149 protein-coding genes, 3 pseudogenes and 1 riboswitch (1 of these 153 cut by a window edge) are annotated in these 175,109 nt (G+C 73.7%); of the genes and pseudogenes, 83 read left to right on the forward strand and 69 right to left on the reverse strand.

Annotated elements, in window-relative coordinates:
• From ACIQFX_RS08185 to ACIQFX_RS08235, 11 genes are all read left to right on the forward strand, one after another.
• A protein-coding gene (locus ACIQFX_RS08185) for a nitrate- and nitrite sensing domain-containing protein (protein ID WP_402459995.1) crosses the window boundary here: on the forward strand, nucleotides 1-361 show its final stretch. Its footprint begins 2,990 nt before the window's first position; only the last 361 of its 3,351 coding nucleotides appear in the window; its start codon lies beyond the left edge, outside the window; its stop codon occupies nucleotides 359-361.
• On the forward strand, nucleotides 358-792 hold the full coding sequence (locus ACIQFX_RS08190; RefSeq protein WP_402459998.1) for a roadblock/LC7 domain-containing protein: 435 nt from the start codon (nucleotides 358-360) through the stop codon (nucleotides 790-792). The genes ACIQFX_RS08185 and ACIQFX_RS08190 overlap by 4 nt, the downstream gene beginning before the upstream one ends.
• A gap of 13 nt (nucleotides 793-805) precedes the next feature.
• On the forward strand, nucleotides 806-1,219 hold the full coding sequence (locus ACIQFX_RS08195; RefSeq protein WP_402460000.1) for a DUF742 domain-containing protein: 414 nt from the start codon (nucleotides 806-808) through the stop codon (nucleotides 1,217-1,219).
• Nucleotides 1,200-1,817 carry a GTP-binding protein gene (locus ACIQFX_RS08200; RefSeq protein WP_402460002.1) on the forward strand — a complete coding sequence of 206 codons (618 nt, stop codon included), beginning with the start codon at nucleotides 1,200-1,202 and terminating at the stop codon, nucleotides 1,815-1,817. Before ACIQFX_RS08195 ends, ACIQFX_RS08200 begins: the two co-directional genes overlap by 20 nt.
• Before the next feature lie 159 nt (nucleotides 1,818-1,976).
• A complete protein-coding gene (locus tag ACIQFX_RS08205; protein ID WP_402460005.1) occupies nucleotides 1,977-2,387 on the forward strand; it encodes a roadblock/LC7 domain-containing protein in 411 nt (136 codons plus the stop codon).
• 239 nt (nucleotides 2,388-2,626) lie between these two features.
• Nucleotides 2,627-4,036 (forward strand): DUF6397 family protein, encoded by a 1,410-nt coding sequence (locus ACIQFX_RS08210; RefSeq protein ID WP_402460009.1) that lies wholly within the window; start codon nucleotides 2,627-2,629, stop codon nucleotides 4,034-4,036.
• Between the two features lie 49 nt (nucleotides 4,037-4,085).
• Nucleotides 4,086-5,633, forward strand: coding sequence for an ATP-dependent DNA ligase (locus ACIQFX_RS08215; protein WP_402460011.1), 1,548 nt, complete (start codon nucleotides 4,086-4,088; stop codon nucleotides 5,631-5,633).
• Nucleotides 5,634-5,674: 41 nt separating this feature from the next.
• Nucleotides 5,675-6,130: a hypothetical protein gene (locus ACIQFX_RS08220; protein WP_402460014.1), complete on the forward strand. Its 456-nt coding sequence runs from the start codon at nucleotides 5,675-5,677 to the stop codon at nucleotides 6,128-6,130.
• 388 nt (nucleotides 6,131-6,518) lie between these two features.
• A complete protein-coding gene (locus tag ACIQFX_RS08225; RefSeq protein ID WP_402460016.1) occupies nucleotides 6,519-7,304 on the forward strand; it encodes a polysaccharide deacetylase family protein in 786 nt (261 codons plus the stop codon).
• A 375-nt stretch (nucleotides 7,305-7,679) separates the two neighbouring features.
• Nucleotides 7,680-8,399 (forward strand): hypothetical protein, encoded by a 720-nt coding sequence (locus ACIQFX_RS08230; RefSeq protein WP_402460019.1) that lies wholly within the window; start codon nucleotides 7,680-7,682, stop codon nucleotides 8,397-8,399.
• Nucleotides 8,396-8,767, forward strand: coding sequence for a peptidase inhibitor family I36 protein (locus ACIQFX_RS08235; RefSeq protein WP_402460022.1), 372 nt, complete (start codon nucleotides 8,396-8,398; stop codon nucleotides 8,765-8,767). Before ACIQFX_RS08230 ends, ACIQFX_RS08235 begins: the two co-directional genes overlap by 4 nt.
• An 88-nt stretch (nucleotides 8,768-8,855) precedes the next feature.
• Here ACIQFX_RS08235 and ACIQFX_RS08240 read toward each other — a convergent pair whose 3' ends face one another.
• From ACIQFX_RS08240 to ACIQFX_RS08270, 7 genes are all read right to left on the reverse strand, one after another.
• Nucleotides 8,856-9,617, reverse strand: coding sequence for a rod shape-determining protein (locus ACIQFX_RS08240; RefSeq protein WP_402460024.1), 762 nt, complete (start codon nucleotides 9,615-9,617; stop codon nucleotides 8,856-8,858).
• A gap of 120 nt (nucleotides 9,618-9,737) precedes the next feature.
• A complete protein-coding gene (locus ACIQFX_RS08245; protein WP_402460025.1) occupies nucleotides 9,738-10,925 on the reverse strand; it encodes a globin domain-containing protein in 1,188 nt (395 codons plus the stop codon).
• Between the two features lie 75 nt (nucleotides 10,926-11,000).
• Nucleotides 11,001-11,444 carry an RrF2 family transcriptional regulator gene (locus tag ACIQFX_RS08250; RefSeq protein ID WP_402460027.1) on the reverse strand — a complete coding sequence of 148 codons (444 nt, stop codon included), beginning with the start codon at nucleotides 11,442-11,444 and terminating at the stop codon, nucleotides 11,001-11,003.
• 36 nt (nucleotides 11,445-11,480) lie between these two features.
• A complete protein-coding gene (locus tag ACIQFX_RS08255) occupies nucleotides 11,481-12,434 on the reverse strand; it encodes a hypothetical protein (protein ID WP_402460029.1) in 954 nt (317 codons plus the stop codon).
• A 26-nt stretch (nucleotides 12,435-12,460) separates the two neighbouring features.
• On the reverse strand, nucleotides 12,461-12,856 hold the full coding sequence (locus ACIQFX_RS08260) for an SHOCT domain-containing protein (protein WP_402460032.1): 396 nt from the start codon (nucleotides 12,854-12,856) through the stop codon (nucleotides 12,461-12,463).
• 215 nt (nucleotides 12,857-13,071) lie between these two features.
• On the reverse strand, nucleotides 13,072-13,521 hold the full coding sequence (locus ACIQFX_RS08265) for a peroxiredoxin (protein ID WP_402460034.1): 450 nt from the start codon (nucleotides 13,519-13,521) through the stop codon (nucleotides 13,072-13,074).
• Between the two features lie 128 nt (nucleotides 13,522-13,649).
• A complete protein-coding gene (locus ACIQFX_RS08270; RefSeq protein ID WP_402460036.1) occupies nucleotides 13,650-14,258 on the reverse strand; it encodes a PadR family transcriptional regulator in 609 nt (202 codons plus the stop codon).
• A 161-nt stretch (nucleotides 14,259-14,419) separates the two neighbouring features.
• Between ACIQFX_RS08270 and ACIQFX_RS08275 the strand changes: the two genes are divergently transcribed.
• The 3 genes from ACIQFX_RS08275 (at nucleotide 14,420) to ACIQFX_RS08285 (ending at nucleotide 16,850) form a co-directional block, all read left to right on the forward strand.
• Nucleotides 14,420-14,905, forward strand: a complete 486-nt coding sequence (locus tag ACIQFX_RS08275) for an SRPBCC family protein (protein WP_402460038.1) — start codon at nucleotides 14,420-14,422, stop codon at nucleotides 14,903-14,905.
• Between the two features lie 136 nt (nucleotides 14,906-15,041).
• Nucleotides 15,042-16,391 (forward strand): Ig-like domain-containing protein, encoded by a 1,350-nt coding sequence (locus tag ACIQFX_RS08280; protein ID WP_402460040.1) that lies wholly within the window; start codon nucleotides 15,042-15,044, stop codon nucleotides 16,389-16,391.
• A 150-nt stretch (nucleotides 16,392-16,541) separates the two neighbouring features.
• The gene (locus ACIQFX_RS08285; RefSeq protein WP_402460042.1) at nucleotides 16,542-16,850 is read left to right on the forward strand and encodes a CU044_2847 family protein; all 309 of its coding nucleotides are present in this window, start codon (nucleotides 16,542-16,544) and stop codon (nucleotides 16,848-16,850) included.
• 24 nt (nucleotides 16,851-16,874) lie between these two features.
• On the opposite strand, the gene ACIQFX_RS08290 is transcribed toward ACIQFX_RS08285, so the two are convergent.
• The 5 genes from ACIQFX_RS08290 to ACIQFX_RS08310 all read right to left on the reverse strand — a co-directional run bounded on the left by ACIQFX_RS08290 (nucleotide 16,875) and on the right by ACIQFX_RS08310 (nucleotide 22,638).
• On the reverse strand, nucleotides 16,875-18,308 hold the full coding sequence (locus ACIQFX_RS08290) for a threonine/serine exporter ThrE family protein (RefSeq protein ID WP_402460044.1): 1,434 nt from the start codon (nucleotides 18,306-18,308) through the stop codon (nucleotides 16,875-16,877).
• Nucleotides 18,309-18,518: 210 nt separating this feature from the next.
• Entirely contained in the window at nucleotides 18,519-19,334 is an 816-nt protein-coding gene (locus ACIQFX_RS08295) for an ABC transporter permease (protein WP_402460045.1), read from the reverse strand.
• Between the two features lie 22 nt (nucleotides 19,335-19,356).
• A complete protein-coding gene (locus ACIQFX_RS08300) occupies nucleotides 19,357-20,292 on the reverse strand; it encodes an ABC transporter permease (RefSeq protein ID WP_402460047.1) in 936 nt (311 codons plus the stop codon).
• Nucleotides 20,293-20,302: 10 nt separating this feature from the next.
• Nucleotides 20,303-21,502 carry an ABC transporter substrate-binding protein gene (locus tag ACIQFX_RS08305; RefSeq protein ID WP_402460048.1) on the reverse strand — a complete coding sequence of 400 codons (1,200 nt, stop codon included), beginning with the start codon at nucleotides 21,500-21,502 and terminating at the stop codon, nucleotides 20,303-20,305.
• A gap of 98 nt (nucleotides 21,503-21,600) precedes the next feature.
• Complete coding sequence (locus ACIQFX_RS08310; RefSeq protein WP_402460050.1) at nucleotides 21,601-22,638, reverse strand: ABC transporter ATP-binding protein; 1,038 nt, start codon at nucleotides 22,636-22,638, stop codon at nucleotides 21,601-21,603.
• 137 nt (nucleotides 22,639-22,775) lie between these two features.
• On the opposite strand from ACIQFX_RS08310, the gene ACIQFX_RS08315 reads away from it, so the two are divergent.
• Nucleotides 22,776-23,627, forward strand: coding sequence for a FadR/GntR family transcriptional regulator (locus tag ACIQFX_RS08315; protein ID WP_402460052.1), 852 nt, complete (start codon nucleotides 22,776-22,778; stop codon nucleotides 23,625-23,627).
• A complete protein-coding gene (locus tag ACIQFX_RS08320) occupies nucleotides 23,581-24,396 on the forward strand; it encodes a cache domain-containing protein (protein WP_402460054.1) in 816 nt (271 codons plus the stop codon). The genes ACIQFX_RS08315 and ACIQFX_RS08320 overlap by 47 nt, the downstream gene beginning before the upstream one ends.
• A gap of 168 nt (nucleotides 24,397-24,564) precedes the next feature.
• On the opposite strand, the gene ACIQFX_RS08325 is transcribed toward ACIQFX_RS08320, so the two are convergent.
• Together ACIQFX_RS08325 and ACIQFX_RS08330 are read right to left on the reverse strand one after the other, a co-directional pair.
• Nucleotides 24,565-24,882, reverse strand: coding sequence for a cupin (locus ACIQFX_RS08325; protein WP_402460689.1), 318 nt, complete (start codon nucleotides 24,880-24,882; stop codon nucleotides 24,565-24,567).
• Complete coding sequence (locus tag ACIQFX_RS08330; RefSeq protein ID WP_402460056.1) at nucleotides 24,882-26,159, reverse strand: MFS transporter; 1,278 nt, start codon at nucleotides 26,157-26,159, stop codon at nucleotides 24,882-24,884. Before ACIQFX_RS08330 ends, ACIQFX_RS08325 begins: the two co-directional genes overlap by 1 nt.
• A 118-nt stretch (nucleotides 26,160-26,277) precedes the next feature.
• Between ACIQFX_RS08330 and ACIQFX_RS08335 the strand changes: the two genes are divergently transcribed.
• Nucleotides 26,278-27,171 carry a LysR family transcriptional regulator gene (locus ACIQFX_RS08335; protein ID WP_402460058.1) on the forward strand — a complete coding sequence of 298 codons (894 nt, stop codon included), beginning with the start codon at nucleotides 26,278-26,280 and terminating at the stop codon, nucleotides 27,169-27,171.
• A 111-nt stretch (nucleotides 27,172-27,282) separates the two neighbouring features.
• Nucleotides 27,283-27,672 (forward strand): VOC family protein, encoded by a 390-nt coding sequence (locus ACIQFX_RS08340; RefSeq protein WP_402460060.1) that lies wholly within the window; start codon nucleotides 27,283-27,285, stop codon nucleotides 27,670-27,672.
• Nucleotides 27,673-27,729: 57 nt separating this feature from the next.
• On the opposite strand, the gene ACIQFX_RS08345 is transcribed toward ACIQFX_RS08340, so the two are convergent.
• Complete coding sequence (locus ACIQFX_RS08345) at nucleotides 27,730-29,025, reverse strand: M20 family metallopeptidase (protein WP_402460063.1); 1,296 nt, start codon at nucleotides 29,023-29,025, stop codon at nucleotides 27,730-27,732.
• Between the two features lie 283 nt (nucleotides 29,026-29,308).
• Between ACIQFX_RS08345 and helR the strand changes: the two genes are divergently transcribed.
• The gene (gene helR, locus ACIQFX_RS08350) at nucleotides 29,309-31,456 is read left to right on the forward strand and encodes an RNA polymerase recycling motor ATPase HelR (protein WP_402460065.1); all 2,148 of its coding nucleotides are present in this window, start codon (nucleotides 29,309-29,311) and stop codon (nucleotides 31,454-31,456) included.
• Nucleotides 31,457-31,626: 170 nt separating this feature from the next.
• Here helR and ACIQFX_RS08355 read toward each other — a convergent pair whose 3' ends face one another.
• From ACIQFX_RS08355 to ACIQFX_RS08365, 3 genes are all read right to left on the reverse strand, one after another.
• The gene (locus tag ACIQFX_RS08355) at nucleotides 31,627-33,282 is read right to left on the reverse strand and encodes an acyl-CoA dehydrogenase family protein (RefSeq protein WP_402460068.1); all 1,656 of its coding nucleotides are present in this window, start codon (nucleotides 33,280-33,282) and stop codon (nucleotides 31,627-31,629) included.
• A complete protein-coding gene (locus ACIQFX_RS08360) occupies nucleotides 33,266-33,883 on the reverse strand; it encodes a TetR family transcriptional regulator (protein ID WP_402460070.1) in 618 nt (205 codons plus the stop codon). Before ACIQFX_RS08360 ends, ACIQFX_RS08355 begins: the two co-directional genes overlap by 17 nt.
• Before the next feature lie 183 nt (nucleotides 33,884-34,066).
• Entirely contained in the window at nucleotides 34,067-34,648 is a 582-nt protein-coding gene (locus tag ACIQFX_RS08365; protein ID WP_402460072.1) for a TMEM165/GDT1 family protein, read from the reverse strand.
• A gap of 297 nt (nucleotides 34,649-34,945) precedes the next feature.
• On the opposite strand from ACIQFX_RS08365, the gene ACIQFX_RS08370 reads away from it, so the two are divergent.
• The 4 genes from ACIQFX_RS08370 (at nucleotide 34,946) to ACIQFX_RS08385 (ending at nucleotide 40,217) form a co-directional block, all read left to right on the forward strand.
• Nucleotides 34,946-35,563, forward strand: coding sequence for a TetR/AcrR family transcriptional regulator (locus ACIQFX_RS08370; protein ID WP_402460074.1), 618 nt, complete (start codon nucleotides 34,946-34,948; stop codon nucleotides 35,561-35,563).
• Nucleotides 35,560-37,044, forward strand: coding sequence for an MFS transporter (locus tag ACIQFX_RS08375; RefSeq protein ID WP_402460075.1), 1,485 nt, complete (start codon nucleotides 35,560-35,562; stop codon nucleotides 37,042-37,044). Before ACIQFX_RS08370 ends, ACIQFX_RS08375 begins: the two co-directional genes overlap by 4 nt.
• Before the next feature lies 1 nt (nucleotide 37,045).
• Entirely contained in the window at nucleotides 37,046-38,152 is a 1,107-nt protein-coding gene (locus ACIQFX_RS08380; protein ID WP_402460077.1) for a PP2C family protein-serine/threonine phosphatase, read from the forward strand.
• A gap of 178 nt (nucleotides 38,153-38,330) precedes the next feature.
• Nucleotides 38,331-40,217 (forward strand): alpha/beta fold hydrolase, encoded by a 1,887-nt coding sequence (locus ACIQFX_RS08385; RefSeq protein ID WP_402460080.1) that lies wholly within the window; start codon nucleotides 38,331-38,333, stop codon nucleotides 40,215-40,217.
• A gap of 62 nt (nucleotides 40,218-40,279) precedes the next feature.
• On the opposite strand, the gene ACIQFX_RS08390 is transcribed toward ACIQFX_RS08385, so the two are convergent.
• Complete coding sequence (locus ACIQFX_RS08390) at nucleotides 40,280-41,644, reverse strand: NtaA/DmoA family FMN-dependent monooxygenase (RefSeq protein WP_402460082.1); 1,365 nt, start codon at nucleotides 41,642-41,644, stop codon at nucleotides 40,280-40,282.
• The gene (locus ACIQFX_RS08395) at nucleotides 41,641-42,240 is read right to left on the reverse strand and encodes a hypothetical protein (RefSeq protein WP_402460085.1); all 600 of its coding nucleotides are present in this window, start codon (nucleotides 42,238-42,240) and stop codon (nucleotides 41,641-41,643) included. The genes ACIQFX_RS08390 and ACIQFX_RS08395 overlap by 4 nt, the downstream gene beginning before the upstream one ends.
• A gap of 535 nt (nucleotides 42,241-42,775) precedes the next feature.
• Between ACIQFX_RS08395 and ACIQFX_RS08400 the strand changes: the two genes are divergently transcribed.
• Entirely contained in the window at nucleotides 42,776-43,969 is a 1,194-nt protein-coding gene (locus ACIQFX_RS08400) for an alpha/beta hydrolase family protein (RefSeq protein ID WP_402460087.1), read from the forward strand.
• A 120-nt stretch (nucleotides 43,970-44,089) separates the two neighbouring features.
• Here the strand turns inward: ACIQFX_RS08400 and ACIQFX_RS08405 are convergent, their stop codons facing one another.
• The 3 genes from ACIQFX_RS08405 to ACIQFX_RS08415 all read right to left on the reverse strand — a co-directional run bounded on the left by ACIQFX_RS08405 (nucleotide 44,090) and on the right by ACIQFX_RS08415 (nucleotide 47,038).
• Nucleotides 44,090-44,674, reverse strand: a complete 585-nt coding sequence (locus ACIQFX_RS08405) for a nucleosidase (RefSeq protein ID WP_402460089.1) — start codon at nucleotides 44,672-44,674, stop codon at nucleotides 44,090-44,092.
• A 94-nt stretch (nucleotides 44,675-44,768) separates the two neighbouring features.
• Nucleotides 44,769-46,160 carry a VWA domain-containing protein gene (locus tag ACIQFX_RS08410; RefSeq protein WP_402460091.1) on the reverse strand — a complete coding sequence of 464 codons (1,392 nt, stop codon included), beginning with the start codon at nucleotides 46,158-46,160 and terminating at the stop codon, nucleotides 44,769-44,771.
• Nucleotides 46,157-47,038, reverse strand: coding sequence for an AAA family ATPase (locus ACIQFX_RS08415; RefSeq protein WP_402460093.1), 882 nt, complete (start codon nucleotides 47,036-47,038; stop codon nucleotides 46,157-46,159). The genes ACIQFX_RS08410 and ACIQFX_RS08415 overlap by 4 nt, the downstream gene beginning before the upstream one ends.
• 182 nt (nucleotides 47,039-47,220) lie before the next feature.
• On the opposite strand from ACIQFX_RS08415, the gene ACIQFX_RS08420 reads away from it, so the two are divergent.
• Together ACIQFX_RS08420 and ACIQFX_RS08425 are read left to right on the forward strand one after the other, a co-directional pair.
• The gene (locus ACIQFX_RS08420; protein WP_402460096.1) at nucleotides 47,221-48,477 is read left to right on the forward strand and encodes a PP2C family protein-serine/threonine phosphatase; all 1,257 of its coding nucleotides are present in this window, start codon (nucleotides 47,221-47,223) and stop codon (nucleotides 48,475-48,477) included.
• 136 nt (nucleotides 48,478-48,613) lie between these two features.
• Nucleotides 48,614-48,979 carry a luciferase family protein gene (locus ACIQFX_RS08425; RefSeq protein ID WP_402460099.1) on the forward strand — a complete coding sequence of 122 codons (366 nt, stop codon included), beginning with the start codon at nucleotides 48,614-48,616 and terminating at the stop codon, nucleotides 48,977-48,979.
• A 40-nt stretch (nucleotides 48,980-49,019) separates the two neighbouring features.
• On the opposite strand, the gene ACIQFX_RS08430 is transcribed toward ACIQFX_RS08425, so the two are convergent.
• On the reverse strand, nucleotides 49,020-49,511 hold the full coding sequence (locus ACIQFX_RS08430; protein WP_402460101.1) for a PaaI family thioesterase: 492 nt from the start codon (nucleotides 49,509-49,511) through the stop codon (nucleotides 49,020-49,022).
• 108 nt (nucleotides 49,512-49,619) lie between these two features.
• Here ACIQFX_RS08430 and ACIQFX_RS08435 point away from each other — a divergent pair, with 108 nt between their 5' ends.
• Together ACIQFX_RS08435 and ACIQFX_RS08440 are read left to right on the forward strand one after the other, a co-directional pair.
• On the forward strand, nucleotides 49,620-50,096 hold the full coding sequence (locus ACIQFX_RS08435) for a winged helix-turn-helix transcriptional regulator (protein ID WP_402460103.1): 477 nt from the start codon (nucleotides 49,620-49,622) through the stop codon (nucleotides 50,094-50,096).
• 280 nt (nucleotides 50,097-50,376) lie between these two features.
• Nucleotides 50,377-51,234: a YhjD/YihY/BrkB family envelope integrity protein gene (locus ACIQFX_RS08440; protein ID WP_402460105.1), complete on the forward strand. Its 858-nt coding sequence runs from the start codon at nucleotides 50,377-50,379 to the stop codon at nucleotides 51,232-51,234.
• Nucleotides 51,235-51,238: 4 nt separating this feature from the next.
• Here ACIQFX_RS08440 and ACIQFX_RS08445 read toward each other — a convergent pair whose 3' ends face one another.
• Both ACIQFX_RS08445 and ACIQFX_RS08450 read right to left on the reverse strand, forming a co-directional pair.
• Nucleotides 51,239-52,081 (reverse strand): ABC transporter permease, encoded by an 843-nt coding sequence (locus ACIQFX_RS08445; protein ID WP_402460106.1) that lies wholly within the window; start codon nucleotides 52,079-52,081, stop codon nucleotides 51,239-51,241.
• A complete protein-coding gene (locus ACIQFX_RS08450; RefSeq protein WP_402460109.1) occupies nucleotides 52,078-52,986 on the reverse strand; it encodes an ABC transporter ATP-binding protein in 909 nt (302 codons plus the stop codon). Before ACIQFX_RS08450 ends, ACIQFX_RS08445 begins: the two co-directional genes overlap by 4 nt.
• A gap of 134 nt (nucleotides 52,987-53,120) precedes the next feature.
• Here ACIQFX_RS08450 and ACIQFX_RS08455 point away from each other — a divergent pair, with 134 nt between their 5' ends.
• From ACIQFX_RS08455 to ACIQFX_RS08465, 3 genes are all read left to right on the forward strand, one after another.
• Entirely contained in the window at nucleotides 53,121-54,416 is a 1,296-nt protein-coding gene (locus ACIQFX_RS08455; protein WP_402460112.1) for a sensor histidine kinase, read from the forward strand.
• Entirely contained in the window at nucleotides 54,413-55,090 is a 678-nt protein-coding gene (locus tag ACIQFX_RS08460) for a response regulator (RefSeq protein WP_402460114.1), read from the forward strand. Before ACIQFX_RS08455 ends, ACIQFX_RS08460 begins: the two co-directional genes overlap by 4 nt.
• Nucleotides 55,091-55,220: 130 nt before the next feature.
• On the forward strand, nucleotides 55,221-55,724 hold the full coding sequence (locus ACIQFX_RS08465; protein WP_402460117.1) for an NUDIX domain-containing protein: 504 nt from the start codon (nucleotides 55,221-55,223) through the stop codon (nucleotides 55,722-55,724).
• A gap of 63 nt (nucleotides 55,725-55,787) precedes the next feature.
• Here ACIQFX_RS08465 and ACIQFX_RS08470 read toward each other — a convergent pair whose 3' ends face one another.
• Entirely contained in the window at nucleotides 55,788-56,369 is a 582-nt protein-coding gene (locus tag ACIQFX_RS08470) for a hypothetical protein (protein ID WP_402460118.1), read from the reverse strand.
• Between the two features lie 39 nt (nucleotides 56,370-56,408).
• Between ACIQFX_RS08470 and ACIQFX_RS08475 the strand changes: the two genes are divergently transcribed.
• The 3 genes from ACIQFX_RS08475 (at nucleotide 56,409) to ACIQFX_RS08485 (ending at nucleotide 57,893) form a co-directional block, all read left to right on the forward strand.
• The gene (locus tag ACIQFX_RS08475) at nucleotides 56,409-57,044 is read left to right on the forward strand and encodes a DUF6629 family protein (RefSeq protein WP_402460121.1); all 636 of its coding nucleotides are present in this window, start codon (nucleotides 56,409-56,411) and stop codon (nucleotides 57,042-57,044) included.
• A 7-nt stretch (nucleotides 57,045-57,051) separates the two neighbouring features.
• On the forward strand, nucleotides 57,052-57,267 hold the full coding sequence (locus ACIQFX_RS08480; RefSeq protein ID WP_402460123.1) for a hypothetical protein: 216 nt from the start codon (nucleotides 57,052-57,054) through the stop codon (nucleotides 57,265-57,267).
• A gap of 125 nt (nucleotides 57,268-57,392) precedes the next feature.
• On the forward strand, nucleotides 57,393-57,893 hold the full coding sequence (locus tag ACIQFX_RS08485; protein ID WP_402460124.1) for a peptidylprolyl isomerase: 501 nt from the start codon (nucleotides 57,393-57,395) through the stop codon (nucleotides 57,891-57,893).
• Between the two features lie 161 nt (nucleotides 57,894-58,054).
• Here ACIQFX_RS08485 and ACIQFX_RS08490 read toward each other — a convergent pair whose 3' ends face one another.
• The 3 genes from ACIQFX_RS08490 to ACIQFX_RS08500 all read right to left on the reverse strand — a co-directional run bounded on the left by ACIQFX_RS08490 (nucleotide 58,055) and on the right by ACIQFX_RS08500 (nucleotide 62,075).
• Nucleotides 58,055-58,891, reverse strand: coding sequence for an NAD(P)H-binding protein (locus ACIQFX_RS08490; RefSeq protein WP_402460126.1), 837 nt, complete (start codon nucleotides 58,889-58,891; stop codon nucleotides 58,055-58,057).
• Nucleotides 58,892-59,009: 118 nt separating this feature from the next.
• A complete protein-coding gene (locus tag ACIQFX_RS08495) occupies nucleotides 59,010-59,258 on the reverse strand; it encodes a type B 50S ribosomal protein L31 (RefSeq protein ID WP_402460127.1) in 249 nt (82 codons plus the stop codon).
• 282 nt (nucleotides 59,259-59,540) lie between these two features.
• Nucleotides 59,541-62,075 (reverse strand): SpoIIE family protein phosphatase, encoded by a 2,535-nt coding sequence (locus tag ACIQFX_RS08500; protein WP_402460130.1) that lies wholly within the window; start codon nucleotides 62,073-62,075, stop codon nucleotides 59,541-59,543.
• Nucleotides 62,076-62,233: 158 nt separating this feature from the next.
• On the opposite strand from ACIQFX_RS08500, the gene ACIQFX_RS08505 reads away from it, so the two are divergent.
• From ACIQFX_RS08505 to ACIQFX_RS08515, 3 genes are all read left to right on the forward strand, one after another.
• Nucleotides 62,234-62,998, forward strand: a complete 765-nt coding sequence (locus tag ACIQFX_RS08505) for an alpha/beta fold hydrolase (protein WP_402460132.1) — start codon at nucleotides 62,234-62,236, stop codon at nucleotides 62,996-62,998.
• Between the two features lie 140 nt (nucleotides 62,999-63,138).
• A complete protein-coding gene (locus ACIQFX_RS08510; RefSeq protein WP_402460134.1) occupies nucleotides 63,139-63,735 on the forward strand; it encodes a hypothetical protein in 597 nt (198 codons plus the stop codon).
• Between the two features lie 227 nt (nucleotides 63,736-63,962).
• Nucleotides 63,963-65,249, forward strand: a complete 1,287-nt coding sequence (locus tag ACIQFX_RS08515) for a phosphoribosyltransferase family protein (protein ID WP_402460136.1) — start codon at nucleotides 63,963-63,965, stop codon at nucleotides 65,247-65,249.
• On the opposite strand, the gene ACIQFX_RS08520 is transcribed toward ACIQFX_RS08515, so the two are convergent.
• On the reverse strand, nucleotides 65,243-66,121 hold the full coding sequence (locus ACIQFX_RS08520; protein ID WP_402460139.1) for a transglycosylase SLT domain-containing protein: 879 nt from the start codon (nucleotides 66,119-66,121) through the stop codon (nucleotides 65,243-65,245). The two genes, ACIQFX_RS08515 and ACIQFX_RS08520, sit on opposite strands and share 7 nt — an antisense overlap.
• 4 nt (nucleotides 66,122-66,125) lie before the next feature.
• Nucleotides 66,126-66,311, reverse strand: a riboswitch (cyclic di-AMP (ydaO/yuaA leader).
• 340 nt (nucleotides 66,312-66,651) lie between these two features.
• Between ACIQFX_RS08520 and ACIQFX_RS08525 the strand changes: the two genes are divergently transcribed.
• The gene (locus ACIQFX_RS08525) at nucleotides 66,652-67,317 is read left to right on the forward strand and encodes a hypothetical protein (protein ID WP_402460141.1); all 666 of its coding nucleotides are present in this window, start codon (nucleotides 66,652-66,654) and stop codon (nucleotides 67,315-67,317) included.
• A gap of 109 nt (nucleotides 67,318-67,426) precedes the next feature.
• On the opposite strand, the gene ACIQFX_RS08530 is transcribed toward ACIQFX_RS08525, so the two are convergent.
• Nucleotides 67,427-69,451: a phosphocholine-specific phospholipase C gene (locus tag ACIQFX_RS08530; RefSeq protein ID WP_402460143.1), complete on the reverse strand. Its 2,025-nt coding sequence runs from the start codon at nucleotides 69,449-69,451 to the stop codon at nucleotides 67,427-67,429.
• A 368-nt stretch (nucleotides 69,452-69,819) separates the two neighbouring features.
• Here ACIQFX_RS08530 and ACIQFX_RS08535 point away from each other — a divergent pair, with 368 nt between their 5' ends.
• Both ACIQFX_RS08535 and ACIQFX_RS08540 read left to right on the forward strand, forming a co-directional pair.
• Nucleotides 69,820-70,743 carry an SIS domain-containing protein gene (locus tag ACIQFX_RS08535; RefSeq protein WP_402460145.1) on the forward strand — a complete coding sequence of 308 codons (924 nt, stop codon included), beginning with the start codon at nucleotides 69,820-69,822 and terminating at the stop codon, nucleotides 70,741-70,743.
• A 39-nt stretch (nucleotides 70,744-70,782) separates the two neighbouring features.
• Entirely contained in the window at nucleotides 70,783-71,619 is an 837-nt protein-coding gene (locus ACIQFX_RS08540; protein WP_402460147.1) for a ketose-bisphosphate aldolase, read from the forward strand.
• Here ACIQFX_RS08540 and ACIQFX_RS08545 read toward each other — a convergent pair.
• Nucleotides 71,597-72,517 carry a LysR family transcriptional regulator gene (locus ACIQFX_RS08545; protein ID WP_402460149.1) on the reverse strand — a complete coding sequence of 307 codons (921 nt, stop codon included), beginning with the start codon at nucleotides 72,515-72,517 and terminating at the stop codon, nucleotides 71,597-71,599. The two genes, ACIQFX_RS08540 and ACIQFX_RS08545, sit on opposite strands and share 23 nt — an antisense overlap.
• Nucleotides 72,518-72,588: 71 nt before the next feature.
• Here ACIQFX_RS08545 and ACIQFX_RS08550 point away from each other — a divergent pair, with 71 nt between their 5' ends.
• Nucleotides 72,589-73,521 (forward strand): DMT family transporter, encoded by a 933-nt coding sequence (locus ACIQFX_RS08550; RefSeq protein WP_402460151.1) that lies wholly within the window; start codon nucleotides 72,589-72,591, stop codon nucleotides 73,519-73,521.
• On the opposite strand, the gene ACIQFX_RS08555 is transcribed toward ACIQFX_RS08550, so the two are convergent.
• On the reverse strand, nucleotides 73,458-73,901 hold the full coding sequence (locus ACIQFX_RS08555) for a nitroreductase family deazaflavin-dependent oxidoreductase (RefSeq protein WP_402460152.1): 444 nt from the start codon (nucleotides 73,899-73,901) through the stop codon (nucleotides 73,458-73,460). The genes ACIQFX_RS08550 and ACIQFX_RS08555 overlap by 64 nt on opposite strands.
• Before the next feature lie 182 nt (nucleotides 73,902-74,083).
• Between ACIQFX_RS08555 and ACIQFX_RS08560 the strand changes: the two genes are divergently transcribed.
• The 3 genes from ACIQFX_RS08560 (at nucleotide 74,084) to ACIQFX_RS08570 (ending at nucleotide 76,510) form a co-directional block, all read left to right on the forward strand.
• Nucleotides 74,084-74,836 (forward strand): alpha/beta fold hydrolase, encoded by a 753-nt coding sequence (locus ACIQFX_RS08560; protein WP_402460154.1) that lies wholly within the window; start codon nucleotides 74,084-74,086, stop codon nucleotides 74,834-74,836.
• 68 nt (nucleotides 74,837-74,904) lie between these two features.
• Nucleotides 74,905-75,888, forward strand: a complete 984-nt coding sequence (locus ACIQFX_RS08565; RefSeq protein WP_402460156.1) for a serine/threonine dehydratase — start codon at nucleotides 74,905-74,907, stop codon at nucleotides 75,886-75,888.
• A gap of 88 nt (nucleotides 75,889-75,976) precedes the next feature.
• Complete coding sequence (locus tag ACIQFX_RS08570; protein WP_402460157.1) at nucleotides 75,977-76,510, forward strand: GNAT family N-acetyltransferase; 534 nt, start codon at nucleotides 75,977-75,979, stop codon at nucleotides 76,508-76,510.
• 190 nt (nucleotides 76,511-76,700) lie between these two features.
• Here ACIQFX_RS08570 and ACIQFX_RS08575 read toward each other — a convergent pair whose 3' ends face one another.
• Nucleotides 76,701-77,975 (reverse strand): serine hydrolase domain-containing protein, encoded by a 1,275-nt coding sequence (locus ACIQFX_RS08575; RefSeq protein ID WP_402460159.1) that lies wholly within the window; start codon nucleotides 77,973-77,975, stop codon nucleotides 76,701-76,703.
• Between the two features lie 267 nt (nucleotides 77,976-78,242).
• On the opposite strand from ACIQFX_RS08575, the gene ACIQFX_RS08580 reads away from it, so the two are divergent.
• The 7 genes from ACIQFX_RS08580 (at nucleotide 78,243) to gap (ending at nucleotide 88,104) form a co-directional block, all read left to right on the forward strand.
• Complete coding sequence (locus tag ACIQFX_RS08580) at nucleotides 78,243-79,112, forward strand: acetylxylan esterase (protein WP_402460161.1); 870 nt, start codon at nucleotides 78,243-78,245, stop codon at nucleotides 79,110-79,112.
• A 118-nt stretch (nucleotides 79,113-79,230) separates the two neighbouring features.
• Entirely contained in the window at nucleotides 79,231-80,295 is a 1,065-nt protein-coding gene (locus tag ACIQFX_RS08585) for an AI-2E family transporter (RefSeq protein ID WP_402460163.1), read from the forward strand.
• A gap of 129 nt (nucleotides 80,296-80,424) precedes the next feature.
• Entirely contained in the window at nucleotides 80,425-82,290 is a 1,866-nt protein-coding gene (locus ACIQFX_RS08590; RefSeq protein ID WP_402460165.1) for an HSP90 family protein, read from the forward strand.
• Nucleotides 82,287-85,298 carry a tetratricopeptide repeat protein gene (locus ACIQFX_RS08595; protein ID WP_402460166.1) on the forward strand — a complete coding sequence of 1,004 codons (3,012 nt, stop codon included), beginning with the start codon at nucleotides 82,287-82,289 and terminating at the stop codon, nucleotides 85,296-85,298. Before ACIQFX_RS08590 ends, ACIQFX_RS08595 begins: the two co-directional genes overlap by 4 nt.
• A gap of 245 nt (nucleotides 85,299-85,543) precedes the next feature.
• On the forward strand, nucleotides 85,544-85,918 hold the full coding sequence (locus ACIQFX_RS08600; RefSeq protein ID WP_402460690.1) for a VOC family protein: 375 nt from the start codon (nucleotides 85,544-85,546) through the stop codon (nucleotides 85,916-85,918).
• Nucleotides 85,919-86,017: 99 nt separating this feature from the next.
• A complete protein-coding gene (locus ACIQFX_RS08605) occupies nucleotides 86,018-86,974 on the forward strand; it encodes a GlxA family transcriptional regulator (RefSeq protein WP_402460169.1) in 957 nt (318 codons plus the stop codon).
• 131 nt (nucleotides 86,975-87,105) lie between these two features.
• The gene (gap, locus tag ACIQFX_RS08610; protein WP_402460171.1) at nucleotides 87,106-88,104 is read left to right on the forward strand and encodes a type I glyceraldehyde-3-phosphate dehydrogenase; all 999 of its coding nucleotides are present in this window, start codon (nucleotides 87,106-87,108) and stop codon (nucleotides 88,102-88,104) included.
• A gap of 90 nt (nucleotides 88,105-88,194) precedes the next feature.
• On the opposite strand, the gene ACIQFX_RS08615 is transcribed toward gap, so the two are convergent.
• On the reverse strand, nucleotides 88,195-88,416 hold the full coding sequence (locus tag ACIQFX_RS08615) for a hypothetical protein (protein ID WP_402460727.1): 222 nt from the start codon (nucleotides 88,414-88,416) through the stop codon (nucleotides 88,195-88,197).
• A 160-nt stretch (nucleotides 88,417-88,576) separates the two neighbouring features.
• Nucleotides 88,577-89,062: pseudogene (locus ACIQFX_RS08620) on the reverse strand (alpha/beta hydrolase family protein); the annotation flags it as partial.
• Nucleotides 89,063-89,470: 408 nt separating this feature from the next.
• Between ACIQFX_RS08620 and ACIQFX_RS08625 the strand changes: the two are divergent.
• The 11 genes from ACIQFX_RS08625 (at nucleotide 89,471) to ACIQFX_RS08675 (ending at nucleotide 104,809) form a co-directional block, all read left to right on the forward strand.
• On the forward strand, nucleotides 89,471-90,886 hold the full coding sequence (locus ACIQFX_RS08625) for an extracellular solute-binding protein (protein ID WP_402460173.1): 1,416 nt from the start codon (nucleotides 89,471-89,473) through the stop codon (nucleotides 90,884-90,886).
• Between the two features lie 164 nt (nucleotides 90,887-91,050).
• Nucleotides 91,051-92,010, forward strand: coding sequence for a carbohydrate ABC transporter permease (locus ACIQFX_RS08630; protein ID WP_402460175.1), 960 nt, complete (start codon nucleotides 91,051-91,053; stop codon nucleotides 92,008-92,010).
• An 18-nt stretch (nucleotides 92,011-92,028) separates the two neighbouring features.
• Nucleotides 92,029-92,904 carry a carbohydrate ABC transporter permease gene (locus ACIQFX_RS08635; RefSeq protein ID WP_402460176.1) on the forward strand — a complete coding sequence of 292 codons (876 nt, stop codon included), beginning with the start codon at nucleotides 92,029-92,031 and terminating at the stop codon, nucleotides 92,902-92,904.
• A 216-nt stretch (nucleotides 92,905-93,120) separates the two neighbouring features.
• Complete coding sequence (locus ACIQFX_RS08640) at nucleotides 93,121-94,731, forward strand: glycoside hydrolase family 13 protein (protein WP_402460178.1); 1,611 nt, start codon at nucleotides 93,121-93,123, stop codon at nucleotides 94,729-94,731.
• 203 nt (nucleotides 94,732-94,934) lie between these two features.
• A complete protein-coding gene (locus ACIQFX_RS08645; RefSeq protein ID WP_402460181.1) occupies nucleotides 94,935-97,067 on the forward strand; it encodes a discoidin domain-containing protein in 2,133 nt (710 codons plus the stop codon).
• Nucleotides 97,068-97,263: 196 nt separating this feature from the next.
• A complete protein-coding gene (locus ACIQFX_RS08650) occupies nucleotides 97,264-98,349 on the forward strand; it encodes a DUF1996 domain-containing protein (RefSeq protein ID WP_402460183.1) in 1,086 nt (361 codons plus the stop codon).
• A gap of 160 nt (nucleotides 98,350-98,509) precedes the next feature.
• Complete coding sequence (locus ACIQFX_RS08655; RefSeq protein ID WP_402460693.1) at nucleotides 98,510-100,957, forward strand: beta-glucosidase; 2,448 nt, start codon at nucleotides 98,510-98,512, stop codon at nucleotides 100,955-100,957.
• A 221-nt stretch (nucleotides 100,958-101,178) separates the two neighbouring features.
• Nucleotides 101,179-102,219 carry a LacI family DNA-binding transcriptional regulator gene (locus ACIQFX_RS08660; protein WP_402460185.1) on the forward strand — a complete coding sequence of 347 codons (1,041 nt, stop codon included), beginning with the start codon at nucleotides 101,179-101,181 and terminating at the stop codon, nucleotides 102,217-102,219.
• A 160-nt stretch (nucleotides 102,220-102,379) separates the two neighbouring features.
• Nucleotides 102,380-103,744, forward strand: a complete 1,365-nt coding sequence (locus ACIQFX_RS08665; RefSeq protein ID WP_402460187.1) for an ABC transporter ATP-binding protein — start codon at nucleotides 102,380-102,382, stop codon at nucleotides 103,742-103,744.
• 295 nt (nucleotides 103,745-104,039) lie between these two features.
• Nucleotides 104,040-104,234 (forward strand): hypothetical protein, encoded by a 195-nt coding sequence (locus ACIQFX_RS08670; RefSeq protein WP_402460188.1) that lies wholly within the window; start codon nucleotides 104,040-104,042, stop codon nucleotides 104,232-104,234.
• The gene (locus ACIQFX_RS08675; RefSeq protein ID WP_402460190.1) at nucleotides 104,231-104,809 is read left to right on the forward strand and encodes a potassium channel family protein; all 579 of its coding nucleotides are present in this window, start codon (nucleotides 104,231-104,233) and stop codon (nucleotides 104,807-104,809) included. Before ACIQFX_RS08670 ends, ACIQFX_RS08675 begins: the two co-directional genes overlap by 4 nt.
• 248 nt (nucleotides 104,810-105,057) lie before the next feature.
• On the opposite strand, the gene ACIQFX_RS08680 is transcribed toward ACIQFX_RS08675, so the two are convergent.
• Nucleotides 105,058-106,368 (reverse strand): ROK family protein, encoded by a 1,311-nt coding sequence (locus ACIQFX_RS08680; protein WP_402460192.1) that lies wholly within the window; start codon nucleotides 106,366-106,368, stop codon nucleotides 105,058-105,060.
• A 184-nt stretch (nucleotides 106,369-106,552) separates the two neighbouring features.
• On the opposite strand from ACIQFX_RS08680, the gene ACIQFX_RS08685 reads away from it, so the two are divergent.
• The 8 genes and pseudogenes from ACIQFX_RS08685 to ACIQFX_RS08720 all read left to right on the forward strand — a co-directional run.
• Nucleotides 106,553-107,869 (forward strand): ABC transporter substrate-binding protein, encoded by a 1,317-nt coding sequence (locus ACIQFX_RS08685; protein ID WP_402460194.1) that lies wholly within the window; start codon nucleotides 106,553-106,555, stop codon nucleotides 107,867-107,869.
• 14 nt (nucleotides 107,870-107,883) lie between these two features.
• Complete coding sequence (locus ACIQFX_RS08690) at nucleotides 107,884-108,879, forward strand: carbohydrate ABC transporter permease (RefSeq protein ID WP_402460196.1); 996 nt, start codon at nucleotides 107,884-107,886, stop codon at nucleotides 108,877-108,879.
• A gap of 28 nt (nucleotides 108,880-108,907) precedes the next feature.
• On the forward strand, nucleotides 108,908-109,747 hold the full coding sequence (locus ACIQFX_RS08695) for a carbohydrate ABC transporter permease (protein WP_402460696.1): 840 nt from the start codon (nucleotides 108,908-108,910) through the stop codon (nucleotides 109,745-109,747).
• 38 nt (nucleotides 109,748-109,785) lie between these two features.
• Complete coding sequence (locus tag ACIQFX_RS08700; RefSeq protein WP_402460198.1) at nucleotides 109,786-111,144, forward strand: GH1 family beta-glucosidase; 1,359 nt, start codon at nucleotides 109,786-109,788, stop codon at nucleotides 111,142-111,144.
• Nucleotides 111,145-111,324: 180 nt separating this feature from the next.
• On the forward strand, nucleotides 111,325-112,335 hold the full coding sequence (locus tag ACIQFX_RS08705) for a LacI family DNA-binding transcriptional regulator (protein WP_402460200.1): 1,011 nt from the start codon (nucleotides 111,325-111,327) through the stop codon (nucleotides 112,333-112,335).
• A gap of 297 nt (nucleotides 112,336-112,632) precedes the next feature.
• The gene (locus ACIQFX_RS08710) at nucleotides 112,633-116,016 is read left to right on the forward strand and encodes a CARDB domain-containing protein (protein WP_402460201.1); all 3,384 of its coding nucleotides are present in this window, start codon (nucleotides 112,633-112,635) and stop codon (nucleotides 116,014-116,016) included.
• Nucleotides 116,017-116,081: 65 nt separating this feature from the next.
• Complete coding sequence (locus tag ACIQFX_RS08715) at nucleotides 116,082-120,368, forward strand: discoidin domain-containing protein (RefSeq protein ID WP_402460203.1); 4,287 nt, start codon at nucleotides 116,082-116,084, stop codon at nucleotides 120,366-120,368.
• Nucleotides 120,369-120,678: 310 nt separating this feature from the next.
• Nucleotides 120,679-121,233, forward strand: a pseudogene (locus ACIQFX_RS08720) (IclR family transcriptional regulator); the annotation flags it as partial.
• Nucleotides 121,234-121,461: 228 nt separating this feature from the next.
• Here ACIQFX_RS08720 and ACIQFX_RS08725 read toward each other — a convergent pair.
• Nucleotides 121,462-122,040: a GNAT family N-acetyltransferase gene (locus tag ACIQFX_RS08725; protein ID WP_402460205.1), complete on the reverse strand. Its 579-nt coding sequence runs from the start codon at nucleotides 122,038-122,040 to the stop codon at nucleotides 121,462-121,464.
• A 253-nt stretch (nucleotides 122,041-122,293) separates the two neighbouring features.
• Between ACIQFX_RS08725 and ACIQFX_RS08730 the strand changes: the two genes are divergently transcribed.
• Nucleotides 122,294-123,835 carry a calcium-binding protein gene (locus ACIQFX_RS08730; protein ID WP_402460207.1) on the forward strand — a complete coding sequence of 514 codons (1,542 nt, stop codon included), beginning with the start codon at nucleotides 122,294-122,296 and terminating at the stop codon, nucleotides 123,833-123,835.
• A gap of 119 nt (nucleotides 123,836-123,954) precedes the next feature.
• On the opposite strand, the gene sigJ is transcribed toward ACIQFX_RS08730, so the two are convergent.
• Nucleotides 123,955-124,914 carry an RNA polymerase sigma factor SigJ gene (gene sigJ / locus ACIQFX_RS08735; protein ID WP_402460209.1) on the reverse strand — a complete coding sequence of 320 codons (960 nt, stop codon included), beginning with the start codon at nucleotides 124,912-124,914 and terminating at the stop codon, nucleotides 123,955-123,957.
• A gap of 170 nt (nucleotides 124,915-125,084) precedes the next feature.
• Between sigJ and ACIQFX_RS08740 the strand changes: the two genes are divergently transcribed.
• A complete protein-coding gene (locus tag ACIQFX_RS08740; protein WP_402460211.1) occupies nucleotides 125,085-125,489 on the forward strand; it encodes a hypothetical protein in 405 nt (134 codons plus the stop codon).
• 409 nt (nucleotides 125,490-125,898) lie between these two features.
• Nucleotides 125,899-126,114: a hypothetical protein gene (locus tag ACIQFX_RS08745; RefSeq protein WP_402460213.1), complete on the forward strand. Its 216-nt coding sequence runs from the start codon at nucleotides 125,899-125,901 to the stop codon at nucleotides 126,112-126,114.
• Between the two features lie 117 nt (nucleotides 126,115-126,231).
• Here the strand turns inward: ACIQFX_RS08745 and ACIQFX_RS08750 are convergent, their stop codons facing one another.
• The 7 genes from ACIQFX_RS08750 to ACIQFX_RS08780 form a co-directional block, all read right to left on the reverse strand.
• Entirely contained in the window at nucleotides 126,232-128,301 is a 2,070-nt protein-coding gene (locus ACIQFX_RS08750) for a HelD family protein (RefSeq protein WP_402460216.1), read from the reverse strand.
• A 61-nt stretch (nucleotides 128,302-128,362) separates the two neighbouring features.
• Nucleotides 128,363-128,980 carry a TetR/AcrR family transcriptional regulator gene (locus ACIQFX_RS08755; protein ID WP_402460217.1) on the reverse strand — a complete coding sequence of 206 codons (618 nt, stop codon included), beginning with the start codon at nucleotides 128,978-128,980 and terminating at the stop codon, nucleotides 128,363-128,365.
• Nucleotides 128,981-129,116: 136 nt separating this feature from the next.
• On the reverse strand, nucleotides 129,117-130,547 hold the full coding sequence (locus tag ACIQFX_RS08760; RefSeq protein ID WP_402460219.1) for a cellulose binding domain-containing protein: 1,431 nt from the start codon (nucleotides 130,545-130,547) through the stop codon (nucleotides 129,117-129,119).
• A complete protein-coding gene (locus ACIQFX_RS08765; protein ID WP_402460221.1) occupies nucleotides 130,544-132,064 on the reverse strand; it encodes a beta-N-acetylhexosaminidase in 1,521 nt (506 codons plus the stop codon). Before ACIQFX_RS08765 ends, ACIQFX_RS08760 begins: the two co-directional genes overlap by 4 nt.
• 9 nt (nucleotides 132,065-132,073) lie before the next feature.
• Complete coding sequence (locus tag ACIQFX_RS08770) at nucleotides 132,074-132,907, reverse strand: carbohydrate ABC transporter permease (protein WP_402460223.1); 834 nt, start codon at nucleotides 132,905-132,907, stop codon at nucleotides 132,074-132,076.
• Entirely contained in the window at nucleotides 132,904-133,803 is a 900-nt protein-coding gene (locus ACIQFX_RS08775) for a carbohydrate ABC transporter permease (RefSeq protein ID WP_402460225.1), read from the reverse strand. Before ACIQFX_RS08775 ends, ACIQFX_RS08770 begins: the two co-directional genes overlap by 4 nt.
• Nucleotides 133,800-135,083 (reverse strand): extracellular solute-binding protein, encoded by a 1,284-nt coding sequence (locus ACIQFX_RS08780; RefSeq protein ID WP_402460227.1) that lies wholly within the window; start codon nucleotides 135,081-135,083, stop codon nucleotides 133,800-133,802. The genes ACIQFX_RS08775 and ACIQFX_RS08780 overlap by 4 nt, the downstream gene beginning before the upstream one ends.
• Before the next feature lie 174 nt (nucleotides 135,084-135,257).
• On the opposite strand from ACIQFX_RS08780, the gene ACIQFX_RS08785 reads away from it, so the two are divergent.
• Nucleotides 135,258-136,025 carry a GntR family transcriptional regulator gene (locus ACIQFX_RS08785; RefSeq protein WP_402460229.1) on the forward strand — a complete coding sequence of 256 codons (768 nt, stop codon included), beginning with the start codon at nucleotides 135,258-135,260 and terminating at the stop codon, nucleotides 136,023-136,025.
• A gap of 35 nt (nucleotides 136,026-136,060) precedes the next feature.
• Nucleotides 136,061-136,825 carry a GntR family transcriptional regulator gene (locus tag ACIQFX_RS08790; protein ID WP_402460231.1) on the forward strand — a complete coding sequence of 255 codons (765 nt, stop codon included), beginning with the start codon at nucleotides 136,061-136,063 and terminating at the stop codon, nucleotides 136,823-136,825.
• 96 nt (nucleotides 136,826-136,921) lie between these two features.
• Here ACIQFX_RS08790 and ACIQFX_RS08795 read toward each other — a convergent pair whose 3' ends face one another.
• The 12 genes from ACIQFX_RS08795 to ACIQFX_RS08850 all read right to left on the reverse strand — a co-directional run bounded on the left by ACIQFX_RS08795 (nucleotide 136,922) and on the right by ACIQFX_RS08850 (nucleotide 150,211).
• Nucleotides 136,922-138,400, reverse strand: a complete 1,479-nt coding sequence (locus tag ACIQFX_RS08795; RefSeq protein WP_402460233.1) for an NADase-type glycan-binding domain-containing protein — start codon at nucleotides 138,398-138,400, stop codon at nucleotides 136,922-136,924.
• A 5-nt stretch (nucleotides 138,401-138,405) separates the two neighbouring features.
• Nucleotides 138,406-138,975: a phage tail protein gene (locus tag ACIQFX_RS08800; protein ID WP_402460235.1), complete on the reverse strand. Its 570-nt coding sequence runs from the start codon at nucleotides 138,973-138,975 to the stop codon at nucleotides 138,406-138,408.
• Nucleotides 138,972-140,957, reverse strand: a complete 1,986-nt coding sequence (locus tag ACIQFX_RS08805; RefSeq protein ID WP_402460237.1) for a putative baseplate assembly protein — start codon at nucleotides 140,955-140,957, stop codon at nucleotides 138,972-138,974. Before ACIQFX_RS08805 ends, ACIQFX_RS08800 begins: the two co-directional genes overlap by 4 nt.
• Before the next feature lie 6 nt (nucleotides 140,958-140,963).
• Entirely contained in the window at nucleotides 140,964-141,362 is a 399-nt protein-coding gene (locus ACIQFX_RS08810) for a GPW/gp25 family protein (RefSeq protein WP_402460240.1), read from the reverse strand.
• Between the two features lie 13 nt (nucleotides 141,363-141,375).
• A complete protein-coding gene (locus tag ACIQFX_RS08815; RefSeq protein ID WP_402460242.1) occupies nucleotides 141,376-143,190 on the reverse strand; it encodes a VgrG-related protein in 1,815 nt (604 codons plus the stop codon).
• A complete protein-coding gene (locus ACIQFX_RS08820) occupies nucleotides 143,187-143,927 on the reverse strand; it encodes a LysM peptidoglycan-binding domain-containing protein (protein ID WP_376482209.1) in 741 nt (246 codons plus the stop codon). The genes ACIQFX_RS08815 and ACIQFX_RS08820 overlap by 4 nt, the downstream gene beginning before the upstream one ends.
• A gap of 1 nt (nucleotide 143,928) precedes the next feature.
• Entirely contained in the window at nucleotides 143,929-144,366 is a 438-nt protein-coding gene (locus tag ACIQFX_RS08825) for a phage tail protein (RefSeq protein WP_367826902.1), read from the reverse strand.
• 68 nt (nucleotides 144,367-144,434) lie between these two features.
• Nucleotides 144,435-147,416 (reverse strand): hypothetical protein, encoded by a 2,982-nt coding sequence (locus tag ACIQFX_RS08830; RefSeq protein WP_402460244.1) that lies wholly within the window; start codon nucleotides 147,414-147,416, stop codon nucleotides 144,435-144,437.
• A 140-nt stretch (nucleotides 147,417-147,556) separates the two neighbouring features.
• Nucleotides 147,557-147,709: a DUF6760 family protein gene (locus ACIQFX_RS08835; RefSeq protein ID WP_402460245.1), complete on the reverse strand. Its 153-nt coding sequence runs from the start codon at nucleotides 147,707-147,709 to the stop codon at nucleotides 147,557-147,559.
• Nucleotides 147,706-148,125, reverse strand: coding sequence for a hypothetical protein (locus ACIQFX_RS08840; protein WP_402460247.1), 420 nt, complete (start codon nucleotides 148,123-148,125; stop codon nucleotides 147,706-147,708). Before ACIQFX_RS08840 ends, ACIQFX_RS08835 begins: the two co-directional genes overlap by 4 nt.
• Nucleotides 148,125-148,568: a phage tail protein gene (locus ACIQFX_RS08845; protein ID WP_017242133.1), complete on the reverse strand. Its 444-nt coding sequence runs from the start codon at nucleotides 148,566-148,568 to the stop codon at nucleotides 148,125-148,127. Before ACIQFX_RS08845 ends, ACIQFX_RS08840 begins: the two co-directional genes overlap by 1 nt.
• A gap of 62 nt (nucleotides 148,569-148,630) precedes the next feature.
• A complete protein-coding gene (locus ACIQFX_RS08850) occupies nucleotides 148,631-150,211 on the reverse strand; it encodes a phage tail sheath subtilisin-like domain-containing protein (protein WP_402460251.1) in 1,581 nt (526 codons plus the stop codon).
• 850 nt (nucleotides 150,212-151,061) lie between these two features.
• On the opposite strand from ACIQFX_RS08850, the gene ACIQFX_RS08855 reads away from it, so the two are divergent.
• On the forward strand, nucleotides 151,062-152,672 hold the full coding sequence (locus ACIQFX_RS08855) for a peptidoglycan-binding protein (protein ID WP_402460253.1): 1,611 nt from the start codon (nucleotides 151,062-151,064) through the stop codon (nucleotides 152,670-152,672).
• Between the two features lie 112 nt (nucleotides 152,673-152,784).
• On the opposite strand, the gene ACIQFX_RS08860 is transcribed toward ACIQFX_RS08855, so the two are convergent.
• The 6 genes from ACIQFX_RS08860 to ACIQFX_RS08885 all read right to left on the reverse strand — a co-directional run bounded on the left by ACIQFX_RS08860 (nucleotide 152,785) and on the right by ACIQFX_RS08885 (nucleotide 161,509).
• A complete protein-coding gene (locus tag ACIQFX_RS08860) occupies nucleotides 152,785-154,806 on the reverse strand; it encodes an AAA family ATPase (RefSeq protein WP_402460255.1) in 2,022 nt (673 codons plus the stop codon).
• Entirely contained in the window at nucleotides 154,803-155,447 is a 645-nt protein-coding gene (locus ACIQFX_RS08865; RefSeq protein WP_402460256.1) for a DUF4255 domain-containing protein, read from the reverse strand. Before ACIQFX_RS08865 ends, ACIQFX_RS08860 begins: the two co-directional genes overlap by 4 nt.
• Nucleotides 155,447-156,097: a LuxR C-terminal-related transcriptional regulator gene (locus ACIQFX_RS08870; protein ID WP_402460259.1), complete on the reverse strand. Its 651-nt coding sequence runs from the start codon at nucleotides 156,095-156,097 to the stop codon at nucleotides 155,447-155,449. The genes ACIQFX_RS08865 and ACIQFX_RS08870 overlap by 1 nt, the downstream gene beginning before the upstream one ends.
• A gap of 573 nt (nucleotides 156,098-156,670) precedes the next feature.
• On the reverse strand, nucleotides 156,671-159,022 hold the full coding sequence (locus ACIQFX_RS08875) for an alpha-N-acetylglucosaminidase (RefSeq protein WP_402460261.1): 2,352 nt from the start codon (nucleotides 159,020-159,022) through the stop codon (nucleotides 156,671-156,673).
• Between the two features lie 143 nt (nucleotides 159,023-159,165).
• Entirely contained in the window at nucleotides 159,166-160,389 is a 1,224-nt protein-coding gene (locus ACIQFX_RS08880) for a GNAT family N-acetyltransferase (protein WP_402460263.1), read from the reverse strand.
• Nucleotides 160,390-160,477: 88 nt separating this feature from the next.
• Complete coding sequence (locus ACIQFX_RS08885) at nucleotides 160,478-161,509, reverse strand: winged helix-turn-helix domain-containing protein (RefSeq protein WP_402460264.1); 1,032 nt, start codon at nucleotides 161,507-161,509, stop codon at nucleotides 160,478-160,480.
• 120 nt (nucleotides 161,510-161,629) lie between these two features.
• Here ACIQFX_RS08885 and ACIQFX_RS08890 point away from each other — a divergent pair, with 120 nt between their 5' ends.
• Nucleotides 161,630-162,592 carry a hypothetical protein gene (locus ACIQFX_RS08890; protein WP_402460266.1) on the forward strand — a complete coding sequence of 321 codons (963 nt, stop codon included), beginning with the start codon at nucleotides 161,630-161,632 and terminating at the stop codon, nucleotides 162,590-162,592.
• A gap of 55 nt (nucleotides 162,593-162,647) precedes the next feature.
• Here the strand turns inward: ACIQFX_RS08890 and ACIQFX_RS08895 are convergent, their stop codons facing one another.
• Nucleotides 162,648-164,498 (reverse strand): ABC transporter ATP-binding protein, encoded by a 1,851-nt coding sequence (locus ACIQFX_RS08895; protein ID WP_402460268.1) that lies wholly within the window; start codon nucleotides 164,496-164,498, stop codon nucleotides 162,648-162,650.
• A gap of 191 nt (nucleotides 164,499-164,689) precedes the next feature.
• On the opposite strand from ACIQFX_RS08895, the gene ACIQFX_RS08900 reads away from it, so the two are divergent.
• Nucleotides 164,690-165,901: a glycosyltransferase gene (locus ACIQFX_RS08900; RefSeq protein ID WP_402460271.1), complete on the forward strand. Its 1,212-nt coding sequence runs from the start codon at nucleotides 164,690-164,692 to the stop codon at nucleotides 165,899-165,901.
• 30 nt (nucleotides 165,902-165,931) lie between these two features.
• On the opposite strand, the gene ACIQFX_RS08905 is transcribed toward ACIQFX_RS08900, so the two are convergent.
• Entirely contained in the window at nucleotides 165,932-166,771 is an 840-nt protein-coding gene (locus tag ACIQFX_RS08905; RefSeq protein ID WP_402460272.1) for an alpha/beta fold hydrolase, read from the reverse strand.
• Here ACIQFX_RS08905 and ACIQFX_RS08910 point away from each other — a divergent pair.
• The gene (locus ACIQFX_RS08910) at nucleotides 166,758-166,949 is read left to right on the forward strand and encodes a hypothetical protein (RefSeq protein WP_402460275.1); all 192 of its coding nucleotides are present in this window, start codon (nucleotides 166,758-166,760) and stop codon (nucleotides 166,947-166,949) included. The two genes, ACIQFX_RS08905 and ACIQFX_RS08910, sit on opposite strands and share 14 nt — an antisense overlap.
• Nucleotides 166,950-167,070: 121 nt before the next feature.
• Nucleotides 167,071-167,274: a cold-shock protein gene (locus ACIQFX_RS08915; RefSeq protein ID WP_376482176.1), complete on the forward strand. Its 204-nt coding sequence runs from the start codon at nucleotides 167,071-167,073 to the stop codon at nucleotides 167,272-167,274.
• 98 nt (nucleotides 167,275-167,372) lie between these two features.
• Here the strand turns inward: ACIQFX_RS08915 and ACIQFX_RS08920 are convergent, their stop codons facing one another.
• Entirely contained in the window at nucleotides 167,373-168,575 is a 1,203-nt protein-coding gene (locus ACIQFX_RS08920) for a PP2C family protein-serine/threonine phosphatase (RefSeq protein ID WP_402460699.1), read from the reverse strand.
• 358 nt (nucleotides 168,576-168,933) lie between these two features.
• On the opposite strand from ACIQFX_RS08920, the gene ACIQFX_RS08925 reads away from it, so the two are divergent.
• Nucleotides 168,934-171,309: an AAA family ATPase gene (locus ACIQFX_RS08925; RefSeq protein ID WP_402460277.1), complete on the forward strand. Its 2,376-nt coding sequence runs from the start codon at nucleotides 168,934-168,936 to the stop codon at nucleotides 171,307-171,309.
• Nucleotides 171,310-171,358: 49 nt separating this feature from the next.
• Here ACIQFX_RS08925 and ACIQFX_RS08930 read toward each other — a convergent pair.
• A pseudogene (locus tag ACIQFX_RS08930) lies at nucleotides 171,359-172,328 on the reverse strand (oxidoreductase).
• A 55-nt stretch (nucleotides 172,329-172,383) separates the two neighbouring features.
• On the opposite strand from ACIQFX_RS08930, the gene ACIQFX_RS08935 reads away from it, so the two are divergent.
• Together ACIQFX_RS08935 and ACIQFX_RS08940 are read left to right on the forward strand one after the other, a co-directional pair.
• Nucleotides 172,384-172,806, forward strand: a complete 423-nt coding sequence (locus tag ACIQFX_RS08935) for a MerR family transcriptional regulator (RefSeq protein ID WP_402460279.1) — start codon at nucleotides 172,384-172,386, stop codon at nucleotides 172,804-172,806.
• Between the two features lie 260 nt (nucleotides 172,807-173,066).
• The gene (locus tag ACIQFX_RS08940; RefSeq protein WP_402460282.1) at nucleotides 173,067-174,953 is read left to right on the forward strand and encodes an AMP-dependent synthetase/ligase; all 1,887 of its coding nucleotides are present in this window, start codon (nucleotides 173,067-173,069) and stop codon (nucleotides 174,951-174,953) included.
• Nucleotides 174,954-175,109: the final 156 nt, after the last annotated feature.

Genomic DNA, 175,109 nt, shown 5'->3' on the forward strand with positions numbered 1-175,109 from the left:
GATGGCGGCCTACCAGGACGGATGGCAGCGGGGCGGCGGCGCCGCGCCCGGCAGCCGCCGCCCCCTCGGAACCGGCATCGGCGGAGATCCCGGCACCGGATCCGCCACCGGCCCCGGCACGGATCCCCGGACGACGCCGGGGCAGCAAGCCGGCCCGCACACGAGCCCGTCCCCGCGCGCGTACCCGGGCCAAACCGCGGGCCCCCACCCGGACCCGTCCCGGAATCCTTCTCGGACTCGGGCTCAGGATCCGCCCCAGGGACCGTCCCTGAGCACCGACTTCGGCACCGTTCACCACCTCGGCCACGGCCACGGCACGGCACCCCTCGACGATCCCCGCACCGAAGGAGACGACGCATGATCGACCACGAGAGGATCTCCCACCACCGCTCCGGCGAGCTCGACTGGTTGCTCGACGACCTCGGCATGCGGGTCCGCGAGGTCCGCCACACCGTGGTGCTCTCCAACGACGGCCTCGCCGTCGGCGCGTCCAGCGGGCTCAGCCGCGAGGACGCCGAGCACCTGGCCGCCATCGCCTCCGGCTTCCACAGCCTCGCGAAGGGCGCGGGCCGCCAGTTCCACACCGGCGGGGTCCGCCAGACGATGGTCGAGATGGACGACGGCTTCCTCTTCGTCGCCGCCGCGGGGGACGGCTCCTGCCTCGCCGTCCTGAGCTCCGCGAACGCCGACATCGGCCTCATCGCGTACGAGATGGCCCGCCTGGTCAAACGCGTCGGCGAGCACCTGCACACCCCGCCGCGGCTCACGATGACACCGCCGGCCGCCGGCTGACCCGGAGAAACCCATGAACGAGGACAGCACCGGCGGCCCCTCGGTGCCGGGCAGTCAGTGGTACGACGCCGACGCCGGACCACTCGTCCGCCCGTACGCGATGACCGGCGGCCGCACCAAGCCGGGGCCCAGCAACGTACGGTTCGACCTCATCGCCCTCGTCGTCGTGGACGACGACCCGCCGGGACCGGCGGACGAGACCCTCCTCGGGCCCGAGCACCGGTCCCTGCTCGCCCTCTGCCGGGCCGAGACCCAGTCGGTGGCCGAACTCGCCGCCGACGCCGACCTCCCCGTCGGCGTCGTCCGGGTCCTCCTCGGCGACCTCCTCGAATCGGGCTTCGTACGCGTCAGCAGGCCCGTACCGCCCGCACAGCTCCCTGACGAAAGAATCCTGAGGGAAGTAATCGATGGCCTACGAGCGCTCTGAAAGAACCGGCGCGGGCGACGAGGCGGACACCTCCGCCCTCGCCCTGAAGATCCTCGTCGCCGGCGGATTCGGCGTGGGCAAGACGACACTCGTCGGCGCGGTCAGCGAGATACGGCCCCTGCGCACCGAGGAACAGCTCAGCCGCGCCGGCCAGACGGTCGACGACACCGGGGGCGTCGACCAGAAGACCACCACGACCGTCGCCATGGACTTCGGCCGCATCACGATCCGCTCCGGACTCTCCCTCTACCTCTTCGGGACGCCGGGACAGGACCGGTTCTGGTTCCTCTGGGACGAACTCTCCCAGGGCGCCCTGGGAGCCGTCGTCCTCGCCGACACCCGCCGCCTGGAGGACTGCTTCCCGGCGGTCGACTACTTCGAGCACCGGAAAATCCCCTTCGTCGTCGCCGTCAACTGCTTCACGGGCGCGCGTACGTACGGCGCGGCCGACGTCTCCCACGCCCTCGACCTCGACCGCGGCACCCCCGTCGTCCTGTGCGACGCCCGCGACCGCGACTCCGGCAAGGAAGTGCTCATCCGGCTCGTCGAGTACGCGGGCCGGATGCACACCGCGCGACTCCTGGACACCGTCGGCTGACCCCGGCCGCACGCCCCTCCGGTACGCGCGGGGGCGGTGGGTGCTTGCCCTGTTCACGACAGTGCGTAAGGCTTGCGGCGATACGGCGGACCACGGCGGCGCGGGGACCACGGGAATCCGGGTCGACGGGGGACGCACCACCCAGGGGGAGGAACACCGATGGCATTGGACAAGGGCCTGGACTGGCTCCTCGACGACCTGACCCAGCGGGTCGGGTACATACGGCACGCGCTGGTGCTGTCCAACGACGGTCTGGTGACCGGTGCGAGCAGTGGGCTCGTGCGAGAGGACGCCGAGCACCTGGCGGCCGTCTCCTCCGGCCTGCACAGCCTCGCCCGGGGCTCGGGCCGGCACTTCAGGGCGGGCCGGGCCCGGCAGACGATGGTCGAGTTCGACGAAGCGCTGCTCTTCGTGACGGCGGCGGGCGAGGGCAGCTGCCTGTGCGTCCTGAGCGCGGCGGAGGCGGACGTCGGTCAGGTGGCCTACGAGATGACCCTGCTGGTCAACCGCGTCGGCGAGCACCTCGGCGTGGCCGCCCGACAGCCCGGCCTGCCGGGCGACGCGCTCTGACACCGGGGCTGCGAAGACCGGTACTCGGTACTCCACCCGGTCCGGCACCGTCCGAGGGCGGTCGACCGTAGGACGCTCTCCGTGGGGTGGTGGTCCACCGGGTGGTGCCCGCAGAGGGTCGTCCACAGGAGTTGTCCACAGGTCGTGCGAGTGTCGTCACTCTGCGTTACTTTCTCGTTGTGGGTCCGAGGGATCCGCGACACGCGAGAGAACAGCGACGCACGGGGGAGGGCCACACGATGACGGTGGACGAAGGAACGCGCACGGTCGCACCGGCGCGGGCCGCACAGGAACTGGAACTGAGGCGCGACGAGTTCCGGCTCGCGGTCCAGCTCGGGCTGGTGAGGACGGTGCCGACGGGCGAGGGCGGACGGAGGCGTGTCGAGCGGTGCGAGCTCGACCGCCTCAGGGCAGCGCCCGACTTCCCCGCCGGCCTGCGCGACCGCGTGCGCACGGTCGGCACCGGGGAGGCGGCCGACCTCCTGTCGATCACCCCGGAGCGCTTCACCAGGCTGGCTCGCACGGGGTACCTCAGCCCCGTGCGGTTCACCCTGAACCGCTACCGCGCGGTGGTCTGGACGTACCTCGCCGAGGAGGTCACCGACTTCGGCCGCCGATGTCCGGCCCTGCTCGCCGGACGACTTCCGCTCGACCTCCGCGAACGCCTCGCCGCGCACGAGGACCGGCGGCCCAGGAACTGGCGTTCCCGCCGGATCGGCCTCCTGCTCCGCGCCACGGACGACCCGTGGGCCCGCGCCGCCGCCATCGCGTCCCTCCTCGACCCCGTCCAGCTGGCCGAAGTCGTCGACGACCCCTACGAGCGCGCCCACCTGGACCGGCTGCGACCGCCACCGCCGTCCGGGATGCCCGTGGCCGCCGCCGCGCACGACATCGCCGAGCGGCTCACGCGCGCGGACGAGCCCGACGAGATCCTCTGGCACCGGATGAGCCTGGCCCTGGCCCTGGACGAAGCACGCGCCCGCCGGTCGGCCCCGTATCCCGGCGATTCCCCCGAGACCTCCGGCGCTGTTACTGGTGTCACCGGCGTCAGTGGCGTCATCGGCGGCATCGCGATGACCACAGTGACCGCCGCCACCGTGGCTCCGAGTCCCGTGGCGACGTCGGGTTCGGTCGCTGCTTCGGAACCTGCTTGGGCTCCGGTCAAGGCTCTGGATCAGGTCACAGCCCTGACCCCGGTCGCCGTCTCGGACCCTGCTTCGATCCCGGCATCGGCATCGGCATCAGCCCCGGCTCCGGCCCCGGACTCAGCCTCAGCCTCGGGCTCGGCTCCGGCACCGGCCCGGAGTTCGGCCCTGAGTTCGGCCGAGACCGAGTTCGGGGAGCCGACGACAGCTCCGGCCGACGAGTGGACCCGTGCCCTCACGCCCGGCCTCGTGGTCCGGCGGGCGCGGAGGGCGGATCCCGGGGACGCCACGAGGATGCCGGCGGTGCCGCCCCTTCCTCCGGCACCGCCCACCGTCGCGCCGCCGGTACCTCAGCACGGCTCGCCGCCGGAGCCGTTTGCGCCGTCGCCCGACCGGCCGCCGGGTCGTCCGGCGCGGACGCGGCTTCTCGATCGGCTGCGCCGGAGGAGGGGAGTCGACGGCGGGCGGAACCGCCGGGGGAAGCGGGCGGTGGACTGGCCCTGAGTCGGCCGGCCGGGGTGCGGCCGGGGCGGGGCGTGGGGAGGATGAGCCCATGCTGCTGGCCCAAGTCGCGGAGGTGTCCCGGGAGGTCGCCGCGGCCTCGGCGCGGTCCCGCAAGATCGGGCTGCTCGCCGAACTGTTCGCGGAGGCCGGGCCGGACGAGAGCCCGCTCGTCATCGCGTACCTGTCGGGCCGGCTCCCGCAGGGGCGCATCGGCGTCGGCTGGAGCGTGCTCAAGGACGTCGTCCCGCCGGCGGTTCCGCCCGCCGAGCGGGCCGGACTCACCCTCGACCGGGTGGACGCCGCGATGACGGAACTGGCCGCCGTCTCCGGTGCCGGGTCCAGGGCCGAGCGGGCCCGGCTCGTCCACGCGCTGTTCGCCGCCGCCACCCGCGGCGAACAGGAGCTCCTGGTGCGGCTGCTCATCGGGGAGGTGCGGCAGGGGGCCCTGGACGCCATCGCGCTGGAAGGCGTCGCCAGGGCGGCCACCGTGCCCGCCGCCGAGCTGCGGCGCGCGGTGATGCTCGAAGGGTCGCTGCCGCCGGTCGCCCAGGCGGTGCTCGCCGAGGGGGCTGCCGCCCTCGACCGGTTCACGCTGCGGGTCGGAGGGCCCGTGCAGCCCATGCTCGCCCACGCGGCGGGCTCGGTGAGCGAGGCGGTCGCGGCCCTGGGGCCGTCCGCCGTGGAGGAGAAACTCGACGGCTTCCGCATCCAGGTCCACCGACTCGGCGACGACGTCCGCGTCCACACCCGCTCGCTCGACGACATCACCGACCGCCTCCCCGAGGTCGTCGCGACCGCCAGGGCCGTGCCGGCGGACGGCTTCATCCTGGACGGCGAGGTCATCGCGCTCGACCCGGACACCGGGCGCCCCGTCCCCTTCCAGATCACCGCCTCCCGAGTCGGCTCCCGGACGGACGTGGCCGGCGCGCACGCCGCGGTCCCGCTGACACCCGTCTTCTTCGACGTCCTCGCGGTGGACGGCGAAGGCCTGATCGACCGCCCCGGTCGGGAACGGCACGAGGTCCTCGCCCGGCTGCTCCCCGAGTCCCACCGGGTCCGCCGCACCGTCGTCACCGACCCGGCCGACCCGGGGCAGATCGAGGCGGTTGAGAGGTTCTTCGCCGACACACTGGCACGCGGACACGAAGGCGTCCTCGTGAAGGCGCTGGAGGCGCCCTATGCGGCGGGCCGCCGGGGACGTACGTGGCTGAAGGTGAAGCCCGTCCACACGGTCGACCTCGTCGTCCTGGCCGTCGAGCGCGGCCACGGGCGCAGGACCGGGCTGCTGTCGAACCTCCACCTCGGCGCGCGCACCGCCGGAGGCGGGTTCGTCATGCTCGGCAAGACGTTCAAGGGACTCACCGACGAGATGCTGCGCTGGCAGACCGAGCACCTCGGCGGACTCGCCGAGTCGGACGACGGGTTCACGGTGCGGGTGCGGCCCGAACTCGTCGTGGAGATCGCCTACGACGGCCTCCAGCGATCGCCCCGCTACCCGGCCGGCGTCACCCTCCGCTTCGCCCGCGTCGTACGCCACCGGCCCGACAAGCCGGCCGCCGAGGCCGACACCGTCGACACGATCACCGGCCGGGGCTGAGGGGAGCGGGGCGTCCCTCGCGGGACGGCGTCCCGCGAGGGATGCTGGAGACGTGGCACGACGAGCGCCCGCGTACGACGACCACGTGGCACCACGAGCGACCGGCGGGCCGCGAGGAGATGAGCGACGTGTACGACTTGCACATCGACACCGACGTCACCGTGCAGCTGTGCGACTGCAGCCGGGAGGACGCCCAGACCGTCTTCGACGTCCTCGACAGCGTCTATGAGCTGGAGGACACGGCCACCCCGAATCCGCAGACGGCCACGGGACCCGCGCCCACCGTCTGGACGGCCACCTTCGACACGGCCGGCGGGCGGCACCAGGAGGTGGCTCCCACCCATCTGACCGCCCTGGTCGGCGCCACCCTCACCGGTGGGTACCGCGCCGTCGACGAGGTCCAGAAGGTCCTCGCCACGGGCTTCGACATCCAGTCCTCGCAGGCCGTCTCCGGCGACCAGGAGACCGAGGCCCGCCTGCTGCTCGCCTCCCGCTGAGCCGGCGGCACTGACACCCCGGACGGAGCGGACGGGCCCCGCCCGGGGTTCACGTGTGCCCGTGTGCCCGTGTGCCCGTGTGCCCGTGTGCCCGCGTGTCGGTGTGCCCGTGTGCCGGTGTGCCCGTGTGCCGGTGTGCCCGTGTGCCGGTTCGCCCGGTCGTCCGTTCTCCCGCCGTTCCCTTGCCCCTTGCTGCCTTGCCCCGTTCTCCCGCTTTCCCGTTCCTTCGTTCGCCCATGGGCCTTCGTGCCCATGGGCTCACTCGGCTGACCCCGCCGATGGCCTCGGTATACACCGTGTGTAGAGTTCGCGGCGGTCATGATCACCGTTTTGACCAGGCGGTTGTCGCGGCTGTACCGAAGCCACTACGGGGAAAGCGGGATCCACCATGTTCCGATCCAGGACGGGCCGACGCGGGGGAACGGCCACCGCCCTGCTCGCCGCCGCGGCGCTGATGCTGACGCTCGGTGCCTGCGGAGTCGACACGGTCACGCCGCAGGACGCCCGGGGCGAGGCGGGAACGGACGACAAGGCGGGTTCGACACCCCGTCGCGTCGACTGCGCCAAGGTGAAGTGCATCGCGCTCACCTTCGATGCGGGGCCGGGCGAGGACACCCCCAGGCTCCTCGACGTCCTCAAGCAGAAGCAGGTCCCGGCCACCTTCTTCCTTCTCGGCAGCAAGCACGTCAACCGCTACCCCGAGGTGGTCAAGCGGATCGCGGACGAGGGCCACGAGGTCGCCAACCACACCTGGAGCCACCGGATCCTGACCGACCTCGACGCCGCCGAGGTGCGCGACGAGCTGTCGCGCACCCAGGACGCCGTCGAGAAGCTCACCGGCCGCAAGCCCACCCTCATGCGCCCGCCGCAGGGCAGGACCGACGACACGGTGTCCGAGGTCAGCCGGGAGCTCGGGCTCGCGCAGGTCCTCTGGAGCATCACGGCCAAGGACTACTCCACCACCGACTCGGCCCTCATACGGAAGCGTGTCCTCGAGCAGGCGCACGGAGACGGGATCATCCTCCTCCACGACATATACGACGGGACGGTCCCGGCCGTCCCCTCGATCATCGACGAGCTCAAGCTGCGCGGCTTCACCTTCGTGACGGTGCCGGAGCTCCTCGCCCCCGGGAAGGCCGAGCCGGGCGCCGTCTACCGCCCCGAGCGGGACTGAGAGCACCTGCCGAAACGGGGTGAGGTGACTCACATCGCCCACCGGGGACCTCTCGGAACATTCGGGAGAGGTCTACCGTTCATACATATGTGACTGCGAAGGGGCCCGGTCCCCAAGGTCCCCCCCGGAGGTGACCGCTCTTCGTCGTCACGGCGATCGGCCCCGGTTGGAATCCCCCGTCCAACCGGGGCTTTGTCGTTCCCGGACACCGTGTGCACGGCACTTTGACGGCGCCCTGAGGGCGCGCACCCCGGCGCGTTCGACTCGTTCGAGTGACCCTCGGCATGGTGGCCGATCCGCCGGGCAGTGATCCCCCGAGCCGCCTGACGATCACCCTCAGGCCGCTCCGACCAGGGACGATCGAAGGGGGACACCATGCTTCGCACCGTCGGCCGCGCCCGCCGCGCCGTGGTCACCGCCGCAGCCTCACTGATGCTCTCGGGGGCGGGGTGCACCGTCGTCGGGCCGGGAGGGGCGGGGCCCCCGGGGGTGCCGGTCACCCGGGCCGCGCAGGACGAGCTGCTCAGGTCCGCGGAGCACCGCCTCGCCGTCGACTGCCTGCGCGGCCAGGGGATCAGCCTGTCGGCCAGGCCCCGCGCGCCGGACGAGGACCGAGTGCTGCGAGCGGCGCTCTTCGGCGCCGGCCCGCGCGAACTCTCCGTCACCCTCGCCACGGGCGCCACCGTCACCGCCCACGAGGACGGCTGCCTCGCCGCTGCGAAGGAGCGGCTCTACGGCGACCAGCGGCGCTGGTTCCGGGCCCAGGTCACCGTCGACAACCTCCGCGCCGAGGCCCAGGCCCGTATGCGCACCGACCCCGACCACCGCGCGGCGCTCGCCCGCTGGACCCGGTGCGCGACTCCGACCGACCGTCCCCGGCCCGACCGTCCCGACCCGGCCGTCGCCGCCCGCTGCGGCCGCGAGAGCGGACTCGACGAGGTGCGGAAGCGGCTGGAGGCCGCCGAGCTGGTCGAGCTGCGCACCTTGCACCGGGACGAACTCACCGCATACCGGCAGTTGCGCGACCGCGCACTGCATCGGGCAGCCGAACTGCCCACGTCCGGATCACCCGTAGGAAGGCCCCACCTCTCGTGAAGCGACTTCTCGCCCTCGGCGCCGCCGCGCTCCTGGCCACCACCGCCGGCCTCGCCCTCGCCGGCTCCGCCGGGGCGGCCGAATGCCCCAGCGGAGAGTTCTGCGTCTGGCAGGAGGCGAACTTCGGCGGCCAGCGCGCCAACTGGAGCGGAGACGACGGCTGGTGGGAGGGCTGGATCTCCGACACCGACTCCTCGTGGGCCAACCACGGCATCTCGGGCCCCGGAATCAAGGACCACGTCAAGGTCTACGACAGCGCGTGGCAGGGCGGCAGCATGACCGTCTGTCTCGCCCCCGGGCAGGAGGTCGGGTACAACGGCGCGGCCAACGACCGCGGAGACTCCCACATCTGGTCGGCCGGCTGCTGACCGGCTGCTGACCCCACCGAACGGGCCCGGACGGGGGCGGAGCCCCGTGCCTGTCCGGGCCCGTGCCGCGAAGGGCTTGCCGGAGGGGTCAGCTCCTGGCGAGGAGGCCCGTCGGATGGCGGAGGACGGAGGTGAGCATCAGGCCGGCGCCGCGCACGGCACTGGTCGCCGGGTCGTTCGCCAGCCGGAGGCGGGCCCGGAGGAGGTGGGCCAGGTGCGCGGTCACGTCCAGGCGGAGGGCGCCGCCTCCGGTCACCAGGACGCCGCGACGCAGCGCCCCGCGGACCGCGCCGGTGCCGTCGTGCCGCCACAGATCGCTCACCATGTCGGCGGCCGTGCCGGCGATCTCGTCCGGTACGCGGCCGGACTCCGGCACGTCGTCGACCCCCACTTCGGCGAGCCGTGCGTCCTGGACCAGGCCGTCCACCACGAGGGTGACCTCGGTCAGCTGGGCGCCCAGGTCGACGACGAGGAGCGGGCCGCCGCCGGGCGGTGCCGCGTAGGCCGCCGCGGCACGGGCGCTGTCCACGGCGATCACGCGTACGGCTCCGAGGTCGTCCGCCATGCGGCGAGCCGCTTCCCGCTCCTCGGGACCGGCGAGGACCGGGTGGGTGAGCATCACCACGGTGTCGTGCGCGTTGTCGCCCGGGGCCGAAGCGGTCAGCCGGCGCAGCAGTCGGAGCTGGGACGCGGTGTCGGTGGCACGGCCGCGCCGCATCGGACCGCTCGGCACGTCCGCGAAGACGCCCGCGCCCGGTGCCCAGGCGCGGGTGCGGGAGCTGCCGATGTCGAGGGCGATCCCCCGCACCGGCCGCCCCGTGCCGCCGACTGCTGATCCGAACGATCCCATCGCTTCCGTCCATTCGCTGCGGACCCGCTGATTACGAGGCCGATTCGGGCCTCACTATGCAGTATCCGCAGCGGAAGCGCTATGGCGCACAGGGATCGAAGGTCCTGCGGTGTGGTGAGGTCAGCTTTCGGCGCCGAGCCACAGGTCGGGGCCGAAGACCTCGTAGTGGATGTCGGCCGCGGGGGTGCCGCCGCCGACGAGGTCGCCGCGCACCGCGCGCAGGAAGGGCAGCGGCCCGCACAGGTACGCGGTCGTGCCGGCCTGCAGGTCGAGCGTCGTGACGTCCGCGCGGCCCGCGTGGGCGCCGGAGTCGCCCGGCTCCTCGTACCAGAGGTGCAGCGTGCCCTGGGGGAGCGCGTCGACCAGGCGCCGCAGCTCGTCGGCGTGCGCGTGGGACGCGGGGGAGCGGTCGGCGTGCACGACCGTGACCGGGCGGGTCGAACCGGTGGTCGCGAGGTGGCCGAGCATCGCCAGCATCGGGGTGCTGCCGATGCCGGCGGAGGCGAGCAGCAGCGGCCTCTGGTCCTCCGGCAGCACGAGGTCGCCGAACGGGGCCGACACCTCCACGGTGTCACCGGCGCGGGTGTGGGCGTGCAGCCAGGAGGAGACCTCGCCCGCCGGGTCGCCGTCGACCCGCTTGACGGTGATCCGCCACTGCGGGCGCCCCGGCGCGGCGGACAGGCTGTACTGGCGGATCTGCCGGGCGCCGTCGGGGAGCGCGACGCGGACGCTCACGTACTGGCCGGGCCGGAACGAGGCCGTGGGGGTGCCGTCGGTGTGCCGCAGGGTGAAGGACACCGTGTCGGCCGTCTCCTCGTGGCGCTCGGCGATCTCCATCGTCCGCCAGACCTCGCCCTCGGGCACGCCCGACTCCTGGTAGAGGCGGGCCTCCACCGCGATGAGCGCGTTCGCCATCAGCCAGTACACCTCGTCCCAGGCCTGGGCGACCTCCGGGGTGACGGCCTCGCCGAGCACCTCGACGATCGCGGCGAAGAGGTGCTCGTGCACGACCTTGTACTGCTCGGAGGTCACGCCGAGCGAGGCGTGCTTGTGGGCGATCCGCGCCAGCATGGCGTCGGGTCGGCTGTCGGGGTTCTCCAGCAGGGCGACGGCGAAGGCGGCTATCGAGCCGGCGAGCGCCTGCCGCTGCTCGCCGTTGGCCTGGTTGCCCCGGTTGAACAGGTCGCGCAGGAGCTCGGGGTGGGCGGCGAAGAGACGCCCGTAGAACCGCTCGGTGATCTGGTCGAGCGCACCGCCGACGGCGGGCAGGGTGGCGCGGACGACCGGGACGGCCTGCTCGGACAGCATGGGAACCTCAATCTGGTAGATGATCTGCGTATTAAAAGGTGTGCGGGGTCGAGTGGTGCCCGGGGGTGCCACGGTTCAGGGGGTGGGGCGTGGAGTGAGGGTGAGCAGTAGCGGACCGGTCGGCGAGGTCACGAGCTCGGCCACGGTCAGCGGATCGAGCGCGCGGTAGAACGCCTCCTGGGCCTGGCGCAGCGCCCCCCGCAGCCGGCATGCGGTGCGCAGCGGGCACGGCGGATCACCCTCGCAGGCGACGACCTCCTCGTCGCCCTCCAGGGTGCGGGCCAGCCACCCCACCGAGGAGCGCCGCCCCAGCTCCGTCAGGGCCAGGCCGCCACCCCGCCCGCGCCGCGCCTCGACCACGCCGAGGTGCTGGAGCCGGGTGACCACCTTCGCCATGTGGGCGTAGGGCACGTCCATCGACTCCGCCACCTCGCGGGTGGTGACGGACTCCTCCGGTGCGGTGACCGCCAGGCGCATCACGGCACGGAGCGCCAGGTCGGTGAACTTCGTCAGCCTCACGGTCTGACCGTATCAAACCGGTATCCGGGGTGCGTATTAAGGGGTCGGTTCGCGCCGGCGCTTCCGCTTCCGCCGCCGCCACACCCACCAGCCGCCGGTGATCAGGCAGCTGGACGTCAGCACGATCCCGAGCACCGGCCACCGCCCGCCCGCGATCTGCAGGTCCGCGGTCACGACCACGAGCACCGCGATCGCGGCCACGATCAGGGAGCCGGCGGCGCGCAGCATCGCCAGGCCCATGGCCGGGTCGCCCCGGACGGCGCGTGGGACGCGGAGGTCGACGGCGTCGACGTAGAAGAGGGTGGCCCGGTCCATCAGGCGCGTGGTGGCCTTCCAGTACGAGACGGCCAGGTACGGCAGCCAGACGAGGGGCGCCACCAGGCCGACGAGGAAGACGCCGGTCGCCAGCGCGTACTGCGCCACCCGGACGAACCACCGCGGGGCGCCCGAGTCCGGTGTCATCAGTCCGAGGAGCCGCGCCATCCTGATCACCACGTACCACAGCGCGGCCCAGCGTCCCAGGCCGCGGCGTCCCGGCCGCCCCGCTTCGTCCGGCGTGACGCTGAGCGCGGCGCGGGCCGTCACGGTGTCGTCGTACACGCCCTGGAGGACCAGCAGTTCCGCCGCCCGCTCCGGATCCGTCGTGTCCCGCCCCTCGGCGGCGGCGAGTTCGAGGATCGTCCGCACCTGGGACAGCAGGGCCCCGCAGAACGCGAAGGGGATGAACAGGATGAACGGACCGCCGACGAAAGCCCCTTCGGCGGTCACCCGCCGCCGTCCGCGCGCCACGATCAGACTTCTCAGCGCCGCCGGGTCGGCATCGGGGTGAGCGGCCCGCAGGCGCTCGACGGCGGGTCCCGCGCCCGGACCCAGATGTCGCAGGGCGAAGGAGGCCAGGGCCTCCGGGAGCCTGCCGGGCTCCGCCGCGACTTCGCGCAGCAGGGAGCCCGCGAGCCCGTCGTCCGGTGCCTCCCCGGCCTCCTTCCGCACCTCTTGCCCGCCCTTCTTCCGCCGGGTCAGGCCAGGACCTTGGCCTTCGCCTTGTCGAACTCCTCGGGCGTGATGGCGCCCTTCTCCTTCAGCTCGGCCAGCCGTGCCAGCTCGTCCGTGGCACTGCCGCCGGACGACGACCCCGCCGTCTTGCGGATGTAGTCCTGGAAGGCGGCTTCGCTCTCCCTGGCCTGCTTGACGTCACGCTGCCCCATGCTCTTGCCGCGCGCGATGACGTACACCAGCACGCCGAGGTAGGGCAGCAGGATGCAGAAGATCAGCCAGCCCGCCTTGCCCCAGCCGTGGAGTGAGTCGTCGCGGAAGATGTCGGTGATCACCTTGAACAGCAGGAAGAGCCACATGATCCAGAGGAAGAACCACAGCATGGTCCAGAAGACGTTGAGGAGGGGGTAGTCGTCCATTCCTGCGCACTCCGTTCCCGCCCGGCCGGGAGAGGCCAGGCGTTGGAGTGAGTCTCACCCAGCCCTCGCGGCCCCGCACTTCGTGGCGGCCCGACGTGCGGGCCGCCCGGGGGCGTGATCGGATGGACGCCGCGAAGCGGTGCGGCGGCGAGGCGGCCCCGGGGCGGCGCGGAGCGCACGAGGAACGGAGCAGCCCCTCGGATCCGGAGGCGGTCTCAGCCCTGGCGCAGGGCCGCCAGCGCGCGGTCCGCGTGGACGCTCATCCGCAGCTCGCTGCGGACGACCTCGCGCACCCGCCGGTCCTGGCCGATGACGAACGTGACCCGCTTGGTCGGGGCGAGCGAGAAGCCGCGCTTCACGCCGAACCGTTCGCGTATGGCACCGTCCACGTCGGACAGCAGCGGGTAGCCCAGGGAGTGTCGCTCGGCGAACTCCTGCTGCCGCTCCACGTCGTCCGAGCTGATCCCGACGGGCAGCGCGCCGACGGCGCGGAACTCGGCCGCCAGGTCGCGGAAGTGGCAGGCCTCGGCCGTGCACCCCGGCGTCATCGCCGCCGGGTAGAAGAAGAGGACGACCGGCCCCTCGGAAAGGAGGCCGGTGAGGGAGCGCGCCGCGCCCGTCTCGTCCGGAAGGCTGAAGTCCTCGACGAGGTCACCGACGTTCACAGAAGCCCGTCCCCGATCCGTACCAGCGACGCCACCGGCACCTCCGGTGGCCGGTCGGTGACGTTACCGCAGGGTAGTGCCGGTGGGTACCCGGGGGTGGGGCCACGGCTCCACCGGGTGGGGCGGGGTCAGCCCCGCGGAGCCGCTTCGACCCCTTCCGCGGCTTCCGTCGCCCCACTCCGCGCGGCGGCGCGGAGGTCGAGCACCGCGAGGGCCCGCTCGCCCCAGCGCAGGTTCTCCTCCTCGAAGAACCGGCCGCGCATCAGCGTCAGGTAGGGGCCGATCCGTTCCGCCTCGGCGAGGTAGACGTCCTCGTCACGGCCGTCGAGCATCCGCTCCCGCAGCCGATCGTAGCGAGCCAGCTTGGCCCGGGCCGTCTCCATCCGCCGTGCCACGAACCCGCGCACCGCCGCCGTGTCGCCCTCGTCGCAGGCCTGCACCTGGACCATCAGCTCGTCGCGGACGGCGCTCGGGCGCGGCGGCGTCGACGTGTAGGCCGCCAGATCACGCAGGCCCGGTTCCGTCAGGCTGAACATCCGCTTGTTGGGGCGCCGTTCCTGCTCCACGACACGGGCGGTGATCAGCCCGGCCTCGTCGAGGCGGTCGAGCTCGCGGTAGAGCTGCTGCGGGGTGGCCGCCCAGAAGTTGGCGACGGACACGTCGAAGATCTTGGCCAGGTCGTATCCGGATGCCTCGCCCTCCAGAAGAGCTGCGAGGACGGCGTGCTTGAGCGACATCCGGATACGCTAGCAGCATGTTGAATAGTTTCCTCCGCACCTATTCAACCGGTACGTCACCCCGAGGGCCGGACGGGTGCCCTTCGCTGGCACGTCCGTCGGGCGCCTGCCTAGGCTGGAGAGGGGCAGGCAGCGGGGGAGCGGAACCGAGGGGCAGCGCGATGGACAGCGACTCGTTCGTCTACACCACCTACATCCGGACGACCCCGGACGAGCTCTGGCAGGCGCTCACCGACCCGGAGCTCACCCGGCGGTACTGGGGCGTGGCCTTCGAGACCGAGTGGACCCCCGGATCCCCGATGGTCTGGGACGAGGGAGGGCGTCGCACCGTCGACCCCGAGCAGGTCGTCCTCGCCGCCGAACCAGGCCGTCTCCTCTCGTACACCTGGCACACCTTCACCCCCGCCTGGGCGGAGGCCGTCCGCCTCGACGAGGACGTCTACGCGCGGCTCGCCGCCGAGCGCAGGTCCCGTGTGACCTTCGTGATCGAGCCCTCCGGCGACATCGTCAAACTCACCGTCACGCACGGGGACCTGGAGCCGGACGGAACCATCAAGGCGCTGATCGGCGAGGGGTGGCCTGCGCTGATCGCCAGCCTCAAGTCCCTCCTGGAGACCGGCGAGGAGCTCCCCGAGCCCGCCCGCTGACCCATTCGAGTCGTCTCACCCGCCACTCGCCCGCCACGCCCGGCACCTTGATCATATTTTTCTCCTCTGATCCGTTCTGATGATCGGGTCGGCACCGAACGCCGGCATCGTCGTCCGGAAGCAGAGGGTGTCCGACGTGTCGTCACGCAGATACACACGGGGGTGGGGAGCGCTGTCCCTGGCGGTCGGAGCCGTACTCGTCGGTACGGCCGCCCAGGCGCCCCCCGGCCGGGAGCCGGGCCCCCGCTCCGCCCCCGACCCCGGGGCCGTCGTCACCGTCGACGGCTGCGTCACCGCCGGCGGGATCTGCTCCGTGCCCCGGCGCACGATCGCGCTGAGCGGCGGCCCCGTCCTCACCGCGGATCCCGTCGCGCTCGACGCGCGGGTGGCGGGCCCGGTGGAACTCACGCTGCGCACCCCCGGGGTGCTCGCCGACGTCACCGTCACGGACCAGCGCGGCCGCAGGGTCGCCGGCACGCGGAGCACCGACGGCACCCGGTGGACCAGCGCGACGGCGCTCTCCACCGGAGGCCGCTTCGCGGCCCGCCTCGTCGTCGAACGCCCCGGTGGCCACGGCCCCCGGCGCGACCTCGCCCACCTGGAACTCCGTGCCCCCGCGGCGCCCGCCGGGGATCGGCTCACCGTGACGTTCGGACCCAAGGACGGCGGCACCTACGGAGTGGGGCAGCCGATCACGGCCGAGCTCAGCCACCCCGTGCCCGCCGACGCCCCCGAGGCGCGCCGCGCGGTCGAACGCGCCCTCGACGTACGCGCCGAACCCCATGTGGACGGCGCCTGGTACTGGGTCGACCCCCGCACCCTCCACTACCGGCCCCGCACCTACTGGCCCACCCACGCCACCGTGCGCGCCCACAGCGGACTCGCCGGGACCCGGATCACCGCCGGACTCCAGGGCGGCCCCTCGCGCCCGCTGACCTTCACCACCGGTGCCCGGATCGAGGCGGTCACCGACGTCTCCGCCCTCAAGATGTCGGTGTTCCGCGACGGACAGCTGCTCCGCACCTTCCCGGTCACCACCGGCAAGGCCGGCTACCGCACCCGGGGCGGCATCAAGGTCGTCCTCGGCAAGGAGCCGCTCGTCCACATGCGCGGCGACTCCATCGGCATCGCCCGCGGCAGCCGGGACTACTTCGACCTCAAGGTCCGCTGGGCCACCCGGGTGACATGGAGCGGCGAGTACCTGCACGCCGCGCCCTGGTCCGTCGACGCGCAGGGCAGCGAGAACGTCAGCCACGGCTGCACCGGCATGAGCGACGAGGACGCCGCCTGGCTGTTCGGCACCGTCCGCGAGGGCGACCTCGTCCGCGTCGTCCACGGGTACGGGCAGCTCATGACCCCGTTCGACAACGGCTTCGGCGACTGGAACCTCAGCTGGCCCGAGTGGCAGCGGGGCAGCGCCCTCGGCCCCGGCACCGCCGTCGCGGCGGCCGGGCCCGCCGCGGGCGCCCTCCGCCCGCAGCTGTGAACGGGCGGATCGGGTCCGCGCCGAAGGCGCGAAGGGCGGCCCGGACGGGAGCCGCGGCCGCGCCACGCCGACGGCTCGGCGGGCACCACCGGCCCCGCGCCCCTCGGTGATACTGGCGTCCTGCCCGCCCCGCCGACCTCAGGGAGCCTCATGACGGACATCACCGAGGTCGAGGTCGGGGACGCGACCCTCTTCGTGGAGGCGCGCCGCCTCGGCCCCGACTCCGCACTCGAAGGGCTCGGCGACCGCCTGCCCGACCTCTCCGCCGTCACCGAAGCGCTGTCCTCCTTCGCGGGGAAGATCGGCGAGGCGCTCCACCAGGCGGCTCCGGACCGCGCGACGGTCGAGTTCGGCTGCCAGCTCTGCCTGGACGCGGGCAGGCTGACGGCGCTCGTCGTCCAGAGCAGCGCGAACGCCAGCCTGCGGGTCACCCTCGAATGGGAGAAGAAGCCCCGCTGAGCCCGGGCCTTCACCCGAACGGGCTCAGACCGGCGGCTTCTCGGCCGGCGTCTCGTCGTCCGGCTCGGGCAGGGGAGACGCCGGAGCCGGCTCGCCGAGGCTCATCCGCGGGCGCCGCTGGAGGCCGGCGCCCACGAGGACGCCCAGGGCGATGGCGGCGACGGTGATCACCGTGCCGACCAGACTGTCCAGGCCGGCGTCCGTGTCCCCGTCCACGATGATCTCGGAGACGCTGGTGAGGCCTACCGCGCCGGGCACGAGCAGCCAGAAGCAGGGCAGGAACACCACCTGGTCCGGCGTGTGCGAGTGACGCGAGATCCAGCTCGCCATCGGCGGCAGCAGCATGCCGGCGGCGAACGCCCCGAAGGTCGTGCCGCCGAACTCGGCGGCCACCGACTGCACGAACCGTTCGACGAGCAGCGCGCCGAGCAGCCACGGCGTCACCCGCGGCGGAGCGGAGGAGTACAGCAGGAAACCGAAGCCGAGCAGCAGCACGCCCGCCCACGGCGCCCAGGCCCCGAGCGGATCGGCCGCGGGCCCGCCCGCCGGCCGGGGCCGCAGGAGTTCGGTGCCGACCAGGATGCCGAGCGCCAGGAGCAGCAGGACGTTCACGGCCCCGGCCAGTCTGGCCATGCCCGACAGGGCCGCCCCGGTGGCGAGTTCGATGGCCCCGAGGGTCAGCGCGGCGCCCGGCAGGAAGGCGATCAGCGGCGGGACGTACAGGACCGTGGGTTCCTCGTGCAGGAGCGGTCCGGCCCAGCGCAGGGAGGCGGTCGTCACGAGGACGGCCGCGACCACCGGCAGGGCGGTGCGGGCCGCCGGGAGCCGGTCGCCGAAGAGGCGCAGCACACCGACGCCCGCGCCGAGCACCGCGTACCCGATGACGGCCGGCACGGTCGCGTGCCGCATCACGCCCAGGCCGACGGTGAGCAGCACGTAGCCGAGGACGGTGGTGGCCGGACTGAACCGCTCCGGGCGCTCGCGGACCTCCCCGAGTGAGCGCCGGGCGTCCGCGAAGGACACCTCCTCGGCGCGCATCCGCTCCACCAGCGACTGCAGCGCCTCCACCTGGTCCAGCCTCAGGTCCGGCCCCTCGACCGGGGCGAAGTCCAGCTCGCCGCCCTGCCCGTCGGGGCCGCCGCCGACCCGGACGAAGAGCCCGGTGGGGACCACGAAGGAGCGCACCCGCATGCCGTAGCGGGCCGCCACATCGTGCAGCGTGCCCTCCACCTCGGCCGTCCGCTCCCCGGCACGCAGCAGCTCGGCGCCGAGTTCGCACAGCAGCGAGGCGAGGTCCCGGAGCCGCTCCCGGCCCGCGTCCTCGGCCTCCGGCAGGGTGACGGTGCCGCCGCCCCGCAGCGGCCGCAGGGACGCGGCCCGCCGCGCGAGGGCGCGCAGATCGACGCGAGGACGCGGATCGGAGCGGGGGCGCGGCGCGAAGCGGGGAAGCCTCACCACACGCGCCCGCTTCCCGCGGTGCGCACGTGCCCGCTCTCCGTGGAGACCCCGCACCCGCTCTCCGTGGAGACCCCGCACCCGTTCCCCGTGGCGACCGCGCCACGCCTCCCCTGAAAATCGCACAAGCTGCGCATTTCGGAAAGGTAGCAGTGGGGTGGCGACCGCGCCGCGCGGAACGGCGGGGCGGGGTGGGCGCGTTCGCCGCGGGAGTCAGACCCGCCCGCCGCCCGCCGTGTCCGAGGAGAGCCGCTGGGCCGCGTAGATCGGCACCACCGAGAGCAGGACGAGCGCCGCGGCCACCACGGAGACCACCGGGGCCTGCTGAGGGCGGGTCATGTTGTTGAAGATCCACACAGGCAGGGTCTCCACCCCGGGCCCCGCGGTGAACGTGGTCACCACGATCTCGTCGAAGGAGAGCGCGAAGGCGAGCAGACCGCCCGCGAGCAGCGCCGACCGCAGCAGCGGGAAGGTGACGTCCCGGAAGGTGCGGAAGGTGTGCGCGCCCAGGTCCATGGCGGCCTCCTCGTACGAGCCGGGGAGTCTGCGCAGCCGGGCCACCACGTTGTTGAAGACCACCACGATGCAGAAGGTCGCGTGGCCCACGACCACGGTGAACATCCCGAGGCCCACCCCGAGGGGTTCGAGGACCGTGCCGAACGCCGAGTTGAGGGCGATACCCGTGACGATGCCGGGCAGCGCGATCGGCAGCACCACGGCGAACGAGACGGCCTCGCGCCCGAAGAACGCGTGGCGCTGCACCGCGAAGGCGATCAGTGTGCCGAGCACCAGTGCCACCGCCGTCGCCGCGATCCCCGTCTTGACCGACGTCCAGAGGGCTGCGCGGGCGCCCTCGTTGTCCCAGGCCGCCGCCCACCAGTCGAGCGTGAGCCCCGGTGGTGGCCAGCTCGCCGACCGGTCGGGGTTGAGCGAGCCGAGCAGCACGAGCAGCAGCGGCAGGTAGATCGCCGCGAAGCCCAGGCAGGCCGCGGTGCGCAGCGCGATCCGCGCGGGACGGGAGAGGTTCATCGGTCGGGGTCCTTCCGGCCGGTCACAGGCTGCGCAGCGCGCCGGAGCGCCGCACCGCGAGCAGGTACACCACGATGACGGCGACCGGCACGGTGCCGAGCGCGGCGGCCAACGGCAGGTTGAGGGTGACGTTCGAGTAGACGAGGTTGCCGATCAGCTGGGTCTTGCCGCCGACGATCTGCACCGTGATGTAGTCGCCGAGGCTCAGCGAGAAGGTGAAGACCGACCCTGCGGCGACCGCCGGCCACACCATCGGCAGGACGACGGAGAGGAAGGTGCGTCCCGCCCGCGCGCCGAGGTCGGCCGAGGCGTGCAGCAGGCTGTCGGGCAGCTGGACGAGCGCCGTGTGGATCGGCAGCGCCATGTACGGCAGCCACAGGTACGTCAGGACGAGCACCGTGGCCGTGAGCCCGTATCCCGGTCCGCTCAGGCCGAGCGGCCGGAGCGCCCAGTCCAGCGGACCGCCTTCGGACAGGATCAGCCGCCACGCGTACACCTTGACCAGGTAGCCCGCCCACAGCGGCATGAGCAGGGCGACCACGAACAGCGGCCTGCGGCGCGCGGGTGCCACCCGGGCGGTGTAGAAGGCGAGCGGGAAGGCGATCAGGGCGCACAGCGCGGTCACGGCGAGGGCGACGCCGACGGTGCGCAGCGCGACCGTCCGGTAGACGGGGGAGGCGACCAGTTCCTCGAAGTTCCGCGAGGTCCAGATCCGGACGACCTCGGAGGTGAAGTTGTCGGTCGTCCAGAAGGCGGACAGGAACAGCGCCGCCAGGGAACCGAGATAGGCGAGGACGAGCCAGAGCAGAGGGGCCGTGAGAAGGGCCGCGAGCCGCAGCCGGGGCCGCCGGTGCAGGGCCCCGGCGAGCCGCCGGGCGGGACCGGTGCCCCGGTCCTGCCCGGCGTCGCCAGCGGCACTGGCACCGGTGGCGCGCGGGGAGGGGGAGAGCGTGGTCATGGCGACGCGGTCAGCCCTTGATCTCGTTCCAGGCCTGGACCCACTTCGCGTACGGGACGCAGCGCGCGTCCGTGCGCCCGTCGAGGCACTGCTCGATCGGCGTGGTCCAGAAGTGCACCTGCTTCCAGTAGCCCTCGTCGGTGGCGTGGAAGGTGGCGCAGTGGTTCTTGTCGGCGGTCTCGGCGCACGACTTCGCGTTGGCCGGCGCCTCGCCGAAGTACTCGGCGACCTGGGCGTTGGTCTTCGGCGAGACGATCCAGTCGAGCCACTTGTAGGCGCAGGTGGGGTGCTTGGCCTTGGCCGAGACCATCCAGGTGTCGGACCAGCCGGTCGAGCCCTCCTTCGGCAGGACCGCCTCGATCTTCGCGCCTTCGGCTTCGGCGAGGTTGGCGATGACCTGCCAGCTGGTGCCGACGACCGAGTCGCCGCTCTTGAAGGCGGAGATCTCCTTGAGGTAGTCGCTCCAGTACTCGCCGATGTGCGCGTTCTGCTCCTTGAGCAGGGCGACCGAGGCGTCGAACTGCTTCTGGTCCAGCGCGTACGGGTTCTGGATGCCCAGCTCCGGCTCGGTCGCCTTGAGGTACAGGGCGGCGTCCGCGAGGTAGATGGGAGAGTCGTAGGCGGTGACCTTCCCGCTGTGCGCGGAGGCCTTGTCGAAGACGGCGGACCAGGAGTCGGGGGCGGGCTTCACCTTCTCGGTGTCGTACATGAGGAGGTTGGCGCCGCGGCCGTGCGGGATGCCGTAGGCGACGCCCTTGACGGAGTTCCAGTCCTTGTTCTTGAGCCCGGCGAAGACGTCGGCGTAGTTCGGGACCAGCGCGGTGTTCACGGGGGCCGCGTCGCCGGAGGCGATGAGCCGCAGCGAGGCGTCGCCGGACGCGGAGACGGCGTCGTACGCGCCGGTCTTCATCAGCGCGACCATCTCGTCGGAGGTCGCGGCGGTCTTGGTGTTCACCTGGCAGCCGGTCTGCTTCTCGAAGGCGGTGACCCAGTCGACCTTCGGGTCGTTGGAGCCGTCCTCGACGTACCCCGCCCAGGCGATGAGGTTGACCTCGCCCTCGGCCTCGCCGAGCGCGGTGGGCGCCTTCAGGTCGGGCGGGTTGAGGCCGCCGGACGTGCCGGAGCCGGCCGGGTCCGCCGATCCGCAGGCGGTGACGAGGAGCAGTCCCGAGACGGCGGCTGCGGTCAGGAGGGAGCGGTACGGGCGCACGGGGTTCTCCGTTGCGTGAGGGGACGGGGCTGGGGAAGCGGGCGTTGCGGCGTCTCGGGGACGGGGCAGGGGAGGCTTGCTGCTGGGGAAGCGGGGCGTTACGGCGCCTCGGGGACGGGCACGGCGTGTCGCGGGTGCCAGTGGAGGTCGACGCGGGCGCCGCGGAAGCCCGCGAGGTCGGCGGAGGACGTCTCCAGGTTCTGCTGGACGGCGGTGAGCCGGCCGCCCGCGTCGAGGTCGACGAGGAAGCGGGTCGAGTCGCCGAGGTAGACGACCTCCGCGACCGTGCCGGCGGCAGTGGCGAGCCCGGCGTCGGCGGGGGCCGCGGGCTCGGTGACGATCCGGATCTTCTCGGGCCGGATGCTGTACGTGCCCGGTGACCCGACCAGCCGTCGGGCGGTGTCGCCGCTCAGCAGGTTGGAGGTGCCGACGAATCCGGCGACGAACGGGCTGCCGGGGCGTTCGTAGATCTCGGCGGGCGTGCCGACCTGTTCGATCCGGCCCTGGTGGAAGACCGCGATCCGGTCGCTCATCGTCAGGGCCTCCTCCTGGTCGTGGGTGACGAACACGAAGGTGATGCCGACCTCGCGCTGGATCTCCTTGAGTTCGACCTGCATCCGCTCGCGGAGCTTGAGGTCGAGCGCGCCCAGCGGTTCGTCGAGGAGCAGCACCCGGGGGCGCCCGACGAGCGCGCGGGCCAGGGCGACCCGCTGGCGCTGGCCTCCGGAGAGTTCGGCGGGCCGGCGGCGGCCGAGGCCCTCCAGGCCGACGCGGGCGAGGAAGGCGCGGGACCGCACCAGGCGCTCGGCGCGGGGCACCCCGCGCACCTTGAGGCCGTAGGCGACGTTCTGCTCGACCGTCATGTGCGGGAAGAGCGCGTAGTCCTGGAAGACGGTGTGCACGTCGCGCTCGAAGGGGGCGAGCCGGGTGACGTCCCGGCCGGCCAGTTCGACGGTGCCCCCGGTGGGCGTCTCGAAGCCGGCGATCATCCGCAGCACGGTGGTCTTCCCGGATCCGGAGGGGCCGAGCATCGAGAAGAACTCGCCGTCGGCGATCTCCAGGTCCACGCCGGCCACGGCCTCGGTCCGGCCGTAGGCCTTGCGCAGTCCCGTCAGCCGGATCGCCATTCCTTCCATGGGCGGGAACCTTTCTGGTGCGGTGGAGCGTTGCTCGGGCGTGGGCATAAACATATGAAGTCATAGTTCAAATCTCAAGACCCCTTTAAGGTAAAGGCTGAGTCAACGCTCAAGCTCGACGCGCGAGGTGGTTAACCGTGAGACCGAACGGCAGGCCGGACGGCGGGGATCGCGCGCCCGGAGCGGGCACCGCCCGCCGGGCCGCCTTCACCCCCGTCGACACCCGCGCGCGCGTGGACACCGTCGTCCGCCGCATCGCCGACGCCATCGAACTGGGCCTCCTCGCCGACGGGGAGCAACTGCCCGGCGAGACCGAGCTCGCCGGACAGCTCGGCGTCTCCACCGTCACCCTGCGCGAAGCCCTCATGGCCCTGCGGCAGCAGGGACTCGTCACCACCCGCCGCGGCCGTGGCGGCGGCAGCTTCGTCACCCTGCCCGACAGTCCCCCCGAGGAGCGGCTGCACGCCCGGCTCGCCGACTGGTCCACCGAGGAACTGCGCGACCTCGGCGACCACTGGGCCGCCGTCTCCGGTGCCGCCGCCCTGCTCGCGGCCCGCCGCACCCAGCCCGGCGACCTGCGCCCCCTCACTCGTACGGTCGAGGAACTCACCGCCGCCACCGACCCGGCGACCCGGGGCAGGCTCTACGGCCGCTTCCACGTCGAACTCGCCGCCGCCGCGCAGTCCGCGCGCCTCACGCGCGAGGAGATCGCCCTCCAGACGGACCTGGGCGCCCTGCTCTGCCTCGTCCTCGACGACCCCGCACATCTGGCCGTTCTTTCGGATCGTCACCGCGCCGTGATCTCCGCCGTGCAGGATGAGGCCGACGAGCGGGCCAGAACGCTCGCCGAGACATGCGTACGGGAGTCGGTGGAGCGGCTGATCGCGCTGCGCCTGGCCGCCCCCGGCCGCGCAGCCGAGCCTCGGTCCGAGGAGGACACCCATGGCCAGGAGCACCGGGCTCGCGGGCCCCGCACGGGCCGCCGCTGACACCGTGCGGGCCGGTGCGGCGACACCGGACGGCGGACCCGGCGCCGAGGTCGTCCGCCGCGTCCGGGACACCCTCGAACAGGTCTTCGCGGCCGTCGCCGAGACCGGCGCGGAGACGAGCGCCCTGCTCGCGGACGTGACGGGGGCGGGCCGCGCGCCCGTCGCCGCCGACCTGGCGGCCCTGCGCCCCGGTCTGCGGGCCCGCCTCGACACCCTCCCGCTCGTCTCCGGCGTGGGCTTCGTCGCCGCGCCCGGCCTCCTCGACGACGTCCCCGGCTGCCTCGAATGGTGGCAGCGCGGGCCCGGCGGAACCGTGCGCCCGCTCCTCCTGGACCTCGACCCGGAGCACTCCGCCTACTCCGACTACACCCACTGGGACTGGTACGCCCTGCCCCGCGAGACCGGCCGGCGGGCCGTCGCCGGACCGTACGTCGACTACCTCTGCTCCGACGAGTACGGGCTGACGCTCTCCGCCCCCGTCGCCCACGCCGGCCGGTTCGTCGGCGTCGCCGCCGCCGACGTCTACCTGCGCCACTTCGAGGCGGCCGTGCTGCCCGTGCTCCAGCGGCTGCCCGTCCCGGCCCGCCTGGTCAACGCACGCGGCCGGGTCGCCGCGTCCACCGACCCGGCCCACCTCACCGGGTCCCTCACCAGGGGCCCGGACTTCGCCGCCGTCCTCGCCGGCCCGCCGACCGCACACCACGCCGGGGGCCTGCGCCTGCTGCCCTGCGGCGGCGTGCCCCTGGTCCTGGTCACCGCCGCGCCCTGACACGCGCGTGCGTGCACCGGCCTTTCGGCCTTTCGGGCGTCGGTCGCTCGCAGACGTCAGCGGTTCACGGCGGTCAGCGGTTCACGGCGGTCGGTGGTTCACGGTGGTTCACGGCGATCGGTCGCTCGCGGACGTCAGCCGTCCACTGCCGTCGGTCGTCCACCGCCGTCAGTCGTTCACGGCGGTCAGGAGCACCACCGCGTCCTCCAGGGCGGTCAGGCCGTGCCGCTCCTTCGGGAGCATCCGCAGCGAGCCCTCCGACATGGCCTCCGCCCATCCGGCGGCCGTCAGGTTCACCCGGCCCCGCAGTACCTGGAGGCTGGCCGCCGGGGGCGCGTTGTGCTCGTCGAGGGACGTGCCCGAGGTCAGGGCGATGACGGTCTGCCGGAGCACTCCGTCGTGCATCACGAGGTGGGCGCTGCGTCCGTGCGGGGCCGTACGGGCCGCCGCGAGGTGCTCGTCGGCGAGCGCGGTGAGGTCGGGCATCATGTCTCTCCCTGCGGGGTTCTCTCCGGCGCGGCGTGCGGATGGATACCCCCAGCCTCCCGTGTGCCGTCCGGGGCGCAACTCGGGGCCGCCGGTCGCGCCGACCCGGCCACCACCAGGAGCCCGCCGGCTACGCAGGCTCCCGCCGCGAGCAGCGCGGCCGACCAGCCGTGGACCGCGTACAGCCAGGAACCGGCCAGGGAGCCGAGCGCGCCGCCGCCGAAGGTGGCGAGCATGAAGACCGTGTTGACCCGCGCCGCCACCTCCTGGCCGATCGCGAAGATCCGCGCCTGGGCGGCCACCTGCGACGAGCTGACCCCGACCACCAGGAGGTTCGCCCCGGCCGCCAGGGCCACGGGGGAGGACGGCGCGAGCACCGCGAGCCCGAGCCCGAGACCCGCGCAGACGAGACCGACCGCGTTCACCGCACCCGTCCCGTACCGGTCGGCCAGCGGACCCGCCGTCGCCGAGAGCAGCGCCGCGGGGAGCGTCAGCAGCCCGAACAGGCCGGCCACCCCCGGGCCGTACCCGAGGGGCGGGGCCGCCAGATGGAAGGCGAGCACCGTCCAGAAGACGCTGAACGCGGCGAAGGCGCACGCCCCGAGCAGCGCCGAGACCCGCAGCTCCCGATGGGCGGCCAGGAGCCGGGGCAGGCCGGCCAGGAGCCCGGCGTACGACGTGCGCCCCCGCGACCCCAGCCGGTCGGGCAGCCGCCGCGGCAGCACGAACAGCAGGACCGCCGTCGCCGCCGCGGCGACGACGTACGCCGCCCGCCAGCTGCCGGTCGCGTCGGTCACGGCGCCCGAGACCGTACGGGAGAGGGCCGAGCCGAGGGTCAGGCCGAGTCCCACCAGGCCCACGACCCGGCCCCGCCGCCCGGGGCCCGCCAGCACGGCCGCCACCGGGGTGAGGATCTGCGGCAGGACCGTCGTGGTGGAGAGCGCGAGCGTCGCGACGGCCAGGGTGACCACGTCGGGGGCCGCCGCGGCGACGAGCAGGGCCGCGCTGGTCAGGGCGAGCAGCACGGAGGTGAGGCGCCGCAGCCGCGCGGTGTCGGCCAGCGGGACGAGCAGCATGATCCCGAGCGCGTACCCGACCTGGGCGGCCGGCGCGATCAGCCCCGCCGTCCGCTCCGAGACCTCGAGACCGCGCGCCACGGCGGCGAGCAGCGGCTGCGGGAAGTAGAGGTTGGCGACGGTGACGGCCCCCGCCAGTGCGAAGAGCGGCACGTTCACGGGCCGGGCGGGTGCGGGCGAGGCGAGGGGACTGGGTTCCACGGACTCTCTTCCGTACGGGGGAGGCGGACCCGTCCAGGCTCCCCGCCGGCACCCGGGTCGAACAAGATGCGATCATCGAAGCGGCGTTGAGCCACACTCAACGATCGGTGGAGGGGCGATGCTCGAACGGTACGAACTGGAGGCGTTCCTGACGCTCGCCGAGGAACTCCACTTCGGCCGCACCGCCGAACGACTCGGCGTCACCACCGGCCGCGTCAGCCAGACCGTCAAGAAGCTGGAGCGACGCGTCGGCACGCCCCTCTTCACCCGCACCAGCCGCAGCGTCCGCCTCACCCCGGTCGGCCGCACCCTGTACGAGGACCTCCTGCCCGTCCACCGGCAGCTGCGCACCGCGCTCGAACGCGCCACCGCCGCGGGGCGCGGCCTCCACGGCAGGCTGCGCGCCGGCTTCGGGACCCCCTGGGGCGGCGAGCTGCTCACCGCCGCCGCCGACACCCTCCTCGCGCTCCACCCCGCCTGCGAGATCACCGTGCGGGAGGTCCAGCTCGACGAGGGCGTCCGCCCCCTCAAGGACGGCACGCTGGACGTCCAGTGCGTGGCCCTCCCCGTCCGCGAGCCGGACCTCACCACCGGCCCCGTCGTCACCACCGACGACCGCGTGCTGCTCCTGCCCGCCGCCCATCCGCTCGCCCGGCGATCCTCCCTGGACCTGGAGGACCTCGCCGGCCTGGACCTGATCGCCCCCGAGGGCGCCGCACCGGACTACTGGACCGACCACCACTACCCGCGCAGCACCCCGTCCGGGGCACCCGTCGGCCGGGGCCCGGCGGCCGCCACCTGGCAGGAGGTCCTCTCTCACGTGTCGGCGGGCCGGGGAGCCACCCCCGGCGCCGCACGGGGCGCCGCCTACCACCCCCGCCCCGGCATCGCCTACGTCCCGCTGCGCGACGCCCCGCCCCTCGCGTACGGCCTGGCCTGGCCGACCGCCTCCGCCGACTCCGACCTGCTCAGGGCCTTCGTGTCGGCGGTCGGCACAGCCGCCCCGGCCTGAAACCGGTGGTGCGGGGGCGGCCGCGGCGACTAGGGTTGACGGCGACATCGCGTGTCGGTCACCGACTGGGTGAGGCATGGAGGTGTCGGGAGATGCCCTCGGAGGCATTCCTTGCCAGTCGATCTGAACCACACCATCGTCCATGCCCGGGACAACCGGGAGTCCGCGGAGTTCTTCGTGGACCTGCTGGGCCTCGAGATCACCTCGGAGTGGGGCCCGTTCGTCGCGGTGGCCCTGAACAACGGCGTCACGCTGGACTTCGCGACCGTCCCCGCGGACCGGATCACCCCGCAGCACTACGCGTTCCTGGTCTCCGAAGAGGAGTTCGACGCGGCGTACGCGAAGATCAGGCAGCGCGGCATCGAGCACTACGCCGACCCCCACCGGAAGCAGCCCGGCGCGATCAACCACCACGACGGCGGCCGCGGCGTCTACTTCATGGACCCGGCGGGCCACGCCATGGAACTCATCACCGTGCCGTACGGCGGCTGGCCCGCCTAGGCACTTCGTCCGAGGGCCGCATCCCCGCGGGGTGCGGCCCTCGCCCTGCTCCGGTGCCTAGGAAGGCGCGGACGCCATCAGATCCCCCGTCAGATGGTCGTAGGCCACGTGCGCATGGAGCCGGACGCCGGTGACGAGGGTGTCGTCGTCCGCGTAGAAGTGCGGGTTGTGGTTGGTGACGAGACCGCGCCCGCCCGGCAGCGGCACCGGCAGCCCCGAAGCGTCCAGGGCCGCGTCCTGGACGCCGAGCGTCACGTACAGGCCGCCGAACCGGCTCACGAACTCGGAGACGTCGTCGTACCCGAGGGTGCCGCCGGTCTCCACCACGCGCTCCTCGCCCACCACCCGGCGGAAGGTGGGCAGGGCCGCGGCGACCCACGGACCGCTGTTGTGCACCGGGGGAACGGGCTGGAGGTACTCGACGGCGGCCGTCGCCCCGTAGGCGGCCGCCGAGTGCTCGGCCAGGGTCGTGAGGCGGCGGCGGACCTCCGCCATGTCCGACTCCACGGCGCAGCGGACCGTGCCCCACAGGGTCACCGTCTGGCCGACGATGTTGAAGCGGCCGACGTCCTCCACGTGCCCGATGGACACGGTGACCGCGTCGAAAGCCGAGACCTGCCGGTACACCTGGCCGATGCCCGTCAGGATCGCCCCCACCGCCGGCATCGGGTCGATCCCCTGCCAGGGCGTCGAACCGTGCGTCTGCTTGCCGGTGACGACGATCCTGACCAGCGCGGAAGCGCCGTACTGGTTGCCGATCCGGTACCCCACGTACCCCCTCGGGTGGGGTGTGACGTGCAGGCCGAAGGCCATCGTCGGCACCGGGTCGGCGAAGGCGCCCGCCTCGACCATCGCCCGCGCACCGCCCTCCTCGGTCACCGGAGGACCCTCCTCGGCGGGCTGGAAGACGAACAGGACGGTGCCCGGCAGCCGGTCGCGCGCACCCGCCAGAACCGTCGCCGCCCCCAGCAGCATCGCGGTGTGGCAGTCGTGCCCGCAGGCGTGCGACACCGGGAACGGGCCGCCCGGGTAGTCGGCGTCCACCACCTCGGACGCGAAGTCCGTGCCGCACAGGTCCCTCACGGGCAGCGCGTCCATGTCCGCCCGGAGCGCCACGACCCGCTCGCCCGCCGCCGCACCGCGCAGCACCCCCACGACCCCGTGGCCCGCGATGCCGGTCCTCACCTCGTCGAGACCCAGCGCCCGCAGGTGCTCCGCCACCAGCCGGGCCGTGTTCACCTCCCGGTTGGACAGCTCCGGATGCCGGTGCAGATGGCGCCGCCAGGCCACCACCCGCTCCGCCACCTCGGCCGCCCGCCGGTCCAGTTCGTCGTGGATCGCCTCGCCGCCCAACGGGGACTCCCTCTCGAAACGGCCGAAGCCGTGGCCATGGGACGCGTGCGCCACCAGCCTGCCACTCCGGAGCCGGGCCCGCCGCGAGAGTACGGACACGACACGCACGAGCGGTCCTGGGGAGGGGGGTTGAGGACCGGTCGTCATCACGGTCCGCGCCGGCGCGAGGAGACAACACATCCTCCGCCACTCTCAAGGTATAGCGCACAGGGGGGCTTGCGGCAAGGCCCCCGGAGTGCCGCACAATCTCCCCTCGAAGCCAGGACCTGCGGAAACGGGAGACATGCACCTTCAGACCACCAGCGCCTTCGACCTGCCCGACAGCCTCGCCGCGAAGGCGGACCCGGCGCTGATCGCCGGCGACGAGAAGCACTTCGCGGCCATCGCGGAGAGCCTGGAGCAGGCGATCGGCGAACTGTCCGACCGCCTCGACGCCGAGCGCCGGGCGCCCGGCGGCGCGGGCCAGGCGGCGATGGAGCGGGACCTGGAGATCCACCGGCTGACCGGGCGCCTGCGCGCCCTGCGCCGGTTCGGCCTCGATCTGTGCCTCGGGCGCATCGTCGGCGTCGACGGCGGCGAACCCCTGTACATCGGCCGCCTCGGCCTGACCGACAGCGAGGGGCGCCGACTCCTCGTCGACTGGCGTTCCCCCGCGGCCGAACCGTTCTTCGCCGCCACCCACGCCCGGCCGATGGGCCTGGAGAGCCGCCGCAGGTACCGCTGGACCCGCGGCCGGATCAGCGACTACTGGGACGAGGTGTTCACCGCCGACGGCCTCGAACGCCACGCCGCGCTCGACGACCAGTCCGCCTTCATCGCGAGCCTCGGCGGCAACCGGTCGGCCCGCATGCGCGACGTGCTCTCCACCATCCAGTCCGACCAGGACGCCATCGTCCGGGCCGGATCCCGCGGCGCGCTCGTCGTCGACGGCGGCCCGGGCACCGGCAAGACCGTCGTCGCCCTGCACCGCACCGCGTACCTCCTGTACTCCGACCCCCGCCTCGGCCACCGGCGCGGCGGCGTGCTGTTCGTCGGCCCCCACCAGCCCTACCTGGACTACGTCGCCGACGTCCTCCCCAGCCTCGGCGAAGAGGGGGTGCAGACCTGCACCGTGCGCGACCTCGTCGCCGAAGGAGCCCGAGCCGGGCTGGAGACCGACCCGGAGGCGGCCCGCCTGAAGTCCACCGCGGACATGGTCGGGGCGATCGAGACGGCCGTACGGTTCTACGAATCGCCGCCCACCGAGGGCATGACGATCACCACCTCCTGGTCCGACGTGTGGCTGAGCGCCGACGACTGGGCCGAGGCGTTCCGGTCCGTCGAGCCCGGCACCCCGCACAACGAGGCGCGTGACCAGATCCTGGAGGAGCTGCTCGCCATCCTCACGGACAAGAACGACGGGGACGTCCCGCCCGAGCTGTTCCGCAAGTCCCTGCTCCTCGACAGGGAGCTGATCGACACGCTCGACCGGGCCTGGCCGCTGCTCGAAGCGGCCGACCTGGTCGGCGACCTGTGGACCGTCCCCGCCTATCTGCGCCTGTGCGCACCCTGGCTCGGGCCCGACGAGGTGCGCAGGCTCCGACGCACCGACCCGCAGGCCTGGACGGTGTCCGACCTGCCGCTCCTCGACGCGGCCCGGCAGCGGCTCGGCGACCCGGAGGCATCGGCGCGCAGGCGCCGCCACCAGGCCTCCGTCGACGCCGAGCGGGCCCGCATGGCCGACGTCATCGACAACGTGCTTGCGGCCGACGACGACGGCGAGGGCGCGGTCACGATGCTGCGCGGCCAGGACCTGAAGGACAGCCTGGTCGACGATGCGGCGCTGCCCGCCGCCGACCCGGAACCCCTCGCAGGACCGTTCGCGCACATCGTCGTCGACGAGGCGCAGGAACTGACCGACGCCGAGTGGCAGATGCTGCTGCTCCGCTGCCCGTCCCGCAGCTTCACCGTCGTCGGCGACCGCGCCCAGACCCGGCGCGGGTTCACGGAGTCGTGGCGCGAGCGGCTGGAGCGCAACGGGTTCGACCGGATCGACGTGGCCGGCCTCGGCATCAACTACCGCACCCCGGAGGAGGTCATGGCCGAGGCCGAGCCGGTCATCCGGGCCGCGATTCCCGACGCCAACGTGCCGACGTCCGTACGCGCCAGCGGACTCCCCGTCGTCCACGGCTCCGTGTCGGAGCTGGACGCGGTCCTCGACACCTGGCTGGCGGAGCACACCGAGGGCGTCGCCTGCGTCATCGGCGCCCCGGCCTTCCGGGAGACCGACCGCGTCCGGTCCCTGACCCCGTCGTCGTCGAAGGGCCTCGAATTCGACCTGGTCGTCCTCGTCGACCCGGACGCCTTCGGCGACGGCGTCGAAGGCGCGGTCGACCGCTACGTCGCGATGACCCGCGCGACCCAGCGCCTCGTCGTCCTCACCAGCCCCTGACGGGCGCGGCTCTCCGTCGCCCGCCGCACCTTCCGGCCGGCGACGGAGAGCCGCGCCCTCCTGCGGACGACGGAGCGGCTGCACCTTCCGGGGGACGACGGAGCAGCGGCACCTTCCGCCGGGCGACGGAGTAGCGACGCGGGCCGGCGGCGTCCGCGCTCCGCGGGTCGTCAGCCCGCGGTCACGGCGTCCGGGCGGCTCCGGGCGATGATCGCCGCCGTGTCCACGCCCGCCGGCAGGGTGCCGAAGGCCAGGCCGCGGTCGCCGTCGAGACGGGAGGCGCAGAAGGCGTCGGCGACGGCCGGGTCGCCGTGCCGGACCAGCAGGGAGCCCTGGAGGACGAGAGCGAGGCGCTCGACGAGCCGGCGCGCCCCGTACGCCACCGAGGCCTCGTCGCCCAGGCCCGCGAGGTCCTTGCGCAGGCCGGCGACCGCCGTGTCCAGGCGCCGGTCGGCGCCCGCGCCGCGGTCGACCTCGGCGAAGTACGCCTCGACGGCCTGCGGCTGACGGGCCATCGCCCGGAGCACGTCCAGGGCGGCCACGTTCCCCGAGCCCTCCCAGATAGACGGCAGCGGCGACTCTCGGTAGAGCCTCGGCAGCCCGGAGTCCTCGACGTAGCCGTTGCCGCCCAGGCATTCGAGGGCCTCGGCCGCGTGCGCGGGCGCCCGCTTGCACACCCAGTACTTGGTGACGGCGAGGCCGAGCCGCCGCAGCTGCTCCTCCTCCGCGTCGCCGCGCGCCGCCCGGTCGACGGCCCCGGCGAGCCGCAGGGCCGCGACGGTCGCCGCCTCGGCCTCGACCGCGAGGTCGGCCAGGACGTTCCGCATCAGCGGCTGGTCGACGAGCCGCGCCCCGAACGCCTCGCGGTGCGTGGCGTGGTGCACCGCCTGGACGAGGCCGAGGCGCATCCCCGACGCGGAGCTGATCGCGCAGTCGAGCCGCGTCATGTTGACCATCCGGATGATGGTGGCCACCCCGCGCCCCTCCTCGCCGACCAGTCGGCCGAGGGCGCCCTCGTACTCGATCTCGGAGGAGGCGTTCGACCGGTTGCCGAGCTTGTCCTTGAGGCGCTGGAGGCGGATCGCGTTGCGGCTGCCGTCGGGCAGCACGCGCGGCACCAGGAAGCAGGACAGGCCGCCGGGCGCCTGCGCGAGGGTGAGGAAGACGTCCGACATCGGCGCCGAGGTGAACCACTTGTGCCCGGTCAGCGCGTACAGGCCGGGCTCGCCCGTCGGCACCGCGCGGGTGGTGTTCGCCCGGACGTCCGAGCCGCCCTGCTTCTCGGTCATCGACATCCCGGCGATGATCCCGCGCTTCTCCGTCGGCACCCGGAGCCCGAAGTCGTACGTGGAGGAGGTGAGCAGCGGCTCGTACACCTCGGCGAGCTCCGGCTGGGCGCGCAGGGCGGGCACGGCGGCGTACGTCATGGAGACCGGGCACAGGTGGCCCGCGTCGGCCTGCCCCCACACGAACACCTTGGCCGCGCGCGCCACGTGCGCGCCCGGCCGTTCGTCGCGCCAGGGCGCGCCGTGCAGCCCGTGCCGGACGGCCGTGTCCATCAGGTCGTGCCAGTGCGGATGGAACTCGACCTCGTCGACGCGGTGCCCGTACCGGTCGTGGGTGTGCAGGACGGGGGAGTGGCGCTCGGCGAGCCGCCCCCATTCCTGGGCCTCCTCGCCGCCGGCCCGCCGCCCGAGGTCGCGGACCTCGGCCTCGGCCCAGCCGGCGCCCTCGCGGCGCAGCGCCTCCAGGAGCGCGGGGTCGGCGGAGACGTCGTAACCGGTCAGCGGTGGTACCTGGTTGGTGACCTCATGCGTGGTCGGCATCGGGAACTCCCAGAGCTCGCAGGGTGAAGGTGACGAGTGCGGGTACGGTGTCGGGCCCGACGGCCCCCTCCGCCAGCGGTCCGACGAGCGCCTCGGCGCCCGCCCCCACCAGTGCGGAGGCCGTCAGGGCGGGGTCCTGTGGCGGCAGCTCGCCGGTGCGCACGCCGTCGGCGACGCGGGCGGCGAACACGTCGCGGAAGGCGCGCCGGAAGACGAGCCGCTCGGCGTCGACGGCCTGGTCGACCGGTTCGGCGAGCAGCGCGTACGCGAGGCGCGGCGACTTCAGGGCGCGCTGGGCGAAGGTCTCGATGACGGCGACCACCCGCTCGGCCGCCGACCGGTGCGCGGGGTGCGCGGCGGCCTCGGAGACGGCCGCGACCTCCCGGCGCACCACGGTGCGGAAGAGCTCGACGGCGAGCTCGGCCTTGCTCGGGAAGTGGCGGTACACGCTGCCCGTGGCGATTCCGGCCCGGGCTGCGACGGCCGCCATCGTGCAGCCCGCGTAGCCCTGCTCGGCGAGCAGCCCGAGCGCCGCGTCGACGACCGTGGCGCGCTGGGCGTCGAGCCGGGCTTGGACGGCGGGGGTGCGTCGGTAGGGCATGGAAGGAGTGAAGCAGTGATTCACTGCTTCATCAAGGGCTCGCGCGACGGCGCTCCTTCCGTGGGGGAGGGGTGTCGGTGAGCGGTCAGCGTCCCGTCGGGCACGGTCGCACCCGGACGCGGAACGCCGCACACCCCCGCCGGGAGCGGGGGTGTGCGGCGCGGGCGTACGGCGGACGGGGCGTCAGCCGGTGAAGACCTCCGTCAGGGACCAGACGGCGAGGCCGGCCATGATGACGCCGCCGACGCGCTGCACGGTCTTGAGCGGTACGCGCTTGGCGATGAACCGGCCCGCCACGAGGGCCAGGGCGGAGACGCTCATCAGGGCGGCGAGCGAGCCGATCGCCGTCGACCAGGTGCCGTTCGTGGCGGCGAGGTTGGCGGTGGTGATCTGCGTCAGGTCGCCCCACTCGCTGATGAAGACGGCCGTGAAGGCGGTCGAGAAGACGGGCCAGAAGCCGGTCACCGTCCGGCCGCCCTCGTCCGCCTGCTCTTCGTCGCCGCCGCGCAGCAGCACGAAGGCCCCGAAGCCGAACAGCAGGGCCGAGACGAGTTTGACCGACCAGCCGGGGAGCAGCCCGAGCAGGCTGCCGGCTCCCACGGCGATGGCGACGTGCGCCAGGAAGGCGGTGGAGGTGCCGATCCACACGTACAGCGGACGCATGCGCGTGCCCATGGCGAGCGACGCGAACATCGTCTTGTCGGGAAGCTCGGCGAGGAAGATCAGCCCGAAGGCGGTGAGGATCGCCAAGGGGTCGAGGTGCATACCGGGGCTCTCTGCTCGGTCCGGGCCCATGGACTTCGTACGGCGCCTCGGTGGGCGACGGGAGGACCACTCGGCCCGGCATGACGAACCGCGCCCACGGGAATGCGGACGCAGCTGTTGCCTGGCCGAAGGTCTCGCCCGTCCGCGTCGTGCGCGGACCCGGTCACCGGGAACCCGGGGGTTCCAGTGTGTCGACGACCGGTTCGCAGGGCTACTCCCCTTCGCTGCGCCCAGTGTAACGGACGGGAGCGCACAATCGAGTAGACAGTGTCTACTCGATCTTGGTAGACAGTGCCCATGGATGACGAAGCAGGGACACACGGCGACCCGGGGACGGCCGACGCCGAAGCCGGGCTGCGCGGGCGGCTCGTCCGGGTGGGCGTCGAGCTGGTGAACGGCGAAGGCGCCCAGGCCCTCTCGCTGCGCGAGATCGCCCGTCGGGCCGGCGTCTCCCACGGGGCACCCCGCCGGCACTTCCCGACCCACCTCGACCTCCTGTCGGCCATCGCCCGCCAGGGCTTCGCCGAACTCGCCGACCGCGTCACCGCCGCGGACCGGGAGGAGGCCGGGCCGCGCGAACGGATCGAACTGCTCGCCCGCGTGTACCTGGACTACGCCGCGATCCGGCGCGGCATGTACGAACTGATGTTCCGGCACGACCTCCTGGAGAGCGGCCGACTGGGACTGCGGGAGACGAGCCTGCCGCTCTTCGCCCACCTCGCCGGTCTCGTCGCCCGCGTCCGGCCCGACGCCGACGCCGCCGTCGTCGCGGGCGCGCTCTGGGCCAACCTGCACGGCATCGCCCAGCTCTGGCACTGGGGCAGCCTCCCGCTCGCCACCGGCGGCGACGATCCGGCGCCCTTCCTCGCGGCAGCCCTCGACGCCCACCTCGGCCCGGCGGGCCCGACGCCGTGACCCGGCCCCGCACCCCCGTCCTTGCGTGCAGCGTCGTCGGCGCGGCCGTCGTCGCCCTCGACGGGACCGTCCTCACGGTCGCCCAGCCCGCGCTCCAACGCGACCTGCACGCCGACGTCGGCCAGGTCCAGTGGACCAGCACCGGCTACCTCGTGGCCGTCGCGAGCCTGCTCGTCTTCGCGGGCCGACTCGGCGACCGGTACGGCCACCGCCGGGTCTTCGCCCTCGGCGCCCTCGGCTTCGCCGCCGCGTCCACCGGCATCGCCCTCGCACCCGGAATCGGCGCGGTGATCCTGCTGCGCGTCCTCCAGGGCGTGTGCGGCGCGTTCCTCCAGCCCGCCACCCTCGGCATGCTGCGCACCGCCTACCCGCCGGAGCGGCTCGCGACCCCGATCGCCGTGCGCACCGCCGTCATCGGCCTCGCCGCAGCGGCCGGCCCCCTCGTCGGCGGCGCCCTGGTCTCCGCGTACGGCTGGCGCTCCGTCTTCCTCCTCGGCGTGCCCCCGACCCTCGCGATCGGCCTCATCGCCCTCACGACCGGGGAGCCGCGCCCGGGCCCGGACCGGCCGGAACGCCCGGACGCGCCCGCACCCGGCGGCCTCGCCGCGCTCGACCCGCTGGGCGCCCTTCTCCTCGCCGCGTCCCTCGGCCTGCTCGTCCACGGGCTCGTCGAGGCGGCACGTCCCGGCGGGATGGGAACCGCCGTGCTCGCGTGCCTGGCGAGCACGGCCGCCGCGCTCGCCTTCGCGCGCCACGAACGGCGGACCGCACGGCCCCTGCTCGCTCCCGAACTCCTCGGGAGCGCGCCCGTCGTCGCCGGTCTCGCCGCGCTCCTCGCCGCCTCGGCGGCCCTTTTCGGCGCGCTGTTCGTCGCGACGTACTTCCTCCAGGACGTCCAGCGGCTCGACCCCCTCGACTGCGCGCTGCGGGTCCTGCCCCTGGCCGTCCTCATGGCGCTCGGCGCCCCGCTCTGCCCACCGCTCCAGCGCCGCTTCGGCCCCCGCCGCACCGCCACCGCCGGCGCGGCGCTGCTCACGCTCGGGGTCCTGCTGCTCGCCCGGCTCGATTCGACGGCCGGCGCCGTCCCCGTCGGGACCGCCTCCGCCCTCCTCGGCGCCGGGTTCGTCACGCTGATGGTCACCGCGACCTCCGTCGTCGTGCACCGGGCGCCCGAGGCCCACGCCGGAGTCGCCGGTGGCCTCCAGCAGACCGCGATGAACATCGGCCCGGCGTTCGGCGTGGCCCTCGCGACCCTCCTCCTCACGCTCGTCCCCCAGGGCGGATTCGTGCCGGACCGGGGGATCGCCCTGCCCGCCCTGGCCGGCGTCGCCGCCCTCGCGCTCCCCGCCGCCCTCGCCCTGCCCGGGGCTCGGGACCGCGGTCCTCGGCGGCGTCCGGGAGGGCGACCGGCGGCGGACCGGGGGACACGCCGGGGGCCGACGCCACCCGGGGCGGAACGGCAGACCTGCGTACGATCATGAAATGCCCGCTGCCGGCCACCGGCGTCCCCCCGGCGCGGCGCGCACCCAGTTCAACCTCGGTCGCGCCCTGCCGTTCCTGATCCTGGCCATGACGGCCCTCGCCGACGTCCTCACCCCCGACAAGGAGCGCTTCGAACGGCTCCTCGTCGCCGCGCCCGCGCTCGCCGCCGTGACCTGGAGCGTGCGCGGGACGGTCGGCATCGGGCTGCTCGCCATGGCGGTGCGCGTGCTCCTCACCGTCGGCCGGGACGAGACCGCGCCCGAACTGCTCGCCAGCGAGTTCGTCCTCGCCGCGGTCACCGCCGCCGCTGCCTGGGTCAGCCGCGTCCGCACGCGCTACGAACGCGACCTGCGCGAGGTCACCGCCGTGGCGGAGGTCGTGCAGCGGGTCGTCCTGCGCCCGCTCCCGGACCGCCTCGGCCGCTTCGACCTGCGCCTGCTGTACCTCGCGGCCGCCGCCAAGGCCAGGATCGGCGGCGACTTCTACGAGGCCGTACGGGTCCCGGGCGCGGTGCGGCTCATGCTCGGGGACGTCCAGGGCAAGGGCCTCGGCGCCGTCGAGACCGCCTCCGTCCTGCTCGGCGCCTTCCGCGCCGCCGTCAACGAGGCCCCGGACCTGGCCGCCCTCGCCGACCGGCTCGACGAGGGCCTCACCCGCTACGGCGGCTGGGACCCCGACTCCGACGCCGCCGAACGCTTCGCCACCGTCGTCCTGGTGGAACTCCCCGACGACCACGACGTCGCCCGGCTCCTCAGCTGCGGCCACCCCGCCCCGCTGCTCCAGCACGGGAACCAGGTCGCGCCGGTCGCCTTCGCCGACCCCTCGCTGCCCGTCAACCTCGCGGGACTCGCCGAGGACCACCACCGGATCGAGGAGGTCCCCTTCGGCCCCGGGGACCGCCTCCTGCTCTACACCGACGGCGTCAGCGAGACCCGCGACCGGGCCGGCACCTTCTACCCGCTGGAGACGCGCATGCGCGGCTGGGTGCGGGAACCGGTCGGTGACGTGCCCGGACTCCTGCACCGGGACCTCGTGGCCTACGGCGCCGACGGCCTCGACGACGACGTGGCCGCCCTGCTCGTCTCCCGCGCGCCGCAGCCCGGCTGAACCCGCGGCCCGTCCCCGGAGTCCCAAACATCGAGTTCGGGCGGCTTGTGTCGTTCGCGTACGTTTCCGTGTTCCGTGCGCCGTTCATGCGCTCTGTTCGCTCTGCTCCCCATGCGTGAGGCTTGCGACCGTCCGCCCGGCGGACAGCCAGCAGTCCACTCGAGAGGAACGGGTGCACGTGCCCCAGGACACTCCCTTCACCGCCGACCCGTCCGAGGACTTCCCCGGCTTCCCCGGCGTCTCGGCCGGGCTCACCGCCGCCGAGACCGCCCGGATCGCCGCGAGCGGCCTCTGGGCCGCCGACGGAACGGTGAACGCCGGCGCCGCCCGGCTCGGCCAGACCCTCGCCACCGCACTGCTCGACCCGGCCGCCGAGAACCTCCTGCCCGCCGAACTCGCCGCGCACGTCGAGGAGGTACGCGGCGTGGCCCGGCCCGCGTACCACCGCATCGAGGCCGCGGACGGCGTCCGGCTCTCCGCCTTCAGCCTCCGGCAGCCGGCGCCGGGACCGCACCCGCTCGTCGTCTTCCCGGCGGGCTGGACGCCGTTCGGCTGGGCGCTCTTCCTCTGGGCGTACACGGTCCTGGCCCGCAAGGGGTACCACGTCCTCGCCTACACGCCCCGCGGCCTCGGCCACGCCGGACTCCCGTCCACCTCCGAGGGCCTCGTCGACGTGGCGGGACCGCACGACGTCTCCGACGGCTCGGACGTCGTCGACTTCGCGATCGACCACTTCGCGCCGGGTGTCATCGGCTTCATGGGCGAGTCCTACGGCTCCGGCATCAGCCAGCTCGTCGCCGCCCACGACGAACGGGTCTCCGCCGTCGTCGCCCTCAGCACCTGGGGCAACCTCGCCACCAGCCTGTACGACCACGGCACCCGCCACGTGAAGGCCGTGGAGACCCTCGTGCACTTGACCGGCGGTCCGTTGGAGGAGCGGTTCGGCGAGGCCGACCGGGCGATCCTCGACGACTTCGCGAACCACCGGAACCTCGACGCCGTCGTCGCCTGGGGCCGGCGACGCTCCCCGGAGTCGTACCTCTCCCAGACCAACGAACAGGGCACGCCCACCTTCCTCTCCCACACCTGGCACGAGAGCCTGTTCCCGGTGAACCAGGTCCTGACGACCTTCCAGGGCCTGCGAGTGCCCAAGCGGCTGAACCTCTGGATCGGCGACCACGCCGCCCCGGAGGGCGCCGGCCTCATCGGCACCCGGCCCGGCCGGGCCGACCTCCCCCTGGCGGAGGCGTACGCCTGGCTCGACCACTACCTCAAGGGTGAGCGGAACGGGGTGGAGGACTGGGACGAGGTCTGCAACCAGGTGATGTTCACCTACGTCACGGAACCGGTCCTCGACCCGGAGACCGGTCGGCCGACCGGGGAGAACCGCGTCGTCGAACCCGCCGTCCGCGAGAGCCGCGCCCACTGGGGCCGGGTCACCACAGGGGTCGAGACGTTCGCCCTCACCGGCGACGGGGCGGGCGGCGCCGACGGCGCACTCGTCACCGGCGGCGACACGGCACCGCCCGAGGGCGTCGACTGGCGGCGGACGTTCGTCGCCGGCGTGGACACCGAGGCCACCGCCACGGACCTGCCCCTCATGACCACCGGGCAGGCGGAGTGGGCCGGGAACCCCAAGGTCTACGACACCCGCAAGATCGACCGCCGGCACGCCGTGGCATGGACCACCGGGCCGCTCGTCGCCCCGGACGGGGAGGGGGCGGCGGGCCGCAGGATCCGGGGCGTCCCGCGCCTGCGCCTCACGGTCCGCTCCACCGCCGCCTCGGTGGGCCTCGTCGCCCGCCTCCTGGACGTCGCCGAGGACGACACGGCGCGGATCATCACCCACGAGCCCCTCAACGTCCACGACCTGACGCCCGAGCAGGACACCACCGTGACCTGGCGGCTCCAGGCCGCCGCGTACGACATCCCCGCCGGCCACCGGCTGATGCTCGTCGTCGACAGCGAGGACCCGCTGTACGCGGACGCCTCCGTCACCTGGACGCAGACCACCGTCGGCTCACCGGCGGACGAGCCGTCGTTCCTGGAACTGCCCCTCGGCTGAGCCGGGAAGGCCGTACGGAAGGTGGGGCGCGGACCCGGTCGGGTGCGCGCCCCACCGGCACGTCACGCCACCGGCGCGAGCCCCAGGTGCTCCCGGAGCGTCGTCCCCGTGTACGCGGTCCGGTACACGCCCCGCTCCTGGAGCTCGGGCACGAGGAGGTCGACGATGTCGTCGAGACCGTCCGGGACCAGGTACGGCGAGATGTTGAAGCCGTCGAGGGCGCCGTGCCGGGCGAAGCGCGCGAACTTCTCGGCGAGTCCGGCCGGGGTGCCGACGTGCCCGCGCTGCGGACCGAGCTCGATCACCGTCTCGCGCAGTGACCAGCCGTTGGCCTCGGCCTTCGCCCGCCACACGGCCGCCTCCGCCCGGGGGTCGTCCACCCAGCGGGTGCCGAACCTCCCGGTGTCCCAGGCGGCCACCGGTTCCTCGGCTGGCAGCGGCCCGTCGGCGTCCCGGTCCGACAGGTCGAAGCCCCACAGCCGACTCGCGATGCCGAGGGCCACCGCGGGCGTGACCTGCTCCAGCCGCACCCAGCGAGCCTTCTCCTCCGCCTCCTTCCGGGTCGCCCCGATGACGATCTCCGTACCCGGCAGGATGCGCAGCGCGTCCTCGGGCCGGCCCGCGGCCCGCAGCCGGCGGCGGACGTCCTCGGCGAACGCGAGGGCGTCGTCGAAGTCCGTCCCGTGCGCCGAGAAGACCACGTCCGCGTGGCGCGCCGCGAAGTCCCGGCCCTCCCCGGAGTCGCCCGCCTGGAAGATCACCGGATGGCCCTGGGCGCTGCGCGGCAGGGTCGGCGCCAGGTCGACGTCGAAGTGCGCTCCCCGCGACCGTACGCGCCCCACCGCGTCCGGCACCGACCAGGAGCGCGCCTCGGCGGACTCCGCCACGGCGCCGTCGGCCCAGCCGTTCCACACGGCGCGCGCGACGGTCAGGAACTCCTCGGCGCGCCGGTAGCGGTCGGCGTGGTCGAGGAAACCGCCGCGCCGGAAGTTCTCCCCGGTCCAGGCGTTGTGCGTGGTCACCACGTTCCAGCCGGCCCGGCCGCCGGACAGCAGATCGAGCCCGGCGAGCCGGCGCGCGAGGTCGCCCGGCTCGTTGAACGTGGTGTTCGAGGTGGAGACGAGCCCGATCCGCCCGGTCGCGGCGGCGAGCGCCGCCAGCTGGGTGATCGAGTCGGGGCGGCCCGCCACGTCGAGCTCGTGGACGCCGCCGCCGGACTCGCGGAGCCGCAGACCGTCCCCGAGGAAGAAGGCGTCGAAGAGCCCGCGTTCGGCGGTCCGCGCCACCCGCAGGAACGAGGCCGGGTCGATCTGGGAACCGCTGGAGGGGTCCGACCAGATCGTCCAGTGGTTGACCCCCTGGAAGAACACCCCGAAGTGCAGCCGGGCGTCGGGGCGGGGAACGTCCTCGCGGTCGGCACGGGTCATCGGGTCTCCTCCGGGAGGAGGGCGGCGGCGCCGTCGGTCGTGAAGCGGCTGAGGGGCCGGGAGAGGCCCAGGGAGGTGCGCAGGGTCGTGCCCGGCAGCGGCCTGGCGGCGATCCGCCGGACGAACAGCTCGGGCAGGACCAGCCGGGAGAGCACCGCCAGGTCCTCGTCGAGGACGAGCGGGTGCAGCCGTACGCCGTCGACGCGGCCGGCGAGCTCCGCGAGGAGCTCCACCAGACCGGCGGCCGGGCCGGAGTACCGCAAGCGGTCCGGGTGCGCGCCCCACGGGGCGGACCGCTCCAGGTCGGCGATCCGCTCCTCCGCGGTCTCGCGCGGCGTGTCCAGGGCCACCTCGATCTCCGCGAAGGCGAGCGGCGTGCCGGTTGCCACCGCGGCCGCGGCCGCCTCGGCCGCGGTGGCTCCGCCGACCAGGGCCACGTCGGTCAGCGCCGCCGGGACCACGCCCCGGCGGGCCAGGACCACGGGACGTCCCTGCGGCGGTCGCGGCACGATCGACGGGCCCTTCACGGAGTACGTCTCGCCCGCGAAGTCGATCGCGTGGAGCCGGGACCGGTCCAGGTAGCGGCTCGTGGCCACAGTCAGGGGCGCGCGACGGCGCGGCAGCGGCGCGGGGCACGGCTGCCGGGGGTCGGGCGGACGGGACGTCACGGGACGCGCGGACCCACGCGGAGCGGGGTCAGGCGCGAGCGGAAGGACAGATGGCCGAGGCGGTACGGCAGAAGTCGACGTGCCGGCGGCAGACCAGCCGGGCACCGGACCGGGCGGGGACGTGCGGCGACGCGGTGATCACTGCGACCACGTGCGCCTCCCCCGGTGACGGACCCGTCCGGGCGCGGACGGAGTCGCCTCACCCTAGGCAGGCCGCCTTCCGAACTGTCAAGGTCCACCCGGCGGTTCGGGGCCCGACGGGTGGACGTGCCGCACGCCGGGCGGGGCGGGACCGGGCCCGGGGGAGGCGCCGGTGACGGTACGTGGGATTCCGGCGCCGGGTGAGGAGCCGACAGGACGCCCGGTGACTTTTGGGGCCGGATCTCGACTCAGACCCGGGGCTGATCCGACGTGGGACCGTGGGCGGACGCGCCGGCCCGACCGCGCCGCCTACCGTGCCCGCATGACCCGAATCCGCATCACCCGGGCGGCCGCGGCCGCCGTCCTCGCCTGCTCCCTGGCCTTACCCGCCGGAGTCGCCACCGCGGCCGCCGGCCCCGACACCTCGGCCCCCTCGGGGACCGCGCGACCGCAGTCGCAGCCGGTCCGGGCCGCCGCCCTCCCGACGCCCACCGGTCCGTACGCCGTCGGTAGTTCGGTCGTGCCGCTGGTCGACCGGTCCCGCACCGACCCCTGGGTGCCCACGGCCGACGGGCGGGCCCTCATGGTCACGCTCCACTACCCGGCCGCGCGCTCCGGCGGAGGGCGGCCCGCCCCGTACGCGACCCGGGAGGAGGCGCGGCTGCTCGCCGCGCAGCTCGGGCCGGGCGTCTCCGGCGACCTGCTGGCCAGGACGCGCACCCACAGCAGGACCGACGTCCGCCCGGCGCCCGGCCGGCGCCCCCTGGTCCTGCTCTCGCCGGGCTTCGGGGTCTCGCGCTGGACGCTCACCCACCTCGCCGAGGACCTCGCCTCCCGCGGCTACGTCGTCGCCTCCGTCGACCACGCCTACGAGTCGTACGGGATCAGCCTCCCCGGCGGCCGGACGCTGACCTGCGTCGCCTGCACGGCCCTCGACGAGGGCGGGGTGCACGCCGGTGTCGTGACCGCGACCCGCGCCGCCGACATGCGGTACGTCCTGGACCGGCTCACCGGGCCGCGGCCGGCCTGGCGGTACGCCGACGCCATCGACGCGAGCCGGGTCGGGATGGCCGGCCACTCCATCGGCGGGGCGAGCGCCGCCACCGCGATGGTCGCCGATCCGCGCGTCGACGCCGGCGTGAACATGGACGGCGCGTTCTGGGAGGACCTTCCGGTGGAGGGCCTGCGGGGCCGGCCGTTCATGATGCTCGGCACGCACGACGAGACGCACCTGCCCGGAGGGACCGATACCAGCTGGGACCGGACGTGGGCGGCGCTCGACGGGTGGAAGCGCTGGATCACGGTGGCCGGATCCGAGCACTTCACCTTCTCCGACGGGCCCGTGATCGCACGTCACTTCGGCCTGCCCCAGTCCCCGCTGCCCACCGAGCGGGCCGTCGCCGTCACCCGGACGTACGTGGCCGCCTTCTTCGACCGGCACCTGCGCGGACTCCCGCGCCCCGTCCTCGACGGCCCGTCGGCGGAGAACCCGGAGGTCCACTTCCAGCGTCCCTGAGCCGTCGGGGAGGCGATACGCCGCCGGGGAAGCCGCTACGGGGCGTCCCCGGCGCGCGAGAGGGCACCGGGGACGCCCACGGGACGCGGATGCGGCGGGCGCGAGGTGCCCGCTTCCCCCTCAGGAGCGGTACGGGGTGTTCGCCTCCGCCCAGTCCGCCAGCGCCCGCGCGCACTCGGCGACCGACTCGCGCCAGCTGCGGGCGGCGCCGTCGCCGGCCTCGTCGCTGACGTGCTTCACGATGCGCAGCGGCACGCCGGCGAGCCCGGCGGCCGTGGCGAGCGCGTACCCCTCCATGTCGACCAGCTCCGCCCGCTCCGCGAGCCGGACGCGGGCGGCCTCGTCGGCGATGAAGGCGTCGCCGGTGGCGAGGACCACGTCGCCGCCGTCCGGCAGCGTCAGGGGCGCCCCGTACGTCTCGCCGGTCAGGGTGGCGAGCAGCTCACCGTCGAGGTCGTGCTGCACCACGGTGCCGACGACGTGCGTGCCGGTCCAGCCCGACCGCAGGGCGCCGGCCGTCCCCAGGTTCACGATCCCGGAGGGCCGCGGGCCCCGGCCCAGCACGGTCGCGAGCGCGGTCGCCGCGTTCACCTTGCCCATGCCGGTCAGCAGCACCGGCAGGTCCGTGTCGAGGAACTGCGCCTCCTCCTTGACCGCGACGACGAGCAGGGGACGGTCGGCCGTGATCTCTCCCAAAAGTTCCATGGAGGCCACGCTAATTCGCCCGTCCGGCATTCGTACAACCGGGCGGAGCCGGGGGTGCGTCGCGCGGCCCCGCCGCCCCGCGCGCGTACCCCCGTCAGACCGGCAGCAGGCGGCTGATCAGGGAGCCCAGCTGGTGGGCGTTGCGGCACGGGCGCATCTCGACGAGGCCGGCGTAGGCCGGAGCCACCGAGTCGCCGGTGCCCCACAGGGAGGGCTGCTCGGGGTTGAGCCAGTGGACCCGGCGGGCGCGGTCGGCGACGCTCCGCAGGGCTGCGAGGTGGGGATCGGCGCCGTTGGTGCGGGCGTCGCCGAGGACGAACACCACGGTGCGGGGGCCGACGGCCTCCGCGTACCGCTCGGCGAACTCGCCCAGCGACGTGCCGTAGTCGCTCTGGCCGTGCCAGCCGGTCAAGCGCGCCTCGGCGAGGATCCGGTCGCCGAGCCCGGCGGGGTCGGCCGCGCCCCGGGCGATCAGATGCGTCACCTCGTCCACCCGGTTGACGAAGGCGAAGACCCGCACCCGGCTGAACTGGTCGTGCAGCGCCTGCACCAGCAGCATCGTGAACTGGGCGAAGCCCGCCACCGACCCCGAGACGTCGCACAGCAGGACCAGCTCGGGACGCCGTGGCGGGCGCCGCCGCAGCACGGGACGCACCGGCACGCCACCGGTCGACAGCGAGCCGCGCAGCGTCCGCCGCAGGTCGATCTCGCCGCGCGCCGCCCGCCGTCGCCGGGCCGCGAGCCGGGTGGCCAGCTTCCGCGCGAGCGGCCGGACCGTACGCCGCAGCTCGTCCAGCTGCTCCCGACCGGCCAGCAGGAAGTCCACGCGGTCCGCCGTGCCCGCGACCGCCCGCCGCGCGACCCGGTCGCGGCCCTGCCGCTCCGCGACCCGTCGCCGCGCCTCGGTCCGCACCCGCTCCCGGAAGGCCTCGATCCGCCGCCGGATCTCGTCCTCCAGCAGCCGGTCGGCGAACTCGGGGTCCGCCGCCCCCGTCGCCGCCCGCACCCGGTCGCGCACCCGGGCGAGCAGCGTCTCGGGACGCAGCCGGGACAGTGTCCGGTACGAGGACCAGCCGTCCGACTCCGGACCGGAACCGAAGCCCCCGAAACCGCCCACCGCCTCGGCCGCGAGCCGGTCGAGGGCGGCGCCGTCACCGGCGGCCAGGGCCTCGGCGAGCCGGTCCCGGAGGGCGGCGAGATCCGCCGGGGTGTCCCCGTACGCCTCGGGCGTCCCCGGAGCACCGCCACCGAGCGGGAAGTACAGGTCGAAGACCCGGTCGAACACCGTGCGCTGGAGCACGCCGTGGAGCAGCGTTGCCGCCAGCGCTTCGCGCACCCGCTCCCGGTCCGTGAAACCGACCGCCTCCAGCGCGTGCCCCGCGTCGACGGTCTCGCCCGTCCCGATCCTGAACCCGTGCGCGCGCAGCGCCGCCACGAGGCCGGTGAGGCGTTCCGCCGCGCCTCCGGCGGGGGCCACCGTGCTCACACCGCGTCCAGGGCGAGCTCGGCCGCCGCCTTCACGATGTCCTCCTGGTGCTTCAGGAGGACGCCCAGGGTCTCCCGGACCACCCGCTCGTCCAGCCGGTCCGCGCCGAGTGCGAGCAGCGTGCGGGCCCAGTCGATCGTCTCCGACACCGACGGCACCTTCCGCAGGTCCATCGCCCGCAGCGCCCCCACGACCCGTACGACGGACGCGGCGAGCGCGGAATCGAGGCCCGGCACCTTGAGGGTGACGATCCGGCGCTCCAGCTCCTCCTCGGGGAAGCCGATGTGGAGGAAGAGACAGCGCCGTCGGAGCGCCTCGGACAGCTCGCGGCTGGCGTTCGACGTGAGGACGGTGAACGGACGCCGCGTCGCCGTGATCGTGCCGAGCTCCGGGACGGTCACCTGGAAGTCGCCGAGCACCTCCAGGAGCAGGCCCTCCACCTCGACGTCGGCCTTGTCGGTCTCGTCGATCAGGAGCACCGTCGGCTCCTCGGACCGGATCGCGGTGAGCAGCGGCCGGGGGAGCAGGAACTCCTCGCCGAAGATGTCCGTCCGCGTCTCGTCCCAGGACTCGCCGCGCCCCGCCGTGATCCGCAGCAGCTGCTTGGCGTGGTTCCACTCGTAGAGGGCGCGGGACTCGTCGACGCCCTCGTAGCACTGCAGCCGCACGAGGCGCGCCCCCGTCACCGCCGTGACCGCCTTGGCGAGCTCCGTCTTGCCGACCCCGGCCGGGCCCTCCACGAGCAGCGGCTTGCCGAGCCGGTCGGCGAGGAACACGGTGGTGGCGACGGCCGGCGACGCGAGGTAGCCGGTGGTGGCGAGCCGTTCGGCGACGTCGTCGACGGAGCTGAAGAATCCGGTCGTCGTGGCGGTGGTCATGGCTGTCCCCCCGGGGAGCGGAATGGCGTACTGGCCAGTAGCATCAGTTGTACTTGATCAGATCGGGCACCGCCGCACAACCGTCCCGCACCGGCTCCGCGCCATGCGCGGGGCGCCACCCGCTGGTGCAATGGGGAGACCGGGTACGCCGCCCGGGGGACCGCGCGGGCGGTGGAGGTGTCGTGGCGGAACGGGACGAGGCCCTCCTGACCAGGGTGCGGGCCCTCGAACAGGCGATCGGCGAGATCGGCTCGACGCTCGACGAGGCGACCACCTGCCGCGAACTCGCGTCCTTCCTCATCCGCCACCTCGCCGGCGCCTCCGTCACGGTCGACCTCCTCGCGGAACCGGCGGCCGGAACGGTGCTGCCGGGGGACGCGGCCCCGGGGCCGGCCGGCGGGGGTGCGAGCCGCTTCACGGCGGGCGCTGTCGTCGCCGGAGAGGCGGGCGGGGCCGTCATGGGCGGGGCCGAGCCCGGGGGCCCCGCCGAGCCCGAGGGCTCCGTCCCCGGGCCCGAGGGCTCCGTCCCCGGGTCCGTCGGCCCCGGAGCCGCCGGCCAGAGCCTTTCCGTACCGCTCGCCGTCGACGACGAGGAGCCGCTCGGGGCGGTCACCGTCTCCCGCACCGGCCCCGGAGCGTTCTCCGCGGACGAGGTGGCGCTGCTCCGTCACGTCGCCCGGCTCGCGGCCCGGCACCTCGGCCACGCCCGTCGGCTCGCCGCGACCGAGGACACCGCCCTGCACCTGCAGCGCGCGCTCGTCGCCGAGCCGGGCCGTCCGCACCCGAACCTGGAGATCGCGGGAGGCTACCTGCCCGCGGGGGAACGGACCCTGGTGGGCGGGGACTGGTTCGAGACCGTGCGGCTCCACTTCGGCAGGACCCTCCTCGTCGTGGGCGACGTGATGGGGCACGGACTGGCGGCGGCCGTGGACATGAACGCCTACCGTGCGGCGCTCCGCGAGGTCGCCGCGACGGACCTGCCGCCGCACCGGGTGCTGCGGCACCTCGACTCCGTGGTCGCCGAGGACGAGGGCCGCCGCCCCGCCACCTGCCTGCTCGTCCGGGTGGACCCGGCGCGCGGCAGCGCGACCTTCGCCAGCGCGGGACACCTGCCGCCGGCCGTCTTCGCCGCGGACGGCTCCGCGCGGCTCGTCGACCTCCCGGTGGGCCCGCCGCTCGGCACCGGCGTCGGCGGCTACGAACCCACCACGTGCCCGCTCACCCCGGCCGAGACCCTGCTGATCTTCACCGACGGCCTCGTCGAGCGCCGCGGCGAGGACATCGACGTGTCCCTCGCCCGTCTCGCCTCCCTCCGGCTGCCCGCCGGCTCCGGTCCCAGGGAGGTCGTCGACGAGGTCCTCCGCGGCCTCGGGGCGCACGGGGCGGAGGACGACGTGGCGGTCCTCGCGGCCCGGGTCCACGCGCGCCCCACGTCGTGACACAGGGTCACTTCCTCCCCACGACTCGCGGTGACGCACGGTCACACCCCCCTTGTCGGGGGCCTGTTTCACGCCTGGGCGGGATTGTTGCCGCAGGACGCTTGTGCACGGCCCCGGGGCCGTGCACGCTCCTCGTATGAACACGGCCAGGCATGCCAGTGAACGTCTGATGAGCTGGCCCTCGCTGACCCCCGGCCGCGCCCATTGCGGCGCCGAGCTCGGACTGGGCACCGCGACGCAGGAAATCGTCCACTTCCACGGTGAGCACGAGGCCGACGTCCATCTCACCCGCGCCATGATCGCCAAACTGCGCCCGGCCCTCCTCGGGTCGAGCGCGGTGCGTCTGCGTGCCGGATCGGGCTGGGTGACGGTCCGTCTGGACATGGGGTCGGACATCGACCTGCTCGCCACCCTGGTGAGCGCCGCCCTCCAGGCCAACGGCGTCCCCGACGTCGCCCCGGACGGCTGCACCCGCACCCTCCCGGTCCTCGGCACCCGCTGACCCGTCGGGCCCCGGTGCTGACGGTCGACCGGTTCGGCCGCTAGCTCGGGATCGGGAAGAGCATGCACGTGCTCGTCGCGTGACCGAGGAGCCGGTCCTCCGCGTCGTACAGGCCCGCTTCCGCGAGTGCCGTGCGGCGGCCCTGGGAGATCACCGTGCCCACGGCCCGGATCTTGCCCGTGTCCATCGTGATCGGGCGGAGGAACCGGGTCGAGAGGTCGAGCGAGGTGTACGCCATGCCCTGCGGGAGCGTGGTGTGCACCGCGCAGCCGGCGGCCGAGTCGAGCAGCGTCGCGTACACGCCGCCGTGCACGCTGCCGATCGGGTTGTAGTGCTCCTCGCCCGGTTCGAGCGCGAACACCGCGCGCCCGGGCTCGACCTCCTCCAGGGTGAAGCCGAGGAGGGCGGCGATCGGCGGTCCGGGCAGGCGGCCCGCGATCATCTCCCGCAGGAAGTCGATGCCCGCCATCGACATCGCGGCGCGCGCGGTGGCTCCGGCGTCCTCCCACTCGACCGTTCGTGACCGCCCCATCACCACTCCACTCCACTCCACTCCACTCACCAGCTGGCTTTCTACAGCGAAGCTAGCTGTGCCGTCCGCTGACTGTCAACGACAGAGCCAGGTGGCTACAGTGGGCGGATGAACTGGCTGGAGACGGATACGGAGAACTGCCCGGTCCGCCGCACCCTGGACGTCGTGGGCGAGAAGTGGAGCCTGCTGATCCTGCGCGAGGCGTTCAACGGCGTCCGGCGCTACGACGAGTTCCGCCACCACCTCGGCCTGTCCGAGGCCGTCCTCGCCGACCGCCTCCGCAAGCTCGTCGCCGCCGGGCTCCTGCGCAGCGAGCCCTACCGCGAACCCGGCGCCCGCACCCGCCACGAGTACCGGCTCACCCGCAAGGGCGTCGACCTCTGGCCCGTGCTCCTCGCCCTCAAGCAGTGGGGCGACACCCACGCCGCCGAGCCCGAAGGCCCCGTCCTCGACATCCGGCACGGCGGGTGCGGCTCCCCGGTCCGCGTCGTCGTCCAGTGCGAGGGCGACGAGCATGCCGTCCTCGCGCCCCGCGACGTCACCGTCCGCCCGGGCCCGGCCGCCCGTCCCCGCCGCACCGCCTGACACCCGCCCCGAGCCGCGAGAGGCGCCTCGGCCCACCACCCGGCCGCCGCCACTGCCGGACCGCTCCGGCCCGACCGCCGCCACCACCGCTCCCGGACCACCGTGCCCGGGGCACCGCCACCGCCCGCCCGCTGCGGACCGGCCACCACCGCTCCCGTACCGCCGTGCCCGGGACACCGCCACCGCCCGCCCGTCACGACCCGACCGCTGCCCGCCCGCCACCACCCGTTCGGCGGCACCCCGCGATGGCCCGCCCGCCTGTCCGGGTACCTGACGAGGCATGCCCTCCCTTCCCGGTCCGCCGCACGACGGTGCCCCCACCGAGAACGGCCACTGGTCGCAGCGGCTCCACGCGCGCGTCGTCGCCTCGCCCGTCGGGCTCGCGTGGAACCGCGGCCGCGCCATGGAGCTCATGCACCGCGCCATGGGCTTCGCGGCGCTCAGCCTGCTCACCCTCGTCCCCCTCCTGATCGTCGTGGCCGCCGCCGACCTCGCCAGCGGCCAGGGCTTCGCCCGCTGGCTCGTCCAGGGCCTCGGCGTCTCCGAGGTCTCGGAGGAGGAGGTCGAGCGGCTCTTCGGCCAGCCGGGCCAGGCCCTCCAGCGCACCACCGCCTTCGGCCTCGCCGCCCTCGCCGCCTTCGGCGTCACCTTCGGATCCGCCGTGCAGACCGGGTACGAGCGGGTCTGGGACCTCCCCACGGCCCGCTGGCACACCATGTGGCGGCACATCGTCTGGCTCGCCGTCCTCGTCGCGGCGCTGCTCCTCTTCGTCGCGTTCCCCGCGCCCGAGAACGCCTCCGCCGGCGTCACCACCGTCGTCGCCCTCGGCGACCTCGTCGGCACCTTCGCCTTCTTCTGGTGGTCCCAGCGGTTCCTGCTCTGCGGCCGCATCCGCTGGCGCGCCCTCGTGCCCGGAGCCGCCCTCACCGCCCTCGGCCTCCTCGGGCTGCGGATCTTCTCGCAGTTCGTGTTCTCACCGCTCATCGCCTCGAACGCGGTGACGTACGGCCAGTTCGGCACCGTCCTCGTCCTCCAGTCCTGGCTCGTCGGCGTCGGCTTCGTCGTGTACGGAGGCGCCCTCGTCGGGCGCCTCGTCCACGAATCCCTCGTGCGCCGCCGACTGCGCCGCCTCCTGTGACCCGCTACTGGTCCCGGTTCCGCACCGCGAGGACCGTCACCGCGGCCCCGCCCAGCGCCCACAGCGCGTACACCAGCCACGCTCCGCCCGCCGACCACGGGAACAACTCCTCGACGGCGGGCCCCGCGTCCGCGAGCCGCTGCCAGGCGTGCAGCGGCGTCGCGTGCGCGAGCACCGCGGTCAGGTGACGCCGGTCCGAGAGCACCGCGGGCAGCAGCAGGAGCAGGACCACCGAGCCGACGATCGAGAGCGCGCTCTTGCGCAACAGGGCGCCGAGCGCCATCCCGGCCACCGCGCACACGGGGGCGAGGAGGGCCGAGGCCGCGACGATGCGCGGCGCCCCCGGGTGGGTGATCGGCAGACCGATGTCCCGGGTGGACAGCACGGCCTGCGTCGACCAGAACGAAGCGCCCGCCACCACCGCACCGAACACGGTCTGCACCACCGTCACGACCAGCACCTTCGCCGCCATGACCGCGCCCCGGGCCGGCACCGCCGTGAACGTCGTGCGGATCATCCCGCTGGCGTACTCGCCGACCACCGCGACCGCGCCCATGGCGGCCGAGCAGAGGACCAGGACCAGCGCCGCGTTGTACGTGAAGGCGTCCCACAAGGCCATGTCGTTCGCCACGAACTCGGCCCGGCTCGCCGCGTCGTACTGGATCCAGTACCGGTAGTGGTCCCAGGCGGTACCCAGGTTGAAGGCGACCACGGCGAGCGCGCCGAGCAGCAGGGACCAGCCCGTCGACCGCAGCGACCACAGCTTCAGCCACTCCGACGCCACCAGGTCGCGGAACCGGGCGCGGGGCTCCACCACGGAGGCCACGGGAAGATCGAGGGTCGTCATCGGGCCTCTCCTGCCAGGTACTCGACGCTGTCGGCGGTCAGTTCCATGAACGCCTCCTCCAGGGAGGCCGTACGGGTGGTGAGCTGATCGAGCGGCACCCGGTGCTCCAGGGCCAGCGCGCCGATGCGGGCCGCCGAGAGCCCGGTCACCGTCAGGAGCCCGGCCTCGGCCTCGACCTCCGCGCCTTCCCCGAGCAGCAGCGCCGTCAGGGCGGACCGGTCCGGCGAGCCGACCGTGACGCTCTGGCGCCTGCCCCGCGCGGCGAACTCCGCCAGGGTCTCCGCCGCGATCAGCGCGCCCCGCCCGATGACCACCAACTCGTCCGCCGTGTGCTCCATCTCCGTCATCAGATGGCTCGACACGAAGACCGTGCGGCCCTCCGCGGCCAGCCTCCGGAACAGGCCCCGCACCCACTTCACGCCCTCCGGGTCGAGGCCGTTCAGCGGCTCGTCGAACAGCAGTACCGGCGGGTCGCCGAGCAGCGCGCCGGCGATGCCGAGCCGCTGCCGCATGCCCAGCGAGTATCCGCCGATCCGGCGCCCGGCCGCTCCCGCCAACCCGACCTCCTCCAGGACCTCGTCGACCCGGGAGAGCGGGACGCGGTTGCTCCGCGCCAGGACCGCCAGGTGCGCCCGGGCGGTCCGGCCCCCGTGCGCGTCGCCCGCGTCGAGGAGCGCGCCGACGTGCCGCAGGCCGCGCGGCCGGTCACTGAACGGCCGTCCGTCGACCGTCACCGAACCGCTCGTCGGCGTGTGCAGGCCCAGGATCATCCGCAGCGTGGTGCTCTTGCCGGAGCCGTTGGGGCCGAGGAATCCGGTGACCCGGCCCGGCCGCACCGTGAAAGTGAGCGCGTCGACGGCGGTCGTGGCGCCGTAGCGCTTGGTGAGTTCCCTGACTTCGATCATGGGCACCACCGTGCCGTCCGGGCCCCGTGCCGGGCATCGGACCAGCACCGACAATCGGCGGCGGCATCTGTCACCCCAGGTCGTACATCCCCGGTCCGATGCCCGCGGAGGGGCCCGCCGTCTACGATCACCGCATGTCCGACACTCCGTCAGTACCGTTCTTCAAGCGGGTCGCTCCCGGCGGGTGGGCGGCCGTCGCCTGGGGCGCGGGCATCGCCTTCACCGCCCTGCTCCGGATCAGCGTGCCCGGCCAGGAAGGGCCGGACGTCCTGCCCGGCTTCGTCATCCTGCGCTGGGACGGCCTCGCGATGCTGGCCGTCGCCACCCTCCTCACCCTGCGCGGCAGCGCCCTCCTCGCCCGGCGCCCGACCGCCGCCCTCAACCACCTCCTGGTCGCCTCGGTCATCGCCTCCACCCCGCTCGGCGTCACGGCCATCCCCGTCGCCCAGTACCTCGCGGTCGACGTCGCCCTCTACGCCATCGCCGCCGCCCGCCCCCGCCGCGAGGCCACGCGCGCGCTGCTGCTCGCCCTCGGCCTGCTCGTCGTCTACCTGGCGGTCCGTCTGCTCGCCGGCTGGAGCGCGGGCACCACGGCCGCCCTGGCCGTCGCCCTGATCGCCCTCGTGGCCTGGCTCCTCGGCCGCTCGGAAGGGCAGGCACGCGAGTTCGCGGAGCGGAGCCGTGCCCAGGCCACCGCCCAGGCCGTCACCACCGAACGCCTCCGGATCGCCCGCGAGATGCACGACACCGTCGCCCACAGCATCGGCATCGTCGCCCTCCAGGCCGGCGCGGCCCGGCGCGTCATCGCGACCCAGCCCGAGGCCGCCCGGCAGGCCCTCACCGAGATCGAGACGGCGAGCCGCGAGACCCTGGCCGGGCTGCGCCGGATGGTCGGCGCACTGCGCACGGAGGAGCCGGAGTCGGAGTCGGAGCCGAAGCCGAAGCCGAAGCCGGAGTCGGGGTCGGGGTCGGGGGTGGAGTCGGACGCGGTCGCCGAGCTTCGGGGGCTCCCCGAGATGCCCGGTCTCGCCGCCCTCGACCGGCTCGCCGAACTCACCGGCAACGCCGGGGTCCGGGTCGCCGTCCGCCGGGTCGGCGCCCCGGGCCCGCTGCCCCCGGACATCGACCTGTCCGCCTTCCGGATCGTCCAGGAGTCCGTCACCAACGTCGTACGGCACTCCGGCGCCGACTCCTGCACGGTCACCGTCGACCACCGCGACCCCGCGTCCCTCGCCGTCACCGTCGAGGACCGCGGCCCCGTCGCGGGCCACGCGCGCGCGAGCGCCGGCCCGGGCTCCGGATACGGCCTGACCGGGATGCGGGAGCGCGTCGCGGTGCTGCACGGAGAGTTCGGCGCGGGCCCCCGCCCCGGCGGCGGCTTCCGCGTCACCGCCCGCCTTCCCCTGCCCACAGGAGCCACCACCCGATGAGCCACACCACCGTCGAGCAGCCGGTCCGGGTCGTCCTCGCCGACGACCAGCCCCTGGTGAGGACCGCGCTCCGCATGGTCATCACCGACACGACGGACCTCGTCGTGGTCGGCGAGGCCGCGAACGGCGCCGAGGCCGTCCGCCTCGTGGAGGAGACCGGCGCCGACGTCGTCGTCATGGACCTGCGCATGCCCGGCACCGACGGCATCGAGGCCACCCGGATCATCACCTCGGGCCCCACCGGCGCCCGGGTCGTCGTCCTCACCACCTTCGACGACGACGACCACGTCTACGGCGCCCTCCACGCGGGCGCGTCCGGATTCCTCGTCAAGGACATGGCCCTCGACGACATCCTCTCCGCCGTCCGCGTCGTCGCCTCCGGCGACGCCCTCATCGCGCCCAGCGTCACCGGCCGCCTCATCAAGGAGTTCACCGGCCGCCCGCGCGTCACCGCCGCGCCGCGCCGCCGGGCCGAGGGCATCACCGACCGCGAGCGCGAGGTCCTCACCCTCGTCGGACGGGGCCTGTCCAACACGGAGGTCGCCGCCGAGCTCCACATCAGCATCGCCACCGCGAAGACCTACGTCACCCGGCTGCTCGCCAAGCTCGACGCCCGTGACCGCGTGCAGCTGGTGATCATCGCGTACGAGGCGGGCCTGGTCTCCACCGGCTGACCGTGCCGTGCCGGGCCGGCGGCCGGAACGATCACACGATCCGGTGGATCCGCACGCGAGCGCCCGGCCGCGGTCGCCCGGGCCGCTTGGATGGAGGCGGTCCCATCAGCGCGTCGAGAGAGAGCCGCCCATGGCGAACACCTGGCTGCCGCCCGTCGAGTACATCGCGACCCTGCCGAGAGCGACGGCGTACGCCTGCCTCTACTTCACGGACACCGCAGGCCGGCCGTTCCAGTTGCGTGCCAGTGACCGCACCGCGCGGTGGCAGTGGCCCGGCGGGAACATGGACCCGGGGGAGACCCCCTGGGAGACGGCGGTGCGGGAGTGCCGCGAGGAGACAGGGATGGCCTTCACGGGCGAACCGCGCCTCCTCGGCACCCACTTCGTCGCCGACCGGGGCGAGGACTGGCCGGCCAACCACATCGGCTTCGTCTTCGACGGCGGGGAACTGACGGACGAGCAGATCGCCGCCGTCGTCCTCGACCCGGGCGAGCACAGCGAGTACAGCCTCCGCACCCTGGAGGAGTGGGAGCGCGAGATGGCGCCGGGGGAGTTCGCGCGCCTCGCCGAGATCGACCGGGCCCGCAGGACCGGCGCGACGGTGTACGTGGAGGCCCGCCACACCGAGGACTGACCGCGGACGCGCGGTGCACGAGTGCGGGGCCGCCCCTCGGGGCGGCCCCGCCGCGCTCCCGGCTCAGGCGCGGCAGCCGACCGGGTGGGCGATGTCGATCACGAAGCGTTCGGGCGAGTGGAGCGTGAACGTCTTGTAGGCGGGCTTGGTGTCGAAGGCGGCTCCGATGGAGACCACGCCCTCGAAGTCGCCGGTCAGGGCGACCCCCTTGAGCGCGGGCAGAGGGATCTTCAGCAGCCGGGGACCCTGGTAGACGGACCGTCCGGCGTCGTCGTGGGCGGCGGCGGGGGAGAGCGTGATCGCGAGGAAGTACTTCCCCGCGAGCGGGACCCGGTTGCCCGAACCGTCGTAGTGGAGCGCGCTCACCTGGCGTACGGAGACGGGGGGCATCGCGCCCCGCACATCGATCACGAGCCGGTCGAACGTCGGGTGGCCACCCCAGCGGGCGTTGACGACCAGGGACGTCGTCGGCGTCGTGGCGGCGCGGGACGGGGCGTCCGAGGCGCCCGCCGGGATCGTGGCGCCGATCCCGGCGGTCAGGAGGATTCCCGCGGCGACGGCCGCGAGGGTGTGACGGTGCTGCATGGCGTCCCCCAATTTCTCCTGCTCGGGGACAGTGGTGTCACTGACAGAGACATCCACCACCAGAGTACGGTTCCACCCGATATGGGGTAAAAGTTCGCTATGTGCTGGAGTGCGGCGGCCGACCTCTGGGCGGGCCTCGGGATCACTGCCGTCGGCGTGGCCGCGCTCGCCTCCGTACGCCGCCCTGCCGACGCCCTCCTCGCCGCCCTGCCGCTGCTCCTGGGGGCCCATCAGGTCATCGAGGCCGCCGTCTGGCACTCCGGGGGCGGAACCGGCCCCGCCACCCTCGCCTGGGCCGTGATCGCCCTCCCGCTCCTGCCGCTCTGGGTGTCGGCGGGCGTCGTGGCGGCCGCCCGCCCCGCCGACCGTCCGCGGCTGCGCGCGCCGCTCGCCGCCGGCGTGCTGACCTCGGCCTTCCTCGCGTACCACCTCGCCACCCACCCCGTCTCCGCCGAGATCCGCGGCCGCACCCTCGGCTACGCCGTCGACCTGCCGTACGCGCCCCTGGTCATGGCCGGCTACCTCCTCGCCACCGTCGGCGCCCTGCTGCTGGCCCGCGACCGCCTCCTGCGGGCCCTCGGGACCGTGACCGGAACGGGGGCGGTCGTCTGCGCGGTCCTGTGGAGCGGAGCGTTCGTCTCCACGTGGTGCGCCCTCGCCGCCGTCGCCTCGCTCCTGCTGCTCTTCCGGATCCGACGGCGGCCGACCGTAACCCCTCGGCGTCTCAGTAGTTGACCCGGGCATGAAGAAGCGCAGCATGCTCGCCATCGCCTCCCTCGCCGCAGGCGTCGTCACCGCTCTCGTCACCCCGCCGCCGCAGGCGAACGCCGCGGAGAGCCCGCTGGGCGGTGCCACCGGCCTCCTCCAGGAGGACCAGGGTGCCGCCACGGTCCTCCACGACACCGTCCAGGGCGCCGAGGGCGCCCTCCAGGACCAGGCCCCCGGCGGGCTGCTCTGACCCCTCCCTCCCAGGTGGCGACCGGTGCCCCGCGGTCCTGGCGGATCGCGGGGCACCGGCACGCCGTGACCCGGGAGGAGGCAGCCCGTGCGCGCGCCGTGCGCGAGTAATGACAGGATGTCCCCATGAGCGACAACGTTTACTTCGACATCACCATCAACGACGAGCCCGCGGGCCGCATCACCTTCAAGCTGTTCGACGACGTCGTCCCGAAGACGGCGCAGAACTTCCGCGAGCTCGCCACCGGTCAGCACGGCTTCGGCTACGCCGACTCCCCGTTCCACCGCGTCATCCCGCAGTTCATGCTCCAGGGCGGTGACTTCACCAACCAGAACGGCACCGGCGGCAAGAGCATCTACGGCGAGAAGTTCGCCGACGAGAACTTCGACCTGAAGCACGACCGCCCGTTCCTGCTCTCGATGGCGAACGCCGGCCGCAACACCAACGGCTCGCAGTTCTTCATCACCACGATCGTCACCGACTGGCTCGACGGCAAGCACGTCGTCTTCGGCGAGGTCGTCGAGGGCCAGGACCTGGTCAAGAAGATCGAGAGCCTCGGCACCCCCTCCGGCGCCACCAAGGCCAAGATCAAGATCGCCGCGTCCGGCATCGTCAAGGACGCCTGATCTCCTTCCCGAGCTGAGCCGAGGGCGCCGCGCGCCCTCGCTCGCCCACTCGGCCGTGGCGGGGAGCGTCGTCCACCGGACGCGCGTCCCCGCCTCCGCCGTGTTCTCCCGGCGGCCCGGGCGCCCCACTTCCGGCGGCAGGCCGCCCCGCCTTCGAACCGTCAGGCGAAGGCGGGCGCGTTCCGCCGCGCCCACGCCGAGAACGGCCGCGCAGGCCTGCCGAGCACCCGCTCCACGTCGGAGCTCACCCGCCGCTCCTCCGCACGGGGATCGCCCATCACCGCCAGCATCCCGTCGACGGCCTCCGCCGGCAGGAACCGCACCAGCAGCGCCCTGGCCTCGTCGGCGCTCTGCGCCACGAACTCCACCGGAGCGTCCAGCGCCTCGGCGAGGGCGCCCGCCTGCTCACGCGGCGACACCGCGGCCGGGCCGGTCAGTACGTACGTACGCCCCGCGTGCGCGGGGTCCCGCAGCGCGGCCGCCGCCACCTCGGCGATGTCCAGCGGATCCACCACCGGAAGCGCCACATCGGCGAACGGCGCCGCGACCGTACGGGCGGAGCGCACCCCCTCGGCCCAGAGGTACGCGTTGGAGGCGAAACCGGACGGACGCAGCACCGTCCACTCCAGCCCCGACCCGCGGACCGCCGTCTCGAACGCCCGCAGGATCGCGTGCGACGCCGAGGCGGGTCGCGTCCCCACCAGCTGCGAGGACTGGAACACGATCCGCCGCACACCGACGGCCACCGCCGCCGCGACGATCTCGTCCGGGCGCAGCTCGTCCCCGAGGCCCGCCACGAGCAGATGGACGGCCTCGGCACCCTCGAACAGCTCCTTGAGGCCGTCGACATCGGCCAGGTCGCCCTGCCGGTGGGCCACCCCGGCGGGCAGTTCCCCGGCCGGCCGGCGGCTCACCGCCGTGACCTCCTCGCCGGCCGCGGCCAGCAGCTCCACCAGCGGTCGTCCGACGTTTCCGGTCGCTCCGGTCACCACGATCACAGCAGTCCCCTCCAGGGAGTCATCGGCGGAGCGCGAGCGCTCCGCTGTCTTCGTGACCTCATCCTGGAAGGCGAACTGGCCATCTTCCGGCCAGTTTCGGAACGGGATTTCGGAGGGCTCAGCCCTCCTCGCCGTAACGGCGCTCGAACTTGGCGATCCGGCCCTCGGAGTCCACGGTCCGCGCCGTGCCCGTGTAGAACGGGTGGCTCTCGGAGGAGATCTCGACGTCGATCACCGGGTACGTCTTCCCGTCGTCCCACTCGATGGTCCGATCGCTCGTCGCCGTGGACCGGGTGAGAAACGCGTACCCGGCCGAGCGGTCACGGAAGACCACGGGGCCGTACTCGGGCTGCTTGTCCTGCTGCACGTGTCCTCCTCGGGCTTGCCGCCCAGACGTGTCCGGCGTGTCCGGCCGTCTCGGCACGGCACCCCTCCAGCCTCCCCGCGCCGACGGCGACCGACCAGCGCCACGGGCCCGATCGGGTGAACGGGTGAACGGGTGAGGGCCCCGCGGCCGTTCGATCCGCTGCGGGCGTGCGGGCGTGCGGGCGTGCGGGCGTGCGGGCGTGCGTGCGGGCGTGCGGGCGTGCGGGCGTGCGGACAGGCGGGCGCGCGCGTGCGTGCACCCGCCGCGCGGGCTCTCGACGTCTCAGCCGCCGTCCGGCCAGCGCGCCGCGAGCAGCAGCGCGATGTCGTCGGGGCGGGCCGTGGCCTGGCGGGCCTCCCGGATCAGCCGGTCGGCCGCCTCGGGGAGCGCCAGCGAACCGGTCGCGGCGAGCGCCTGGCGCAACCGCTCGATCCCCTCGTCGATGTCCCGGCCGGGACGCTCCACCAGACCGTCCGTGAACAGGGCCAGCACCGCGCCGGGGGCGAGCCACAGCCGCGTCACCGGGTACGAGGCGCGGTCGTCGACGCCGAGGACCACCCCGCCCGCCAGCTCCACCGGCTCCGTCGTCCCGTCCGGCTGTAGGAGGAGCGGCTGCGGGTGGCCGGCCCGTACGGCCCGCGCCTCGCCCGTCTCGGGGTCGAGGAGTACGTAGCAGCAGCTCGCGAACTGCCCGGGGTCCAGGTCGATCAGCAACCGGTTGGTGCCCCGCATGACGTCCTGCGGACGGTGCCCGCCCAGCGCGAACGCCCGGACCGCGCTGCGCAGCTGCCCCATCGTGGCGGCCGCCGCCACGCCGTGGCCCTGGACGTCGCCGATGACCAGGGCGAGCCGCCCGTGCCCCGTCTCGATCACGTCGTACCAGTCGCCGCCGACGTCCATGCCCTGGGTGCCCGGCAGATAGCGGCCCACCGTGTCCACGCCGTCCCGCACCGGCAGCCGGTGCGGCAGCAGGGCGTCCTGGAGTCCGCGGGCGACCGCCGACTCCGTGTCGTACCGCTGCGCCCGCTCCAGGGCCTGTGCGATGAGCCCCGCGAGCGCCGTGAGCACCGTGCGCTCCTCGGGGCTGAAGCCGCGCGGCCGGTCGAAGCCGAGGATGCAGGAGCCCACCGGGCGCCCCGAGGCGATCAGGGGCAGGAACGCCCGGGCTCCCGAGTGCGCGTCCATCGGCAGGTCGGGATACGCGCGGCCCAGCTGCTCCATCGACTCGAAGAACAGCGGCCGGCCCGTCGTCAGCGTCTCCACCCCGGGCAGCCGGGCGTCCAGGGCCACGCCGTCGAAGGGTTCGAGGAACCCCGGCGGGAACCCCGTCTCCCAGGCCAGGTACAGGCGCCGGTCGCTCAGCAGGTAGATGGCCAGCTGCCGCCCGCCGAACGCCGGCAGCAGCTCCTCCGTCACCACCGCCGCCACCTGGCGCGCCGTCACCGCCTCGGTCAGCGCGATCGCCAGGGCCACCGGCCGGTACAGCGCCGCCGCCCGGTCATCGGGTGCGGAGAGCCCGTCGTCCGCCCGCCGGCCGCCCCGGGCCCTGGCCCCGAGCCCCGCGGGATCCTCCTCCGGGACCAGCACCATCGTGACGCCCTCGCGCCCGGGATGGAGCGACACCGACAGCCACTGGCCGCGCTCCGGCCGGGCCAGGAAGCGCACCGGTTCGCCGGAGAGCAGGGCGGCGCGCAGCTGCTCCTCGTGGAAGGGGTGCCCGAACCAGGGCAGCGCCTCCCAGAGGGGCCGCCCCGCCAGCGCGCCGCGCGCCCGGCCGAGGAGCCGTTCCGTGCGCTCGTTGACGTACGTGATCCGGCCGAGCCGGTCGATCGCCAGGATCGCCTGCGGCAGCCGATCCGTCGCGTCCGAGCCGACGAGCCCCGTCCCCAGGTCGACGAGGGTCCCGGTGAGGTGGCCGCCGCTGCCGTCGGGACCGGTCGCCGCCGTACCGCGCCGCGCACGCGTGGACACCTCCAGGAGGTGCAGGCCGCCGTCCGGCCCCTTGAGGCGGAGCCTGCGCACCGCGGGCCGCCCGTCCGCGCCCGTGGCCTGCCGGGCCGCCGCCCACAGCGCGTACCCGTCCTCCGGTTCGAGCAGGGACGTGAGCGCCTCGATCGAGCAGGGGGAGGTGACCTGCGCCCCGAGGATCCCGAGCAGCCCGTCGTCGAGCGTGACCGAGCCCGTGTCCAGGTCCCAGTCGAAGGACCCGAACCGGACCGGCGGGCCGGACCCGGTGGACAACTGGACGCACACCGGATCGCCCGGCCACTCGACCACCGTCCCCCCGGCGGCCAGGTCGGAGAGCGCCTCGCCGAGGCGGAGCGCGCCGCGGGTCATCCGGTTGCGGTCCCGGGCGTCCACCGGCACGCCGGGACTGGGCGGGCGCAGCACCACGAGCACCCCGAACCGGTCGCGCCCGGCGACCACCGGGGCGTACAGCGAGGCGAAGGGGAACGGCAGGCTGGCCACCAGCTGCGGAAACCGGCGCATGGCCTCCTCGACGTCGGCGAGGTGGACCGCCTGGCCCGAGCGATGGACCTCGGCCACCGGGAACGGCCGGTTCGCGTGCATCCGCCACCACGGTCGGAACAACGGCCCCGGCAGCCCTATGAGCACCGCGAGCCGCAGCAGCCCCGGAGTCCCGGAGCGCAGGTACACCCCGCCCGCGTACCCCCCGACCTCCTCGACCGCGCGCAGCGCCTCCTCCGCGAGCGCCCAGGTGAGCGCGGAGGAGGCGGGCTCGTCGGTGGCCGCCGTCCCGGACGGAGGCCCTGAGCCGCCCGCCGGGCCGGGGCCGGCCGTGCCGTGCGAGGTCACACAGTCAGGATGCCCCCGACGAGAAAGCCCCCGCATCCCGGACCCGAGGGTCCGCGTTCCGGACGGCGATGTTGACCACACGCGTCCGTACCGTCACACTCGGTCGTCGACCGCCGCCGCCGGCGCGCGGCGCCACCACCTCGCGAGCAGGGGGCACGATGACGGACCGGCTTCTTCCGTACGACGTACAGGGCGGAGGTCCCGCCCGGGCCCTCGTGCTGCACAACTGGTTCGGCGACCGCACCAGCTTCGACCCCCTCCGCGCGCACCTGGACGACGCCGCCGGCACCTACGCCTTCGTCGACTGCCGCGGCTACGGCGAGGCCCTCGACCACGCGGGCGCGTACACCATGGAGGAGGTCGCGGCCGACGCGCTCGCGGTCGCCGACGACCTCGGATGGGACTCGTTCTCCGTCATCGGCCACTCGATGGGCGGGAAGGCGGCCCAGCTGATGCTGCTCGACGCCCCCGACCGCATCCGCTCGATCGTCGGCATCTCGCCCGTCTCCGCGGCGGGCTTCCCCCTCGACGGCGAGACCTGGGAGCTCTTCGCCGGCGCCGCCGAGGAACCGGCGAACCGCCGGGCGATCATCGACAACACCACCGGCGGCCGCTACGACGACGCCTGGCTCGCGGCGCTCGTCGACCGCTCCGTCGGCCGGTCCTCCGCCACGGCCTTCCGCGCCTACCTGGACTCCTGGTCCCGCACCGACTTCCACGAGCGCGTCCGCGACAACCCGACGCCCGTCCTGCTCGTGGTTGGCGCCCACGACCCCGCCCTGGGCACCGAGGCGATGGAGTCCACCTGGCTGCGCTGGTACCCCAACGCGCGCCTCGAAGTCCTGAAGGACGCCGGCCACTACGCCCCCGAGGAGACCCCGGGGCCCCTCGCCGAGGCCATCGAGGCCTTCCTCGCCGCCTGACGCACGGAGTTCATCCGAAGGTCGTGGGGAACGACGACTTTCGAGGACAGCGGCGGGGCCGTGCCGCACGCGATCATCGTGGTCACGACGCCACGGGACGGTCTCCGGGAGACCGTCCACGATCAGCAGGAGCACACCCGATGGGCCTCGCGCAGTCACAGCACCGCTTCCTCGTCCGCCAGAAGGTGACGCTCATGGCGAACCGCTACCTGGTGCACACCGTGGGGCCCGACGGCGAGGAGGCGGAACTGATCGCGTTCGCCCACCAGAAGAGAATGGCCTTCAAGGAGCACGTCACCTTCTACACGGACGAGTCCCAGCGCCAGGTCCTGTTCACCTTCAAGGCCCGCCAGGTCCTCGACGTCGGCGCGACCTACGACGTGCACGGCGCCTCCGGGACCCGGCTCGGGGCCTTCCGCAAGGACTTCGGGGCCTCCCTGCTGCGCAGCACCTGGCACCTGAGCAGGGAAGGGGCGGCGGGGGAGGCCACCGGGCGGGAGCGGCACCAGGGCGTGGCCCTGCTGCGCCGGGTCTGGGAGTTCCTGCCCTTCACGGACCTGGTCCCCTTCGTCGTCCCCTACCACTTCGACTTCGCCGAGGCCGGACGCTCCGTCATGTCCGTCGACAAGCGGTTCGGTCTGCGCGACCGGTACGTGCTGGAGATAGCGGACCCGGAGCTCGACCGGCGGCTCGCGATAGCCCAGGCGGTCGCCCTCGACGCCCTCCAGTCGCGCTGACCGCCTGACACCGTCGCTCGCCGCTCGTCGCTCGTCGCTCGTCGCTCGTCGCTCGCCGCTCGTCGCTCGTCGCTCGTCGCTCGCCGCTCGTCGCTCGCCGCTCGTCGCCCGCCGGGCGCCCGCCGACCGTCCATCGGGGACGCGTCTACCCTGGAAGGAGGGGCACGGGACGGGCACGCCGTTCCTCCCCGGGCCCCGGCCGCGGCAAGGCGGAAGGGCGGCGGACCATGTTCTTCAGCGATCGCACGGACGCGGGCAGGCAGCTCGCCGCCCGGCTCGACCACCTCAAGGGCCACGACGTCGTGGTCCTCGGACTCCCGCGCGGCGGGGTACCGGTCGCCGCGCAGGTCGCGGACGCCCTCGACGCGCCGCTCGACATCTGTCTCGTACGGAAGCTGGGGGTGCCCCACCAGCCGGAGCTCGCGATGGGCGCGCTCGGTGAGGGCGGGGTGCGGGTGCTCAACGAGCGGGTGCTCCGGGACACCGGGGTGGGCGAGCGGGCGCTCGCGGCGGTGGAGGAGCGGGAGCACTCCGTCCTCGACGAGCGTGCCGCCCGCTATCGGGGCAGCAGGGCGTCCGTGCCGCTCGAAGGCCGGACCGTGGTCGTCGTCGACGACGGCCTCGCCACGGGGGCCACGGCGCTCGCGGCGTGCCGGGTGGTCCGTGCCCGGGGGGCCGCCCGGATCGTGCTGGCCGTCCCGGTCGCGCCGCACGGGTGGACGGCGCGGCTCGGCGGCGAGGCCGACGAGACGGTCAGCGTCCACACGCCGGAGGTCTTCTACGCGATCGGCCAGTTCTACCGCGACTTCGAGCAGACCGCCGACGCCGAGGTCATCGCGTGTCTGGACCGGAGCCGTGCGGCGCGGGGCCCGGTGGTGCGGGACTCGGACGTGAGGATCGCGGTCGGCGGCGTCACGCTTGCGGGGCGGCTCGCCGTGCCCGACGGTGCCGCGGGCATCGTGCTGTTCGCCCACGGCAGCGGGAGCAGCCGGCACAGTCCCCGGAACCGGGCGGTCGCGGAGGTGCTCAACCGGCAGGGCCTCGGGACCCTGCTGTTCGACCTGCTGACCGAGGCCGAGGCGGGCGACCGGGCGCACGTCTTCGACACCCCGCTGCTGGCCGGACGGCTCGCGTTCGCCACGAAGTGGCTGGCGGAGCAGCCGGTGGCGACCGGCCTGCCGTTGGGCTACTTCGGCGCGAGCACGGGAGCGGCCGCCGCGCTGTGGGCGGCGGCCGATCCGGAGTGCGCGGTGAGCGCCGTCGTGTCGCGCGGTGGCAGGCCGGACCTCGCGGGGGACCGGCTGGCCGGGGTGCGCGCCCCCACGCTCCTGGTGGTGGGCGGTGCGGACGCGCTGGTGCTTGACCTGAACCGGAGGGCCGCTTCACTGCTGCGCTGCGAGAACAGGATCGCCGTGGTCGAGGGTGCCACGCACCTCTTCGAGGAGCCCGGCGCCCTGGAGGAGGTGGCGGAGCTCGCCACCTCCTGGTTCGCCGGGCACTTCCGGGCTCAGTAGGCGCCGTTGACGTTGTCGATGGAGCCGTAGCGGTCGGCCGCGTAGTTGCACGCGGCGGTGATGTTGGCGACCGGGTCGAAGAGGTCCATCGACGTGCCGGGCACGTGGTAGGCGAGGAAGGTCGGCTCGATGACCTGGAGCAGGCCCTTCGAGGGCGTTCCGGCCGCGGCGTTGGAGTCCCAGAGGTTGATGGCCCGGGGGTTGCCGGAGGACTCGCGCATGACGTTGCGGAGGATGCCGTCGTACGAACCCGGGATGCCGCGCTGGGCCATGATGGCCAGCGACTCGCGGATCCAGCCGTCGAGGTTGTCGGCGTAGTTGGTGGCGGCCGGGGCGGCCTGGGCCGGAGCGGCGGCGGGGGCCGCCGCCGGGGCGGCCTGCGCGGCGGAGGCGCCGGTGGAGGCCGGGGCGGAGCGGCGCTCGGAGCGGCTCGCCCGATCGGGTGTACCGGTCTTCTTCTTCGCCGGCGCGGGGGTGACCTTCGCGGAATCCCGACGAAGCGTCAGTTCAAGACCCGGATGAATAAGTGACGGATTGTCACCCACGGCGCTTCGGTTGGCCCGGTAAAGGTTCTTCCAGCCGCCCTGAATTCCCTTCTTCTGGGCGATCAGGGAAAGCGAGTCGCCGCGGACGACGGTGTAGGTGCGGGCGGCGGCCGGGGCGGCGGGAGCCTTGGCGGCGGTCGGCGCCGCGAAGGCGGGGGCCGCGACGGCGCCGGTGGTGAATTCCGGTGCGCCGGAAACGGGCGCGGCGCCGGCCACGGCGGGGGTGATCAGCGGGAGGGCAAGGGCGACGCCGCCCGTGCCGGCCAGTGCGAGTCCCTGGGAGACGGGGCGTCGACGGGGGCGGCGGTGCTTACCGTGAGCAGGCATGACGGATTCCTCTCCGGCGCCTGCGGGGTGAGCTGTCGGGTTCGGACGGGAGCTGTCCGGCCGCGCGCACGCGGCTGCACCCCGAGCCGTTCCGGATTTCCGGATCGGCGTATTCGTGGGTCCCCCGCTCCTGCCGTCGGGTGAAAAGGGAGGTATTTCGAGCGGTGGCAGGATTTGGCGATCCGCTCGAATGGAGGTGACCGTAGGCCAGTAATGCGGCGGATAACAAGGGGATGGCAGTCCGTCGCGCGGCGAAAAGATCACGTAATTCAGGTAATTCAAGATCGGCCGCCCGTCCGGGCCGTCGAACTCCCGTGTGCCCCATGGCCTGCGGACATTTCGATCATCAGGGCGAAACCGGGAAAGTGAGTCGCGTCACCAGGTTCCCAATGTCCGAATATGCGCGGTAATTCTGTTAATGGGGGAGTGGGTGGAAAAGACCCCCGCGGTGGGTGTGCAGTCAAGGGCAAAAGTCGCAAAACCGACATTCGTGCTGAAGGATGGACCCATCCCGACCGAGGAGCCGCCGGATGCCGCCCGCCCTCTCCACCCCCAGCCCCGACACCGTCGATCGCGAGGCCGCCACGCTCTACGACAGCGCCGTCTGGCAGCGGATCGTCACCGACTGGACCCCCGCCCCGACCTCCGATCCGCCCCCCGACCGGGCCTCCGGCCGGACGGGTGGCGAACCGGTCGCTCCCGACGCTCCGCCGCGAGAGCCGGAGAGCTGGCGGAACCTCCTCACGGTGCCGGTGGAGCGGCTCGTGGCCGACGCCCTCGACGCGCTGCCGCCGCCGCTGCCCGCCGAGCCCCGCCTGCCGGGCCGCATCGGAGCCGTACTGCCGGACCGGCTGCACATCTGGCGCCGCATCGGCCGCAGCGACCTGCGCCCGTCGGTTCACCTCGGCTACGCCCGCCGCGTGCTCACGGAGTGGGGCTGGCAGAACGTCCCGTACAAGCTGCGCGACGCGCGCGGGGCCCGGTGCGTCTGCGGCGCCCTGCTCGCCGCGCACCGACTCGGCCACGGCAGCGCGGACACCATGAACGAGGCTGCGGCCTGGATCATGACCGAGCTGCGGTCGCGGGGCTGGAACGATCTGATCGGACCGTGGAACCGGGCCCCCGGCCGTACGGCGGACGACGCCGTGGCCCTCCTGGACGCCACCATCCACCGGGCCGCGCAGGCCGGCCGCTGACGGCCCCGGGTCGCGACGGACGGCCCCGGAGGCCGTACCCGACGGCCCGGACCGTGACGGACGTCCGCCGGGAGGCACCCCGAGGGCGCCGCCCGGCGGACGGCGGCGGTCAGCCGCTGACGCTGGGCGCTCCGGTCTCGATGTGGCCGGTGTACCGGCGCGACCAGGTGCCGTCGATGTCGGCGACGATCGTGAAGTCGTACCAGCCGCCGTGGTAGGCCACCGCGTTGAAGAAGTCCTCGCGGCTGGAGTTCGCCGGCACCGTGTACGTCCACGGCCCGTCCGAGCGGTAGGCGTTCGACCGGATCGTGAAGGTGACCGGACCGCCCGACGCGTTGGTCATCCTGAACCACAGGGCCGTCTTGCCCGTGCCCGGCTCGGTCGCGAACCTGGCGGCCACCTCCACGGCCTTGCCCGCCTTGGAGGCGTCGCCGATGAAGCGCCGCAGGAAGCGGTTGGGGCCCATCATCGAGATGTCGTACTTGCCCGAACCCGAGCCGAGGCCGATGTTGAAGTAGTCGGACGCCGTACCGCCCGGGTCGACGGTGTACTGCCAGGCGGCGGTGTCGCGGTACTGGTGCGGGTGGATCGAGAAGTGCGCCGCGCGCCGGGCCTCCGCGCCCTGGTTCGTCATCGAGAACCAGGCCAGGATCTTGCCGGCCGCCCCGAACTCGAACCGGTCGAGGTTGCCGTTCGCCTGGTAGGGCACCGCGCGGGCCGGCCGGGTGCCGGACTCCTGCGCCGGCAGGGCGTTGTTCTGGGGCGCCGGGTTCGGCAGCGGGCCACAGGTGGCCTGGCCGATGACCTTGGCGGTGGAGGGGAGGCCCGCCGGCACGCCGTACACCGGGTGGGCGAAGTCGAAGACCCCGGTCAGATCGCCCGTCACCTTCCTGCGCCACTCGCTGATGTTGGGGCAGGTGGCCGGTGTGCCGAGGGCCGCCGTCCAGGTCTCCATGAAGCGCAGCACGGAGGTGTGGTCGAAGACCTCGGAGCTCACCCAGCCGCCCCGGGTCCACGGGGACATGACAATCATCGGGACGCGGAAGCCCAGGCCGATCGGCAGGCCGTCGAGGTACTCGCCCGGCGTCCCCGGCGGGGCGACCGGCGGCGGCACGTGGTCGAAGAAGCCGTCGTTCTCGTCGTAGTTGAGGAAGAGGACCGTCGAGTCGAAGACCTCGGCGTCGGCGGCCAGGGCGCGGTATACCAGGTCGACGAAGTGTGCGCCGTCCCCCGGCGGGGCGTACGGGTGCTCCGAGAACGCCTCGCTCGCGACCACCCAGGACACCTGCGGCAGCGTGCCCGCGACGACGTCGGCGCGGATCGCCGCGGCGATGTCGTCCGGTGTCGAGCCGGTGACCCTGGGGACCGACCCCATGCCCCGGTCGTACAGCGGGTCCCCGGGCCGGGCGTCGGTGAACTTCTTGAAGTACGCGAGGCCGTTGTCGCCGTAGTTGTCCTGGGCGTTCTGGTAGACCTTCCAGCTCACTCCGGCGCGCTGGAGCGCCTCGGCGTACGTCTCCCAGGTCAGGCCCGACTCGTCGCCGCCGTCCTTGCTGGAGCCGTCGATCCTGCCGCTCCAGAGGAACGTGCGGTTGGGGCCGGTGGCGCTGAGCGCCGAGCAGAAGTACGCGTCGCAGATCGTGTAGTGGTCGGCGAGCGCGTGGTGGAAGGGGATGTCCCCGCGGTCGAGGTGGCCGAGGGTCCGGGTGTTGCCCACGCCCGTGACCCAGTTGTCGAGCCGGCCCTTGTTCCACGCGGCGTGCTGCGAGGTCCAGCTGTGCGGCAGGTCGCCGTTGCACTGTGCGAGGGTCTCGCCGTCGACGCCGCCGGCGGGCGGGGTGTCGCTCAGCTTCCAGGGGTAGTGGCGGCCGCCCCAGTTGGGCTGGTTGAACATGCCCCAGCCACCGGGCAGGTTGCCCGCGGCGCGGTCGGCGAAGCCGCGGACGCCGCGCAGGGTGCCGAAGTAGTGGTCGAAGCTGCGGTTCTCCTGCATGAGGATCACCACGTGCTTGACGTCGGTGAGGGTGCCGGTGGCCGTCGACGCGGCGGCGGACGCGGGTAGCGGCGGCAGTGCCGCGCCCGCCACGAGCCCCGCGCCGATACCGACGAATCCCCTGCGGCTGATGGGAATCATGCCCCGCCTCTCGTGTCACGGCGTGCCCCGGCGGGCACGTCGGAGACATGATGAGGGAGGCGAGCTTAAAGGTATACAGCTGTGCCGTAATTAGTGGGTTAACAGCCGGAGGCTAGTAATTCGAAGGGTCTGATTGGTCCGTCTGTGGACCAATGGTCTCGCGATCTTGATCTGTGCCACCGGCGCCTCAAGGGTGCGTCCCCTCGTTCGTGCTCGGCGGTGCGCCCTCCCCTCCGGCTCGTGAGCGGCCCGATCCTCTCCGTCGACACGTGCGGGATCTGGAAAGACAGTGCATCTTTCTGTTTGAATACCCTCGACTTCGAGCACCTTCACTCATCCTCGATGAGACTTCTTGCAAGGAGAGCCGTATGACCATCACCCGTACCGCCATGGAGATCGCCTCCCAGCCGGCGACCTGGCGCCAGGCGGCCCGTACCCTGCCGCAGCACTCCGCCGCCCTGCCCCGACGGGGGGAGCGGGTCGCGGTGATCGGCTGCGGCACCTCCTGGTTCATGGCCCTGGCCTACGCGGAGCTGCGCGAGTCCGGCGGCCACGGCGAGACCGACGCGTTCGCGGCCTCGGAGTTCCCCTACGGCCGCCGCTACGACCGGGTCGTGGCGATCACCCGCTCCGGCACCACCAGCGAGGTCCTCGCCGTCCTCTCCCGCCTCCGCGGCACCGTGCCCACGGGCGCGGTCACGGCCGACCCCGCGACCCCGGTGATGGACCTCGCCGACGAGGTCGCCGTCCTCGACTTCGCCGACGAGGAGTCCGTCGTCCAGACCCGCTTCGCGACCACCGTCCTCGCGCTCCTCCGCGCACACCTGGAGGCCGAGGACGCGCTGCCCGACGGCGTCGCCACCGTCGAGGAGGCCGCGCGGGACGCCGAGCAGGCCCTCGCGGCGCCCCTCGCCGAAGAGGTCCTCACCGCCGAGCAGTTCACCTTCCTCGGCAGCGGCTGGACCTACGGACTCGCCCTGGAGGCCGGACTGAAGATGCGCGAGGCGGCCGGCGCGTGGACGGAGGCGTACCCGGCCATGGAGTACCGCCACGGCCCCATCAGCATCACCGGCCCCGGCCGGGTGGCCTGGGGCTTCGGCGAGCTGCCCGCCGGACTCGCGGACGACGTGCGCAAGGTCGGCGGCACCCTCGCCGAGAGCGACCTCGACCCGCTCGCCGACCTGATCCGCGCCCAGCGCCTCGCGGTGGCCGTCGCCGAGGCCCAGGGACTCAACCCGGACACGCCCCGCAACCTGACCCGCTCCGTGGTCCTCGCCGACGTCCATGCCTGACCGCCGCCCCGCACCCCTTCGCACCCCGGGAGCCGCACCGTGCCGCTGACGCCCATCGACGAGATCGTCCGCCGCGCCCGCGCCGCGGGCACGGGAGTGGGGGCCTTCAACGTCCTCCAGCTCGAACACGCCCAGGCCATCGTGGCCGGCGCCGCGACCGCGGACCGGCCCGTGGTCCTCCAGATCAGCGAGAACACCGTCCGCTACCACGGAGCCCTGGAGCCGGTCGCGGTCGCCTCGCTGGCGATCGCCCGCGCCGCCAAGACCCCCGTCGCCGTCCACCTGGACCACGCCGAGAACCCCGACCTCGTCCGCGAGGCCGTCGCCCTCGGCCTGGGCTCCGTCATGTTCGACGCCTCCAAGCTCCCGTACGCGGAGAACGTCGCGGCGACCCGCGAGGTCGTGGAGCACTGCCACGGGCACGGCGTCTGGGTCGAGGCCGAACTCGGCGAGGTCGGCGGGAAGGGCGGCGCCCACACCCCGGGCGTCCGGACGGACCCCGAGGAGGCCCGGGCCTTCGTCGCGGCCACCGGCGTCGACGCCCTCGCCGTCGCGGTCGGCAGCTCCCACCAGATGCTGACCAGGGACGCGGTCCTCGACTTCGCCCTGATCGCCCGCCTGCGGGCCGCCGTCGACACCCCGCTCGTCCTGCACGGGTCCTCAGGGGTCCCGGACCAGGACCTGGCCGCCGCGATCGCCGCCGGCATGACCAAGGTGAACGTCTCCACCCACCTCAACAAGGCCTTCACCCAGGCCGTCCGCACCCATCTCGCCGACCATCCGACCGCCGTCGACCCCCGCCGCTACCTCGATCCGGCCCGCGCCGCCGTGGCGCACGAGGTGGCCCACCTCCTCACGGTCCTCTCCCCGTCCTGACGGAGCGGGACCCGGGAGGCCGCTCCTCCCGAAGCGCCGTCAGGAGGCCGCGCACCGCGGGCAGGGCCATCGAGGACTCCCGTACGGCGGCGTGGATCGAGCGGACCGGCTCCGGGCCGCGGAGCCTGCGGACCACCACGTGCGGGTGGTGGCCGCCCAGGCCGAGGAGCGGGATCAGGGCGATGCCGAGGCCGGCGGCGACGAACCCCTGGGCCGCCGCGTACTCCTCGCACTCCACGGCGACGTCCGGGGCGAACCCGGCGGCGGCGCACGCCTCCAGGACGGCGTCGAGGCAGGGGCCGGGCCGTTCGCTGCCCACCCACGGTTCGCCGGCGAGCGCGCCCAGGTCCAGCGCGGTGCGGCGGTCGGCGAGCGGATGCCCCCTGGGCAGGACGGCGCGGTACGGGTCGTCGACCAGGTGGACCAGCCGGAGGCCGGCACGGGAGGTGTCGCCACCGCCGTCCCGGGGCCGTACGACCAGGGTGACGTCCGCCTCCTCGTCGGGCGTGCCGTCGGCGATCCTCAGATCGACCCGGACGCCCGGGTGTTCGGCCCGGAAGCGGGCCAGGGCGGGCGCGACGAGATCGGCGCCCGCGGTGGCGAAGTAGCGGACCGCGATCCGGCCGGTGCGGCCCGCCCGCAGATCGGCGAGGGCGGTCTCGGCCTCCGCGACCTGGCGGCCGATGACGGCGGCGTGCTCGGTGAGCAGCCGTCCGGCCGCGGTCGGGCGCACACCCCGGCCGAAGCGTTCGAGCAGCTCGATGCCCGCCTCCTTCTCCAGGGCGGCGATCTGCTGGCTCACGGCGGACGGCGTGTAACCGAGGTTCGCGGCGGCGGCGGTGACAGAGCCACTGGTGACGACGGCCCGGAGCACCTGCATGCGTCTCACATCCAGCATGTAGCAGAGCTTAACGCCGGCTGTACGATCCTTCGCTTGTCCTGTCGAATGAGGCCAGGGACCGTGGGGACATGACATCCGCGACGCGCATGGGCGTGCTGGCCCTGCTCTGGGGCTCGGGCTTCCTCTGGATCAAGATCTCCCTCAACGAGGGCCTCACCCCCGGGTGGATCACCCTCGTACGGTGCCTGCTCGGCGCGGGGGTCCTCCTCGCGCTCGCGTACGGAGCCGGGCAGCGACTGCCCCGCGACCGGGGCACCTGGGCGCGCCTGGCCGTCGCCGCCCTCTTCTGCAACGCCCTGCCGTTCCTGCTCTTCTCGGTCGGGGAACAGACCGTGGACAGCGGAGTGGCGGGCGTACTGAACGCCACCACCCCGCTCTGGTCCCTCCTCATCGGCCTCGGCCTCGGCACGGAACGCCCGCTGCCCGCCACCCGCCTGACCGGCCTCGTCCTCGGCTTCGCCGGCGTCCTGCTCATCTTCGCGCCCTGGAGCGCGGGCTCGGGACTGATGAGCCTCGGCGCCCTCGCCCTGCTCGGCGCCTCCGCCTCGTACGCGGTGGCCTTCGCCTACATGGCCCGCCACCTCACCGGCCGCGGCACCGCCCCGCTGGCCCTCTCCGCCGCGCAGCTCCTCACCGCCACCGCCCTCAGCGCGCCCGCCCTCACCACCGGCGGCGCCCCGACGGCGACCTGGACCGGGATCCTCGCCGTCGCCGTCCTCGGCGTCTTCGCGACCGGACTCACCTTCCACCTCAACTACCGCATGATCGCCGAGGAGGGCCCGACCAGCGCCGCCACCGTCGGCTACCTGCTGCCGGTGGTGTCCGTGGCGCTGGGCGCACTCGTCCTCGACGAGCCCCTGACCGCCCGGGTGGTCACGGGCATGGCGGTCGTCCTGGCGGGCGTCGGCCTGACCCGGCTCGGTCCGGGGCGGGCGGCTCAGCCCAGGCCGACGCGCTCGACCACGAACAGGGGGATCTCGCGCTCGGTCCTGCGCTGGTAGTCCGCGTAGTCGGGGAACGCGTCGACGGCCCGCGCCCACCACACCCGACGCTCCTCCCCGGTGACCAGGCGGGCCTTCATGTCCCAGACGTCGGGGCCGTCGCGCAGCTCGACGACGGGCGAGGCGACCAGGTTGTGGAACCAGACGGGGTGCTTCACCGCCCCGCCGTTCGACGCGACGAGCGCGTAGGAACCCTCGTGCTCCACCCGCATCAGGGGCGTCTTGCGGAGCTTGCCGCTCTTCGCGCCGAGGTTCGTCACCAGGACGACCGGAAGGCCGCGCATGGTCGTGCCCTCCGTCCCGCCGGACGACTCGTACAGCTCGACCTGGTTCCGCACCCACGCCGTCGGGCTGGGCTCGTACTCGCCTTCGAGGGGCATGGCTGTCCTTTCCGAGTGCGCGCGGCGGCGCCGGCGCTGCGTCCCCCGGACGCTAGCCGACGTTCCGCGGGCCCCGGGGGATTTCCGGCCCGGGGCGGCCGGCGACCCCTTGTCAGTACCTGCTCGTAGGGTGGCTCCTGACAGAAGGCAAGCGTGCGGGGCGGCACAAGGGAGTGGGCGGCATGCGGGAGTTGTTCCTGGCGAAGGAGAAGGCGTACATCCGGTGGATCGCGCTGCCCGGGAAAGGACCCCTCCGGGTGTTCGTCCACGGCCTGGGGTGCACGGCGGCGTCGGACTTCGCGCACATCGCCGCCGCCCCTGGGCTCGGCGGCGGGCGGGCGATGCTCGTGGACCTCCTCGGGCACGGGCTCAGCGACCGGCCCGCGGACTTCGACTACCGCATGGAGTCGCAGGCGGCGGCGGTGGCGGCCGTGCTCGACCATCTGGGGGTGACCGGCGTGGACCTCGTCGGGCACTCGATGGGCGGGGCCGTGGCGATCCTGCTCGCGGCGTCCCGCCCGGACCTGGTGGCCCGGCTCGTGGTGGCGGAGCCGAACCTCTACGCGGGCGGTGGCGCGTTCAGTTCGCCGGTGGCGGCCCAGGACGAGGACACGTTCGTGACGACGGGGTTCGCCCGCATGGTCGCCGCGGTCGGCCGCGCCGACTACGCGGCCCGGCTGCGGCTCGCCGACCCGCTGGCCGTCCACCGCAGTGCGGTCGCCCTCGTCGAGGGAAGCGTGCCCGCCCCCGGCGACCTGCTTCCCGGACTGGCCGTCCCCCGGCTGTACGTGGTCGGTGAGGCGAGCCTGCCGGACGCCGACGCGGCGAGCATGGCGGCCCGCGGCGTCCCGGTCGTCGAGATCCCCGGAGCGGGACACAACCTGATGCTCGACAATCCCGACGGGTTCGTCGCGGCGCTGGCCGACTTCCTCTGAGGCACCCGACGGCCCCTCACGGCGTCCTGCCCACGACCGTCCCGCCCCACCCCTTCAGGAGCGCCCGGATGCACCCCCTCACGTACGACGACATCACGACGGCGGCCGACCGGATCGGCGGCCACGTCCGCCCCGTCACGGTCGCCACCCCGGACACGGGCGACGAGCCCTACGCGCTCCACCTCGCACTGGAGCTCATGCAGCACACCGGCTCCTTCAAGGCCCGTGGCGCGCAGAACTTCCTCCTCGCCCACCGCGAGCGGGGCACCCTCCCCGACGTCGGCGTCACGATCGCCTCCGGTGGCAACGCCGGCCTCGCCTGTGCCTGGGCCGCCCGCCGCCAGGGCGTCCCCGCCACCGTCTTCCTGCCCACCACCGCCCCGAAGGTGAAGGCCGACAAGCTGCTCTCCTACGGTGCCGACGTGCGCCTCGTCGGCACCGAGTACGCCGAAGCGCTCGCCGCCTGCGAGGCGTTCGCCGCCGACACCGGTGCGCTGGCCTCCCACGCCTACGACCACCCGCTCATCGCCGCGGGGGCCGGCACCCTCCTCGACGAGATCCTCCGGGCCGTGCCGGACCTCGACACCGTCGTCGTCTCGGTCGGCGGAGGCGGCCTCTTCGCCGGCGTCGCCACCGCCGCCCGCCACCACGGCATCCGCACCGTCGCCGTCGAACCCGAGAACTGCCGCGCCCTCGACGCCGCCCTCCGGGCCGGGCATCCCGTCGACGTCACGGTCGACTCCGTGGCCGCCGACTCCCTCGGCGCGCGGCGGGTCTCGGCCACCGCCCTGCACGCCGCCCAGGAGGACGGCGTCCGGTCCGTCCTCGTCCCCGACGCGGAGATCACCCGTACCCGCCGCGCCCTGTGGGACGACCGCCGCCTCGCCGTCGAGCACGCCGCCGCCACCGCCCTGGCCGCGCTCGGCACCGGCGATCGGACCCGTCCGGCGGCCGGCGCCTACCGGCCGGAGCCCGGCGAGAAGGTCTGCGTCGTCCTCTGCGGGGCCAACACCGACCCGACCGACCTCACCGGGTCGCCCGCGGGCGCGTGACGCGGCCCTCCGTCCGGGCGGCGGCTCCGCGCCCCGGCCGGACGGGCCCCTGGCACGGGCGCGCCGCGGTGTGCGTCAGGATGGGGACATGACCGAAATTCGTACACCTCGTCTCCTCCTCCGGCGCTGGAGCGACGACGACCTTGTCCCCCTGGCCGAGATCAACGCGGACCGCGAGGTGATGCGGTGGATCGGCGACGGCTCGGTGCGCGACCTGGACGGGACCGCCGAGGACATCGAGCGGTACGAGGAGGAGTGGGACGACGAGGGGTTCGGGATCTTCGCCGTCGAGCTCCTCGGATCCGGGGAGCTGATCGGGCTCGCCGGCCTCTCCGTCCCGGACGCGCTGCCGGAGCTGGCGGCGGAGGTGGAGATCAGCTGGCGGCTCGGCCGCCAGTTCTGGGGGCAGGGGTACGCCTCCGAGGCCGCCCACGCGGTCCTGGAGTTCGCCCTCCAGGACCGCGGGCTCGACCGGGTCGTCGCCGTCACGCACATCAGCGACCAGGCGTCCGAGAACGTCATCGGAAAGCTCGGCATGACCGCGGAGCGCGAGACGAACCACCCTGCCTTCGACGTACCCCTGCGGATCCACGCCATCGACCTCACCGAGTACCAGGCCTGAGCACCCGGGAGGCCGCGGCCGTCGGGCCAGGCCGTCTCTTCCGGATCCTGCCTGGCCCGCGCCGCCCGGCACCGCACCTCGCCGCGTTGTCGGGACACCCGAGTACGTCCAGTGCACGGGCGCCCCTCCGCCTTGCGATGTCCGGCACCGGACGACGCGGGCCTGACCGGCAAGATCCGGAAGAGAGGACCTAGTGGCGCTCGGGCAGGTCACGCTCCGCCGGACGCGACGTCAGGTCCGGGTGGACCGGGGCGGCGGAGCGAGCGGCCGCGGCGGGCTTCTTGCCGCAGAACGCGGCCTCCAGCGTTCCGCCGAGCGCCGTGTTGACGACCCCGCGGTTCGAGGCGTTGGCCATGGCCGACAGGGCGCGCCGGCCGTCCCGGGTCGCGAAGGTGTACGTGTAGAAGCCCTGCACGGTGCCGGTGTGGCCGAACACCTGGGTGCCGCACGACAGGTCGTAGCGGCGCAGGCCGAGGCCGTAGAACCGGGTGTTGGTGGTGTCCGTCGGGGTGACCGTGGTCATGGCCTCCATCATGGCCGGGGAGAGCAGCCGGCCGCGCATCAGGGCGCTCGTGAAGGTGTTCAGGTCGGCGGGGCTGGAGATGACGGCTCCGGCGGACTGTGCCCAGGACACGGTCTGCTCCGTGGAGTCCACCAGCGGGTCGCCGGCCGCGTCGGGGTGCAGGTAGCCGCGCACGTGCAGGCCCTTGATGCGCACGTCCGGGTGGACGTACGAGGTCTTCCGCAGCTTCAGCGGCTTGAAGATGCGGCGCTCGTACGCGTCGGACACCGGCTGCCCGGTGAGCTTCTCGATGAGCATGCCGACCACGACGAAGTTGGCGTTCGAGTACCGGTACGCCGCGCCGGGCTCGTTCGTCCGGGGCGCGCTCAGCGACAGGTCGACGAGCTCCTGGAAGCTGAACACCCGGTTCCGTACGGCCTCGAAGCCGGGCACGGTGTCGTTGAACATCGCGTCGGTGTAGTCGGAGAGGCCGCTGCGGTGGGTGAGCAGGTGGCGGACCGTGATCCGGTCGTCGGGCAGCAGGCCCGGCAGGTACGCGTTCACGGACGCGTCGAGTTCCAGCTTCCCCTCGTCGACCAGCTGCAGCAGGACGACGGTGGAGAACGTCTTGCTGACGCTGCCGATCCGGAAGCGCGAGTGGATGTCCATGGGAGCGCCCGAGACGCGGTCCTGGACGCCCGCGGTGCGGATCTGCACTCCGCCGGGACCGGTGTACCGGGCCATCGCGCCCGGCGCGCCCTTGGCCATCGCCGCGTTCAGCGCGGCGAGCACGCCCTCCATGTCGGGGGCGGGAACGGCTGCGTCCGCGGTGCGGACGGGCGCGGCGGGGGAGGCGGGCGCGGGGGCGGCGGCGAAGGCGCCGGCGGCCGGGGTGAGGCCCGCGGCGAGGGCGGCGACCAGGGTGGTGCTGACGGCCAGACGTCGGTGTGACGACAGGGGCACGGAGATTCCTCGGATTCGTTCGGTGCGGTCGTTCGGCATGGATCATGAGTGCCAACGAGCGGGATCGGTTCCTGACGCGGGCGCACGAGTTCCGGACCCCGTCGTTCCGAACGTCGGCCCCCCCCGCGCCCCCGCTTGGGCAGACGCCCAACCCGGCCCCGGCAGGTCTGGGCCCCTGCGGACAGACACGGCCGCCCGCGCGCCCGATCATGGCGCTGGCCACGCTTGCGAGGACGCGCAACGTGCCGGATCCGTAAAGGAGTTCCTATGTCAGGGAAATGGGGCCGCGCACTCGGCGGCCTGCTGCTCGCCGTCGTCACCGCCGTGTATGCGGCGCCCGGCACCGCCGGAGCGGCGCAGGAGACGACCGGCACGATCCCGTCGGTCGGCACCGCCTGGGGCGCACCCGGCCCCTACGAGGTCGACGTCGACATCGAGGCGGTGCACACCTTCTACTACCCGCGGAACATGGGGCAGCGCGGTGAACTGCACCCGGTCGTCATCTGGGGCAACGGCACCGGCGCGGTCCCCGGCATCTACGGCTCGCTCCTGAGGCACTGGGCGAGCCAGGGCTTCATCGTCGCCGCCGCGAACACCCCCACCTCCAACTTCGCCCTCAGCATGCGCGCGGGCATCGACGTCCTGGAGCAGCGGAACGCGGACGGGGGAAGCCGGTTCCACCGGAAGGTCGACCTGGAGCACATCGCCTCCGCCGGCCACTCGCAGGGCGGCGCGGCGGCGGTCAACGCCGCGATCGACCCGCGCGTCGACACCGCCGTCCCCATCCAGCCCGGACCGCTGGCCGACCCCGACCTGATGGACGAACCCGTCTTCTACCTCGCCGGGCAGAACGACCTCACCGTGTGGCCCGCCCTGGTCAAGGCCTTCCACGGGGACTCCGACCACGTGCCCTCCGTGTACGGCGAGATCCGCGGAGCCGGCCACCTCTCCTCCATCGGGGACGGCGGGAACTTCCGCGCCCCGACCACCGCCTGGCTGCGCTACTGGCTCCTGGGCGACGAGAACGCCCGCGGGATGTTCTTCGGCCCCGGCTGCGCCTACTGCACCGACAGCGCCCTGTTCTCCGGATGGGACCGCAACACCGAGGCCCGGCAGATCCCCGGCACCACAGCCTGACGGCCGACCCGCCGTCCGTCCGCCCCGCACCGGTCGCCGGGTGCGGGGCGGACCCCGGTCGGGCGAATGTCGGCGTCGGGACGTGGCCCCGCGGGCCACGAGTGGTACGTCGTACGCCATGCAGCCAGGCACACCACCGACGGTGACCCCCTTCCTCCGCACGGCCGCCGCCTACGCGTGGCGCGTCCTCGTCGTCGGCCTGCTCGTCTACAGCCTGTTCGCCGTGCTCGGCCGCTTCCACGAGATCGGCGTCGCCGTCTTCCTCGGCCTGGTGATCACCGCGCTGCTGCGCCCCGTCGCCGACGTCGTCGCCCGCGGCCTGCCCCGGCCCCTCGCCGTCGCCCTCACCCTGATCGGCAGCATCGCCCTCGTCCTCGGGGTGCTCACGCTCGTCGGTGAGGCGGTGGCGGGCGAGCGGACGACGCTGCTCCGCGAGTTCCGGGTGGGGGTCGGCCGGATCGAGGACTGGCTGGAACGGCCGCCGTTCCGGCTGGACCCCGGAGCGCTCACCGACCTCCAGGCCAGGATCGGCGACTTCCTCTCCAGCCACCGGTCGACCCTCGTCAGCACGGCGCTGAGCGGCGCCGGCCATGTGGTCGCCGTCCTCACGACCCTCGCCCTCGCCCTCTTCTGCGCCGTGTTCTTCGTCCACTCGGGAGACCGCCAGTGGCGGTGGTTCCAGGAGCAGTTGCCGCGCTCCGTGCGCGGCCGGGTGGGCATCGGAGGCAGCGCGGCCTGGCGCACCTTCACCGGGTACACGCACGGGATCGTGCTGGTGGCCGCCGTGAACGCGGTCCTCGTCGGCCTCGCGCTGTGGCTCCTCGGGGTTCCGCTCGCGGTGCCGCTGGCCCTGCTGGAGTTCCTCGCCGCCTTCGTCCCGCTGATCGGCTCCCCCATCGCCCTCGCCGTGGCCGCCGTCGTCGCCCTCGCCTCGCAAGGACCCCTGGTGGCGGCCCTCGTGGTCGCGCTGATCGTGGTCATCGGCCAGATCGAGGGCCACCTGCTCCACCCCCTCGTCATGAGCTGGGCCGTACGGCTGCACCCCCTCGTCGTGGCCATTTCGGTTGTCGCCGGATCGATCGCCGCCGGCATCGTCGGCGCCGTGGTGGCCGTCCCGCTCGTCTCGGTCGTCTGGTCCGTCCACACGGCCCTGCGCGAGGCCCGGGCGTCGGCGAACGCGTGAGCGACGGGACGGGCATATCTCCGGCGCAATTGTCAGAGCCCACCTCTAGGCTGTGTTCCGTTCGCGATCTATGAGGGGGGGTCCTCGAGGTCGCCCGTCCCACCCTGCGCCCACACGAGGTGATGCACCATGACTTCCGCGACCCCGGACGACGAGAAGGCACCCGACTCCAGCACGTTCCAGGTCGACCTGCGCGGCCTCGTCGACCTCCTTTCCCACCACCTCTACTCCAGCCCCCGGGTGTACGTCCGCGAGCTCCTGCAGAACGCCGTGGACGCCGTCACCGCCCGACAGGCCCTCGACCCGGTCTCGACGATCGCCATCCGGCTCCGCGCCGCCGACGGCACCGTGTCCATCGAGGACAGCGGCATCGGTCTGACCGCCGACGAGGTCCACACCCTGCTCGCCACCATCGGCCGCAGCTCCAAGCGCGGCGGCGAGCACGGTCTCGAATCCGCCCGGCGCGAGTTCCTCGGCCAGTTCGGCATCGGCCTGCTGGCCTGCTTCGTGGTGGCACGGCGGATCAGGGTCGTCACCCGCTCCGCACGCACCCCGTGGGCCGCCCCCGTGGAATGGCTCGCCTCCGACGACGGCTCGTACACGGTCAGGACCCTGCCCGACGAGGCCCGCCCCGAGCCCGGCACCACCGTGTACCTGGAGGCCCGCCCCGGCGTCGGCGAGTGGATGGAACCCGCACGCGTCGAGGAGCTGGCCCGGGACTTCGGCTCCCTCCTCCCGTACGACATCACCTTCGCCGGCCCGGACTCCGTCGAGCGCCCGGTCACCGACCGTCCCGCCGTCTGGGACCGCCCCCACCCCACCCCGGCCTCCCGTCGGGTGGCGCTCGCCGGCCACTGCGCCCAGGTCTTCGGCTTCACCCCGCTCGACACCATCGACCTCGACCTCCCGGTCGCCGGGGTACGCGGTGTGGCGTACGTGCTCCCCGAAGCGACCAGCCCCGCGCACCGGGCCGGACACCGCGCCTACCTCAAGGGCATGCTGCTCACCGACCACGCGAGCAACCTGCTGCCCGAATGGGCCTTCTTCGTCCGGGCCGTCGTGGACACCGACACCCTGCGGCCCACCGCCTCGCGCGAGAACCTGTACGACGACGAGACTCTCGCCGCCGTGCGCGAGGCACTCGGCGCCCGGATCCGGCAGTGGCTCGCCGAACTCGCCGCCGGCGACCCCGGGCGACTCGCCGCCTTCCTGCGCGTCCACCACCTCGGCGTGAAGTCCCTCGCACGCCACGACCCTGAGCTCTTCGAGCTCATGCTGCCCTGGCTCCCCTTCGAGACCAGCGACGGAGAGGTCGGCCTGGAGGAGTTCGCCGCGGCCCACGACGAGATCCACTTCACCCGGACCGTCGAGGAGTTCCGGCAGATCGCCCCGATCGCCGCCGCCCACGGCCTCGGCGTCGTCAACGCCGGCTACACCTACGACGCCGAGCTGCTCGCCCTGCTGCTCACCGTCCGCCCCGGAGTGAAGGTCACCGAACTCGACGCCGGCGCCGTCACCGACCGCCTCGACCCGGTGCCCACCACCGCGGAGCTGGCCCTGGCCTCCTTCCTCGCCACCGCCCGCACCCGCCTCGACCCGCACGGCTGCGACGTCGTGCTCCGCGCCTTCCAGCCGGTGAGCGTGCCCGCGCTCTTCCTCGACGACCGCCAGGCACGACAGGAACGCGACCGGGCCACCGCCCAGGAGAACGCCGACTCGCTGTGGGGCGACATCCTCGGCGCCCTGCGCGGCACGGCACCCCGGGCGCGTCTCGTCCTCAACCACAACAACCCGCTGATCCGCCGGATCGCCGGCCTGCCCGACGCCGAACTCACCGGCACCGCCGTCGAATCGCTCTACGGCCAGGCCCTCCTGATGTCCCAGCGGCCCCTGCGCCCCGCCGACTCGACCCTGCTCAACCGGGCCTTCCTCGGACTCCTGGAATGGGCCACCCACCGCACCGCGCCCGCGAACGCAGAGGAGAACGACGCGTGACCACCATGACCCCCGAGGACATCCGCCGCGGCCTCGCGGAGAACGCCCGGGCCCCCCACGGCGCCGCGCGCAACGTCCACGCGGAGACGCTCGGCGCGGCCGCCGAGGCCACCGGCGACCGGCAGCTCTTCCGCGCCGCCCTCGTCTGCCTCATCGAGGCGTACGAGTACAGCGCCGAACGCACCAAGATGGTCGTGCCCTTCGCCCGGCTGCTCCAGGAGTACGACCGCGACCCCGGCTCCTTCGCCTCCCACGAGGTCCACCGCCTCTTCTGGCGCTTCAAGTGGGTGGCCGGACGCATCGTCGAGTCCCCCGAGATCCCGCTCACCGCCGTCGACGGCTGGCTCACCGACATGGAGCGCCGCTACCGCCTGGCCGGATACAGCGAACGAGCCGTCCGGCAGGCCGAGTTCCACCTCGCCGACGCCATCGGCGACCAGGACAGGACCGAACGCGCCATCGCCGGCTGGGCGGCCGCCGAGCGCGACGCGATGAGCGACTGCCACGCCTGCGAGATCAACACCCAGGGCTGGTACTGGGCCCGCAAGGGCGACGACGCCAAGGCGATCGAGGTCTGGCAGCCGGTCCTCTCCGACGGCCTCTCCTGCATGGAGGAGCCCCACCGGGTACTCGCCCACGCCCTCCTCCCGCTGGCCCGCCTCGGCCGCACCGACGAGGCCCGCTCGTACCACCTCCGCGGCTACCGGATGGTCCGCGGCAAGGAGAGCCTGCTCCGCTCGATCGGCGAGCACATCGAGTTCTGCGCCCTCACCGGCAACGAGTCGAGAGGCCTGGAGATCCTCGCCGAGCACGCGGCCCACCTCGGACCCCTCGCCGACGTCGAATCGCAGATGGAGTTCTCCGGCGGCGTCCTCGTCCTGCTCCGGCGGCTCACCGACCTCGGCCACGGCGACCGGCCCGCCGTCTCCTACGCCGGCACGCAGCGCACGGTGAAGGAGCTGTACGGCCTCCTGTACGCCGACGCCACCGACATCGCCGCCCGCTTCGACGCCCGCAACGGCACGCCCCTCGTCTCCCGGCGCCTGGTCGACCGGATCGCCCGCCACCCCGTGGCCGACGCCCTCCCGCTGGGCGTGCGCAGCGCCCCGCTGTCCACCGCCGCCCTCCCGACCCAGCGCACCGGTCAGGCGGAAACCGGCCCCGACGCCACGGACACGCGGGGCACCGGAGCGCACCCGGCCGAGCCGGACCTCCCCGCACTCGTCGAAAGGGCCCGCGCGGCCCGGCAGCAGGGACACCCCTCGGCCGACGACCTCTGGGCCCGGGTGGCCCGGCTCGCCGGGACCGGCGGGAACGCCGGGACCGGCGGCGGCACCGCCCCCGCGACCGACCCCGTCCTGGCCGCGGACCTCCTCGCGCACCGCGCCGTGACCGCGGCGCGGGCCGACGACCCGGCCGCCGGCGACCTCTACATCGAAGCGGCCGCGGCCTACCGGGCCGCGGGACAGCTCGGCCGCGCGGCCCACGCCGAGCTCGCCGCCGCCGGATGCGCGGTCCGGCGCGACGCCGAACCCGCGGAGACCCGAGCCCTCCTCGCCGCCGCGGCCAGGGCGGCCCGCGCGCTCGACGAGGCGGACCCGGAGCGCACCCGGCGCCTCCTCAGCGCCGAACTCACCACCCTCCGCATCGAGGCGCACCTGCGCGAGGCCGCCGCCTCCGCCGACGACGCCGTACCGTCCTCGGACACCGAGCACCTGACGACCGAGCTCGCCAGGCTCGTCGCGGAGCACGGCGACGAGCCCGCCGCCCGCGCCGCGGGGCCGGGCAGCATCGCCGACCTCGTCGCCGACAGCGAAGTGACCCTCGCCCGGCTCGCCCTGGCCGCACACGACCTCGACCGGGCTGAACCCCTGCTCGCCTCCGCGGCGGACCGACTGCTCGCGGCCCAGCAGCCCTGGGACGCGGTGGAACCGTTCGCCCTGCGGGCGAGCGTCCTCGCGGCCCGCGGCGAACTCGCCGCCGCCGCGTCCGCGGCCCGCGCCGCCCTCGACCACGCCGCCGAACTGACCGACGCGACCGAACAGGCCGGCGTACGCCTCACCCTCGCCGACATCCTCCTGCGCCAGGGCCTCGACGGAGCCCGGGACGCGGTCCTCCACGCCCTCGATGCCACCCACTGGCTCGACCAGGCCGGACACGCGGCGACGGCGGGGGCCAGGGCGCGCCTCCTGCTCGCCCGGGCCTACGCGGCGGCCGAGCGGACCGCCGAGGCCGCCGAAGTGCTCCAGTCCGCGCTCCCCGACCTCCTGGAGCACGGCGAGGCGGACGGCGTACAGGCCCGGGAGCTGCTCGGCGGCTTCCTCCGGGAGCTGAACGACCCCCGCGCCGCGGCCGAGCAGTACCTGCTGGCCGCCGAGACGGCGAAGGGCTGGGACGAGCCCGCGTTCGAGGCCGGCCTCGCCCACTCGGCCGGCGAGGCCCTCGCCGCCTCGCGCCTCACCACCGAGGCCGAAGCCGCCTACGAGCGGTCCCTGGAACTGTGGCGCAAGGCCGGCGGCAACCCGGTGGCGGAGGCACGGCTCCTTCGCTCGCTGGCCTGGCTGGCCGCCGACGACGCGGCCGACACCGGGTCCGCCCGTGCCCGTGCCCTGATGGAGCAGGCGGCGGCCGTCGTCGACGGCTCCGACGAGCCCGACCTGCGGTACGAGCGGGCACAGTCCTGGCAGCAGCTCGCCCGGCTCCTCCAGAACACCCTGCACGAGGACGAGGACGGGAACGCAGGTGAGGCCGGCGCGCGTGCGATCCGGGAGCAGGTCCTCACGCTCTCCGACCGTGCCGCCGGTCTCTACGCCTCCCTCGGCGCCGACGCCCTGACCGAGCGCTTCCAGTGCCAGGCCTACGCGGCGTGGACCGAGCAGGAGCTGGGGCGCACGGCGGAGGCCGTCGCCCGGATGACCGCCTTCGTCTCCGAACTCGGCTCGTACGAAGGGCCCGAGGCGGCCGGACTCAAGGCGAGGGCGGAGAGCGTGCTCGAAGGGCTCGACTGACGCCGACGGAGGCGCGACGAGGGCGGGCGACGCACCGATCGCCCTTGTCGCGCCCCGACTTGATCACGTAGCCTCATCCGTATGAACACCGGACCGGCGAATCGCCATGCACAGACGGGCTATCCGGTGGAGGGCTGATCGCCCCCAGGGTGCGCACGAGGCACCCCCTCGGTTCGGCACGCGGACCTCCCAGTGCACAGGCACTGCAGTCCCTTTCCGTGTCGAACAACAGCGAGGCCACCCTTATGACCGTCACGTTCAACCACACCATCATCGCCGCCAAGGACCGCCACGAGTCGGCGCGGTTCTTCCGCGACCTCCTGGAGCTCCCCGAGGCACCCTCGTGGGGTCCGTTCGTCAACATCCAGCTCACCGACGGCGTACTGATCCAGTTCGCCGAGCCCCCGGTGGAGATCCAGATGCAGCACTACGCGTTCATGGTCGACGACGAGCTCTTCGACCGCGCGTACCAGCGGCTGTGCGACGGCGGCGTCGAGCACTGGGCCGACCCCCAGATGAGCCGTCCCGGCGAGACCAACACCGAGCACGGCGGCCGCGGCGTCTACTTCAAGGACCCCGCGGGCCACGCGATCGAACTGATCACGAAGCCGTACCTGTAGTCCGACCGGTCGCGCCCGTGACCTGCCGGGGTGTCGTCGTGACCCGTACGACACCCCGGCCGGGCCGCGCGGCGCGATCCGGTGCGTAGGCTCTTGTCCGTGCCCCGCTCTCGTCTGCTCCGTGTCGCCGTTCTCGTACTGGAGGGCGCGAAGCCGCTCGACGTGGGCATTCCCGCGCAGGTCTTCACGACCCGCGCGAGCATGCCGTGCGAGGTGCGGGTGTGCGGAGCGGAGCCCGGCGTCGTGGCCGGCGGCGACGGCCTGGCGTACCAGGTCGCGCACGGCCTGGACGCGCTCGACTGGGCCGACATCGTCTTCGTCCCGGGCTACCGGTTCCCCGACCGCGACGACCCGCCGGCGGCGGTCGTCGAGGCGCTGATCGCGGCCCACCGGCGCGGGGCGCGGCTCGCCGCGATCTCGACGGGCGCGTTCGCGCTGGCCGCGACGGGGCTCCTCGACGGCAAGCGGGCTACGACCCACTGGCACTACGCGCGGGCGCTCGCGGCGAAGCGCCCCCTCGTCAGGGTCGACGAGAACGTCCTCTTCGTCGACGAGGGCAGCGTCCTCACCTCCGCGGGCGCCGCCTCGGGCATCGACCTGTGCCTGCACATCCTGCGGAGCGAGTTCGGCATCGCCGCGTCCAACCACGCGGCCCGCCGGCTCGTCGCCGCCCCTTACCGCAGCGGCGGCCAGGCCCAGTACGTGCCGCGGAGCGTGCCCGAGCCGCTCGGCGAGCGGTTCGCCGCCACCCGCGAATGGGCCCTGCACCGCCTGGGCGAGCCGCTCACGCTGGAGATCCTCGCCCGGCACGCGGCGGTGTCGGCCCGCACGTTCTCCCGCCGGTTCGCCGAGGACACCGGATACACGCCGATGCAGTGGGTCATGCGGGCCCGTATCGACATGGCTCGTGAGCTGCTCGAACGCTCCGAGCGCGGGGTCGAGCAGATCGCCGCCGACACGGGCCTCGGCACCGGCGCGAACCTGCGGCTCCACTTCCAGCGGATCCTCGGCACCACGCCGAGCGAGTACCGGCGGACCTTCGCCCGGGGCGAGTAGCGACGCGGACGCGGACCGCTCCCGCACCCTTGGCGCGATACTTGCGGACCGTGGCGATCACGCCGCTGTCACGGCCCCACCCCTCCCGACGAACATGGTGGCGAACGCGAAGGGACCGAAGGGACACTGTCATGACTCGCATCGCCATCAACGGATTCGGCCGCATCGGACGCAACGTGCTGCGCGCCCTGCTGGAGCGCCAGAGCGACCTCGAGGTCGTCGCCATCAACGACCTCACCGAGCCCGCCACCCTCGCCCGTCTCCTCGCCTTCGACACGACCTCGGGCCGCCTCGGTCGTCCGGTGAGCGTCGACGGGGACACCCTCGTCGTCGACGGCCGCCGCATCAAGGTGCTGGCCGAGCGCGAGCCGGCGGACCTGCCGTGGGCCGAACTCGGCGTCGACATCGTCCTCGAGGCCACCGGGCGCTTCACCTCCGCGAAGGCTGCCGGCGCGCACATCGACGCGGGTGCCAAGCGCGTCCTCGTCAGCGCGCCCGCCGACGGTGCCGACGTCACGCTCGCGTACGGCGTGAACACCGACGCCTACGACCCGGCCGTCCACACGATCGTCTCGAACGCGTCCTGCACCACCAACGCGCTCGCGCCGCTCGCCTCGGTCCTCGACGACCTCGCCGGCATCGAGCACGGCTTCATGACCACGGTCCACGCCTACACCCAGGAGCAGAACCTCCAGGACGGCCCGCACCGCGACCCCCGCCGCGCCCGCGCCGCCGGCGTGAACATCGTCCCCACCACCACGGGCGCCGCCAAGGCCATCGGCCTCGTCCTCCCGAACCTCGACGGCAAGCTCTCGGGCGACTCGATCCGCGTCCCCGTGCCCGTCGGCTCGATCGTCGAGCTCAACACCACCGTCGCCCGCGACGTGACCCTCGACGACGTCCTCGAGGCCTACCGCACCGCCGCCGAGGGCCCCCTGGCCGGTGTCCTGGAGTACTCCGACGACCCGCTGGTCTCCGCCGACATCACCGGCAACCCCGCCTCCTCCATCTTCGACTCGGCCCTCACCCGCGTCGAAGGCCGTCACATCAAGGTCGTCGCCTGGTACGACAACGAGTGGGGCTTCTCCAACCGCGTCATCGACACCCTCCACCTCCTCGCCTCGAACTGACCTCCGCACCACCCCTTCCCGGGCGCTCCGTCCGACCGAACCCGGTCGGGCGGAGCGCCCGCGTGCGCGCGGCCCGCCGTTCCCCGGACGTCAGACGAGCCGGCGCAGGAAGAAGGCTGCCGCCTCCCGTCCGACGCGGTGGCGGACGTCCGGGTCGGCCGGGTCGTCGGCGAAGAAGTCGTCGTGACGGACGTCCGGGCCCGCCGACCGGCCCGTGGCGGTGGGGATGTGGTCGAGGTACGGCTTGACGTCGACGTCGTACGGGTTGACCGTGTCCGCCCCGCCCCAGTGGATCTCCACGGGGACGCGCACCGTCGCCAGGCTCGACGCCGTGACGAACCCGCCGACACCCGGCGCGACTTGGAACACGGCCCGTACGCGCGCGTCGGTGAGATCCGCGTCGGCGCCTTCGAGGGCGCGTCGTGACGAGTCGTCGTCCGGATACTTCTTCAGCAGTGCTTCGCAGCCCCGGGAACTCCGGGATGTCCGGCAGGGGCACGGCGCCGGTGAGCACGGCCCGCAGCACCCGCGGATCGACGCGCGCTCCCGCGAGGGCCGCGACGGTGTACCCGCCCAGCGAGAAGCCCGCGGCGCCCACGGGACCCAGGGGCCGCTCCCGCTCCAGCGCGTCCAGGGCGAACGTCACGTCACGGGGCCGGTGCCAGACGTGCGCGAACCCCTCGGGCTCGTATCCGTCCACGTGGTTGTTGCCGTGGTGGTCCAGCGCCACCACCCTGAACCCCGCCTCGCGCAGCGGCCGCGCCAACCACCCCATGTCCCCGCCCGATCCTCCGGTGCCGTGCGACACGACGACCAACGGCGCGGGCGAGGCCGCGGCACGGTCCGGCTCCCACAGGTAGAGCCGCACGGGCCGCGGGCGCGCGGCGTCCCGCAGGTCGCTCCGGGAGTCGTCGTACAGGACGCGTATCTCTGGCTGTTCCGCACCGGGCATCGTCATGCGCGCATCGTAGACAGGGCGCCGGCAGCGCCCGCCGGGGTCGGATCACCCGGTCCCAGCGGATCTGCAAATTTCTGATCGATTGACGCAAGTGAGAGAAAGCGGTGAAGGCGGTGGGGCGGGGGGCGCCCAGGGGTGCCCGCCTCGGGCGTGGGGGCGATCGAGGGGGCGGAGGGGTCCTGTCGCGGCGCAAGGGCTATGCGTGCTGGGGAGTTCGGGACGGTGGCGGCGTCCGGTCCGTCCCCTTCGGTGGAGGGGATCTGCGGCGGTGATGTCGTGGACTGTCAGGCAATTGCGAAATTGGCGCGACATCTTGCGTTCACTTGTCGGGGGTGGTTGAGTGTGCCGCGCCCCACAACGCACCGGCGGTGGGGCGACCTCCACGTACTTGCCCGAAGGGGACCACCCATGAGAAGTGCTCGGTTCCGTCGTATGCGTCGCGCGAGCGCGGCCGCTCTCGTGTCCGCCGTGACGTTGAGCGCGCTGGCCGCGTGCGGCACGAGCAGCAGTGACAACGGCGGCGGCGGTTCCGAAGGGGGCGGCTCGGTCGACCCGGCCGCTCCGTTGGATCCGAAGACGAAGGTGACGCTGACGATCGACTGCATGCCGCCGGCGGCGAAGGCGGCCGAGCTGAAGGAGTGGAAGGAGGACGTCGCGGAGTTCAACAAGACGTACCCGAACGTCACGATCGAGGGGCGTTCCACTCCCGGGCAGTGTCTGGAGCCGCCGCGGTTCACGGCGATGCTGAAGGCGAAGTCGCAGCCCGACGTGTTCTACACGTACTTCACGGACCTGCCGCAGGTGCTGGACAACGACGGCGCGGCGGACATCAGTGCGTACGTCAGCGACAGGAGCGTGCCGCTGCTGAAGGACATCGACCCGAACGTCCTCGGGTCGCTCAAGCACGACGGGAAGCTGTACGGCCTGCCGACGAGCAACTACACGATGGGCCTGCTCGTCAACCGCAAGCTCTTCAAGGACGCGGGGCTCGACCCGGACGCCCCGCCGCGCACGTGGGGCGAGGTGCGGGCCGCCGCGAAGAAGATCGCGGGCCTGGGGAACGGCATCGCGGGCTTCGGCGAGTACAGCGCCGGCAACACGGGCGGCTGGCACTTCACCGCGCAGATGTACAGCGTGGGCGGCGAGGTCGTCGACGCGAGCGGGAAGAAGGCCGCGTTCAACAACGACCTGGGGAAGCAGGTCGCGAAGAACCTCCACGCCATGCGCTGGGAGGACGACAGCATGGGCAAGACCCAGCTGCTCCAGTGGGGCGACCTGCAGAAGCAGATCGCCACGGACAAGCTCGGGATGTTCCTCGCCGCGCCCGACGACATCGCGTACATGGTGCAGCAGCTCGGCGCGAAGTACGAGAACTTCGGGATGGGCCCGATACCCGGCGGCAAGAACACGCTGGCCGGCGGCAACAACTACATGATCAAGAAGGGCATCTCGGGCGACAAGATCAAGGCCGCCGTCGCCTGGCTGAACTTCAAGAACCTCAGCGTCGGCAAGGGGCAGTTCGACTGGGCCCGCACCAAGGCGGACGGCCTCCCGGTCGGTGTGCCCCAGCCGAACTTCTGGCTGGCGGAGTCGAAGACCAAGGACGACGCGGCACGCGTGCAGAACGCGACCATGCCCGTCGCCAACTTCAAGACCTTCATGGACAACCCCGTCGCCGGCAAGGCCGAGCCGCCGAAGGCGCAGGAGGTCTACAAGGTCCTCGACAACGTGATGTCGGGCCTCCTCACCAACAAGGACGCCGACATCGACAAGCTCCTCGCGACCGCCGAGGCGCAGGTCAACCAGGTCCTCGCCCACCAGTGACCCCTTCCCGGCGGGAGTGGGCGGGGGAGTCCGTCCCCCACCCGGCCCGCCTCCGCCGGGGCATCCGCCCGGCCCCGTGCCGGAACCCGTCCGGGTATCCACCCGGCCCCGGCCAGCCCCCCGCCGGGCACCGCGATCCGGCGGACCAGCACCAAGGAGCGACGATGTCGGCGCCCAGCCTGACCCCGAGCAAGACGGGAGCGTCCCGTCACTCCCCGCCGCCCGCGGCGGGACCCGTGCCACCCGGTGGCCGGTTCGCGAAGAACCTGAAGCGGAACCTGACGGCGCACGGGTTCCTGATCGGCGCCGTCGTCTGCTTCGCGGTGTTCTCGTGGTACCCGATGGTCCGGGAGTTCCTCCTGGCCTTCCAGAAGACGGAGAGCGGGCAGACCAGCTGGGTCGGACTGGAGAACCTCGCCACCGTCTTCGACGACCCGGCGTTCTGGCAGGCGTGGCGCAACACGCTGCTGTTCACCGTCCTCGCGCTGGTCTTCGGGTTCGCGGTCCCCTTCGTCGTGGCGATCGTCATCAACGAGTTCCGCCACGGCCAGGGCTACCTGCGGCTGCTCGTCTACCTGCCCGTGATGCTGCCGCCGGTCGCGTCGGTGCTGCTCTTCAAGTACCTCTACGACCCCGGCTACGGGCTCCTCAACGAGCTGCTGCGGTTCCTCCACCTGCCGGAACAGCAGTGGCTGCAGGACCCGGACCTGTCGATGCTGTCCGTCGTCATCGCCTCGACCTGGATGAACATGGGCGGTGCGGCACTCATCTACCTCGCCGCCCTCCAGGGCATCCCCGGCGAGCTGTACGAGGCGGCGGAGCTGGACGGCGCGGGGCTGTTCCGCAAGATCTGGCACGTCACCATCCCGCAGACCCGCCTGATCCTGTCGCTGATGCTGCTCATGCAGGTCATCGCGACGATGCAGGTCTTCGTCGAACCGTTCCTGCTGACCGGCGGCGCCGGCCCCGAGGGATCGACGACGACCGTCGTCCACCTGATCTACCAGTACGCCTTCAACTTCAACAACTACGGTGCCGCGGCGGCGCTCGGCCTGCTCCTGCTCGTGCTCCTGTCCGGATTCTCGGCGGTGTACGTGAAGCTCAGCCGCGCCGAGGACGAGTAGGACCCGGGGAGACCACGTATGTCCACACGCACGCTCATCTCGCCCGCGCAGCTCGCCAAGCCCCGCGCCAAGGCCCTCTACCGGGCGACGTTCGCACTGGTCGTCGGCGGATTCACCCTGGTGTTCCTCGGCCCCCTGTACTGGATGGTGTCCAGCGGCTTCAAGGACACCCAGGAGGTCGTGCGGACGCCGCCGACCCTGGTGCCCGGCTCGTTCGCCCCCGAGAACTACACGCGGGCCTGGGAGGTCATGGACCTCTCCACCCTGCTGTTCAACACGCTCTACTACGCCTTCGGCGCCCTCGCGTTCCAGCTGGCCCTCGACGTCGCCGCCGCGTACTCGCTCTCCAAACTGCGCCCGGTCTTCGGCAGGGCCATCCTCGGCGGGATGCTCGTCACGCTGATGATCCCGGCGACCGTCCTGGTCGTGCCGCAGTACCTGACCGTGCTCGACGTGCCGGTGGTGGAGCGCAACCTGCTGAACACGCCGTGGGTGATCTGGCTCCCGGCGGTCACCAACGCCTTCAACATCTTCCTGCTCAAGCGGTTCTTCGACTCCATCCCGAAGGAACTGCTCGACGCGGCGGCCATGGACGGCGCGAGCCCGCTCCGCATCCTGCGCTCCATCGTGCTCCCGATCTCGCGGCCGATCCTCGGCGTGGTCTCGATCTTCGCGGTCGTCGGGGTCTGGAAGGACTTCCTCTGGCCGATGCTCACGCTGCCCGACCCGACCAAGCAGACGCTGAACGTGGGGATCTACTCGCTCTCCACCGGCGTTCCGGTGAACGTGCTCATCGCCGCCCTCACCATCGCCTCCGTACCGACCCTGCTCATCTTCCTGGTGTTCCAGCGCAACATCATGAGCGGTCTCACGGCCGGCAGCCTCAAGGGCTGAACCGGCCCGGGCCGTCAGGCCGTCATCACGTCGGGCCGCCGGGCCGCCGGGCTCGCGGGCTCCAGGCCCGTAGGCCCTGAGGCTCCAGGACCCCGCCCCCGAGGCCCCCGGCCGGCCCGTACCCCTCACCACCAAGCCTTCGCCGTCGGCCCGTCCGACGCCCCGCAGCAACCGGGCCGGCGGCGAAGACCCCGACCTGCCCGAAAGGACCGTCACGTGGCAGCCCCTCACTCGACCCGCACCCACGACTGGTGGCGCGACGCCGTCATCTACCAGGTGTATCCCCGCAGCTTCGCCGACGGCGACGGCGACGGCACCGGGGACCTCGCGGGGGTCCGGGCGAGACTGCCCTATCTCGCGGAACTCGGCGTGGACGCGGTCTGGTTCACCCCCTGGTACCTGTCCCCGCTGGTGGACGGCGGGTACGACGTCGCCGACTACCGCACCATCGACCCCGCGTTCGGGACCCTCGCCGAGGCGGAGAAGCTGATCTCCGAGGCCGCCGGACTCGGGATCAGGGTCGTCGTCGACATCGTCCCCAACCACGTGTCCGACCAGCACGCCTGGTTCCGCGCCGCCCTCGCCGCAGGCCCCGGCAGCCCCGAGCGCGCCCGGTTCCACTTCCGGCCCGGAAGGGGCGAGAACGGCGAACTGCCGCCCAACGCCTGGCCCTCCCAGTTCTCCGGACAGACCTGGACCCGCGTCCCCGACGGCGAGTGGTACCTCCACCTCTTCACCCCCGAGCAGCCCGACCTCAACTGGGCGCACCCCGAGGTCCGCGCCGAACACGAGGACGTGCTGCGCTTCTGGTTCGAACGCGGAGTCGCCGGCGTCCGCATCGACTCCGCCGCCCTGCTCACGAAGGCTCCCGGGCTGCCGGACTTCGTCGAGGGAGTGGACCCCCACCCCTACATCGACCAGGACGAGATCCACGACGTCTACCGCTCCTGGCGGGCGATAGCCGACGAGTACGGCGGCGTGTTCGTGGGGGAGGTGTGGCTGCCGGACTCCGAGCGGTTCGCCCGCTACCTGCGCCCCGACGAACTCCACACGGCCTTCAACTTCAACTTCCTCGCCTGCCCCTGGGACCCGGAGCGGCTGCGACGCACCATCGACGACACCCTCGCCGAGCACGCCCCCGTCGGCGCCCCCGCCACCTGGGTCCTGTGCAACCACGACGTCACCCGGACCGCGACCCGCTACGGCCGCGCCGACACCGCCTTCGACTTCGCGACCAAGCGCTTCGACACGCCCACCGACCTGGCACTCGGCACCCGGCGCGCGCGTGCCGCCGCCCTGCTCACCCTCGCCCTGCCCGGCTCCGTCTACCTCTACCAGGGCGAGGAGCTGGGCCTTCCCGAGGCCGACGTCCCGCGCGAGCGCATCGAGGACCCGATGCACTTCCGCTCCGGCGGCACCGATCCCGGCCGTGACGGCTGCCGCGTGCCGCTGCCCTGGACCGCCGGCGCCCCGCACGCCGGTTTCGGTACGGCGGCGGCGGCCGAGCCGTGGCTTCCGCAGCCCGACGGGTGGTCCCGCTACGCGGTCGACCGACAGGGCACGGACCCGGGGTCGATGCTCGCGCTCTACCGGGAGGCGCTGCTGCTGCGCAGGTCGGACGCCGGATTCGGCGACGGGCCGCTGACCTGGCTGCCCGCCGGGGAAGGGGTCCTCGCGTTCGCGCGGCCGCGTGGCCTGGTCTGCGTGGTGAGCCTCGCCGACGGGCCCGTGGCCCTCCCTCCGTACGAGCGACTGCTCCTGGCGAGCGGCCCGCTCACCGCGGACGGGCTGCTGCCGCCGGACACGGCGGTGTGGCTGCGGGTCTGACCGTGCGGCAGGCCCCGACCGAACGGCCCTGTGCCCGCCCGCGTCCGAGGGGTGGCGGGCACAGGGCTCCGGCCCGTAAGTCCAACTTCTTAAGTCAAGGTAAAAGAAAAGTGTGTTGCGGTTATTGACGGGGTTCCACGGGCGCGGGCAAGGTGCGGGAGAGCGCTCTCCCGAACTTCCCCCGCCACAAGGAGAATCCCCCCATGCCCTCAGTCGGCATACCCGTCGCCACCGTGGTGGCCTCGACCCTGCTGGCGCTCCTGCCCGCCCAGCAGGCGCAGGCGGCCCCCGCCCTGCTGTCCCAGGGCAAGCCCGTCACCGCCTCCAGCCAGGAGCACTACGGCACCCCCGCGACCGACGCCGTCGACGGGAACCTCGGCACCCGCTGGTCGAGCGGCGCCTCCGACGACCAGTGGCTCCGGGTGGACCTCGGCGCCCCCGTCGCGGTCAGCCAGGTCGTGCTGCGCTGGGAGAGCGCGTACGCCAAGGCGTACCGCATCGAACTCTCCACCGACGGCACCACCTGGACCACCGCCTACAGCACGGACAGCGGCGCGGGCGGCACGGAGACCGTCGCCGTCTCCGGCACCGCCCGCTACGTGCGGATGCACGGCGTGACCCGTGCGACCGGATACGGCTACTCGCTCTGGGAGTTCCAGGTCTACGGGGACGCCGGCGGCACCACCCCACCGCCCCCGGGCGCGGTCCGGGTGACCGGCACCCAGGGCGCCTGGCAGCTGACCGTGGGCGGCCAGCCGTACACCGTCAAGGGCCTGACCTGGGGCCCGTCGATCGCGGACGCCCCGAAGTACCTGCCCGACGTGAAGTCCATGGGCGTCAACACCATCCGCACCTGGGGCACCGACGGCTCCACCAAGCCGCTCCTCGACGCCGCGGCGGCCCAGGGCGTCAAGGTCGTGAACGGCTTCTGGCTCCAGCCCGGCGGCGGCCCCGGCTCCGGCGGCTGCGTCGACTACGTCACCGACACCGCGTACAAGACCACGATGCTCGACGAGTTCGCCAAGTGGGTGGAGGCGTACAAGAGCCACCCCGCGACCCTCATGTGGAACGTCGGCAACGAATCCGTCCTCGGGCTCCAGAACTGCTACAGCGGGACCGCGCTCGAGAACCAGCGCAACGCCTACACCGGCTTCGTCAACGACGTCGCCCGGAGGATCCACACCATCGACCCCGACCACCCCGTGACCTCGACCGACGCCTGGACCGGCGCCTGGCCCTACTACAAGCGCAACGCCCCCGACCTCGACCTCTACTCCATGAACTCCTACGACAACCTCTGCAAGGTGCGCCAGGACTGGATCGACGGCGGCTACACCAAGCCCTACCTCATCACCGAGACGGGCCCGGCCGGCGAGTGGGAGGTCCCGAACGACGTCAACGGCGTCCCCGACGAGCCGACCGACCAGCAGAAGGCCGCCGGCTACACCTCCGTCTGGAACTGCGTCACCGGCCACCAGGGCGTCGCCCTCGGCGCCACGATGTTCCACTACGGCACCGAACACGACTTCGGCGGCGTCTGGTTCAACCTCCTGCCCGACGGCCTGAAGCGCCTCTCGTACTACGCCGTCAAGAAGGCCTACACCGGCTCCGTCGCCGGCGACAACACCCCGCCCGTGATCAGCGGCATGACCGTCTCGCCCGCCACCGCCGCCCCCGCCGGGCGCGAGTTCACCGTCCGCGCCGACATCCGCGACCCCGACGGCGACCCCGTCACCCCCAAGATCTTCCTGAGCGGGAACTACGCCAACGGGGACAAGCGCCTCGTCGAGGCACGGTGGCGCGCCACCGGCGACGGCACCTTCGCGGTCACCGCCCCCGAGAAGCTCGGGGTCTGGAAGGTGTACGTCCAGGCCGAGGACGGCCGCGGCAACGCCGGTATCGAGACCAAGTCCGTCCGCGTCGTCGCCCCTCCCGTCGCCGGCACCAACCTCGCCCTCGACCGCCCCACCACCGCCTCCTCCCACCAGACCGGCTACGGCGACTGCCCCTGTCCGCCGGCCCGCGCCACCGACGGCCGCGCCGACACCCGCTGGGCCAGCGACTGGAGCGACCCCCAGTGGCTCCAGGTCGACCTCGGAGCCGTGAAGCCCATCCGTACGGTGCAGCTCGTCTGGGACCCCGCGTACGCCAAGTCCTACGAGGTCCAGGTCTCCGACGACGGCACCACCTGGCGCACGGTCCACACCACGACCACCGGTGACGGCGACGTCGACACGCTCTCCCTCGCCACCACCGGCCGGCACGTACGCCTCCAGCTGACGGCCCGCGGAACCGGATGGGGCTACTCGCTCCACGAGTTCGGCGTCTACAGCTGACCGGAGCCCGCACCCCTTCGAGCCGCACCCTTTCGAGCCGCACCCCTTCGAGCCGCACCCCTTTGGGCCGTGCTGCTGAAGGCGCACCACCGATGACGCACCACCGAAGGCGCACCACCCACGACGCACCACCGATCACGCACCACCGAAAGGCACCAACCGACAGGTACCACCCCCCCACGGGCAGGAGACCCCCATGAGAGCGAGTCCCAAGAGGCTCCCCGCACTGCTCCTCGGCACCGCCCTCGTCGCCACCCTCCTCGGTGTCGGCACCCTCGCCTCGGCCGCCGACCCGGCGGCCGACGCCCCGCCGCCGGCGGCCGCGGCCCATGCCGGACACCGGATGGCCGCGTCCCTCCAGGCGTCGGGCGACGACGCGGACGGCGACGGCTACATCCCCGCCGTACCCCAGGTCACCGGCGTGACGCCGTCGACCGCGACCCCGCCGCCGCGGTACTTCCACGAGTTCCAGGCCAACTGCGCCGTCTCGCACACGGCGCCCGACGACCCCATCGTCTACCCCGGCCAGCCGGGCCGGTCGCACGACCACACGTTCATGGGCAACACCTCCACGAACGCCAGCAGCGTCACCGCCACGCTCTACGGCGGTGCCACCGCCTGCAAGGCACCCGCCGACGCCTCCGCCTACTGGATGCCCTCCCTGTTCGACGGGGACCGCAAGATCCTTCCCGTCGGTCCCCAGGTCATCTACTACAAGACCGGCGTCACCGACTACACGAGCGTGCGGCCCTTCCCGAAGGGCCTCCGGTTCGTCGTCGGCAACCCGATGCAGTCCGCCCAGCAGTTCCGCGAGCACAAGGGCTTCGTCGAGGGATGGGAGTGCGGTGACAGCTTCTTCAACGTCGACTTCCCCGCGAGCTGCCCGAACCGGCCCGACGTCCAGCTCAACCTGCGCATGCAGGCGCCCAGCTGCTGGAACGGCCTGTACCTGGACACGCCCGACCACCAGAGCCACATGGCGTACCCGGTGGTCAAGCCCGGCACCAACGACAACATGTGTCCGGCCTCCCACCCGGTCGCCCTGCCGATGATCGAGTTCAAGATGGCCTTCCCGGTCAACGGCGACATGAGCCAGGTGCGCCTGGCCAGCGGCCGCGGCTACTCCTTCCACTACGACTTCTTCAACGCCTGGGAGGAGCGCACCCTCAAGGCGATGGTCGACCACTGCATCGTGGGCGGCCTCCAGTGCAACGCCCGGGGCTACGACGAGACGCACCCCGAGCGCGGCGCCGCGCTGAACGAGCAGTACCGCCTGCCCTGACCGATCCCGCACCCGACACAGGCACCGGCCACCCCGCTCCCCAGGGGGCCGGTGCCTCCGAGCCGTGATCCGGCAACCCGACGAGAGAACCGACAAGGGAGCGATGAGCGACGAACGGGTCGTCACGACCGACGACATGACCGAGGGCACGGCCGGCGACATGACCGACGAGATGCTCGACCACCTGGTCGGGAAGCTCGACCTGGAAGGGAAGGTCCGGCTCCTGACCGGTGTCACGACCTGGCGGACGGCCGCCGACGCGGCGATCGGGCTGCGGGAGATGGTCTTCTCCGACGGACCGGCGGGCGTGCGGGGCGAGGCCTGGGACGAGCGCCGCACCTCCTGCCTCCTGCCGTCGGCGTCCGCGCTCGGCGCGACCTGGGACGAGGCGCTGCTGCGGCGCCTCGGCGGCCTGCTCGCTGCCGAGGCGGTCCGCAGGGGCGTCGACGTCGTCCTCGCGCCGACCCTGAACCTGCACCGCACCCCTCTCGGCGGCCGGCACTTCGAGTGCTTCTCGGAGGACCCGGAGCTGACCGGACGCACGGGTGCGGCGCTGATCCGCGGCCTCCAGGAGCACGGCGTGGCCGCGACCGCGAAGCACTTCGTCGCGAACGACTCGGAGACCGACCGGCTGAGCGTGGACGTCCGGGTCTCCGAGCGGGCGCTGCGGGAGGTGTACCTGGCTCCGTTCGAAGCGGCCGTCGACGCCGGGGCGTGGGTGGTCATGGCCGGCTACAACGGCGTCGACGGCACGACGATGACGGCCCATCCGCTGCTCGCCGAACCGCTGAAGGGGGAGTGGGGCTTCGACGGCGTCGCGGTCTCCGACTGGGCCGCCGTGCGCACCGCCGAGGAACCGGCGCGGGCCGCGCTCGACCTCGCGATGCCCGGCCCGGTGAGTCCCTGGGCGACGGACCTGGTGCGGGCCGTGCGCGCGGGCCGCGTCCCCGAGAGCGCCGTCGACGAGAAGGTCCGGCGGATCCTCCGGCTCGCCCGCAGGGTCGGCGCGCTCGGCGACGCCCCCCGACGCCGCCCGCCGCTCCCGGAGGAGGGCGTGCGGCGGCTGCTCCGCCGCACGGTCGCCGCCGGAGCGGTCCTGCTGCGCAACGACGGCGTGCTGCCGCTCGACCCGGGCGGCCTGGGCACGGTCGCCGTGATCGGCGAGCACGCCGCCTCGCCCCGCGTCCAGGGCGGCGGCAGCGCCGGCGTCTTCCCGTCCGCCGTGGTGACGCCGCTCGCCGGCATCCGCGCGTGTCTGCGCGGCCGCGGCCGGGTGACGTACACCGCGGGTCCGTCGGCGGACGCCCCGCCGGAACCGCTCGACGCGGGCCGGTGCACGGATCCGCGCTCCGGCGAACCGGGGCTGCTGCTGCGCTGCCTGGACGCGGAGGGCCGCGAACTCAGGGCGGAGCGGCGCCTGTCGGGGCGCCTCCTTGAACCGGAGCTCGCGCCGGACACGCACACCGTGGAGATCCGGGCCCTGCTCCGCCCCGACACGAGCGGGGCGTGGACCTTCGGGATCGGCGGCTTCGGGCGGATGACGATCGAGGTCGACGGGCACGTGATCCTGGACGGCACCCACCCGCGCGGGACCGACGATCCGGCGATCGTGCACGTCACCCCGCCCCTGCACACGGCGACGAGCTGGCTGGAGCGCGGGCGTCACGTCCATCTCGTCGCCCGCCGCGAGCTGGTGCCGGGTTCCGGCCGGGCGACCGTCCTCGCCGCAGCGCCCCCGCGGCGCGCTCCCGACGAGGCGCTCGCCGAGGCCGTGGCGGCGGCCCGCGAGGCGGACGCGGCGATCGTCGTCGTCGGCACGACGGAGCACGACGAGACGGAGGGGTACGACCGTACGCACCTGTCCCTGGGCGACGCGCAGAACGACCTGGTCCGCACGGTCGCCGCCGCCAACCCCCGCACCGTCGTCGTCGTCAACAGCGGTGGACCGGTCGAACTGCCCTGGCGCGACGAGGCCGCGGCCGTGCTCCTCGCCTGGTTCCCCGGGCAGGAGGCCGGCGCGGGGCTCGCCGACGTGCTCTTCGGCCGCCACGAGCCGGGCGGGAGGCTCCCCACGACCTGGGCCGCCACGCTCGCCGACGCGCCCGTCACCCGCACGCGTCCCGTCGACGGCCGGCTCGACTACGCGGAGGGGCTGCACATCGGCCACCGCGCCTGGCTGCGCGCCGGGACGCGGCCCGCCTACTGGTTCGGGCACGGTCTCGGCTACACGACGTGGGAGTACGGGCAGGTCGACGCCCCCGCCCGGGTCGAACCGGACTCCTCCTTCACCGTGCGGGCGGAGGTGCGCAACACGGGAACGCGCCCCGGGCGCGAGGTCGTCCAGGTGTACCTGGCGCGGGCCGACTCCGCCGTGGAGCGCCCCGCGCGCTGGTACGCGGGCCACGCGGCGGTGCACGCGGAGCCGGGCCGTTCCGTGGTCGCCGAGGTCGTCGTGACGCCCCGGGCGCTGCGGCACTGGTCGCCGGGTGACGGCGGGTGGCGTGTCGAGCCGGGGACGTACCGGCTGATCGTGGGCCGCTCCGCCGGCCTCGTGGAACACGAGACGGACGTGAGGGTGGGGCGCCCTACGGAGGGCCGGAATGCGTGAGGACCGGACCGTGATTTCCGCATTCCGGTGGCCCGGCGGGAAGGGGCCGATCGCCGGCCTTCGTCCGTATACCGAATTCCCCTTTCCCGTACGCGGTGAATTCCCGGCGCGGCACCGGCGAATGCCCCGGAGCGAATACCTGATCCGGGGCGGGGCGGCCGCACCGTGCTTCGCCCGGCCCGCCCGTCGTGCGCGGGAAAACGGCACGTTAGAGTACGGGAGTGATCAGGCGGGGACCGACGCTGGAAGACGTGGCGCGGGAGGCGGGCGTCTCCAGGGCGACGGTCTCGCGGGTCGTCAACGGGGTGCGCAACGTGGACCCGGCGATCCAGGACGTGGTGCGGCAGGCCATCGAGCGCACCGGGTACACCCCCAACAGCGCCGCCAGGAGCCTGGTCACCGGCCGTGTCGCGCAGGCGGCCCCGCGCGCCGAGACGGTGGCGCTGGTCATCTCCGGGGCGGGGGACGAGTTCGCCGCGCGGGTGTTCGCCGACCCCTTCTTCGGGCGGGTCGTCAGCGGTGCCGTGACGTATCTGCGGGGGCGCGCGGCGCACCCCGTGCTGATGTTCGCGGAGTCCGGGGCGGCCAGGCGGCAGGTGGTGGACCACCTGCGCCGGGGCAGCGCCGACGGGGCGCTCGTCGTGTCCATCCAGGCCGACGACCCGCTGCCGCTGATGCTGTCCGCCGCGGGCATCCCCCTCGTGCTCTTCGCGAGGCCCCCGGAGGGATCGGAGGCCGCCTACGTCGACGTGGACCACCACGAGGGCGGCCGGCTCGCCGCCGCGCACCTGCTGGCCAGGGGGTGCCGGAATCCCGCGACGATCCGCGCGCCCCGGGACCTCCCGGCCGGCGAGGCGCGTCTCGCCGGTTTCCGTGCCGCCCTGGAGAGCGCGGGAAGGGCCGCGCCTCCGGTGGCGGAGGGCGGGTTCACGGTCGAGAGCGGCGCGGCGGCGATGCGCCGCCTCCTGGCGGAGCACCCGCGCGTGGACGGAGTCTTCGCGGCCAACGACCTGATGGCGCAAGGGGCGTGCGAGGTGCTGCGCGAACGCGGCCTGAGCGTGCCCGGCGACGTGGCGGTGGTGGGGTTCGACGACTCCAGCGTCGCCGTGACCTGCCGGCCGCCGCTGACCACGGTGCGCCAGCCGGTGGAGCGGATGGCCGCGGCCATGGCCGAGCTGCTCGTCGGTCGGCTCCAGGGGGCGGCGGCCGGGCCGGCGCACCTGGTGTTCGCCCCCGAACTCGTCGTACGGGAATCGGCCTGACGGTGTCGTGCGACGGGCGGCGCGACAGCGCGCCGACGCCATTCGCACGCCGGTGAATTCCTCTTTCCGTAATACGTACGAAACTGTTCCGCAGCGCTTCATGATGGGCTACTTTCGGCCACACACCCCCCTGTGATCCTTCTACTCCGGGCGGATTTTCATGAGTCGCGCCATCGTGCTGCGAGATGTGAGCAAGAAATACGGCGGTTCCCACGTGGTGCGGCGGGTGTCCCTCACCGTCGAACCGGGGGAGTTCCTGGTGCTGCTCGGTCCTTCCGGATGCGGCAAGTCCACCGTCCTGCGGATGATCGCCGGTCTGGAGGACATCACCGACGGTGACCTGTTCCTCGACGGCGAGCACGCGAACGACGTGCCGCCCCGCGAGCGGGACATCGCCATGGTGTTCCAGAACTTCGCCCTCTACCCGTCCATGACCTCGCGGGAGAACATCGGCTTCCCGCTGAAGCTGCGGGAACCCGCGGCGGACCACGACCCGCAGGTGGAGGCGACCGCGCGGATGCTCGCCATCGAGGACCTGCTCGACCGGCTGCCCGGGCAGCTGTCCGGCGGAGAGCGCCAGCGCGTGGCGATGGGCCGGGCGATCTCCCGGCGCCCGTCGGTCTTCCTCCTCGACGAGCCGCTGTCCAGCCTCGACGCCAAACTGCGCGGCCACCTCCGGGCCGAGATCGCCCGCCTCACCGACGAACTGGGCGTCACCACCGTCTACGTGACGCACGACCAGTCCGAGGCCATGTCGCTGGGCGACCGGGTGGCGGTCATGCGCGACGGCGTCCTGCAACAGGTCAGCCCTCCGCAGGAGTTGTACGCACGGCCCGCCAACGTCTTCGTCGCCGCGTTCGTCGGCACACCGCGCATCAACCTCCTCGACGCGGTCGTCCACGCACCCCTCGACGGACCGATGACCCTGGAGCTCGGCAGCCAACGCCTCCTGCTTCCGCAGCCGTTGAGCGTCGACCACCAGCTCCTGCGGATCCAGCAGGGCCGCCCGATCATCGTCGGTCTGCGCTCCGAGGCCGTACGCATCGCACCGCCGAGCCAGAAGCGGCCCGGCGAGGCGACGCTCGTCGGGATCGTGGAGCACGTCGAGTACCAGGGCCACGAGGTGCTCGTGCACCTCGACACCGGCTCGCGGCCCGCCGTCGTGGCCGACCTGGAGGCCTCACGGCCCCGCACCGGCGGACGTCGGACGACCAGCCGCCGGAAGCGGGGGCTCGGCCGGATCAGGGCCCGCGCGGCCGCCTTCGGCGTCGGCCGTGCGGCCGTCGAAGGCCGGGCGACGGCGATCCCCGCCCCCGAGCCCGTCCCGTACGGCGACCCGCACACCGCCCAGGAACGGCGCACGACCGGCCGCAGCGACCTGGTCCTGCGCACCGGCCCCCACGTCCGCGTCCGAGCCGGCGCCCAGGTACCGCTCCTCGTCGACCTCGCCCAGCTGTACGTCTTCGACCACCAGGGCACACGGATCTGCCCGGCCCCGGACGCGCTGCCGGGCCTGGACCAGTAGACGGCGGGGGAGTACCGGCCGATCGCGCACGCCGACCGCGCACGCTGACCGCGCACGGCGACCCCGAGGGCCCGGCCGGCGACGTCCGGCGGGCCCGGCCGGGCGGTCCGCTCGGCAGGCCGTCCCCCGGGAACCGTACGGCCGGTCCGCGTCCACGCATGATCGGCCGGACGGTCCTGGACCTGACACGGCCCGGTAGTCGTGCGACGGTGGAGAGAGGACCGCGGCCCGGGCACGTGTGTCGCTGCCGCGTGACAGACCCCGCTGACCGTGGTGATTCAGTGGAGGATGGGCCATGCGGGAGAGGGACCGGGCACCGGGCAGATCTCGTGACGAACACGCGGCCACCTCGGCGGCGGTCACCGGCCTGTCATGGGTCTTCTTCGCGATCGGGGTGGTGATCACCCTCGGCGCGGCCACGGGCATGACGCGGCGGGACCGCGGGACGTCCTTCCGGGCAGCGCTCACGAAGACGAGGCGGTCGTCGTGACTCCCGGCGACAGCGAGGCGCTGCGGAACCGGCACGGACCCCCGGTCCGCAGGATCGTCTGGACGGTGACCCGCGTGGTCCTGTCGGTCACCGTTCTGGTCGCCGTCTACTACCTGCTGCCCCTGGACCACTCCTCCGAGGCCGTCACCGTCACCATGCTCCTCGTCGGGCTGGCGGGCTTCGTCGCCCTGGTCGCCGTCCAGGTCCGCTCGATCCTGTACGCCCGGAACCCGGTCCTTCGGGCCGTCGAAGCGATGTCCGTGAGCATCCCGTTCTTCCTGCTGCTGTTCTCCGCGAGCTACGTCGCGCTGGCCGGGCTCTCGCCCACGAGCTTCGGCGAGCCGCTGTCCCACAGCGACGCCCTCTACTTCACCGTCACCGTGTTCTCGACCGTCGGATTCGGCGACATCACCGCCAAGACCGAGGCCGCGCGGCTCGTGGTCACCGTCCAGATGCTCGCCGATCTGGTGATTCTCGGCCTGGCCGTCAAGACCGTCGTGAGCGCTGTCCGCCGCAGTCGGCAGCGCAGGGCCGATGCGGGCCGTTCTCGGGCGGGGGAGCAGGGACGGGGATGACGATCAGGCCGGCCCGCAGGCCGCACTGAGGGCCGGACAAGCGGCCGTCGCAGCCGCGCCGGACACGTGAGTCGCAGCCGCGGCGCGTGTGACGGTCATCGCCGCCCGGTGCGTCCTGCGGGAGCCGGGGTCCGACCCGGGACCGACCAGAGGCCCGGACCGCCCGGCCCGACCCCGGCGGGGCCGGGCCGGGCGGCGAAACGAGCCCTCACTACGAGAATCCCCGCAGGCGACGAGCCGGACAACTGCTAGTGCGCGGCCCGCTCCCGGAGCGTCTCCTGCCACGCGGGGGCGGCCTCCTCGGGGTTCGGGGGGGCGAGGCGGCCGCCGCGGGCGAAGAAGTCGGCGAGGGGGAGGATGGCCGCGCCGACGGTGACGGCGTCGGGGCCGAGGGTGCCGAGGCCGATGTGTACGCGGGAGGCGGGGAAGGTGAGGGCGTACTCCTTCGCGTATCCCCTGACGGTGTCCAGGAAGCGGGTGCCGAGCTGGAGGCCCGCCCAGCCGCCGACGAGGATGCGTTCGGGCTGGAAGAGGTTGATGAGGTCGGCGAAGCCGGCGCCGAGGTATTCGGCGGTCTCCTCCAGGACGGCGAGCGCGGTGGCGTCGGGGTGCGTGCCGGGGGCGGCCGGGTAGGCGGCGGCGAGCATCGCGGTGAGGGCGGTCTCCTCGTCCGCGCCGGTCGGGGGCTTCCCGCCGGCCTCGCGCCAGCGTTCGAGGAGGGCCTCGGCGCCCGCGTACGCCTCCAGGCAGCCCAGGGCGCCGCAGCGGCACCGGCGGCCGCGGACCCGTACCGTGAGGTGTCCCCATTCCACGGCCCGGCCGGGGCGCAGGTCGTCGGAGACGACCGAGGCGCCGACGCCCGAGCCGAAGAGGACGACCACGGCGTTGCGGACGCCCCGGCCGGCGCCGAACCACATCTCGGCCTGGCCGAGGGTCTTGGCGCCGTTGTCGATGACGTACGGCACGGACGGGGGCAGGGGCACGGCCTCACGCAGGAGGCGTTCCAGGGGGACGGCGTCCCAGCCGATCGTCTGGCCGTGCACGACGGCGGGGCCCTCGGGGTCGCGGACGACGATGCCGGGGACGCCGACGCCCACCCCGAGCAGCCGCTCGGGGTCGATGCCGGCCTGCCGGACGACCTCCTCGACGCCGTCGCGGACGTGGCCGACGACGACGCCGACCTCGTACCGGTCGACGCGGCGGGGGCCCTCCGGGTCCAGCGGCCTTTCCACGCGGGCGAGTTCGGTGAGCGCCATGTCGAACAGCTCGACGCGGACGCGGGTCTCGCCGACGTCCACGCCGATCATGTAGGCGCTCGTCCGGCGGATGCGGAGGAGGGTGCGCGGGCGGCCGCCGGCCGAGTCGACGCTGCCGGCCTCCTCCACGAGGCCGTCCGCGACGAGTTCGGCCACGACGTTGCTCACCGAACCCGAGCTCAGTCCGGTCGCGGGGCCCAGCGAGAAGCGGCTCATCGGCCCGTCGAAATACAACCGTTGCAGTACCGCGGTGCGGTTCTCCCGCCGCAGGTCACGCACGGTCCGGCCGCTGCGTACGCTCACCGAGCACCCTCTTCCCTTGGATCGGATTCGCAACATACCCCTGGCGGACCTCTTGACGCCACCTTCGCTTGAGGTTTAACTCACATCCTAAATTAAGTCGGGAGAGGGCTTCGGAGGTTGAACGCGGGACGTCGCGCTCCCTCCTCCCCGACTTCCCACGCCCCCTAGAAAGGCCCTTGGGACCATGCGCAGAATCAGAGCCGCCGCCGTCGGTGCCGTCACCCTCTCCCTCGTCCTCTCGGCGGCCGCCTGCGGAGGCGGCTCCACGGACGGGGCCGGCTCCAACACCCAGCCGAAGACCCTCACCTACTGGGCCTCCAACCAGGGCGCGAGCCTGGAGGTCGACAAGAAGGTCCTCCAGCCCGAACTCGACAAGTTCGAGAAGGAGACCGGCATCAAGGTGAAGCTGGAGGTCGTCCCCTGGTCCGACCTCCTCAACCGCATCCTCACCGCCACCACCTCCGGCCAGGGTCCGGACGTCCTCAACATCGGCAACACCTGGAGCGCCTCCCTCCAGGCCAGCGGCGCCCTGCTGCCCTGGGACGCGAAGAACTTCGAGAAGATCGGCGGCAAGGACCGCTTCGTCGACTCCGCCCTCGGCTCCACCGGCGTCCAGGGCCAGGACCCGGCCGCCGTCCCGCTGTACTCCATGGCGTACGCCCTCTACTACAACAAGAAGATGTTCAAGGACGCCGGCGTGGAGAAGCCCCCGGCCACCTGGGACGAGCTGATCGCCACCGGCAAGAAGATCACCAAGGGCGGCGGCTCCGGCATCGGCGTCGAGGGCTCCAACCTCTCCAACAACATCCACCAGGTCTTCGTCCTCGGCAAGCAGCACGGCGCCGACTTCTTCACCCCCGACGGCAAGGCCGACTTCACCTCCGACGGTGCCGTCGCCGCCGTCAAGCAGTACGTCGACCTCATGGCCGTCGACAAGATCGTCGCCCCCGGCAACGCCGAGTACGCCCAGAACCAGTCCCTCAGCGACTTCGCCAAGAACAAGACCGCCATGGTCCTCTGGCAGACCGCCTCCGCCACGTTCAAGGCCCAGGGCATGGCCGACGACGAGTGGGGCGTCGCCCCCGCGCCCGTCCCGTCCGGCGCCCCCGGCCAGGGCAAGGCCACCAACTCCATGGTCGCCGGCATCAACCTGGCCGTCTTCAAGAACACCAAGAACATCGACGGCGCCCTCAAGTTCGTGAACTTCATGACCGGCGACGCCGAGCAGAAGATCCTCAACACGGCCTACGGCTCCATCCCGCCGGTGAAGAGCGCCCAGCAGGACCCCGCGTTCAACGGCCCCGCCCTCGCCGTCCTGCGCGACACGCTCGCCACCAGCGCCGCCGCCCTCCCGCAGGTCCCCGAGGAGTCGCAGTTCGAGACCGTCGTCGGCACCGCGGTCAAGGAGCTGTTCGCCGACGCCGCCGCCGGCCGCGCCGTCACCACCGAGTCGGTCCGGGCCAAGCTCGAAAAGGCCCAGCAGCAGATGCCCAAGAAGTGAGTCCGGACGCCACCATGACCACCACCGCCATCGAGAAGACCGGCGGACGGAGCGGACGGCGGCACACCCCCGGGACGGCGCCCCGCCGGCGCCGCCCCGGGCGGCTCAAGGCCGTCAGCCTGCCGTACCTGCTGCTCCTGCCGGCCCTGCTCCTCGAACTCCTGGTCCACCTCGTGCCGATGTTCATGGGCATCGTGATGAGCTTCCGGGAACTCACCCAGTTCTTCATCCGCGACTGGAGCAGCGCGCCCTGGGCCGGCCTGGACAACTACGCCGTCTCCGTCGACTTCGACGCCCCCGTCGGCGAGGCCCTGCTCGCCTCGTTCCTCACCACCTGCGTCTTCACGCTCTGCTCGGTCGGCCTGTGCTGGCTGCTCGGCACCGCGGCCGCGATCTTCATGCAGGAGACCTTCAGGGGCCGGGGCTTCCTGCGGGCGCTCTTCCTCGTCCCGTACGCCCTGCCGGTCTACGCGGCGGTCATCACCTGGGCGTTCATGTTCCAGCGGGACAACGGCCTCGTGAACCACGTGCTGCACGACCAGCTCGGCATCGGCGACAGCCCCGCCTTCTGGCTCATCGGCGACAACGCCTTCGTGACCCTGCTGGTCGTCTCCGTCTGGAAGGGCTGGCCCTTCGCCTTCCTCATCATGATGGCCGGGCTCCAGAACATCCCCAAGGAGATCTACGAGGCCGCGGCCCTCGACGGGGCCGGCGTCTGGCAGCAGATCCGCCGCATCACCCTGCCGTCCCTCCGCCCGGTCAACCAGGTCCTGGTCCTCGTGCTCTTCCTCTGGACCTTCAACGACTTCAACACCCCCTTCGTCCTCTTCGGGAAGGCGGCCCCCGAGTCCGCCGACCTGATCTCCCTGCACATCTACCAGTCCTCGTTCCAGACCTGGAACTTCGGCACCGGCTCGGCGATGTCCGTCCTGCTGCTGCTCTTCCTCCTGGTCGTCACGGGCGGCTACCTGTTCCTCACCACCCGGGGAAGGAAGGCGAGCGATGCCTGACACCGCACGGAGGCGCCCGCGCTCCCCGATGGCCATGCCCCGCTCCTTCCTCTGGAGCCGCCGGATCTTCCTCACCCTGCTCACCGGCTTCGTCCTGCTGCCGGTGTACGTGATGGTCTCCAGCTCCCTGAAGCCGCTGGAGGACGTCTCGGGGAAGTTCCAGTGGATCCCCTCCGGGCTCACCCTCCGGCCGTACTTCGACATCTGGGAGACCGTCCCGCTCGCCGACTACTTCGTGAACTCGGTCGTCGTGGCCGGCGCGGCGACGGTCTGCTCCGTCACCATCGCCGTCTTCGCCGCCTACGCGGTCAGCCGGTACGACTTCCGCGGCAAGCGCGTCTTCACGGTCACCGTGCTGTCCACGCAGATGTTCCCCGGCATCCTCTTCCTGCTGCCGCTGTTCCTCATCTACGTCAACATCGGCAACGCCACCGGCATCGCCCTCTTCGGCTCGCGCGGCGGTCTGATCCTCACGTACCTGACCTTCTCACTGCCGTTCTCGGTCTGGATGCTCATCGGCTACTTCGACGCGGTCCCGCGCGACCTCGACGAAGCCGCCAAGGTCGACGGCTGCGGCCCCTTCGGGGCCCTCTTCCGGGTCATCGTGCCCGCCGCGGTCCCCGGCATCGTCGCCGTCGCCGTGTACGCCTTCATGACGGCGTGGGGCGAGGTCCTCTTCGCCTCGGTCATGACCAACGACACCACCCGCACCCTCGCCGTCGGCCTCCAGGGCTACGCCACCCAGAACGACGTCTACTGGAACCAGGTGATGGCCGCCTCCCTCGTGGTCAGCGTGCCCGTCGTCGCCGGGTTCCTCCTCCTCCAGCGCTACCTCGTCACCGGCCTCACCGCCGGCGCGGTCAAGTGACGCCGCCCACCGGCGCCACCGCCACTGAAAGGACTCCCGTGTCTGAACCGCTCGACCTCGCCGCCTTCCCGCCCTCCTTCACCTGGGGCACGGCCACGTCCGCGTACCAGATCGAGGGCGCCGTCGCCGAGGACGGCCGCGGCCCCTCAATCTGGGACACGTTCTCGCACACCCCCGGTGCCGTCGACAACGGCGACCACGGCGACACCGCCTGCGACCATTACCACCGGTGGCCCGAGGACGTCGCCCTGATGAAGGAGCTCGGGACCGACGCCTACCGGCTGTCCGTCGCCTGGCCCCGCGTGCTGCCCGGCGGCGACGGACCGGTCAACGCGGCCGGACTCGACTTCTACGACCGGCTCGTCGACGGCCTCCTCGACGCCGGGATCACCCCGTCCGTCACCCTCTACCACTGGGACCTGCCGCAGGCCCTCCAGGACCGCGGCGGCTGGACCGTCCGCGAGACGGCCGAACGCCTCGCGGCCTACTCCACCGTCGTCGCCGAACGCCTCGGCGACCGCGTCACCCAGTGGGCCACCCTCAACGAGCCCCTCTGCTCGGGCTGGATAGGCCACCTGGAAGGGCGCATGGCCCCGGGCCTCACCGACCTCACGGCCGCCGTCCGCGCCTCGTACCACCTCCTGCTCGCCCACGGCCTCGCCACGCAGGCCGTCCGCGCCGCCGCGCCGGGCGCGCAGATCGGCCTGGTCACCAACCACTCGACCGTCGCGCCCGCCTCCACCCGGCCCGAGGACGTCGCCGCGGCGGCCCGCATGGACGGCCACACCAACCGCTGGTGGCTGGACCCGGTGTACGGCCGCGGCTTCCCCGCCGACATGCGCGAGCTGTACGGGGTCGAACTCCCCGAGCGGCCGGGCGACCTGGACACCATCGCCGCCCCGCTGGACTGGCACGGCCTCAACTACTACTTCCCGGCCACCGTCGCCGACGACCCCGCCGGCCCCGTCCCGTACGCCACCGAGGTCCGGCTGCCCGACGTGCCGCGCACCGGCATGGACTGGCAGATCGACGCCGGCGGCCTGGAGGCCTTCCTGCTGCGGCTCACCGAGGACTACGGCGTGCGCAAGCTGTACGTCACCGAGAACGGCTCGGCCTTCCCCGACACCGTCGGCCCCGACGGCAGCGTCCACGACCCGGAGCGCACCCGCTACCTGGAGCAGCACCTCGCCGCCTGCGCCGCCGCGCTGCGCAAGGGTGCCCCGCTCGCCGGCTACTACGCCTGGTCCCTGCTCGACAACTTCGAGTGGGCCTACGGCTACGACAAGCGCTTCGGCCTCGTCCACGTCGACTACGCCACGCAGCGGCGCACCGTGAAGAGCAGCGGGCGACGGTACGCGGACATCGTCCGGGCCCACCGGGAGGCCACCTCCGGCTGACCCGCGGCCCTTCCCGCCACCTGAGAGCCGCCCCCGGCACCGCCGGGGGCGGCCTTCGGCATGCCCGCGCCACGATGGCGCCCGGCCGGTCCGCCCGAGGGGGCGTACCGGGCGATGTCGGGCGCGATCGATGACCGATACCTGCAACTCGCTTGCGTTACTTGCGCTAGTCTTGCGCTCATGACGCGACGACTTGCTCAAGTGGCGAAGAAGGTGGGGGTCAGCGAGGCCACGGTCAGCCGTGTCCTCAACGGCAAGCCCGGGGTCTCCGAAGCGACACGGCAGTCCGTGCTCACCGCCCTGGACGTCCTCGGATACGAGCGGCCCACGCAGCTGCGCGGCGAGCGCGCCCGGCTCGTCGGCCTGGTCCTTCCGGAGCTCCAGAACCCGATCTTCCCGGCGTTCGCCGAGGTCATCGGGGGTGCGCTCGCGCAGCAGGGGCTGACCCCCGTGCTCTGCACGCAGACCAAGGGGGGCGTGTCCGAGGCCGACTACGTGGACCTCCTGCTGCAGCAGCAGGTCTCCGGCGTGGTCTTCGCCGGAGGGCTGTTCGCGCAGGCCGCCGCACCGCACGACCACTACCACCAGCTGGCGGAGCGCAACATCCCGGTGGTCCTCATCAACGCCGCGATCGAGGGGCTGAACTTCCCCTGTGTCTCCTGCGACGACGCCGTCGCCGTCGAGCAGGCCTGGCGCCACCTCGCCTCCCTCGGGCACGAGCGGATCGGCCTGGTCCTCGGCCCCGGCGACCACATCCCCTCCCGCCGCAAGCTCGAAGCGGCCCGCGGCGTCGTCGCGGCCACCGGCAGGGAGCTGACCGACGAGTTCGTCGAGCGGTCGATCTTCTCCCTGGAGGGCGGCCAGGCCTCCGCCGCCCGGCTCCTGGAGCGCGGGGTCACCGGGATCGTGTGCGCGAGCGACCCGCTGGCCCTCGGGGCCATCAGGGCCGCGCGCCGGCGGGGGCTCTCGGTGCCGGAGGACGTGTCGGTCGTCGGCTTCGACGACTCGGCCTTCATGAACTGCACCGAGCCCCCGCTGTCGACCGTCCGCCAGCCCATCGAGGCCATGGGCCGCGCGGTCGTCGAACTGCTCTGCGCCCAGATCCAGGGCACCCAGACCCACCCCGGCGAGCTGCTCTTCGAGCCCGAACTCGTCGTCCGCGGGTCGACGGCGCAGCCGCCCGTCGGCTGAGTCCGGCCCCCGCCCTTCGTTCCCTCCCTTCCCGCCGGCACCGGCACCGAGGACGCCCCCGAGGCGCCCGGTGCCGGTGCTTTTTTGCGTCCGGAAGTTCCCCGACCGTTGACAAAGTCGTGACCCGGTAGAAACCTGTCACCTCGGCGACGCAAAAGATTGACTGAATCACTCAAAAGTGAGGCCATGCGTCGCACTTCACTGTCGGAGTCATGCCGGGTTCCCGCCGAACGCCCCCGTAGCCCTCCTCTCCACGGACAGGGCGCGAGCCGAGGCCCGGATCATGGAAAGGTCACCATGAGAGGCACACACCTGAGCCGGCGGCTCACGGCCGGAGCGCTGACCGCCGGCCTGCTCGCCATCGGGCTGCTCCCCGCCCCCGCCCCCGCGCACGCCGCGACGGCGGCGGAGCCGAACCTGGCGCTCGGCCGGGCGGTGACGGCCGGCGGCGCCCACGGCGCCTACCCGGCCCGCAACGTCACCGACGGCAGCCAGCAGTCCTACTGGGAAGGGCCGGCCGGCTCCTTCCCCCAATGGGTACAGATCGACCTCGGCGCCGCCGTGGACGTCGACCGGGTCGCGCTGAAGCTCCCCACCGGCTGGGGAGCGCGCTCCGAGGCCGTCGGCGTCCTGGGCAGCACCGACGGCAGCACCTTCACCACCCTCTCCGCGCCCCGGGCCCGCGCCTTCGACCCGGCCGCGGCGAACGCCGTCGACATCGACCTCACCGAGGCCACCACCCGGTACGTCAGGATCCAGGTCGACTCCAACACCGGCTGGAACGCGGCCCAGTTGTCCGAGGTCGAGGTCTACGGAGAGGCCGGCGGCCCCGTCGACCCGCCCGTCGAAGGGACCAACCTGGCCCGCGGCAAGCCGATCGAGGCGACCTCCACCACCCAGAACTACGCCGCCACCCACGCCAACGACGACAACACCGGCACCTACTGGGAGTCCGCCGGCTTCCCGGCCGACCTGACCGTGCGCCTCGGCGCCGACGCCGACCTCAGCGCCGTCGTCGTGAAGCTCAACCCCGACCAGGTGTGGGGCCCGCGGACCCAGTCCTTCCAGGTCCTCGGCCGCGCCCAGGGAGCCACCGGCTTCACCTCCCTCAAGGCCCGCGCCGACTACGCCTTCAGCCCGTCCTCCGGCGGGAACTCCGTCACCGTCCCCGTCACCGGCCGCTACGCGGATCTCCGGCTCGCGTTCTCGGCCAACACCGGCGCCCCCGGCGCCCAGGTCGCCGAACTCCAGGTCCTCGGCACGGCGGCCCCGAACCCCGACCTCGTGGTGACCGACCTGACCTGGTCGCCGGCGACACCGTCCGAGACGGACGTCGTCACGGTCAGCGCCACGGTCCGCAACACCGGCACCGCGACCGCCGCCGCCACGACCGTGAACGTCAGCGTCGAAGGGACCGTCGCAGGCTCCGCCCCGGTGGCCTCCCTCCCCGCCGGAGCGTCCGCGACCGTCGCGGTCCCCGTGGGCCGACGGCCGATGGGCTCGTACACCGTCTCCGCCGTCGTCGACCCGACGGACACCGTCGCCGAGCAGGACAACGGCAACAACAGCCGCACCGCCGCCACGAAGCTGACCGTCGGCCAGAGCCCCGGACCCGACCTGAAGGTCACCGGCATCGCCGCCAACCCGTCGGCCCCCGCCGTCGGCGCGCCCGTCTCCTTCACCGTCACGGTCCAGAACCGCGGCACCACCGCCGTCCCCGCCGGCACGGTCACCCGCCTCACCGCCGGCACCACCACCCTCCAGGGCACCACCCCGGCCGTCGCCGCCGGAGGCTCCGCCACCGTCGCCGTCGCCGGCACCTGGACGGCCACCAGCGGCGGCGTCACCCTGACCGCCACGGCCGACGCCACCGGCACGGTCGCCGAGACCGACGAGAACAACAACGTCCTGGCGCGCTCCCTCGTCGTCGGGCGTGGCGCCGCCGTGCCGTACACCGAGTACGAGGCGGAGGACGCCCGCTACCAGGGCACGCTCCTGACGAGCGACCCGAAGCGCACCTTCGGCCACACCAACTTCGCCACCGAGTCCTCGGGCCGGAAGTCCGTGCGGCTCACGACCACCGGCCAGTTCGTCGAGTTCACCTCCACGAACGCCGCGAACTCGATCGTGGTCCGCAACTCGATCCCCGACGCCCCCGCGGGCGGCGGCGCCGAGGCGACGATCAGCCTCTACGTCAACGACACCTTCCTGCGGAAGCTGACCCTCTCCTCCAAGCACAGCTGGCTCTACGGCACCACCGACAGCCCCGAGGGCCTGACCAACACCCCGCAGGGGGACGCGCGGCGGCTCTTCGACGAGTCCCACGCCCTGCTGACGCAGACCTACCCCGTCGGGACGAAGTTCCGCCTCCAGCGGGACGCCGGCGACACGGCCGCCTTCTACGTCCTCGACCTGATCGACCTGGAGCAGGTCGCCCCCGCCGCCACCCAGCCGGCCGGATGCACCTCCATCACCGCGTACGGAGCCGTCCCCAACGACGGCATCGACGACACCGACGCCATCCAGCGGGCCGTCACCGCCGACCAGAAGGGCGAGATCGGCTGCGTGTGGATCCCCGCCGGGCAGTGGCGCCAGGAGCAGAAGATCCTGACCGACGACCCGCTGAACCGCGGCGAGTTCAACCAGGTCGGCATCCGCGACGTGACCATCCGCGGCGCCGGCATGTGGCACTCCCAGCTCCACACCACCACCCCGCCGCACCAGGCGGGCGGCATCAACCACCCGCACGAGGGCAACTTCGGCTTCGACATCGACCACAACACCCAGATCTCCGACCTCGCGATCTTCGGCTCCGGCACCATCCGGGGCGGTGACGGCAACGCCGAGGGCGGAGTCGGCCTCAACGGCCGGTTCGGCAAGGGCACGAAGATCAGCAACGTGTGGATCGAGCACGCGAACGTCGGCGTGTGGGCCGGCCGCGATTACTCCAACATCCCCGAGCTGTGGGGCCCCGGCGACGGCGTCGAGTTCACCGGCATGCGCGTCCGCAACACCTACGCCGACGGCATCAACTTCGCCAACGGCACCCGCAACTCGACCGTCTACAACTCGTCCTTCCGCAACACCGGCGACGACGCGCTGGCCGTCTGGTCCAGCAAGTACGTCAAGGACACCTCGGTGGACATCGGTCACGACAACCACTTCCGCAACAACACGATCCAGCTGCCGTGGCGTGCCAACGGCATCGCCGTGTACGGCGGTCACGGCAACACCATCGAGAACAACGTCATCTCCGACACCATGAACTACCCGGGGATCATGCTGGCGACCGACCACGACCCGCTGCCCTTCACCGGGCAGACCCTCATCGCCAACAACGCCCTGCACCGCACCGGCGGAGCGTTCTGGAACGAGGACCAGGAGTTCGGTGCCATCACGCTCTTCGCACAGGGCCAGGACATCCCGGGCGTCACCATCCGCGACACCGACATCCTCGACTCGACCTACGACGGCATCCAGTTCAAGACGGGCGGCGGAGTCATGCCCGACGTGCGGATCAGCAACGTCCGCATCGACGGGTCCACCAACGGCTCCGGAATCCTCGCGATGAGCGGAGCCCGGGGCAGCGCCACCCTCGAGAACGTCACCATCACCGGCAGCGCCGAGGGCGACGTCCTCGTCGAACCCGGATCCCAGTTCGTGGTCACCACCGCGCGATGACACGCGCGCGCCCGCACGTCCCGCACCTCACCTCGTCACACCGACCCCCACGAGACAGAGGAACGATGAGATTCCGCGACCGCAGGACACGGTGCCTGAGCGCCGTGATCGCGACCAGCCTCCTGACGCTGGGAGGCCCCCTCATGGCCGCCCACGCGGCGGGAGGGCCCAACATCGCCCTGGGCGACCCCACGTCGTCGAGCACCGCCCACGCCGAGTACGGCGCCGCCAACATCACCGACGGCAACCAGGGCACGTACTGGCAGAGCGCCGGCACGGCCTTCCCCCAGTGGGTGCAGACCGACCTCGGCACCACCGAGCGGGTGGACGAGGTCGTCCTCAAGCTCCCCGCCGGATGGGAGAGCCGCACCCAGACCCTGTCCGTGCAGGGCAGCGCCGACGGCACCAGCTTCACCACCCTGAAGAGCTCCGCCGCCTACACCTTCAGCCCGGGGGCCGGGAACACCGTCACCGTCGCCTTCCCCGCCACGCAGACCCGCTTCGTCCGCGTCGCCGTCACCGCGAACACCGGCTGGCAGGCCGCGCAGCTCTCCGAACTCGAGGTCCACGCCGCCGACGGATCCTCGGCGAACCTGGCGGCCGGCCGTACCCTGACCGCCAGCAGCCACACCCAGGCCTACTCCGCGCCGCAGGCCAACGACGGCAACCGCGCCACCTACTGGGAGAGCGCCAACAACGCCCTGCCCCAGTGGCTCCAGGCCGATCTCGGCTCCGCAGTGCGCGTCGACCGCGTCGTCCTCCGGCTGCCCGACACCTGGGGCGCCCGCAGCCAGACCCTCAAGATCCAGGGCAGCACCGACGGCACCGCGTTCACCGACCTCACGGCCTCCCGGGCGTACGTCTTCGACACCGCCGGCGGCCACTCGGCGACCCTCGCCTTCGACGCCACCACCACCCGGTTCGTACGGGTCCTTGTGACCGCGAACACCGTCCAACCCGCCGCCCAGATATCCGAGTTCGAGGTCTACGGCCCGGCCGCCGGCGACACCCGGGCGCCTTCCGCGCCGACCGGCCTGGCGTACACCGAACCCGCCACCGGACAGATCCGGCTCACCTGGAACGCGGCCACCGACGACACCGCCGTCACCGGCTACGACGTCTACGCCAACGGGACCCTCCTCACGAGCGTCGCCGGGAACGTCACCACGTTCACCGACAACCGGCCGGCGAACCAGACCGTTTCCTACCGCGTGCGGGCCAGGGACGCGGCCGGCAACCAGTCGGGCGACAGCAACACCGTCACCCGCACCGGCGACGCGGGGGACACCCAGGCGCCGACCGCGCCCGCGAACCTCGCCCTCACCGAACCCGCGAGCGGCCAGGTCAAGCTCACCTGGACCGCGTCGACCGACGACACCGGCGTCACCGGCTACGACGTCTACGCCAACGGGACCCTGCGCACCACCGTCGCCGGCGGCACCACGACGTACACCGACACCCAGCCCGCCTCGGCCACCGTCACCTACCGGGTGCGAGCCAAGGACGCGGCGGGCAACCAGTCCGGCGACAGCAACGCCGTCACGCGCAACGGCACCGGCGGCACCGGCTCCGACCTCGCCGTGGCCAAGCCGATCAGCGCCTCCTCCACGGTCCACACCTTCGTCGCCGAGAACGCCAACGACAACAACCCGGCGACGTACTGGGAGGGCGCCGGCGGCAGCTACCCCCACACGCTCACCGTCGAGCTCGGCGCCAACGCCGACCTCGACCGGCTCGTCCTCCGGCTCAACCCGGACACCGCCTGGGCGGCCCGCTCGCAGACCGTCGAGGTCCTCGGCCGCGAACAGAACGCCACCGCCTTCACCACCCTGGCCGCCGCGCAGAGCCTCCGCTTCGACCCGGCGAGCGGCAACAGCGTGACCGTCCCGGTCTCCGGGCGCGTCGCCGACGTCCAGCTCAAGTTCACCGCCAACACCGGGGCCCCGGCCGGCCAGCTCGCCGACTTCCAGGTCATCGGCGTCCCGGCCCCCAACCCCGACCTGGAGGTCACCGGCCTCACCGCGTCGCCCGCGGCCCCGACGGAAGCCGACCCGATCACCGTGTCGGCCACCGTCCGCAACAGCGGCCCCGCCGCCGCGCCGGCCAGCACCGTCGCACTGCGCCTGGGCGGCACCAAGGTCGCCACCGCGCAGGTCGGCGCCCTGGCCGCCGGCGCCCAGACCACGGTCGGCGCCTCCATCGGCGCGCGCGACGCCGGCAGCTACCAGTTGAGCGCCGTCGCCGACGAGGCGAACGCCGTCATCGAGCAGAACGAGTCCAACAACACCCACACCGGCCCCACCGCCCTGGTGGTCAAGCCGGTCGCCGGCTCCGACCTCGTCACCGCCTCGGTGACGACCACGCCGTCCAGCCCGGCCGCGGGCGACACCGTCACGTTCAGGGCGACCGTGCGGAACCAGGGCACCGACGCCAGCGCCGCGGGCGGCCACGGCGTCACCCTCAGCCTCGTCGACTCCCGGGGCACCACGGTCAAGACCCTCACCGGATCCCACACCGGGACCCTCGCCGCCGGTGCCACCGCCGTGGTGGCCCTCGGCCCGTGGACCGCGGCCAACGGCTCGTACACCGTGCGGACCGTCCTCGCCGACGACGCCAACGAGCCGCCGGCCAAGCGGGCGAACAACACCTCCACCCAGCCGCTGTTCGTCGGACGCGGCGCCAACATGCCGTACGACATGTACGAGGCCGAGGACGGCACCGCGGGCGGCGGCGCCACCGTCGTCGGGCCCAACCGGACCGTCGGCGACATCGCCGGCGAGGCCTCCGGCCGCAAGGCCGTCAGCCTGGACGCGACGGGCGAGTACGTCGAGTTCACCACCCGCGCCGCCACCAACACCCTGGTCACCCGCTTCTCGATCCCCGACGCCCCCGGCGGGGGCGGCATCGACTCCACCCTCTCCCTCTACGTCGACGGCGTGTTCAAGAAGGCGCTCCCGCTCACCTCGAAGTACGCCTGGCTGTACGGCAACGAGACCGCGCCCGGCAACTCCCCGGGCTCCGGCGCCCCGCGCCACATCTACGACGAGGCCCACCTCCTCCTCGGCGAGACGGTCCCGGCGGGCGCGAAGATCCGGCTCCAGAAGGACGCGGCCAACACCTCCACGTACGCGATCGACTTCGTGAACCTGGAGCAGGTCGCCCCAGCAGCCAACCCCGACCCGGCCGCGTACACCGTGCCGGCCGGCACCACGCACCAGGACGTGCAGAACGCCCTGGACAAGGTCCGCATGGACACCACCGGCACCCTCGTCGGCGTCTACCTGCCGCCGGGCGACTACCAGACGTCGAGCAAGTTCCAGGTGTACGGCAAGCCCGTCAAGGTCGTCGGCGCGGGACCGTGGTACACGGCCTTCCACGCCCCCTCGACCCAGGACAACACCGACGTCGGCTTCCGCGCCGAGGCGTCGGCGAAGGGCTCCCTCTTCAAGGGCTTCGCCTACTTCGGCAACTACACCTCGCGGATCGACGGCCCGGGCAAGGTGTTCGACTTCTCCAACGTGTCCGACATCGTCATCGACGACATCTGGAACGAGCACATGGTCTGCCTCTACTGGGGCGCCAACACCGACCGCATGACCATCAAGAACTCCCGGATCCGCAACCTCTTCGCCGACGGCGTCAACATGACCAACGGATCCACGGACAACCTCGTCACCAACAACGACGCCCGGGCGACGGGCGACGACAGCTTCGCCCTGTTCTCCGCGATCGACGCCGGCGGCGCCGACATGAAGAACAACGTCTACGAGAACCTCACCACCACCCTGACCTGGCGGGCGGCCGGCGTGGCCGTCTACGGCGGCTACGACAACACCTTCCGCAACATCCACATCGCCGACACGCTCGTCTACTCCGGGATCACCATCTCGTCGCTCGACTTCGGCTACCCGATGAACGGCTTCGGCACCGGACCGACCACCTTCGAGAACATCTCCGTCGTCCGGGCCGGCGGCCACTTCTGGGGCTCGCAGACCTTCCCCGGCATCTGGGTCTTCTCCGCCTCGAAGGTCTTCCAGGGCATCAGGGTCAACCACGTCGACATCGTCGACCCCACCTACAGCGGGGTGATGTTCCAGACGAACTACGTCGGCGGCCAGCCGCAGTTCCCCATCAAGGACACGGTCTTCACCGACGTCTCCGTCACCGGCGCCCGCAAGAGCGGTGACGCCTACGACGCCAAGTCCGGCTTCGGCCTCTGGGCCAACGAGATGCCGGAGTCCGGCCAGGGCCCGGCGGTGGGCGAAGTGACGTTCAACGGCCTCGAACTGAACGGCAACGCGGTCGACGTACGCAACACCACATCGACCTTCAAGATCAACATCAACCCGTAGTCCCGGCGGTCCACGGACCGCTCCCGACCCGCGAACGGCGCGGGCCCCGCCCGGGGCCCGCGCCGCTCGTGTCGAATGGCCCTGGTCAGGCAGGGTGTCGGCATGGTGGGCCATGCGGGGGAGACCACACGAAGGACGTACGGATCCGGGGGGGAACGTACGGCCGGGTCGCCCCCCCCGCACCGCACCCGACAACGAACCACGGGCCTCTCCGACGCACACGGCCAGGAGAGGCCTCCCCAGGGGGAACCCCGCCACGACGCCACCCAGCCCAGCAGGCCCCACGCTCATCGGATCCGTCCGGCGGGCCATGCGCCTGCTCGAAGCCGTCGCCGAGGACCCCGCGCGCTCCACCGCCAAACACCTCGCCCGGCGCACCGACATCCCCATCGGCACCACCTACCACCTGCTCCGCACCCTCACCCACGACGGCTACCTGCAGCGCGACGGCGGCCGCTACCTCATCACCGCCGCCACGGCCCGCCTCGGCGGAGCCGTACCGGAACAGGCCAACGCCCGCGACCTGCAGAGCCGGCTCGACGCGCTGCGCGACCAGACCGGAGCCGCCATCTACTACGCCTGGTACGACGAGGGCGAGGTCAGGATGGTCGGCCGGTCCTCCGGGCCCGGAACACCCGCCGCGGAGCAATGGGCGGACTTCCGGCGCACCGCCCACGCCCACGCGATCGGCCAGTGCCTGCTCTCCCGACTCGCCCCCGACGCCCGCCGCGACCACCTGGCCCGCCACCCCGTCGAACCCCTCACCCCGTACACCGTCCCCGACGCCGACGTGCTGCTCCACAAGCTCTCCCGGCTCCGCAGGGGACACGCGGTCCAGGAACGCGAGGAGTACGCCCCCGGCAGCGTCTGCGCCGCCCTCCCCATCACCGTCCCCGCCGCCCTGGCCCTCTCCCTGCCCGTGGTCCGCGCCGACCTGCTCGACCCGCTCTCCCACCACCTGCGCCGCCGGCTGGAGACCGCCTTCATGCGACCTGGAGGTCCGAGGGCGCGCGTGACTCCGGGACGGGCCCGCCGGCGAATCGCCGCAGATCCGCCGGGGAGGCCGTGCAGCCGGGCCGTGCGGTACGGGCGGTCAGCGCCCCCGGCGGAGGTCCAGCATGCAGAAGACCTTGTCGTAGCGGCGTTCCCCGACGGCGACGAAGTCGGGGAGGCGGCCGTACTCGCCGAACCCCAGCGACCGGTACAGAGCGAGGGCACGGGTGTTGTCGCCGCGGGCGTCCAGGGTGAGGACCTCGATTCCGGCCCGCTCGGCGTCGCCGATCAGGGCCGCGGTGAGGGCCCGGCCGATCCCCTGCCCGTGGGCGGCGCCGTCCACCGCGACCTTCTCCAGGTCGGCGTGCGGGCGGTGGGTCGGCCGCGCGTAGCGCAGCCAGTACCCGAGCCCGACCAGCCGGCCGTCGACGTACGCGGCCCGCAGGCTCGCGTCACCGGCGCGCACCGCAGCGACCACGCCGTCGAGGAGCCGCGCCACCTCGTCCGCCGTCGGCGGCTCGACCCAGCCGAGCGCGGCACCCCCGCGCACCAGGTCGGCCAGGATCCCGTGGGCCGACCCGGCGAACCGCGCCCGGAGCCCCGGATCGGACGCCACCTGCCCGGCGTCGAGGACCAGTGGCTCGCGCCGGGTCGCGTCGCTGGTCGTGGTCTCGCGCATGACGGGCAGCGTATCCAGGGCCTCAGGCCGCCTACGGAGCGGACCCCGAGGCGGACCCGGGACGGAGCCGCGCCCGCGGGACGCCGTGCACGCGGGACGCCGTGCACGCAAGGCGCCGTGCGCGCTCGCTCACGGGAGTGGTTCCCGGGGGCCAGCGGGCGCAGTACGGCCCGGTCCGGGCGGGAGCCGGGGGAGTGCCGCGAGGAAGCTGTGCGCTGCCCGTACACCAGCGAAGACGGAGGTTCCCGCTCCCATGACCCATGTACACCTCAGACCGGCGGGACGGCACCGCGGAGCAGGCGGGAGGGCCGGGGCGCTCGCCGCGTGCGGCCTGGCGCTCGCACTCGCGCTGCCCGGCACCGCGCTGGCCGCACCCGGAGACCTGGACCCGGCGTTCGGGACCGGCGGCCGGGTGACCACGCCCCTCCCCGGGTACGCGGAGGGGCACGACCTCGCGCGGCAGGCCGACGGGAAGCTCGTCATGGCCGGGCTGAGCAGCGACGGCGGCTTCGCGCTGGCCCGCTACCTGCCCGGCGGCGGCCTCGACACCGGCTTCGGCGGCGACGGCGTGGTGACCAGCGACTTCGGCGGCGGCGCCCACACGGCCAACGCGGTGGCGATCCAGCCGTCGGACGGCAAGATCGTCGTGGCGGGCACCACCGAGGTGGTCGCGGAGGAGGGCGGCGGCTGCTGCTTCTTCTCCGTGGCCCGCTACAACGCCAACGGCACCCCCGACGCCGGCTTCGGCACCGGCGGGCGCACCTCCGTCGCCTTCCCCGGCGACGGCGGGACCGCCTACGGCATGGCACTCCAGACCAACGGCGAGATCGTCCTCGCAGGCCGGGCCGACGACCCCGCGAGCGCCGAGGCGAACGACTTCGGCCTCGCCCGCTTCCACGCCGACGGCAGCGTCGACACCGGCTTCGGCGGCGACGGGTTCGCCGTCACCGGCTTCGGCGACTTCGACGAGGCCCGCGCCGTCCTCGTCCAGCCCGACGGGAAGATCGTCGCGGGCGGCCACGGGGCGGGCTTCGCCTTCTCGCTCGCCCGCTACCAGGGCGGCGACGGCACACCGCCGCCCGCTCCCCGGGCCGACCTCGTGGTGACCCAGGCCCCCACGGCCCCCGTCAGCATCGGCGACCGGACCACCTACACGGTGACCGTCGCCAACTCCGCGGCCTCCACCGCCACCGCGACCGGCGTCACCCTCTCCGACACGCTCTCCGGCGCCGGCGTCACCCTCACCTCGGCCACCTCGTCGCAGGGCGGCTGCACGACCACGGCGACGACGGCCACCTGCGCCCTCGGCTCCCTGGCCCCCGGCGCGAGCGCCGCGGTCACGCTGACGGCCGAGCCCCGCTCCACCGGCACGATCACCCACACGGCGACCGCGTCCGGGTCGCCGCAGGACCCGGCGGCCGGCAACAACATGGCCGTCGCGACCACCCCGGTCAACAACGCCCGCGGTTGCACGATCATCGGCACCAGCAATGCCGACACCCTCACCGGCGGCTACGCCAACGACGTGATCTGCGCCCTCGGCGGCAACGACACCGTCCGCGCCGGCTACGGCAACGACACCGTCCACGGCGGCTTCGGCAACGACAGCACCGACGGCGGCTTCGGCGACGACACCCTGAACGGCGGCCCGGGCAACGACACCCTGACCGGCTACTACGGCAACGACCGCCTCACCACCACCGACGGCGTCCAGGGCAACGACACCGCCAACGGCGGCCTCGGCACGGACACCTGCACCACCGACGCGGGCGACACCCGCATCAGCTGCCCCTGACCCGTCCCCGTCCTCTCTCCACCCTCGTCCCCGCCCCCGCCCCGCTCACGAGAGCCGTCGCCGTACCCACGGCGACGGCTCTCGCCCCGTCCGTCCCACCCGGGGCTCCTCCGTACGCCCTACCCCTCCGTACCGGACACCCCGCCCGGCTCCGTCCAGGGGCGGAGCTTCTCCGGGTTGCGGACCGCCCAGATGCGCGTGACGCGTCCGCCGTCGAAGTCGAACGCGGCGACCGTCACGGTCGTGCCGGAGTGCTGAGCGACCAGCCCCGGACGGCCGTTGACCGTGCGCTCCAGGAGCGCCAGCCCCGGGGCCTTGTCGGAGATGTGGATCAGGTACTGGGCGATGAGGTCACCGCCCTCGACCGGGCGAAGGACGGTGCCGACCAGGCCCCCGCCGTCCGAGGTCATCGTGGCGGCGGGATCGAGGAGGCCGACGAGGGCCTTGATGTCCTTCGCCTCCCACGCCTCCTTGAAGTCCCGCACCAGAGCGGCCTGCCCCGCCGCGGGTGCCGCCGCGGCCTTCGCGTCGCGGACCCGCCGCCGCCCCGAGGTCGCCAGCTGCCGGCAGGCCGCGGGGGTGCGGCCGACGATGCCGGCGACCTCGGGGAAGGGGTAGCGGAAGACGTCGTGCAGGATGAACGCCACGCGCTCGGCCGGGGTCATCGACTCCAGGACGACGAGGAAGGCCATGTTCACCGACTCGTCCAGGGTGACCCGGTCGGCCGGGTCGGCCCCGCCGTCCGCGGACCGTCCGCTGAACCACTCCGTGCGGTCGGGCAGCGGTTCCGGCAGCCACGCCCCGACGTAGCGTTCGCGCCGGGCCCGCGCCGAGCCGAGCACGTCCAGGCAGATGCGCCCCGCCACCGTCGTCAGCCAGGCGCCGGGCGACTCGATCGCCTCCTGCTGGCGCCTCGTCATCGCGTACCAGCGGGTGTACGTCTCCTGCACGGCGTCCTCGGCCTCGGCGAGGGAACCGAGCAGCCGGTAGGCGAGATTGGTGAGGTGGCCCCGCTCGTCGACGACGTCGCCCGGATCGGGCCCGCGACGGTCCTGCGCCTGCCCGGCTGTGGTGCTCATGCTCGCGACCGCTCCCTCGTTCTTCTCGCCCGCCCGACCTCCGGCACGACGAAATGATCATCTCACCCATGGACGTGACCGGCGTCTCACTCACACTTCGCGCCCCTGCGTCGTCGAACCATCGAGAACGTACCGACCCACCGCCGCGAGGCAGAAGAGGGGACCGCACCATGGCCACCAACACCACGGCAGCACAGCGCAGTCACACGTTCCTGCGGGTCTCGATCGCCCTGCAGACCCTGACCCTGTTCCTCCAGGCGGTCTCCGCGGGCCTGCTGCTCTCCACGTCGTACGGCGAGCTGCTCCACGGCGTCGGCGCCCGCGTCATGTACGGCGCGACCATGCTGTACGTCGTCGCCGCGATCCTCGCCTGGCGCCCCGGCGGCGGTTCGCCCCGCGCCATCCTCCACTCCTCCGGTTTCCTCGTCCTCGCCTCGGCGCAGGTCGTGTCGGGCATCGCCCGCGTGCCCTCCGTCCACGTCCCCCTCGGCGTCCTCATGTTCGGCCTCAGCCTCCTCGCACTCGGCCGCACCGTGACCACCGGCACGACGTCCCGCGCCGCCGCCCGCCCCTAGGCCCTGTCCGACCTGTCGACCGGGCCGGTCTGATCCGTGAGTACGGGGCCGCCCGGCACGGCCCGCTCCGGTATCCGCGTTCGTCCACCGCCCGGAGGGGCCTCGCGGGTCTCGGCCACGGCCCCGACGCGACCGTCGTACCCGTCATCGGCCCCGACCGCCTCGAACTCGCCGCGCGCATCCTCGCGCGGGAGGGACCGGAGTTCACGGGCGCTCCCGTGCGACTGCTCTCCGGGACCCCGGGGAACCGTGCCCGCTGTGGGCTGGGTCCGGTTTTCGCCCTCTGGGGCGCGAACAGGACTGCGTACCTCGGGACGGCACTTCCGGCGTCCTCGCGCCGGCCGACTGCTTCGCGGCGGTCCGCGACCTTCCGGGAGTCGCCGTCGGCCACGAAGGACACGCCATCACCGTGCTGCGCGAACGTAGCCACGAGATCGGCAGCCCGCGCTTCCGGATCTCGGCGGAGAAGGACGGCCCCCGACTGCACGTGGAACTGCGCTTCTCTCCCCTGCTGCGGCCGGAGGAGACGCTCAGGGTCGTGGAGAGGGTCGCCGCACGACTGCCGGAGCGCGTCCAGGTGGTTCCGTACGCTCCCGGTGCGCTGCTCGACACGCTGACCGTCTGATTTCACGACGGCTCCCTCACACGTCGTCGTCAGCACCCTCATCCGGCGCGCTCATGATCGACAGGACACCCCCTCGCCGCTGCCCGCGGAAGCCGCGGGCCTGCGGCCGGGGCGCCCTCACGCCGGTGCGAGAGCGGCCGGCAGGGGTTTGGCGTGGACGACGTGGAGCTCCGACACCGCCCGGGTGAGGACGACGTAGAGACGGTTCAGGCCCCGGGGTTCGGCCTCCACGATGTCCGCGGGCTCGACGACGATCACGTGGTCGTACTCGAGTCCCTTCGCCGCCGTCGCCGGGACCAGGCTGACGCGCTCTCCGAGGACCTCCGGCCCCGCCGTCCGGACACCGGCCGCGTCCAGTGCGTCCCGCAGCGCGTCCGTGGCGGAGTCGGCGGCGATGACGCCGACGGAACCCGCCCCTTCCCGTGCGCGGGTCACGGCCTCGACCACCGCCGCGGCCGTGTCACGCGTGGCCTCGATCGTCGCGCTGCCGTCGAGGCGCAGGGAGCGGGCCGGCGGCACGTCGACGTCGAGGTGGGGCAGGAGCCGGTTGGCGAGTTCGGCGACCGCGCGCGGAACGCGGAAGCCCGTGGTGAGCGGGGCGACGACGGTGCCGGGCTTGGCCAGGTGGGCGAGGAGCCGAGGCCAGTCGCGGGCGGCCCAGGGGGCCGTGCCCTGGGCGAGGTCGCCGAGGACGGTGAGCGACGCGAAGGCCGACCGGCGTGCGATGGCGCGGCACTGCATCGGCGACAGGTCCTGCGCCTCGTCGACGACCACGTGCCCGTAACTCCCCGGGCGTTCGATCAGGCCGGCGAGCTCGTCGAGCAGGACCAGGTCGGCCGCGGACCAGCGGGCCGCCCCGGTGGAGCGCGACGGGCCCGACCGGAGCAGCGCCCGCTGCTCGGACGCGTCGAGGACGCCCTCGGCCGCGGCGGCGAGCGCGTCCGGCTGCGTCAGCACCTCCGTGAGGACCCGTTCGGGTCGGACGGCGGGCCACACGGCGTCGAGCAGGGCGGTGACCGGTCTCGCCCGTGACGTCCTCCGGATCCAGCCGGGCGTGCGGGGGCCCGCACGGCGCTCCGCCCGCGCCCGCACGGCGGCGACGACGCGGTCGCGGACCCGCTCGCGCCCCACCGCGTAGGCGAGGTCCTCCGCGCGCACGTCGGCGACGATCCCCTCCAGCTCGTCCGCGGGCACCCGCCACCGGTACGAGCCGTCCGGGACCACCAGCGGCGTCGCCGCCCCGGCGCGGACGTGCGCGTACAGCGCGCGGTGGAGGACCTCCGCCATGCGCGCGTCGTGCTTGACCGCCGCGGTCTCCGCCCCGTCCTCGGCGCCGACCGGATGGCGGGCGATCTCGTCGTCCAGGGTGGACTGCCTGACCCCCGTCTCGCCGAGCGCGGGCAGGACTTCGGAGATGTAGGACAGGAACGCCCGGTGGGGGCCGAGGATCAGCATGCCGCCCCGCCGGACGCGCTGCGGATGGGTGTAGAGCAGATACGCGGCGCGGTGCAGTCCGACGGCGGTCTTCCCCGTGCCCGGGGCGCCCTGGACGCAGAGGGAGGCGGCGAAGTCCTCGCGGACGAGGTCGTCCTGTTCGGGCTGGATGGTCGCGGCGATGTCCCGCATGGGACCGGTGCGGGGGCGCTCGATCTCGGCCGTGACGATGTCGCTCGGCCGCGATCCGTCGGCGCCCGGACGGCCCTTGACGAGGTGCTCGTCCTCCAGGCCGGTCAGGTCGGCCGAGTCGCCGCGGCCCGTCGCCGACCACCCGAACCGGCGGCGGACGGCGACGCCCCTCGGGTCGCGGGTGCCGGCCTGGTAGAAGGCGCGTGCCACCGGTGCGCGCCAGTCGACCACGAGGGGTGGTGCCGAGGGCTCGCGGGCGATGCGCATGCGTCCGAGGTGGTAGGTCTGCCCGGCGTGGTCGCCCGCGGCCGGGTCGGCGCGGGCGAAGTAGAGGCGTCCGAAGAACAGCTGGCCCGGGGGCAGTTCGCGCAGTTCCCTCGCCTGGCCGCGCAGCTGCCGGCCGAGCACCTCGGCGTCGGCGCCGGACGCGGAGGCGTGCTCACCGACGGTGACCTGCTCCCGAGCGCCGTCGATCATGGCGGTCAGGGCGGCCCGGCAGGCGTCGTGGTGGGCGCGTTCCCGGCTGAGGGCGTCACGGAGCGAGGAATCGGAGTGCGGCATGCGGCCACAGTAATGCAACCAGAAAAAATATGTAACTGAGTAACGATTTTGCGAGGGCGGGTCAGACCAGGACGGTCACTCCGGTGCCGAGCTGACCGAACGCCGCCGAGGCCACGGCGACCGCCTCGGGATAGAGCGCGTCCGCGCTGTCGCCCGTCGTGATCCGCGTCCAGTTCTCCCGCGCGAGGACCCGCTGGACGGCGACGACCTGACCCGCGGCCAGCCGTGCCGGGGTGCCGCCGCCGAGAGCCTCGGCCAGGATCGCCTCGTTCCGCTCGACGTACGCGTGCAGGCGCGCGACCACCGACGGCGTCGCGTACACCAGCCGGTGGAACGCCAGGACCTCGTCGTCGTCGTTCAGTCCCGTCACCGGATCGCGCCGGGCCAGCCCGTCCAGGAAGTGGTTCCGCAGGGCCTCCAGCGGCGAGGTCCCGTCGGGCCGCTCCGCCACGACCCTCCCCGCCTCGCCCTCGTGGTCCGCCAGCCGGTGCAGGACCAGGTCCTCCTTGGTCGGGAAGTACCGGAACAGCGTCGGCTTCGAGACGTCGACCGCCGCCGCCACGTCGGCGACCGTCACCTCCTCGAACCCCCGTTCCACGAACATCCCGATCGCCGTGTCCGACAACCGCGCGTACATCTGCCGCTTCTTGCGCTCCCGCAACCCGCCCGTCTCGCCCATGGCGAGCACCCTACGGCGTGCCGTTCGGCAGGAGCGCAACACGTCCGTGACGGGTCCGCGAGGAAGCCCGGCCAGGGGCGGGAACCCGGCGGGGGCGGGTGGGGCCCGGTCCCGTGCGGGACCGGGCCCCCGGGGGTCACGGTGCGGCGGGGACGGTGTCCTCGAAGGCGGTGCCGGCCGAGCGGTAGGCGGCTACCTCGGCGGCCACCTGGGCCGGGGTGAGGACCCGGTCCTTGACGTGGAGGACGTAGTCGACCTTCTGGTCGTAGGCGCGCGGGGTGGTCGACGTCTGCCCGGCGAGGTCGATCAGCCACTGGTTGAAGTTGATGGACATGGGGCGTTCGGGGAGGTAGCGGGCGTCGTGCCGGCCGAACTCCTGGCCGTCGACGTAGTAGACGATCGCGTTGTCGTCGATGGTGAGGACGAGGTCGTGCCAGCCGGCATAGCTGGTGCGCGACTCGGAGTGCTGGTTGACGGCCTCCCAGGGGTCGGGGCGGTAGGTCTCCCAGGAGGTGGTGTAGAGGATGTTCGCGGGCTCGCCCCAGCCGCCGTTCGGCAGGTACTCGAAGTCGTACTCGGCGTAGTCGTCGGCCATGGGGGCCTTGAGGTCGTTGATGGTGAAGAAGGTCTGGACGACGCGGTCGCCGTCGGGCCCGGACAGCGGTGCGTCGGAGAAGCGGACGCGCGCCGCGTAGGTGCCGTTCCTGAACTTCGTGGCGCGGGTGAGGATCTCGGTGTGCCGGGTGGACTCGCCGGTCCCGGCGGTGGAGGTCCGGAGGTTCATGATCGAGTTCGTGCCCTCCTTCGCGAAGGTGACGTTCTCCGGGGCCCAGGTGGCGCCCGGCACGCCGGGGCCGCCCGCGTTGGAACGCACGCTCCAGCCGTGGGCGTTGACGGCCGGGTCGGTGTGCCCCGTGTAGTCGAAGTCGTCGAAGAGCGCGGCGCCCGCGGGCGGCGGAGTGGTCGGGTCGGTCGGCGTGGGCGTCGGCGTGGGGCCGTCGCCGGTGGGGGAGGTGCCCCAGACCGGGACGCCGGCCACGGTGGCGGTGACCTTGGACCAGGCGGTGTACGAGGTCTGGGCCGGGCCGAAGGAGTAGTCGTCGTTCTGGTTCAGCGGCTGCCAGTCGGAGCGGTGGAAGCGCAGCTGCATGTCGCCGGTGTCCGCGCCCGGGGCGAGGGTGCCGGCGCCGGCGGTGAAGCCGACCTCGAGGTAGCGGTCGGCGGTCGCGGTGGGGTGCGCGAGGGTGCCGAAGGTGCCGGTCAGGTTCGCGCAGCCCTTCACGGCCCAGGAGCAGGCGTAGGTGTACGAGGCCCCCGCGTCGGCCTTGAAGTAGTAGCGGACCTTGACCTGGTTCAGCGGGAGGCCGGAGGAGCCGGTGTTGACGACCTTCAGCCAGGGCTCGACCTGGTCGCTTCCGGTGGCGCTCTGCCGGTACTGGACGGTGACGGCCTCGCCGGCCGCGGCCGCCGGAAGCGCGGTGAGTGCGGTGGCGCCGAGCCCGGTCACCGCGGCGACGGCGAGCGCGGCACGGATCCGCGGCTTCCTGTTCCTCGACGGGTCGCTCATGACAAGTCCTCCTTGAGTGGGGTCCGGCCGGCGGCCGGGGTCGTGGGGGAAAGACGGCGCGGCACCCCGAGGGCGTCGAGCCGGGTCCGGTGGTGGCGCAGGCGCTCCCGGAAGCCGGGCCAGTCGTGGCGGCCGGTCCAGACGACCTCGGCGAGCGCGCAGAGCCGGGGGAAGGTGAGGTATTCGGCGTGCGCGGCGGTCGGCACGTACTCGGTCCACAGCTGGGCCTGGGAGCCGAGGACCCGGGCCGCCTCCTCGGGGCTCCAGTCGGCGGGCGCCGGGTCGTTGCCGTGGACGGCCCGCAGGTCGACGACCTCGCCGGCCTGGCCGGGCGGTTCCGCCGGGCCCGCGGACTGGGGGTAGTCGAGGTACGTGGTGCGGTGGGGTGCCATGACGACCTCGTGGCCGCGGCGGACGGCGGTGCGTCCGTGGTCGGCGTCGCGCCACGGCATGACGGTGAAGTACGGCGGGAGGTCGGCGCCGTTCTCGGTCCAGCTGAGCGGCCGGCGGCCGGCGTCGAGGAGGTGGCGTCCGACCCGCTCCATGAACCAGCCGTGCAGGGCGTCGGGCCCCGCCAGCCCCTCGGCGGCGGCCCTGCGGCGCGCGTCCGGGGAGGCGTGCCACTCGGTGGTGGGGCACTCCTCGCCGCCGATGTGGACGTACGGGGAGGGGAAGACGTCCATCACCTCGTCGAGGACGGTGCGGCAGAAGTCGAGGGCCTCGTCGTGGACGCCGAGGATGGTGTCGCAGACGCCCCACCGGTCCCACACCTCGTAGGTGCGGCCGGGGTGGTTGCCGAGTGCGGGGTACGCGGCGAGGGCGGCCCGGACGTGACCGGGCATCTCGATCTCGGGCACGACGGTGACGCCGCGCTCCGCCGCGTACGCGACCAGGCCGGCGAGTTCGGCACGCGTGTAGGCACCGCCGTGCGGCAGGCCGCCGACCTCGGTGAGCCGGGGGAGGGCGGGGACCGGCATGCGCCAGCCCTGGTCGTCGGTGAGGTGGAGGTGGAGGACGTTGAGTTTGTGGAGGGCGAGGAGGTCGACGTACCGCCGGAGGTAGGAGACGGGCCGGAAGCGGCGGGCGACGTCGAGCATGGAGCCGCGCCAGGGGAAGCGGGGGACGTCGGTGATCTGCGCGCAGGGGATCGACCAGGCGACGCCGGGCACCGGGTCCGTGAGGAGGGCTTCGACGGGCAGGAGCTGGCGGAGGGTCTGGACGCCGGCCAGGAGGCCCCGGGGGTCGGCGGCCCGCAGCAGCACCCCCTCGGTGCCGACGGTCAGCCCGTACCCCTCGTCGCCGAGGCCGGTCAGGGCGCGGTCGAGGGCCAGGACGACGGAGCCGTCGGGGCGCGCGGGCAGGGTCAGGCCGGTCGCCGGTGCGAGCAGGGCGCGCAGCAGGTCGGCCGCGCCCTCGGCGCCGGGGGTGACCTTGAGCGTGGTCGCGGCGTCGAAGGTGAACAGGCCGGCGAGGACCGAGAGGTGGGTGGGTTCGGGAACGAGTCGGGGCAGGGGCATCGCGGTGCGTTATCCCTTCACGGCTCCGCCGGTCATCCCGGCGGCGACCCGGCCCTGCAGGACCAGGAAGAGGACGAGGACGGGCAGGGCGAAGAGCGTGGAGGCGGCCATGGTGGCGCCCCAGTCGGTGCCGAAGACGTTGGAGAAGGACGAGAGCCAGACGGGCAGGGTGCGGTCGTCCTGGTTCTTGATGATCAGCATGTTGGCGAAGGCGAACTCGTTCCAGGCGGTGATGAAGCCGAAGAGCGAGGTGGCCAGGAGTCCCGGGGCGAGCAGGGGCAGGGTCACCCGGCGGAACGCGCCGGCGCGGGTGCAGCCGTCGACCTGGGCGGCCTCTTCGAGCTCCGCCGGGACCCCGGCGAGGAACGAGCGGAGGGTGACGACGGTGAACGGCAGGGTGATCATGAAGTAGATCAGGCTGAGGGTCGCGAGCCGGTCGAGCAGGTCGGCGTCCCGGGCGATCACGTACATCGGGATCAGCAGCGCTTCCCAGGGCGCCACCTGCGCGAGGAAGACCATCAGCAGGAAGCCGCGCCGGCCGCGCCAGCGCAGCCGCGCCACGGCGAACGCGGCGGCCAGCGCCACGACCAGGGCGAGCAGGACGCACCCGGCGGTGACGAGCAGGCTGTTGCGCCAGAAGGTCCAGAAGCCGTCCGCGGCGACGGCGTGCCGGAAGTGCTCCAGGGTCACGGCGCCGGGCAGGAACCGCGGGGTCTCGGACTGGATGTCGCGGGTGGGCCGGAAGGCGGTGAGGACCATCCAGTACACCGGGAAGACGGCGAGGACGAAGACGAGCGTCGCCGCGGTGTTCAGGGGGAGTCGGCGCAGGGCGCGCGGGGTCACCGTTCGGCCTCCTGTCGGAGCAGCTGGCGGAAGTAGGCGATGAGCACGGCGACGAGGAGGAGCACGGTGAGGGTGGAGACGGCCGCGCCCAGGTCGTACCGGTGCAGGGACTGGGCGACCCGGTAGGCGTAGACGGGCAGGGTGGTGGTCGCCTCGCCGGGGCCGCCCCTGGTGACGGCCCAGATCTGGGCGAAGCAGCGGAAGACCCAGATGACTTCGAGGCACAGGACGAGTCCGAAGATCGGCCTCAGCAGGGGCAGGGTGACCGACCGGAAGATCCGCCGGCCGTCGGCCCCGTCGAGCCGGGCCGACTCGTACAGCTCGGCCGGGACGGTGAGCAGGGCCGAGTGGAGGGTGATCGCGGCGAACGGCACCGACTGCCAGACCACCAGCAGGACCAGGACGGTGAACGCGGCGGGCCCGTCGGCCAGCCAGGAGTAGCCCTCGAAGGACTCGAACCCGAGGTGGACGAGCACCCAGTTGACCACGCCGAGGCGCGAGGCGAAGAGCCACTGGAAGACCGTCGTGGTGGCGATCACCGGGCTCGCCCAGGCGAGGACGAGGCCGCTCGTCACCAGGATCCGCATCCGCCGGCCGAGCCGCTGCATCATCAGCGCGACCAGCGTGCCGATCACCATGATCAGCATGACGTTCACCAGCGTCCACCAGAGGGTGCGCCGGACGACCTCCCAGAACTCGGGGTCGGCCAGGACGGTCCGGTAGTTGCGGAACCCCACGAAGTCAGCGCCACCGCGGATGAGCTCGCCCATGCCGTACTCCTGGAAGGAGATCAGCAGGTTGCGGGCCAGCGGGTACCCGAGGAGGAGGGCGCCGCCGAGGACGGTGGGGGCGATCAGGAGATAGGGCCGGAGGTCCGGCCCGTGGGGTCGCCTCACGAGCCGAGGGTCCGGGTGATGCTCGCGGACGCGGTCGCCGCCGCCCGTGCCGGATCGGTGCCGGTGAGCACGGCGGTCATGTACTGCTTGATGGGGTTGGTGGCCTCGACGGCGGCCCACTGCGGGGAGTTCGGCGTCGCCCGGCCCTGCGCGGCGCCGGCGGCCATGGCGGCGGTGCCCTCGTCGTCCTGGATGACGTGCGCGAGGGAGGTGCGGTTGGGGACGTAGCTCATCGTCTTCGCCATGTCCGTCTGCCACTTCTCGCCTGCCAGCGCCTTGACCACCTGGTAGGCGGCGTCGGGGTGCCGGGACGCCTCGGGGACGATGAGGTCGGAGCCGCCGGTGAAGACCGCTCCGGGCTTCTCCGCCGTTCTGCCGGGTACGGGGAAGAAGCCCAGCTTCCCCTTGAGCGCGGGGTTGATCTCCTCGACGATCTTCGCGCCGCCGGGTACGGCGACGATCTGGGCGACGTCCCCCTTCGCGAAGACCTCGGCCTGCGGCGGCTTGGCCTCGTCGGAGTCCTTGGGGCCCTTGCCGAGGGCCTGGAGCCGCCGGTAGAAGTCCATTCCGGCGAGGGCCTGGGGGGTGTCGAGCGAGCCCTTCCAGGCGGCGCCTTCCCGGACGGCGAGGTCGCCGCCGGCCTCCCAGACGAAGCCGGACAGGGTGTACCAGTTCTGCCCGGGGAGGTAGATCCCCTGCGTGGCGCCCTTGTTGAGCTTCGCCGTGACGGCCAGCCACTCGTCCTGCGTCTTCGGCGGCGCGGTGATGCCGGCCCGGGCGAAGAGGTCCTTGTGGTAGATGACGACGCGGTTGGCCGCGTACCAGGGGATGCCGTACTGCCTGCCGTCCACCTTGCCGGGGCCGGCGAGTCCGGGGAGCCAGTCGGCGCCGTTCAACTCGCCGGTCCTGTCGCCGAGATCGCGCACGCCGCCGCTCGCCGCGTACTGCGCGACCTGGGTGTTGCCGACCTCGATGACGTCCGGGGCGTCCTTGCTGGCGAGGGCGGCGGTGACCTTCTCGCCGATGCCGTCCCACTCCTGGATCTGGATGTCGAGGTCGATGTCCGCGTGCTCGGCCTCGAAGCCGGCTCTGAAGCGGGTGAGGAACGCGTCGGTGACGCTGTCCTTCATGATCCAGACGGTGACCTTCTCCGGTCCGCCGGAGGCGGCCGGGTCCTCCGGGGCGCTGCAGGCCGTGGCGGCCAGGGCGACGGCCGCGACGAGGGCGAGGGGGCCGGCCACGGGGCCGGAGCGGAGGCCTGCGGGGGGACGGATCTTCACGGGCACCTCGATGGATGGTTGACCAATTGGTCAAGTGGTCAGGTGTGTGACCAGAAGGTGGCATGGACCAGTGGAGCCGTCAATCCCCTGAAAAACATGTGCTGTTCACCCGGTGACAGGTCGACTCGTTCGGCTACCATCGGCCTTACCAGTTGACCAGTCAGGGAGAGTGGCATGAAGGACGGCTCCTCCAGCGGGGTGCTGAAGCGGGAGCGGGTACGGGAGCACCTGCTGGGCCTGATAGAAGGCCTCGGCCCCGGCGACGCCATCCCCTCCGAGCGCACTCTCTGCGCCACCCTGGGCGTCTCGCGCCCCACGCTGCGCGCCGCCGTCGACGAACTCGTCGCCACCGGCCTGCTGGTGCGCGAGCACGGCCGGGGCATGTTCGTCGCCCCCGCGAAGATCACCCAGCAACTCGCCCCGAGCGACACGGCCTTCGCCGTCCCCCGGGCCTCCGGCGACTGGTCGAGCACCGTCCTGGAGGCCGCCACCGTCCGGGCCGGCGCCCGCATCGGACGCAGGCTCCGCCTCTCGCCCGCCGCCGAACTGCTCTACGTCGCCCGGCTCCGCCTCGTCGACGGCGCCCCCATGGCCATCGAACACCTGCACATCCCGGCCGACCTCGTCGGCGCCGCGCTGAGCCCGGAGGAACTGGAGGCGGGCGACCTCTACGACCACCTGCGGGAACACCACCGCGTCCACGTCCAGGAGGCCACCCAGTCGATCGAACCCACCGTCGTCAGCGAGGACGAGGCCGCGCTCCTGGACGTCCCCGTCCTCTCGCCCGCGCTCCTGATCGAACGCCTCACCCTGGACACCGCCGGCCGGCCCGTCGAGTACGTCCACTCGGTCTACCGGGGCGACCGCTACCGGATCGTCTCCCGCCTCGACTTCACCCGCGACGGCCTCGTCACCTCCTCGACCGAGGGAGATGCATACTGACCTGCGGCGGGAGCGCGCATCGGGGAGGGCACGGGATGGAACTGAAGCGGGAGCGGGTACGGGAGCATCTGCTGGCCGTGATCGACGGCCGCCGCCCCGGCGACGCCATCCCCTCCGAGCGCACCCTCTGCGCCACCCTGGGCGTCTCGCGCCCCACGCTGCGCGCCGCCGTCGACGAACTCGTCGCCACCGGCCTGCTCGTGCGCGAGCACGGCCGGGGCATGTTCGTCGCCCCCGACAAGATCACCCAGGAACTGGTCGCCGACGACCACGCGGCGAGCGCTCCCCGCAGCCCCGGCAGCTGGACGAGCACCGTGCTCGAACTCCGCACCGTACGGGCCGGCGCGCGCATCGGCCGCAGACTCGCGCTCTCCCCGGCGGCGGAACTGGTGCACGTCACCCGCCTCCGGTACGTCGACGGCGCACCGATCGCCCTGGAACAGCTGCACGTCCCGGCCGACCTGGTCCCCGGCCTCACCATCGCCGACATGGAGGGCGGGTTCTACGCCCATCTGCGCGAGCGGCGCGGCATCCGGACCGCCCACGCCGTCCAGTCCATCGAGCCGACCGTCCTGAGCGAGGAGGAGGCGGCCCTCCTGGACGTGCCCGTCCTCTCGCCCGCGCTGCTCTTCGACCGCGTCACCTCCGACACGGCGGGCAGACCGGTCGAGTACGTGCGGTCGCTCTACCGCGGCGACCGCTACCGCGTCGTCACCCGGCTCGCCCTCGGCGACACCGCCCCCGACCACCCGGCGGCCGACGCCGCACGGGGCGGCGCGTGGTGGGGGACGGTGGAGTGACCGGGGCGGGCGCAGGCCGACGGGAGACGGACCTGCGCCCGCCCCGGGGCGGGTCCGGCGTCAGGAGACGGACCCGCCCTCGGACGGGCCCGGGCGTCAGGAGACGGACCTGCCGAAGAACTCCAGCTCCGCGACGGCGACCTGCTTGCGCGGGTCCGCCCGCCAGGCCGTGGCCAGGACGAGGCGCACCGACAGCGCGTCGCGCACCCGGAGGTCGACGCGCTGGGTGCCGCCGTCGTTGATGCGGTGGTGCGAGACGCGCGTCTCGCCCGAGGAGTCCCGCACCACGAGGTCGAAGGTCCGCGGGGTCGCCTGCCCGTCCGCCTGAGTCGTGTTCTTCGAACTGCCGGGCGTGATCAGCACGTTCAGCAGATCGGTCGGCTCGGCGAAGGTGGCCTCCAGGTACTGCCCGGCCGAGTCGCCCGCGTACCCGGTGCCCCACCAGGTGTTGGAGTAGCCGTCGCCCGCCAGCTTCGGGTCCCGCTTCGCGGCCGAGTGCGAGGCGGTCCAGGAGACGGGGTGCACCGGGACCCGGGTGGCGAAGTGGTCCTGGACCGCACGGGCGGCCGGCGGTCCGCCGACGATCCCGCCGACCACCACGGCCACCACCGCCGTCGCGATCAGGGCGCGGACGATCCACCGGCTCCGGTCGCGGGCGAGTCCGGGCCGCCGCCCCGCGTAGGGGCCCTCGGCGTCGGACAGCCGCTCGGGAACCATCGGCGTCGCGCAGAAGCGGCAGAAGTGCCGGCCCGGGGTGTTGGCGAGCGAGCAGGCCGGGCACGGCGTGCCGCCCTGCACCGGCACGGCCGCCTCGGCCGCCCGCACCGCCGGACGCGCCGCCTCCGGGCGCGCGGGCAGCACCGGCGCGGCGACGGCCGGCTCGGCGGGCCGGTTCCCCGGGACCGGGACGAGCAGCGCGCGCACGAGCGTGTCCGACGGCCCGTCGGACGAGGGCCTCGCCTCCGGTACGGGGACGGGCGCGGGCACGGCTGCCCCCGTCGGCGCGGACGCCGGTGCCGATGCCTGGGCCTCCGGTGACGCGGCGACGGCCGGCAGCGGCGCGGTGACCTCCTCGGAGCCGACGGCGGACGATGCGGCAGGCGCGGCGGCGGGCGTGGCAGATGCCGAGGCGCCGGCACCCGACGGCTCGGCGCCCGACGCGTCCGTGCCGGCGGTGGGCGGCTCCGGAGCGTCCGGGACGCCGGGGACCTCGGGACCGGCGGCCGACCCGGTGCCGCGCGCGGCGGCCGGAGTCGCACCGGCCCCGGCGGGGGCGCCGGACTCCGCGTGGCCCGCGCCGTCCGGCGCCACCGAACCCCGCGTCGAGCCGGACGCCGAGCCGGGCGCCTGGTCGGACGCCGGGCCGGACCGGCCGTCACCGGGCGCACCGGTCGGAGACGGACGGTCCGCGGCGGGCGCCGTGCCGTCCTGGGCGGGCCGGTCGGCGGTGGCCGCCGCTCCGGCCGGGGTGTCCCAGCGCAGGAACGCTCCGCAACTGTCGCAGAACGACTGGTCCGCCGTCCGCACCGGGCTCGCGCAGTCCGGGCAGGGGCGGGTCTGGGGCGCGTCACTCATGGGGGTCAGGCTCCTTCGGAGGTACGGGAAGCGGTCACCGAGACCGTGAACGGCAGATGGGCGGGGCGGGCCGCGGCCACGACCGCGCGCAGCCGGTGCGGATCCACGGAGGCCGGGTCGGCGACCCGCAGGACGACGTGCAGCCCGGCCGCGGGAGCCCCCGGGAACGGGCCCAGCGGAGCGGCGGACCAGCTCGCGCCCCCGCTCTCGGTGATCTCCGCGGGGACGCCGAACGCCAGCCGGACAGCCGCCGCGAGACCCTGCCGGGTGCCGCGCACCCGGTGCAGCGCGACGGCGGTGGCGACCGCGTGCCGGCGCAGCGGCAGCGGCTCGCCGCCGTCCAGCTCGGCGCCGACCCAGGTCGCCAGGTAGTCCACGAAGTCGGCCGGGGCGAGCGCCGGCGAGAAGTACGCCTCCAGCGAGTCCAGGACGTTGAACAGCGGAGCGAGGACGACGTCCAGACCGCTCACGAACCGCTGCCCGAAGTCGTCCTCCGCGTAGACGGCGGGCAGCGCCGCACCCAGCGGGTACGGGGTCGCGAGCCCGGGAACCGTACCCCGGGCGGACCCGCTCACCGCGCCTCGATCACGCGGACGCGGTGGTCGAAGGGGAACAGCAGCGCGGACGGAGCCAGCTCGATCCGGTCGGTCGTGTCGCCCCGCCGGCCCGTCAGCGGGTCCGCCGGGTGCAGCAGGACCTCGTCGACCAGCTCCACGCCCGGCACCCGCTGGAGCGCCGCGAAGACCTCGCCGGCACGCAGCGGACGCCCGAACGGCCACCCCTCGCCGTGCGCCCCGCCCGTCAGCGGGTCCAGGTACGCGTACAGCGCGTCCAGCGCCTCCGCGCGGACCCGCTCCGCCTCGGCCGCACGGAAGGAGTGCAGCGTCGCCACCACCGTCACGCCCTGGTAGAACGGCGGCCCGACGGCCAGCCGGGTGCCCAGCGGACGGCGCTCGTCGAGGAAACCCGTCACCCGCGCCAGCAGCTCCTCGCCCGGCACCAGCTGCTCGAAGCGGAGCCGCCCGCCCCGGTCCGGCACCGCCTGCGGCACCACCAGGACGCGCACCGCGTTCTCGCCGGCCTCGGCCGCGTCCGCCGCCAGGCAGGAGATCCGCGCGGCCTCGGGCGCCGCCCGCCGCGCCAGCTCCTCGTAGTCGCGGGCGGTGACGGCACGCTCCTGCGCCCGGAGCGTGATGGGCGCGCGGGCCTTGGCCTCCTCGACGGTCTCCCCGTCGACCCCGCCCCGCGCCGCCTCCCTGTTCTCGACCCGCGCGATGTACGGGATGGAGCTGCGCAGCACGGTGATCGTGCCCCGGGCCACGTTGCCCGCCCGGCCGCCCCCGGTGCCGTAGCGGAGCGCGCGGATCGCCGCTCCCTTCGGCGGCACCGCACCGAACCGGCGCAGCGTGCCGTCCGGTTGGCGCACGGAGGGGCCGAAGGCGATCTCACCGGTCGTCGCGTCGAGGGTGTAGTGCCGGTCGCCGGGGCGCGAGGACGCGAAGTCGCGGACGACCGTCCACTCCTGCCAGCCGGCCTCCGGATCGTCCTCGTCCGCGCCGTCCGCCCGCTCGGCGACCTGGAGGAGCAGCGGCGGCCGGTCCACGACCGGCGCGTGCGCGAGCCGCACCCGCTGCCCCGGGACGCCCTCCGACTCGCCCAGCTGCTCGTTGCGGACCGCCTCCGCGTGGGCCGCCCGCACCGTACCGCCGATGGTGAACGCGGCGGCCGCCCGCACGGTCGGCGACTCGCTGTACGAGGGAAGCCCCTCGACCGGCGGCACGACCCGGCAGCGCACCCAGCCCGCCTCGTGGCCGCCGAGGCGCGAGGACACGTGCCCCGACGGCATGTGCAGGACCACCTCGCCCGGCCTGTTGAGGCCACCCGTCGAATCCTCGTCGACCTCGCACGCGACCCAGCCCTCGGCCGCCGTCCACGCCTCCCACACCAGCGGCGGCCGGCGCGGGTCCACACCGACGCCGTCCACCCGGCTGTCCAGGTCCAGGACCAGGACGCAGTCCGGCACCGCCGCCGAGAGGCCCAGCAGCAGCACGTCGCCGACCTGGGGCAGCGCGGAGAACACCGACACGTCCTCACCGCCCAGCACGTCCTGCGAGCGGTCCTCGGGCGCGCCCCCGGACTCCTGGCGCAGCAGGTGGGTCAACGCGCAGGGCACGACGGTCAGATCGGCCGTCGTCGCGAACACGACCGCCTCCTCCGTCTCCGTCCGCCCCGTGGACACCTCGGTGCCGGTGGGCAGCAGCACCGGCTCGGCCTGCGGAGCGGACAGCCGGAAGGTGATGTCGGCGCGGGCGGCGGCGGGCGGGAACAGCGTCACGCCCAGCAGGTCGAGGAAGGCCAGGTGGTTCTTCTCCGGGACCCGGTTGAGCCGGTAGACGAGCTGGTCCGCCATGTGCGCGACGGCCTCGACCAGGGTGACGCCCGGGTCCGAGACGTTGTGGTCGGTCCACTCGGGGCACGCCTGCTGGATGTAGCGCTTGGCGTCGTCGACGAACTGCTGGAAGCGGCGGTCGTCGAGATGGGGTGCGGGCAGGGCCATGGGTGCTCAGTCCTCGGAGGGGATGACGTAGAAGGGGAAGACGAGGTTGCGCGGGTTGTTGGCGCCGCGCACCCGGTAGCGGATGTCGATGTGGAGCGTGGTCGGCTCCAGCGGCGCCGGGGCGACCGTGACGTCCTCCACCTCGATGCGCGGCTCCCAGCGGTCCAGCGAGGCCATCACCTCGTGCCGGACCCGCCCCATCGTCGAGTCGTTGACCGGAGCGAACACCAACTCGTGCACCGCGCAGCCGAACTCGGGACGCATCGGCCGCTCGCCCGGCGCCGTGGCCAGGACGAGCCGCATCGACTCCTCGATCTCCCGGTCGCGCCGGACGAGGGCGATGGCCCCGCTCGGACCGGTCCGCAGCGGGAAGGCCCAGCCTGCGCCGACGAAGTGCTCACTCAACGGAAGGTCCTCCTCAGAACGGCAGGTTCGCCACGACGGGGTTGGGCATCGGGATGGTCGCCGTCACGAACGACGGCGCGTTGACGACGGCCTGGGTGACCGCCGACACCTTGAACTTCGCCCCGGCCTTGATGTCCACGCCGAGCCCCGCGTTCATTCGGATCTTCCCCGCGGCGGAGAGCGTCAGATCCATCTCCGACTCCACCGTCACCCCCCGCGCACCCGAGATGGTGACCGTGCCGTCGCTCTCGACCGTCAGGGTCGTCCGCGCCTCGTTCAGCTCGATGCTCAGCGCCCCCTTCGCGGTGCGCAGCCGGATGCCGTGCGAGGCGCGCGTCCGGCCGCCCTCCTCGCGCAGCTCCACCGTGTGACCCGTACGGGACGTCAGCGCACGCCACTGCACCCGCCCGCTCGTCGGATCGACGGGCGGCACCTTGTCGGTGGCCGGAGTGTGCCGGTCGACGCCGTTGTAGAGGCCCGCGAGCACGTACGGGTGCTCCAGGGAGCCCCGGTCGAACGCGCACAGCACCTCGTCGTCGACCTCGGGGAGCACCAGCCCGCCGCCCCCGCGCCCGCCGAGCTGCGCGACCCGGCACCAGCCGCTCTCGTACGTCGCCGACAACCACGGGAAACGCAGCCTGACCCGGCCCAGCGACAGCGGGTCCTTCGTGTTGGTGACGAGCGCGACCGCGACACCCGGCATCGGCGGTGCCGGTTCGCCGCCGCCGGACGCCGTCCCGTACAGCGAACGGAACTGGCGGCCCGACACCGTCAGCCAGCTGGTGAACTGCCGCCCCGACGCGAAGACGTGGCGGACACCGGTCGCCGTGTACCGCCCCTCGAACGGGAAACCCGCCCCCTTCACGGCGACCGGCTGCCCCGGCTTCAGCGCCGGATTGCCGGTGACCGCGACCTCCACCTCCGCGAACGAGCCGGTGACGTCGTCGGCGAGCGAGGCCGCCGCCTGCGCCACCTCCGACTGCGTGGTGAACGGCGTTCCCGTCGCCGCCAGTTCGGCCGGACCGAAGGAGGCGGACAACTGCGCCGGAGTGATGTCCGAGACGATGTCCCGGCTCGTCACGGCGGGCGTCGGCGCGGACAGGGCCTGCTTCGTCCGCGGATCCCAGCCCCGCACGTCGACCTTCGCCACCTGACCGGCGGCCGTCACCGACACCCGGCTGTGCAGGGTGTTGGATCCGAAGTCCAGGACGTACGGGCTCGCCGCCGCCGGCGTCGTGTCGGAGGGCGCGGACGACGCCGGCGGCAGCCCGGCGAAGACCAGCCTGCCCGCCGTGTCGAGGGAGAGTCGGACGTCGTTCTCCCGCGCGAGCCGGGACAGGAAGTCCCAGTCGGTGATGTTCGGCTGCGTCGCCAGCTCGTACACGGTGGGCGTCGCGTCCACCTTGCCGAGCGGGATCCGGTTCAGACCGGCGATCTTCCGGACGATGTCGGAGGCCGTCATGTTCGGATAGCCCTCGACCCGACGGTTGCGCAGCAGCCGGTGCCCGGGGTCGTAGCCCCGCAGGATCAGGTAGCGGCCGTGGCCGGGAGCCGCGTCCACCTCGACGGCCGTGACCTCGCCGGTCAGCATCGGCTCGCCGAGCCGCCCGTCGGTGAAGGGGGACAGCACCGCCATGGCGCCGACCTTGAGGAAGGGGAACTTCTCGGTGAGGGTGCCGTCCTTGTCGCTGAACGTCAGCTGGAAGGCGGAGGGGACGTTGACACTGGCGTCCACCCAGCCCTCGGTGAGGCGGACCGCCAGCGGGTCCGGCAGGGGAGTGCCGTCGAGCTGCACGTGCAGGACGGTGGTGAAGGTCTTCTCGCTCATGAGGCGCCCTGGGTCTCCGGCGTTTCTGTGGTGGACGGGAGCAGCAGTTCCGTGCCGGGGCGCAACCGCATCGGGTCGTCGATGCCGTTCGCCTCGGCGATCACCCGCCAGCGCGTCGCGTCGCCGTACTCACGCCAGGCGAGGGAGGCGAGCGAGTCCCCGGCGACCGTGCGGTGCGCCCGGCGGGCCGACAGCGCTCCGGAGGTCGGGTTCTGCTTCTTGGTCGCGGTGGCGACCTCGGTGAGCGACAGCGAGCACGTGGCCCGGATGGGTATGCCGCTGGGACTGAAGAGGGTGTACGTCGCGGACACCGAGGTCACGTACGCGACGAACTGCACGGTCGAGAACGACCCCCACGAGAACTCCACCCACGGCGGCGACGGGGCCTTCGCGCCGATGCTCTGCTGGGTCACCTCGCAGCACGACAGCAGCAGCTCGACCTGCTGCTGCACGTCGTTCGACGACGGGTCGTCCGAGCGGTCGAGGAACACCTCGAGCTGGAGCTGCGCGGGCTCGCTGCCCGTGAACTTCGGCGGAGCACCCCGCGTGTACGCCACCGCCGGCTCGGTGTGCCAGTTCGCGGACCTGCTGAGCTGCAACTGGTCCGGATTGAACTGGAACTTCACCTGGCCGATCCGGCCCCCCATCGACCCGCCGAGGTCCGTCGGCGGCTGATGGATGGACAGCGAGGCGCGCGAAAGACCGCGAGCCGCCAACGCACCCATGAGCGAGGCCATCTCACGCGCCTCCCGCGTCGGTGAAGCCGTGGTGCGCGATCTCCAGCGACTCCGTCGCCACCGCCGGACTCGCCGGGTCGAGCGTCGGCCCCGTCCACCGCACCGGCAGCACCTCCACCAGACCCCACTGCGCCACCACCGACCCGTCCGCGCGCAGCGCCGCGATCTGCGCGGTCGGCCTCGTGATGCCCGTCGCGAGCGACGAGATCCACGCCGCGACCTTGGCGGTGTCCGGCGTGAGCGGGCGCGTCAGGCGGATGGTCGAGAACGTGACCCGCGTCGGCAGCTGCCACACGAAGCCGTTGTTCCCGCCCTCCTGGCGCTGCTCCACCTCCACCTCGGACGACAGCCCGTCACAGCCGTTGAACAGGCCGAGGTCCTGTCCGTCGATCGTCAGCTTGAAGAAGACGGTGGATGCGGGGTCCAGCTGCGTGGGCATGATGCGGGTCTCTCGGGTAGTCGGTGTCGGCCGGCGGCGGCCCTCTTACGGTCCGGGTCGGTTCCCGGTCAGTGCCCGTGGTCTCTCAGGCGCCCCACCCGCTCGCGGTCCGCGCGCAGCTCGGCGCGCAGCAGCCGCGACAGCGGCGTCACGAGCCGGCGGGCCAACTCGTCCAGCTGCGTCGGCGATTCCGCCTCGGCGCCACCCGCCGCGTGCCCGCTCCGCTGTACGGAGGGAACGGCGGGCGCGGTACGCGTCACCGTGGCCGGCCGCGGCGGCCGGGGCGCAGCGGCGGGGGTCGCCGCGGTCCGCTGCAGCGGTGCGGGCGTCACCACGGGGACACCCGCGGCGGGAGCCGCCGCCGGAGCGGGCGCGGGCGCCTGCGGGGCGACCGCCGGAGCGGCCTGCCGCTGGACGGCGACCGGCCTGGCCACGGGCCGTACGGCGGAGGGCGGGGCGATCGGGACGACGGGCACCGCGGCGTGACGCCCTTCGGCACCGGCGGCGGTCGCCCTCTGTACGGGTGCGGGGCTCCGCTGCACGGCCGGAGCCGATGCGGGACGGGACAGGGGCGCCGCCGGGACACCGCCGTGACCGGGGGCCACGGGGGCGCTCGCCGCGTCCGGGAGGCTCGGCGCGAGCGGCCGCGTGGTCGCGAGCGGAAGCGAGGCGCGCCGCTGCACGGCGGGAGCGGCGGCCCGGGGGACGTCGATGACGGTGACGAGCGGCCTGGGCGCCCCGACCGCTGCCGACGCGGGCGCGGACGGCCGTACGGGCGTGCTCGCGTCGGGCGTCGTGGAAGCAAGGGGGACCGCCGGACGCGCCGAAGGAGCCGGCACGCCGGAGACGCCGGGCGAATCGGCGGTGCTCTGGTGTGTCGGTGCGAACGGGGCGCGCTGCACGACGGGGAGCGCCTCGACCGGAGGTGTGGAGGCGGGCGGCGTGGGCACGGTCGGCGCGGTCGCCCGCTGGATGCTCGCGCCCGGTGGCGTCCTGGGGGTGCTCGGGGGCGTCACGGCGACCCGGGGCGGTGCGGCGGCAGTCGCCGCGCGCTGGACGGCGGGGCCGTGGGTCGGGGCGGTCGTCGGCGTCGTCGGGGCCGTCGGGGTCGAGGGCCCGGTGACCAGGGGCACCGGAGGAACGGAAGCCCGGGGGGTGGGCGCGGCGAGGGGGGACGTGTGCGGCGAGACCGGGGCCACGGGCGACGAAGGCGTCGAGGCCGCCGGATGCGTGGGCTCGGCCATGGGCGTGACGGGGCGTGCCGAAGCGGCGCGCTGGACCGTGGGCTTCGGGGCCGCAGGAGAGCTCGGGGCCTCCGGGCTTCGCGGCGCCGCCGGAGCCTCGTGCCGGGCCGAGGGGGTGGCGCGGTCGGCGGGGGAGTGCGGGAGCGCGGGGGTGGCGCGCTGGACGCTCGCGGCCTGGGAGACAGGCGTCCCCGGCGTCGCCGGAGTGCCGGGGTGCCCCGAGGGCGCGACCGGAGGGCGCGGCGCGGTGTGCTGGACGGCGGGGTTCTGGGTCGCCGGTGTGCGCGGGGTGGACGCCGTGCCGGGCTCGGCGAGCGGGGCGCGCGAGGCGAGCGGGGCCGGAGCGGTCGCGCGCTGGACGGTCGTACCGTCGGCGGCGCCGGAGCGACGGCCTGAGGGATCGGCCGGAGGCCGCGGGGCGGCCGACGTGACCGGACCGGCCGGGCGGGGCGCGCCGGGGGCAGGCGGGGTGTTGCCACCGCGCGCGGTGGGGGTTTCGGGAGAGCCCGAGGCGGCCTTCGGCGCACGCTGGACGGACCCTGGCGCGGGGACACCGCCGGGCGCGACCGGCGAGGACGCGGCTGCGGCGGGAGCGGAGTCAGGGGTCGCGGACGTGCGGGTGATCGGCGCGCCGATCGGCGAGCGTCGCGGTGCCGGGGTTGCGCGAGGAGCCGGTGACGTGGCGCTGTCGGCGGCGGCACGCTGCACGGGGGCTCCGAGGCCGGGCCGGGCGGCCGGGGCCGCGGGCGCCGCGCTCGGCTCGGGAGCGGGTGCCGCGGCCGGCGGCGGTGTGGACGCCGTCGTGGTCCAGTCGGCGCCCGGGGCGCGACGCGAACGGCGTACGGGAGGACGGCGCTGCACCGGAGTGTCGGGTGCGCCGAAGGGAGTCCCGGGCCCGGTGGGGGAACCAAGGCCCGGGACGTTCTGGGGCCGACCGGAGACCGAGGGCTCCGGTGCGGCGGTGTCGGGCGAGCCGGTCGGCGTCGCCCGGGTTTCGGCGGTCGGGGGGCGCTCCGACGTGCCCGGAGGGGTCGCCGCGCGCTGGACGGTCTCCGAACCGGGCGCGGACGGCGCCGTGTTCCGGGCGGAACCCGCCGGGACCAGGCGGCGCGACGGTTCGGCCGGCCGTGCGGAGACCAGCGGTGAACGGCGTGCGGGCGCGGGCCTGACGGGACCCCGGGCGCCGCCGCCCGTCGGGGCGGCCGCGTCGAGACCGCTCCCGGCGTCGGGTGCCGCCCCGGAGGGCCGTCCGGACGCCGCGCGCTGCACCGGCCGCGACACGGAACGCGACGCGCCGGTGGGCGCGGGCGCGCCGGACCCGCCGCCACCCCGTACCGGGCCGGGAGCACCGGCCGCGCGCTGCACGGCCGACGCGCCGCCGGCACGAGGACCCTCGGGCGCGGTTCCGGCCGCGCCGTCGGGCTGGGGCGCCGGGGCGGCGGCCGTTCCGGTGGCCGGTCCAGTGGCGCCCGCCACCGGCAGCCGCAGCCCCGGCAGTTCGCCGCCCGCCGGACCCGTACCGGACCCGGGGACGGGCCGGACCGCGTCGAGGAGGACGCCGGCAGGCGCGTCCGGGAGGGCGCCGTGGCCCAGGTCGCTCTGGAAGGACGGGTTCCAGTGGGTCGCGAGGGAGGCGGAGAAGCCGTGCTCCGCGATGGTGCGGGGTGAGTCGAGCACCCGTTGCACGGGCGGCAGTCCCCGCCACGCGTCCCCGGGCGCCGCCGCGGGGGCGGCGGGAGCCGCGCCCTCCGCAGGGGTGCCGGCCTCCGCGTCGTGCGATTTCCGGCCCCGCCACTTCCCGAACATGCCCACCTTCTCCTCCCTCCCGCTTCCCGTGCTGCCGTTTCTCGTCATGCCGTCAAGTGACCGTGCGGTCTCGCCGCTCTGCCGTCTTGCCGCCACGTAGTCATGCCGTCATGCCGTCATGCCGTCACGCGGTCATGCCGTCACGCCTGCGACCGCTCCACCAGCGACGCGACCTGCGCCACGTACTTCCGCCGGTCCGCGTGCTCCAGATCGAGGATGTCGTCCATGTCCCAGTGGAAATGGAAGGCGAGGTACGCGGTCTCCTCCTCGATCCGGTCGGCCGCGTACGTCACGATTCCCCCAGGCGGCTCCCGGCCAGCTCGACCTCGAACGACTGCTCGCAGTGCGGGCAGGCGACGGCGGCCCGGGTGTGGCCCTCCGCGTTGATCTGCCGGTAGAAGTCCTGGAGGAACGCCAGGTCGGAGGCGAACATGTTCTCCACCGTCCCGTCGTGGACCGACGGGAGCGTGCCGAGCCGGGTGATCACCCGGCCGAGCAGCACCACGGACAGGTACGCCGGGTTCTCGCGGACCCGGATGTCCCGGAGCGGGAGCAGCTCGTCCCTGGCCGTGGCCAGCCGCATCGCCCCACTGCGGTGCACGGTGCCCGCCTCGTCGACGAAGCCCCGGGGCAGCTCGAACTCGAACTCCGTGCGCAGCGGCTCCTCCGCGCGGTCCTGCCGCGCTCCCGCCGATCCCTCGCGTCGCATCAGCCGAGCGTCAGCTCTTCGAAGGTGATGGTGACCTGCTCGGTCAGGGCGGCGGCGTCGCCGGCCTTGGTCGCGCTCAGCTCGACCTTGGTGCACCAGGCGTTGCGCAGGTTGTACCGCTTGACCTCGCTGAGCTGGTAGTCCAGGAAGATGATCGACGCGTCCTTGCGGGCCGAGCCCATGTCGCCCGCGATGGACGACGAGATCCACTCGGTGAACGCGGCGGACTGCGTGGCACCGCGGGTCACCGTGCACTCGCCGGCCTTCTTCACGCCGGGGAGCTTCTTGATGATCGGCTTGCCGTCCGCCGAGACCTGCTGGAACTCGATGACGTCCTGCTCCATCGAGAGGCCGCTGATCTCCTGGAGGGTCTCGACCATGACGCCGTCGATCTGCAGGCCGAAATTGTGGGTAGTGAGGGCGTCACCGGTGTCGAGGGACATGCGGGTCACTCCTGTTCATGAGAGGGGTTCGGCTGGGTGGAAGGGAGGAGCGGTGCGGAGGACTACTCCTCCAGCTCGCCGCCGCCGCCCTGGAACTGCGCGAGCCGGAAGACCACGAACTCGGCGGGCTTCACCGGGGCGATGCCGATCTCGCAGACCACGCGGCCGAGGTCGACCGACTCCGGCGGGTTGGTCTCCGCGTCGCACTTCACGTAGAAGGCGTCCTCGGCACGCTGGCCGAACAGCGCGCCCTGCCGCCACTCGTTGACGAGGAAGGCCGAGATGTTGCGGCGGATACGGGCCCACAGCGACTGGTCGTTGGGCTCGAAGACGACCCACTGCGTACCGACGAGGATCGACTCCTCCAGGTAGTTGAAGTAGCGCCGGACGTTCAGGTAGCGCCAGGCCGGGTCGGACGCCAGGGTCCGCGCGCCCCACACCCGGATGCCGCGGCCGGGGAACGCCCGGATGCAGTTCACGCCGATCGGGTTGAGCAGGTCCTGCTCGCCGCGCGTGATCTGGAGCTCCAGGTCGACCGCGCCGCGCACGATCTCGTTCGCGGGAGCCTTGTGGACACCGCGCTCGGAGTCGTTGCGGGCCCAGACGCCGGCCATGTGACCCGACGGCGGAACCGTCCGCGTCTGCCCGCTCGCCGGGTCGAACGCCTTGATCCACGGGTAGTAGAGCGCCGCGTACCGCGAGTCGTAACCGGCGATCTCCTGGCGCCACTTGCGGATGTCCCGCGCGTTCAGCGACGGCGGCGGGTCGAGGATCGCCATCCGGTCGCCCATCATCTCGCAGTGCGCGATCAGACCGAGCTGCACGGCCTTGACCTGCTCCAGGTCGATCAGCCCCTGCTGGTAGGCGGCCATCAGGTCGGGCACGGCCACCATGTTGATCTCGTCGAACGCCTCCAGGCCACCGAAACCGGTGCGGTCGGCGGAGTCGCCGATGAACTGCCCGGACTCCAGCGCGGCGGACCCGGCGGCCTGCGCCGCGGCCGGCGCGGGCACCTGCGCGGGCGGGGCGAGCGTCACCGACTGCGCGTCGGGCCTGGCGAGCTGCGCCCCGGCCGCCGCCTCCTCCAGGACGATGGTCTTCGAGCGCTGCTTGACCTGCGCGACGACGTAGTTGCGGGCGCTCTTCTTGGCCGACGCGTCGAAGCTCTCGACGACCTTCTCGCCGTCCTTGACGACCAGCTTGAAGCGCTCGGCCTCGCCCTCCACGTCCTGCACCTCGACCGTGAGCGCGCCGCCCGCCTCGGTGCCGGCCGCGATGGCGGCGACCCGGAACGTGCCCAGGGCGACGGCCTCGCCGGCCACGAGCTCCGGCACGGCCGGGGCGGCCGTGCCGACGGCACGCGTGGCGCCCTCCGCGTCCCCGCCGCCGACCCGTACGACGTACGCGGCGGTGCCGCCGTTGTTGAAGAACCCGTACACGGAGTGGGCGAGGTAGTACCCGTCCGTGAAGTCCCCGAACGACGCGACGTACTGGGACCAGTTGGTGACCAGCACCGGCTCGTTCAGCGGCCCGGTCGGCGACAGTCCGACGAACGCCGCGACGGAGGTGCCGACGCCCTCGATGGGACGGGAGCCGCTGGCGACTTCCTCGACGTAGACACCGGGGGACAGATAGGTGGGCACGGTCGGTTGCTCCTCGCTGGTGGGGTCGGTCGGCCTGCGTCCGCCGGGGCGCGGCGGTCACGGCTGAGGCACAGGCGTCGGCGTCGTCGCTGCAGGGCGCTCCGACACGGTCGACTCTCCCCCGGCGGCCGGGCGCGGCAGGAGGAGTGAAGGGGCGGGTACGAGGGCAGGACGGCGTGCCCGAAAGTCCCGGGCCCGACGCCCGGTGCGGCGGGGCCGGGCGGAGTCGGCGCCACCCGCGCCCGTTGCGGGCGGGGCCGGAGTCGGCCGTCGGCGGAGGCGGCCGACGGCGACGTCCGGGCGGGCAGCTGTCGTCGGTGGCGGCCGGCGCCGGCGGCCTTCGGTGGCGGCCGGTCGCGGAGGCAGCCGCCGCCGACGCCCGGGCGCGGCGCCCGCCCGCGGTAACCGCCGCGTCGGCCGGGGAGTCCCTCGCCCGAGCCCGCCCTCCGCCCGCCGTGCGCCGCTTCGTCCGGCGGGTGGAGAAGCCGCGCTCCAGGGTGCCGGAGCGAGGGCGGGGTCTTGCGGGCCGGGCTCCGGCCGTGCTGTGCTCGTGTCGACGCGTTGCCCTCGTCCTCCTCCCGTACGGGTCCGCGCCTCTGCACCCGGGACGGCGGGGCCTTCCCCGCACGACGGCGCACCGACGGGGGACGAGGTACGGAAGGGCAACGCGAGGGGAACGAACGGGCAGCGTCACGTGCGTGTGCCGTCGGGCCGCGGGGCCCAGGGCGCCCCGTCGGGGGTCCCTGCCCGAACCGAACGGCCCCGCGCGGGCTCGGGGGCAGGCCGCGCTGCCCCCGAGCGGGGACTTTCGGGCAGCCGGACACCACCCCCGTCCCCCTAACCTGCGCTCATGACCATGTGGACCTCTCTGGACCCGGCCGATGTGACCGTCGAGCCAGGGGCCCGGACCTCCGCCCGCCTGCGGGTGCGCAATACCGGGGACACCGTCGAGGAGTACCGGCTCTCCCTCGTCGGGAAACCCTCGGGCTGGTCCCGGGTGGAGCCGGACGTCCTCCGCCTCTACCCGGGAAGCGAGGGGACCGCCGAGATCTCGTTCGCGCCGCCGCGCTCCTCGGACGTGGAGGCCGGACCGCTCGCGTACGGCGTGCGCGTCGACCCCCGCGAGAACCCCGGTGCCCGCGACGTGCTGGAGGGCCGGCTGACCGTCACGCCCTTCACGGAGACGCGCGCGGAAGTGCTGCCGCCCGCGCTGTTCGGCCGCTTCCGAGGCCGGGCGCGGATCGCGGTGGACAACCTGGGCAACACCCCGCTGACGGCATCCCTCGTGGTGCGCGACGAGGCGAACCGGCTCACCTTCGACGTACGGCCGAACGCCGTGCAGATCGCACCGGGGCGCGCCGCGTTCGGCGAACTCGTGGTGCGGCCGCAGGCCGTGCGGTGGACCGGTGCCGAGGAGCAGCACCGGTTCACCGTGGCCGTCCGGCGGGCGGGCGACGACACCGCGCTCGACCTCGACGCCACCTTCGACCAGCGCCCGGTCTTCGGGAACTGGCTGGTGGTGGTCGGCGGGCTCCTGCTGACCGCGGTGATCGCCTTCGTCGTGCTCTGGTTCAACTTCTCGCCGAAGATCGTCAGCGCCGCGAAGGAGATCCGGGCGAGCGGAGCGCCCAGGCCCGCGCCGCAGGGCGACGGGGACGAACTGCCCCAGGCGCCCCCGCCGTCCGAGGGGGGCGGCGGGCCGACGCCCGGCGGACCCACGCCCGGCGGCCCCCCGCCGCTCGCGGACGGCGGTCCGCCGCCGGCCGACGGGGGCGGCGACCAGGGCGGCGGCCCGGCCGACGGCGGTGGCGGAGCCGAGAACCCGGGCGCGCCCACCGAGGGCGGGACGGACCCCGGCAACGGCGGCGCGCAGCCCCCGGCACCGCCCGCGACCGCGAAGACCCTCCCGCCGTGGCGCCAGGGCGACGCGAGGGACCTCGTCGTCGAGTACGCCCAGGAGCGGCTCGCTGCCCTGGACAACGCCTGCGACCTGAAGCCGGGCTGGACCCGCGGTGTGATCGACGCGCAGACGAAGGCCTCCCTGGTCTGCTACCAGCGCACCGTCTACAACGACGGGATCCAGAACGGCAGGAACTCCGCCGCGCTCTACGAGACGGACGCCGAGGGCACCCTCGGCCGGGCCACCCTCACCTCCCTGTGGTCCCAGGGCATCAGGGTCGATCAGGTGAAGTACGGCAGCACGACCTGGCAGACCACCCAGCTGATGGCGGCGTTCTGGTGGGCGTACAACCGCGAGTTCGACGACCACGACCTCCAGGTGGGCCGCCTCAACGCCCAGTACGGCATCGACCACTTCCGCAACAACACGTCGAAGACCAGCAAGTACAACGACAACGTCCTCGCCCACATCAAGGACTACCAGAGGGCCGTCGGACTGCCCGCGACCGGCACGGTCGACGGGGAGACCCTGAAGAAGTTGGTCGGCGGCAGCGTCATGTGACCGCCTGACGCCGACGACCGGCACGACGGAGGGGGCCACCCGCACGGGTGGCCCCCTCCGTCGACGTCATCCTCCGTCCCTCACGGCGTCCCTCGCGTCGCCCCCCGCGCCGTCACGGCGCCCAAGGCGTTGCCGCGTCCGGCACGAGGCGGCCCGCCTTCCGGTACTCGCGCCGCGCCCCCGCCCGTACGTCCTCGCCGGTCACCGCCGAGCCGCGGGCCGCCGCCAGATAGCCGGCCGTCACCGCGGCCGACCGGATCGCGCCGCCCGCGAGCTCGAACTCCTCGGCGCAGCGGGCGATCTCCTCCGCCACCCCCTCCGCCTTCGGCGTGCCGGCCAGGCAGGAGTGCCAGAGCGAGACCCGCTGCCCGGGATCCGGGAACGGGAACTCCACGACCAGGTCGAGCCGGCGCGTGAACGCCTCGTCGATGTTGGCCCGGAGGTTGGTGGTGAGGACCGCGATCCCCGCGAACGCCTCCAGGCGCTGGAGCAGGTACGCGCTCTCCAGGTTGGCGTAGCGGTCGTGCGAGCTCTTCACCTCCGAGCGCTTCCCGAACACCGCGTCGGCCTCGTCGAAGAGCAGCACGCAGTCCGTGCGGTCCACCTCGGCGAAGATGCGCTCCAGGTTCTTCTCGGTCTCGCCGACGTACTTGTCGACCACCGACGACAGGTCCACCACGTAGAGGTCGAGGCCCAGTTCGCCCGCGACGACCTCGGCCCCCAGCGTCTTGCCGGTGCCGGACTCGCCGGCGAACAGCGCGACGACGCCGCGCCCGCGCCCGCCACCGGTGCGCAGCCGCCACTCGCCGAGCACCCGGTCCCGGTGCCGGGCCCTGGCGGTCAGCTCGTGCAGGAGCCCCAAGGGTTCCTCGGGCAGGACGAGATCGGCGAAGCCGACGGCTGGCCTGATCCGCCGCGCGTGACTGTCGAGCAGCGGCGCGGAGACCAGCCGGGCGCTGCGCTGCACCTGCGCCAGCCTGAGTCCGGTGCCCTCGAACGAGGCGAGCGCCCGCGCCGAACGCGCCGCCCGCCGGACCTGGTCGGCACTGAGCCGGTACGGCGCGGTCGCCTCGTCCAGATCGAAGTCACGCTCGAAACCTTCGAGTTCACGGTGCCACAGGTCGCCGGGACCCACTGCCTCGTCGGGCGCGTCGAGTGCCAGCAGCTCGGCTTCCGGCGCCCATCGCGGGTCGGGAGCCTCGGTGCCGGCCAGGACGACCGCCGCACCCTGCGACGCCACGGCGCGCACCAGCGGCCCCGGCCCCGACGGCAGCGGCTCGACGACCACGACGGCCCCCCGCAACCGGGCCTCGCGCACCAGCGCGCGCCCCGCCGCCGGGTCGGCCGTCTCCGGCCGGTACCGCAGCACGGGCCGCCCGGCGTCCCGCAGGGCGGTCACCACGGCGTCGGCGGCGGCCCCCGGCACGCGCTCCCGCAGATGGACGGTGACGGGCCCGGCCGCGGCGACGCGTGCGCCGAGCGACGAGGACGGCAGACGCGGCGCGTCCTCCGTAGCCCCGACCGCGGGCAGCAACTCCACGCCGATTCCGAGGAGTTCCGCGTCCAGTCGGCTGTCGTCGCCGAGGAGATGGGCCACCACCCGCTCCGGCACGCGCAGCGCACGCCCGGGCAGCGGCCGGTCCTCGTCCTCCACGTCGAGGAGGCCCCCGGAGCGCAGCGGGGCGGCCGGATGGAACCGGTCACGGGCCGACGCGTCGGAGGCACCGGTGCCCGCGAGGTCCAGTGCCAGCGCCACGGTCGCGCGGCGCCGTCCGACGTCGTCGTTGAGGTACCCGTACAACGCCTCGAACCCCCGGTCCACATCGGGGGCCAGCGCCGCCACGAGGATCTGCGCGTCGAGCGCGGAGAGCCCGAAGGTCCGTGCCAGCGCGCCGAGCCGGCCCGTGTCGCCGCCGTCCGGCAGCGGCACGCCGTCCACCGGGGCGGAGGCGGCCTGCGGCATCGGCTCCGTCGCGATCCGGCGGGCCGTCTCCGCGGTGACGTAGAGGCCGCGCAGCGGGTCTCCGGCCGTCGGATCCCCCGCGCTGCGGGCGTCCACCAGCGCCGCGACCCGGGCGCGCAGGGCGGCGAGCGCGTCGAGGACGCCGTCGCGGCTCCCGTCGAGGTCGCTCACGCCCCGTCCCCTTCCTTCGCGGCGGGGCCACCGGGGGCCACCGTGCGCCGCACGATCCGCGGCCTGGCGTCCCCCGGGACCCCGTCGGCCCCGCGGACCACGATCTCCGCCTCGGTGACCGGCGGAGCCACCCCGTACACCTGGGTGACCGGGAACGGCGTCGTGATCACGACGTCGAGCGACGGCTTGAGTTCGCCGCCGAGCGCCGACCAGATGTCCGCGAGCGAACGCGACTCCGCCGGCGGGACGGCCACGGACAGCGGCACGGCGGTCGTGAGCGGACGCACCGACTCGGGCACGGTGTCGGCGGGCAGCACCTCGTGGGGCAGGAGCAGCGCCAACGCGCTGGAGAGGAGCCGGTGTTCGTCCTCCGGGCGCGAGGTCCAGGCCGTCACGAGGTACGAGAGCCGGAACCAGCGCGCGGGCTGGCGGCGGCGCGTCACGATGCCGCGGCCGTCGCGCTCGGCGTGGGCACCGCGCTCCCGCCGCGCCACGTCCTCCCGGATGTCGTACAGATAGGCGTTGAGGGTCGGGGCGTTGCGGCGGGCCGCCCAGTCCCGGGTCGGCGCGTCGAAGGCGATGTCGCCCGTGACGGCGGGCGCGAGCAGGCCGCGCAGTGCCTCGTCGATCTCGTGGATCATCAGATGTAGCCTTCGCGGAGCGCGTACGCGACGGCATGCGCCCGGTTGGTGAGCTGGAGACGGGTCATCAGCGCGTGCAGGATGTTCTTGACGGTGCGTTCGGAGTAGGCGAGCTTCTCGCTGATCTGCCGGGTGTCGAGGCCCTCGGCGAGCAGCCGCAGCACGTCCACCTCCCGTGGCGCCATCCCGAAGAGCGGCACCGCCCCGCCGGCGGCCGTTCCGCCGGCCGTCGCCCGCTGGAGCCGCCCGACCTGGTTGAGGAGCCGGCTCACGAGGTCCGGCGGGAGCTCGCCGTCACCGCGCGCCGCGCTGTGCACCGCGCTCAACAGCCGCTGCTCGGTCGCCTGATGGCGCCAGATGATGGCGCGTACGCCGTACTCGACGACCGACAGGAGGTCGGGTTCGCGCAGCTCGCGGGCGACGAGCACCACCCGCTGGTCCCTGCCCCGCAGCAGCCGCCGCAGCTCCGCCGTCGTCGGTTCGTCGATCCGGTCCGCGAGCATGACGGCCACGGCGGGGGTGTCGCGGTCGCCGTCCGGCTGCTCGGGCACGAAGTCGATGGACGGCTGGTGCCGCAGATGGCTGATGAGGCCGGCCCGGCTGAGCGGGTCGGAGGCGTGGACGGTCACCGCCACCCTTGTGGTCAGCACGCCGTCTACCCGCTCTTCCGCGCGCGTTCCGAGCGGCCGGGTGCCGCCGCGGGTCCGGGTGTCGCCGGCACGGCGGCCGCGCCGGTCCTTCTCGCTCGATCGTCGGCACGCATGGTGAAGCCCCCCGTGGTCGGCTGGTGCGTGGCCGGCGTACACCGGCCACGATGGTCCCTCCCAGCCTCCCGCGGCGCGCTGACGTCTCGCTGCCGTCGTGCTAACGCCCCACTGCCGCGATTCGGGCCCTGGTCAACCGCCCGCGCGCAACGTGGCCCGCGTCACTCGCGCAGGGCCGCCGCCACCACCTTCGCGGCCCCCGCCGAATGGAACAGTACGGCGGGGGAGGCGGTCATGGTCACCACGCGCACGAATCGTGACCATACCGCCGGGTCCTTCACGCGACCCGGAGCAGGCACGCGTCGTACCAGCGGGCGAGCCGGGCGAACCGGGAACCCGCCGCCCGCTGCCGGGTGAGCACACCGTGGAGCGGCTCGGCCCCCTCGCGGCCAGGATCAGGCCCCGCCCGCGGCGCCTCCGGCCCGCCACGCCGCAGCACGCGCGGAGCGACCGTCGGCCTCAACGACCGTCGGCCTCGGCGGCCCACGCGCCTCCCCGACCCGCGCACGGGATCACCACGGGCGTACGCGCCCCGCGCACGCCGCACGGTCCGTCCGTCCCGTCCGCCGCCCCGGACCCCCCGTCCCGGTCCGCCACCGCCAGGGCCGCGTGCACCTCGCCCGCCAGGGCGACCGGGTCGCCGGTCGGAGCCGACGGGTAGGCCCGGTGGCCACGGGCCCAGGCGTCGTCACCGGCGAACCAGTCGACGGCCGCCGGCGCCGTGCCGGTCACCAGGGCCTCGTCCAGCCCGGCGAAGAAGGCCGCCCAGCGCGGCGCGTAGACGTCGCGGAGCAGCCCGTCCCACTCGCGGTTGGCGTAGTCGTGCAGCCCGCCCGACTCGCTCGGGACCCGGTCGCCCCACGTGGTGAGGATCGAGCGGGCGTCGTACTCCAGCCGGTCGCGCTCGGCGGGGTCCGCGCCCCACGAGCGGGCGGCGGCGATCCACGGCCCGAGGAGGAACCTCCGGTCCGCGCCGACGAGCCGCGCGAGGAGCTCCTCGTCGGCGCCCCACTCGGCCACCAGCGTCCGGAAGGTCTCGAGGTCCCGGGCCTCGTAGGCGGCCTTGATCCGCGGCAGCAGGACGCGGGCCCGGTTGGTGAGCGCCTGCCGTGCCACGTCCACGACGTCGAAGCGGTACGCGTCCGTGGTCCGCAGCTCGGGCGCCACCCGGAGCAGCTCCGCGAGCGCGCGCTCCACCGTGTCCGCGTCGTAGCGCATGCCGGACGGGCTCCATCGCGCCGCCCTCGCCGTCGTCAGGCTCGGCCGCGCGGCGAACAGGCTGTCCTGCGGTTCGCTCCACGTGCCGGAAGGTCCGCTGTACGGGCCGATCCGCAGCTGCTCCCACGCGGCGGCCGCGTGCGGGTCGGCGCCGCCGTAGCGGCGGGCGGCGTAGGCGGCGAACCAGGCCCGGTGGTCGAGCGGGCCGGGCTGCCAGGCGAGTTCGGTGAACAGGTCGAACGCGGCGGGGTTCCCGCCGGTGCCCTCGGGGAGGTACGCGATGCCGCGCAGCGCGCTGTCGGGCTTCGACAGCCACGCGTGGAACCGGCTCGCCCACACGCCCGTGTTGGCCCCCAGGGTGGTGTGACCCCCGAAGTTGGAGATCGAGCCGAACGCGTACGCCGTCCCGCCCCACTCCGTCTCGCGGTCCAGACCGTCGTACCGGTCGGACAGGCCGTCGACGATCAGCACCCGGCTGCGGTCCACGCCGCTCAGGAGCTCCGCGCTCGGGTTCCGCTGCCAGCCGAGCATCACCCATGTGGCATCGGGGTGCGCCGCGTCCAGCGCCTTCTGGACGGCCCCGGCGGCCCGCGCCACGTCGACCGTCCCCGCCGTGCCGCCCTCGTGCAGCAGGTCCATCTTGAACATGTCGGTCTCGCCGAACCGCCGCGTCTGGGCCCGGTAGTACGCGGCGGCGAGCCGGTCGAAGACCGGCCCCGTCGGATCCAGCCAGTCAGGCCGGTCGAACCCCACCCACCGGCCCTGCGGGACCGTGACCGCACCCGGGTTCCTGGCGGCGAACCCCGGGGGCACCGTACCGAAGAAGCCCGGCAGCACCGGGGTCATGCCCAAGGACCGCAGGTGCCTCGTGATCCGGCTCCCCAGTGTCGCGCGCGCCTCGATCAACCGCTCCGACACCGGCCCCCCGTACCCCGACAGGTTCTGCAGCAGCCACCAGCCCTGATGGGCGGGTCCGGGGATCCACTCGCGCAACTCCGCCGGGTCGTAACCGAACTCCTGCAGCGCCCGGTAGGAGGCGTACTCGGCGCCGGTCGGCACGAAGACCTCGTTCACGCCGTGCAGCGCCATCACGTCGATGTCGCGCTGGTACGCCTCGAAGTCGCGGTAGGCGCCGGAATACCCCTCGTCCGTGTCGTTCAGCGCGTAGCGGTGGGGCACGGTCGCGGACCGGGCGAGGGTGCCGGGCACCGCGGGCAGGACGGCGGGGAGCCGCTCGGCGCTGTCGCCCGGCCATCCGATGTCGACCCCCGCGACCCGCTCCAGGTACCAGCCCACCCCCGCGAGCAGCGTGGCCGGCGACGTGCCCCGGACCCGGATCTTCCCTGCCCCGCCGGACACCGAGAACGAGGCGCCGGACGCGGACTCCTCGACCGGGACCAGGGTGAACTGCCCCGCCTGGAGTGGCAGCAGGCGCTTGAGCGCCGCGCGTGCGGGCTCCGTGTCGAAGGCCGGCGCGACGGGCGAGGCCGCCGCCCCCGGCAGGGACAGCGCGCCGGGCACGGCCGCCGTCGCGAAGGTCAGCGCCAGGACAGCGAGGGCGGTACGGCATCGAAGGACCGGGCGCGTGCCCATCTGACTCCCTGTTCGAAGAGGACGAGTGTCGTCCGCCACTCTCCGATGCCCCGCACCCCCGGCGTCGCAAGCGCAACCGGGAACGGGCAGACCTCATCCTCGCGGGTGACGCCACCCGTTGGCGTGCGCCGGTCCGCGCGCCCTCAGAACCAGTGGAGGCAGTGCGGGGCGCGTTCGGCGCGGAACAGGGCGTCGGCGAGGGCGACCGCCCCGGGTCGGTGGGCCCGGACGTGGCCGGCGCGCACGAGCGTGCTCGGGGTGGTGCCGCCGAGGTACAGCGAGCCGAGGTCCCGCACGTCCAGCGACAGATCGGGGTCCCGGTCCGTCGGGACGCACGCGGCCCGGCCGTCCCGGACGGTCAGAAGGTAGCGGCCGTGCTCCCCGAGGAACGGGTCGTCGACGTCGAGGACGAGCTCGCCGTCCGCGCACCAGCCGCGCGCGGCCAGCGCGCGCGGCACGTCGAGCAGGCGCACCCAGAGCCAGTCGGTGTCGCCGCCGACCTCGCCGGCGCGGAAGTCCGCGAGCTGCCAGCGCAGCGGATGCCCGGGCGGGACGTGCTTGAACACGACCTCGGACACCAGATCGTGCTCCAGGACGAACCGGGCCAGGGCGGTGAACACGGCGTCGTCGGTCGCGATGACCTCGTCGACCTTCAGGGTGTCGGCCTCGCCGAACGCGTAGCTGACGTACCCGTCCGGGATCCCGTCGGCGTCGCGGTGGACGGCGACGTAGCGCGGCACCGGCGAGATCGGCGGCTGCCCCGCACGCAACTCCCACCACCGGTGCGGCCGGGACAGCGCACCGGGCTGCGCCCGCCGGTACCGGTCGTAGACCTCCTCCAGGATCTTGCCGCACTCGGCACTGCGCAGCACCTCGACCGAGCCGGCCGCCGCCGACGCGCCCGGCGCGCCACCGGCGCGGGGAGCGGCGAACGCGGCCCGGTGGCGCGAGACCGTCAGCCGCGCCGTGTACGTCGCCGGCCCGTAGCCGAACCTGCCGTAGATCCGGGCCTCGGAGGCGAGGAGCACGGAGAGGAACTCGCCGCCGGCCCGCAGCTCCCCGAGCTGATGCCGCAGCATCGCGGTCAGCACTCCCTGGCGCCGGTGCGAGGGGAGCACGCCGACGGCGGTCAGCCCGGCGGCCGGCGCCAGGGTCCCGCCGGGCAGCGTGAGCTCGAAGGGGTAGGTGCCGGCGGTGCCGACGGGCCGTCCCTCCGCCGTGGTGGCGAGCACGCAGCGGTCCGCTTCGAGCGCCGACCACCACAGACCACCGCCGTCGACCGGGGTCTCGGGGAAGCGTCCGAACGCGGCGTGGAGGGTGTCGACGAAGACCCCGAAGTCCTCGTCCGTCGTCGTGCGCATCTCCATGGCCGCCATCGCCTCCTCGAATCGACGGCACCGCGCTCCGCGGTGCCCGGCCACAGTCCAACCTCGACACCCGTCCGGGGCAAGTCAATTACGGACGGACACCGGCCAGGAGCGCATGGCCGAGCGGCGTGAGGCTGTGGAGCACCGCCGTCCCGGTCCGCACGGTGTCGACCAGGCCCGCTCCCCGCAGCACGCCCGCGTGCTGGCTGGCCGCCGCCAGGGAGACCGAGGCGCGCTCCGCGAGAGCCGTCGTCGTCGCGGGGGAGCGCAGCAGCGCGAGGACCTGGGCCCGGGTGCGCCCGAGGAGGGCCGCCAGCGCCTCCGGCCGGTCACCGGGACCGTCGGTCCGGCCCGCGGCGGAGCCGTCGTACATGGGGTACACCAGGACGGTCGGCTCCTCGGGGCGGTACATCACCATCGGTCCGGTCGCGAACCACGAGGGGACGAGCAGCAGCCCGCGCCCGCACAGCGGGATGTCGTACGTCGACGCGGAGGGCAGGTGCAGCGTCGGCGCCTCCCAGCGCCACGTCGTGCCCAGGGTCGTCAGGAGGGCGTCGACACCGCCGCGCAGCAGCATCTCGGCCCGCAGTGCCCGGTCCGTCAGCGCGTCGCCGCGGATCCGCGGCCACAGCGGTTCCACCGACGTGCGGAAGTGGCGACGCGTGTCGTCGACCAGGGCGCGGGACGCGGCCGGGGACCCCTGGACGAGCTCGTGCGCCCACCGGCCTGGCCTGGCCAGACCCCCGTTCCAGCCCTCGGCGCGCGGTATCCCCAGGTCGAGCGCCAGCCGCTCCGCGGGCGTCGAGGCGGCCGACTCCAGCGCGCCGTCGAAGTCGTGCGCCGACGGCTGGAGCAGGAAGTCCGGTACGAACCCGTCCTCGGTGACCAGCTCGGCGAGCACACCGGCCCCGGCCGCCGCACCGGGGCGCAGGGACCGCTGCCACTCACGGGCGGAGGGGCGCGGCCGGTGGAACCGCGCCCCACCACGACCGCCGCCCTCCCACCCGCGCCCGACGCGCGCGATCAGACGCAGACTGAGGACGGTCTCCGACAGCGCGTCGGCCGCCGGGGCGAGGGTGATCCGGCGCAGATCGGCGGCAGTGAAGTGAAGGCGGATCATGCTGACCGATTATCGGCCCGGGGGACCCTTTCACCCAGGGATGAAAGGCCATGCGTTCGACCTGACGCCCCGGCAGGCTCCGGTTGTCCACCCCACCCAGCCCCACCGGAGGCCGCACCGATGCGCCGCACACCCGCCCGTACCGCCTGCCTCACCGCAGCCGTCCTCCTCGCCTCGCTCGCCACCGCACCCGGCCCCGCCGCCGCACGGGACCTGCCCGACACCTATGTCGTCTCCCGGGCACCCGGCGTGCTCCCCGAGGGGATCACCATCACCGGGGACGGCACCATGTACGTGTCCTCCGACGGCACCGGAGCGCTCCACCGGGGCCGCGTGGGCCGACCCGAGCTGACGCCCTTCCCCGCGAACGGCCTGGAGGACCGCCCCAGTTCCCTCGGTGTCCACACCGACCGGCGCGGCCGGATCCTCTCCGTCGGCGGCGCCACCCTGACCGTCCACGACCGCAAGGGCCGGCTCCTCGCCACCCGCACGGCCGCCGACGGACCGCTCGGCGCACCCCACCTCAACGACCTGGCCGTGACCGACGACGCGGTGTACGTCACCGACTGGGCCAACCCCGTCGTCCACCGCGCGGAGATCCGCGCCGACGGCGGCATCGGCCCGCTCGAACCCTGGCTCGACGTCCGCTCCGCGTTCCCGCAGTTCCCCGCGCGGTACTGGCTGTTGAACGGCATCGTGGCCGACGCGTCGGGGACCACCCTCCTCGTCGCGTCCAACGGCACCGAGGCCGTGTGGCGCGTCGACACGAGCGACAAGGGGATCACCCGACTCGACCTGGGCGACCAGTCCTTCGGCGCCGACGGCATGGTGCTCCACGGCCGCACCCTCTACGCCGTCCTCAACTACGGCGCCCCGCACGGGGTCTACATCGCCCGGCTGGACGAGGAACTGCGGACCGGCACCGTGACCCACCGCCTCACGGACGGGCCCTTCGCCCTCCCGACCACCCTCGCCCGGCACCGCTGCCGCCTCTACGTGGTCAACAGCCAGCTGGACCAGCCGCCGGGCCGGCCCCCGTACACCGTGAGCGCGGTGGCCGACCCGACCTGCGGGACCGCCTGACCCGGCGCCGGCGTCCCCCTGACCCACGGGGGTGGTCAGGGGGACGGCGGTGTCGTCAGCGCAGGTCGACCGGCGTGGCGGCGTCACCCGACGGCGTGACGCCGCCCGCCGTGTCGTCGAGGAAGCCGCCCGACTGGTGCTGCCACAGCTTCGCGTAGGAGCCCTGCGCGTCGAGCAGCTCCTGGTGCGAGCCCTGCTCGACGATCCGTCCGCGTTCCAGGACGACGAGCCGGTCCATCGTGGCCACCGTGCTCAGCCGGTGCGCCACGACGAGCGCCGTCCGTCCCTCCATCAGCCGCCACAGGGCGTCCTGGACGAGGATCTCGCTCTCCGAGTCGAGCGCGCTGGTCGCCTCGTCGAGCAGCAGGATCGGCGCGTCGCGCAGGATCGCCCGCGCCAGGGCGACCCGCTGGCGCTGGCCGCCGGACAGCTTCACCCCCCGCTCGCCGACCATGGTGCCGAACCCCTCGGGCAGGGCGTCGGCGAACTCGGTGACGTGCGCGGCCTCTGCGGCGCGGCGGATCTCCGCGTCGGTGGCCTCCGGCCGGGCGAACGCGATGTTGTCCCGCAGCGTGCGGTGGAACATCACCGGGTCCTGGGGCACGTAGGCGATCAGGCCGCGCAGGTCCGCCTGGCGCAGCCGGCTGATGTCCTGCCCGCCGACCAGGATCCGGCCGCCGTCGATGTCCGTCATCCGCAGCAGCAGCCGGGTGAGGGTCGTCTTGCCGCCGCCGGACCGCCCGACGAGACCGATCTTCGTCCCGCTCGGCACGTCGAGGTCGAGGCCCTCGAACAGCGGCTTCGTGCCGCCGTGCGCGAAGTCCACCCGCTCGAAGCGCACGTCCGACGGCCGCCCGACGAGCACGTCCGGGCTCACCGGGTCGCGCACGGTCGGCGGCTCCAGGAGCAGCTCCGTGAACTGGGCGGCCTCCGTCATCGAGCTCTCCAGCCGACGGTAGATCTGGTTGAACTCGAACATGATCCGCGTCGCGCTCGCGTAGTACGTGAAGGCCACGATCACCGCCTCCACCCCGTGCTCCGCCCCGCCGAGCCCCAGGGCGAGCACCAGACCCAGCACGTTCGTCAGCACCGACATCGGCGCGACCAGCGTGTCGATCCGCAGGTTGCCGTAGTCCCAGGAACGCAGCGTCAGCCGCCGCGACTCCGCGACGCGCGACCGGTGCTCGGCCGCCTCCCGGTCCTCCGCGGCGAACGCGCGGACCGTGTCCATGTTCATCAGACTGTCCGCGACGTGCCCCGACACCCGCGCGATCGCCTGCTCCCGCCGGGCGACGAGGACCTGACGCCGGCGGATCAGCGGTGCCGCGCACAGCCCCGTGAACGCGATCATCGCCAGGAGCCCGGCCACGAGCAGCGGGTCGTACTGCCACAGCACCACCGACGCGAACAGCAGGGGCAGGAAACTGCCCATCACCGAGAACGTCAGCGTGTCGACGAACTCCTCGAAGCGCGATGCGAAGCTCAGCACCCGCTTGGTCAGCGACCCCGCGAAGTTGTCGTGGAAGAAGGCCGCGTCCTTGGCGAACAGCTCGTCCATCCCGGTGACGTACAGGTGCTCGATCCCGCGTGCGTCGACGCGGTTCAGACAGTGCAGCCCGACACGCCACAACGTCTCGGCGAACAGCAGCACGCCCGCGAACCCGAGCACGTACGGCAGCATCGAGCCGACGTCCACGGCCTCCCCGCCGTCCCCGGCGATCCTCCCGACGAGCTTCGCCACGATCAGCGGCGCGATGTAGTTGATCCCGATGTTTCCGAGCGCCGGCAGCGCCATCGCCGGCAGCGTCAGCCACCGGAGTCGGACCAGTTCCCGGCCGTAGCAGCGCAGTGCCAGGAGCACCGAACCCTTGCTCGGTAATCCTTCGTGCGATTCAGCTGATCCCATACCCAACCCTGTGTTGTCTTACCGAAAGGTGAGCAAACGGATCGTCCCGCGCCGGCACCCCGGCGGTCCAAGCATTTTCGGGGCCGCCCTCCGCACGAACCGCGTACGTGTCCCCGAAGCCTCGCCCGAGGCCACGAACGGGCAGAATCTCCGGCGGACGCCGGACGAGGAAACGAACGGGGAGTCACGGAATGCGCGTGGTGCTGTCGACCTACGGGTCACGCGGAAGCGTCGAACCCATCGCCGCCCTCGCGGCGCGACTGCGGGAACTCGGCGCGGAGGCCCGGGTGTGCGCGCCGCCCGACCCCGAGTTCGCCGAGCGCCTCGCCGAGCTCGCCGTACCCATGGTGCCGACCGGCCGGCCCGTACGCCCCCTGGTCACGACGGTGCGGCCCGGGTCGGCCGCAGGCCTGGCGGAACGCGCCGCCGAACTGATGGGCGCGCAATTCGACACGGTCGCCGCGGCGGCCGAGGGGTGCGACGTCCTCGTGGCGACCGGGCCGCTGCCCGTCGTCACCGGCGCGCGCTCGGTGGCCGAGAAGCTGGGCATCCGCTACGTGCACGCCGGGCACCAGCCCGTCAGCCTGCCGTCCCCGCACCGCCGTCCGCCCGGTCGGCGGGGACGCCCGCTGTCCGAGGACGAGAACGACAACGAGGCGCTCTGGGCCGAGGACGCCCGCATCGCGGACGCGATGTTCGGCGACATGCTCGCTTCCCGGCGTGCGGCGTTCGGCCTCCCGCCGGTGGAGAACGTCCGCGACTACGCGTTCACCGACCACCCGTGGCTCGCCACGGACCCGGTCCTCTCACCGTGGCAGCCGACCGGCCTCGGCGTCGTACAGACCGGCGCCTGGCACGTCACCGACGAACGACCGCTCCCCGCAGACCTGGTGGACTTCCTCGACGCCGGCCCGCGGCCCCTCTACGTCGGCTTCGGCAGCATGCCCGGCGGTGCGGTGGCCGACGTCGCCCGCCTCGCCGTCGAGGCCGTCCGCGGCAAAGGCCACCGCGTCGTCGTCTCCCGGGGCTGGGCCGACCTGGCCCCCGCCGGCGGGGGCGACTGCCTCGTCGTCGGCGAGGTCAACCAGCAGGCCCTGTTCCGCCGGTGCGCCGCCGTGGTCCACCACGGCAGCGCGGCCACGACGACGACCGCCGCCCAGGCCGGCGTTCCCCAGCTGATCGTCCCCCGAGGAGCGGACCAGCCGTACTGGGCCGGGCGCGTCACCGACCTCGGCGTCGGCACCTCGTGCGCCGACCCCGCGCCGACCGTCGAGTCGCTGGCCGCGGCGCTCCGGCGGGCTCTCGACCCCGCACTCCGCACGCGCGCGGCCGCGGTGGCCGGAACCCTCCGCACCGACGGCACCACGGTCGCCGCGGGGCTGCTGCTCGACGGTGCGGGCTGACGGTCCCCGACCGGGCCCCGGTGTCTCCCGTCACCCGAGGAGGTCCTTCAGGACGCGCGCGGTCGCCCGCGGGAAGGCCGTGTTCCCGTTGTGCCCGCCGGGGAACTCGACCGGCCGGGTGTCCAGCCGGGCCGCCAGGGCCAGGGCGCAGCGGTACGTGTGGACCTGCGGCGGGGTCGTCCGGCCCGTCGCCGGGACGATCCGCGTCCCGGCGAGTGCGGCGGCCCGCAGGGGCTCGTCCGGGTGGAGGGTGTCCGAGGTGACGGCGGTGAACTCGGTGCCGATGAAATGGCCGAAGTTGGCCCGGCGCCGGGGCGTCATCGGCTGGGGGGTGAGGCCGTCCTCGGTGTCCTCGTGGGCCGGGTCGATGCCGAGGTGACGGGCGATGGCGGGGAAGGCCGCCGCCAGTCCTCCGTCCGCGTAGGCGGTCCGGATGGCGGTCAGCTCGGCGACGTGGTCGTCGCGGTCGGCGTCGGGCAGCAGGTTCGGCATGACGGGCTCGTGGGCGACGAGGGCGCTCAGTGCCCCCGGGTGGCGGGCCACGACCTGGAGTCCGATCGCCGCGCCCATGCTGAACCCGGCCATCAGCGCCGGCTCGTCGGTGACCTCCGCGAGCGGTCGGGTGGCGTCGTCGGCGTGGTCGGCCATGGTGACGGGCCGGGCGGGGGAGTCGAGCGTGCTGCGGGACAGGCCGCGGCGGTCGTACGTGACGACGGTGAAGCGGTCCGCCAGGTGCGGGACGAGGTCCACCGTGCGGTCCGCGTCGCCCTCGCCGCTCTGCGAGAGGAGGAGCACGGGCCCGCTGCCCTCGACCCGGTAGTGGAGCGTGGCGCCCGGGACGTCGAGCGTGCGGGGGGTGGCGGCGGTCATCCACCCCGCCGCGAACCCCTCCGCCCGGGTTGCCGAGGTCCGCGCCGGAACCGTCGACGACGCCCTCACCGCGCCCGACGGCACCCCGCCCCACCCCGACACCCTGCGGGACCTCACCGAGGCCCTCGCCCTCCTCTCCCGGCACCTCACCCCCGAGGTCGTCGGACGGCATCCGTAAGAAGATCGGATTGATGGGTGTAGGGACGCGTGAGGAGGGGGAAGACGCGTGTGGGTGCCCGTGGAAGGGTGCCCCAGGGGTCCGGCAGCGGACCGCTGCTGATTTGACCAGAGGAACGAGCATGGCCAGCGGCACTGTGAAGTGGTTCAACTCCGAGAAGGGGTTCGGTTTCATCGCCCAGGACGGCGGCGGCCCGGACGTCTTCGCCCACTACTCCAACATCTCGGGCAACGGCTACCGCGAACTGACCGAGGGTGAGTCCGTCACCTTCGACATCACGCAGGGCCAGAAGGGCCCGCAGGCCGAGAACATCGTCCGCGGCTGAGCTCCGGTCACGACTTCTCCACCGACGGCGCCCGCACCCCGTGCGGGCGCCGTCGGCATGCCCGGCCGCGCCCGTCGACCGCCTGACGGCCGGTCCGCTCACTGCCGGGGCTGCTCGTGCGGGCGTTGGAGGCGGAGCACGACGAGGGCCGTGTCGTCGGTGCTGCCGCCCGGCGGGAGGAGGCTGCCGAGCAGGACGTTGGCCAGCGTCTCGGGCGCGGTGGTGTGGTGGTGCGCAAGCGCGTCGGCGAGCCGGTTCAGACCGGTGTCGATGTCCTCGTGGCGACGCTCGATCAGTCCGTCGGTGTAGAGGACCAGGACGGATCCCTCCGCGAACGCGGTCCGGGCCTGGGGGCGCGGCGCGTGCTCCGGGTGCGCGCCGAGCGGCGGGTCGGTCGCCTCGTCGAGCAGCACCACCGTGCCGTCGGGGTGGCAGAGCGCCGGTGGGGGATGCCCGGCACTGCTGTACGTGAGGGTGCGGCTGTCCCAGTCGATGAAGACGGACACGGCGGTGGTGGACTCGGCGCCGTAGATGTCCCGCGCGTACAGATCGAGCACGTCGAGCGCCTGCGCCGGGCCGTCGGCGACCCGGGACGCCGCGGACAGGGCGCTGCGGAGCTGCCCCATGACCCCGGCGGCGCGCAGCCCGTGGCCGACGACGTCACCGACCGCGACCGCCGTACGGCCGGGCAGGTCGACCAGGTCGTACCAGTCGCCGCAGACGTTCAGCGCCCCCGTCGCGGGTCGGTAGCGCACCGCGGCCTGGTGGCGCCCGAGCAGCCGCGGCGTGGGCAGCATCGCCTCCTGGAGATGGAGCGCCACCTCGCGTTCACGGGCGTGGGCACGCCGCAGCCGCTCGTTGACCTCCTGCAACTCGCGGGCCCGCGTGTACAGCTCGGACTCGAGCACCTGCGCGCGGTCCCCGCCGCCGCGGGCGCGAATGAGCTCGGTGACCTCCTCCACCCGGTGCAGCAGCAGGGCCACGGAGCCGTCGGACGCCAGCACCGCCGTGTTGACCGGACTCCAGTACCGCTCCCGCCACTCACCGGGCCGGTCGGGATCCTCGACGTCGTAGCGCTGCACCGCCATGCTGTCGCGCTCCCCGGTGGCCACGACCCGCTCCAGCGAGGCGCGCAGGTTGCGCATGCCCGTCGCCGACGGGTCCTGGGGGTTGTCGGGAAACACGTCGAACAGGTAGCGGCCGACGACCTGCTCCCGCGTGCGCCCGGCCGCCGTCAGGAACGCCTCGTTCACGTCGGCGTACACCAGCCCCGGCGTCAGCAGCGCCAGCGCGCCCGGCATCGCCTGGAAGACCACCTGATAGTCGATCCCGGGTCCGCTCACCGTCCACCTGTCCCCGCGCCGCTCCCGCCCTGGGGCTGCTCCCACGCTAGGCGCGGGCCCGGGGCGCGGCCTGCGGCGTTACGCCGTTCGGACTCCTGCCCGTACCGCTCGCATGTTCTTCCGTTCACCGTGGCGGGTGGTTCCTCGGGTGTCCGCGCCACCCGCGAACGGCGGAGCGCGTTGGGTTTGCCGTGACGCCGGTGCAGTGACGGTTCTGCAATCGGGACCTGCAGGTTTCAGCGCCGACCCGCGCCCTTGGCGGGGCGGCGGCGTCCGGCGACGAGAGCGACGACCTGGATGGTGGGCAGTGCCGGAGATGTGGACTCGCGGCGACGGACACGGCACCCGGTTCGTGGACCGCTTCCCGGGCGGACGCGGCCTGGTCGGACGCGACGGCGAACTCGCGGCACTCCGCGACGCCCTCTCCCGGCACCGCCTGGTCACCGTGACGGGAGCGGTCGGCACGGGAAAGAGCAGCCTGGCCCGCACGGCCCTCGCCCCGCCGCGGCACGACCCCGGACGGACGATCGTCCACGTGCGCTGGCACGACGGGGTTCCCGTGGGCCGCCGCGCCCTGGCGGGCAGGGTCGCCCGCTCCCTGAACCCCGGCGGCCCCCCGCCGGACCCGACGGACACGGACGTCACGGCCGTCACGCGTGCCCTCCCGCCCGGCGAGGTCCTGCTCTTCCTCGACGACGTCGACCCCGTGCACACCGAATGCGTCGGCCTCGTCCAGGCACTCCTCATGGCCCTGCCGACCCTGCGGATCCTGGTGACCGCACGCCGCCCCCTCGGACTCGGCGACGAGAAGGTCGTCCGCCTGGGCCCGCTCCGCTTCGAGGCCGTACGCGCCGAGCTCCCGCCCCGGCCCGCCGGGACGCGACGAACCGAGGAAGCGCCGGGCCGGGAAGCGGGAACCGAAGCGGTGCGAGTCGTACGGGCACGCGGCGACGGCGCACGCGCCGAGGGCACGCGCGCCGAGGGCCTGCGTGCCGATGGGCCGCGCGTCGAGGCCGTGAGCGCCGAGGGGCCGCGAGCCGAGGGCGTACAAGCCGCCGCCGGGGCGAGGTCCACGCCCGCCGCGGAGCTCCTCCTCTCCCGCGCGCGAGAGCGTGGATGGACGGGTGAAGCCCCCGATCCCGCGGCCGTGGCACGGGTGTGCCGACTGCTCGAAGGAGTACCCCTGGCCCTCGAACTGGCCGCGGCCCGGCTGGGGGAGTGGACCATGGACGAACTGGCCGCCCGCATCGAGGCCGACCAGTGCGGGCTCGCCGACCCGGCGCCGCTCCTCCGACGGCACCGCTCCCTGCGGACCGCGGTCGGAGCCGTGCACTCCCTGTGCGGACCCGCGGCGCGCGGGGTGTGGCGCCGCGCCGGCGTCTTCGCCGGGCCGTTCACGGAGGCGGCGGCGGTGTTCGTCTGCGCGGGTTCGGGGCTCGCGCCGCACGAGGTGCCTCCCGCGTTGGCGGTGCTGAGCGCGGCGGGAGTCCTCCAGGTGCTCGGCGATCCGGGAGGAGTGAGCAGGCCCCGCTACCGCATGGCCCGCTCCGCCCGTGACTTCGCCGCGGAACGGCTGGCCGCAGCGGGCGAACTGGCCGTCACACGGGACCGGCACGCCGTCCACTTCCGGGGGGTCGCCGCCGTCGCCGAGACCCTGTGGAACACGGGCCTCCAGCGGCAGGCACTGCAGACCGTCCAGGACGAGCACGACGACCTGATGGCCCTGGTCCGCCGCGGGGCGGCCCAGGCCGAATCCGGTCCCACCGGGGCCGATCCCACCGGAGTCGACCATTCCGGAGTCGACCGCTCCGGTGTCGGTCCCACCGGAGCAGGCCACTTCGGCGCCGATCGCGCCGGATCCGACCCCAGCCGGGCGGACGGCGACGCCATGGACCCCACCGGCATGGACCCCACCGGCACCGGTCAGGCCGAGACCGCGCTGGAGACCGCGCTCCACCTCTGGTTCTGGTGGGCGGTCCACGATCACGCCGCGGAAGGCAGCGCCCACCTGCGGGCCCTGCTGCCCCCGCTCCCCTCCGACAGCGTGCTCGTGGCACAGGGCCGGTGGCTCGCGGCCTGGCTGTGCACGGCACCGGACCCCCGTACGGCGCACGACCTGCTCTCCCTCGCCTGGCCGGTCGCCGTCCTGCACGGCGACGACGCGCTGATCGGCCGCATCGCCCACGTCCACGGCACGCTGGCCTGGGAGCGACGGGATCCGGAAGCCGCCGCCGCGTACTACCGCCAGGCCGCCGACACCGTGCCCGACGGGGCTCCGGGAGGCCCGCCGCCCATGGTCAGCCTCGCCGCCCTCGCCGTCGTCCAGGCCCACCGGGACCCCGCGGCCGCCGCCCGCACCGCCCGCCGCGCCCTCGCCCAGCCGAACGGCCGCAACGACGCCTGGGCCACGGCCCTCGCCCACTACGCCCGAGCCCTCGCCGACCACCAGGCCGGCCGCGCCGCCCGCGCCCGCCGGCGGGCCCTCCGCGCGCTCGCCGACCTCGAATCCCGACTCGACGCCCCCCACGCCCGCAGTGCCCTCCGGCACCTCCTGACCACCCTGGACCCCCGCACCCCTCCGCCCGGCACCCCCGTACCCGCGCCCCGCTCCCCGGCGCGCCCGATGGGCGGGCCGCTGCCCTGGTTCACCGTCAGGACGGCGGTCCCGACGCCGTTCGACCAGGTCGAGTAGCCCGCCTCGCCCCGCCCCGGTCGCCTACCGCCGTCGGCCGTACGCCCGTTCACCGGGCGATCGGGGCGGTGCCGGTCGCCGCGAGGGAGAGTTCCCAGAGCCGAGCGGCGGCGTCGGGGGCGACGGCGTAGGCGCGGACGCCGCCGTCGTCCATGGGCTCGTGAGGGGCGGAGACGAGGGCGGCGTCGCAGTCCTCCAGGCAGGGCCCGCCGTGTGTGTCGAGGAGGGGGACGTGGCCGCCCACAGGCCGGTGGCGGCGTCCTGGGAGGGGGTCTTGAAGCCGGCGCCGATCACGTTGCCGTGCTCGTCCACCCACCCGCGGTCCACCTGCTCCTGGAGGCTCATCTCCCGCCGGAGCCCCGTGATGATCCTGCCGGGGTGGAGTGCGAACGCCCGGACGCCGTCGCCGCGTCCGAGGGCGTCGAGGTGGACGGCGAACAGGGCGTTGGCGCTCTTGACCTGGCCGTAGGCGAGCCACTTGTCGTAGCCGGCGCGGAAGTGCGGGTCGTGCCGGCGGATGTCGGTCAGGGCGTGCCCGGCGGAGCCTTTGACCACGACGCGCGCGCCGTCCGCGGCGGCCAGGAGCGGGTAGGGCTCGCCGGTGAGCGCGAAGTGCCCGAAGCGGTTGGCGGCGAACTGGCTCTCCCCGCCGGGCCCGACGAGCCGCTCCGGGGCGGCCAAGGTGCCCGCGACGGCCATAGGAGGTCGAGCCGGTCGATCCGGTCGCCGATCCGCGCGGCGGCGGCGCGCACGCTGCCGAGGTCCGCCAGGTCCATGGCGACGACCTCGCAGCCGTCCACGCCCCGGAGGACGGTGCGGGCGGTGTCGGGACGGCGGGCCGGAACGATGACGCGGGCCCCGGCGGCCGCCAGGCTCCGGGTGGTCTCCAGCCCGAGTCCGGAGTAGCCCCCGGTCACCACGGCGGTCGTGCCGGAGAGGTCCAGGCCGTCCATGACGTCCTCGGCGGTGGTGGCGGCGGAGAAGGGCGAGCCGAGCGGCCGCTGGTCAGGAGGGGGCATGACGCCGACGCTACGATCTGGAGCGAGGTCTGGATCAAGTCCTGGACTGCCCCGCATGACGACCACCGGGACGCACGAGGAGTCGCTGGGCATCGGCGAGGTGGCCGAACGGGCCGGACTCGGCGTGCACGCCCTGCGCTTCTACGAGCGCGAGGGCCTGCTGGTCGGACCGGTGCACCGCACGGCGGGCGGCCGGCGGCGGTACACCGCCTTCGAGGTGGACTGGCTGCTGATCTGCGTCGGACTCCGGGAATCCGGCATGCCGCTCTCCGAACTCGGCCGCTTCGCCGACCTGGTGCGGCAGGGCCCCGGCAACGAGGCGGAACGCCTGAGCCTGCTCGACGCCCACCGCCTGCGCGTCGACGCCCGGATCCAGGCACTGGAGGAGTGCCGTTCCGTCATCGCCTGGAAGGTCGGCGTCTACGCCGAGCACCTCGCTCGCGGCGAGGCCGGCGGGCTCTGGGACCCGACCGCCTGAGGCGAGCACGGACCACCGTGCCGACGACGCCGACCTTCCGGCCCACGAGGGGTCGAGGAGCCGGAAGAGAACCACCCGGCCGTCGGGGTCCCACCGGAACTCCGCAGCCTCCGCCGACGCCCTCGATCCCGCCGTCGCCTCGAACTTTCCTGCCCGGATCCCCTTACCGGCGGGAAGGTTTGGCCTTAGCCTCGGCCCTGCGCGCAAGTTACCTGTCAGTTGACGAATCTGTGATGGGCGCACCGGGCCCGGAGGTCGACATGAGTTCCGCGCAGTATCCGCTGGAAAGCCGCCCGCACTCGGTGGCGCACCTCTTCCTCTCCAGGGTCGAGGCGACACCCGGCCGGGAGGCGTACCGCTACCCCGTGGCGGGCGACCCGGGGGCGCACGGCGCCGAGGAGTGGCGGTCGCTGACGTGGGCGCAGACGGCGGAACGGGTGAAGGCCATCGCGGCCGGCCTGCTGGCGCTGGGGCTGCGGCCCGAGGAGCGGGTGGCCATCTCCTCCTCCACGCGCATCGAGTGGATCCTGGCCGACATGGGGGTGATGTGCGCGGGAGGCGCCGCGACCGCCGTGTACCCGAGCACCAACGCCGACGAGACGGCCTACATCCTCGCGGACTCCGACAGCCGGGCGATCTTCGTCGAGGACGCCGCGCAGCTGGCCAAGGTGGCCGAGCACAAGGACCGCCTGCCCGGCCTCGACCACGCGATCCTCTTCGACACCGAGGCGGACCCGCCCCCGGTCGAGGGAGTGGAGACGCTGACCCTCGCCGAGCTGGAGCGGCGCGGTGCGGCGCACCTGCGGGACCACCCGGACGCGATCGAGACCGCGGTCCGGGCCATCGAGCCGGACCGACTCGCCACCCTCATCTACACCTCCGGGACCACCGGCCGCCCGAAGGGCGTGCGGCTGGTCCACGACTGCTGGTCCTACCAGGGCGTCGCGCAGGAGGCCACCGGCCTCGTACGCCCCGACGACGTGCAGTTCCTGTGGCTTCCGCTGTCCCACGTCTTCGGCAAGGCCCTGATATCCGGTCAGGTCACGTCCGGTCACGTGATGGCCGTGGACGGGCGGATCGACCGCATCATCACCAACCTGCCCGTCGTCCGGCCCACCGTGATGGCGTCCGCGCCGAGGGTCTTCGAGAAGGTCTACAACGGCATCGCGTCCAGGGCGAGGGCCGAGGGCGGGGTCAAGTACAAGATCTTCCTGTGGGCGGCCGAGGTCGCCCGCGACCACGCCAGGACCGGGCAGGAACGGATGGTCACGACCGGGCGCCGCACGGTGCCCCTGTGGCTCTCCGTCCAGCACGCGGTGGCCGACAGGCTCGTCTACGGCAAGATCCGCGCGGCCTTCGGGGGGCGGCTCCGCGGCAGCGCCTCGGGCAGCGCCGCACTCGCCCCCGACATCGGCTACTTCTTCGCCGGCGCGGGCGTCCCCGTGCTCGAAGGCTACGGACTGACCGAGACCAGCGCCGCCTGCACCGTCAACCCCGCCGACGACTTCCGGGTCGGCACGGTCGGCAGGACCCTCCCCGGCACCGAGGTCCGCATCGCCGAGGACGGCGAGATCCTCCTGCGCGGCCCCGGCATCATGCGCGGCTACCACAACCTCCCGGATAAGACCGCCGAAGTGCTGGAGGCCGACGGCTGGTTCCGCACCGGCGACATCGGCGACGTCGACAAGGACGGCTTCGTCCGCATCACCGACCGCAAGAAGGACCTCTTCAAGACCTCGGGCGGCAAGTACGTGGCCCCCTCCGAGATCGAGGGCCGCTTCAAGGCCGTCTGCCCGTACGTCAGCAACATCCTGGTCATCGGCAACGGCCGCAACTACTGCACCGCCCTCATCACCCTCGACGAAACCGCGATCATGCCCTGGGCGGCGGCCCACGGCCAGGCCGGCCGCCACTACGCCGAGGTCGCCTCCTCCCCGGACACCCACGCCCTCATCGACGGCTTCGTCCAGCGCGTCAACGCCGACCTCCAGCGGTGGCAGACCATCAAGAAGTTCTCCCTCCTTCCCCGCGACCTCGACGTCGAACACGGCGAGCTCACGCCCAGCCTCAAGGTCAAGCGGCCCTTCGTCGAGAAGGAGTACGCCCACCTCGTCGAAGCCATGTACGAAGGCTCCCGCGAGGCCTGACACCCCCGCCGTGGGGGGGCCCCCCCCCCCCCCGCCGGGGGGGGCCCGCGCCCCCCCCCCCCCCCCCCCCCCCCCGGCGCCCGCGGGGGGGCCCCCCCCCCCCCCCCCGGGGGCCCCCCCCCCCCCCCCCCCCCCCCGGGGGGGGGGCGGGGCCCC

The organism is Streptomyces sp. NPDC093089, assembly GCF_044754405.1.
Taxonomy (GTDB): domain Bacteria; phylum Actinomycetota; class Actinomycetes; order Streptomycetales; family Streptomycetaceae; genus Streptomyces.

Excerpts from the sequence above, each read along its gene's own strand:
- ACIQFX_RS08190 (WP_402459998.1), top strand. The coding sequence starts at position 358 with ATGATCGACCACGAGAGGATCTCCCACCACCGCTCCGGCGAGCTCGAC.
- ACIQFX_RS08195 (WP_402460000.1), top strand. The coding sequence starts at position 806 with ATGAACGAGGACAGCACCGGCGGCCCCTCGGTGCCGGGCAGTCAGTGG.
- ACIQFX_RS08200 (WP_402460002.1), top strand. The coding sequence starts at position 1,200 with ATGGCCTACGAGCGCTCTGAAAGAACCGGCGCGGGCGACGAGGCGGAC.
- ACIQFX_RS08205 (WP_402460005.1), top strand. The coding sequence starts at position 1,977 with ATGGCATTGGACAAGGGCCTGGACTGGCTCCTCGACGACCTGACCCAG.
- ACIQFX_RS08210 (WP_402460009.1), top strand. The coding sequence starts at position 2,627 with ATGACGGTGGACGAAGGAACGCGCACGGTCGCACCGGCGCGGGCCGCA.
- ACIQFX_RS08215 (WP_402460011.1), top strand. The coding sequence starts at position 4,086 with ATGCTGCTGGCCCAAGTCGCGGAGGTGTCCCGGGAGGTCGCCGCGGCC.
- ACIQFX_RS08220 (WP_402460014.1), top strand. The coding sequence starts at position 5,675 with ATGCTGGAGACGTGGCACGACGAGCGCCCGCGTACGACGACCACGTGG.
- ACIQFX_RS08225 (WP_402460016.1), top strand. The coding sequence starts at position 6,519 with ATGTTCCGATCCAGGACGGGCCGACGCGGGGGAACGGCCACCGCCCTG.
- ACIQFX_RS08230 (WP_402460019.1), top strand. The coding sequence starts at position 7,680 with ATGCTTCGCACCGTCGGCCGCGCCCGCCGCGCCGTGGTCACCGCCGCA.
- ACIQFX_RS08240 (WP_402460024.1), bottom strand. The coding sequence starts at position 9,617 with ATGGGATCGTTCGGATCAGCAGTCGGCGGCACGGGGCGGCCGGTGCGG.
- ACIQFX_RS08245 (WP_402460025.1), bottom strand. The coding sequence starts at position 10,925 with ATGCTGTCCGAGCAGGCCGTCCCGGTCGTCCGCGCCACCCTGCCCGCC.
- ACIQFX_RS08260 (WP_402460032.1), bottom strand. The coding sequence starts at position 12,856 with ATGGACGACTACCCCCTCCTCAACGTCTTCTGGACCATGCTGTGGTTC.
- ACIQFX_RS08270 (WP_402460036.1), bottom strand. The coding sequence starts at position 14,258 with ATGTCGCTCAAGCACGCCGTCCTCGCAGCTCTTCTGGAGGGCGAGGCA.
- ACIQFX_RS08275 (WP_402460038.1), top strand. The coding sequence starts at position 14,420 with ATGGACAGCGACTCGTTCGTCTACACCACCTACATCCGGACGACCCCG.
- ACIQFX_RS08285 (WP_402460042.1), top strand. The coding sequence starts at position 16,542 with ATGACGGACATCACCGAGGTCGAGGTCGGGGACGCGACCCTCTTCGTG.
- ACIQFX_RS08295 (WP_402460045.1), bottom strand. The coding sequence starts at position 19,334 with ATGAACCTCTCCCGTCCCGCGCGGATCGCGCTGCGCACCGCGGCCTGC.
- ACIQFX_RS08300 (WP_402460047.1), bottom strand. The coding sequence starts at position 20,292 with ATGACCACGCTCTCCCCCTCCCCGCGCGCCACCGGTGCCAGTGCCGCT.
- ACIQFX_RS08310 (WP_402460050.1), bottom strand. The coding sequence starts at position 22,638 with ATGGAAGGAATGGCGATCCGGCTGACGGGACTGCGCAAGGCCTACGGC.
- ACIQFX_RS08320 (WP_402460054.1), top strand. The coding sequence starts at position 23,581 with ATGGCCAGGAGCACCGGGCTCGCGGGCCCCGCACGGGCCGCCGCTGAC.
- ACIQFX_RS08325 (WP_402460689.1), bottom strand. The coding sequence starts at position 24,882 with ATGCCCGACCTCACCGCGCTCGCCGACGAGCACCTCGCGGCGGCCCGT.
- ACIQFX_RS08335 (WP_402460058.1), top strand. The coding sequence starts at position 26,278 with ATGCTCGAACGGTACGAACTGGAGGCGTTCCTGACGCTCGCCGAGGAA.
- helR (WP_402460065.1), top strand. The coding sequence starts at position 29,309 with ATGCACCTTCAGACCACCAGCGCCTTCGACCTGCCCGACAGCCTCGCC.
- ACIQFX_RS08355 (WP_402460068.1), bottom strand. The coding sequence starts at position 33,282 with ATGCCGACCACGCATGAGGTCACCAACCAGGTACCACCGCTGACCGGT.
- ACIQFX_RS08360 (WP_402460070.1), bottom strand. The coding sequence starts at position 33,883 with ATGCCCTACCGACGCACCCCCGCCGTCCAAGCCCGGCTCGACGCCCAG.
- ACIQFX_RS08365 (WP_402460072.1), bottom strand. The coding sequence starts at position 34,648 with ATGCACCTCGACCCCTTGGCGATCCTCACCGCCTTCGGGCTGATCTTC.
- ACIQFX_RS08370 (WP_402460074.1), top strand. The coding sequence starts at position 34,946 with ATGGATGACGAAGCAGGGACACACGGCGACCCGGGGACGGCCGACGCC.
- ACIQFX_RS08380 (WP_402460077.1), top strand. The coding sequence starts at position 37,046 with ATGCCCGCTGCCGGCCACCGGCGTCCCCCCGGCGCGGCGCGCACCCAG.
- ACIQFX_RS08390 (WP_402460082.1), bottom strand. The coding sequence starts at position 41,644 with ATGACCCGTGCCGACCGCGAGGACGTTCCCCGCCCCGACGCCCGGCTG.
- ACIQFX_RS08400 (WP_402460087.1), top strand. The coding sequence starts at position 42,776 with ATGACCCGAATCCGCATCACCCGGGCGGCCGCGGCCGCCGTCCTCGCC.
- ACIQFX_RS08405 (WP_402460089.1), bottom strand. The coding sequence starts at position 44,674 with ATGGAACTTTTGGGAGAGATCACGGCCGACCGTCCCCTGCTCGTCGTC.
- ACIQFX_RS08415 (WP_402460093.1), bottom strand. The coding sequence starts at position 47,038 with ATGACCACCGCCACGACGACCGGATTCTTCAGCTCCGTCGACGACGTC.
- ACIQFX_RS08425 (WP_402460099.1), top strand. The coding sequence starts at position 48,614 with ATGAACACGGCCAGGCATGCCAGTGAACGTCTGATGAGCTGGCCCTCG.
- ACIQFX_RS08430 (WP_402460101.1), bottom strand. The coding sequence starts at position 49,511 with ATGGGGCGGTCACGAACGGTCGAGTGGGAGGACGCCGGAGCCACCGCG.
- ACIQFX_RS08435 (WP_402460103.1), top strand. The coding sequence starts at position 49,620 with ATGAACTGGCTGGAGACGGATACGGAGAACTGCCCGGTCCGCCGCACC.
- ACIQFX_RS08440 (WP_402460105.1), top strand. The coding sequence starts at position 50,377 with ATGCCCTCCCTTCCCGGTCCGCCGCACGACGGTGCCCCCACCGAGAAC.
- ACIQFX_RS08445 (WP_402460106.1), bottom strand. The coding sequence starts at position 52,081 with ATGACGACCCTCGATCTTCCCGTGGCCTCCGTGGTGGAGCCCCGCGCC.
- ACIQFX_RS08450 (WP_402460109.1), bottom strand. The coding sequence starts at position 52,986 with ATGATCGAAGTCAGGGAACTCACCAAGCGCTACGGCGCCACGACCGCC.
- ACIQFX_RS08455 (WP_402460112.1), top strand. The coding sequence starts at position 53,121 with ATGTCCGACACTCCGTCAGTACCGTTCTTCAAGCGGGTCGCTCCCGGC.
- ACIQFX_RS08460 (WP_402460114.1), top strand. The coding sequence starts at position 54,413 with ATGAGCCACACCACCGTCGAGCAGCCGGTCCGGGTCGTCCTCGCCGAC.
- ACIQFX_RS08465 (WP_402460117.1), top strand. The coding sequence starts at position 55,221 with ATGGCGAACACCTGGCTGCCGCCCGTCGAGTACATCGCGACCCTGCCG.
- ACIQFX_RS08475 (WP_402460121.1), top strand. The coding sequence starts at position 56,409 with ATGTGCTGGAGTGCGGCGGCCGACCTCTGGGCGGGCCTCGGGATCACT.
- ACIQFX_RS08480 (WP_402460123.1), top strand. The coding sequence starts at position 57,052 with ATGAAGAAGCGCAGCATGCTCGCCATCGCCTCCCTCGCCGCAGGCGTC.
- ACIQFX_RS08485 (WP_402460124.1), top strand. The coding sequence starts at position 57,393 with ATGAGCGACAACGTTTACTTCGACATCACCATCAACGACGAGCCCGCG.
- ACIQFX_RS08505 (WP_402460132.1), top strand. The coding sequence starts at position 62,234 with ATGACGGACCGGCTTCTTCCGTACGACGTACAGGGCGGAGGTCCCGCC.
- ACIQFX_RS08510 (WP_402460134.1), top strand. The coding sequence starts at position 63,139 with ATGGGCCTCGCGCAGTCACAGCACCGCTTCCTCGTCCGCCAGAAGGTG.
- ACIQFX_RS08515 (WP_402460136.1), top strand. The coding sequence starts at position 63,963 with ATGTTCTTCAGCGATCGCACGGACGCGGGCAGGCAGCTCGCCGCCCGG.
- ACIQFX_RS08520 (WP_402460139.1), bottom strand. The coding sequence starts at position 66,121 with ATGCCTGCTCACGGTAAGCACCGCCGCCCCCGTCGACGCCCCGTCTCC.
- ACIQFX_RS08525 (WP_402460141.1), top strand. The coding sequence starts at position 66,652 with ATGCCGCCCGCCCTCTCCACCCCCAGCCCCGACACCGTCGATCGCGAG.
- ACIQFX_RS08530 (WP_402460143.1), bottom strand. The coding sequence starts at position 69,451 with ATGATTCCCATCAGCCGCAGGGGATTCGTCGGTATCGGCGCGGGGCTC.
- ACIQFX_RS08535 (WP_402460145.1), top strand. The coding sequence starts at position 69,820 with ATGACCATCACCCGTACCGCCATGGAGATCGCCTCCCAGCCGGCGACC.
- ACIQFX_RS08545 (WP_402460149.1), bottom strand. The coding sequence starts at position 72,517 with ATGCTGGATGTGAGACGCATGCAGGTGCTCCGGGCCGTCGTCACCAGT.
- ACIQFX_RS08550 (WP_402460151.1), top strand. The coding sequence starts at position 72,589 with ATGACATCCGCGACGCGCATGGGCGTGCTGGCCCTGCTCTGGGGCTCG.
- ACIQFX_RS08555 (WP_402460152.1), bottom strand. The coding sequence starts at position 73,901 with ATGCCCCTCGAAGGCGAGTACGAGCCCAGCCCGACGGCGTGGGTGCGG.
- ACIQFX_RS08560 (WP_402460154.1), top strand. The coding sequence starts at position 74,084 with ATGCGGGAGTTGTTCCTGGCGAAGGAGAAGGCGTACATCCGGTGGATC.
- ACIQFX_RS08565 (WP_402460156.1), top strand. The coding sequence starts at position 74,905 with ATGCACCCCCTCACGTACGACGACATCACGACGGCGGCCGACCGGATC.
- ACIQFX_RS08570 (WP_402460157.1), top strand. The coding sequence starts at position 75,977 with ATGACCGAAATTCGTACACCTCGTCTCCTCCTCCGGCGCTGGAGCGAC.
- ACIQFX_RS08580 (WP_402460161.1), top strand. The coding sequence starts at position 78,243 with ATGTCAGGGAAATGGGGCCGCGCACTCGGCGGCCTGCTGCTCGCCGTC.
- ACIQFX_RS08585 (WP_402460163.1), top strand. The coding sequence starts at position 79,231 with ATGCAGCCAGGCACACCACCGACGGTGACCCCCTTCCTCCGCACGGCC.
- ACIQFX_RS08590 (WP_402460165.1), top strand. The coding sequence starts at position 80,425 with ATGACTTCCGCGACCCCGGACGACGAGAAGGCACCCGACTCCAGCACG.
- ACIQFX_RS08600 (WP_402460690.1), top strand. The coding sequence starts at position 85,544 with ATGACCGTCACGTTCAACCACACCATCATCGCCGCCAAGGACCGCCAC.
- gap (WP_402460171.1), top strand. The coding sequence starts at position 87,106 with ATGACTCGCATCGCCATCAACGGATTCGGCCGCATCGGACGCAACGTG.
- ACIQFX_RS08625 (WP_402460173.1), top strand. The coding sequence starts at position 89,471 with ATGAGAAGTGCTCGGTTCCGTCGTATGCGTCGCGCGAGCGCGGCCGCT.
- ACIQFX_RS08630 (WP_402460175.1), top strand. The coding sequence starts at position 91,051 with ATGTCGGCGCCCAGCCTGACCCCGAGCAAGACGGGAGCGTCCCGTCAC.
- ACIQFX_RS08635 (WP_402460176.1), top strand. The coding sequence starts at position 92,029 with ATGTCCACACGCACGCTCATCTCGCCCGCGCAGCTCGCCAAGCCCCGC.
- ACIQFX_RS08645 (WP_402460181.1), top strand. The coding sequence starts at position 94,935 with ATGCCCTCAGTCGGCATACCCGTCGCCACCGTGGTGGCCTCGACCCTG.
- ACIQFX_RS08650 (WP_402460183.1), top strand. The coding sequence starts at position 97,264 with ATGAGAGCGAGTCCCAAGAGGCTCCCCGCACTGCTCCTCGGCACCGCC.
- ACIQFX_RS08655 (WP_402460693.1), top strand. The coding sequence starts at position 98,510 with ATGACCGACGAGATGCTCGACCACCTGGTCGGGAAGCTCGACCTGGAA.
- ACIQFX_RS08665 (WP_402460187.1), top strand. The coding sequence starts at position 102,380 with ATGAGTCGCGCCATCGTGCTGCGAGATGTGAGCAAGAAATACGGCGGT.
- ACIQFX_RS08670 (WP_402460188.1), top strand. The coding sequence starts at position 104,040 with ATGCGGGAGAGGGACCGGGCACCGGGCAGATCTCGTGACGAACACGCG.
- ACIQFX_RS08685 (WP_402460194.1), top strand. The coding sequence starts at position 106,553 with ATGCGCAGAATCAGAGCCGCCGCCGTCGGTGCCGTCACCCTCTCCCTC.
- ACIQFX_RS08690 (WP_402460196.1), top strand. The coding sequence starts at position 107,884 with ATGACCACCACCGCCATCGAGAAGACCGGCGGACGGAGCGGACGGCGG.
- ACIQFX_RS08695 (WP_402460696.1), top strand. The coding sequence starts at position 108,908 with ATGGCCATGCCCCGCTCCTTCCTCTGGAGCCGCCGGATCTTCCTCACC.
- ACIQFX_RS08705 (WP_402460200.1), top strand. The coding sequence starts at position 111,325 with ATGACGCGACGACTTGCTCAAGTGGCGAAGAAGGTGGGGGTCAGCGAG.
- ACIQFX_RS08710 (WP_402460201.1), top strand. The coding sequence starts at position 112,633 with ATGAGAGGCACACACCTGAGCCGGCGGCTCACGGCCGGAGCGCTGACC.
- ACIQFX_RS08715 (WP_402460203.1), top strand. The coding sequence starts at position 116,082 with ATGAGATTCCGCGACCGCAGGACACGGTGCCTGAGCGCCGTGATCGCG.
- ACIQFX_RS08725 (WP_402460205.1), bottom strand. The coding sequence starts at position 122,040 with ATGCGCGAGACCACGACCAGCGACGCGACCCGGCGCGAGCCACTGGTC.
- ACIQFX_RS08730 (WP_402460207.1), top strand. The coding sequence starts at position 122,294 with ATGACCCATGTACACCTCAGACCGGCGGGACGGCACCGCGGAGCAGGC.
- sigJ (WP_402460209.1), bottom strand. The coding sequence starts at position 124,914 with ATGAGCACCACAGCCGGGCAGGCGCAGGACCGTCGCGGGCCCGATCCG.
- ACIQFX_RS08740 (WP_402460211.1), top strand. The coding sequence starts at position 125,085 with ATGGCCACCAACACCACGGCAGCACAGCGCAGTCACACGTTCCTGCGG.
- ACIQFX_RS08750 (WP_402460216.1), bottom strand. The coding sequence starts at position 128,301 with ATGCCGCACTCCGATTCCTCGCTCCGTGACGCCCTCAGCCGGGAACGC.
- ACIQFX_RS08755 (WP_402460217.1), bottom strand. The coding sequence starts at position 128,980 with ATGGGCGAGACGGGCGGGTTGCGGGAGCGCAAGAAGCGGCAGATGTAC.
- ACIQFX_RS08760 (WP_402460219.1), bottom strand. The coding sequence starts at position 130,547 with ATGAGCGACCCGTCGAGGAACAGGAAGCCGCGGATCCGTGCCGCGCTC.
- ACIQFX_RS08765 (WP_402460221.1), bottom strand. The coding sequence starts at position 132,064 with ATGCCCCTGCCCCGACTCGTTCCCGAACCCACCCACCTCTCGGTCCTC.
- ACIQFX_RS08785 (WP_402460229.1), top strand. The coding sequence starts at position 135,258 with ATGAAGGACGGCTCCTCCAGCGGGGTGCTGAAGCGGGAGCGGGTACGG.
- ACIQFX_RS08790 (WP_402460231.1), top strand. The coding sequence starts at position 136,061 with ATGGAACTGAAGCGGGAGCGGGTACGGGAGCATCTGCTGGCCGTGATC.
- ACIQFX_RS08795 (WP_402460233.1), bottom strand. The coding sequence starts at position 138,400 with ATGAGTGACGCGCCCCAGACCCGCCCCTGCCCGGACTGCGCGAGCCCG.
- ACIQFX_RS08805 (WP_402460237.1), bottom strand. The coding sequence starts at position 140,957 with ATGGCCCTGCCCGCACCCCATCTCGACGACCGCCGCTTCCAGCAGTTC.
- ACIQFX_RS08815 (WP_402460242.1), bottom strand. The coding sequence starts at position 143,190 with ATGAGCGAGAAGACCTTCACCACCGTCCTGCACGTGCAGCTCGACGGC.
- ACIQFX_RS08820 (WP_376482209.1), bottom strand. The coding sequence starts at position 143,927 with ATGGCCTCGCTCATGGGTGCGTTGGCGGCTCGCGGTCTTTCGCGCGCC.
- ACIQFX_RS08825 (WP_367826902.1), bottom strand. The coding sequence starts at position 144,366 with ATGCCCACGCAGCTGGACCCCGCATCCACCGTCTTCTTCAAGCTGACG.
- ACIQFX_RS08830 (WP_402460244.1), bottom strand. The coding sequence starts at position 147,416 with ATGTTCGGGAAGTGGCGGGGCCGGAAATCGCACGACGCGGAGGCCGGC.
- ACIQFX_RS08840 (WP_402460247.1), bottom strand. The coding sequence starts at position 148,125 with ATGCGACGCGAGGGATCGGCGGGAGCGCGGCAGGACCGCGCGGAGGAG.
- ACIQFX_RS08845 (WP_017242133.1), bottom strand. The coding sequence starts at position 148,568 with ATGTCCCTCGACACCGGTGACGCCCTCACTACCCACAATTTCGGCCTG.
- ACIQFX_RS08855 (WP_402460253.1), top strand. The coding sequence starts at position 151,062 with ATGACCATGTGGACCTCTCTGGACCCGGCCGATGTGACCGTCGAGCCA.
- ACIQFX_RS08865 (WP_402460256.1), bottom strand. The coding sequence starts at position 155,447 with ATGATCCACGAGATCGACGAGGCACTGCGCGGCCTGCTCGCGCCCGCC.
- ACIQFX_RS08875 (WP_402460261.1), bottom strand. The coding sequence starts at position 159,022 with ATGGGCACGCGCCCGGTCCTTCGATGCCGTACCGCCCTCGCTGTCCTG.
- ACIQFX_RS08880 (WP_402460263.1), bottom strand. The coding sequence starts at position 160,389 with ATGGAGATGCGCACGACGACGGACGAGGACTTCGGGGTCTTCGTCGAC.
- ACIQFX_RS08885 (WP_402460264.1), bottom strand. The coding sequence starts at position 161,509 with ATGATCCGCCTTCACTTCACTGCCGCCGATCTGCGCCGGATCACCCTC.
- ACIQFX_RS08890 (WP_402460266.1), top strand. The coding sequence starts at position 161,630 with ATGCGCCGCACACCCGCCCGTACCGCCTGCCTCACCGCAGCCGTCCTC.
- ACIQFX_RS08895 (WP_402460268.1), bottom strand. The coding sequence starts at position 164,498 with ATGGGATCAGCTGAATCGCACGAAGGATTACCGAGCAAGGGTTCGGTG.
- ACIQFX_RS08900 (WP_402460271.1), top strand. The coding sequence starts at position 164,690 with ATGCGCGTGGTGCTGTCGACCTACGGGTCACGCGGAAGCGTCGAACCC.
- ACIQFX_RS08905 (WP_402460272.1), bottom strand. The coding sequence starts at position 166,771 with ATGACCGCCGCCACCCCCCGCACGCTCGACGTCCCGGGCGCCACGCTC.
- ACIQFX_RS08915 (WP_376482176.1), top strand. The coding sequence starts at position 167,071 with ATGGCCAGCGGCACTGTGAAGTGGTTCAACTCCGAGAAGGGGTTCGGT.
- ACIQFX_RS08920 (WP_402460699.1), bottom strand. The coding sequence starts at position 168,575 with ATGCCGGGCGCGCTGGCGCTGCTGACGCCGGGGCTGGTGTACGCCGAC.
- ACIQFX_RS08925 (WP_402460277.1), top strand. The coding sequence starts at position 168,934 with ATGTGGACTCGCGGCGACGGACACGGCACCCGGTTCGTGGACCGCTTC.
- ACIQFX_RS08935 (WP_402460279.1), top strand. The coding sequence starts at position 172,384 with ATGACGACCACCGGGACGCACGAGGAGTCGCTGGGCATCGGCGAGGTG.
- ACIQFX_RS08940 (WP_402460282.1), top strand. The coding sequence starts at position 173,067 with ATGAGTTCCGCGCAGTATCCGCTGGAAAGCCGCCCGCACTCGGTGGCG.